Here is a 230,686-nt window from a genome sequence, read left to right on the forward strand (position 1 = left end):
GTGGCGACACCTATAACAGCGTCACCAAGACCGGCGGCACGAAGATCACCAACGTGGCCCGTGGTGAGGACGACAGCGATGCGGTGAACATGTCGCAGCTCAACGAGACGAATGAAAACGTCACGAACCTGGGCGACACCATCAACAACTTCGCTGGCGACACCAGTACCACCTACATCGAGCAGTACGGTCGTGGCATCCGCTATGCGCGGACCAACGACACAGGGATGCCGCAAAGCGACGCCTTCGCGACGGGCCAGGCCAGCACGGCGGTGGGTTATGCGGCCCGTTCCATCGGTGCCGGCAGCCTGGCGCTCGGCGCCGGGGCGAAGGCTAACAACGAGGCCGATGTGGCGCTGGGTGCGCTCTCCACCACCGACGTGGCGGTGGCGACCACGGGCACGACCATTGCCGGCAAGGAGTACGCATTTGCCGGTGGGGAGCCGGTAGCGACCGTCAGTGTCGGTAATGGCGAGCTCAAACGCACCATCACCAACGTCGCCGCCGGCCGCCTGAGCGCGGACAGCACCGATGCGGTGAACGGCTCGCAGTTGTTCGCTACGAACCAGGCGATCGATACGCTGAGTTCCAATATCACCAATGTCTTCGACAACGGCACCAAGTACTTCCATGTCAAGTCGACCAAGGCTGACTCGGTTGCCAGTGGTGAGGACTCCATTGCAGTAGGCCCGAATGCCAAGGCCAGTGGTAATGGCTCCGTCGCCATGGGCAATGGCGCCGAGGCTACCGGCACGGGCTCTTCGGCCATGGGTCAGGCGGCGAAGGCTGAGGGTGCAAGCTCGGTGGCAATGGGTGATGGCGCCCAAGCGACCAAGGAGAAGAGCACGGCCATTGGCAGCGGTGCGAAGGCTACGGCCAAGAACGCTGTTGCTCTGGGTGCCGACTCGGTAGCTGACCGCGAAAATAGCGTGTCGGTAGGCAGCGCAGGCAAGGAGCGCCAGATCACCAACGTGAAGGCTGGTGAGAAAGACACCGATGCGGTGAACGTTGCTCAGCTCAATGGACTGAAAGGCAGCGTTACCAACATCGGAGGAGATGTCACCAATATCCAGAATGGCACCGACGGTATGTTCCAGGTGAACAACACCAGCAAGCAGCCGAAGCCGAGAGCTACTGGCACGGATGCAGTTGCGGGTGGTGCTGGATCTACCGCAAGTGGCAAAAACAGCATGGCGATCGGTACCAAGGCCAATGCTGCGGGTGAAAACTCGGTGGCAATGGGTAATGGCTCCAACGCCAAGGCGAAGGACTCGGTTGCCCTTGGTGCCAACTCGGTGGCTGATCGTGCGAACACCGTTTCGGTAGGTTCTGCCGGAGCGGAGCGCCAGATCACCAACGTGATGGCTGGTAAGGAAGATACCGATGCGGTGAACGTCGCACAGCTCAACAAGAGCATGGGTGACGTCACCAACATCGCCAACAACTACACGGATCAGCGTTACAACTCGCTGAAGCGCGACTTGGCTGAGCAGGACGACACCTTGAGCGCCGGTATCGCTGGAGCCATGGCGATGGCCAGTCTGCCGCAACCCTATACACCGGGTGCGAGCATGGCGGCCGCAGGCCTTGGTACCTACCGTGGTCAGGGCGCTGTTTCGGTTGGCGTATCGCGCATCTCCGACAACGGCAAGTGGGTAACCAAGCTGCAGGGCAGCACCACGACCCAGGGCGACTTCGGTGTGTCGGTGGGTGTCGGCTACCAGTGGTAACCCTTCACTCCTGAGCAAAGGCCCGGCGCAAGCCGGGCCTTCCAACCGATCTGGAATATTTCGAGGCAATCATGTTGAAGATCACACGCACCATTGGCCAGAGCATGTTGGCCGGTTGCGCCATGGCAATGCTGGCTGCTTGCGGTACCACGGTGAGCAACGTCGATAGCGAGGGCAAGACGGATAACCCGGTATTCCTGCCCATCGAAGACGCGGGCCGCCCCGATGGCACTTATGTGAACCTGGAAAACCTGGGCAAGATTCGCGAGGGTATGACCAAGCGTCAAATCTTCGAACTTATCGGCCCGCCGCACTACTCGGAAGGCTTGGCAGGTGTGCACGAATGGGACTACGTGCTGAAGTTCCGCCAGGGCAATGGTCAGCCGGATAAGGTGTGCCAGTACAAGGTTCTGTTCGATGCCGAGATGATAGCCCGTTCGTTCTTCTTCAATCCGGAGAACTGCGCGGAGCCCGAACCGGTGGTAGCGCCAAAGGCGGCAGAACCGAAACTCAAGGAAATCTCTCTCTCCGCCGATGCCACCTTTAGCTTCGACAGCGCGGAACTGCGGCCAAAGGGAAGGGCGGAGCTGAGTCGTCTGGCTCATGAGCTGAATCAAACGGATCCGGTACCGGTAGTCGGTATCGTCGGCCACACCGACCGTTTTGGAGACCATTCGCACAACCTGGAACTCTCGTGGAAGCGGGCCTACGCAGTGCGGTCGTACCTGATCCAGCAGGGTGTGCCGGCATCATTGATCAGCGTCGACGGCCGTGGGTCGACAGAACCGCTGGTTGAGTGCCCCGGCAAGAAATCCCCTGCGGTAATCGAGTGTCTGGCACCGAATCGTCGCACCAGTATTCACATTCTTGTCAACTAACTCTCAAGAAGGCGGTGGCTTGCCACCGCCTCTCATGCTGATAACCACCGACTGATTGAACTGGATCAGAGTCCGGTCCAGCCAATTCTTGAACATGATTCGCTTACACACATGGAGGAAGCCCGGCTTTACGTTGGCTTGGGTCGTTTGTGTGGGCAATTGCCTGATAATTTCGTAGGTACCTTAAGATGAATACCAAGCCTCTATTTGCTGCTGTTCTCCTCGGACTGCTGACCTTGACCGGTTGCAATGGCAACCAGTCATCGGATGCCAGCAGCGCCCCCTCTCAACCTAACTGGCTGAGCACTCCTGCATTACCCATTATTCAGGATGCAGTGTTTTCGCTAACCCCCACTTTCAATGGCCAACGCAACCCTCTGCTCATGGAACAGGTATGCGGCTTGGCTAGTGGCGAACTCAAACAGGAACAGGTGAACGCCTTCCTGTCGCAACGGAACGTCGATGTGACAAAAGTGCCGAAGCAGGGGGACGCGCTCTCGCTTCTGGTGAATGGCGATAAGGCATCCCAGGCCACTGCATGCGCTGCACATCTGGCTACCACAGTGCTCACCACGGTGGACGCTGGGGAGTTTCTGCAAAGTGTCGTTCCCGCAAGTGGTACCAACGGCCAAAGCAATAACACTTCCGCCAGCAAACCGGCTGAGCCCACCCTGCAGATCGATAACGCTCGTCTGGGCCAACTGTTGCCAATCAAATTGGCCGAAGCTCGCGTAAATGCCGAGGTTTTCGCACTGATCGCAGCGGAGCTGCAACGCCGTCCCGGGCTCACGGTTTCGGAATATCACAAGCAGGCGGTGGAGCTATTTGCGCGCCTTGCCCCTGTCTACCTGGAACGCATCAAAGCCCAATTGCCACCAGCCGGTACGAACTACGCGTTGGTACAGCTTGATGGTCAACGCTTTGCCTTCACCAGTTCGACAGGGAACTTGTTCGAATACACCAGTGAGGGTTTGGTCCTGCGGCAGAACGGAATTACCTGGTACGGGCAAGGCAAACTTCTGGGACAGGAATACCCTCTGAAGGTTGCCTATTTCCCCAGTTCTGTAAACAAACTCCTGGCTCCAAAGAAGAAGTGATACCTATGGTCATACCTCCCAAGGCTATAGGGCGATCATGACCAGGTTGTTGAATCTGATGCGGGGCGCCTGACCCGCATCATTCTCTTTGCTCCTTTTACTGAGCCAGAGCGGCCCGGACTTTTTCCAGCTTCGGCAAAAGGGACACATCAATGTTGGCAGCTGAAATTCGCCGAAATATCGAAGTGTTCCGTTTCGCGGCCCGCAAGCGGCGGCTTACCGGCAAGTGGGGTGCAACCGAATCGATCCGCTTGAATATTTCCCCACCAGCAAGCGAAGCACAGATTCGTGCGGTGGAGGAGTCGATCGGTGAAACGCTACCGCCGACACTACGTCGGTTCTACGGCACATTCTCGGCTGCCATCGACATTTTCTGGCTCATGCCTGGGCGTGAAACATATACGCCCGAAGGGGTGACGATAATTGAGTTCGACACTCTCCCTCCGCCTCTTCTTCAACATGAGTTGAGAGTCTTCGACTGGAGCCCACCGATCCCCCAGCCGGCGGTGATAGGTGGCCAGATGAGATTTTCCTTGCATGACACGGTTAGCGAACTGGCCAATACGCGCGCCAGGAGCGAGAGCTTTCGGGACTGCGTGACCTACTACCGGGATATATGTCCCGATGACTATTTGCAGCAACATTACCTGCTTCTGGCGCAATGGTGGGAGCGCGGTTTCCCGCTGGGCCAGGACGGTGGCGGCAACGTCTTTGCAATCGATTCGGAAGACGAAAAAGGCCGTCTGCTCTGGCTTCAACATGACGGGGTCGATCTCGGCGGGTTCATCGAGCACGAACTGATGGACTTCATGCTTATTCAAAGCCGCTTGGGTTTTCCCGGCTTCAACGAAATCGAGCCGGTCTTTGCCGGATCAACCAAAGAACCTGGCGACCGGGAGCAGCGTTACCTGCTGGAACATCCGGATGCTGCCCAGCCATTCAGTCACCGACTTGACGATAGTTGCGAGGCCGTGCGTGTCTGGCGAGATTGGCTCGGAATGTCATGACTCATTGACTTCTCTCCGATATCGCTTGATTTGGTCAAGAGTTCAGGAGTCAACACGATGATAGAACCAGACTTCACAAGAACAAGCTCAGAAGCAACTCTCACCCCGCTTCGGGCATACGACATCGATGTTCTTGACCAATCTGTGCATGAAGATGGATGCCGCGGGCATGGTTGGTGTTTCGGCCTGCCGCCTGGTATCTCACATGAGCAATGGCCGCTGAACCCGAACAATGGTTATCCGTTGATGCATGGGTTCACCGTGTTGTTGCCAGAGGACTATCGTTGCCATGGGCCAGACATGGTTGCCTTGAGCTTTTTCAGCGTTGCTCCGGACCATTCTGAGCTCCATGCCATTTGCACTGCCAGGGAGCAGAAGCGTCCCTCTGCCGGTCCAGATCCCCTTGGCTTTGAGGGGGGCGCCCGTACCGAACATCCGCGACTATTCCGCCTGACCGACCGCGCCTGGCCGGATGACCCCTATGCAATCATCCTGTTGACGCAAGCGGAGTTCGACGGGCCGTTCTGCAGACCTCCACGACCATACTGCAATCCGTATCAGAAACAGAGCTGCGTACCCGAGCCTGCATGGCTCAGTGAAGGAGCTGCCTGGGCCTACTCAAGGGCCAACCCCTATTCAAGTTTGGGCCAGTTAACTGAAGCGGAAGGGGATCTGGCGTTCAACCGATCCATTCGTTGGACACCCCGCGTCAAGGATCCAAATGTTGGAAAAGTGCCGCGAGAATACTACGGCGACTCGGTACCGGGTGCGGATTCTTATTTGCAGCCATTCTATTGGCAGGACGACATCATAGATGTCGAACACTATCGTGTGCATGGCTGGGCTAAAGATCACAAGCCAGATCACATTGGGGGAACCATGTATCCGGAGAAGGGTATTCCTGATGGTTTCGGACCGTACTATATCGAATTCAATGAAACATTTGGAGGCTACAACTTTGGCCGTGGTATCGCTCAGCTAGATTTTCAGAATATGCGCTTTGATTGGGCATGCTGATAGTTGATAAAAGATTGCATGTTGTTTTGTTGGTGGCATCTGATTTGAGGAGTCTTCATTATGAATATCGTTGGCTTGTTTGTAAATCCGAATGGTAGGGTGGGGCGCTTACCTTACGCTCTTGCACTAGGCGTTCTGTACACGACGTTCTTTGTTTTCTTCATTGCGACAGATATCCAGGTATTCCTCCTTGAACACGGCCTCGGTGCTGTTCGAGTGCTCCCTTTGGTCTTCATAGGCTGGGGATGCGTCATATTATTCATCAAGCGTATGCGCGACAGTGGCCGGTCTCCCTGGATAGCCTTGTTGCTACTTATCCCAGGAGTGAGTGTCATCCTGCTTGTCTTTGCAGCCTTCTTGCCAAGTAAGGTTGTTGAAGTTTCGTGAACTTGTTTTTGACTGTTCAGAGTTGGAGGAGGGTACATGACGGAATCGATTTTTGCATGGGCGCCATTGGGGCTATTTATTTTACTTTACATTGTCTCGAATTATTTTATGACTAAGAAATATTCAAGCCTTGTCGAGGAAAGCATAGAGGTTGCGCGTGAAAACACGGAAGTCATTCGGGAGTTGACGCGTGAATTGGAAAAAATACAGAAATACAAGGATTAATAGGTTTTAATTTTGTGCGGCAGATTATTGCTTGAGGTTTTCATGTGTCAGGGTTTTTATATATCTCAAGGTACTTGCAAATGACTAGAATTCTCCGATTGAAAGATCTTGAATTTTCCATTGATTACGCCGAACTCACAGGTTATCTCGATGGTGCTGCTGAATATGATGGCGCAGGCTGCGCCAACAGTTGGTACCTGGAGGTGAAGGGCGAGGGGAAGTTATTTGGTGATGACCAAATATCTCAGACACTGAGTCCACGCTTTTACTGGTCTCTGCCAATAAATATCGATGATTGGCGAAAGCTGGAGGGAGTCCGCCTCAGCTTTGATCTTGAGACTGACGATGATGAAGACGACGCGCCATTTCTCTATCTGTGCGCGCACTTGGAGTTGCCAAGAACGGAATTACATCTGGGGCGGCGGCAAGCCAATGCTTTTTCGTTGCATTGGAGCGGTTTGGCGGACGCAAACTGGGATGAGCAATATGGAGACTCGATGCCATTCAGCATGGAGTTCCCGATAGAGTTCACCAATCAGGAAGTCTGTTTCTGGCAGGTCGGTGACGATGAAATCCAGAATGACGAATACGTGGAAACCATGGCGCGTGAAATAATGAAAACACGTGGCTTATCTGACGAAGCGCTGCGTTTCTCGCACTGGAAACGAATGCGGAACGAGTCGGACGATTACCATTACCGTTGGATTCGCGCGATGTTTCTACCAATGGCCGAATAGCTAAATTTGGCGGGCGCACGCGGTCAGAATATAGATGACAGTAGTTCCTTACTGAGGTGGCATTTTTATGTGTCAGTGGCTTATTTATGGAAAGTCTCCCAGCCTGGACACTCTCTGGGATGAAGAGCTTAACGTTGGTCGTTCGCCCGCCACAATCGAAGCCATCATGGCATTGGAGTTCCGTCTACAAATCGTCTTGCCAGATTGGCTGCGCCAACTTTATTCGCGCTATGACGGCGGCGCTGTGCGCATGGCGCGAGGTGCTTCGCTGCAGGAGCCGGAAAACTGGCTCAAAGCGGACTGGCTGATACCACGTGGGCGTCTGTTCTCTATCGGGGAGATCTTTTCGTTCGCGGAACTGCGCCTGCTCGAGGATTACAAAGATGATGCCTTCTCCACAATAGCCGCGGATGACAGTCGCCTTATCGCAATTGCGATGGACGAAGGAACTACAACCTTATGCCTGGACTATTCCGATTCGAAGCACGCCGTAACGCCTCGGATCGTCTTGACGGATCAGCGCAGGCGTCTACGCGTGTTTGACGACGTCAAAGGGTTTCTCGCGGAACTGGTTGATGCCCAATACTGGAACTCGGCGCTGGAGAGTCACCATGGTCCCGATCCCGACCCGGATATGCCTTGGAATGCAATAAATTGGGAGCCGGAAGCGGCCAGCATAGAGAATTTCTTCACTGGGGCAGGGTTCTGGAGCGGCGCCTCTGACGCGCCTGCGTCAGAAGAATTGATTAGCGCCACTGAAAACCGTTTGGGCGTGCAGTTGCCAGCCTTGTTGAAAAAATTGTATCGCCATCAGGATGGTGGTTATACGGATTTCAAACTGGTTCCCTTATTCCGCAAACCTTCCAGACACCGGCATAGTTGGGAGTCTGCCATTATCGACAGGTGTCTCTATGGCACGAAGTATCTGGAGACACTTGCAGAAGTAGCATCTGGCTTCGACGATAATGAATACCCCCGTAGCTTCTATCGAATGCATGCGCATTGCGAGTGGCTGGTGGTCCTCTGTAGTCATGGTCTTGATTGGATGCTCTGCCTCGACTACCGGAGAAATGGTCCAAACCAGGAACCTGAAGTCGTCCTCTTTCAAACATTTGACCGCGAGTTGGAGCCACTGTACCGCGCGCGTAATTTCAATCAGTTCTTCGGTGATTTACGTCGTGATGCGTACGAGTAAGGGTGAATATGAGCATCAAACCACTGAGGGATATATGGGTTCTCATTATGGAAATCACAATCAAGGTGATTAGATACTTACTTATATTCATTGTTGCCACGGCAATAGCCATTGCTGGCCTGATCGCCTGGGGCGATAGGTGGGGGGATGGTGTCGAACGCGGAAGTTGGAGGGCATTTGGAATGCCCGACGTGTTGAATGGCTTTCCCGCGTATGACCCGTGTGGCCCGGTGACACAACGTTATAAGGGCAGAGATGGCGAGCGGTGGCCTGCCTTCGGGGTTTCATATTGTTCTGCCATGTCCGCGCCAGAGTTGCTCAGCCAATATCGATCCTATATGGACGTTATGGGATGCGAAACTATTTTGGATGAGATCTCATCCATTCTCGGCGCACAATGCCCTAAAGCTTATATGTATGATGTCGTCATAGGGGTGAAAGATGACGGGCGATACAAAAGAGTGAATGTGGATTGGTTTGGAGAAGATTGATCAATGTGGAGTTTAGGCTTTGCAATTGATTATCACTAAAGTCGTACGGATTACAGATTCGTATTTTGAGGTCTTCCGTAATTTTTTTAAAGGTTAGGCCATATGTCGGATTATACGGTTTACATGGGTGATATCGTAAGAAGTGTTTTGGGGTCTGAATATTTTCTTGAGGATATTACAGGGGGGTGGAGTGAATTCTCACTGGTTGTAACAGTCGCTGATCCGGATGAATGTTCTGGGTGCTATGGGTATGCCTATGATGATAATGGTGATTGGTACGCGGCTACTCCTAAGGTTCGGGATATAGAAGATTCCGTTATCGCCTATCGTGAAGCCTTGAAAGCTGAATATGAAGTTGGGTTCAAGAAAATACTTTTCCAGTTCAACAAGAAGACTCGAAGGGTTAATGTGCAATTTGAATTTGAAGATAGTGGCAGGTGGAAAATTACACCATCCAACCTGGATGAAATGATAGCAACGCTTAGGCCAAATTTATTTTGATGTATACGTGCCAGATTAGCCACCTACTATAAAGTGGTGTCTGGTTAGATTGAATCTGAAGAATGGAGTTCTTTCGTGTCTCAAGACGGAGAGCTGAGATTAATTTTGGATAATTTCATCAGATCAAACGAATCTGATACTTTTACTTTTTTGGCCAAGTCAAAATCTTATTTTGCCGAGGCAGAGGAAGAATCCATATTTTCAGAATTCATGCGGCGCTATCAAGAAATAAAGGCTGCCCTTAGAAAAATCTGTGGCGCACCTATTGCGAGAGATATTTTTGGTTGTAATTTTCCGGAATTTACGCTTTCTGAGAATGAAAAGCTCGCAAGTATGCTGACGTTGTTTAATTACGAAGGCTGTCGTTTCGGGGTCTTGCTTTATCAGGAAGGGGAAGGTCAGCCACTTGAGATTCGTCTCTCTGCTTGCCGGCCATCCAAGCTCCCAGTCAAGCCGCCATTGGTTGAGGAACTAAGGCGATTCATGAATAAGTTTATCGGATCACATAGGGCGGAAGGCCATAAGGTTCTGAAATACTCAGGAACCTTCTTTGCAGGGGATGAGGAGGAGTTCGACAGCAGCGGCGAGGGTGAAACGCTTTGGGAGCGTACTTGCAAGGAATTCAAGGATGAATATGAAAAGGTAGTGTCTCTCCTGAAAGGAATTTGTGGGGCGCCTTTGGTAGAGAACGTTTCTGCATGGGAGTTTGAAGAGTTTTCACTTGCTGAGTGTGAGAGCATGGCCGATGAACTCACTTTATTCAGCTACAAAGGCTGCCGCTTCGGAGTTCTGCTTCATCAGGAAGACAGGGAGTTACCGCTTGAACTTTGGTTGTCTGCATGTCGGCCGGATAAATTATGACTTGAGCGCCATATAAAATTGGAGCGGCAACTTACTATGAGCCGAAAGCCAGAATTACCTGTCGATGTGTGTCTGAAGATTGATGAAGCGCTGACTGCATCCGGAAAATTATATCAGGCAGGCAATATCGAGAAAGCCATTGAGGAAGGCATGGTGGGGTGGAGTCTGATCCCTGAGCCAAAAGCCAAATGGGATTACTACCCTCAAAGCATGTCGGCGCACTTTCTCCAGAGTTACGCCATGCTTGGTGATATTGAGAGCACCAAAAAATGGGTCGAGATCACTGCGCAAATGTACGATGATCCAAATCATGAGGATCACTATGTCTTGATGCTCGAAGGTGAGGCAATGTATGGGCTTGGCGATCTTGATCGAGCATATTATGTGTTTGCCAGGATACATGAGATATATGGGCGAAATGGATTTGCTGAGGATCAGATTAAATATCTGAAATTCTTCTTGAAAGAGCAGGCGCGCCGCGATGGTTGAATACCCTGAAGAGTTGCCGGACAACATTTATGAGCGTGTGATCGATTTGTCAGTGCAGGGGAATCTGTTTCTCGATTCAGGTGATGCATTGAGTGCTGTGAATGTTTGGTGCGAGGCACTTGCGTTGCTTCCATCCCCGAAAGACAACTGGGAGGCATGTCTGTGGCTCAATGCCTCACTTGGAGAGGCTTATCGGGTGGAAGGCCAATTGGAAGAGGCCAAAGCTTGTCTCTTGGATGCCTTGAACTGTCCCGATGGACATGTCAATCCCTTCGTTCTTCTCCGGTTGGGCCAGACGTTAGTTGATCTTGGCGATGAGAATGCCGGCGTCGATTATTTGCTGCGGGCCTATATGCTCGAAGGTGAGGAGATCTTTGAAGAAGATGCCCAATATCTTCAGTTGCTGCGCAATCGCAAGCTGGTTGACTGATAGTCTATTCCCGTTTCTGGCGAAATACGCTGATTCCGTGTTCGAGTTCCCGGCGGAATAAGTAACTCTGAGCCCATTGGTTTTTGGAGGCTCTTGTCTTTCTGAAGTGAGAAGTAGGCATGACTCGAACCCAACTCGTCTTCAAGGCACCACGATTTTCTCTTTTCGCTCCGAATCTGAAGTTCTATGTAATGTTGCCTGGCTATGACTGTCGGGGACCGGTGTCGCTTCGGGAGACTTTTGAAATCTCTGATGAGCTTCCTCCCGGCAAATATCGGCTCAAAGGTCATATCCTGGATATCAATGTGGATATCGGTTTTGAATTGTGTGCCGGCCTTGCCACTACATTGCAGTTGGCTGACAGTATGAACTTCACACAACGCTTCGCGATTGATGCCAGTGCCGAACTGTCGACACTTTACGTCCTGAGGGAGCAGCACTATGTCTCACATTTCTGGATTGGGCATTGCGATAGCGATCTACGCTTGGCAGCTCTTTTATCCGAAGCCCATTACTGGGCGTTGACGGATGAAGAGAGGGATCAGGCCTACCTATCGGAGTTTGGACGGACTCAGAACGAGCGCTGGTATGACCACGACTTCCTGGAGGCAGGATGGGAAACCAAGGGTTCGAATTTGCTTGAGCGATTCGAAGAATACTCTTGGGTCGAGGAGTGGGCCGAGGAACTTGAACGTCGCGCCAGAGAAATGGGGCTGAAAGAGCCCAACTGTTTCATCATGCTGGGTGGCTCCCCGGTTCGACCAAGGAATTGGGAACTGGATAAGCCATGTCAAATTGATCGACCAGGAATAAACTTGCTCTATGTGAGAAAGATCGAATTCACCTTCTTCTGAAGACGCTTAGATGTCTTTCGTATATATATCGGGAAGGCGAAGCAGCTGGCGACCTGGGTCATTTGGTTCTGGAAATATCTTATACGGATAGTTAAATATTTTCTGTTTCCTGAGTATGGGGAGTGGCCGGCGGGGTTATTTTTTCAGCTGCATTGTATTTGGATAGAGGTGCTACGCCATGAGCTATGACTTGATGGTTTTCGAGCCGAAAGATGTGCCGCGAGAGAAAAATGCGTTTCTTGATTGGTACCAATCACAAACAGAATGGTCCGAGGGGCATTCCTATGATGACCCATCTGTAACAACAGCAAACCTATTGGAATGGTACGTTGCAATACGCCGGTACTTTCCTAATATGAGTGGTCCCGATGCTTACGAATGTGCAGACGGCGAGTACAACCCCCGCGTAACCGGCTACTCCATAGGCAGGTCGGTGATCTACGCCAACTTCCGATGGTCAGAGGCGGCAAGTGCATATGCGGCCGTTCGCGCATTGGCTGTGAAGCATGGGGTTGGCTTTTTCAATGTTAGCGCCAATGATGGCGAGATCTGGTTTCCACCAGCAGAGTACATTCCGGATATAATGGCGATTCCAGATCTGATGTTGAGCCTTGAAGGGCAGCAGGCCTTCAAATCGCCATCGGTTGCCTTGATTGAAGCTGCCGTCGACTGGCTTCAGCCTGCCGGTGGGCCAGGCTTTCTTCTCTTGGAAAAAGACAACGGTTACGTGCAAGCAGGTGGAGGGAAGGGCGCTTGTACTGTGGAGTGGCGAGAGTATTCGAACGGCAATTTTCGGCACTGGGTTGCGGGGCTCCCGGATCATGATGCTGAAGCAAACATCTTAATCCTCGGGAACGGGGTGCATTTCTTGGTAAAAGCCAACGAACGGCTTTCGAATGATAATGTCAAGGTTGTTTTGCGCGCTTTTGCCCGTGGTATGTCGAAACCACAGGATTTTGTCTGGCGCGATATCTCGGAACAATTAAATGTCGAAAACTAAAGGGGCATAGTAATTCTTTCGGTCAATTACCGACCTGATGCCTGAATATTCGTCGCATATTCCTGCTTTGCGGATCTACTGAGGCTCAACCACATTACTGACCAACTAAAGCAGCCCTTGAGACCCACTCTCTCAGCGTTGCTGAGCCTAATGGCGTTCTATCCGTAGAAGATGGCCGGCTAGAGCTAGAGGCCAATGTTTTTGATCATGCTGCAACGCCTACCAGTTCTACAGGAATTAAAAATTCATTCAGACCGGAACTGCTTCGCGGTTCGACTTAATGCAGGTGTTAGGTAGCCCAAAGGGAGGGGTGTGAACAGCAGATTCAAATTGACGGATTACGCGCGGAAAGTCGCACGCAAACTGCCTTACCATGCTGGGAGTCGATCAGTGATTTCGTACTGGAAATGTTCGCAGCGCAGGGGTGGCTCAATGTGCACTAGCGGATCCATTGGGCCAATCTCGCCCCTTCTGTCGCGGCGTACTGGCCGTCTAGGTTTGTTCGTGGGGGCCGTGGCTTTGGCATTGCATATCGCGCCGGGCGCGATGATGGGGAGGACGTATGCGTCGGAAGCCCAGGCCGATTTCCATGGTTACTACTACTTCGTCGATCAGGATGCAGGCTGCATCAGCCCCCTGCAGATCAAGGTCGCGATAGAAGACGATGGCCTTGTTGCCTACACGCCGACGCTTTTACCAAGTGCATGGATGAAACCAGTGGCATGGGTGAAAACGGGGCTGCTTCGCCCGCTAACGAGCGAGGAACTCCGGATGATCTTTTTCCCTGATGATGGCAATGGTATTGAGGCAGTATTGTTTGAGCAGAATCGCGATGGTTGGATATTGGGCCATGCGCCGGCACGTGCCTTCAGGTTTGACGGGAACCGCGATCCCTTCTCGACCCGATCGGGGTATTTCATATTGACTACATCTGGGCCGTTCGAGCTGCTGCGGACTCGGACTGCTGATGCGGTCGAGCTTGGGCAAGCTCAGTCAAGGTATCCAGTATGTAAGAAATGAAGCCCCCTTTTGTTATTCGCCACTCTCTCTGCTGTGCACTACTGCCTTCGATGTTCAGGTGACGGTACTTGTGCAACTCTCTTGATTTCGCAGCCTCGGCATCCAGGCGGGCAAATTCGTTGCGCCCTGGTCAGGTGATTGACTTCCACCGAGCACGCGTCCCCGGCACCAGAGGCGGTTGCCCACGCGGCCGCGAACAGGGACATTTCAAAGGACGAAGGCACGGAACTCCAGCAAACTTCGAGGCACCCGTCATGGTCGTACATGCCAGCCAGGTGCTCCATGAAGGACGACCCGCTGTTTGCATCGGCAAGCGCCCGAACATATCCGAGCGTGAACGCCAGGCGTTGAGTCCGAGGCTGAACTCGATCGTTGGCTACCTGTGCGGAAATCTCTGATTCGATCAAGATGCCATACCTCAACCTGCCTATCCCTTCCCGGCATGAAGGAGGGGGAGGGTTACTCGCCAAGGGTCCGCATCGAGACCCAAGGCCAAGGCCGATATAGGCGCCGCATAATCTCTACTGCGAAAAACAGAGTCGCCAGCGCCATACCGGCCTATGGCCTGCCGTCTATGGTCAACGACCTGCGGTACCGGTAGTTCCGGTAGTCCCGGTGGTTCCGGTAGTGCCTGGAGTACCGTGGCCACCGTCGCCGTTGTTGGATACTGCAAGGCCAATTGCGATCAGCGCGGCACCGGTTCCTAGCGCAGTCCCGACGTTGATATTTCCATACAACGGAGTTGAGAGACGCAGGGTTGAACATTCGCCCGGTGGCAGCGGTGTTGCTGCTCCATCCTTGCTTTCAACATTTTCCTGGTTGCTCGAAGCCCCACCAAGTAGCGGCGGGCATCCGGCATTTGCAGAGGCAAGCATCGGGGCGCCCATGCTTATCACCAGAAGCGAAATAAGCAATTTCTTCATGTTCTGTCACTCCAGTCAGACGAGAGACTGTGATGCTAGAGTGAACTCAGAATTTAAACTGTCGCCAGATTCAGCGCGCCCGGTAGGAATTTGCCTTTTATTTTGCAGAAGAATCTTAGAGGGTCTCCGGGCAAGCCCGCACCAATATGGCCAAAGCGAGTTCAAGGGGCTTTCAGCTCTGTCTCAGCCGGTTGACCCGTCCCCCAAGCCGGTTATTTGCGCGGGTTTCTATGTGTTACAGGAGCACCTCTGCTGCATTCGTCAGCAAATGTCGCGGGGGCGTCTACAGGTTTGGCAGGGCGAACAGAGTGACCAACTACAAACTAAAAGGGACGGAGTGATTTATTTTCAGTCACCAGCCAACGCCTGCTGGGCTTCGAATTCCTCGCGATTCCACAGCGAGAAGTAGAGAACGGTGTCCCAGTAGCCCATTCCCATCACGCGCTCCACACCGACATGGTCGAAATCGTCGGCAAGGCTCAGGCCCTTGAAAGGGGCCAGCCTGTCGTCGCCGGATTGCACGGCGCTGCGCAGTTGCCGGGCGGCCAGGAAGTCAAAGCAGGACAGGGCATCGACCGCCGCGCCGGCAGCCCGCGCCGCTGCCAGGTGCTCTTCCGCCACCGCCCGCAAGGCGGTTTCGCTACTAGTGTTCATCAAGTCCAGTTCTATCGTCTCAAGCAGGAAATAACGTTCCCGGTGGCTTGCCAGAAAGCCCAGGGCCTCGGTGATCGACTCGCGCAATTGCGTCGACTCGGCGGGAGCAGCGCGCCTCAGCACCTTGGCGAAACGCTCCAGCCGGGCGTAACCCGTGGCGAAATCCCCGGTAATGGCGTACAGCCGTGTCTTGTTGTCGGGGGCTTCGTCCTCGAAGCCGTCGGAGATGAGCGACGCGCACAGCCTGGGGTTGCCGGACAACAGCAGGTAATAGACCAGCGGGACATTGTAGGGCCACTCCGAAAGGCCGGTAATGGTTTCGGGACGGTCCTGGTAGCTCTCCGGCTGGTTGCTCAGGGAGTAAAGATAAGAACGGTTCGCCATGTCTTCTCCGTGATGGCAACAAAGGAATGGATTACGGAAGGATGGGAATCCTGCGTACCGGGCGGACGAGAAACTCCCAGTCCCTGTTATAGGGCTCAAGGAGGTTGAGGTAGACGTCCGCGCGGAGTGCGAGGTCGGCGGACAACTTCGAACTTGACCAGTACCAGCAATTAAGGTGCGGATCCTCGAAGCTGTTTATCTCTCCAGCGTCGTTGGCGGCGAACAACAGGTTCAGCTCCAGAGCGGCCGGGATGAATACGCTTTCGCCAATCTCCAGCGCTTTCCTGGCGATCAGGCTTCCGGCTTCTGCCATGGCAACAGTGTTCGCAAGGCCGTCGCTGTAGCTCTTGGCACCTTCAACACTCTGGTCGCGCGCGCTCCACTCTCCTTCGAACTCTTGTTCGGCGCCAAGCTCGACCAAGGCGTACTCAACACCGTTCAGCCAGTAGCGGGTGACGAATATGCCGTCTGCCAAGGGCTGGCCGACGGCTGGAAGGTCGGCTGCAGCGATGGCTGCCGGGATTATCTTGTCGGTCATGTGGTGTCCCTTATGCTGTTCGGTTGATTTCTCGCTATTTCTCTTGCGAAAGGCATGTGAGGAGTCGGTGTTTCTCCAGTGAAATAAATTACTCCGTCCCCTTTAGTTAACTCAGACATAGCCTTCTCTTATGACATACCGTCATGCCTCCCATCTGTGAAATAGCAGAAGTTGAACATTCATTGCTGGCACCCTAGTGGGTACCTGGCTATCCACTTGGGGGTTGTTGGCGGTCGGGCGGTGCAGGGTATGATCTGAGGACATTTCTTATACGGAGAGCATCATGGAAGACATCCTCAAACCCTTGACCCGTGACCTGCAGGAACTAAAGGCGTCGCTGGCCGACTTGTCCCTGCCGCTGCGCACTTTGGCCCTGAGCCACTTGGCGGAACGACGCCCGCCAGCTGTACGCGAGCGGTTCCGCCAGGCTCTGCAGGATCAGGATTCGCGGATTCGGTCTGCCCGCCTGCTCCTGCAATCAGTCCGCGAAGGTGATAGCCGTCCGTGGGAGGTTTTTGCCGTCGAAGAAAGCCGGGATGTGGTGGAGGCCACCCAACAGCGAATCAAGCAACTGATGGATGAGTTGCAGGCAGAGCAGCAAAGATACCAGGACCTAGTGCGCTCCGAGCCGGTCTTGTTTGCGCTGCTGCAGGCTGAGCAGCAGCTGTGTGCCTACAAGGAGCAGTAACCATGGTCTGGGTTCAAGCAGAGTGAACCTACGGTAATAACAGCTCATTATCCGACTTGCTGCACATCAAGCTCAGTTCTTGAACATGGGACTCTGGATGCGCTGGGTATGTTGACATCCTCCCTGGCCTGAAGGCCGGGGAGGATGTCAATCTGCATCGCTGTTTAGCCCTTTGCAACATAGCCTTAGTTAATGTCTTCTCCATGGCCGCAATGAAGGAATGGATCAATGAAGGATGGGAATCTTGCGGACGGGGCGGACTTGGAAGTCAAGGCTCTTGCCGAGGTTGTTCGTCCAGCCGTCGGTGAAGTGCACGAGGAAGGCGTAGTAGGCGGAGCACTGTGAACTCGACCAGTACCAGAGATCGTTGAGTCCGCTGATCTCGCCGGCCTGCTTGTCAGAGTACAACGTCATCAGTTCCAGGGCCGATGGAATGAACACCCCTTCGCCAATCTCCAGCGTTTTCTTGGCGATGAGGCTTCCGGCCTCGGCCATTGCGGCGGTGTTCGCAGCGCCGCCGCGGTAGCTCTTGGCGCCCTCCACATCTCGTTCGTCAATCCTCCTGTTCCGCAGCTCGCAAAGCAAGCGACAGATACACAGCCAAATTTTTCTCCTTGATTTGAGCCACAGACCTCAACTTGATGTGTCTGCGCCCCTTTCCCGATCCCTTGAGAAAACCGAGAGGGCCAGTGATTTTTGCTCCGCTTCCGAATTCAACGGTTACGTATTCTTTGTAGGAAAATACCCCGCAAAATTGAATTCCTGAAGTAAACAAAATGCCCCCGTACTTGACTTCTTCCGATAACTTTTCAAAAGTCTTCCGCACCAAGGCGCGTATGGATTCCACGATTTCATAATTCTGCTCATTTACATGGCGGATGTCTTCAAGCAGCATTTGAACGGATTTTTGGGTCATGTCGAAAGTCGGGTTGGTAATTGATAGTGTGTTTTCGGCATAACTCGGCCATCATTCGAACTCTTCCGTGGCTCGAAACTCGTTTATCGGATCGGCCCCTTATTCGGAGCACGGGTGGTTAGCACGTCGCCGACCACAGGTCCGTGCTCGATAGTGCCGTCTGCTCCGCGCCGATACCTGATGCCGGCCTTGCAGGCATGGGGGGCCATCTCCCAAACCCAGCCGTGGAGTTGGCGCCCGGTGTTCTGGGGCGAAAAGAGCGGCATGTTCATGCGCAACCCGTCATCCTCGCAAAGATCGAGCGTGCACATGACGGTGCCTTCTCCCTCCTCTTCATCTTCTTCATCGAGGTTCGGAGCGGCGACATGGGTGATCGTGGTGAGAAGCGGCTCGACATGTATCAACGCCTGCAGTGCCTTTGGCAAATCCATGAATGGCGGTGACGGCAAATCACGGTCATCGCAGGGATCCTCCGGGAAGGCGTCATCCAGCGTCACCCGGCGAAAGTAGTATTCGCTACGCCCCATCTCGTCGTAGGCACCGATCGGAGTTGCAATGGCCCCCAACTGTTGAGCGCGCAGCAGAAACGTCATCCCGCCCGAATGCATTGCGACCAGCCGGCTGTCATTGTCATCGCCGCCGGATGAATCCTGTCGCAGGACGATGTCGAGAGCGACAATCTCATCGCCAGCGGAACTGTGCGAGACCTTGTAGGGGCCGCTGTAGGATCGTACGTCGATGCGCTCGAACGTCCGGTGGTGGATGCGCCAGAACAGCAGGCGGTACTGACCGTCCGGTTGCAACGCCAGCAGTCGGTGCCAGTCGATGTAGGAGGACAGATACAGGCCGGCGAGACCCTGGCCTGTTGCGATGTCCTCGAACATGGAGCGGTGTTCGACCGGCATGGCGTCCGCCACCGTTGTCGGTTTGTCGTCTTTCGGCTCGGGCGAGTCGACGGCATCGCGAAGGCGCCGATGCATGCCGAGCGCATCGACTTTCACGATCTGCAGCATCTGCATCGACAACAGCAACTGGTTGACTTCGTAGACTTCGCCTGGCACGAGCGGTCCACATTCCCTGTGTGCGGACTGTGCCAGCGCCGGCGAAATGATCGATTCAAGCGCATCTCGCTCGCAAAGAAACTGATTGAAGAATTCGTCGAGACTCCAGGCCAGGACACCGGTCTCTTTCGACACGGGATCGACGTAGGACACATCCTCGTCCGTGGCTGTCAGTTTGCGGTAGTAAACAAGCATGCCGAATGGCGTCAGCGCGATGGGGATGCGCCGCACGTCATCCGGTGGCGAAATGATCCACCGGTCGAGCACGGGTTGCCACGGCCGCGGGTCGATCAGCGCGAGCTGCAGATCACCATAGAATCCAAGCCCTTTCAGGCGCCATAGTTCGATGAGGCTGGAGGGGAGAATGCCTTCGTAGGCGGAGAGCAGGTCGCCAGGAGCCGGCGAAACTTGGCGCGAGGGGGGATGCGTCTTAACAAAGTGGTGAAGAGCGAGGCGACGGAAAAGGGCCATACAAATATCTCCAGCAAATAGTTCCGCAAAACGATCGAGCCCATCTGTCTCAACCAACGACTTATCTGCCCGAGAGACGAGAGTCGTTATGCCCGTCCAGTGCAGGATTTCAGACTTGAGCTGGCATGGACTGTACTGTTCTTTTCTTCGAGGAGCCTGCATGTTCCTGGGCATAGAAGAGGTATCGCCTTGTTCGGAAGACACCTGCACAAGCGACTGTACATAGGGGAAACGGCTAGCGGGCCTTGTTTCATCCGCTGCAATGCTTTCTGACGCGTTTTGGCGAGTGTGTGTAGGAATGGACGACACGATCAGTGTGCGGCAAAGCCGAACCAGCTACTCGTCTATTCGTAGTGGCACAAAGGTGGTCGCGGCCTGCCTTTGTTGGTGGGGGTTGTGCCGTCATACCATCCAGCGCCCCGGGCTATGATGCCGATCTCGAAACCTAGAAAAGCGTTGGGAGCTTTGCTGCCAATTACCTGTTCCGCAACCTCATGGAATTTCCAGCTTGGGGTACCGCCAACTCGGCAAATGGCCTCGCCGGCAGCGTCAGCCCGGATCAGTACATCGAAATGTCTAATGAGTAGATCGTGGCTGCGCTTAATGTCGGGCAGCTGCGGTGTCTCGGCGCATCTTCCACTTGTCACGATGAAGCCCGGCGGTACGTACAACAGGTCCGGCGAGTAGAATGACAACTCTCCTGAGACGATCGATGCGCTGAGGAATCGCAAGTATTCCAGATGAGCCTTGTCATTGTTCCAACCGCGAGATGTCTCCAGGGTCTTAATGAGGCCCGGTCCGTCCAGGAAACATCCGATATCGCCATCCTTCGCGTACGCATCGGCGGCAGACAGATTCTGGATAACCTCAGGATCACTCACCCGGATTTCGCTCGTCACAACGGGCGGCCGGATTTCGCAAGCCTCCGGCGAAAGAACCAGCCAGTCACCGGTCTTCACTGTTTTGGGATCGTTGCGCACGGTTGCCGCATAGGTTTCGATTGCCGAGAGTTCGATGTCATTGGCGACCGCCGCCGCGATAGTTGAGGGCCCGATGGCGCAGCCTTGGGCCGCGAAAAAGTCCTTGATCTGCTTGTCGTCGGCACTGACCGGCGCAGCGGTTAGCGAGATGGCAATCGCCAGCGCCGCGAGAGTCTGCAAGGTTCCGGTAATGTTGCTTGTCATGCGGCCTTCTCTGTCCCTGCTTCAGCTTCTGCGCTCACGAAGATTGAGAGCCGGGCAGAGCGTAAGTCTTGGTGCGCGGCATGGTTTCTTGGCGGTACAGATTCATCGCCTGAGCACCTCCGGGTAATAACACATATACCCCTTGCTGCAGCCTTCGATCGAAGGCCGCAGCTCTTGTGCAAATCGCATGACCTGTTCGGGATCGTCGCCCGCTTCGACACGATCCATTACCGACCGAACCATTTTCACGCTTGCAAGTTTCCTTGCCAGCGGAGCTTCCCGCCCCGCGATCTTCACTGCAGTAATCCGGCCTTCCAGTAATGCCGGTAGGGCACATAGTCCACATGGACCAAACGGCATGCCGGTCTCAGTAGTCGTGAATCCACAGGAGAAGCGATACCAGAGCCATTGCCTGTATTCCCGGTCATTCTCCTGAAGTTTGTCGATGAGCGATTCTTTAAGGCTTCCGCCGCCGCGCCGGCTGTAGTGGTTTACAAAATTATCCATGCATATCGGGCCGCCCAGATTGCGAGGTAGGTGAAGAGTTGCACATGCGCCTTCCTCGAATATGCATCCATCATTGAGAATGAATGTCTCGATTTCCAGGTCGGGTGTTTCGGCCGATATTTCACATGCTTCGCATATCGTTATATCGCGAGGCAGGATCAGCCGTGAGGCTCCCAGTTCTCTGCAAAGCCGTGCTGCGCTGCTGTTACGACAGGTCGCAACAGAGCTGACATGAATCCGCAGCGACGGTACATGTCCCGCCAGCTCTCCGATCAAGCCGAGGTCGGAAACGATCAATGCATTGCCACCCATGTCCCGAAACGACTCCGCCATCGTGACAAGGGCAGTCAGCTGGTCATTCGTATAGCTCTGGGCATTGAGAACCAGAGACATCGAACAGTCGTTCCGGTGTGCGATCTGGATTGCCTGCTCAAGCTCGGCATGGCTCCGGAAGTTTCCGGATGGCCGTCTGTTCGCATTCAGCCCCCCAAACCTTTCGAGCCAGGCATCCGGAACGAACCCGCAATACAACTCCCTGGCCCCGGCACGTGACAGGACCTGGACCTCTTCCGTACTCATGACCGGCGCGACAATTTTCATATCGCCTCCCCGGGAACGACGAGCCGGTTGATGCGTCCCTGCTCAACTGCACTCATGACGAACCCAAGAGCCTCCCGCGAATGCCTGGAAACGATGGTGTTGCCCAGTTGATACGCACTAAAAGTATCGCTGGCAGTGGGGCGCTCAAGCCTTGCACTGATTTTCAGGCACTCTTTCCTGCATTTGCGACCCACAGCGAATCGTTCCGGTCCTTGAAGTGCGAGCGACCCTATTCGACACATTCGGCCTTTTGCGACGCAGGAAAATGGAACGTGAACACTCGTATGCATCGGCAGTGTGGAAAATGTGTCGCTGTTGACGGATAGAGGCACATCGATCTCCATTCGGCAGAACCCCAAACGGGCGAACATCGGGCGTAATGGAGCCGGGTCAAAATCGCACTGGGCGGGCAAGTTGGACTGCCCGAGACGTGGGTCTTTCAGCATGCGGCACAGGATGCGCCCTGCGGCCAACCGGAGCGCCGGGAAGTGCTCCTTGACGAAATGAGCCACCCCCCAATCGTTCGCGACCACTTCGCAACCCTCCGGGAGGCAAGGCAGCAGATCGGCCAGGGCTCGCATGACCTGCGGGGAAGCGATTGGCGTCAACAGCGCGATGCGGAGGTTCAGATCCCGGGCATGGTCGACGGCCTTCTTCAACATGTTCGTGCTCGGGAGAAGGTGTTCGCAGAATTCGCTGCCAACGTAGAAATGGGTTGGTGCGAAGCCGGCAAGCCATCGGGCGAAGTCCGGGTCGCCCAGAGTGGCCAGCCAATGTGCAAGGCGGGACGGCTTGTCCTCGCCCATTCGCAAAAGCGACGCCGGGTTGACCGCCGATACGGCAAGTTCGGGTGGGCTGTGACTCGCTACCATCGGATCCTCACTGATGAATGCTGTTGGTTCAGTCATGGGTCGTTTGGCGTCTTGTCTCGGCCCGTGAATTGCCTGCCGGAAAGGTGCTACGCAAGGGGATATCGCCAGGCCTCCCTCATCTCCCGCGAGCAGCCTTGCTCATCACCGTGGCATTTCACTCGGTGACACCATTCTTCTTCTCAAGGAGTCGCTGGGAGCCTGCCTGCTCCCAGGCATGGAGCCCATTCCTCGATGGAGGTATCACCTCGTTCGGAACGGCTTGTACTACGGTCGGGGCGTTGCTGCCCCGATAACATGGCGGGGCAGGGCGCTGGAGATGAGGGCGGCGAGCAGCACGAAGGCCGCGGAGATCCACAGGCAGGCGACCAGCCCATGGGCCTGGAACACCCAGCCCGACAGCACGGTGCCGATCAGCCGGCCCATGGCGTTGGACATGTAGTAGAAGCCCACGTCCAGCGACACGCCGTCCTCCTGTGCGTAGGAGACGATCAGGTAGCTGTGCAGCGAGGAGTTCACCGCGAACAGCGCGCCGAACGCCATCAACCCTCCAGGCAGCACGATCTCGGCCGGCCAGCCTGCCGTCAGGCCAATCGCGATGGCCGCCGGCAGCAGCGCCAGTCCCAGCGCCCAGACGAATGCCGCGCGGCCGTCCGGCACGTGGCCGCGGTGTTTGCCGGTGAACGCCGGGGCGAAGGACTGGACGATGCCGTAGCCGATGATCCACGCGGCGAGGAAGCCGCCGACCAGCCAGAAATCCCAGCCAAAGGTTTCGCTGAGGAACACCGGCAGCGCCACCACGAACCACACGTCGCGCGCGCCGAAGAGGAACAGGCGGGCGGCGGAGAGGATGTTGACCGCCCGGCTCTTGGAGAGGATGTCGCGGAACTTCGGTTTGGCCTTCGCCTTGCCCAGGTCCTTCTTCAGCAGGATCAGGCTGGCGAACCAGATCAGGCCGAGCACCAGCGCCATCGCCAGCACGGAGCCACGGAAGCCGAGGAGGGCGAGCAGGGCGCCGCCGAGGAAGAAGCCCACGCCCTTCAGCGCGTTCTTCGAACCGGTGAGAAGCGCCACCCAGCGGTACAGCCGGCCCTGCTGGCCGTCCGGCACCAGCAGCTTGATCGAGCTCTTGGCGCTCATCTTGTTGAGATCCTTGGCGATGCCGGAAAGCGCCTGCGCGCCCATCACCCACGGCACGCTGAGCCATGCCGCCGGCACCGTGAGCATCAGCAGCGCGATCACCTGCATCGCCAGGCCGACATTCATGGTGCGGTTCAGGCCGAGGCGGGCGCCGAGGTAGCCGCCCAGCAGGTTTGTGACCACGCCGAAGAATTCGTAGAACAGGAACAGCGCGGCGATCTGCAGCGGCGTGTAGCCCAGCGCGTGGAAATGCAGCACCACCAGCATGCGCAGGGCGCCGTCGGTAAGAGTGAACGCCCAGTAGTTGCCGGTCACCAGCAGATACTGGCGCACCTCCGCCGGGAGTGCCGCTATCGCCTTTATCACCATTCCCGTCAGCCTGCCATGCCGACCAGCCTGGCCAGTTCGACGGTGCGGTTGGCGTAGCCCCATTCGTTGTCGTACCAGGCGTAGATCTTCACCTGAGTGTCGTTGACCACCATGGTCGACAGCGCGTCGATGATCGACGAGCGCGGGTCGGTGCGGTAGTCGATGGACACCAGCGGCCGCTCCTCGTAGCCGAGGATGCCTTTCAGCTCGCCCTCGGCGGCGGCCTTGAGCAACTGGTTGACCTCCTCGACGCTGGTGGAACGCTCCACCTCGAACACGCAGTCGGTCAGCGAGGCATTGGCCAGCGGCACGCGCACCGCATGGCCGTTCAGGCGGCCGCGCAGTTCGGGGAAGATTTCCGCGATGGCGGTGGCCGAACCGGTGGTGGTCGGGATCAGGCTCATGCCGCAGGCGCGGGCGCGGCGCAGGTCCTTGTGCGGCTGGTCGAGGATGCTCTGGGTGTTGGTCAGGTCGTGGATGGTGGTGATCGAGCCGTGGCGGATGCCGAGCTTCTCGTGGATCACCTTGACCACCGGCGCCAGGCAGTTGGTGGTGCAGGAGGCGGCGGTGACGATACGGTGCGACGCTGGATCGAACAGGTGCTGGTTGACACCCATCACCACGTTGAGCGCGCCCGATTCCTTCACCGGGGCGCTGACCACCACGCGTTTCACGCCCTGGTCGAGGTAGGCCTGCAGCATGGCTACCGTCTTCATCTTGCCGCTGGCCTCGATCACCACGTCGCAGCCGGACCAGTCGGTATCGGCGATGGCCTTGTTGGCGGTGACCGCGCTGCGCTTCTCGCCGATCACCACGTCATTGCCGTCTGCTTCCGCTTCATGCTGCCAGCGGCCGTGCACCGAGTCGAAGTTGAGCAGATGGGCGTGGGTCGCGGCGTCGCCGGCGGGGTCGTTGATCCGCACGAACTCCAGCTCGGGCCAGCCCCATGCGGCGCGCAGGGCGAGGCGGCCGATCCGGCCGAAGCCGTTGATACCTACCTTGATGGTCATGTTCGTTCTCTCGCGTCGATTCTGTTGGTCGGTCAGCAGCAGGCGGCGAGCCGCTGGGGACGGTCGCCCATGTTGTCGAGGCGTTCCGCGCTGCTGCTCAGCCAGTGCCGGTTGGCTTCCAGGGTGGTCGTCAGGATGCTGTGGACCCAGCTCGGCAGGTTCGGATGCAGGCGGTAGTACACCCACTGTCCCTGGCGGCGATCTTCCAGCAATCCGCAGGTACGCAACTGCGCCAGATGCCGGGAGACCTTGGGCTGGCTTTCGTCCAGCGCGCAGGTCAGCTCGCAGACGCACAGTTCTTCCTCGCGGGCGATCAGCAGCATCATGCGCACGCGGTTCTCGTCGGCCAGGCACTTGAACAGCGTGGTTGGGGTCAGGTGATGGGGCATGGCTGGTCTCGGAACGTACGGCGGACCGGTGGGGTGCCGAATATATATGAATTTTCGAATATACGAATTTTCGTATGAGCGGCAAGAGAATTTCTTGTTACAGCGAAGGAGGAAGGCCGGGAATGCGGGGATATGCATGGGCGAGGGAGCTTATCCCCCTCACCCTAACCCTCTCCCGGAGGGAGAGGGGACTGTTCGGGGCTGCGGTTGGCACGGCACCTCTCCCGACACCGATGCGCTCCCTCTCCCTCCGGGAGAGGGCTGGGGTGAGGGCGCTACGACGCCGGACAACCTGCCGAGGGAGAAGGTGGACAAGCTTCGCGTTGTCCACCCTACAAGGTCATCTACTACGCCGAACCGTGCTCCGCTGCCTTGCTCCTGCGGCTTTTCTTCAGTCTCCGGGCCCGGCGTTCCAGCCACAGGTAGACCGCGCAGGCGAGCAGCAGCGGAATCAGGAAGTACAGCACCCGGTAGCCGATCAGGGCGGCCAGCAGGCTGCTCTTGCCGATCTTCGCGTGCAGCAGTGCGATGAAGACCGCCTCCAGCACGCCGAGTCCAGCCGGGATATGCGCGATCACCCCGGCGATGCTGCTGACCAGCAGGACTGCCAGCACTTCGAAATACTCGGCGCGATCCGGCAGCAGGACGTACAGCAGCAGCGCCATCGTCGCCCAGTTGGACATGCCCAGCCCGGCCTGCATCAGCGCCACCCGCAGCGTTGGCAGGCTGAAGCGATAGCGCTTCCAGCCCCACTGGCGGCGCGTGGCGAAGCGGCAGGCCAGCAGGTAGCCCGCGCAGACGGCCAGCAGCAAGGCGCCGATCAGGCGCAGGCTGACGCTGCCGCTGGTCCAGCTTTCCGGCAATCGTGGAATGCCCGAGCTGAACAGCAATCCCGCCAGCAGCATGTAGCCGAACCAGTTGGTCACCACGCTGAAACTGAGGATGCGCGTGATGTCCGCCGCGCTCATGCCGAGTCGCGAGTAGAGGCGGTAGCGCATGGCGACGCCGCCTACCCAGGTGCTCAGGTTGAGGTTGAACGCGTTGCAGACGAACGCCACCGGGTAGACCCGGCGCACCGGCAGCGGGTGGCCGATATAGAAGCGGCTGAGCACGTCGAAGCTGCTGAACACCGAATAGCCGCCCAGGGCCACCAGCAGTCCGAGCAGCAGGGTAGTGGGGTGATATTCGCGCAGGGCGGCGATGACTTCCCGCCAGTCGATGCTCCTCGCCAGTAGAAACAGCAGGACCGGCAACAGGATCAGGAAGCCCAAGGAAAAGGCCCGGCGCGCGAGTCGCCACCTGCGCGCTTTCCGCTCGCCGGCGCTGCTCATGCCGAATGCTCCGAATCGAGGGACTGCTGGTCGTCACTGGCCGGGGAGTGCAGGCGCTGCCGATGTGCCGGCAACTGGCCGGCGATGGCCGGGAAATGTCGCAGGAAGTGGAAGCTGAGGAACACCAGCGGCGCCCTCCACCAGTAGCCGCGCCGCGCCACCTTGCGGGTGACGCGGCGGCAGCAGGTGGAGGAAAGCTCCTGCAGGTGGCGATCCAGTTCTTCGGCGAAGGCCGGGTCGTCGATCAGCAGGTTGCCTTCGAGATTCAGCGACAGGCTCAGCGGGTCGAGGTTGCTCGAGCCCACGGTGGCCCAGCGGCCGTCGGCCAGCGCCACCTTGCCGTGCAACGGCCGGTCGCAGTACTCGTAGATTTCCACGCCGTCGCGCACCAGGGTGTCGTAGAGCAGCTCGCTGCACAGGCGCACCAGCGGCATGTCCGGCGAGCCCTGGAGGATCAGCCGGACTTTCACGCCACGCCGCGCGGCCTTGCGCAGTTCGCGCAGCAGCCGGTAGCCGGGGAAGAAGTAGGCGTTGGCGATGACCAGCCGGCGCCGCGCCGCACGGATCGCCGCCAGGTAATGCGCCTCGATGTCCCGGCGATGGCGGCGATTGTCGCGCAGCGCCAGGCGTACGCGGCTGTCGCCGGCCGGCGGCGGCTGTTCGACCTTCGCCGCTTCTGCACTGGCGCCGTGCATGTCCAGCATTTCCAGGCAGGCATGGCGGATGTCCGCGGCGACCGGCCCCTCTACCTGCACCGAGTAGTCCTGCTTGGCCATGGTGCCGAAGTCGGCCAGGTGATCGGCGCTGAAATTGATGCCGCCGACGAAGGCGCAGCGACCGTCGACCACCAGCAGCTTGCGATGCAGGCGGCGGAACAGGTTGGTGCGCATGCCGAACAGGCGCGGCTGCGGATCGAACAGGTGCAGGCGGACGCCGGCGCCGATCATTTCCCCGATGAACCGCTCGCCAAGGTCGGCGCTGCCGTAGCCGTCCACCGTGACGATCACGCGGACGCCGCGCCGGGCCGCGTCGATCAGCGCGCGCTGGATGCGGCGGCCGACCTTGTCGTCGAACAGGATGAAGGTTTCCACCAGCACTTCCCGGCGTGCGGCTGCGATTGCGGCAATGACGCGGGGAAAGAAGTCCTCGCCGTTGATCAGCAGTTCCACGCTGTTGCCGTCGCGCCATTCGTATTTCATAAGCGTGCCTCCACGGCCAGCGGCAGGTGGTCGGAAAGGTGCGGCCAGGGGCGGCGCGACAGCACCCGGGGCTTGTGGGCGGAGAGCCTGCGCAGGTAGATGCGGTCCAGCCGCAGCAGCGGCAGGCGCGCGGGGAAGCTGCATGGCGAGCCGCCGAAGCCGTCGAACGCCTCCACCAGCCCGCAGCCGGCCAGCACCGGTCCGGCACGGCCGCGCCAGTCGTTGAAGTCGCCGGCCACGATCAGCGGGGCGTCGTCCGGCAGTTCGCCGACCAGGCGGCAGAGCAGGCCGAGTTGCTGCTGCCGTTGCGATTCGCGCAGGCCGAGGTGCACACAGATGGCATGCAGCACGATGGCGTGGCCGGGCAGTTCGATCTCCGCGTGCAGCAGCCCGCGCTGTTCGTTGCCCTTGATCGAGACATCCAGGTTGCGGTGGCTGCGAATCGGGAATTTCGACAGCAGCGCATTGCCGTGATGCCCCTCCGGGTACACGGCATTGCGCCCGTAGGCGTACTGCGGCCACATGCTGTCGGCGAGGAATTCGTAGTGCGGAGCGGCCGGCCAGCCGGGGTGGCGGCCGGCATGCCGGCGGTGTTCGCCGTGGACTTCCTGGAGAAACACCAGGTCGGCGGCAGTCTCGCGAACGGCATCGCGCAGCTCATGAAGAATGAAGCGGCGGTTGAACGTGGTGAATCCCTTGTGGGTGTTCACCGTCAGGATCTTCAACGCCCGCACCGGCGCAATGATGCCCTCCGTCACGATGGGGTTGGTTTCGCTCGCCCTGCTCACGAAGACTCCTCGAGGATTTCCCGCTACCTGTGGGAATGCCTGCAGCTCCCGTTCCAGCTCCTGGAGGGCGAGGAATCACTGGCGACAGGGCATGCAGAGGCCGGGGAGGCTGGCAATTTGCACGATCGGGCCGGGAGCGCCGCGCATTCTGCAATTCCCCTCGATTCGACCGACCGCCGATCCGTTCAGTGAAACGATCCGCCGGCGCATCCGGTCCCCACTACAGGCGGCGCATTCACGTGGCGCCCTCGGGAGCAGGCTCCCGTGGAATCCATGTCATTCACCGTCGGCAGTGCCGGCAAGGGAGCGTTTTCATGACGAGCGACGACAAGAAAGTGACCCTGAATGTTCTCAATGACCTGATCGAGACCAGCAAGGACGGCGCGGCAGGCTTCCACACCTGCGCCAGCGACGTGAAAAGTCCGGAGCTGCAGCAACTGCTGGAAAGCCGCTCGCAGCAGTGCGAGGCCGCGGCTGAGCAGCTGCAGGCGCTGGTCCTGCAACTTGGCGGCAAACCCAGGGATACCACCAGCGTTGGCGGCGACATTCATCGGCGCTGGGTGGATTTGAAGGCGATGGTCACCGGCAAGGACGAGAAGACGGTGCTCAGCGAGTGCGAGCGTGGCGAGGACGTCGCCAAGCGTCACTACCGGGACGCCCTGGGGCATCCGGAATTGCCGATGGACATCCGCGCAGTGATCGAGCGCCAGTTCGACGGGGTACTGCGCAATCACGACATGATCAAGAGCATGCGCGACAGCTACGCGGGACGTGTGTAGCGACCTGCCTAACGCCGGTTCGCCAGCAGTTCGACGACTTCCCGGTCCTCCGTCTGGGTGAAGTCGAGATAGTACTGGCCGACCGCGGCGAAGAAGTCCGGCGTGATCAGGCAGACCAGCTCGTCGACCAGTGGACGCAGGGCCGCGACCGTATCGGGCGGCCCCACAGGCACGGCGAGAATCAGTTTCCTTGCCCCGGCAGACGCCAGTGACTGCAGCGCGACACGCGCTGTACTGCCGGTGGCAAGGCCATCATCGACCACGATCACATCGCGCCCGGCCAGTGGCACCGGCTCACGGGAGCCAAGGTAAAGCCGGCGCCGTCGTTCGATTTCCGCGAGCTGCCGCTGCACCTGCGCCTCGAACCAGTCCGGCGGCACGGAGAAGTGGCGCAGCAGATTGTCGTCCCTGATCCATTGCGGATGCTCGCCGCCCACCACCGCGCCGACGGCGAGTTCCTCCTGCCCGGGTGCGCCGATCTTCCGTACCAGCAACAGGTCCAGCGGGGCGTTCAGGGCCCGCGCCACTTCATCGGCGACCGGCACGCCGCCACGTGGCAGCGCCAGTACCACCGGGTCCGGTAAATGGAGCTTCTGCAGCACCTCGGCCAGGGCGATGCCGGCCTGTCTGCGATTGGCGAACATGACGACCTCCGTTGCAGAGGTGTTCGACCCGGCGCCGTGGCGCGTCAGCCGAGCTGATCGACCATGACGGCGTTGGTGTAGATCAGGCTGCCGTCGCTCTGCCGGTGTCCGACCAGGTGGAACTGGCCGCGCTGCTCGTCGTCGCGGCTCAGGTAGACGCGCATCTGGCAATCGGAAAGCGGGCCGCACTCGGGTGGCGTGACCAGTTCCAGGGTGCCCATGTCGACATCGAACATCACTTCCGGCTCATGGGTCTTCTGCAGGTGCTCTTCGGCCTGTTCCAGACGCAGATGGTCGTCGTCGGTGACGTGGAAGTGGATATCGCCGATGGGGATGGATTTCTGGGCGCCGGTGGGCTTGCACCAGCCCTTGATGGTCAGGGTATTCATGCTCGAACCTCCTGCGTTATCTGTGAGTCACACCCTCCAGCAGAATATTAGACAAACTCCGGGCCATGACTACCCGTATATATCGCTACATATATCGTTAAACGATTCCCGCATAAGAATTTTCCTCTGGTAATCGACAGGAATAATGGAGACTTCCTGAAAAAGGAAAATACTGCCGTCTGTCGTGTCGAATAGATATCCCGGGAATATTCGAAATGCTCTGCGAGTACCGATTCAAACGCATTTCCGTTAATCGGAGGTGAGTGGCGAAAAGCGTGGAAAGGCTGGTCTAACGGCTTGAACGGCGGCGAACGCCGGTGCCTCGGGAGGGCGATGCTATACTCGCCAATTATGCAAGAAATGTGCAGTCGTAACTGTGCTTGAAGAGTCACACCTACCGACCGAAGGAGATGGGGATAAACAATAAACAGGTGCGAGTCAGGAGGTTTCCACATGAATCGGCACTATTACATCAGCAACAGTCTCGACGATCTGGAAGTTGTTGAAAACGAGCTGGAAGCCAGTGGCATCAATACCGAGCAGATACATGTGCTCAGTGATATGGATGCGGATGTAGAAGACCATCATCTCCACGACGTGAACTCGTTCATGAAGCAGGACGTGGTTCATTCCAGCGAGATCGGCGCGTTCATCGGCGTACCCCTGGCGGCCCTGGTGCTTGGCGGTGCCTACCTTCTGGGCTGGACCGAATCCGCCGCAGGCTGGGTGCCGTTCGTCTTCCTGGCCATCGTGATCCTCGGCTTCTGCATCTGGGAAGGCGGCTTCTTCGGTATCCAGGTGCCGAACGCCCACTTCACCCAGCTGAAGTCGAAGCTCAAGGATGGCGAGCACATCCTGTTCGTCGACGTCGACCCCGCCCAGCAACCGATCCTCGACCGGATCATCACCCACCACCCGCGCCTGCGTGACGCCGGCACCGGCGCTGCGGCCCCGCACTGGATCGTGTCGTGGCTGCACCGCTGGCATCAGTTCAAGCGTGCGATATAGCGACCAGTCACGTAGGTTGGCACTGAGCTTGCGAAGCCCAACATTGCCGGGAAGGGGTGTTGGGCTTCACTGCGTTCAGCGCCAACCTACGAATCACGGCCGACCTACGGGCCCATCCTACGTCTACGGCGTGGCACCCACGTAGGTTGGTGCTGAGCTTGCGAAGCCCAACATTGCCGGGGGTGGATGTTGGGCTTCACTGCGTTCAGCGCCAACCTACGAATCGCGGCCAACCTACGGGCCCAGGAATACTTCCCGGGTGAAGAGGACGTAGTTGCGTAGGATGGCACCCACGTAGGTTGGTGCTGAGCTTGCGAAGCCCAACATTGCCGGGAAGGGGTGTTGGGCTTCACTGCGTTCAGCGCCAACCTACGAATCGCGGCCAACCTACGGGCCGAAGAATACCTCCCGGGTGAAGAGGACGTAGTCGGATTCGGCGGCCATCAGACCGACCAGCACCAGCAGGCACATCGGTGGTACGAGGATGGCGTAGACCAGTGCCAGGCGCTCCCAGGCCATGTGCATGAAGATCGAGACGATCAGGCCGGCCTTCATCAGCATCAGGATGACGATCAGCGACCAGCGCAGAAGCCCGTGGAAGTGGAAGTAATCCACCATGTAGGAGAGGGCGCTGAGGACGAACAGCAGGCCCCAGATCTTCAGGTACAGGCTGATCGGATGCTGCTGGCCTTGTGCGTGTGTGGTCATGGCTGGTTCTCCCTCCGTGGCCTCACCACAGGTAGAAGAAGGCGAAGATGAATACCCAGACCAGGTCGACGAAGTGCCAGTAGAGCCCGGCGATCTCGACGATCTGGTAGTTGCCCGCGCGTTCGTAGTCACCGCGCAGCACCTTGAACGCCACGGTGCAGAGGTAGATGACCCCGATCGACACGTGCAGCCCGTGGAAGCCGGTGATCATGAAGAAGCTCGCGCCGAACTGCGCGGCGCCCATCGGGTTGCCCCAGGGCCGCACGCCTTCCTCGATCAGCTTGGTCCACTCGAACGCCTGCATGCCGACGAAGGTCGCGCCGAAGGCGGCGGTGGTCAGCATCAGCGCGGCACTGCGGAAGCGGTCGCGGCGGTAGGCGTAGTTCACCGCCATGGCCATGGTGCCGCTGCTGCTGATCAGGACGAAGGTCATGATGGCGATCAGGATCAGCGGGATATGGTGGCCGGCGATGGTCAGCGCGAAGACTTCGCTGGGGTTCGGCCAGGGCACCGTGGAGCTGATGCGCACCGACATGTAGCCGGTGAGGAAGCAGGTGAAGATGAAGGTGTCGCTGAGCAGGAAGATCCACATCATCGCCTTGCCCCAGGGCACCCGCTTGAAGGCGTCCTTGTCCGACGACCAGTCGCTGGCGATGCCTGGCCAGCCGGGGACGGCCTCGTCGGCGGCGGTCACGCTGGATTCCCGGGGTGGAGGAGGGTGCGAGGCCATGTTTCACCTCAGTCCGCAGAAGGCTGCGATGGCGTGGTAGGTGGCCGGTGAGCTGGTCAGCAGGAGCAGCAGGACGACCCACAGCGCCAGCAGGTAGTGCCAGTAGGTCGCGCACAGGCCGACGCTGCCGCTGAGCCGGGGTAGCGGCATGTGGTTCAGCAGGCGGGCGAAGGTGCGGCTCCAGGCGACCAGGCCGCCGAGCAGGTGGGCGCCGTGCAGGCCGGTCAGCAGGTAGAAGAAGGCGTTGGCCGGATTGCCGGAAACCAGGTAGCCGCTGTCGACGAACTGCTGCCATACCGCCAGTTGGCCGAGCAGGAAGCCCAGCGCGCACAACCCGCCGACGATCATCCCGGCCAGCGTGCCGCGGCGGTCGTCTCGCCGGGCGGCGACCCGCGCCCACTGCAGGCCGACGCTGGCGACCGCCAGCACCCCGGTATTCACCCAGAGCAGCCAGGGATTGGCCAGCGGCGCCACGGGATCGGTCAGTGCCTGCCAGTCGCCGATCTGCGAGCGGGCGATGAAGGCGATCAGGAACAGGAAGAACAGCGAGCTCACCACGCAGAGGAATACCCGCAGGCCGACTTTCGCCGTGCGCTCGCGGTCGATGTGCGCCGCGGGTTCGCCGCTCCAGCCGCTCGGGTCGTTGTCGTCGATGTTCTTCAGCAACTGGCTGTTCATGGCTTGTCACCGGTGGTTTGCGCGGCGGCCGTGCGTTGCTTCATCTGCTCCAGCTCCTCCTGGGAGACGGTCTGCGGCACGAAGTCCGGCTCGACTCCCGGCACGCTGTAGTCATAGGCCCAGCGATGCACCACCGGCAGTTTCTCGCCCCAGTTGCCATGCACCGGCGGGGTGTCCGGTGTCTGCCATTCGAGGCTGGTGGCGTGCCAGGGGTTGCCGCCGGAGGGCCGGCCCTTGAAGGCGCTCCAGACCAGGTTGAAGAGGAACAGCGACTGCGACACACCGACCAGCAGCGCGGCGATGGTGATGAAGACGTTCAGGTCGTGGGCCGACTGCGGGACGAAGTCGTACTCCGTGAGGTAGTAGCGGCGCGGCATGCCCAGCAGGCCCAGGTAGTGCATCGGGAAGTAGATGGCATAGGTGCCGAGGAAGGTGATCCAGAAGTGCAGCTTGCCGAGGGTGTCGTTGAGCATCCGGCCGGTGATCTTCGGATACCAGTGGTAGATCGCGCCGAACACCACGAGGATCGGCGCCACGCCCATGACCATGTGGAAGTGCGCGACGACGAAGTAGGTGTCGGACAGCGGAATATCGACGATCACGTTGCCGAGGAACAGCCCGGTCAGCCCGCCGACCAGGAAGGTGACGATGAAGGCGAGGGCGAACAGCATCGGCACCGTCAGGTGGATGTCGCCGCGCCACAGGGTCAGCACCCAGTTGTAGACCTTCAGCGCGGTCGGCACGGCGATCACCAGGGTGGTGGTGGCGAAGAAGAAGCCGAAGTACGGATTCATCCCGCTGACGTACATGTGGTGCGCCCAGACCACGAAGCTCAGCACGCCGATGGCGACGATCGCCCAGACCATCATGCGGTAGCCGAAGATATTCTTCCGCGCGTGGGTGCTGATCAGGTCCGAGACCAGGCCGAACGCCGGCAGCGCGACGATGTACACCTCCGGGTGGCCGAAGAACCAGAACAGGTGCTGGAACAGGATCGGGCTGCCGCCCTGGTGGTCCAGCGTCTGGCCCATGGAGACGATCGAGGGAATGAAGAAGCTGGTGCCCAGCAGCCGGTCGAACAGCAGCATGATGGCGCTGACGAACAGGGCGGGGAAGGCCAGCAGGGCGAGGATCGAGGCCATGAAGATGCCCCACACCGACAGCGGCATGCGGAACAGGGTCATGCCGTAGGTGCGCGCCTGCAGCACCGTGGTCACGTAGTTGAGGCCGCCCATGGTCGCGGCGACGATGAAGATCGCCAGGGAGATCAGCATCAGCACGATGCCCCATTCGGCGCCCGGCGTGCCCTGGGTGATCGCCTGCGGCGGGTAGAGCGTCCAGCCTGCGCCGCTGGGCCCGCCGGGGACGAAGAAGCTGGCGAGCAGCACGATCACCGAGAGCAGGTAGAACCAGTAGCTGAGCATGTTGACGTAGGGGAACACCATGTCCCGCGAGCCGACCATCAGCGGGATCAGGTAGTTGCCGAAACCGCCGAGGAACAGCGCGGTCAGCAGGTAGATCACCATGATCATGCCGTGCATGGTCATCGCCTGGTAATAGGCGCTGGCATCCATGAACTCCAGGCTGCCGGGGAAGCCGATCTGCATGCGGATCAGCGCCGACAGCACCAGGGCGATCAGGCCGACGAAGATTGCGGTCAGGGAGTACTGGATGGCGATGACCTTGTGGTCCTGGCTCCAGATGTAGCGCGTGATGAAGCTCTTGGGTTCATGCAGCGCTTCCGCTTCGGCATGCTCCGCATAGGCCATGGGCTTGACCTCCGGGAACGGTCGGGGCTACTCGCCCGGCTTCGCTCCGTTGGATTGTCCGGCGTCCTGTTCCGCCAGCGAGCGGATGAACGCGACGAGCGACTCCAGGTCCTGGTCGTTCGGGGTAAAGGCCGGCATCACCGGGGGATAACCCTTGACGATCTGCGCACTGGGTCTGAGGACGGAATCCCTGATATAGCTGTCGTCGGCCTTCACTTCGCTGCCGTCTGCCAGGGTTACCGTCTTGCCATACAGCCCCTGCCATGTGGGGCCGATGCCTTTGCTGCCATCCAGGCTGTGACAGGCGAGACAGCCAAGCGACTGCGCCAGCTGCTGCCCGCTCGCAGGCGCCGCGGCACCTGCAGCCGCCGTATCCTGGCCGGCGGCGCTCAACGACTTGATGTAGGCGATCAGCGCGGCCACCTCGTCGTCGCTGAAAGTATAGGTCACCATCACCGGCGGATAGCCTTTGACCAGCTTGGCCTTCGGATCGAGGATCGACTCCCTGATATAGGCATCGTCGGCCTTGACCGAACTGCCGTCGGCCAGTTCCACCGTCTCGCCGTACAGATCCTTCCACCCCGGGCCGATGCCCTTGCTGCCGTCCTGGCTGTGGCAGGCGTGGCAGCCGTTGGCTTCTGCCAGCTTGCGGCCTTTCTCCGCCAGTTCGCCGCCGGCGCTTGGTGCGGTGGCGGTGAGCGTCTGGGCGAAGGTCGGCTGCTCGGCCAGCCATTTGTCGAAGACTTCCGGCGTCTCCACCAGCAGCTTGCCGCGCATGTTGTAGTGGCCCACGCCGCAGAACTCGGCGCACAGCACCTCGTATTCGCCCAGCTTGTTCGGGGTGAACCAGAAGTGCGAGACCATGCCCGGCACCATGTCCATCTTTCCGCGCATCTGCGGGATGTAGAAGTTGTGCAGCACGTCCTTGGAGCGCATCAGCACCTTCACCGGGCGGTCCAGCGGCAGGCGCAGCTCGTTGCTCCTGATCAGCACGTCGTCCTGGCCGGCCGGGTCCTCGGGGTCGAGGCCGAAGGGATTCTTGCCGTCGATCCACTTGATGTCCGAGCGGCCGAGCTGGCCGTCCTTGCCGGCGAAACGGTACGACCACTGCCATTGCTGGCCGAGCACTTCGAGCTGGAAGGCTTCCTTCGGCACCCGGACGAAGTCGCTGTAGACGAACAGTCCCGGCGCGAGCATGCCGACGATGCCCAGCGAGGTGACGACGATCAGCCACCATTCCAGCTTGCGGTTTTCCGGCTCGTAGTGGGCGCGGATGCCTTCGCGATGGCGGAAGCGGATCACCGCGATGGCCATGAACGCGGTGATGGCGATGAAGAACACGCCGGTGATCAGCAGCGTGAGGAGCAGGGTGGCATCGATCGACCCCCAGTTCGACGCGGGCGGCGTCGGGTGCCAGGGCGCCAGAAGGTGAAACAGAACAGAAGCGACGATGACCAGGATTAGGATGATTGCAATCGCCATTTTCTCTCGATCCTGTTGGTCCAGCCTGCCGATCACGAACAGCGATGCCCGACAGCGAACTCACGGTGAAGTTGGGAACTTGCCAACCAACTCGGAGCAAAGGCTGTGAGCAGTATAGTGCAGGCCCGGCGAGCAGCCGGGTAATGGCGGGTGGACCTTGCGGAGGTCAGGCGTCGAGGTGGCTGATCTGCATGACTTCGGTGATGCGCTGGGCGCGGCCGTCCCAGAAGTAGCGCAGGTGCGGGCCCTGCACGGGAATCGACAGGGCGCGCGGGCGGAAGGCGGCGACGCACTCGGAACCCGGCGCGCGCACGCTGTTGTAGAGCAGGCCCCAGCCGCCGGCGTTGCGAATCTCCGCGGCGAACGGCTGGGTCACGGCATAGCTGGACGGATCGGGGGAGTGGAGTTCGGCGAAACCTTCGCGGATGTCATGCATCGGTTGCTGCACCTGGTTGATGTAGGTGCGCATCGTCAGTTCCAGGCTGTCTTCCCGGGTCGCCGCCATGAAGCGCTCGCGGTGGTAGACCGTTTCCGCCACGGCGGTGCTGAGGGAGTTGGCGCAGTAGTAGACCCCATAGGTGCCGTCGGTGAAGCGGCTTTGCGCGCCGACATGGGTGAAGGCCGCCATCACTGGCGTGGAGCCCGGCCCCGACACGCGATCCTCCGGCGCCACCCGCGCCAGTACGCCGGCCTCGTCGAGCAGGCGGTCGTTGGTCATCGCTTCGATGGCGAAGGCCAGCTCGAGATCGGCCGGGTCGAGCACGTCCTCGAAGACCGAGATGGGCGGGAAGGAGCTGCTGATGATCCGGTAGGCCCTGGGCCAGTCCGGCAGGGTCCGTTCGATCTGTTTCAACCGCGCACTCCATCCAGATAGCGGCGCACGTCGGCCAGGTCGATCACCCGGCCGGCCAGCATGTAGTCCAGCGCGCTGCGGCCGTTGAACGGCGCTGCGCTGTTGGCCTTGTGCACCCACTCGTCGCCGCGCTCGGGGTTGGTGCTGAAGATGATCCGCAGCGCCTTGTGGATGCCCATCAGGTAGGAAATCCGCTCCAGGGTATCCCGCGGCAGACGCACCTCGGGCAGCTTGCGATAGCTGTAGTAGGTGGTGTTACCGATGGAGCCGAGCAGGGTGCGCTGCTGTTCGGGCGTGCAGCCCCAGCGCTCCATGAGGTTGAAGAAGAACTTCAGGGCGACCCGGCCAGCCGCGGGGCTGCCGGTATCGGCGGCGGGAACTGCAGCGTGGGTTTGCATGGGAACCTCCTTCTTCGGACTATCCCCCGTCTGGCATTGCCGGCGGCGGGCTACCTCGTGACTGCAGTATAATTCGTATGCGAATAATTTTTCCAGTTTGATTCGGATACGTATATCAAGGCGAAGTGATGGCTACCGGCCTTTTCTTCCAGCCCGGTAACGCCATTCGGCAGGCGGGGCATGGCTGGTCATGTCGGAGGCGATTGAAAAGAGTTTATGATTCAAGCTCATGCCTTCAGATGTTAAGGAAGAATCTCCGGATGCTGTCTGCCGTCAAGCACTACACATCGCTGCTATCCGGAGCGTTGGCACGCTATTTCCCTCGAACCACCGCCTATCTGCGCGAGGAAGGTCTCACGCTCACAACGCAGAAAAAGCCCAAGGCGCGGACGAAGAAGGGCTCCAGTGCAACCAGGGGCAAGGCGGAAAACGGCAGGAAACCGGCGAAGCCCCGGAGCAAGAGCGCAAGGCCGGCCGGGCAGGGCATCTACCCGGCGACAGCGATGACCGTGAGCGAGCAGCAGGTCGCGGCCATGCGCGAGCAGGTCGGCAGGGCCGTGGCGGCGGGGGTGGTCAGTGCGCCTTCGGAAGAGCAGTGGGCGATGATCCTCTGCCGCGATCCGCTCACCCGCATCTTCGCCGGCGCGGGTTCCGGCAAGTCCACCACCCTGGTGCTGCGCGTGGTGTTCATGCTCTGCCACCTGGGCATCGAACCTGGCCGCCTGACCGTCATTTCCTTCACCAATGCCTCCTGCGCCCAGCTGCGCGAGCAACTGAAAAAGGTTCTCGGCTTCTGCCAATACCCCTTCGATGACGCCCAGGCCCGGCAGTGCGTACGCACCTTCCATTCGGCCATGGGCGTGCTGGCCAGGGAGGTGCTGGGCAATCCGGCCTGGTTCGAGCAGCTCGACGAGAAGGGCGCGTCCGCCGATGAGCTGGACAATCCGCTCACGTCCTCCCGCCTGCGGCCAGCCCAGCAGCGCCTGCTAAAACGCGCTTATCAGGATTGCTACACCCAGGACGCGGGATTCCGCGAACGGGTGCACAGCCTGCTCGGGCTGCCACCGCCCGCGACGGAGAGCAAGCCCGGCAAGGCGCCGCTGGATGGCTTCAAACTGACGGGAGAGTTCGCGCCATTGCCGCTGTTCGAGGCATTCCATGCCCAGGCGGGATTCATCGAGAGCATCGGCATCCGCCTCGACCGGCTGCGCGCCCGCGACCTGCAGTGTTCCACGCGGGAGCGGCAGTTCCTCGAAGCGCTGCTGCTGTTCTGGAAGCACTTCATGGCCTGCCTCGGCGAGAACGGCCTGATGACCTTCAACGGTGCCTTCCAGAAGCTCAGCGATGTACTTGGAGCCGAAGGGAAGGGCGTTCCCGTCCAGGCCCTGGCGCCATTCAGCCACCTGCTGATCGACGAGTTCCAGGACATCTCGCCGCAGATCGTGCAGTGGTTGCAGGCGCTCCACCGGGCGCTGGCGCGCAAGGGGGAAGCGGTCAGCCTGATGGCCATCGGCGACGACTGGCAGTCGATCTACGGCTGGCGCGGCAGCTCGCCGGAGCTGTTCATGGACTTCGACCGGCACTTCCCCAGCCGCGGCCGGGCGAAGAAGAGCAGCGTGCTCATGCTGGAGACCAACTACCGCTCCATCGAACCGGTCATTCGCGATGGCGAGGCGGTGCTGGCCGGCGTGGCCTTCAAGCAGACCAAGACCAGCAGGGCCTTCAAGACCATGCAACCCGGCGACCACGGCGTGAAGGTGGTGCAGCGCTTCGACCTGAAGTCGCGCCTGCCGGAGCTGCTGAAGGAAATCCACGGGCAATGCGAGCACGTCGCCGGACGCCGCTCGAACGAGCGCACGGCGGTGCTGGTGCTGAGCCGGCGCAACGAAGCCTTGCAGACCATCCAGGCGCAGCTGGACCGCAAGCTGCCGGTCAAGGCCTACACCATCCACCGCGCCAAGGGACTGCAGGCGGAAGTGGCGATCATCGTCGATGACTGCCTGCCCCCGGAAAAGCACCCGCTGCGCAACGAGCTGTATGCCCATTCGGGCTTCTTCCGCAACAGCTACGACCAGGCGATGCAGGACGAGAGCCTGCGCCTGGCCTACGTAGCCATCACCCGTGGCGTGAGCCGGGTGCTCTGGTACACCCGCAAGGCCCAGGGGGCGACCCAGGTTCTGCTGCGGCGCTGAGTTCGCCTGCATCTCGCGCTCCAGGGCCGGCCGTGGCCCTGCCCGCATCCGGCAATCCATATCCGAACAAACCCACCAGATCACCTCTGCCACGCGGATGACGCTGCCCATCCGCGCGCGGCTAATTCCGCCTCGTGCCGGCATTCATGGTGTCCGACCAGCGGTTCATAGCCAGGTATGAATTCTCAGAAAAATAAATCTGTCCCCTTATTTGTTTCTCGCATGGAGAAACGTCTTATTTGAGAAGCGGGCTCTAATTAGAAGTTACAGGCGGAACAGGGCATCTTTCTTTCGAAACCTCTGAGGAGTCTCCCTTTCGAGGAGGATCGTGTGATTCGCTCCAGCCAACTAGCTCTGGGTTGCTCCAGTTCTTAGTATGGATGATACCGTTTGTAACTCCCGAAAATTCAGCAAGTTCACAGGCAAAAAAACGGCTGGCATGATTGCGTACGCCGCCTGGGCTTTTGTTTAAATTAAAGCGTAGATCCTTGACTAACGATGGCCTTTTATTCGGCGGTATAATTATGTTAATTGGCAGTCTGATGTAGGCGAGGGCCTCACCGTGCTCGAAAATTCGATCTATCTCCAATCCTTCGGCATTATGTTTTCGGGGAGGATTGGGAGTGCTGCGGTAACCGGTAACCGGGGAAGAGTTGAATGCAATGACTTTTTGGACTCGGACTGGATTTACTTTTGATTGAGGGAGTGCATAGGCTAGCTGTTGGGCCAGCCCTCCTCCGAGAGAATGGCCAATAGCGACAATGCTAACAGTTGGCGGCAATTTGCCTTGTTGAATACGATTTCGAATTTCAGCCTCGAAGGCTTTGCTTACATAGTCTCGCGTAATATCGTACTGATCCTCCCTCCTGAGCCAACTTGGAATAAACCATCTCCCGTTTGATATCCAATCTTGATATTGATCCGCCTGGGTGCCACGAAATACGATGGCAACTTCAGAAATACCCTCAATTCCTGGAGCGGTGCGGTGCTCCCAGACACTAAAAAATAGGCTGGGAGTTTCAGCTTGCCTTGCTAATTTTGGGGGCGGGAAGTCAGACCACGCATACCAACCAGGGGTTGGAATCAATTCGTTGGTTTCATTTTTACAAGCTTGAGCAAATTGCATTTGTAAAATTGATTGCTGAGCGCCAATGTTTTGCTGGGTTTTAATATTGGCAATAATTATTTTTTGCTTGTAATTTGGCCAGTCGAGGAGATAGGAATTTGCAGCCAAGGCAGTGTACTGCCAATAATTCTTAGCGAATTTCGCCACATCTCGATACGGCTTATATCTAGTCTCATCCGGTTTTCGCACCAATACGGTGCAATCATCTTGGAGCAAGATACTGCAACCAGCCAGCGCAGCACATAAAAACACCAGCGTGACTGACTTGATATACATGGCATCGAGCCTCATGTTTGATGGGGTAGTGCTACTGGCAAGCGATTTAATGATAGCTGCCATCGCGAATCGAGGGATTTAATTTTTATGGGCGCTTTTAACATGCCCGACAAATGGAGGCGGCGAACGTCAAAATTCTCGCCACTCCATTAAGTGGGTTCTATTTTGTGATTAAACCGCATCCAGCTCCGGCAATCATCATGAGGAACCTAATTACATCTGCAATCTTTTCCCCGTAAACCGGTATTTTTTCAAGTTTCGGAAGCCACTTCTCTAATCTTGGCTTTACATTTTCCTCATACTTCTTACAGAGATCTTTTAGGTCGGCTTTTTCAATTTGCTTGCTATCAGAATTTAGATATTTGTGAATTTCATCGAGCTCTTCTAGTTCTTCATAATCTTTTGCCATGACTTGTGCTCCGGTGATTAATATGAGTGCGACATGCCTAGGTCAATCAAATCAGCACACACCCGGCTAATGATGGTGCTTTCTACTCGATAGCTGTTTTTTTTGTTATGCGACTGAATAGATATTTAGTTTGCGATGTGTGTCACACTTGCCGCTATTCATTCATGTTGAAGCAACTCGCGGTTTTGCCTCGTTGCAATAGGGATCAGGATAGGTACGGGCCTGCTTGCTGGAATGGGGGCCCCGCAGAGCCTGAGACCTGCGGCATGACTCGATGAGCTCTTCCGGTGACCATAAGGCTTCTGGATCGGAAAAGGGGCAGATTTGTTTTCCTACTCTAATTTCGGCCTTCGCAGGTCAGAAGGCCGATAGCACGGTGTGTCAATCCCCCTGACCATTGGTCCTCCAGTAGTGGCCGTGGCCCTGTCCGCATTCAGCAATCCATACCCGAACAAACCCTCTAGATCACCGCTGCCACGCGGATGACGCTGCCCATCCGCGCGCGGCTATTCCGCCTCGTGCCGGCTGTCATGGCGTCCGACCAGCGGCTCATACCTAGGTATGAGTTTTCGAATCACTACTTCGTCGCTTACGCCCGGACCGGGAGGGGTGATTAGCTTTCGCCGCCAACACAGAAACCCCAACAGGGAAGCCGCATGAAAAAAACAAAACGGCCCGGAACCTTCCAGCCACACATCCTCGCCCTGGCCGTTGCCATGGGCAGCATCGCTCCTGCGCATGCCGTCAATTTCAATATTGGCGAGATCGAAGGGCAGTTCGACTCGTCGCTGTCGGTCGGTGCCAGCTGGGCAGTGCGTGGCGCCGAGCCGGATCTGATCGGGGCCAACAATGGCGGCAAGGGCCTGTCGCAGACCACCGACGATGGCCACCTGAACTTCAAGAAGGGCGAGACCTTCTCGAAGATCTTCAAGGGTATCCATGACCTCGAACTGAAGTACGGCGACACCGGCGTCTTCCTGCGCGGCAAGTACTGGTACGACTTCGAACTGAAGGACGAGAGCCGCCTGTTCAAGGACATCGACGACAGCGGCCGCAAGGAAGGTTCGAAGTCCTCCGGCGCCCAGTTGCTCGATGCCTTCGTCTACCACAACTACAACATCGCCAATCAACCCGGCTCGGTGCGCCTGGGCAAGCAGGTGGTGAGCTGGGGCGAGAGCACCTTCATCCTGAACAGCATCAACTCGATCAACCCGATCGACGTGTCCGCGTTCCGCCGTCCCGGCGCCGAGATCAAGGAAGGCCTCATCCCGGTGAACATGTTCTTCGTCCAGCAGAGCCTGGGCGACAACCTGTCCGCCGAGGCCTTCTACCAGATCGAGTGGGACCAGACGGTGATCGACAACTGCGGCACCTTCTTCTCCCAGGTGGACGTGGCCGCCGACGGTTGCAACGACAACATGCGCGTGCTGACCAACAACCTGGCCGTGGGGCAGGCGCTCAACAACGGGCTGCCCGGGACTGCGCTCGACATCGACCAGAACGGCGAAGGCACGCTGGTACGCCGCGCGGGCGACCGCGATGCGCGTGACAGCGGGCAATGGGGCATGGCGCTGCGCTACATGTTCGAACCGCTGGATACCGAATTCGGCGCCTACTACATGAACTACCACAGCCGCGCGCCGTTCCTCAGCGTTTCGGCGCCGGCGCAGGCCGTCTACAACGTCGGGGCGCAGACCGGCGCTGGCGCACCGGTGGTGGTTGCCGGCAACTCCAGCTACTTCATGGAGTACCCGGAAGACATCCAGCTGTATGGCCTGAGCTTCTCCACCACGCTGCCGACCGGCACCGCCTGGAGCGGCGAACTGAGCTACCGCCCGAACGCGCCGGTGCAGCTGAATACCACCGACGTACTGTTCTCCGCCGTCGGCCCGCTGGGGGCGCTCAGCCCGGCCTTCGCCGCCTTCGGCAACGCCTCGCTGCTCGATGCCGCTCCGGGCAGCGACATGCATGGCTACCGGCGCAAGGAGATCACCCAGTTCCAGACCACCCTGGTGCACTTCTTCGACCAGGTGATGGGCGCCGAGCGCGTGACCCTGCTCGGCGAAATCGGGGTCGTGCATGTCGGCGGGCTGGAGTCCAGCAGCCAGGCGCGCTACGGCCGCGACCCGGTATACGGTCCGGGCCCGCTGCCCGCCACCGGCCCGGTGAACACCTGCCGCGCGCTGAACCAGTCGACCCTGGGCGGCGCAGTCGGCAACACCAACTTCGAGAACCTGACCAGCAACTGCAAGGACGACGGTTTCGTCACCGGCACTTCCTGGGGTTATCGGGCGCGGGCGATCTGGGACTACAACGACGTGTTCGCCGGAGTGAACCTCAAGCCGAACATCAGTTGGTCCCACGACGTCGATGGATACGGCCCCAACGGGCTGTTCAACGAAGGCAGCAAGGCCGTCAGCCTGGGAATGGATGCCGAATATGCCAACACATACACGGCCAGCGTTTCCTACACCGATTTCTTCGGTGGTGATTTCAACACCTCGGTCGACCGAGACTTCGTAGCGCTCAGTTTTGGCGTGAACTTCTGACAAGAAGAGGACTATGCAGATGCAATTCCCAACAACCTTGCTGAAAACCAGCACACTGGCTCTTTCGATGCTGGCCGGCAGCGTGATGGCTGCGGTCCCCGCTGATCAGGTCGCCAAGCTGGGCACCAGCCTGACCCCGATGGGCGCAGAGAAGGCCGGCAACGCCGATGGCTCCATTCCTGCCTGGACCGGTGGCCTGCCCGTCAACGCCGGTGCCGTGGATTCCAAGGGCTTCCTGGCCGATCCGTTCGCCAGCGAAAAGCCGCTGTTCACCATCACCGCGGCCAACGCCCAGCAGTACAAGGACAAGCTGACCGCCGGCCAGTTGGCGATGTTCCAGCGCTACCCGGACACCTACAAGATCCCGGTCTACCCGACGCACCGCACCGCGGCGCTGCCGGACGACATGTACCAGGCGATCAAGACCAGCGCCCAGCACACCGAGACCGTGGGCAACGGTAACGGCCTGAAGAACTTCGACAGCCACTACTACGCCTTCCCGATCCCGCAGTCCGGCGTCGAGGTGGTGTGGAACCACACCACGCGTTACCGCGGCGGTAACATCCACCGTTACATCACCCGCGTGCAGCCGCAGACCAACGGCGCCTTCTCCATGGTGAGTTTCGAGGACGAGATCTCCTATCCGGCCAACCTGCCGGACCTGGACAAGGAGAAGGGCAAGAACATCCTCTTCTACTTCATCCAGCGGGTTAACGGCCCGGCGCGCCTGGCCGGCAACGTGCTGCTGGTCCACGAGACCATCGACCAGGTCGCCGAGCCGCGCCAGGCGTGGATGTACAACGCCGGCCAGCGCCGCGTGCGCCGTGCGCCGCAGGTGGCCTACGACGGCCCGGCGACTGCCTCCGACGGCCAGGCGACCGCGGACAACTACGACATGTACAACGGCTCGCCGGACCGCTACGACTGGAAGCTGGTCGGCAAGAAGGAACTGTACATCCCGTACAACAGCTACAAGCTGGACTCGCCGAAGCTGAAGTACGCCGACATCATCAAGCCCGGCCACATCAACCAGGACCTGACCCGCTACGAGCTGCACCGCGTGTGGGAAGTCGAAGCCACGCTGAAGTCGGGTGAGCGGCACATCTATGCCAAGCGCCACATGTATTTCGACGAGGACACCTGGCAGCTCGCCGAGGTCGATCACTACGACGGTCGCGGCCAGCTGTGGCGTGTGGCCGAAGGCCATGCGCAGCAGTACTACCACCAGAAAGTGCCCGGCTACACCGCCGAGACACTCTACGACCTCGTCTCCGGCCGCTACGCGGTGGTGGGGCTGAAGAACGAGGAGAAGCAGAGCATCGTCTTCGGCGCCAAGGCTGTCGCCGGCGAGTACACCCCGGCGGCGCTGCGCCAGGCGGGCGTGCGCTAAGCGCATCCGCTGTCAACGAGCAACTCCTGTTTCGGGCGGCCAACTGGCCGCCCGTTTTTTTGGTTTATACGGAACGCCAGGCCGGTTGGTGTAGGAGTAACTGTCTTGCACGTGGCTGGGCCAGAACTCGCGTAGGTTGGTGCTGAACGCAGTGAAGCCCAACGATGGCGATGTTGGGCTTCGCGTTGCTCAGCACCAACCTACGGTGGGCATTGCAGTCACGTAGGATGGGTTGAGCGAAGCGATACCCATGCAGGTTCGGCAATGATGGGTATCGCAAGCTCAACCCATCCTACGGCGCGGAGCCGAGGAAATTTCCGTCAGTCGATTCGTGTCATACTTGCCGCCAGAATTTGCCGCATTCATCGAGTAGCGCCATGTCTCTGGCGAGATACGAAAACAACCTCTCCAGCGCTCCGCCCCTGCCTTCGGGGTTCCTGCCACGCCCGCGCCTCAGCGAAACCCTGCTCAACGCCGAATGCCGGCTGCGCCTGATCTGTGCGCCGGCCGGCAGCGGCAAGAGCTTTCTTCTGCGCGAATGCGCCCAGTCCTGCCCGGCCGAAACCCGCCTGTACTGGCTCGACCTGAAAGGGTTGCAGCTCGATGAATCCGGGTTCCTCCAGTTGCTGGCTTCCACGCTTGGCCTGGATCGCTCCGACCTGGCGTCGATCCAGTCCTGCCTGATGCAGCAGCGCAGCCCGATCTGGCTGATGCTCGACGATCTCCCGCGCCTTCCCGACGAAGGTGCCGACCGTCTCCTCAACCGGCTGCTGCAGACCTCGTCGCCGAATGTGCTCTGGTGGATCGCCAGCCGACGCCGGCCGCGTTGCCAGCTCGAACGCCTGCTGCTGGAAGGCGAGCTGTTCGAAATCGGCAGCGCCGAACTGGCGCTGAACGCCGACGAACTTGGCGAGTTGCTGGTCAGCCAGGGCCACGCGCGCTCCCCGGAGCTGGTCGACGCGCTATTGGAGCAGACCGGCGGATGGTACGCCGGCGTGCGTCTGCGCCTGCATGGCTACGGCAGCGGCCAGTTGCCGGACCCGGTGCACAGCGACCATCTGATCCAGAGCTACCTGGAGCGCGAGCTGTTCAGCGACCTGCCGGAACCGTGGGTGCAGGCGCTGGGCACGCTGGCTTGCCTGCAGCGCTTCGATGCGACGCTCTGCGAGCACCTGCTCGGCGTCGGCGAGGGCGCGCAGATGCTGCGCCATCTGCAGGAGTGCGGCGCGTTCATCGAGGAAACCCTGGATAGCGGCGCCCGGCTGTACCGCGTGCATCCGGCGGTCGCCGGGGTGATCGCCGGCAGCGTTACCGAGGGGCCGAAGAAGGCGCTGTATCGCAGCGCCTGCCAATGGTTCGTCAGCCGTGGCCAGTTGCGCCAGGGCATCGAATACGCATTCCTGGCGGACCAGCCGGATGTGGCCGCCAGCCTGCTGCACCGTTTCACCGACGACCGCATCCTGCAGGGCCGCAACCTCGGGCGGGTGCTGCAATGGCGTAGCGAACTGCCTGCCGACCTTCAGGCCAGCACGCCGCGACTGCTGATCCTGTTCGCCTGGGCGCTGCTGATCGGCGGGCGCCTGGACGAAGCGGAGCGCTGTGCCGCTCAACTGCAGCGCTTCCTTCCGCAGCCCAGCGCCCGGGAGCAGCGCGAGCTGCTTGCGCATTGCCAGGCGCTGGCCGGCAAGGTCGCCTATCACCGCGGCGAGGGCGACACTCCGCATCTGGAGGAATCGATTGCGCAGCTGCCGGAACTCTCCTGGGCGCCGCGTCTGGTCATGCTTTCGGCGGCCATCGACCTGCGCCTGTTCAGTGGCCAGGACGAGGCCGCCCAGCAGCTCAACCGCGAAGCGGTCAAGCTGGCGCGCAAGCACGGCAGCCGGGCCATGGAAGCGGTCCTGGTCCTGCAGCATGTGCAACTGCTGGAAATTCGCGGCGAGCTGAAACGCGCGGAAAGCCTGCTCGAACGCTTGCTCAGCGAACTGGATGGCCTCTGGGATGGCGAACCCAACCCCCTGCGTGGCCGCGCGCAACTGCTCATGGGTGGAACCCTCGCGCGCCTGGGGCGCTATGCCGAGGCCGCCGAGATGTACCAGGCGGGCCTGCAGCAATGCCTGGACTGCGCCGACCCGGCCGCCTGCTGGGGCTACTTCGGCCTCGCCGAGCTGGATGCGGCGGACAACGAGCTGAGCCGGGCCTTCTCCCGCCTCACCGATGCCGAGCGCATGCTGCAGTACCGCAAGATCACCGAGCCGCTCTACCAGAGCCTGCTGGTGCTCGCCCAGGGCAAGCTCTGGCTGCAACAGGGGCGCCATGAGCGGGCGCGGGAGGCGCTGGAAAAATGCCTGCAGCAGTTCCGCGGCCCGCAGGCGCACAAGCCGCCCTATGGCAACCCGGAGCTGGTGCAACTCCTGGAACTGCTGCTGGCCCAGGTGCGCATGGCCTGCGGCGAGGAGGTGGCTCCGCAGCTCGAAGCCATGCTCCAGCACGCCCTGGACAAGGGCCACCGGGTGCTGGCCTGCGAACTGTGGTTCGCCCTGGCCGAGGCCCATTACACCGCCGGCCAGCAGGGCAGGGCGCAGACCGCGCTGCTGGAAGGGCTGACGCTCGCGCGGCAGATCGGCCTGGCCAGCATCGAGCGCTTCTGCGGCATGCGTAACCCCGGCCTGCTGCGCTGGGGACGGGAGACCCTCTGCGAAGGCGGTGCCAGCACCCAGGCCGTGCTGCTCAGCCGGCGCGAGCTGTCGGTGCTGCAGATGATCGCCCAGGGGCTGTCCAACCACGAGATCGCCGAGCGCCTGTACATCTCCCTGCACACGGTGAAGAGCCACGCCCAGAAGATCAACGTCAAGCTGGGCGTATCGCGCCGCACCCAGGCCATCGTCCGCGCCAAGGAGCTGGGCCTGGTGAAATGAGGTTCATCGCGGATTATCGGGGAAACAGGGACTGCGGCGCCAAAGAGTAGGAGCGAGCTCTGCTCGCGAACCTCGGCCCCGCAAAAGCTTCGCGAGCAGAGCTCGCTCCTACAGGAGTTCACCCCGCAAGGGAAGAACCTGAAACCGCCTGAGGCTTAATGCAACAGGGTTGCGGCGTGCGGCTATTTGCTGCGCGCCGTCCCGTCCATACGCTTCCTCTTCGCAGCGATAAGCGCCTGACGGCATGTCGGGGCGATGCGTACGAGAGGAAACGATGAATCAGCAAGTGTTCGATTACGTGGTGGTCGGTGGCGGCTCGGGCGGTTGCCCGGTCGCGGCGCGCCTGAGCGAGGACCCGCAGGTCAGCGTCTGCCTGGTCGAGGCCGGCGGCAGCGACAAGAAGATCCTGATCCAGGCGCCGCCCGGCGTCGTGGTGATGATGCGCGAGGGCTTCCACAACTGGTCCTTCGAGACGGTGCCGCAGCCGGGCCTCAACGGCCGCCGCGGCTACCAGCCGCGCGGCAAGGCGCTGGGCGGTTCCAGCTCGATCAACGGCATGGTCTACGTGCGCGGCCACCGCTGGGACTACGACCACTGGGCGAGCCTCGGCAACCCCGGCTGGAGCTACGAGGACGTGCTGCCGTACTTCCGCAAGTCAGAACACAACGAGCGCTTCGGCGACAACGAATTCCACGGTGCCGGCGGCCCGCTGAACGTCGCCGAACTGCAGTCGCCCAGCCCGCTGTGCGAAGTGTTCATGAGCGCCGCCGAGGCCCAGGGCATCCCGCGCACCGACGACTACAACGGCCGCGAACAGGATGGCTGCTTCCGCTACCAGGTCACGCAGAAGGACGGCGAGCGCTGCAGTGCCGCCAAGGGCTACCTGTGGCCGAACCTGAAGCGCGGCAACCTGAAGCTCTTCCTCAATGCGCCGTTCCACAGCCTGATGTTCGAAGGCAAGCGCTGTGTCGGCGTGCGCTACTACAACGGCAAGCAGGTCCAGGAAGTGCGCGCGCGCCGCGAGGTGATCCTCGCCGCCGGCGCCTTCGGCTCGCCGCAGGCACTGATGCTCTCCGGCATCGGCCCGGCCGAACATCTTCAGCAACTGGGCATTCCGGTGCTGGTGGACCTGCCTGGGGTAGGGCAGAACCTGCAGGACCACATCGACTACACCGTGCCCTACAAGGTCAGCAACCCGGAAGGCTGCATCGGCCTCACCGTCGGCGGCGGCATCAAGCTGGCGGCCGCTGCCGTGGAGTGGGCGAGCAAGCGCAGCGGCATGCTCACCACCAACTTCGCCGAGGCCGGCGCCTTCCTGCGCTCCGCTCCGGCGCTGGACAAGCCCGACCTGCAGATGGTCTTCGTCACTGCGGTGGTCGACGACCACGGCCGCAAACTGCACTGGGGCTATGGCTACAGCTGCCATATCGAGGTGCTGCGGCCGAAGAGCGTCGGCACTGTCACCCTGCGCAGCCGCAACCCGCTCGACGCGCCGGTCATCGATCCGCGCTTCTTCGAGCACCGCGAGGACATCGACCTGCTGGTACAGGCCGCGAAAATCCAGGCGCGGGTTCTCGAATCCGAGCACTTCGCGCCCTTCGGCGCGCAGCTCATCTATCCCATCGACTGGAACGACGACCGGCAGATCGAGCAGGACATCCGCAGCCGCGCCGACACCCAGTACCACCCGGTCGGCACCTGCAGGATGGGCCCGGACAGCGACCCGCTGGCGGTGGTCGACGAGCGCCTTCGCGTGCGCGGCGTCGAGGGCCTGCGCATCGCCGACGCCTCGATCATGCCGACGATCCCCGGCGGCAACACCAACGCGCCGACCATCATGATCGGCGAGAAGGCCGCCGTGATGCTCAAGGAAGATGCGCTGCGCGCGTGAACGGCAAGCGTCCGAAAACTCCAACAAGAGAAGCCCCGAACCATGTACTACACCCAAGCCCTGCACCGCGCCGCGCAACAGCACCCGCAGCGCATCGCCAGCATCTTCGGCGAGCGCCGCCGCACCTACGCCGAACTCACCGACCGCGTCGCGCGGCTGGCCGGAGCGCTCCAGGGACTGGGCATGGCGCCGGGCGACCGCATCGCCATGCTGTCGCTGAACTCCGATCGCTACTTCGAGTACCTGTTCGCCGTGCCCTGGGGCGGCGGCGTGCTCAACCCGTGCAACATTCGCTGGTCGGTCGCCGAGATCCTCTATTCGCTGGAGGATTCCGGCTCCAGCATGCTGCTGGTAGACGACGCCTTCCTGCCCATGGCCCGGACCCTGATGGCCGAGTCCGGCACCCTGCGCCGGGTGATCTATTGCGGCGACGACGAAACCCCGGCGGGCATGCTCGACTACGAGGCGCTGATCGCCGGGCATGAGCCGGTCGAGGATCGGGTGCGGCGCGGCGACGATCTGCTCGGGGTGTTCTACACCGGCGGCACCACCGGCTTTCCCAAGGGCGTGATGATCAGCCATGAGGGCATGGGCTGCTCGACGCTGGCGCTGCATGCCGAACTCGGCCCGAGCCTGGACGGCGGCGTCTACCTGCATGCCGCGCCGATGTTCCATCTGGCCGACATGGCGGGTGGCGGCGTGCACTGGCTGGCCGGCAATACCCATGTGGTGGTCCCCATGTTCGGCGCCGAGGCGGTGATCGACGCCATCGAGCAACATCGGGTGACCCACACACTGCTGGTGCCGACCATGATCCAGATGCTGGTCGACCATCCGTCGCTGCAGCAGGGCCGCGACCTGTACAGCCTGCGGACCATCATCTATGGCGCCTCGCCGATCTCCGAGGCGGTGCTGGAACGCGCCATGGCCCGGCTGCCGGGCATCGATTTCGTGCAGGCCTATGGCATGACCGAAATGTCTCCACTGATTGCCGTCAACCCGGCCTGGACCCACCGCCCCGAACACCGCGCCTGCGGCAAGCTGCGCGCGGCCGGCCGCTCCGGCCTGTGCGTGCAGGTGCGCATCGTCGATGGCGACGGCAACGAAGTGCCGCGCGGCACCATCGGCGAAATCGCCGCCCGCGGGCCGAACATGATGCTCGGCTACTGGGACAATCAGGAGGCCACCGACGCGGTGGTACGCAACGGCTGGATGCACACCGGCGACGGCGCCTGGATGGACGAGGACGGTTTCATCTTCATCGTCGACCGGGTCAAGGACATGATCGTCACCGGCGGCGAGAACGTGTACTCGGTCGAGGTCGAGAACGCCGTGCTCAAGCATCCGGCGGTGTTCCAGTGCGCGGTGATCGGCATTCCCGACGACCGCTGGGGCGAGCTGGTGCATGCCTGCGTGGTGCTCAACCCGGGGATGACGCTGGAGCTGGACGAACTGGTCGGCCACTGCAAGCAGCACGTCGCCAACTACAAATGTCCGCGCAGCCTGGAGATACTGGAGAGCCTGCCGATGTCCGGCGCCGGCAAGATCGTCAAGAACAGCCTGCGCGACAGGCACTGGGCAGGCCAGGCTCGCCGGGTGGGTTGAGTCGTCGATTCTGATGGAGAGAAGTGATGGGACCATTGGCTGGACTGAAAATCGTTGAATTCGAGGGAATAGGTCCGGGCCCGCTGGCGGGGATGCTTCTCGCCGACATGGGCGCCGAAGTCACGGTGATCGCCCGCAAGGGCGGCGTGGCGCTGGCGAAGCAGCTGGGCGGCGACGTTGGCCTGGATATTCTCCAGCGCGGCAAGCACCGGCTGGTCATCGACCTCAAGCAGCCGGAGGGCGTGGCCCTGGCGCTGGACCTGCTGGCCGGGGCCGATGCGCTGATCGAAGGCAACCGCCCGGGCGTAATGGAGCGCCTGGGCCTCGGCCCCGAGCAATGCCTGGCGAGGAACCCGCGGCTGGTCTACGGCCGCATGACCGGCTGGGGCCAGGACGGCCCGCTGGCCCAGTCCGCCGGACACGACCTGAACTACATCGCACTGACCGGCCTGCTCGGGATGGGCGGCGGCCGCAGCGACCCGCAACGCCCACCGGCGACCGTGGCGGGCGACGCCATCGGCGCTCTCGGACTGGCCTTCGGCATCGTCTCGGCGGTGTTCGAGGCGCGGAATTCCGGCAAGGGACAGGTGGTCGACGCCGCCATCGTCGACATGGTCGCGGTACTCGGCTCCATCGCCCACTTCATCCACGCCTCGGGACAGATCGGCGGCAAACGCCCCAGCGCCTTCTACGACTCGCCGTTCTACGACCTGTTCCAGTGCGCCGACGGCGAGTGGATTTCCCTGGCGCCGCTGGAGCCGCAGTTCTATGCGGAGCTGGTGGAGCGGCTGCAACTGGCCGATGTCGACCCCAAGGCACAGTACGATCTTGCCCAATGGCCGGAACTCAAGGAGCGCCTGACCGCACTGTTCCGCAGCCAGCCGCGTGAGCACTGGTGCGCGCTGCTGGAAGGCAGCGATGTGTGCTTTGCGCCGGTACTTTCCCCGGCGGAAGCGGCCGCGCATCCGCACAACGTCGCGCGCCAGGTGTTCCGGACCGAACCGGTCATCCAGGCCAACCCGGCACCACGCTTCTCGCGTACGCCTGGGGAGATTCGCCGGGTCGGCGGGGAGGCGCCGTTGCTGGCGGGTGTGGCGGCGGAACGGCTGGAGCGGTTGCGTGTGGCGGGGGTGTTGGCCTGAAGCTCTCTTGAACCGAAGCAAGAAGCCCGCTCTATTCGAGCGGGCTTTTCATTGCAGGAGCCAGCTTGCTGGCGATTACCGAGCGTTCCGGCGACTACATTGCTTCGGGATAGCTTCGGATCGCCAGCAAGCTGGCTCCTACATGAACCGCGTAGGTTGGCGCCGAGTGGAGTGAAGCCCAATATCCTACGTTCTGTTTCCCTCACCCCAACCCTCTCCCGGAGGGAGAGGGGGCTGCACGGCATCAAGCGAAATACCGTGCCCAACCGACACCTCCGAACTACCCCCTCTCCCTCTGGGAGAGGGCAGGGGTGAGGGGCTTTTCATAGTGCGCACCGTGCCGGTCGGCGTACGGTGCTCGGTTTTTCGGGCAAAAAAACGCAGGCGCCAGGAAGGCGTCTGCGCAAGGGAAAAAGGGAAGGGCAGGATTACAGCTGGCGGGCGATCAGGTCCTTCATCACCTCGTTGGCGCCGCCGTAGATCTTCTGTACCCGCGAATCGACGAACAGCCGGGCGATCGGGTATTCGTCCATGTAGCCGTAGCCGCCGAACAGTTGCAGCAGTTCGTCGGTGACCTTGCACTGCATGTCGCTGCACCACAGCTTGGCCATGTAGGCGGCCTGGGCATCCAGCTTGCCGTCGAGCAGGCGCTGGATGCAGTCGTTGATGAAGGTGCGGCCGACGTGGGCGATGGTGGCGCATTCGGCCAGCTTGAACTTGGTGTTCTGCAGGTCGAACAGGGTCTGGCCGAACATCCTGCGGTCCTTGGCGTACTCGGTGGTCAGTTCGACGGCCCGTTCCATGATCGCAACCGCCGGCACCGCCAGCAGCATGCGTTCGTACGACAGCTGGCTCATGAGTTGAACGAAGCCGTTGCCCTCGACCGGGCCGAGCAGGTTGGCGGCCGGCACGCGCACGCTGTCGAAGAACAGCTCGCAGGTGTCGGAGCCATGCAGGCCGATCTTCTTCAGCTTGTTGACGCTGAAGCCCTTGAGGTTCTCGGTCTCGATCACCACCAGGGAAATACCCTTGGCGCCTTCGTCTGAGGTGCGCACGGCGAGCACCACCAGGTTGCCGCTGTAGCCGTTGGTGATGAAGGTCTTGGAGCCGTCGATCACGTACTCGTCGCCTTCGCGGCGGGCGCGGGTGCGCAGGGTCTTGAGGTCGGAGCCGCAGCCCGGTTCGGTCATGGCGATGGCGGCGAACAGCTCGCCGCTGACCAGCCGGGGAATCCACTTCTGCTTCTGCTCCTCGGTGCCGTAGTCGAGGATGTAGTGGGTGGCGATGGAGTGCACGGCGGTGCTCGGCGGCAGGCCGCTGCGGCCCAGCTCGTCCAGGGCGACCAACTGGTAGGACAGCGGGGCGCCGGCGCCGCCGTATTCCTCGCCGACTTCCGGCAGCAGGAAGCCCATCTCGCCGAAGCCCTGCCAGACCTCGCGCGGTACGAAGCCCTGGTCGCGCCACTGGTCGTTGTGCGGCGCCATCTCGTTGGCGATGTAGCGACGTACCTGGTCGCGGAAGGCCTCGATGTCGGAATCCATCCAGGCATGTTGGTGCAGTTGGGGCAGCATAGGCTCGTTCTCCACGAATCATGGCGTGCGCCGCCGGTGGCAGCGTGTGGAAAACGAGCCTAGAGGCAGGGCGGGGGCGCGCAAATAGCCGCGCGCCTCAAAGCTGTTGCACTTGGCCTCAGTCCGTCAGACGCCCTTGCGAACCTGTCCGGGAGTCTGGCCGGTCCAGCGCTTGAAGGCGCGCTGGAAGCTGGCGCTGTCGGCGAAGCCGAGTTCCTCGGCGAGCACGGGAATCGGCAACTGGGTGGTTTGCAGGCGGTAGATCGCCCAGTTGCGGCGCAGGTTGTCGCGGATGTTCTGGAACGAGGCGCCTTCCTGGGCGAGGTGGCGCTGCAGCGAACTCGCCGAGCAATGCAGCGCGGCGCTGGTCTGTTCCAGGTCGGGCCAGGCCGAACGGCGCGCGTGCTCTACACGCAGATAGACGCGCACCTTGTCGCTGGTGCGCGTCGGGATGGTGGGCACCAGCAGGTCGAGCAGGGCCTTGTCCAGGTAATCGCGCAGCAGGGAGATATCGCGGCGTACCGGGGCCTGCAGGGTCTGGGAATCGAACCAGATGGCGGAAACGGGTGCCGAGAAATTCAGTTCGCAAGGGAAGACCTTCGGGTATTCGCCGGCGTAACCGGGTGGCGGAAAGGCGAAGTCGATTCGTACGCCGCGCAGGCGCCCACCTTCCAGCCAGGCCATGACGCGCCAGATCAGGCGCACGAGCAGTTCGTGGGCGAAGTGCCGTGCCTGCACCTCCGGGGTGGTGAAGTGCAGCTCGACCCGCACATGACGGCCGTCGTCCAGCAGTATCGGGTTGAGGTCGTCCTGCAGCAGCCGCAGCGTGTGGGTGAACTCGTACAGGGCGCCGACCAGCGTGCCGCTGGCCAGCGCCGAGCGAACCATCAGCGCGAAGCTGCCGCGCCGCAGCTTGCGCGAGAACAGCGCGAAGCCTTCGTCATCGAGTCCGGCGATGAGTTTGCGCAGCAGTGCCGCGTACTGGTCGGCGGTGACGTGGTGTTCCTGATCCAGGGACATCTGCGGATCGATGCCGGCTGCACGCAGGAAGCCTTCTAGCTCGATGCCGCGCTCGCGGGCTGCGACGAGCAGGGAGGCGACGAACACGGCGGGGAAGACAACGGGGGTTGGATTCGACATTGGTGGATTCTGCAAGGCAATTGCGGTGTTGCGACATTGGCGGTTTTTGGGGCGCCCATAACATTAAGCCCACAAAGCCACACCTTGTCGCAACTCAATCCAGGAAAGACGCCATGAGCCGCAATGTCTACGTGATCGGGGTCGGCATGATCCCCTTCGTCAAACCGGGTGCCAGCGCCCCCTATCCGGAAATGGCCTCCACCGCCCTGCGCACCGCGCTGGCCGATGCCGGCGTGGACTACGCCAGGATCGAGCAGGCCTTCGTCGGCTACGTCTACGGCGATTCCACCGCGGGCCAGCGCGCGCTGTACGAAGTCGGCATGACCGGCATCCCGGTGGTCAACGTCAACAACAACTGCTCCACCGGCTCCAGCGCGCTGTTCCTGGCCAACCAGATGGTGCGCAGCGGTGCGGCGGAATGCACCCTGGCGCTGGGCTTCGAGCAGATGAACCCGGGCGCGCTGGGCAGCATGTTCGGCGATCGGCCGAGCCCCTTCGACCGCTTCGACCAGGTCACCGAGGAGCTGGTCGGGAACGCCGAGGTTCCTCTGGCGCTGCGCTACTTCGGCGGCGCCGGCCAGGCGCACATGCAGGAGTTCGGCACCCGCCTGGAAACCTTCGCGAAGATCCGCGCCAAGGCCAGCCGACACGCCGCGCATAACCCGATGGCGCTTTTCCGCAACGTGGTCAGCGCCGAGGACGTGATGAACTCGCCGATGGTCTGGCCGGGCGTGATGACCCGCCTGATGGCCTGCCCGCCGACCTGCGGCGCCGGCGCGGCGATCCTCTGCTCGGAAGAGTTCCTGAAGAAGCACGGCCTGAAGGGCGAGGTGTGCATCAAGGCCCAGGCCATGGTCACCGACACCCCGAAAACCTTCGCTGCGCACGACATGCGCGAAGTGGTCGGCTTCAGCATGGCCCGCACCGCTGCGCAGAAAGTCTACGAGGCGGCCGGCGTCGGTCCGGAAGATATCCAGGTGGTCGAACTGCACGACTGCTTCGCCCAGAACGAGCTGCTCACCTACGAATCCCTGGGCCTCTGCCCGGTTGGCGGGGCGGAACGCTTCGTCGAGGACGGCGACAACACCTACGGCGGCAGATTCGTCACCAACCCGTCCGGCGGCCTGCTCTCCAAGGGCCATCCGCTGGGCGCCACCGGCCTCGCGCAGTGCACCGAACTGGTCCAGCAACTGCGCGGCCAGGCCGGCGCACGCCAGGTGGAAGGCGCGCGTCTGGCCCTGCAACACAACCTGGGACTCGGCGGCGCCTGCGTCGTCACCCTCTACGAAAAAATCTGAGGAACACCGGATGATCGACAAGAAGTGGATCGGCCACGAACTGGCCGCCACCACCATGCTGCTCGAACGTGGCCGCCTGTGCGCCTTCGCCCGCGCCATCGGCGAGACCGAGCCGCAGTTCACCGATCTTGCCGCCGCCAAGGACGCCGGCTACGCCGACCTGCCGGCGCCGCCGAGCTTCCTGTTCGGCGCCGAGCTGGATGCCGGCACCCTCGACACCATGCTGGCGGATCTGGAAATCCCGATCGCCAGGATCCTCCACGGCGAGCAGAGCTTCACCTATCACAAGCCGGTGTGCGCCGGCGAGACGATCACCGTGACGTCGCGCATCGACGACATCTTCGACAAGAAGAACGGCGCCCTGGAATTCCTGGTGAAGACCTCGGAAGTCCGCAACGACACCGACGAGCTGGTCGCCGAGATGCGCTCCGTGCTCGTGGTCCGCAACTGAGGATTCCCGGCCATGAATAATCCACTGCAAGACGTGAAGGTCGGCGACCTGCTGCCGGAGCTGACCCTGCCGGCGATCAACCGCACCACCCTGGCGCTGTTCGGCTGCGCCTCGGGCGACCTCAACCCGATCCACATCGACATCGACTTCGCCCGCAAGGCCGGCATGCCCGACGTGTTCGCCCACGGAATGCTCGGCATGGCCTGGCTCGGCCGCCTGCTGAGCAATTGGGCCCCGCAGAGCCGGCTGCGCAGCTTCGGCGTACGTTTCCAGGGCATCACCCACCTGGGCAACGTCATCACCTGCCGGGGCAGGGTGACCGAGATCGCCGAAGTCAACGGCGAACGCTGCGCCCGGGTCGAGGTGGCCACGGTGAACCAGTACGGCCAGGTCAAGATCGCCGGCGACGCGCTGGTCGCCATTGGCTGATCGCATTTCCCACATTTTCCAGGACTGACAGATGAGCAAGAAACTCGAAGGCAAGGTGGCCCTGATCACCGGTTCCGGCCGTGGCATCGGCCGCGCCATTGCAATGAAATTCGCCGCCGAAGGCGCCCGCGTGGTGGTCAACGACCTCGACGCCGCCCCGGCGCAGGAAGTGGTGGAGGCCATCAAGGCCGCCGGTGGCGAGGCTGTCGCCTGTGTCGGCAGCGTCGCCGCGCCGGACTTCGCCGAGCGCTTCGTCGGCACCGCGGTCGAGCACTACAAGGGCCTCGACATCATCGTCAACAATGCCGGCTACACCTGGGACAACGTGATCCAGAAGATGACCGACGAGCAGTGGTACGCGATGCTCGACGTGCACCTCACCGCGCCGTTCCGCATTCTCCGCGCCGCCCAGCCGGTGATCCGCAACCTGGTCAAGGCCGAGCAGGAAGCCGGCGTGAGCAACGTGCGCAAGGTGGTGAACATTTCCTCCGTCGCCGGGCTGTTCGGCAACGCCGGGCAGGCGAACTATTCCACCGCCAAGGCCGGCATCACCGGCATGACCATGACCCTGGCCAAGGAATGGGGACGCCTGAACACCACCGTCAACTGCGTGGCCTACGGCTTCATCAAGACCCGCCTGACCGAAGCTACCGCCGACGGCAACGCCACCGCCAACATCGAAGGCCGCGAGATCAAGGTCGGCGTCAACCCGGACCTGATGGCCATGGTCGAGCGCAGCATTCCGCTGGGCCGCGCCGGCACTCCGGAAGACGCCGCCGGCTCGGTGTACATGTTCTGCATCCCCGAGTCCGACTACGTCAGCGGCCAGACGCTGATCTGCAGCGGCGGCCTGACCGGCATGTAAGCGACCGCGCCCGCGTTTGCGCGGGCGAACTACAACAACAAGGAAAAGACATGAACGACAAGCGCAGGTGGCTGTCGCGGATGGCCCTGCTCGGCGTTTCGCTGATGGGCCTTTCGGCGACCGCCGGAGCCGCCGACAAACCCAACATCCTGGTGATCTTCGGCGACGATATCGGCCAGACCAATATCAGCGCCTACAGCCATGGTGTACTCGGCTACACGACGCCGAACATCGACCGCATCGCCCGGGAAGGCATGATGTTCACCGACTACTACGGTGAAAACAGCTGCACCGCCGGCCGCTCCACCTTCATCACCGGACAGGCTTCGCTGCGCACCGGCCTGACCAAGGTCGGCATGCCCGGCGCGCCGGTCGGTATCCAGCCGCGCGATATCACCATGGCCACCGCGCTGAAGGCCCAGGGCTACGCCACCGGCCAGTTCGGCAAGAACCACCTGGGCGACCGCAACGAGTTCCTGCCGACCAACCACGGTTTCGACGAGTTCTTCGGCAACCTCTACCACCTGAACGCCGAGGAAGAGCCGCAGCGTCCGTACTGGCCGAAGGACGATCCGGACTTCGTCAAGGCCGCCACGCCGCGCGGGGTGATCCATTCCTACGCCGACGGCCGCATCGAGGACACCGGCGCGCTGACCACCAAGCGCATGGAAACCATCGACGACGAAACCACCGCCGCCGCCCAGGCCTTCATCGAGAAGCAGGCCAAGGCGGACAAGCCGTTCTTCGTCTGGATGAACACCACCCGCATGCACCTGTTCACCCACGTGCGCAAGGAGCATCAGGGCATGAGCGGCATGCCGGGCAACGACTACGCCGACGGTATGCTCGAACACGACGGCGACGTCGGCAAGCTGCTGAAGACGCTGGATGACCTGAAGATCGCCGACAACACCATCGTGGTCTACAGCACCGATAACGGCCCGAACCAGTTCTCCTGGCCGGACGCGGCGACCACGCCGTTCCGCAACGAGAAGAACTCCAACTGGGAAGGCGCCTTCCGCGTGCCGGCGCTGATCCGCTGGCCGGGCCACATCAAGGCGGGCGAAGTCGCCAGGGGGATGTTCTCCGGCCTCGACTGGTTCCCCACGCTGCTGGCGGCGGTGGGCGACACCGACGTCAAGGAGCGCCTGCTCAAGGGCGCCAGCTTCGACGGCAAGACCTACAAGGTGCACCTGGACGGCTACAACCAGCTCGACTACCTGACCGGCAAGTCGAAGGAGAGCGCGCGCAAGGAGTACTACTACTTCAACGACGACGGCGTACTGGTCGCCTCGCGCTTCGGCGACTGGAAGGCGGTGTTCTGCGAACAGCGCGCGCCGGGCGGCCTCGAAGTGTGGAGCGAGCCCTTCACCTGCCTGCGGGTGCCGAAGATCTTCAACCTGCGCATGGACCCGTACGAGCGGGCCGACATCGTCTCCGACCAGTACCACGACTGGCTGCTGAAGAATGCCTACCTGCTTGGCGTGGCGACCATGAAGGCGTCACGGTTCCTGCAGACCTTCGTCGAGTACCCGCCGAGCCAGACCCCGGCGAGCTTCAGCATCGACCAGGTGCGCAAGCGGGTGGACCAGCAGATCGAAGCGAGGATGAAGCAGCAGTGAGGGTAGGGCGCTTTTTGTAGGAGCAACTGTCTTGCATCGTCATGATGCTTCCCCCCTCACCCTAACCCTCTCCCTCAGGGAGAGGGGACTGTCCGGAGTTGCCGGCTGGCATGGTGTACCACCTCACACCGTCGCGCCCCCTCTCCCTCTGGGAGAGGGTTGGGGTGAGGGGATCGCAACGCAGGAGTATCCGTAGCGGGCCATGCCCGCGAAGGAGGTTCCGGCGTCGCCGATATATCGCGCGCATGGCGCGCTCCTACAGCCGCGAAAGATGGGTATCGCAGGCTCAACCCATCCTACGGTGCTGGCACCGACTTCCGGGTAGGGCGGGTGAAACCCGCCATGGCATCCCCGAACTGGCGGGTTGCACCCGCCCTACGGCTGTACCGCGTTTCGTAGGGAGAGGGGGCTATCCGGCATCAAGCGAAACGCTGTACCAACCGTCAACGCCGAACAATCCCCTCTCCCTGGGGAGAGGGTCAGGGTGAGGGGGAAGATGTGGAACCGAGCAACCGCCGCCGCATCTCCCGTGGCGTCATGGCGAACCAGCGGCGGCAGGCGCGGTTGAAGACGCTCTGTTCGCTGTAGCCGAGCAGGCCGGCGACCTGAGCCAGCGGCATGTGGCGTTCGGCCAGGTAGATTTCGGCGCGCGAGCGGCGGGTGCGTTCCAGCAGCTCCTCGAAGCCGCAGCCCTGTTCGGCCAGGCGCCGTTGCAGGACGCGCTCGTGCAGGCCGAGCTGTTCGGCGATCAGCGCGAGGCGGCAGCGCTGGGTCGGCAGCATGCGCAGGATCAGGTTCTCGACCTGCTGCGGCAGGTCGGTGGGCGACTGCGCATCGAACGCGCTGAGGTATTCCAGCAGGACGCGGTGCAGTTGCTGGTCCTGCTGCTCGATGCGCTGGCTGAGGTGTTCCTCGCGCAGGACCAGGGCGTTGTGCGCCTGGCCGGTGTAGACGGTGGTATTGAAGTAGCGGCGGTAACGCGCCGGGGGGAGGGGGCTGACGCCGCTGAGCAGCAGCGACTGGGCGCTGAACTGGCTGCCGCAGAGCAGCTTCATGGTGTTGTGCGACACGCCCATCGCCAGTTCTTCCATCTGCCGGCGCTGCAGCAGGCCGGGCAGGCGGATGTCCACGACGAGTTGCGGGGCTTGCGGCTCGCTGCGGTCGAGCTGCACATCGACGCCCGGGCTGTGGTAGCCGATGAAGCGCGAGATTTCCTCCAGCGCCTGTCCCACCGAGGCCGAGCTGCGGGCGATCAGCGCCACCGGGCCGAGCACCTGCAGGTCCTGGTATTCGGCCATGCGCAGGCCGAAGTCGGGGCAGTCCAGCTCCTGCGCCGCGCACTCCAGCACGGCCACCAGGGAGCGCAGCGGCACCCGCGCGTCCTCCTCGTGGAGCGTTCGCGGGTCTACGCGGAAACGCCGCAGCAATGCCGCCGGGTCGCCGCCGAGCTGGCTCACCAGTTCGGGAAAACCGGTGAAGGAGGTGGTGCGGATCAGGGCCGTCATAGTCGTGATAAGTCAAAAACAAGTCGTCGAAGATCAATAAATCTGCACGCTGCGGGCGAAGAATTCCAGCCCAATGCTCCGTGCCGTCGTTCGAGCCGGTGCCTGTTCCCGTCGCAACCGAGTACAAGAACAATGGAATTCGACTACATCATCGTTGGTGCCGGCTCCGCCGGCTGCGTGCTGGCCAACCGCCTGAGCGCCGATCCGTCGGTCCGCGTCTGCCTGCTGGAGACCGGCCCGGAGGATAAGTCCCCGCTGATCCACACCCCGCTGGGTGTCGCCGCGATCCTGCCGACCAAGCACGTCAACTGGGCCTTCCATACCGTGCCGCAGCCAGGCCTGGGCGGCCGCACGGGCTACCAGCCGCGCGGCAAGACCCTCGGCGGCAGCAGCTCGATCAACGGCATGATCTACATCCGCGGCCACCACAGCGACTACGACGACTGGCACGCGCTGGGCAACCAGGGCTGGTCCTACGCCGACGTGCTGCCGTACTTCCGCAAGAGCGAGAAGCACCACGGCGGCGGCAGCGAATTCCACGGCGGCGACGGCGAGCTGTACGTCGGCAAGGTGCAGGCGCATGCCGCCACCAATGCCTTCATCGAGGCGGCGCGCCAGGCCGGCCACATTCATAACCCGGATTTCAACGGCGCCGAGCAGGAGGGTGTCGGCCAGTACGACGTGACCATCCGCGACGGCCGCCGCTGGAGCACCGCCACCGCGTTCCTCAAGCCGATCCGCGAGCTGCGCGGCAACCTGACCGTAATGACCGGAGCCCGTGCCCAGCGCGTGTTGCTGCAAGGCAAGCGTGCGACCGGCGTGCAGGTATCGATCAAGGGCCAGCGCATGGAACTGAAGGCGCGCAAGGAAGTGCTGCTCAGCGCCGGCGCCTTCGGCAGCCCGCAACTGCTGATGCTTTCCGGCATCGGCGCGGAATCCGAGCTGAAACCCCATGGCATCGCGATGCAGCATGAACTGCCGGGTGTCGGGCAGAACCTGCAGGACCATCCGGACGTGGTGATCTGCTACAAGAGCCACGACACCTCGCTGCTCGGCATCTCCGCTGGCGGCAGCCTGAAGATGGGCAAGGCCTTCGTCGACTACGTACGCCACAAGAACGGGCCGTTCGCCAGCAACTGCGCCGAGAGCGGCGGCTTCCTGAAGACCGACGTCAACCTGTCGCGCCCGGACATCCAGCTGCACGCGGTGATCGGCACCATCGACGACCACGGTCGCAAGCTGCACTGGGGACACGGCTTCAGCTGCCATGTCTGCGTGCTGCGGCCGAAGAGCATCGGCAGCGTCGGCCTGAACTCGGCCGATCCGTTCGCCGCGCCGCGCATCGACCCGAACTTCCTCGGCCATGAAGACGACGTGCGCACCCTGCTCAAGGGCTACCGCATGACGCGGGAAATCCTCGAACAGTCGCCCATGGCGCGCTACGGCCTGAAGGACATCTACAGCGACGGCCTGCATAGCGACGAGCAACTGATCGACGTGCTGCGCCGGCGCACCGACTCGGTCTACCACCCGATCGGCACCTGCAAGATGGGCAACGACGAGATGGCCGTGGTCGACGACCGTCTGCGCGTGCATGGCATCGAGGGCCTGCGGGTGGTCGATGCGTCGATCATGCCGACGCTGGTCGGCGGCAACACCAACGCCCCGTCGATCATGGTCGCCGAGCGCGCCGCCGAGTGGATCGCCTCGGCCTGACGACCGCCGGGACAGCCGTGGCGGCCGGACAGGTCGCCACGGCAATCGCTTCAACAGGAACCCACAAGAAAAAGGCAATGCAATGCCCAGTACCCTGAAGAGTTTCACCATCCTCGCCACTGCCGTGTTCCTGGCCTCCGCCAGCGTATCGGTGATCGCCAACACCGTTCCCGCCAAGCCGGCCACCGAGGCGACCAGGGCCGCCAACGCGTCGGTGCTGAAGAGCCTGCCGTTCGACGACCAGCGCGATTTCGAGGACTCCCGGCGCGGCTTCATCGCCAAGCCCGACGCACTGACCATCAAGGACGCCAATGGCCGGGTGGTCTGGGACATGACCAGCTACGCGAGCTTCATCGGCCCGGACAAGCAGGCGCCGGACACGGTCAACCCCAGCCTGTGGCGCAACGCCCAGCTGAACATGCAGTACGGCCTGTTCAAGGTCACCGACCGCATCTACCAGGTGCGCGGCTACGACCTTTCCAACATCACCTTCATCCAGGGCGACAGCGGCTGGATCGTCTTCGACCCGCTGATCTCGGTCGAGGCGGCGAAAGCCGCACTGGATCTGGCCAACCAGCACCTGGGCAAGCGTCCGGTGGTGGCGGTGCTCTACAGCCACTCCCATGCCGACCATTTCGGCGGCGTGCGCGGCGTGGTCGACGAGGCCGACGTCAAGGCCGGCAAGGTGCGCGTCATCGCTCCCGAAGGTTTCTCCGAGCATGCCATCAGCGAGAACGTCATCGCCGGCAACGCCATGAGCCGCCGCGGCGTCTACATGTTCGGCGCGCTGCTGCCGCGCAACGCGCAGGGCGGAGTCAACGCCGGCCTGGGCCAGACGGTTTCCACCGGCACCGCGACGCTGATCGAGCCGACCGAGTTCGTCCACAGGACGGGCGAAGAGCTGACCATCGACGGCGTGAAGATGGTCTTCCAGATGACTCCCGGCACCGAGGCGCCGGCCGAGATGAACACCTGGTTCCCGCAGTTCAAGGCCATGTGGATGGCGGAGAACACCACCAACACCATGCATAACATCCTCACCCTGCGCGGCGCCCTGGTGCGCGATCCGCTGAAGTGGGCGGGCGGCATCAACGAGACGCTGGAGCTCTACGGCGACGACATCCAGGTCAAGTTCCAGAGCCACCACTGGCCGATGTGGGGGCATGAGCGCGTCGTCGATTACCTGAAGAAGCAGCGCGACCTCTACAAGTACATGCACGACCAGTCGGTGCGCCTGATGAACGAGGGCTACACCGGCGAGGAAATCTCCGAGCAGATCCAGCTGCCGCCGGAACTCGACCATTACTGGCCGAACCGTGGCTACTACGGCACCCTGCGCCACAACTCCCGCGCCATCTACCAGCGCTACATGGGCTGGTACGACGGCAACCCGTCCGACCTGAACAACCTGCCGCCGGAGCCGGCGGCGAAGAAGTACGTCGAGTACATGGGCGGCGAAGAGGCGGTCATGAAGCGCGCGAAGGCCGATTTCGACAAGGGCGAATACCGCTGGGTGGCAGAGGCGCTGAAGCACGTGGTGTTCGCCAATCCGTCCAATGAAGCGGCGAAGCAACTGCTGGCCGATACCTACGAGCAGCTCGGCTACCAGGCCGAATCCGGTCCCTGGCGTTCGGTGTACCTGCAGGGCGCCTACGAGTTGCGCAACGGCCTGCCCAAGGCCGGCGCCACCCGCACCGCCAGCCCGGACATCATCCGCGGCATGACGCCGGAGATGCTCTTCGACTACCTCGCCGTACGCCTGAACGGGCCGAAGGCTGCCGGCAAGACGCTGACCCTGAACATGGCCTTCACCGATCTCGGCAAGCAGTACGCACTGCACCTGGAGAACGGCGTGCTCAACTACTCCAGCAAGCCGGCGGAGAAGGCCGATGCCAGCCTGACGCTGACCAAGACTGCGATGGATGATGTACAACTGGGCAAGGCTACGCTGGAGCAGCAGATCGCCGCCGGCAAGGTGAAGGTCGACGGCCGCAAGGATGCCTTCGGTGAGCTGATGGGCCTGATGGACGACTTCGATTTCTGGTTCAACATCGTCACGCCCTGAAGACCCGCCACGGGGCTGGCCGGAGCCGGCCCCGTGCAGCGCTGGATACGTCCCGAACAATTACAAGAAAGGTTGATCACTCATGCATCTGACCCAAGGCCTGCACACCGCACTGCAACTGAACCCCGAACACCCGGCCACCGTCTACCGTGGCCGCCGCCGCACCTATCGCGAGTCCGCCGAGCGGGTCGCCCGCCTGGCCGCCGGCCTGCGCAGCCTGGGGCTGGGCGAGGGCGAGCGGGTCGCCGTACTGGCGCTGAACTCCGACCATTACCAGGAAGCCATGCTGGCCTGCTGGTGGGCCGGCGCGGTGCTCAATCCGGTGAACATCCGCTGGAGCGCCGCGGAAATCGCCTACTCGCTGGACGACTGCGAAGCCTCGATCCTGATCGTCGACGACCACTACCTGCCGCTGGTCGAGGCCATCGTCGCCGGCATGCGGCAGAAGCCGCAGCTGATCCACGCCGGCGAGGCCGGGACGCCGGCCGGCATGCTGTCCTTCGAAGGGCTGATCGCCGGGTCCGCACCGATGGCCGATACCTTCCGGGGCGGCGAGGCGCTGGCGGTGGTCATGTACACCGGCGGCACCACCGGCCGGCCGAAGGGCGTGATGCTGTCCCACGGCAACCTGCTGTCCGGCGTGCTGATGCGCATGGCCGACCTGCCTCCGGTGGCGGACATGGTCGGGCTGTGCGTGGCGCCGCTGTTCCATATCGCCGGCCTGGCCTCGGCCTATGGGCGGATCATCACCGGCGCGACCAACGTCTTCGTTCCCGTCTTCGATGCGCTGGAAGTGATGGAAACCGTGCAGCGCGAGCGGGCCAACGAAATCCTGCTGGTGCCGACCATGCTGCAGGCGGTGCTCGACCACCCGCGCTTCGCCGAGTTCGACCTGACCTCGCTGCAGCGTGTCCTCTACGGCGCCGCGCCGATCAGCGCCGCGCTGCTGGAAAAGGCGCTGGACAAACTGCCCTGCGCCGGCTTCGTCCACCTCTACGGAATGACCGAGAACGGCGGACAGGTGACCGCCAATCCCCCGCACAACCACGGCGCCGGAAGCCCGCTCAGCCGTTCGGTGGGCAGGCCGACGCTCGGCCAGTGGGTGCGGATCGTCGACGAGCAGGGCAACGAAGTACCGCGCAACACCGTGGGCGAACTGATCTGCAGGGGGCCGTCGGTGATGCAGGGCTACTGGAACCTGCCGGAGGAAACCGCGAAAACCCTGCGCGACGGCTGGCTGTACACCGGCGATGCCGCCTACATGGACGACTCGGGCCATCTGTTCGTGGTCGACCGGGTCAAGGACATGATCATCACCGGCGGCGAGAACGTTTATTCGGTCGAGGTGGAAAACGTCCTCGCCCGTCATCCGGCCATCGCCCTCTGCGCGGTGATCGGTATCCCGCACGACAGCTGGGGCGAGGCCGTGCACGCGGTGGTCACCCTCAAGCCCGGCACGCAGGCCAGCGAGGATGAACTGCGCGCGCACTGCCGCGAATCCATCGCTGCCTACAAGTGCCCGAAAAGCGTGGAGTTCCGCGAAAGCCTGCCGCTCTCCGGGGCCGGCAAGATCCTCAAGCGCGACCTGCGGGCTCCGTTCTGGCAGGAAAAGGGTAGTGCGGTGAACTGAAGGTCGAACGCATGAACATCCCGTCAGCGGCATGCAGCCGTTGACGGGACATGCGGCGCGTCAAGGGCTTGCCCGGATATTTTCATGAATACCGGATCGTTCCTTATCAGATGTATTCTTGAATGCGCGCGTATTTCTTTCTGTCGAGTCGAATTCCGATGGATGGTGGTTTCGGCCAACTTTTCCTGCTGGCCAGGATTTTCCTGAAATTCATGCAAGTCCTTCTGCTGCGGGCTTTTCAAGGGTAATTTTCATGCTTGCCGAAGGCCTGCGAGAAAAGAAAAATAGCTTTCCCCTGAAAAACCTGTATTATCGTTCCTGCTGCGTTGCGGTTTATTCCGCGAGCCTGGTTTGATGTATGTTGTACTTTCATCTCCTCGGTTTCTCTTCAAATATTTCGCGTCTCAGCTTGCATAGATCAATTTCGATCTATTTCTATATCCTTGGAGATTAAATATGACTACTCGTCAAACTGGCACCGTCAAATGGTTCAACGATGAAAAAGGCTTCGGCTTCATCACCCCGGAACAAGGCGCCGATGTATTCGTTCACTACCGTGCGATTGAAAGCACCGGCTTCAAGTCCCTGAGCGAAGGGCAGTCGGTGACCTTCCTCGTAGTGAAGGGTCAGAAAGGGCTGCAGGCCGAACAGGTCCAGGTGGTCTGAATTCTGCAGAAAAAGCCCCGTGAATCGGGGCTTTTTTTCGTCATGATCCCTTCACAAGACCTTCCAGCCAGGCACCTGGCACAGGCCAGCGCAATGAACAGAATCAGCTTCGATCAGATCGCCACCGTCGATCTGGCGGGGGTTACCCATATCCTGGCAGTCAGCCGGGGCGGGTTGTCGAATGAGGGAACCCTGATATGGGAATCCCGCCGCTCCTCCACTTTCCATGGCTTCTCTTCGGCAATCGACGATGCCTTGGTGAGTACCCTGCTTGTCGAGGTCGAGGAACTGGACGATCCACAGGTCATCCAGGATATCCAGGACGCCCTCATGAACAAGGACACCTTGCGCGGCTCGGACCGCTATGGATTCAAGAGCGCTCATTGAGCAGACTCTTGTTTGCGCCATTTCAAGGTGGCTTAGTTTCGCAATGCCGGATACGTCAAGTTGGTCCTGGCAATGTACGTCACAAGATTAGTGATATAGCCGATAAGCCCCCTGATTTACTGGCGGGCACAAGAGATATCGAATAAATATCCATTCGGTATTTTCAGGGAGAAAGTTAATTTCTCTCCTAGCTTTTCATATATTTCCCATCTTCCCGATCATCCCGCTCATTGCCGGTCACTATTGACGTCGATGAATAGTGATATTGGCGCATCCATCTTCCATGGTTCCCTCCTGATAGTTTCTCTCGCAATTCCTGTCTGACTGAATAGTCCGTTTGCCTATTTCGTTTCCCGTCGTGCCTCAGCCGGGTACGCTCGCCGGCCGCGTCGTCTGTTCGACCTGTTCCTCGAACCAGTTCAATACCGCCTGGCACGCCGGATGCGTCACGCCGCTGTCGCGTAGCCAGAGCGCATAGACGCCTCCCGTTCTCAGCGCCTCGCCGAAGGGCACGATCAGGTCGCCGCGTGCCAGCGCATCGTGGGCCAGGACCTTGTCGGTCATCGCCACGCCCAGGCCACGGGCAGCGGCATCCAGCGCGAGATCGTCGAGGTTGAACAGGAGGTGCTTGTAGCTGCGCTCGGTCTGGTCCTGCTGCGCCTGCAGCCAGAGCGTCCACTCATGGCGTCCGGTGGAGCCGTGGATCAGGGCGTGTCCGGCGAGTTCATCGAGCGAGCGCGGCGGCGCCAGGCCGCCGCTGAGTTCGGGGGCGCAGACGGGAATCAGGTATTCGTCGAACAGCGGGGTGAGCGGCCGTTCGTCCAGTCCGCCGGGCAGGTACAGCACGTAGGCGTCGCAGTCACCGCCGGTGTCCACCGTCTCGCCGCTGACGGTCTCGATGGACAGGCACAGGCCGGGGTTGATGGCATAGAACGAACTCAGCCTGGGCAGCAGCCAGCGCACCGCCAGCGACACGAAGATGCGGATGCGGAAGGGCCGATCCTGAGGCGGTGGCGCCAGGCGCAGTTCGAGTGCGCGCAGCGACTTCAACATCTCCTGCGCGACCTGGTACACCTCCCGTCCGTGCGCGGTCAGCGCGACCTTGCGGCTGGTGCGGTCGAACAGCACGGTCTGGTAGTGCTCTTCGAGCTGCTGCACCTGCCGGCTGATGGCGCTCTGGGTCAGGTGCAGCTGCCGGGCGGCTTCGGTGAAGCTGCTGGTATCGGCGACCCGGACAAGGGCCTGCAGAGCCTGCATCGAAGGAACGCGGAATAATTTATCCATGCGAATCCAGAATGGATGGATGATTTTTTAACGTTAGAACCCAGCCATGCATGCCCGTAGATTAAAGCCATGCGGCGCATTCATGGGGTTATTGCCAATAACTCCTGCGCATTGATTGTGAGGGAGTGACAGGCAATGAACAACCACTGTGGCTGGATCGCCCTGGCCGGCGAATCCCCGGTACGGCCGCGGCTCGAAGGCACCCACAAGGCCGACTGGCTGATCATCGGCGGCGGCATCACCGGCCTTTCGGCGGCGCACACTCTGGTGAGCCGGTTCCCGTCGCAGCGCATCGTGTTGCTCGACCGCCAGCGCGTCGCCCAGGGCGCCTCCGCGCGCAACTCGGGCTTCGTGGTGAGCCACGAATTGCCTGCGGCCGGCGAACTGATCGGCACGGACGGGTTCTCCGCCTACCAGGTGGCTTCCCGCATCGGCGTTGCGGCTGGCAACGAGGTGCGCCGGCGGATCGCCGAACTGGATATCGCCTGCGAACTCAGCGACGACGGCTACCACTTCGCGGTGCACGAGCCTGCGCACCTGGAGCATGTGGAAAAAGCCATCGAAACACTGGCCGCAGTTGGCGCAAAGGCTCGCTACTTCGAGGGGAGTGCCCTTGAGCAACGCCTCGGCACGGCCTTCTACCGCCGGGCGATTCATTGCGCGGGGGGCAACGGGCTGCTGCAGCCGGCGCGCTACGTCAAAGGCCTGGCCGACAGCCTGCCGGAGCAGGTGGACGTATACGAAAACAGCGCGGTGACGGCGCTACGGCGCATGTCGGGCAAGGGCTGGAAAGCGACCACCGCCGAGGGCGAGGTGGAGGCCGCGCAGGTCCTGCTCTGCGTCGGCGCCTTCCTGCCGCGCGTGGGGTTGCATCGCAGCGGCACGTTCCCGCTGGAACTGAGCGCCAGCATCACCCGCCCGCTGACGGAAAAGCATTGGCAGTCGCTGTTCGACGAGCAGGGCTGGGGCGTGCTCTCGACCCTGCCAGGCGGCTGCACGCTGCGCCTGCTGCCGGGGCGCCGCCTGATGATTCGCAACACGGTCGAGTACCGCCAGCGCGACCTCGACGCCAGCGAGCTGGCCGTGCGCCAACGCGAGCATCTTGTCGGACTGCAGAAACGCTTCCCCGGCATCCAGGCGCAAGACCTCGAATACACCTGGACCGGCCACCTGAGCGGCACCCGCTCCGGCGAGCCGTATTTCGCCAGGGTCAACGACGGGCTGCATGCGGTGGCCGGCTGCAACGGCTCCGGCGTCGCGCGCGGCACCCTGTGGGGCCGTCTGCTGGTCGAGTTGGCGATCGGCGCGGACTCGCCCCTGCTCAGCGATGTACTCGGTCAGGCCACGCCAGGCTACCTCCCGCCCAGACCTTTCTTCGATGTCGGCGCCAGCGTGCGCATGGCCTGGGAAGTCTGGCGGGCAAGAAACGAGCGTTGAAAACCCCGGCGCATACGCCGCAGCTAAAACAAGAGAGGAACCCGATGATCAAGCGCACCTGCGAGGCACTGTTCGCAACGACACTGCTTTCGACGGCATTGCTGGCCGGTACGGCCCATGCGGCGGAAACGGTCAACATCGCCAACTGGAGCGGCTATATCGCCGACGACACCCTGGCCGAGTTCACCCGCCGCACCGGCATCCAGACCACCTACGACCTCGTCGACAGCAACGAAACCACCGAAGCCAAGCTGATGACCGGCGGCAGCGGCTACGACCTGGCCAGCCCGTCCAACCACTTCCTGCCGCGCCTGATCAAGGCCGGGGCCATCCAGGAACTGGACCGGAGCAAGCTGCCCAACTGGAACAACCTCGATCCCAAGCTGATGAAGATCCTCGAGGCCAGCGACCCGGGCAATCGCTACGCGATTCCCTACATGTGGGTGACGGTGGGCATCGGCTACAACGCCGACAAGGTCAAGGCCATCTTCGGCAACACCGACGTGACCCAGTCCTGGCAGCTGCTGTTCGCTCCGGAAAACATCAAGAAGCTCAGCCAGTGCGGCGTGGCGTTCCTCGACAACCCGACGCAGATCGTCTCCATCACCCTCAAGACCCTCGGCCTGGACCCGCACAGCCAGGACCCGGCCGACCTGAAGAAGGCCGAAGCGGCGCTCCTGGCCATCCGCCCCTACATCCGCTACTTCCACCAGTCGAAGTACGTCAGCGACCTGGCCAACGGCAACATCTGCGTCGCCATCGGTTTCAGCGGCGACGTGCTGCAGGCCATGAGCAGCGCGCACCAGGCGGGGAACGGCGTGAACCTGGGCTACAGCATCCCGCGCGAAGGCTCCACGGTGGCAGTGGACATGGTGGTGATACCGAAGGGCGCGCCGCATCTGGACAACGCCTATGCCTACATGAACTACCTGCTGGAACCCAAGGTGATCGCCAACATCAGCAATGCCGTGAAGTACCCCAACGGCAACGCCGAAGCGCTGGCCTATGTCGACCCGGATCTGCGCAGCAATCCGGCGGTCTACCCGCCGCAGTCGGTGCTCGACACCCTGTTCCCGATCCAGACCCTGTCGCCGGCCGGCATGCGCCTGAGCACACGACTGTGGACGCGCGTGACCACCGGCAAGTGAGAGGATGGTCAACTGGCTGGATAGCCTGGTAGCCAACTGGTGGAAAACGCTTCGCGGTTTTCCACCCTACCGGAAGCATGGCCTGGCGTAGGGTGGACAACGCTCTGCTTGTCCACCGTCCTCATTCACCTCGAAAACCTTCTCCGATAATCCCTCGGCGAAATCGCCAGGTGCCGCTGGAAGGTGGCGCGCATGCGTTCCTCGTCGCCGAAGCCGCACTGGCGGGCGATCTGGTCGATGTTGCGATTGGAGGATTCCAGCAGGCGTCGGGCGGCTTCCAGGCGGAAGACTTCGACGGCCTTGGCGGGGGAGCGGCCGGTCTTCTGCTTGTACATGCGGGAGAAGTTCCGCGTGCTCATGTGGCAACGCTCGGCCAGGATTTCGACGCCGAGGTTGGGAGCGTCGAGGTTGTCGGCGAGCCAGCGGTGCAGCTCGTCGAAGGCTTCGGTGTCCCCGCTCTGGGCCTGCAGCAGTTCGCTGAACTGCGCCTGGCCGCCCGGACGCTTGAGGAACACCACCAGCTCCCGCGCGACCTGCATCGCCACGTCGCGGCCGCAATCGGCTTCCACCAGGGCCAGGGCGAGATCGATGCCGGCGCTGACGCCGGCGGAAGTCCAGACGGCATCCTGCCGCACGAAGATGGCGTCGTTGTCCACCTCAATCGACGGGAAACGCTTGCTCAGCATCTCGCACATCGCCCAGTGGGTGGCGGCGCGCTTGCCTTCCAGCAGCCCGGCTTCGGCCAGCAGGAAGGTGCCGCTGCAGACGGAGGCGGTGCGGCGGACCTGCCGGGAGCCGCTGGCGATCCACTCGATCAGTTCCCCCGACTCGGCAACCGCCCGTTCGATCTCCGGCGCACCGGGCACGATCAGCGTGTCGATCTCGCAGCCGGCCAGGCTCGCCAGCGGTTCGGTATCCACGACCAGTCCCTCGGCGGTGGTCACCAGTCCGCCAGTCAGGCTGGCGGTGCGCCGCTCGTAGCCGGGCAGGTCGCGCTCGTGCATGGCCTTGGTCGCGGCCCAGAACACCGTCTGTGCGCCGGTCAGGTCGAGCAGGCCCATCTGCGGGTACGCGACGAACAGGATGGTGCGCGGATGTCGTGGCCTGAATTCAGGGGTATCTGTCATTTGCGCCGAATCGCTTCTTTCCTAGGATGGCCCCTCAAACGATACGCCCAAAGCGAGGTGGCGAAAGATGAAACAGGAAATCCTGATTGTCGGCGGCGGTTTTGCCGGGGTTTGGAGCGCGCTGAGCGCCATGCGCCTGCTCGACCTGCATGGGCGTACGGACATCGCCGTGACGCTGCTTGCGCCCAAGCCGGAGCTGCATATCCGCCCGCGTTTCTACGAGCCCAACGTGCACACCATGAGCGCGCCGCTGCGCGATCTGTTCGGTGCGGTGGGGATCAATTTCGTGCAGGGTGTGGCGGAACGGATCGACTCGCATGGGCAGCAAGTCACCTATCGGGACAACTCCGGCGAAGAGGCTTCGCTGGTCTACGACCGCCTGGTGCTGGCCACCGGCAGCCAGCTGTTCAGGCCGCCGCTGGCGGGCGTGGTGGAGCATGCCTTCGACGTCGACGGCATCGAGGAGGCGACTCGCCTGGAACGGCATATCGAGGGACTGGCCCAGCAGCCTGAATCAGCTGCACGCAACACAGTGGTAGTGGCCGGAGGCGGCTTCACCGGCATCGAAACGGCCACCGAAATGCCAGCCCGGCTGCGGGCCGTGCTGGGCGATGACGCGCCGATCCGGGTGATCGTGGTCGACAGGGCAGAGCGGATCGGCGCCGCGCTGGGCGACGGTATCCGCCCGGCCATCGTCGAGGCCTCCCGCGAACTGGGCATCGAATGGCGTCTCGGCACTTCGGTGGCCTCGGTCAATGCCGGCGGCGTGGAACTGGCCGACGGCGAACGCATCGAGGCGAATACCGTGATCTGGACCGTAGGCTTCCGCGCCAGCGGGCTGACCGAACAGATCGCCGCACCGCGCGACGGGCAGGGGCGCCTGCAGGTGGACCCGTACCTCAAGGTCAGCGGACAGCCGGATATCTTCGCCGCCGGCGACACCGCACGCGCGGCGACGGACGATCGCGGCAACTTCACGGTGATGTCCTGCCAGCACGCGATCGCCCTCGGCCGCTACGCCGGCAACAACGCCGCCGCCGATCTCATTGGCGTGGCGCCGACGGTGTACAGCCAGCCCAAGTACGTGACCTGCCTCGACCTCGGCAGCTGGGGCGCGGTGTTCACCGAGGGCTGGGACCGCCAGGTGAAGCTGATCGGCGCCGAGGCCAAGGAGCTGAAGCGGCAGATCAACACCCAGTGGATCTATCCCCCGGTGGCGGACCGCGAGGTCGCCCTGGCGGCTGCCGATCCGGCGAACCCGGTGGCCTGAGCACCCCCGGTCGCTTGCGGAGTTACCGGCAACCGCCCGGCCAGCCGGCCTGTTGCAACGCCACGGTCAGTGTCCTGACATCCAGCCTGTGCACGCGGTTGCCGTTGCCTGAGGTCGTGTCGGCGGCAAGGAGGGCATTGATGATGGCTTCTTCCACGGCCTCGGCGGCGAGGCCTTCCCCTGTAGGAGCCAGCTTGCTGGCGATCCGGAGTCATCCACAACGCCTGTGCGGCCGGCAAGCTCGTGATCGCCAGCAAGCTGGCTCCTACAGGGACGTGCCCGTCGGCAGCCACGTAGGATGGGTTGAGCGAAGCGATACCCATCATTTATGGCGCGGCTGGACGGGGCCGAGGCAATTTCTGTAACCTTGCCAGGGCATTGAATCAATTTTAATGAACTTATTAGCCATTAAATTTCATTTAATTTCAGCTAAGCACCCAGCCTAGTATTTCCCTGTTGCCGTTCGCCCTTACGGTTTCAGGAGCTTCCGCCATGCCTCATCCCGCGCTGCATACCCCACTGGTCGACCTGCTGGGCTGCCGAGTGCCGATCATCTGCGCCGGCATGGGAGGTGTGGCGCGCCACGAGCTTGCGGCGGTGGTGGGCAATGCCGGCGGCTTCGGTTGCCTGGGCATGGTGCGCGAGCCGGTCGAGCTGATCCGCCGGGAAGTCCAGGCCTATCGCGCCCTGAGTGAAAACCCGTTCGCCGTCAACCTGATCCCCGCAGCCACGCCCGGAGACCTGCTGGCCGAACAGGTCGCCGCCTGCCTGGACCTGCAGGTTCCGGCCATGGCGCTGTTCTGGGATGTGCAGCCCGAGCTGATCCGCCGGCTCAAGGACGCGGGTGTGCTGGTGCTGCAGCAGGTAGGCCGGCGCAGCGACGCGGAAGCGGCGATACGTGCCGGGGTCGATGTGCTGATCGCCCAAGGCGTCGAGGCGGGCGGGCATGTCTGGGGAGATGTCTCCACCCTGGCCCTGGTGCCGGAGCTGGTGGCCCTTGGCGAGGTGCCGGTGGTCGCTTGCGGCGGCATCGGCAACGGCAATGCGCTGGTGGCGGCCCTGGCCCTTGGTGCGCAAGGGGTGGCCTGCGGTTCGGCCTTCCTCGCGACGACCGAGTCCTACGCCCACGACTATCACAAGCAGCGCCTGGTCGAGGCCGGCGCGGAGCAGACCCTGCTCACCACGGCGTTCTTCCGCAACTGGCCGATGCCGGCACCGGTGCGCGTGCTGCCCAATGCCGTGACCCGCGGCGAGTACGCCGATCTGCACGCCCGTGGCGACACACCGGTGATCGGCGAGCAGGACGGCGGCCCCATCCATCTGTTCTCCACCGACTCGCCATTGCGCGGTGCGCAGGGTCGCCTGGAAGACATGCCGATCTATGCCGGGCAGTCCTGCGCCCAGTTGCGCGACATCCGGCCGGCTGCGGAACGACTGGCGCGGATGGTGGAGGAGGCCGAAGCCTGCCTGGCCCGCCTGCAGGGTGCCGCCGATAGCGAGGCGGACCTGGTCGACTGGCTGCAGGAACTGTTGCGTGCCGAGCGCGCCGGCGCCCGGGTGATGGTCGACAGCGCCGCGCAGACCGAGGACCCGCAGTTGCTGGACCGCCTGCACGTCCTGCACCGCGGCGAGGCGGAGAGCTGCCGGCGCCTGCGTCGCAGTATCGAATACCTGGGCGCCGAGCCCTGCCGTGAACTCGGCGCCTTCCACGCCAGGGCCATGGCCATCGACGACCTGGCCGAGCGCCTGCAGTTCATCGCCCGTGGCCAGCGCTGGGTCGCGCGGCGGCTGAGCGAACGCCTGCCGCATATCCGTCAGGCCTGGCTGCGCCAGGAGCTGAAGGAAGTCCTGCGCCTGCACCGGGACGACCCCGGCTCCTGAGCACAAACAGAATTCGAAAAACCAGAAAGGAAACACCATGCCTTCCGAGCTTTCCACCCCCAGCCCAGCCGCTCCGGCTGCCAGTTCCCATGCACAACGTTTTGCCCAGTCGCTGCTGGAGCAGGCCGGCCTCGGCATCGACGCCGAGCATTCCTGGGACATGCAAATCCACGATTCCAGGGTGCTGCCGCGCGCCCTGGCCCAGGGCAACCTCGGACTGTGCCGCCGGCTTCGGTGCTGTCAGTCAGCCGGATTTGCGTGCGCTCAGCGATGTACCCGCGACCCCGCCCAGTGCCGGCCCGCGAGCATGCGCGGCGCCATGGCGGGAGTGCTCCTGAATGGGCAGGCGGCCACCCGGGTGGTGAGGCAAGCCGTCGAGCGATTCCTGCCGCAGGCTGCGCATCAGGGTGTAGCTCATCACCGTCATCAGGAACGCGATGGGCAGCGCCACGACGATACTCGCCGTCTGCATGGCCTTGAGTCCGCCGGCCATGAGAAGGCCGGCAGCGACGGCACCCTCCAGAATGCACCATAGCAACCTGATCCAGCGGGGCGGATTGGTGCTCCCCAGTGCGTTCAGCGTGCAGAGGACCTGGGTTCCCGCATCGGCCGTGGTGACGAAGTGCACGGCGAGCAGCAGGCAGACCAGAAGGGACAGTGCGCCGCCGACAGCCGGGCCGTCCAGCTGTTCCAGCAGGGTGAACATGGCCGCGGTGTGGTCCTTCCTGGTCGCCTGAAGAATGGCTCCCCCTTCGAACTTGTCCTGCTCCTGGACCAGCTCGCCGCTTGCAGCCGCCTGCTGGTATTGCTGGCGATCCTCCTGCTCGCTCTTCAGCGCGCTACCGCCGAAGACGGCCATCCAGAGGATGGTCACCAGCGTCGGAACCAGCAGGGCGCCAACCACCAGCTCGCGGATGGTACGTCCCCGGGAAATGCGGGCAATGAACAGCCCCACGAAGGGTCCCCAGGTCATCCACCAGGCCCAGTAGAAGGCCGTCCACCAGTTCTGCCAGTCGCCGTTCTTCTGGGTGTCCATCCACAGGCTCAGGCCCGGCAGGTTCTGCAGGTAGTCCCCGGTGGATTCGAACATCAGGTTGAGGATGTAGCCGGTGGGGCCGATGGCCAGGACCACCAGCATCAGGGCGAACGACAGGTACATGTTGAGCGTGGAAATCCGCTTCATCCCCCTGGACAGCCCGGCCAGGAGCGATATGGACGCGATGATGGTGACGACCAGGATGATGGACAACTGGAAGCCGATGCTGACCGGCAGCCCGAATACCTGATTGAGCCCGGTATTGATCTGCGCGACACCCATGCCCAGGGACTGGGAAACGCCGAATGCGGTGATGGCGACGCCCAGGATGTCGACGATATGGCCGATCCAGCCGTAGATCCGGTCGCCGATGAGCGGGTAGAGGAGGGACCGCAGCGCCAGCGGCAGGCCCTTTCGATAGGCGAAGTAGGCCATGCTCAGGCCGATCAGGGTGAAGATCGCCCACGGGTGGAGTGCCCAGTGGAACAGCGTTATCCGCATCGATACGGTTGCCGCTTCATCCGTCAGCCCGGTGGAGAACGGGTTGCTGGCGTAATGCAGCATCGGTTCGGCCACGGACCAGAAGATCAGGCCGATCCCCATGCCGGCGCTGAAGAGCATTGCGATCCAGGAGCCGAAGCTGAATTCGGGCTCGTCGTCCTGGGCGCCGAGCTTCAGGTTGCCGAACCTGCTGGAGGTTATGTACAGCAGAAGGCAAAGCGCACCGCTGACCAGCGCCAGGTAGTACCACTTGAAGGTGTTCAGGATGGATGTGGATGCCGATTCGAAAGCCTTGGCGGCCTGTTCATCCTTGAGCGCACAGAACAGCACAAACAGGATTACGGTGAATATCGAAGTCAGCGTTACGTTCGGGTTCAGACCTTTCAGAAGGCCCGATTCTGCACGCATTCTTGTCCCCTTTTCTTTTTGTTCAAGGGCGAGGCCTTGTCGGCGGAGCGTCAGGCGTTGCCTGTCGTCCGGGCGACTCGCCATTGGGTGCCCACCTGGTCGGTTCAGGTCCGTGATGTGGCCACACGACCTGGCGTCAACTCGCTTCTCCTCATCGACTCATTACCGGCACGCATAGATACCGGACTGCCTGTCTCCATGCATATCCATTACCGTCCAGGGGCTGCCCGACAGCGCCAGATTCCCGATTCATGGGCAAAACCGGCCGCCGGCGATTGGAGGCATGGCCGGGACATCGCGCAATGGGGAACTGTGGAGCCAGGTCGACCGTTACTGGCCAGGGCCGGCCGGAAGACCGGCCTTGCGGAAGCCATCGACGAAATGTTCGAGCGTCGCAGCGTCGCGGAATGGCTCCGTCGCGGCCCAGTGGCGGATGGTGAAGTGCGGGTTGCCGACGAGGAAGAGTTCGGCCTCCGCGCGCGCCTCGTCGAGCCGGCCCAGTTGGGCAAGGCTTGCCGCCAGGAAGCGGCGTGAGCTTGTCCGATATGTCTCGTCCCTGCACAGTGTCTCGACAGCGGCTGCGTATTCGCCGGCCGCGTATTGCGCCTGGCCGAGCGTCAGGTAGTACCAGCTTGCCGGAAACGGGTTCAGCCGGAACGCCTTGCGAATGTGCTCAAGACCCTCGTCGATGCGCCCGGCCAGGACATCGATATCGGATAACGCCGCCCAGGTGTCCGCCTCGTTGGGGTCGAGTTCGATCGCCCTGGCGAACTCCGCATCCGCCTCGGCAAAGCTGCGCTCATAGGCCAGCAGGTAGGCCAGGACCCAGCGACAGCCCGCATCGTCGGGATCGAGCGCCACCGCCTTGCGCGCCAGCTCCAGGGCGACGTTGCGGGCAGCTTCCGACGGTCCGCCGCTATGCACCCAGCCCATCCAGTGGTTCATGGCGAGCCAGCGATAGGCCTCGGCGTACTCCGGATCGAGCGCGACCGCGCGCGTGAGCATCAGATGCGCTTCCTGCGCCGTCTGCGGCGAATCGTCCATCAGCCTGCGCGCCCGCACGCAGAGGTCGTAAGCCTCGAGACTCCTCGGCCGATTGCGCGGCGGCGGTGTGCGCAACCGGCCGAGCAGCGCCTCCACGATCCTGCCGGTGACCTCGTCCTGGACGACGAAGATATCGTCCAGGCTGCGATCGAAGCGTTCCGCCCACAGATGATCGCCGCTCACCGCGTCGACCAGTTGGGCGTTGATGCGCACGCGTCCCGCGGCGCGTCGTGCGCTCCCTTCCAGCAGGTAGCGCACGCCGAGGTCCTGGGCGATCTCGCGCACATCCATCGCCTTGCCCTTGTAGGCGAAGGCCGAGTTGCGAGCGATGACGAACAGGCCGGAGATCCTCGACAGGTCGGTGATCAGGTCTTCGGTCAAGCCATCCGAGAAGGACTCCTGCTCGGGATCGTTGCCGAGATTGACGAAAGGCAGCACGGCTATCGACGGTTTGTCGGGCAGCGGCAAAGGTTCTCGCTTCGCGCCAGCGAGCTGTTCGACGGCCCCCGTGAAGCGGTAGCCGACGCGCGGAACCGTGGCGATCCACTCCGGCCCCAGCAGCTTGCGCAACTGCGCGATCTGCACGGTGAGATTGCCTTCCTCGACGACCATGCCCGGCCACGCCGCGTCAATCAGCTCGGCCTTGCCGAGGATTTCGCCGTGCCGCTCGACGAGCGCCGCAAGCAGCTTCAGGGCGCGGTGACCAACGGCAACGGGGACATCGTTCCGCAGGAGTGTCCCGGCGCCCGGATCGAGCACGAACGGGCCAAAGGCATAGCGTGATCCCTGCATACGGCCCCCGTTTGGAATTTTTAGGAACTATTTGGGAGAGCTTAAGTACGACGCTGTTGGTATCCCGCAGGATAGAGCCTTGTTCAAGTCGAGGGCTCCCGGCCCCTCGGAGATTGCCATGAACGATACTAGCCCCCTGTCGGCGGACGTGTCGCAACAAGATCGGCTGCCATGGGCCGCAATGGCGGGCATCATCGCGACCGTCATGGTGTTCGCCGTGGCGCAGGGGCTGACCTATCCGCTGCTCAGCTTCATCCTGGAACGGCAGGGGACGCCGCCCGGCCTGATCGGCCTGTCGGCGGCGATGACGCCGCTGGGATTCATCGTCTCCGCACCCCTCATCCCGGCACTGGCGCGGCGTGTGGGTGGAGCGCGACTGGCGATCCTCTGTTCGATCCTGGCCGCGCTCACGCTGGTCGCGATTGCCTGGATGCAGGACGTCCGGGCCTGGATGCCGCTGCGCTTCCTGCTCGGCTTCTTCGCCAATCCGCTTTACGTGATCAGCGAAACCTGGCTCATCTCGATCACGCCCGCGTCACGCCGGGGCCGCATCATGGGGCTCTATTCATCGATCGTTTCGGCCGGCTTCGCCATCGGCCCGCTGTCGCTCGGCCTGGTCGGCACGCAGGGTTGGCCGCCGTTCACGGTCGGCATCGCGGCCTTCCTCCTCTGCGGCCTGATCGTACTCGCGGTCGTGCCACGCCTGCCGAAGATGCCCCGTGAAGAAGAGGCAACATCGGTCGGCGGCTTCTTCGCACTGGCGCCGCTGCTGCTGTTCGCGGTTCTTGTCGCAGCGGCCTTCGAGCAGACCCTGGTTTCCCTGTTCGCGGTCTATGGCACCGCGCTCGGCAGCGCCGAAGAGCGCATCGCCTCGCTCATCACCTGTTTCGTCGCGGGCAATGCCATGCTGCAGATTCTGCTCGGGCGCGTGGCCGAACGGTTTGGCTCGCAGCGCACCATGCTGTTCTGTGTCCTGGCTTCGCTGGCCGGCTGCCTGCTGCTGTCGCCGGCCTTCGACTCGTGGCTGATCTGGCCGCTCGTGTTCGTCTGGGGCGGCGCCTCGTTCGGGATCTACACCACGTCGCTGATCCAGCTCGGCGAGCGCTTCACCGGCCAAACCCTGATCGCCGGCAACGCCGCCTTCGCATTCGTATGGGGCATCGGCGGCATCGCGGGCTCGCCCGCAACAGGACTGGCGATGCAACTGATAGGGCATCAGGGGCTGCCATCGGCCCTTGGCATGCTGTGCTGTGTGCTGGCTGTGTTTCTGATGATGGGGAGACGGTGGGGCTGATTGCGGCACTTGCCTCGTGAGGGCGGCGGTATCGAAGTGGATGGCACGCCTCGACCCGGTAGCGGACGGAGGAGGGGAGTTCTCTTCCGGGCGACAGAGGCAAGACCGGGGAGCCGGCTACATATGGCGCAGCCGCCCCCGGCGGGCCGAATCCGCCTGATCAAACTTCCAGCGTCCATTCTCGAAGACTCGTGTGTCGGCCCATGCCTCTAGGTTGCGCTATAAAGGCTTTCAGAACTGAACAACCATTCGATTCAGTAACGAGGAAGGAACCTATGCCCTTAAGCGACTATTGGAACGGCCCAGCGCACCGGCAGCGGGCGGATGACCTGGACATCCAGCTTACGGACCTTCAGGCGCGCTATGCGCAGTTGCAAGCGCTCAATAGGAAGATCGGCGCCATGGACGCCCTGGAAGTACAGAGGCTGATTGAGCAAGAGAAAGGGAAGCTTGCTGCTGTCCGCCAGGAAACTCAGCGCGCCGAGCAGGAGGTGACAGCGCTCGCGCAGCGCTCCTCTGATTTACAAGGGCAGATCCTCGTATGGGAGGAGACGTTACTTCTGGAGAGCTTTGCGCTCTATGAGCCCAAGTTCAAGCTGAATGCCAGCCATGAATACAAGTCCCGACTGGACAGTGTCCGTGAGCGACAGAAGGCGATGATCAAGAGCGGAGAGGCTGCCACTGGGAACATGGACTGGACGGTCAATGGCAGTAAGCCGCAAGGGCGCAAGCTCGTAAACGACATGATCAAGCTGGTGATCCGGTCGTTCAATAACGAAGCAGATTACTGCGTGGACAACGTAAAGTTCGATAACGTCGAGTTGGGCGAGAAGCGAATTCTCAAGTCGTTCGAAACCTGCAACCGCCTCGGCAAGATCATGGACGTGGAGATATCGCGCAGATACCTGAGCCTCAAGCTTGATGAGTTGCACCTTGCCCACGAGTTTCAGATCAAGAAGCAAGAGGAAAAGGAAGAAGCCAAGCGCGCCCGGGAAGAGCTGCGTGAACAACAAAAGCTTGAGCAGGAAATTCGCGCAGCCCGGGAGAAGATCGCCAAGGAACGCAAACACTTCGCAACCGCTATGCGTGACCTCCAGGCTCGCCTGGACAAGGCAGAGTCCGAAGAGGAGCGCACCCTCCTTTTGGCGAAGCTGGCTGAGGTTGAAGCGGGCCGGGCCGAGCTGGAGAGTGAAGAGAAGCTCATCGACTATCGCGAACAGAATGCCAAGGCCGGCTATGTGTATGTGATCTCCAACATAGGGGCATTCGGGGAGGGGGTTTACAAGATCGGCATGACCCGCCGCCTGGAGCCGATGGACCGCGTCGATGAGCTGGGTGACGCGTCGGTGCCGTTCTGGTTTGACGTGCATGCGATGGTCTTCTCTGACAACGCCCCAGCGCTGGAAGCGAAGCTGCACGAACGCTTTGCCAAAGGTCGCCTAAATAAGGTCAACGGGCGCAAGGAGTTCTTCCGTGCGGATATTGCTGAGATCGAGTCGGTCATTCGAGAAAACTACGACGCTGCCGTCGAGGTCACCCACGAAGCGCCAGCCGAGCAGTATCGCGAAAGCCTGCGCATGGAATTGCCCAAGGCCGCAATTCAGCAATCAGAACGAGTTGCGGCACAGCGCTAGCATTACCGATTGGATGCCCGCGAATAGGCTTCGGTTTCTAGAGGCCTATCTACCTCAAGGAAAATAGGCGAAACGTCCGCTTCTGGCCGGGTGCCGCTCGTCACGAACGGCTGCAACCGGCCGATTCTGTTGAAAAAGTCGGTGTACTCTAAGTTCGCTCGTGGAAGACCGAAAAGCACCCGATCACAGCATTGCTACGCGAAATCTGGAGCAATTAAGCGCCGGCATTGCTTTAGATTTCAACGTACGGCGTGTTCTTTCGCTGGCCGAAGTTTAAGAGGGAGTTTTTCAACAGAATCGGCCAAGAGTTGTCATTCGCCGAGGTCACTCTTGCCCGAAACAGTCGCTCACCAATGGCATCTCTGTCCTAATGCCGACCTTGTGCCCGCGGGCGCCGACGGTGGGAGGCACGCGCGGGGTGCACTGAGCTTGGTCTGTAGGGCTCGTGGTTACAAGGTGTTGGGCTGGTAAGAGCAGTCTGCTGAGACGCTGATGGCGTCGTCATTCTTTGTGTTTTTCCAGCTACTCCGTACAAAGTGGGCTAATTAGCTGAATACTAAGTATTTGGACCGTATTTCTCTCAGGATCTATTCGGAAGCCAATAGCCATGCAGGTGCGAGTGCCTCTGGAGATACCTTGCTCCGCCGGCGAAGAAATATCTTCAATAGCCAAAACATTATTGCGATATAGATTGTATTTTGAATTATTCCGCTAATTGCCATGGGTAGTAGAGGTATTCCAAGTGATTCTAGCCTCCCGCTAAGTTCTGGCGTTCTTGTAAGATAAATAGAAAAAGCCACTCCAATATTGAATCCAAACACACCAATTATGTGGCCTACAATGAACAGTGATTTCGGCTTCCGCCTCCCCTCGGAACGCGATATTCCGAACCTGGTAGATATAAAGACGAAGTAAGCTGAAATTAACATTGCAGGCAGAAAGAATAGAGCGCTTCTAATTGATTCTGCTAGTTCTGTGGCGGTGATGGCGCTGAAGAGTTCTTCGGGCCAAAAAAATTCTCCAGCAAGAACTCCAAGCGTAGAGAAGCAAGATATATGTATGAATCGTTTGGTGATTGTTCCCCAGCCGCTTTTTTTAAGCCACTCTCCTGCGGAAAATTTTTGTACCATCTTAGACCAAATTACAGCGGAGTATATTAGTCCTGCCAACAGAATGGGGGAGACCATCAGGATCGAGCTTAAATTGTCCGACCAGTCCGCTTCGCTAGGGCTATGTCCACTGATTGCGAAAAATGGGAGTTCGATAATAAGCAATGTGATCTGAAGTATTGTGTATACGGCGTATGAGGTAAGGAAGGCGTCCAGTCCGGATATTTCAAAGGCTGTTTTTTCTGGGTGGAGAATGAAGCTTGCTCGTTTTAATAGATCTGGATGTTTTTTGAAGAGAGGAGGGATTGTTTTTTTGGAGATGCTCTTGCTGTTCTCAAATATGGATATAAGGGTTTTTTGTGCTCCATTAACGCTTGCTGTCCAGTCGGCGTGATGTTCCCTTGCTCTGAGTATTGAACAGTACTCAATGGCTAGTATTAATTGCATGAATAGGAATGGAACGACATTTGAAAGGAAGCGGGGAATATTCTGAAGGTGCCACAGGATAAACCACCTGTAGTTTCCTGCGTCAAAGTGCACGAGTATCTCGGGGTAGACGTCGATGAAATCAACTATGTAGCTAAGCCCACGGAACAATATGATCGGTACTGTAGCGATTACTGCAACCCAAAAGAGACATCTGGAATAATAACCTTTGAAGATGTCTCCGTTTCTAACATGCGCTAATTCATGAAGTATTATTGCTTCGAATTTTTCTGGATTGCGAGCACTCATTAGAATTAGCCCGCCATCCATCTTTAATATTTTTTGAGGGCCTAGTCCAAACACTTTTGCAGCCTGCCGCCTATAGTTCTCAGACACAAAGATCCTCGGGGCTTGGCACTCCATTTTTTCTGCTAGATTGTTAACGGCGCTCCGTACGTTAGAAGGGGGATTTGGATCGATCTCCTTTAGGTCTTCTTTCTTTATTATCGCTCTGGGGTGTAGCATATAAATTAGGTATGCCAGCAAGTAAATGTATGCGCTTACTAGTGCTGACACATACACGTCGTTAATCTGTGAGAATGGGGGCGGCAGAAAATTCGCATACCAATCACCAAGAATCCAGGCTTGAGCTCCTGCGGTCAGGATGAAGACTGAGAATCTTTGATTTGTTCCGCTTGGGTATACGTCAGGGCTCAAAACAGCCATGGCATTGTCCTGTATTTATCTAAAGGACTTTATCTATGAAGTTCGAAGAAAGCCTCACTGCCAAATCGGTTTTTATTCCAGCCTCCGATGCGGCGGAAAGCAATGCTTTTATTAGGGTTTCCTTTTGTTCGGGGGTTAAATTATCGGCTATTTCAGGATTTTCCGAAAATCGGCCTCGGATCCAGTTTTTGTATTTTTCCTTTAAAACATCTCCCCCTGCTTCGCTCATTATCTCAAGCACGAAATTCATGGCTACGCTTGCCATCATCATAGCAATTGGGGTTATTGCTGGAACAACTTCAGTCACACCGAATGCGAATGCATCATCGTCATCCAGAAAATCATTGCTTGATTGTTTTTTTAATTCTTCAAAATAGCCGATCTCTTCAGGTGCATGCAGTTCTACCAAACCCTTTGCCAAGGACTCTACTGCTCTCTTATTGTCGTTTTCCATGGCTTCTCTCATGCCGGTTAGAAGGGTTGGCAAGTTAGAATCTAGACAGAGTTGAGCATTAATGACAAAGGTTTCTTAGAATAAATCAGAATATTGGAAATCCCCCTTATTCAATCAATTTCAAGAGGGATAGAGATGCGGCCTGGGTCTGATGAAGACTCGGAGAGCACTCTCTTCATGGGCACTTCTCGTGTGTATGCTTAGGTGCGTGATTACTTTACTGACTTCATTACACCCATGAACTGCCATTCTTCATTTCCGACTTGGTAGTAGAGCCACTGTTTTTCGCAGTCCCTATCTGCGATAAAAATTTTAAAGTTTGGTGCATCCTCGCGTTCAACTATGGTTGCTTTACATCTCCCGAAGTTTGTTCGTCTTATTTCTTTAAATTTTGTGAAATTCCTTCCGTGTGGAAGAGTCTCCCTCCAAATACCTTTCCCAATTTGTGACCAGGAGCGTTCACCGGCAAATTCACCATGAGGGTAATCGAATGTGAAGCTTTCGGGGCTCCCTGTAAGTTTTACGGGTTTAGGTTGCATGAATGCCAACACAAGGGGGATAGAGAGGGCGATTATCCCGCCTGCACCGCCAAGCCCTGCGAGCAATAGGATAAAGTCATCTTTCTTCATTTTAATCAGTCTCCCTAGCGCGGTGTGATGGGTTCCAAGTTAAATTATCCTATGAAAGATATTTCTTAACTGGGCAAGCGGTTATTCATGTAGTCATGATGTATATTTTCTGCTTTTGGATCAGGTCTAGAATATCAGAAAATGCTGAAAAATATTCTCTGAACCCACCTTAGCTACCCTTGGCTATGAAACTCCCCAAGAGAGGTGTGCTTTCTAATGGTATATTTTGTCCTAGACTGAAGGTGGAAGGTGTTCTCTCGAATTCGTCTATGAATCTGTTAAGGGGGTTCTTTATAGTCAATATTTGAGGGAGAAGAATTTTTTGTTCGGGTAATTCTATTTTTATGACCTTGGGTTCACGAGCCAGAGACTCTAAGGAGAGTTGCGTGGTGTTGATGGGGTCGAATTGCTCTTGGCAGGATTCATAAGAAATTGTTTTGCTATGCTGGTTGCTGTCGTCGCAGGCCGACGACTTGCATTTTTCACGTATATTTCTTCTGATCTTTTTGGTTCGAGAGTAAGCGTCAATCAATCTACACAAGGCAGCCTTTCTTGACTCATTTAGTGCTGTGCGACGTGACTGGCAACAGGTGTATGTCTGAATAATAACTCCACCTGCAATGCCAAAAAAGATAACCTGAATTTCAAATTCGAGAGTTTTGTAGCGTAGACCTTTAAAGCCCTTTTCTTTACTGGGCAAAAATGATGTAGAAAGCAGTCCGGCGAACAATAGTAGAAGTGTAATGACTAGTGTCATCCGCTTGGCAATGCTGCCTTTAGCAACTGTGCGGCCGTTGTCCATGGCTACTCCCCTTTAGGTCCATGTGTCTGGAGGCTGTTGATCAATATAGCCATTTTGTGGCAATGAGCCGGTTTGAGACGTCGGCCGGCTCGCCTGGACTATCGCCCGCTACCAGCCGGTAACCATCCTGTGCCGGCCCAAGCAGTTGAATCAGGCACATCGAGACTGCAGTGGCGCCAATGTCTACTTCCTGCCACTGGCGCTGGATGACATCTGGGTTCGCGATTACGGCGGCTGTTTCGTCCTCGATGGTGCCGGCGACTTCGCGCTGGTCGATTTCAACTTCAACGGCCGGGGCGGCAAGCATATCTCCCGCAACGACACCCGCGTCGCCGAAGTGTTGAGCCAGGAACTGGAGGCCCATTACATCTCCAGTTCGATTACCGGCGAAGGCGGAGGCATCGAAGTGGATGGCCACGGCACGGCCATCCTCACTGAGAGCTGCTGGATCAATCCCAACCACAACCCCGGAGTGGTCAAGGCATGGATCGAGGTCGAACTGAAACAGCGTCTCGGCCTGCGCAAGATCATCTGGCTGCCGGGCATCCGCGGCAAGGGCATCACCGATGCCCACGTCGACTTCTACGCCCGCTTCGTAAGCCCCGGAGTGGTGATCGCCGACCTCGATAATGATCCGCAGTCCTACGACTACGCCGCGACGTGCAAGCACCTGGAAACTCTCCGGAACGCCACCGACGCCGCAGCCTGCAAATCCGTACGCTACCCCCAACACGGAAACTCCGCCGCAATGTCTACACCAACGACAACCCGGACTTCGCCGCCGGCGATATCAACTACCTGCCCATCAACGGCACCGTGATCGCCCCCAAATTCGGTGGCGCTGCTGCAGGCAGTTACTGCAAGGAGTTGCTGGGCAAGCTCTATCCCGGCCGCGCGGTCGAAAAGATGCGTATCGACCCGATCACGGCCGGAGGCGGGGGAATTCATTGCGTAACGAAGCAGATGCCAAGGGTTTGAGGAGGTTAGGAGGGGTGGCTTTTCAGCGGCACCGACATGTGCTCGGTTAGTCAGGAAAGCGTATGAGCCGTTGGAAAATCCCCATAAAACACAGAAACCAGGGCATTACCCTGGTTTCTGGCTGCCAACAGGCGCAGCAGTAGCGACGATAAGTGCTGCCCGCTAAGCATTCTCCGCCGATTCCGCCAGCGCCTCCCGCACCAGCGGGTGCAGGGCGTCGCCATCATGCTCCGCCTGCCATGTCATCAGTTCACGCCGCATGGCCGGGGTCCAGAAGCTTTGCAGGTGCTGTTGCACGCCGCGCACGGCCTGTTCCTTGTCCGGTTCGCTGGCGAAGAACAGGGCGATCTGATTGGCCATCTTGATCAGGTTGTCGATGCTCATCTACGCACCTCGGCTTTCTCGGCGTGGCGGCGTTCCTTCAGCAGGCGCCGCTGTTCGTTGCTGAACGCCTGGTAGCGTTTCTGCCATTCCGAAGGCTGGTAGACGCGCACGACTTCCACCGCTGTGACCTTGTATTCCGGGCAGTTGGTGGCCCAGTCGGAGTTGTCGGTGGTGATCACGTTGGCGCCGGATTCCGGGAAGTGGAAGGTGGTATACACCACGCCCGGCGCCATCCGCTCGCTGACCTTGGCGCGCAGCACCGACTGCCCGGAGCGGCTGCCCACGCCGACCCAGTCGCCGTCGGCGATGCCGCGGCTCTCGGCGTCGGTCGGGTGGATCTCCAGGCGGTCCTCGCCGTGCCAGGCGACGTTGTCGGTGCGCCGGGTCTGGGCGCCGACGTTGTACTGGCTGAGGATGCGTCCGGTGGTCAGCAGCAGCGGGTAGCGGCTGTTGACCTTTTCATCGGTGGGCACGTAGCCGGTGAGCATGAAGCGTCCCTTGCCGCGCACGAACTGGTCGATGTGCATGGTCGGGGTGCCGTCCGGTGCCTCGTCGTTGCACGGCCATTGCAGGCTGCCGTGGCGGTCCAGTTCGGCGTAGCTGACGCGGGTGAAGGTGGGGGTCAGGCGGGCGATCTCGTCCATGATCTCCGACGGGTGCTTGTAGTCCATCCGGTAGCCCAGGGCGTTGGACAGCGCCACGGTGGCCTCCCAGTCGGACTTGCCACCGAGGGGCTCCATCACCTTGCGGACCCGCGAGATGCGGCGCTCGGCGTTGGTGAAGGTGCCGTCCTTTTCGAGGAAGGAGCTGCCCGGCAGGAACACGTGGGCGAACTTGGCCGTCTCGTTGAGGAAGATGTCCTGCACCACCACGCACTCCATGGCCGACAGGGCGGCGGTGACGTGCTGGGTGTTGGGGTCGCTCTGGGCGATGTCCTCGCCCTGGCAGTAGAGCGCCTTGAAGGTGCCGTCCAGCGCCGCCTCGAACATGTTGGGGATGCGCAGGCCCGGTTCGGGCAGCAGGGTCACGCCCCAGGCCTGCTCGAACTGGCTGCGCACTGCCGCGCCGGAAATGTGCCGGTAGCCGGGCAGTTCGTGGGGGAAGGAGCCCATGTCGCAGGAGCCCTGGACGTTGTTCTGTCCGCGCAGCGGATTCACCCCGACGCCTTCGCGGCCGATGTTGCCGGTGACCATGGCGAGGTTGGCGATGCCCATCACCGCGGTGCTGCCCTGGCTGTGCTCAGTGACGCCGAGGCCGTAGTAGATCGCCGCGTTGCCGCCGGTGGCGTAGAGCCGTGCGGCGGCGCGGATCTGTTCGGCGGGCACGCCGCAGACCGGCCCCAGCACTTCGGGGGCGTTCTCCGGCAGGCTGACGAAGTCGCGCCAGCGGGCGAAGTCGGGCGCCTCGCAGCGATCCTCGACGAAGGGCTGGTTGACCAGGCCCTCGGTGACGATCACGTGGGCCAGGGCGTTGAGCATGGCCACGTTGGTGCCCGGGCGCAGTTGCAGGTGCAGCTCGGCGCGGCCATGGGGCGAATCCACCAGGTCTATGCGGCGCGGGTCGATGACGATCAGCCGCGCGCCCTCGCGCAGGCGCCGCTTGAGCTGGGAGCCGAACACAGGGTGGGCGTCGGTGGGGTTGGCGCCGATCACCAGGACGACGTCGGCCTGCATCACCGAGTCGAAGCTCTGGGTGCCGGCGGATTCGCCGAGGGTCTGCTTGAGGCCGTAGCCGGTGGGCGAATGGCAGACGCGGGCGCAGGTGTCGACGTTGTTGTTGCCGAAGGCGGCGCGCACCAGTTTCTGCACCAGGTAGGTCTCTTCGTTGGTGCAGCGGCTGGAGGTGATGCCGCCGATGGAGTCGCGCCCGTACTTCTGCTGGATGCGGCGGAACTCGCTGGCCGCGTAGTTGACTGCCTCGTCCCAGCTGACTTCCTGCCACGGGTCGCTGATGTGCTTGCGGATCATCGGCGTGGTGATGCGATCCGGGTGGGTGGCGTAGCCGAAGGCGAAGCGGCCCTTGACGCAGGAGTGGCCGTGGTTGGCCTGGCCGTTCTTGTCCGGGACCATGCGTACCAATTGCTCGCCCTTCATTTCCGCGCGGAAGGAGCAGCCCACGCCGCAGTACGCGCAGGTGGTGATGACGCTGCGCTCCGGCTGGCCGATCTCGACCACGCTCTTTTCCATCAGGGTGGCGGTGGGGCAGGCCTGCACGCAGGCGCCGCAGGACACGCACTCGGAGTCGAGGAAGTTGTCGCCGCCGGCCGCCGCCACGCGGGACTCGAAGCCGCGCCCGCTGATGGTCAGGGCGAAGGTGCCCTGGATTTCCTCGCAGGCGCGCACGCAGCGGTTGCAGACGATGCACTTGCTCGGGTCGTAGTCGAAATAGGGGTTGGAGACGTCCTTGGCCTCGGCCAGGTGGTTGGCGCCATCGTAGCCGTAGCGCACCTCGCGCAGGCCGACCTGGCCCGCCACCGTCTGCAACTCGCAGTCGCCGTTGGACGGGCAGGTCAGGCAGTCCAGCGGGTGGTCGGAGATGTACAGCTCCATGACGTTGCGCCGCAGCGTCGCGAGCTTCGGCGTCTGGGTATGCACCACCATGCCCTCGGTCACCGGCGTGGTGCAGGAGGCCGGGTAGCCGCGCATGCCGTCGATTTCCACCAGGCACATGCGGCAGGAGCCGAAGGCTTCCAGGCTGTCGGTGGCGCAGAGCTTGGGAATGCTGGTGCCGAGCAGCGCCGCGGCGCGCATTACCGAAGTGCCGGCGGGGACGCTGATTTCGCGGCCGTCGATGGTCAGGCTGACCTGCACCTCGCTTTCGCGAGCCGGGGTGCCGAGGTCGATGTCGCTGGCGGGGTCGAATATGTTGATCACTGGTCGGCCTCCGTGGTCGCCAGACCGAAGTCGGCGGGGAAATGCTTGAGGGCGCTGGTCACCGGGTAGGACGTCATCCCGCCCAGGGCGCAGAGCGAGCCGTACTGCATGGTGTCGCAGAGGTCCGTCAGCAGTCGGGCCTGTTCCTCGCGAGCGGTGATGTCGGTGGCGGCGATCAGCCGGTCCACCACTTCCACGCCACGGGTCGAACCGATCCGGCACGGCGTGCACTTGCCGCAGGATTCCTCGGCGCAGAACTGCATGGCGAAACGGGCCATATGGGCCATGTTGAGGCTGTCGTCGGCTACCACCACGCCACCGTGGCCGAGCATGGCGCCCATGGCGGCGAAGGCCTCGTAGTCGAGCGGTGTGTCGAACTGCGCGGGCGGCACCCAGGCGCCCAGCGGGCCGCCCACCTGTGCAGCCTTCAGCGGACGGCCGCTGGCGGTGCCGCCGCCGTAGTCTTCCACCAGCTCGCGCAGGGTCAGGCCGAAGGCGCGCTCCACCAGGCCGCCGTGACGGATATTGCCGGCCAGTTGGAAGGGCATGGTGCCGAGCGAGCGGCCCATGCCGAAGTCGCGGTAGAACTGCGCGCCGCGGGCGAGGATCACCGGCACCGAGGCCAGGGTGAGCACGTTGTGCACCAGCGTCGGCTGGCCGAACAGGCCCTCCAGCGCCGGCAGCGGCGGCTTGGCGCGAACCACGCCGCGCTTGCCTTCCAGCGAGTCCAGCAGGGCGGTTTCCTCGCCGCAGATGTAGGCGCCGGCGCCGACCCGCACTTCCAGTTCGAAGGCGCGGCCGCTGCCGCCGACGTTGGTCCCGAGGTAGCCGGCCTCGCGGGCGATGCCGATGGCCGCGCGCAGGGTTTCCACCGCCTGCGGGTATTCGGAGCGCACGTAGATGTAGCCCATGCCGGCACCGACGGCGAGGCCGGCGATGGACATGCCCTCGATCAGCAGGAACGGGTCGCCTTCCATCAGCATGCGGTCGGCGAAGGTGCCGGAGTCGCCTTCGTCGGCGTTGCACACCACATATTTCTGCTCGGCGACGGCGTCGCGTACGGTGCGCCACTTGATGCCGGCCGGGAAGGCCGCGCCGCCACGGCCGCGCAGACCGGAGTCGAGCACGGCGGCGACCACTTCCGATCCGTCCATTCCGATTGCGCGGGTCAGGCCTTCGAAGCCGCCCTGGGCGCGGTAGTCGTCCAGCGACAGCGGCCGGGTGATGCCGGCGCGGGCGAACAGCAGGCGCTGCTGAGTCTTCAGGTAGGGAATGTCTTCCACAGGTCCCAGGGCCTGCGGATGGCTGCCGGGGTCGCTCGCCAGGGCGTCCAGCAGGGCAGGGACGTCCTCCGGTGTGAGCGGGCCGAAGCCCAGCCGGCCGTTGGGGCTTTCCAGCTCAACCAGCGGCTCCAGCCAGTAGAGGCCACGGGAACTGGTGCGGCGCAGCTCCAGCGGCAACTGCCGGCGCTCGGCCTCGCTGGCCAGCGCGGCGGCGACCTTGTCCGCACCGACGGCGCGGGCGACCGAGTCGCAGGGGATGAACAGCGTCAGCATGCTTCATCCTCCATGCAGCCGTTCACCAGCTCGCGCAGGCGTTCGGGAGTGATCCGCGCATGCAGTTCGCCATCCAGCTCAAGGGCCGGCGAGCAGGCGCAGGCGCCCAGGCAATAGACCGGCCGCAGGCTGATCTTCCCGTCGGCACTGGTGCCGTGATCGTCCAGCGCCAGTTGCTCGCGCAGCTGTGCGGCCAGGCGTTCGGCGCCCATGCTCTGGCAGGACTCGGCCCGGCACAGGCGCAGGGTATGGCGTGCCGGCGGCGTGGTGCGGAAGTCGTGGTAGAAGCTGATCACCCCGCGCACCTCGGCCTGGCTGAGGTTGAGGGCATGGGCGATCTCCGGGACGGCGGCATCGGGGATGTACCCGCAGCCCTCCTGGATGGCGTGGAGGATCGGCAGCAGGGCACCGGGGGTGTCCTTCTCGCGTTCCAACACGCTGTGAATCAGAGGCAGGTGGAGCGTTTCATCAGGCATGCAACGTACCTCGGCATCACGAACGTGCTGCCGCATGGGGCAGTCGTCCGGAGTCTCCGGCTGCGGCGTCCGACCACGTCACGGAAGCGTGGTTGCTCCGGTCGCCATCCTTGCTCTCCGGCCGGATGTCTGGCGCATCCGGTCCGGGGCATCGTGAAAGCTTGCCATCCCCACCGCCTGGAGATTGCACCCAGGCGACCCGTCGCATCCTGAAACCGACCTGCGGGGCAGGGCGTTGCCGGCCCAAGTGTATCGGCCGGTTGCGTGCGGCCAGTGGCGATGCTGTCCACGGCTGGCGACTGGATGGTCGCCTCTCTTGAAAGGATAGCTTTACGTGCGGGGGAGGGAGGCCGAAGACGGGCCTTTCATGATGCCTGAAACAAAACGGCGCCCAGGGCTGCTGACCCTGGACGCCGTCGATTTCCCCGATGCGCCGTCAGGCGAATACGAAATACTTGCGAACGGTTTCCACCACTTCCCAGGTGCCTTTCATGCCCGGTTCGATGACGAAGACATCGCCGGCCTTCAGGTGGATCGGCTGCTCGCCGTCCGGGGTGATCACGCAGTAGCCGTCGAGGAAATGGCAGTACTCCCACTTCTCGTAGTTCACCTCGAACTTGCCGGGGGTGCAGATCCAGGTGCCCATGATCTTGCTGCCGTCCTGCGAGACGTAGGCGTTCAGGTTGACGGTGTGCGGATCGCCGCCGATGCGCTTCCACTTGGTGGCGTCCAGCACCGGAGTCGGACAGGTTTCGCGCAGAACGGTGATGAAGTCGGACATGACAGCTCCAGGTCGATCGGTTGATTGGCCCGTGACCATAGAGCCAATGCGAACGCCGGGATTGCCTCGTTTCGACTCCTGGTTGCCTGGAAACGCAGGATCGCCGCCCCGTTAGCGCGTCATCGGCAACGCCGCGCCGATCAGCGCGAAGAGCGTGCCGCAGCCGCGGTTGAAGCCCTTGCCGCCGCGCTCCATCCACGGGCGGACCCTGAAGGCGAGGCGCGCCAGCAGGTACTCGACGATGAACTCGGTCACCGCGAAGGTGGCGGCCATCACGATGAACTGCGGCACCAGCGAGCGCTGCGGATCGATGAATTGCGGCAGGAAGGCGCCGTAGAACAGCAACACCTTCGGGTTCGCCACCGCCGACAGGAAGCCCTGGCGGAACAGCGTCGCCGCGCCTGGCGTGCCGGCGCCGGTAATGGGCGTGAGCTGCAGCGCGGGTGCCCGCCAGAGCTGGATGCCGAGCCACAGCAGATAGGCGCCGCCGACCCATTTGAGCACCGTCAGGATTTCCGACGACGTCTGCAGCAGGGCGCCAAGGCCGACCATGGCCAGTGCGATCAGCGCGCTGAATCCGCTGATGCCGCCGCTGATGGTGCAGAGCGTCCGCCGCGATCCATAGAGGGCGCCGTGGGTGAGGGCGAGCAAGCCGTTCGGCCCGGGCGTCAGCGACAGGCCAAGGATTGCGAGGGCGTAGATGAACCAGGTTTCCAGAGCCATGCGGCATTCCTCGTGGAGAATGGGCGCAAGTCTAGAGGCTTGTCTGGTCTGGCAGAGGTAGAATCTGGACATTCTTCGGTGATAACTGGACGCATGCCGCCATGCATACCGACGCCGTCAGCCCCGACCTGCGTTTCCTCCTGCTGCCCTTGCCGGGTTTCGCCATGCTTCCCTTCGGCAGCTTCCTCGACAAGCTGCGCTTCGCCGGCGATGAGGAAGACTACAGCCGCCAGCGCTACTGCGCCTGGACCATCCTCGGACAGCAGGCAGGGCACGTGGAGTCCAGCAGTGGCGCCGCCGTGCGCGTCGAGGTCACGCCGGCGGACATCCGCTACCGCGACTACGATTATCTGGTCCTGTTCGGCGGGCGCAGCGCCAGCGCGACCGAGGCGCTGGCACCGACCTATCGCAAACTGCTGCGCGACGCCGCGGCTCAGGGCGTGAAGCTGGTGTCCATCGACAACGCCTGCTTCCTGCTCGCCGCCTGCGGCCTGTTGAGCGGCCACAAGGTGGCGGTGCACTGGCGGCATGAGGTGGAGTTTCGCGCGTCCTACCCACGGATTCCGGTGGTGAGCGAACAGCTCTATTGCATCGACGGCGCGCGTATTTCCTGCGCAGGCGGGCTTGCCGCGATAGATCTGGCGGTGGAATTGCTGGCACGGGCATGCGGGCGGACACGCGCCTTGAAGGGCCTGGCCGACATGCTGGTGGACGAGCCGCGCAGCAGCCTGCACCAACTGAAATCGCGGGAAACTCCGGGCCCCGGCGGGCGCCAGGTCGATCGCGCCATCGCCCTGATGCGCGAGTGGATGGCTTCCGACCGGACCATCGACCAGTTGGCCGGGCAGGTCGATATCTCCCGCCGCCAGTTCGACCGCCTGTTCCGCGCCAGCCATGGCGTGACGGCCAGGGAGTACTGGGCCGAGATGCGCCTGCGCCACGTGGAATGGCGCCTGCTCAACTCCAGCCACAGCCTCGCGCTGATCGCCGACGAGATCGGCGTGGCGGACACCAGCTATCTCGCCAAGCTCGTGCGCAAGCGCTTCGGGATGACGCCGGCGGCGCTGCGCAGGCGCGGCGTGCAGGCCCGGGAAACCTGAGGTAACAAGCCGCCCGTCCAGCCACCGTTATCGCGAGTGAACTCCATCGGCCCGCCTGCTGTCTGTCTCCAGTCGGCCCACCCTGGAACGCGTTCCTGTCTGCAGCAATTCGCCTGGCCGGCCTTATTTCGCGCCCGTTCGCCGGGTTTCGTTCTATCGCCATGTGAAGATTGCCCATGTCCCTATCCCGTCATTTCCCCGCCTGTGTTTCCTCGCTCCAGACCCGCGCGCTCGCTGCCTTCCTGCTAGGCGGCCTGCTGGCGGCCGGTGCCCCGGCGCAGGCCGAGGAGACCGCCAGCAGCGCACGCTGGGTGAGCGATGGCCTGACGACCTATGTGCGCAGCGGCCCGACCGACGGCTACCGCATCGTCGGTACGCTCGCCTCCGGGGAGAAGGTCGAACTGGTGAGCACCCAGGGGGACTACAGCCAGGTGCGTGGCGAGAGCGGCAAGACCGTGTGGATTCCCAGCCGCTATCTGCAGGAGGTGCCCGGCCAGGCCGAGCGCCTGCCGCAACTGGAACGGAAGGTGGCTGAGCTCACCGCCGAACTGGAAGGCATCAACGACAGCTGGAAAACCCGCGTGCAGGGCATGCAGGAGACGCTGGACTCGCGCAAGACGCTGATCGACGAGCTGCAGGCGGCGCGCACGGCGCTGGACGCCGAGCTGACCCAGGCGCGCTCCGAGTTGCGCGAGGTGCAGGCGCAGCTGGGCGACGAGAACAAGCAGGTGCTGATGCGCTACATGATCTACGGCGGCAGCATCGCCGGCGCCGGCCTGTTCGCCGGCCTGATCCTGCCGACCATGCTGCGGGTACGGCGCAAGCGCAACGACCAGTGGATCTGAAGCACCTTTCGCCGCGATGGGCGCAATGCTCATCGCGGGGGAGGGAGTTGGAAACCGGGACTGCCGCGAGCGGCTATGGAGAAGGCCGCAAAGCTATGCGTGCCGCTCTCGCTCTATAGATAAGCCTGCTATGCGCTAAGGCTGAATTGGGTGGCCAATGCATTTCTCGAAAACCTGCTTCATAGGTCCGAGGTTGCAGTTGTAGGCAGCAATGTTGGCGTAAATCCACTCATCTTCCTCAACTCCCCACCAACTGATTTCGAATCCGGCGTTCAGGATGAGGTGTTCAAAAAGAATACGCTGTGTACGCCCGTTGCCCTCACGGAAAGGGTGCACCACATTGAGGTCGGAGTAGGCCTCGGCAACTGCAGCTATCAGCTCCCCGCGGTTCATGCCTTCGAACCAATTGGCCTCAGCCATGGCCTTGAAGATCTTTCCGGCCTCCTTCTCCATGTATTCCGGTTGGCAGAAGCGCGTTGCCTGCTTGGAGATTCCGACAGTCCGCAACTCCCCGGCCCAGTCATAGAGGTCAGAGAACAGGACTCGGTGGATATTCTGAAGGTAAGCCAGGTTGTATGGGGGAGGGCTAAACTCGATTTCTTCAACTGCAATGGCAGAAAGCTGACGCTCAGCTTCGCTCAAAGTTGCATCGTCACGGATGTCGAGTTTGTTACGGAGGACATCAGACCCAGGGTAGCAATAGGAGTCTTGGCCACCTCCGTATTTATCAGACATTACGCCGAGGTTTTACCGAAAGCCTTCAACACATCTTCGCGCGAAGGTAACTCGCGCTCACTGTCTGTGAGAACTGATTTGAAGCCTTCCAGCCGCAGGCTGGCCGCGTAGTTGGACTTGCGCGTCTTGGCTGCGTAGGCCTTCTTGGCTTCAAGGCTGAGAGTTGTCATAGCGTGGACCTCAAGCGCAGTTGGTTGACGAATTATAACGGATACCATTGACGTGGCCTACCAGCCAGGTGGCGAGGCATGGTCGGTATCGGTACGGCGCTGGCCATCGACCCACATCTGCCGCGCGACTGGCGTCTCGGCAAGGACAATGCCCCGCAATTGCCGCCGATCACCTGGAAGAACAAGACCCTGGCCTCGCTGGCGAACATGGCTGTCGTCAAGTTCCAGCTGAGCAAACTCAGCCTGGACAGGGCGCCTGACCCGAAGGTGTCGCCGTTGCGAGCGCTGATCCTGCAACAGCTGGCCAATGCGCTCCGCACCCGCCAGTACCGGCGCAGGATGGGGATCTAGCCTCGGCCAGAAATGCCCCTCCACAACATCTGTAATGTGGAGGGGAATCGCCCGAAGCCGCCCGGACTCAGAACGGCAACGGCAGTTTGGCCGTTCGGCCGCCGTCGACGACGATCACCTGGCCGGTGATGAAGGCCGCTGCGTCGCTGGCCAGGAAGACCACGACACCGCCAACGTCCTGCGGCTCGCCGGTACGCCCGACCGGATGCAGCTTGAGCAGGCCGGCCCGCGCCTGCGCGGGATCGGGCTGGGCGTCGATATAGGCGTGGCTCAGGTCCGAGTTGATCCAGCCGGGGGCGATGGCATTGCAGCGAATGCCGTCGCGCCCCAGATCGACCGCCAGCGCCCGGGTGAAACCGTGCACGCCGGCCTTGGAGCCGCAGTAGGCGGTATGCCAGGGGTTGGCGCCGATGCCTTCGATCGAGCCGATATTGACGATGCTGCCGCCACGCACGCGCAACTGCGGCAGCAGGGCCTTGGCCAGGAAGACCGGGGCGCGCAGGTTGACGGCCATCATCCGGTCCCAGTCGTCCTCGCTCATCTCGTCGAGCGAGCGTTCGAACATGAAGCCGGCATTGTTGACCAGGATATCGACGCCGCCGAACCGCTCCTCGGCCGCCCGCGCGATGACGTAGGGCGCATCGCGTTCGGCGAGGTCGGCTTCGACCCAGGCCACCTGCGGATTGGCACCCAGGCTGTCATCCAGCGGCTGGCGCTGTGCGACCAGCACCCGGGCGCCGGCTTCCAGGAGTTTTTCGGTAATTCCGCGACCGATTCCACGCCCGCCGCCGGTAACGACGGCCACCTTGTTGTTCAGCATCGTCATTCCCCTCAGCCGGAAACCGGTTTGGCGCCGGTGACATCGAGCGTCGCGCCGGCGATGTAGCGCGCCTGGTCGGAGGCCAGGAAGGCGATCACATCGGCGATGTCCTCCGGTTCGGCGATGCGGCCCAGCGGCACCGTCCTGTTCAGTTCCTCGACGGCCTTGTCGGGATCGAGGCCACGGCGCTCGAAACCGGTGCGGATCATCGGCGTGTTGATCTCATGCGGGCAGACGGCATTGACGCGGATACCGAACGGCGCGCAATCCCGGCCGAGGTTCTGCGAGAACGCCGCCACCGCGCCCTTGCTGGTGCAATAGGCGACATGGCCGGGGCCGGGATGGGTGCCCCAGACCGAGGAGGTGTTGACGATGGCGCCGCCGCCACGCTGTTTCATATGGGGAATGGCGGCGCGGCAGAGGAAGAACGCGGCATTCAGGTTGACGTCCATCGCCGTGAACCACATGTCGTCGGTGGTTTCCTCGATGGTCCCGCGCGGAATGATGCCGGCGTTGTTGAGCAGGATGTCGACGCCGCCGAAGCGTTCGACCGCCCGGGCGATGACCGCTTCGCAATACTCCTTCTCCCGCAGATTGCCGGCCAGGCAGTCGGCTTCGGCGCCCAGCTCGCGGGCCTGGTCGACCACCGCCTGACAGCCGTCGGCATTGATGTCCGAGATCATCACGCGCGCACCTTCGGCGGCGAACAGCCGGACCAGTGCCTGACCGACGCCGCCGGCGCCTCCGGTAATCACGACAACCTTGTTCTTGAATCTCATTGTCTTGCTGCCTCCGGGTGGGTTATCCGGGGTCAATGATCGAGAGGCAGGAAACCGCTGACAAACGAGTTTTGCGCGCTCTTCACTTAGCTTTTGATTAAGTGAATAGAAGACCTCCGGCACAGAAACGAGCAGTTAGCCCGCAGGAACCTGTCATTCCCGGTTGCGCTCTGGTTAACTGTTCGATGTGTCCGATTCATCGTGTGCGCCCCATGAGCAACCTCCGGCAGCTACTCCCCCCATTGAATGCCCTGCGCACCTTCGAAGCGGCCGCCCGCCACGGCAGCTTCAAGATGGCGGCGGAGGAACTCTGCGTGACCCAGGCAGCGATCAGCCGCCAGATCCAGACGCTGGAAGACTTCTACGGCCTGAAGCTGTTCCTGCGCGGCAACCGCAAGGTCGAGCTCACCCGCGACGGCCACGCGTTGTACCTGGCTGCCTCTTCCGCCCTGCAGCACATCGCCACGGCTTCCCGCGAACTGCTGCGCCGCAACAGCCTGGATTACCTGGCGCTGATCACCACCACCGCCTTCGCCCAGCTATGGCTGATGCCGAGGCTGAAGCAACTGCGGGCCCAGCATCCTGAACTCCAGTTGCACCTGATCAGCACCGAGGGAAACCCGGACTATCAGGAGAACTTCAGTGCCGCAGTGACCCTCGGGCTGGAGGAACACCCGCACTATCTGGCCGAATACCTCTTCTCCGAAGAGATATTTCCGGTTTGCACGCCCGCTTTTCTCGAACAGCACCCGCAGATCAAGACCCTGGAAGGGCTGATGAGCGTCACGCTGCTGAACCTCAGTGCGAGCCACTGGAAAGCCAGGCTCTGGGTGCCTGTCGATTGGGCGTTCTGGTTCAGGCAGTTCGGTCTCGATGCCTCCAGGTGCAGGGAAACGATGGATTTCAGCCATTTCTCGATGCTGCTGGATGCGGTCCAGGAGGAAGTCGGTGTCGGCCTGGCCTGGCGCCATCTGGTACAGCCGCAGCTGGACTCAGGCAAGCTGGTCAGGCCGACCAGCGAGACCTTTCTTGCCGATGACCGCAAGCATTACTTCGTCTGCCGCCGCGATCTGGCCGGGTCGCCGGAAATGCGGATACTCCGCGATTGGCTGGTGGAGCAGACGCAGGAGTTGCGGGAGCAGCCCTTGTAGAAACGTCAGGCCGGCACCAGCGGATTGATTTCCACGGTGACGTGTACGAGTTCTTCGTGAATGCTCAAGGCCTGACGAACGCGATCGGCGCTCAGGGGCTCCCGGCTGGCCAGGGTCAGGATGCAGGCGTACTTGTCCTTGCCGACCCGCCAGACGTGCAGGTCCGTGATCGCGGCGTCGGGCTGCAACTCCCCGACAACCTCCCGAACTTCCTCCACGACCGGGGCGTCCATTTCCGCATCCAGAAGCACCCGCCCGGTATCCCGCAGCAGGCCTTTGGCCCAGATGGCGACCAGTGCCGCGCCGACCAGCCCCATGACGGGGTCCAGCCAGTTCGCTCCCCAGAACTTCCCGGCGAGCAGGGCGATGATCGCCAGTACCGAGGTGGCGGCATCCGCTATCACATGCAGATAAGCCGATCTGAGGTTCAGGTCATGGTGATGGTCGTGCCCATGCTGATGATGATCGTGGCCGTGATGATGGGAGTGGTCATCGCGCAGTAGCCAGGCGCAAGCGAGATTCACCGCCAGGCCGATAACGGCGATGGAGATGGCTTCGTCGTAGTGGATCTGCCCCGGAGAAAGCAGTCGCTCGGCCGACTGGAACGCCATCAGTCCCGCAATCCCCAGCAACAGCATGGCGCTGGAGTAGCCGCCCAGGATCTCGATTTTCCAGGTGCCGAATGCGAAACGCCGGTCATGGGCAAACCGGCGCGCCGCGGCGTAGGCGAGCAGCGAAAGCCCGAGCGCGAGAACGTGCGAACTCATGTGCCAGCCATCGGCGAGCAGGGCCATGGAGTTGAAGTACCAACCCCCCGAAATCTCCGCGACCATCATCACGGCGGTCAGCCAGACGGCCAGGCGCGTTTTGCTTTCACCATGGGTGTTGCCCTGGTGGAAGTGATGGGAGTGCACCCATTTCTCGTGGTCGTTGGCGGTCATGATCTATCATGCCTCAGATGTTGAGCTCACATACTATACCCCAGTATATATTCGGTAATTGAGGCGAGATGACGCATACCATCAAGAACAAGCGGCAGTTGCTGGCTCGCGTCCGGAGGATCCGGGGACAGGCGACGGCCCTGGAGACCGCCCTGGAGGAGGGGCGGGACTGCCTGGCAATCCTTCAACAGATCGCCGCCGTCAGAGGCGCCGTGAACGGGTTGATGGCGGAAGTGATGGAAGGGCACATCCGCGAGCATCTGGCCGCCGAGGGGCTTACGGCCGAGGAGCGCCTGGAAGAGGTTGACCAGATATCCTCGCTGCTGCGCTCCTATCTGAAATAGACGAGCGGGCATACCCCCGGGAGTATGTCCGTCAGCCGCCACCCGGCGCCCCACGGGTGCCGGCGCGGCGTTTGGTCGCTACAATGCGCGCTTTGCACCGTGCCGAAGCGTCCGCCATGTCCCTACCCAAGCATCACCTCGAACTCCTCAGCCCCGCCCGCGACACCAGCATCGCCCGCGAGGCCATCCTGCATGGGGCCGATGCCGTGTACATCGGCGGTCCGAGCTTCGGGGCGCGGCACAATGCCTGCAACGAGGTGGCGGATATCGCCCAACTGGTGGAATTCGCCCATCGCTACCATGCGCGGGTGTTCACCACCATCAACACCATCCTGCACGACGACGAGCTGGAGCCGGCGCGCAAGCTGATCCACGAGCTGTACGACGCCGGCGTGGATGCGCTGATCATCCAGGACATGGGCGTCCTCGAACTGGATATCCCGCCCATCGAACTGCATGCCAGCACGCAGACCGATATCCGTACCCTCGGCCGGGCGAAGTTCCTTGACCAGGCCGGCTTCTCCCAGCTGGTGCTGGCCCGCGAGCTGAACCTGCAGGAAATCCGCGCCATCGCCGATGCGACCGACGCGGCCATCGAATTCTTCATCCATGGCGCGCTGTGCGTGGCCTTCTCCGGGCAGTGCAACATCTCCCACGCGCAGACCGGCCGCAGCGCCAACCGTGGCGACTGCTCGCAGGCCTGCCGCCTGCCGTACACCCTGAAGGACGATCAGGGCAGGGTGGTGGCCTTCGAGAAGCACCTGCTGTCGATGAAGGACAACAACCAGAGCGCCAACCTGCGCGCCCTGGTGGATGCCGGCGTGCGTTCGTTCAAGATCGAGGGGCGCTACAAGGATGTGGGCTATGTGAAGAACATCACCGCCTACTATCGCCAACTGCTGGACGGAATCCTTCTTGAGCGCCCGGACCTGGCCCGCGCCTCCAGCGGTCGCACCGATCACTTCTTCGTGCCGGACCCGGACAAGACCTTCCACCGCGGCAGCACCGACTACTTCGTCAACGAGCGCAAGGTCGACATCGGCGCGTTCGACTCGCCGACCTTCACCGGTCTGCCGGTGGGCGAAGTGCTCAAGGTCGGCAAGCGCGACTTCATCGCCGTCACCCATGAGCCGCTGAGCAACGGCGATGGCCTCAACGTGCTGGTCAAGCGCGAGGTGGTCGGCTTCCGCGCCAACGTCGCCGAGCTGCAGGAGCAGTTCGAGGAGGAGGGCGAGCCGCGCTGGCGTTACCGCGTGGAGCCGAACGAGATGCCGGCCGGCCTGTACCGCCTGCGTCCGAACCATCCGCTCAGCCGCAACCTCGACCACAACTGGCAGCAGGCGCTGCAGAAGACCTCCGCCGAGCGCCGCATCGGCCTGAGCTGGCAGGCGCGCCTGCGCGAAGAGCGTCTGGAGCTGACCGCCTCCAGCGAGGAGGGCGTAAGCGCCACCGTCGGCCTGGACGGTCCCTTCGGCGCGGCGAACAAACCCGAACAGGCGCTGGAGCAACTGCGCGACCTGCTCGGCCAACTGGGCACCACCATCTACCACGCCGAGGGCGTCGAGCTGGATGCGCCGCAGGCGTTCTTTATCCCCAATTCGCAATTGAAGTCGCTGCGCCGCGAGGCCATCGAGGCGCTCACCGCGGCGCGCGTGGCCGCCCATCCGCGCGGCGGACGCAAGGCGGTCAGCGTGCCGCCACCGGTCTATCCGGAATCGCACCTGTCCTTCCTCTACAACGTCTACAACCAGAAGGCGCGCGACTTCTACCACCGCTATGGCGTGCAACTGATCGACGCGGCCTACGAGGCCCACGAGGAAGCCGGCGAGGTGCCGGTGATGATCACCAAGCACTGCCTGCGTTTCTCCTTCAACCTCTGCCCGAAGCAGGCCAAGGGCGTCACCGGCGTGCGCACCAAGGTCGCACCGATGCAGCTGGTGCATGGCGACGAAGTGCTGACCCTGAAGTTCGACTGCAAGCCGTGCGAGATGCATGTGATCGGCAAGATGAAGGGCCACATCCTCGACCTGCCGCAGCCGGGCAGCGCCGAGAGCGCGGTGAAGCAGATCGTCGGCCAGATCAGCCCGGAAGACCTGGTGAAGACCATCCGCCACCGCCGCTAAGCTCGCGTAGGTTGGCACTGAGCTTGCGAAGCCCAACGTGCCAATGCCGGGCCGATGTTGGGCTTCACTCCACGTAGGTTGGGCTGAGGTACGAAGCCCAACGGTGTGGCTGCCCGGCAAATGTTGGGCTTCGCTGCGCTCAGCGCCAACCTACGGTGTATGCCGCCTCAATCGACTGGAATCACCGGCGGCTTGTTCGCATCCTTGAGCAGGAAGACCAGGAACCTGGCGGGCTTTTCCTGGCTGGCGTTGCGTCCGACCGTGTGGATGTCGTTCGGGCCCTCATGGAAGCTTTGCCCCGGCATCAGGGTGACCTCCTTGCCGCCCTTCACCCCCATGACGATCGAGCCTTCGAGCACATAGATGAAGCCGTGCGCGTCGTGGCGATGGACCGGGTCGGCACCGCCGGGTGGATACTCGACCGTGATCATCAGCACTTCCTTCCCCGGGTACTCGGGGAGCGCCTGGACCATCACGGTCTCGACGACCGGTGGTGGCGCGGCGGTTGGCTTGTCCCCGGCCATGACGCCCCCGCAGCACGACAGGGCCAGCAGGGCGGGCAGATGATGGATTCGCATGTGAGCTCTCCTGTTTCGTGGCCAGCCGGCTAGCGCTTCGCCGCGCCACTCTTGAGCCAGTTGTCGAAATGGATCGCCCCGAGGATCGGATCTGCGCCAGGGGTCAGCGACTGGTCATCGATCCGCGCGCCGAAGTAGGTGGCCTGGTCATCCGCGATCACCTCCCGCCGGTCTCCGTTGAACTCAAGGAACGTCCTGACGAACGAGACGAGCGGCTCCCGGTCAGGCCCGGCGACTTCGGTGATCTGGTTGGTGGGACTGCCCTCGGCGATCTTCGCCAGCGCCGCCGCGACGTCCGCCGAAGCGATCGGCTGCAGTGCGGCCGTGGTCAGGCGCACGGTGTCGCCCTCGGCGCCGGAGTGGGCAATGGCACCGATGAATTCGAAGAACTGCGTGGCCCGCAGGATGGAGTAGGGCACGCCCGCTTCCTCGATCAGCTTCTCCTGGGCCATCTTGGCCCGAAAGTAACCGCTTTCGAGCATCCGCTCGGTGCCCACGACAGAAAGGGCGACGTGGTGCCTGACCCCGGCGGCCTTCTCCGCGGCGAAGATGTTGCGCCCGGATTTCTCGAAGAACTCCAGCGCAGCGGCGTCTTCGAACGACGGCGAGTTCGCCACGTCGACGACCACATCGGCGCCTTCCAGCGCTTCCCGCAGGCCTTCGCCGGTGACGCTGTTGACGCCGGTATTCGGCGAGGCGGCGAGAACTTCGTGTCCCCGTTCGCGCAGGTTGTTGCAGAGCTGGGTGCCGATCAGGCCGGTTCCACCGATTACGACGATCTTCATGTGTGCCTCCCCATGGGTGGGCGCCGCAGGAATTTCCCGCGGCTTGGGACATGCGCCCGGCCGGCTGGCAGGAGCGTGCGGTCGAGCGGGTGGCAGGCGCTACGTCGGGCCGGTAGCCAGCGCTGCTGCGTCGACTGTCACGTTAGGCCGGTACGCTGATCCCGCAAAGGACATTGATCGTTGGATTTCGGCCATGCGGGCGGTCGGGCGGCTGCGCGCCCAGGTCATCCGCGTCTAGGCTGAAGCTGACACGAACAGCCCGGAACAGGTGGTCCCGCCATGTCGCTCGCGCTCTACGGTCATCCCTTCTCTTCGTACACGCAAAAAGTCCTCATCGCGCTGTACGAGAACGCTACGCCGTTCGAATTCCGCTGCCTTGGGCCGGACACACCGCAGCACGCGGCGGACTGGTTGCGGCTGTGGCCGCTGGGCAAGTTCCCGCTGCTGCTCGACGGGCAGCGCAGCGTCGCCGAGTCGAGCGTCATCATCGAGTACCTGCAACTGGCGCACGGTGGCCCCGTGCGCTTGCTGCCCGCCGAACCGATGGTGGCCCTGGACGTACGCTTCCTCGATCGCTTCTTCGACCTCCACGTGATGAGCCCGATGCAGCATGCGGTGGGCGGGGCGCTGACCGGCGACGCGACGAAACGCCAGGACGCCCTCGCGACCGCTGTGGAGAAACTCGAACTCGCCTACGCCTGGCTCGAAGGGCATCTGGCCGGCAGGTCGTGGGCAGCGGGCGAAGACTTCACCCTCGCCGACTGCGCGGCGGCGCCGTCGCTTTTCTACGCCGACTGGACGCACCGCATCTCCGACGCCTACCCGGTGCTCCGGGCCTATCGCACGCGCCTGCTGGCCCACCCCTCGTTCGCCCGGGCCGTCGACGAAGCCCGTCCTTACCGCCCGCTCTTTCCGCTCGGATCGCCCGACCGGGACTGAGTCGGTAGGGCACGGCCGGCGCTTTCGCCAGCAGCCTGGGCCGGATGCGGACCTGACCCTTGGCATTCAAAGACCTGAAACTCATGAAGCTGAACCTTTTCGCCGGCTACACCTACAACCACACGGTCGACAGCAAGGACGACGCGACCCGGGCCATCTACAGCGGCGTCACCCCCAAGCACCTGTTCAAGCTGTGGGCCACCTATCGCCTGCCGGGCGAGCTGGAGAAATGGAAGGTCGGTGCCGGCGTCACCGCGCAGAGCGCCAACTATCGCAGCGGCACGGTCGCCACTTTCGATCCGGCGACCCAGAGCTACACCGGCCCGACCGAGGACTACAAGTTCACCCAGGCCGGCTACGCCATCTGGAATTCCAGCATCGACTACCTCATCGATGAGAACTGGTCGACCACGCTGAACCTCAACAACCTGTTCGACAAACGCTACTACCAGACCGTGGGCACCTCGGCCAACGGCAACTTCTACGGTGAACCCAGGAACTTCGTGCTAACCGTGCGCAGCAAGTTCTGACGCAGGATAGCGGCTCTTGTCGCCTCATGACGAACGCCGCTTCTGGCCGGTTGCAGACTGTCGTGAGCGGCTGCAACCGACCCATTGCTGCCGTTCAAAGAATGGTGGACAAAAGAGCGTTGTCCACCCTACGCCACTCCAACCATCTGCGTAGGGTGGAAAACTGCGAAGCATTTTCAACCAGGAGGTTTCCAGGCTACCTCGCTGAATCGGCCCTGATTCTCTAGACACACCTAAAGGGCGGCTTCTGGCCGCTCTCTGCCGGTCGTGACGGGCAGAAGTCGACCCGAATCGGACATGCGCAGGCGTCATGCATCCCTGAGTATCTGAGCCGTTCAGGGTGAGATCGCTTACTCGTAGATCTTGCCGCAGTACAGAAATACAGCGAACTGCTGCCAAGGATTGGACGGCGTAAGCCCTTGGCTCAGGCCGAAGTCGCTATCTTCCGCCCATGAGATAGCTCCATCCAGAAAGGCTTCTATCGTGGTGTTTTCCCAGCCATTGCCAGTGGCCTTGTCCGCCGCGAGTGCCCGAGCAAATCTCAGAAAGGTCGCGGAATCGTTGACCTCGTCCAATTGTTCATGAAGCTCCACATTGTTCTCCGCAAGTTGAGCAGGGGCCGCGCGTCATTCGCGGTGGGTTAGTTTCTCTCAACCAGAGCCCGATGTCCGCTATTGGCCGAAAGCGGACATTGGTCAACGCCGATGCAATCAATGGTCAGTTTCGTTGCAATTGGCTGCTCAAGAGCCTGATTAGCCAGCTTGCAGCTGTTCCTGCGTTGCAATGCAGCACGGCCGACGATCAATAGATCGTAGGCAGGTTCTTAGCGCTTCACGCAGACAAACAGTGCATTCCCGGACTGGCCGCCCCAGGGAGTGATCCGTTCGTAGTCATGCTCGAAGACGTGCACCTCGAAGTGCGGCTGCAACAGCTGCTGCAGCTCGGTGAAGCTCAGGGCGACCATCGCGTGTTCGTCCTGCCAGGCCTGGGTCACCCCCGCCGTGGTCTTCTCGATGCTGAGGCGCAGCGCCTGCCGCTCGCCCTCGCCGCTGTAGTGCCAGCCGGAACCGAAGGTGAAGTGGCTGCCCTCGTGCTCCACGGTATGGCGCACAAATGAGCGGTTGTCGATCTGCCGCTTGTCCACCGTGTTGAAGCAGAACACGCCGTCATCCTCAAGCGCGCCGTGCACGCTGGCCAGGCACGCCCGCAGTTGCTCCAGCCCGGCGTTGTAGTGGATCGAGTAGAGGAAGCAGGTGATCAGATCAACCGGCTCGCCCACTCGGAAGTCCGCCATGTCCTGTCGACTGAACTGTGCCTCGGGGCAGCGCAGCTGGGCGATATCCAGCATCGGCTGATTGATGTCCAGGCCGGCACTGCGGTAGCCGAAGTCGAGGAAATGGCGCACGTGCGGCCCGGTGCCACAGGCGAGATCCAGGTGCCTGCGCCCCTGATTGCCGAATAGCTGGTGCAGCCGGTGCACGCTGTGGCTCTGCGCCCGGTAGTCGATGTCGGCGCACATCAGGTCGTAGTAGATGGACAGGTCGGTGTACAGCGCGTTGGAGGACATAGGCAGCCAGAGGGTTCGACGGAGGTTTCGGCGCAGCATGGTACCTCACCCCCGAGCGCTCCCCGCCAAAGAGGTCCGGATATGCGTATTGGAGGCGTGGATCAGCGCATAGTCCAATGCGCTATCCAGCGCCTCCAGGAGTGCCATTGTCAGCCCGACACAGCCTCGATGCCCGGATGCGCATAGGGCGGTAGGACCGGCGCCGGCAGGATGTCGCGCCCGTCCAGCGAATGGACCGTCAGCCCGGCAGAGAGCGGGAAGTGCAGGCTGTGGGTGAGCAGTCCGGTGCGCTCGCTGGCGGGCAGGTGACAAAGCGCCAGGGCCGTCTCGGCCAGGTACTCCACCCGCTCGGTCGGGTAGTCGTCCGGGATGTAGCGGGCGGCACCCGGTGTGAGGATCGCGGTGCTTGGCGCAACCAGATTGACCGCGATGTCGTCGGCTTCCAGTTCGGCCGCCGGTCCCTGGGTAAAGCGCGCCAGTGCCGCCTTGGCCGCGGCGTAGACGCTGATGCCGCCTGCCCGCGCGAAGTCGTCGTAGGGCTTGAGCGGTGGAAGGGCAGTGACCGAGCCGAGGTTGACTATCCAGCCGGCGCCGCGCTGGCGCATCAGCGGTATCGAGGCCTTGCACAGCGCAAAGGGAATGCGCAGGTAGTGGTCCAGCGTGCGTTCGTATACCTCCAGTGGCATGTCTTCTACGCGGCTGTAGTCCGCCACTCCGGCATTGTTCACCAGGATATCCAGTCCGCCGGCTACCTGCGCGGCGCGGGCCGGCAGGGCATCGCGCTCGGCCGCGTTGCACAGGTCCGCCGCGAGCGGGATCGCACGGCCGCCGGCCTGCTCGATCAGGGCCACGGTTTCGGCCAGGGTCCCGCTCATGTTCGCCGAGTGCTCCAGGCTGCGCGCCGCGACCACCACGGTGGCGCCTTCGGCGGCAAGACGCTGGGCGATGGCACGGCCGATGCCGCGACTGGCACCGGTCACCAGTGCGACCTTGCCGGCAAGCTTGGGGGTACGGGGATGGTGCATGGTTCATCTCCTCTGGGTTGGATGAACCGATTGTGCGAATGCCGGCCTCCAGCGGCCGGCATCCGCTCACTCAGGCAGCGCTACCGGATCGCTCGATTGGCGTTTCGGTAGTGGCTTGGCGGATGGCCCGTCAGCCGAACCATGGCGCGACGCATCGCGGCAGCGTTGCTGAACCCCAGGTGCCCGGCCACCCGTTCGATGGGCCACTCGGTGCTCTGCAGGTAATGCTTCGCCGCTTCCAGCAGGCAGGCTTCACGCAGGCTGCGATAGCTGCTGCCTTCGGCGTGAAGTCGCCGGCGCAGCGTGGCCACGCTGATGGACAGGGCGGCGCTGAGCTCCCGTTGGGTCGGCAGGGGCGCCTGCCGTGCGAGGGAGGCATCGATGAAGCTGCGTACCTGCTGCGCCAGCGGCACGTTCGAGGCCGGTTCGCCAGAGGCCAGGCGGAACGGGAAGTCCACCAGGAAGGCTTCCAGCTCCGCCGGCCGGCGGCGCACCGGGCGCTGCAGCAGTTCGGCGTCGAAAACGAAACCATAGGCCTGCTGGCCGACCTCCACTGGGCAGTCGAACAGGCTGAGGAAGGGGATGGCGTCTTCGCGGTTCGGATGGCCGAGGAAGTTCCGCTGCGGGCGTATGGGTTCGCGGATCAGCCAGGCGAACAGGCGCTGGTAGAACAGCAGCCCGGTGACATCGACCAGGCAGGCCGCCGGGCTGTGCCGCCGACGCAGCGAGTCCATGCGAAACACAGCGGCATTCCCGTCCATGGAAAGGCTCAGCGCCCCGGCGCGCGGGTGCAGCATCGCGCAGAAGTCGGCGGCACAGTGGATGGCGTCGGCCAGCATCCGGCAACTCAGCACGCAACGGCAGAGCAGGTCCGCCTCGCGCTTGCTCATCGGCGCATGGCCGTCGCCCTGCGCGACCTGGGCTTCCAGATGTTCGATGGCCGAACGATACAGGGCGGCGAATGCCCCGGCCGACAGGTGCCCGGCCGCGTCGGCCATTGCTGCGTTGTCAGCCCCGCTGCGGCGCAATTCATCCAGCAGGCGGGTGCCGAGGCCGGTGGTGGGTGCAGGTTCGGAGCGATGGGGCATACGAGTCAGCCTGAGCGGTTCGGTGATGCTTGGTGATCGATCGGGTAGCGGTCCGGTCGGACACGAGCATGCAGGATAGCCATCGAATTTGGCAAAGGTCCTGATCGATGATTCACCTTCTTGACGAACTCACTCTCGATGCGGGCGACGTGAAACACGTCCTGGCGCTGCTCGACGAAGAATTGCTGCCGGGCCGTGCGGAACCGGTTCCTCAACTCGTGAACCGCTGGGTTTCGCCACCGGTGGTGGTGCCCGGTGTGGCCACCACGCTCTGGCTGCTCTGGCAGGTGCCCGATGTCATGGCGTATTACCGGATGCGCGGCAACCCCGGCTCGACGCCGGAAGTCTGGCCAAAGGTCGACCGCTTCTGCAGTAGCCGCCGGCGCCACATCCTGACTGACGCCGGGACAATGCTGCCGATGCCGGGAGAGGTCGCTCATGCAGTCTGAAGTCGCACAGGTCTATCTCTCGGCGGATGCCGACATGCCTACCTTCGAACTGGCCCTGGAGCGCTGGCGCCAGGCCCATCCGGGTGCCTTCGCCGGTCGCAATCTGCCCGGTTGCTGGGGCGCGGGGGACTTCAGCATCGAACTGCGCGGGCACGACGCAGCCAGTCTGCAAGCGTTGCCGGGGATAGAGGGGGTGGACCGGCTCAGCCATGTCCGCATAGGTGGCGGCGAGCGCGCACCGGGCCTATCCGGAGGTGTCCTGCGCACGCTGCTGCTGCGGGTACGGGCGGACGTTCCGGCAGGTCAGGTGGAAGCGCTGGAGCGCGAACTGCTGGCGATGCCCGACTACATGGCGGGCATCCGCAACTGGCAACTCTGCCGCGTCACTTCCGCCAGCGACTGGACTCATGTCTGGCAGCAGGAGTTCGCCGAGGTGGGCGATCTGCACGGCGAATACCTGCTGCATCCCTATCACTGGGGCTGGGTCGACCGCCGGTTCGATCCGGCCTTCCCGGAGTGGACGGTCGAGGCCATCTGCCATGCGTACTGCCCGCTGCCGGAAAGCATCCTGACCGCGGCGCAATAAGTGAATGCCGCATAGACGGCAATCGAACAATGGAGAAATGAAGATGCGTGCAGTGGTAATGGAACGCCTCGGAGGCACCGAGGTTCTGCAACTGGCCGACCTGGAATGCCCCCGGCCCGGACCGGGTGAAGTGCTTGTGCGAGTGGCCTGCGCCGGGGTCAATCCGGCCGACTGGAAATGCCGGGAGGGCTACCTGGGCGCCTTCTTCGAATACCGCTTCCCCTTCGTTCTGGGGTTCGACCTGTCCGGGACGGTCAGCGCGGTGGGCGAGGGCGTGCACGATCTGCCGGTGGGGACGCGGGTGTTCGCGCAGAGCGATGTCGGCGCCGGGAAGTGGGGCTCCTATGCCGAGTACGCCTGCGTTTCGCGCACATCCGTCGTGGAGATGCCGGCCAACCTCGACTTCGCCGCCGCTGCGGCCGTCCCCACGCCGGCCCTGGCGGCCTGGGCCGGATTGTTCGACGAGGGCGGACTGCAACCCGGGATGAAGGTGCTGGTCCACGGCGGCGGCAGCGCGGTCGGAGGCTTCGCCGTTCAACTCGCCCGCTGGGCCGGAGCGACCGTCGCCACCACCTGCGGCCCGGACAACCTGGCGTGTGTGCGTGATCTGGGTGCCGAGCTGGCTATCGACTATCGCAGCGAGGACATCGCGTCGGCATTGCGCCGCTGGGCGCCCGAAGGGGTCGACCTGGTGCTCGACTGCATCGGCTCCGGCAGCCTGCCCGACGCGCTCGGCCTGTTGCGCCAGGGCGGCATCCTGGTCGCGATTCTCACCCTGGTGCCGGACGATGCAGGGCCGAACCATCTCGAAGCTGCGCAGAACGGCCTGCGTACGGCAGTCGCCTACAGCCGTATGCCCAGCGGCGCGACCCTGGGGAAAATCGCCGAGCTGCTGGCGTCCGGAGATTTGCGCCCACCACGCCTGGAAGTGTTGCCGCTGGCCGAAGTCGCGACGGCCCATGAACGCCTGCAGCAGGGCAGGGCGCGCAGCAAGCAGGTTTTGCAGGTTGCCGAGTGAACTGATGTGTGGTCTGGGTCTGCCCCGGCTCCCTCTGTAGCCGGTGGCCAGCCAGGCCGTAGTAGCAACCGGCTGCACATAGCCAAAGCCATTGGAAACTAGTCCCTGGAAAACAGAATGCGTACCCCGCGCCGACCGAGCGCCAGGGCCAGACCGGCGGGGTCGTCCACGCGGCCGAGGCGGGTGTACGAGTAGGGTGAGTCGAACGTCAGGTAGAAGACGACCAGCGTGTCCGACCCATACAGCATGAGATCGCCATTGCGGATCGTTCCCGGCCGGCTGGCATTCGTGGGCAGCGTTTTGGGCAGGTCGCCGTGCTTTTCGTTGCCGTTGAGTTCGGCCATGTCCAGTGTCAGCGGCAGCAGCGTGGCGAATGCGCGTGCAGCGGCGTTGTCGGCCAGGGTGATGGCGAAACGGTGTTCGCCGACGGTCATCCACATGCGTGATTCCTCCGGTTTTACAGATGCCGTGCCGGGCAAGTCCGACGTGGCGTGCTGGCCGGCTTCGCCACAACCCAGCACGAGCAGGCCGACCAGCAGACTCAGGCCGCGCAAGGTTCGTAAGCCCCGAGTTCGGCGGCTGCTCATGGGCATCGCTTTTCTCCTTGCTCCACGTGTGGCGCTGGCGAGCGTGAGGCCAGGAAGGTCAGCACGGCGGCGAGCAGCAGCACGGCCGCGCTCACCGCGAAGGTGCTCCGGTAGCCGCTGCCATCGAACAGCAGGCCGCCAAGGGTGGAGCCCAGGGCGATGGACAACTGGATCACCGCCACCATCATCCCGCCGCCGGCTTCGGCGTTCCCGGGCATGGCCTGGGCGATCCAGCTCCACCAACCCACCGGGGCCGCGGTGGCCACCAGGCCCCAAAGGCCCAGCAGTACCGCGACGGCCGCGGTCCAGGCGCCGAAGGGAATCAGCGCCAGGGCGATCGCCGCCATCAGCAGCGGAAGGGTGATCAGCGTTCGGTAGAGGCCCTTCTCCAGGAGCGTGCCGATCAGCAAAGTGCCGATGAAGCCGGCCACCCCGATGACCAGCAGGATGAGCGAGAGCGTGGAAATGCCGACATGCGTCACCGTTTCGAGGAAGGGCCGCACGTAGGTAAACAGGGCGAACTGCCCCATGAAGAAAGCCCCGCAGGCGGCCATGCCCAGCGCCACGGACCGACTCCCGAACAGCTTGAGCACATTGCCGGAGCCCGGCGAACGATCATCGGCCGTCATCGACGGAAGACTGGCCCACTGCCAGGCGAACGCGATCGCCGCCACCGGCACCAGGCAGAAGAAGGCGCCGCGCCAGCCAATGACCGAACCCAGATAGCTGCCCAGCGGCGCAGCCACCACGGTGGCCAGCGCGTTGCCGCCGTTGAAGATCACCAGGGCCCGTGGCACCTGGTGGGCAGGCACCAGCCGGATGGCCGTCGCTGCCGACATGGACCAGAAGCCGCCGATGACCACGCCGATGAGGGCGCGGCCGATCATGTAGGCCAGGTAGTTCGACGCCAGTGCGACCACGGCGCCGGACAGGGCCATCACCCCGGTCAGTGCCAGCAGCAGCGTCTTGCGGTTCATGCTGCCGGCGAGCGCGGAGATCGACAGGCTGGTCAGGACCGCAAATGCGCCGGAGATTGCGATGCCTTGCCCCGCCATCCCTTCGGTGACCTGCAGGTCCGCAGCCATCGGTGTCAGCAGGCTGACCGGCATGAATTCGGACGCGATCAGCGCGAAGACGCATAGCGACATGGCAAAGACGCCGCTCCAGCAGGCGGGTTGCGTCTCGTGAAGGGCGCGGGATTTCATGGATCTCTTCATGCGATGGATGCTCCCGCAGGAAGAGGCTCATGACTACCTAATCAATGCTTAACGAGGCTATAAGAGCTGCTAATCAATCAGGCGAAACGGCAGCGCCTGGCGCTTTTACCGGCGTTCCACCCGTAGCGCGTCGACCACCAGAGAAAATGCCGGGGAGGGCTGTCGCCGGCTCGGGTAGTAGAGGTGATATCCGGCGAAGGGCGGGCACCAGTCTTCGAGCACCCGTAGCAGACGTCCCTCGGCGAGGTGAGGGGCGAACTCTTCTTCCGGCAGATAGGCAATGCCCACGCCGCCGACGGCGGCATCGGCGACATGGACGGTGGTGTTGAACACCAGTTGGCTATCCACGCGCACCTTCAGCTTCTTGCCCCGCCGTTCGAACTCCCAGGCATCCACGCCGCCATAGGTCGGGAAGCGGATATTGATGCAGCGGTGCGCCACCAGGTCGCGCGGCGTCCTGGGGATCGGGTTCTCGGCGAAGTAGGAGGGCGCCGCCACCACAGCCATGCGCACGTCCGGGCCAATGGGGATCGCGATCATGTCCTGGTCCACGGTTTCGCCAAAGCGCACGCCCGCGTCGAAGCGGTCGGCGACGATGTCGCGGAAGCCGTAGTTGATATCGAACTCGAGCCGTATGTCCGGGTATTCCCGCAGCAACGGCATCAGTTTCGGCAGCAGCGTCGTCTTCACGATGTGATCGCCACAGGTGATGCGGACCGTTCCGGCCGGCTTGTCGCGTAGTTCGGTCAGCGCATCCAGTTCGGACTCGATTTCGTCGAAGCGCTGACCGATCGCCTCCAGCAGGCGCTCGCCGGCAGCGGTCAGCGAGACGCTGCGCGTGGTGCGCGTCAGCAGGCGAATCTTCAGCCGCGCCTCCAGCCCGGAGACAATTTGGCTGACGGCCGACTGGGTGACGCCCAGGTGCGCCGCCGCCCGCGTGAAACTTCCTTCCCGCGCGACCACCACGAAGGCCATGAGGTCGTTGAAGTTGTGCCGGGCCATGCTGCGCTCCATTGAACTGATTAGCAGAATTTATAACCGCTTTAAGCATTCATTACCTAATCAGCGGCTCCCGCTTTGGTGAAAATATGACCAGTCCTTCGCTGCCTCTGGTGGGGAGGGGATTTCTCCAGACAGGGGCCGCGTCGCCCGCCAGCCGCAAGGGAAGATCCAATGAAAAGACTCGTCGTGTTGCTTGGACTTCTGATCAGTTCGTTCGCCGCAATGGGAGCCGATATGTCCAGGGGTGCAGACAATTTCTACAAGAGCGACAAGGTGACCGTGCAGAAGGTCACCTTCAAGAATCAGTACCAGATGGATGTGGTGGGCAATCTCTTCGTTCCCAAGGGCCTGGACCCGAACGGGAAGAGCCCTGCCATCGTCGTCGGCCATCCGATGGGCGCCGTGAAGGAGCAGAGCGCCAACCTGTACGCGCAGAAGCTGGCCGACCAGGGCTTCGTGACCCTGTCCCTGGACCTGTCCTTCTGGGGCGAGAGCGAGGGCCAGCCGCGCAATGCCGTGCTGCCCGACCTGTATGCCGAGGATTTCAGCGCCGCGGTGGACTTCCTCGGCACCCGCTCCTTCATCGACCGCGAGCGGATCGGCGCGCTGGGCATCTGTGGCAGCGGCAGTTTCGTCATCAGTGCGGCGAAGATCGACCCACGCATGAAGGCGATCGCCACCGTCAGCATGTACGACATGGGCGCGGCCAATCGCAATGGACTCAGGCATTCGCAAACGCTGGAGCAGCGCAAGCAGGTGATCGCCGCGGCAGCGCAGCAGCGCTACGTGGAATTCACCGGTGGCAAGGCGCTGTACACCAGCGGCACGGTGCATGAACTGACCGCCGACACACACCCGATCCAGCGCGAGTTCTACGACTTCTACCGCACCCCGCGCGGCGAGTTCACCCCGGCCGGCTCCTCGCCGGAGCTGACCACGCACCCGACGCTGAGCAGCAACGCCAAGTTCATGAACTTCTACCCGTTCAACGACATCGAGACCATCTCGCCGCGCCCCATGCTGTTCATCGCCGGGGAAGAGGCGCACTCGAAGGAGTTCAGCGAGGAGGCCTACCGGCTTGCAGGCGAACCGAAGGAGCTCTACATCGTTCCTGGGGCGGGGCACGTGGATCTCTACGACCGGGTGGAGCTCATTCCCTTCGACAAGCTGACGCGGTTCTTCCGGGACAACCTGAAGTAAGCCGCCGAAGGGCTGTCATTCTCTTCTGGTCGTCATCCTTCCCACACTCCCGCGTGGGAAGGATGAGGCGATCTTGTCGCCTGCCGATGGCTCAGATGCTTCGGGCAGTCCATCGAGGAAGGCGGCAACCTGCCGGGTACCGCGCAGGTGCACCACGGGCACTTGCGGCCCCGTGGCCAGACGCGCGGCCTCGATACCCGGGCGGTAACCGCGATCGAAATGCCATACGAACTTCAGGAAAGTCAGGAATTCCCGGTCGAAATTCTCTCTGCAGCCCGCTGCAAGGTCAGGTCGAGGACGGTTCATGACGCTACGCATGAGCACTCGCAGTAAACAGGTCAGCCGCGGCGTATCGAGCCAGATGACCAGGTCGGCGCGGGGCAGGCGCAGGTCGAAGGTGCGCCGGGCATAGTTGCCTTCGCAGACCCAGGCATCCGTCGCAACCGCATCGCGGACCCGTTCACGGAAGTGCTCAGCGTCGGGCTCGACCCAGCCGGGTTTCCAGAACAGCGCGTCCAGATGCACCACCGGCAAGCCAAGGCACTTGCCCAGGGCGCGAGCGAGGGTGGATTTGCCGCTGCCGGCATTGCCCAGAATCACAATCCGTTGCATGGAGACTTCCTGTCGCGAAAAGGGGCGGCGATTTTGAGGATTTTCGCCGGCCTGTCAACGGCGATCGGTCCTAACCGCTGGTTAACCCTTCAACGCGGCTTCGATCGCGGCGATATCGATCTTCTGCATGCCCATCATCGCTTCGAACGCGCGCTTGGCCGCCGCTCGATCGGGACCGGTAACCGCGGCCGTCAATACGCGTGGCGTGATCTGCCACGACAGGCCCCATTTGTCCTTGCACCAGCCGCATGCGCTTTCCTGGCCGCCGTTTCCAACAATCGCGTTCCACAAGCGGTCCGTCTCGGCCTGGTCGTCGGTCGCAACCTGGAACGAGAAAGCCTCGTTGTGCTTGAACGTTGCCCCTCCGTTGAGCCCAAGGCAAGGAATGCCCATCACCGTGAACTCGACTGTCAGGACATCGCCCTGCTTGCCCGCAGGATAATCGCCAGGCGCGCGATGGACAGCGACCACGGCGCTATCCGGGAACGTCTCGGCGTAGAACGTTGCAGCATCCAGCGCAGTGCCGTCATACCAGAGACATATCGTGTTTTTGCTGATCATCCTGGTTCTCCACGATTGGGACTGATGCATGGATTCTAGCTACGCAGCTGGCTTGGAGCGGGGACAGAGCATGTCGCTTCCCGCTCCGTTGCTGCCGTTCAAAGAATGGTGGACAAAAGAGCGTTGTCCACCCTACGCCACTCCAACCATCCGCGTAGGGTGGAAAACTGCGAAGCATTTTCCACCAGGAGGTTTCCAGGCTGCCTCGCTAACCGGTAGGCGACAGAGACGCGACAGGCAGAGATCGACCCTTACCTACCTGTCGATTCGGCCAGGAATCGGCTAGGAGCGGACGACTGAAAGGTGCCGAACTGGACTGTGCGTATGCAACGATTCTGCGGTAAGGGCTACGGCGAAGTGCTATGTGCCAAGCCCCAAAAAACCGACCGCGAAGGCAAATACAAAAGTCAAAGAAGCCCTCTAACCAAATGACCAACGCATCGGCCAAAGATGATACTCACAGAAAAGCCTTGCATTGCTTTCGGAAAAGTATGCTTTACAAGATGGGGGAATATCCCGGGGACAGCTCTTTTCTCACACGTTACCGCTCAAGCCAGCAGCGATGTATAGCGCCGAAGGTCTCGGTCCCTTTCACCACGAACGGCATCGAAGAAGCTCTCGCGACGATCATCAGGCACCAGTGCGGGAGGCGGGTCACTGAACATCCTTGAGGTCGGCGAGGAACGAAAGATCGCCGGGAACTCCTGCATCTTACCCGTCAGCTGCACCACTCCCTTCGACGACTTCGTGTAGGAGCGAACGAAGGTCATTGTTGCGCCATTGGCATGGGATACCGCGGCAATCAGTTTCCCGGCTGCACCTTGCTCTGTAACCGCATCGATGGGCTCAGATCCCGAGATGATCGCGTACGCCTCGGGCTTCAACTGGTGGACAAGCTCATGGCACAGGTCGTAGTACCGCGCGCGGTCATTCATGATGGGATCGAACCACCAGTACCCGTCGCGGAAGAAGAACATGCAGCTTGGGCACAGCTCGTAGCCATGCGTGATCATGTTCGCGAGGGTGCAGAACTGGGCGGCAATGGTGGGCTTGTACCTGCTTGTGTGCTGCTGCACGTGACGATCTCCGAGGCACGGGGCGGCGCCATCGTGGCATACTAGTCAATTGTGCGCCAGCCAGGCTCGGTGCGTCCCTGGAGGGACGCTGACCACCGCGAACGCTTGCCTGAGCTAGGCCGCCGCTGCCATTTCCCGAGGCACCAGGACCAGTCGCCAGTTGCTCTCCGCATTCCCGCGATTCTTCATCTGCACCAGCATCCACCGGCAGCACCTGGCTATTCTCTGCCGCTTGCTTCTCTGGTCCAATCTCGCACTCAAGCCAAGCCCAATCACCCATCCGCAAACAACTCCACCATCAACTGCCTCAACCATCGGTTGGCCGGATCACGGTGATATTTCGCGTGCCAGAACAGGTTGATGTCGATCTCCGGCAACTGGACCGGGTGGGGTAGGGCGATCAGGTCGAAGGGCTCGATGCAGGAGTCGGCGAAGCGTTCGGGGACGGTGGCCAGCAGGTCGGTTCGCTGGAGGATGTGGCCGACCGCGACGAAGTGCGGGACTTCCAGGCGGATGTCGCGTTCGATGCCCAGTCGCGCCATGTGCGCGTCCACCTCGCCGTGACCGGTGCTGGCGGAGATGACCCGCACATGACCGTAGGCGCAGAAACGCTCCAGGGTCAGCGGCTCGCGGGTGGCCGGGTGGTTGCGGCGGCACATGCAGACGTAGCGGTGGTGGAACAGCCGGCGCTTGTGGAAGCCGGCCTGCAGGTGCGGCAGCAGGCCGACGGCGAGGTCGACGGTGCCGTTCTGCAGGGCTTCGATCAGGGTCACCGAGGTATTGCGTACCGTGCTGATCCGGCATTTCGGCGCCAGGCGGGCGAGGGCGTCCATCAGGCGCGGGGTGAAGTAGATTTCGCCGATGTCGGTCATGGCGATACTGAAGGTGCGCTCGCTGGTTGCCGGGTCGAAGCTGTCCTGCCGGCTCAGGGCCTCGCGCAGGGTGTGGATCGCCAGCGAGACTGGCTCGGCCAGTTGCTCCGCATAGGGTGTCGGCTCCATGCCCTGGTAGGTGCGCACGAAGAGGTCGTCCTGCAGGGCGCCGCGCAGGCGCTTGAGGGCGTTGCTGACGGCCGGCTGGGTCAGGCCGAGGTTGTCCGCCGCGGTCGATACGCGTCGGTCGACGAGCAACTGGTTGAAGACCACCAGCAGGTTCAGGTCCAGATCCCGGATATCCATGAAACCTCTCGCATGGGCAGGTCTGTAGGAATATTCATACCCATGATAATCCGTATGCGGGTCGCTGCATTTATCAATATTCCTGCGCCCGCCATGATGGCCTCACTCCAACAACAACCATCATGGGTACGAACATGAGCAAGAAGCCTGCCTTGCGAGTCGGCATCATCGGCGGCGGTATCTCCGGCGTCGCCCTGGCACTGGACCTGTGCCGCCATTCCCATCTCGACGTCCGCCTGTTCGAGTCCGCACCGGCCTTCGGTGAAGTGGGCGCGGGGGTTTCCTTCGGCGCCAATGCGGTCCGCGCCATCGCCGGGCTGGGCCTGGCCGAACCCTACGGGCAGGTCGCCGACCGTACGCCGGAGCCCTGGCAGGACGTGTGGTTCGAGTGGCGCCGCAGCAGCGATGCCGGCTACCTGGGCGCCAGTGTGGCGCCAGGGGTAGGGCAGTCGTCCGTGCACCGGGCGGACTTCCTCGATGTGCTGGCCAGCCGGCTGCCCGAGGGCATCGCGCAGTTCAACAAGCGCGCCGCCAGCGTCGAGCAGCAGGGTGACGAAGCCCGCGTGCTGTTCACCGACGGCAGCGACTACCGCTGCGACCTGCTGATCGCCGCGGACGGCATCAAGTCCGCCATCCGCAACCATGTGCTCGAAGGGCTGGGCGCCGCTCCGGTCGCTCCACGCTTCAGCGGCACCTGCGCCTATCGCGGCATGATCGACAGCCTGCGCCTGCGGGAAGCCTACCAGGCCGCCGGCATCGACGAGCACCTCGTGGATGTGCCACAGATGTATCTCGGCCTCGACGGCCACATCCTGACCTTCCCGGTGAAGCACGGACGCATCATCAACGTGGTGGCCTTCGTCTCGGATCGCAGCTCACCGGCACCCATCTGGCCGAAGAATGCGCCCTGGGTACGCGAGGCCAGCCAGCGCGAAATGCTCGATGCCTTCGCCGGCTGGGGCGATGCCGCGCGCGTGCTGCTGCAGTGCATTCCCGCGCCGACCCACTGGGCGCTGCACGATCTCGCCGAGCTGCCGGGTTACGTGCACGGCCGCGTGGCGCTGATCGGCGATGCCGCGCACGCCATGCTGCCGCACCAGGGCGCCGGGGCGGGGCAGGGGCTGGAGGACGCCTACTTCCTGGCCCGCCTGCTCGGCGAACCGCAGCTGCGCGCCAGCGACCTGAGCGCGCTGCTGGAAAGCTACGACGCCCTGCGCCGCCCGCGTGCCTGCCGGGTACAGCGCACCTCCTGGGAGACGGGCGAGCTGTACGAACTGCGCGATCCGGCAGTCGGCTCGGACGAACAGGCGCTGGGCGCGACCCTGGCCAGCCGTTTCGACTGGCTGTGGAACCACGACCTTGATGCCGACGTGGCCGAAGCCCGCGCGCGCCTGGGCTGGGCGACCCTGAGCGACTGCGCCTGACAGTCTCGTTTACCGGGCGCGCCACCTGGCGCCCCCGGCTCCATAACAATGACAAGAAGAGCCATGCCATGCGTACCATCGACGTTTCCGCCCTGCTGGACGGGGCCCGCTTCAATGCCTTTCATGCACGCGTGCTGTTCTGGTGCGCGCTGATCATCATCTTCGACGGCTATGACCTGGTTATCTACGGCGTGGTCCTGCCCGCGCTGATGCAGGCCTGGGGGCTGACGGCACTGCAGGCCGGACTGCTCGGCAGCTGCGCGCTGGTCGGGATGATGCTGGGAGCGCTGTTCTTCGGTCCGCTGTCGGACCGCATCGGGCGACGCAAGACGATCATGACCTGCGTGCTGCTGTTCAGCGGATTCACCGTGATCAACGGCTTCGCGCGCAGTCCCGAGGAGTTCGCGCTGTGCCGTTTCATCGCCGGTCTCGGCATCGGCGGGGTGATGCCGAACGTGGTGGCGCTGATGAACGAATACGCGCCGAAGAAAATTCGCAGCACCCTGGTCGCGGTCATGTTCAGCGGCTATTCGGTGGGCGGCATGCTTTCCGCCGGGCTGGGCATGTTGCTGATGCCTGCCTGGGGCTGGCAGGCGGTGTTCTTCGTGGCGGTGGTGCCGCTGCTGGTATTGCCGTTGCTGGTGCGCCAGTTGCCGGAGTCGCTGAACTTCCTACTGCGCCAAGGGCAGGTCGACCGGGCCCAGGCGCTGCTTGCCCGCGCCGTTCCGGAATATGTACCCGGTGCGGGCGACAAGTTGAACCTCGCCAGCGGGCAGGCGGACAAGGTCGCCATCGCGCAGCTGTTCCATGACGGCCGCGCGCTGAACACGCTGATGCTCTGGCTGGCGTTCTTCTGCTGCCTGCTGATGGTCTACGCCCTGAGTTCGTGGCTGCCCAAGCTGATGAACGCCGCCGGCTACGGCCTCAATTCCAGCCTGGCGTTCCTGCTGGTCCTGAACTTCGGCGCCATCTTCGGGGCCATCGGCGGCGGCTGGCTGGGCGACCGCATCGGGCTTGGCCGTGTGCTGCTGGCGTTCTTCGCCATTGGTGCGCTGGCCCTCAGCCTGCTCGCGCTGAAGTCGCCGCTGTCGGTGCTGTACCTGCTGATCGGCATCGCCGGAGCCTGCACCATCGGCACGCAGATTCTCGCCAACGCCTGCGCCGTGCAGTTCTACCCGGCGCACATCCGTTCCACCGGGCTCGGCTGGGCCATGGGTATCGGCCGCATCGGCGCGATCATCGGCCCGCTGCTGGGCGGGGCGCTGCATGCCGCGCAATTGCCGCTGCAGGTGAGTTTCCTGGCCTTCGCCTTGCCGGGGCTGGTCGGTGCTGGCGCGATCCTGGTGTTCATCTCGCACCGCCCGCGCCTCATGGTCCACGTTGCCGAGCGGCCGCTCGAATCCACTGCCGGCTGATCGGCTGCCGCTGCCCCACGTCCCTGTGGGGCAGCGGTGGATCACCACTGATGGCTGTAGCTGGCGGTCAGCACTGTGCCCGGAGCGGGCAGGTGACTGGTGGTGTTGTTATTGCGCAGCAACTGGCTGTACAGCGGGTAGTAGTCGCGGTTGAACAGGTTCTGGATGCCGAGGCCGAGCTTGTCCGCTTCGCTCAGGCGGTACTCGCTGATCAGGTCCACGGTGGTGTAGCCATCCACGTCGCGGCGGCCGAAACTGGCCTGGCCGTCCAGGCGGTAGTCCTCGCTGGCGAAGTAGGTCGCCTGCAGGCGGTTGCTCCAGACGTCCGTGGGCTTGAGCTGCACGTAGGCGGTCAGCTTGAGCGGCGGGATGCGGTAGCCGGTCATGTCCTGCCAGTCGCCGTTGTCCGGCTTCTCGCGGCCTTTCATCCAGGTGAAGGTGCCGCCCGCGCCCCAGACTTCGTCGAGCGAAAGCCAGTCGGCGCTGCCTTCCACGCCATAGATGCGCTCCTTGGTGCGGGTGAGGATCAGGCCGTTGTTGAAGCTCTGCACATCGCCCAGCTTGGAGGTGGTGTAGAACAGCGCCAGGCTGCCCAGGGTCTGCTCGCCCAGCGCACCACGCCAGCCCAGCTCGTAGTTGTTGGTCTTCACCGGCTCCAGGTCCGAGGAATCGATATCGAAGCCACGCCGGGCGTTGCGCAGCTGGATGCCGACATCCGGCAGCTGGAAGCCCTGGCTGAAGGCCGCGTAGATTTCCTGGCCGGCCACCGGCGAGTAAACCACGCCGATGTTGGAGAGCACTGCGTCATAGTCGATCTCGCCGCCCTGCACGGTGGCCGGGCTGGCGTTATGGATTTCCGAGAGCGGGATGAAGTCGTCGAACTCGGCGGTGGCGTATTCGTAGCGCAGGCCGCCGTCGATCGACCACTGGTCGTTGAAGCGGTGCTGCAGCTGGGCGAAGGCGCCGGTGCTGAGAGTGGTCAGCTCGGGCATGTAGGTGAGCTTGCTGGTCTTCTCGAACACCCGGCCGCCGCTGGCGTCGTAGAGGGCCGGATCGAAGATGTCCAGCGGCATGTCGCTGCGCTCGCGGTTGAGGTCGCCGCCCCAGACCAGCTCGGTGGCGTCGCTCAGCGGGGTGCGCAGGGTCAGGCGGCTGCCGAAGACTTCGCTGTTCTGCATGACCTGGTCGACGAAGCGGCCGCGGGTGGCGACGCCGCGGGCGTCGAACGGGGTGAAGCGGGTGAAGTAGTCGCGGTAATAAAGCTGGGCGGAAAGCGCGCTGCCGAGCACGTCGAGATGGCTGTATTCGAGGTTCGCCAGGGTGTTCCTGATGCGGTTCTGCTCATCCAGTTCGAGGCCCTTGAGCGGCCTGGCCGGCACCGAGCCCGGCGGCAGGAGGGCTACCGACGGGTCGGAGGCGTAGTCGGTGTCCTGCTTTGCGTCGTAATGGCTGGCGGAGAGCTGGATGCGCTGCTGGTCGTCGATGCGCAAGCCGAGCTTGCCGCCGATGTTGTAGGTGTTGGCGTCGAACAGGTCGCCCTGGCTGGGTTCGGGCGCGATGCGATGGCCGTCGGCGTCGAAGGAGCCGCCGATATGCCGGGCGCCGAAGTCCAGTGCGTAATCCATCTGCCCCTGCGCGCCGGAGAAGTGCTGCTGCAACTGGCCGCCAAGGCTGTCGTTGTCCAGCTGGGTCAGGGACGAGGTGGCATCCAGGCGGGTTTCCGCGCGGGTCTCGCCGCCCGCCGGGCGTGTGGTGATGTTGACGATGCCGCCGGTGGCGCCGGCGCCGTAGATGGCGCTGCTGCCGTGGATCACTTCGATGCGTTCGATCAGCGCCGGGTCGATGTTCGCCAGGTTTCGCGCGGAATCGCGGTTGGTGTTCAGCGGAATGCCGTCGACCAGAACCAGCATGGTGCGACCGCGCAGCGTCTGGCCGAAGTCGGTGATGGTGCGGCTGGAGTCCGACATGCCGGGAACGCTCTTGGCCAGCAGCGTGGCCAGGCTGTCCGAGCCCTGGCGCAGTTCGTCCAGCTGCTCGCGCTCGATGACGTTCACCTGGCGCACCTGCGGCACCAGGCTGCTGGCGGTGCGCGAGGCGGTCACTTCCATGGCGTCGAGTTCCACCGGCTGCGCCATGGCTTCAGTGGCGCCGGCTGCCGGGACCTGGCCGGGCACCACGACATAGGTGTGCTCGTCCTGCTGCTGGACTTTCAGTCCGCTGTTGCCCAGCAGTCGCTCCAGTGCTTCCTGCGGTGTAAAGCGGCCGCGCAGGGCAGGGGTGGTCTTGCCGGTGGCGATGTCGCTGGAGAAGAGAATCTGCGTGTCGGACTGCTGCGCAACGGCGTTCAGCGACGCTTCCAGCGAAGCTGGCGGAAGGTCGAAGTCGATTTCAGCGGCCTGCGCCAATGAGGACAGGCCGAGCAGCAGGCTGCTGGCCAACAGGGAAAGGCGCCGGGTGGGGTGATTCACTGGTGGGTTCTCCGGGAAATGTGGGGCGTTCCTGGAGATAGCCATCACAGCCTCCGCCGAACCCTACCTGCAAGATGAAAATTATTTTTCCGCGTCGCGGCCCAGCAGATGCACTGCTCCATCGTTTTCCCGGGAAACCTTGACGGGAAGGATTTGCGGCAGCAGGGCGAGCAGGCTGTCCGGCCGGGCGCTGTCGAAGACGCCGGACACCGGCAATTCCGCCAGGCGCGGATCGTCGAGGTGGATGGGCGCATCCCGGTAGCGCTGGAGGGTCGCCAGCACTTCGCGCAGCGGCGTGCGTTCGAACACCAGGCGGCCGTCCTTCCACGCCGCGACCTTCTCCGCATCGACCCGCGTCGGTTGGCCGAGCTGGCCGGCGTGCCCCCGTATCTGGTCGCCGGGAAGCAGGTTCGCGCTCGCACCGTTGCCGCGCACGACCACCTTGCCTTCGGCCACCGTCACGCGCACATCGTCCCGTTGCCGGTCGACGTTGAAGCGGGTACCCAGCACTTCGACTTCGGTGGCATCGGCGCTGACCCGGAACGGACGGTAGAGGGCGGGGGAGACGCTGAACAGCGCCTGGCCGGCCCGCAGTTCGACCCGGCGGCTGCGCAGATGCCAGCTGACAGGGATGCGGCTGGAGCCATCCAGCGTGACATGGCTGCCGTCCGCCAGATCGAGCACCTGCCGCTGGCCGATGGCGCTGCTGTAGTGCTCGCTGCGGTAGGCCGGGTCCAGCCAGGCCAGGCTGCCGGCGGCGACGCCGAGCACGAGCAGGGCGCCCAGGGTGGTGGAGCGGCGTTTGGGCTTGGGCTGCGGCAGCGGGAAGCGCTTCTTCAGCTCCTCGCGGTGACGGGCGAGGGCCTCGTCCGCCAATGGGGCGTCATCCTGTTTGCGCAGGCTCATGCGTGGGACTCCTGCCAGCCCAGATGCGCACGGCACGCCGCCATGCCCAGCCGGAGGTGTTTTTCCACGGCCTTCAGCGAAATGCCCATGCGTTCGGCGACTTCCGCCTGCGGGAGTTCGTGGATCTTGTGCATGACGAATACCATCTGGCAGCGCGGCGGCAGGTCGGCGATGGCGTCGCACAGGCGGTCGAGTTCGCTCGCCGCCTCATGCTGACGTTCCGGTGTCGGCCTTGCGCAGACGATATCCGGCAGTTCCGCCTGGTCATCGACCCAGGCCTGGCGCCGTCGCTCGCTGCGATAGAGGCTGACGGCGCGATCATGGGAAATCTTGCGCAACAGCGCCAGCGGTGAGCGTACGCCGTCCTTTTCCGGCTCTTCCAGGAGCTGCACACAGACGTCGTGGACCACCTCGCGGGCGAAATAGCGGTCGCCCAAGCGTCGACGCAGGGAGTCGACCAGATCGTCGTAGTGACGAACCAGCGCGGCAACCAGGGTTGGCTTGGGCGAGTCGAGAGGCAAGGGGAGCCTGCTGCAGGGCGAAGTATGGAAAGCCGGCGAATATAAATGAGAAGTCTTTCTATTTGAAGGCCAATTCTCTGGCCATTTGCCAAATGGCGGCTGCGGATATCACAGTTCGGGAATGGCTGAGGCGAGAATTGCCGCAGCCTGGTGTCAGTCGAAAGACTTCAGATCAGGCGATCGGAGGTAACCACATGAGTGCCCGGCCTGGCGGCGATGGCGGCATCGAGCAATGCCGCGGCGATCCGCTCGGCCGGGTTCAGCCGCCAGCCCTTGGGCAACACCGGCCCCAGCAATGTGAGAGCGAGTACCGAGAGACGTTCCCCCGGCCGGAATTCAGCACGGTGGCCACCGATGAGCCCGGGCCTCACGAACGTGAGCGACGGGAAACCCAGCCTGGCGAGGTCACGCTCCAGTTCGCCCTTGACCCGGTTGTAGAAGAAACGCGAGCCCACATCCGCACCGATGGCGGAATTCAGCACGTACGTCGGTGTCCCGGCGTGACGCGCCAGACGCGCAACAGCAAGAGGATAGTCATGGTCGACGCGGCGGAAAGCCTCCTCGGAGCCAGCCGCACGCATGGTGGTTCCCAGCGCGCAGATCACGGCGTCGACCTGCCACCAGTCGGCGTCATCCGGCAGGTGGGCGAAGTCCACCTGGACGGTGCGCAGCTTGGGGTGATCCGCCAGCGTACGCCGTGCGAGGACCACCACACTGGAAACACGGGAATCGGCCAGCGCCTGGCTCAGCACATGGCTTCCTACGAGTCCGGTCGCTCCGACAATGAGCAGTTTCATGGTTACGCCCCCTGGCTGATCACGGCTTGAGCTTGAGACTCTTCACCGAATGCGCTCGTTGTTCGTCGAGCGAGTTGTAATAGGTGTTCTGCGTAGTGCTCAGGCTATTGTGGCGCAGGTCGGCCTGCAGGTCCTTCATGTCCCGGTGTGGCGCGTCGAAGGTCGCCGAGGTGTGGCGCAGCCAGTGCAGTGAAGCCGAGCGCAGTTGGTCCCGCTCATCGTCGCTCCAACCCTCGTCGGCCATGCGGGCGAGCGCACGGTCGAACACTTCTTGCAGCAGCAGGCGGATATGCCGGTCGGACAGCCCACCACGGCCCTTGAGCGTCGACAGCAGCGGCTGCTTGTCATGGGGCGAGGGCAGGGGAGGCAGCCCCAGATGGCGGCGATAGCGGGTGAAATAGGTCTGGATATAGTCGTCGCGAACGCTGACCTTGGCAGCCTTGTTGCCTTTGCCGACGACGTGGAACCACCAGTTACCCGCGGTATCCCGGCGGAAGTCGCCCATGGTGGGTTCCCAGTTATCGCGGCCGACCAGATCGGATACGCGCAGATACATCGAGAACAATGTGGTCAGGATAAACAAGGTGCGCTCATGGACTTCATCTTCATCGGCCATTCGTTCGGCAGTTTCGATGGCATAGCTCCATTGCAGTTGCGTAAGTGAACGACCGGCAACATCCAGCGTGTTGCGCTGCTTATATATGGACTTCTGTTTGACCGCGCGGAACGGGTTGACTTCGGTTAGTCCTTCATCGATCGCGTGCTGGAAGAAACTTCCGCAAACCGCGAATACCTGCGCCACCGAACCCTGGGACATCTTGTAAGGGCGCTCATGGGCTTCGCCCAGAGATCCTTCCGCAATCTTCCGGTCGCGTTTGGACACCGTCACACTGAAGGGCCGCCAGGCATCGTTGACCTGCCAGGTGTCGGACTCCAGCTTCTTGCGTCCACCAAGACGAACGAAGCGGGACTTGATCACCGGACCGACCCAATCCGCTGGCGGTTTCAGACAGAACTCCATGAAAGCCTCGGCATCGCGCCGGCGCAGCTCCAGCAGGGGTTTCCGAGCGACCAGCAGGGCCCATAGCAACAGGCGTTCGACGTGGGTTCGGTAGGAATTGAAGGTGGTTTCGTTGCCGGCATAGGACTTCAGGAATCCACGAACAGCCAGATAACCCTCGACGGCCTGGCTATCGTCGGCAAAGCCGGTCAGGTATTCGCGCACAGCGGGAAGTTCCTCACTGAGTTGCATGAAGTTCAACTCGTGAAAACGGCTGTAGGTCTCGAAAAGCGGCTGGATATCTTTCGACATGGATAAGTTCAGTGCGGGAGGATCAGGCCGATCCTGATTCAGGTGTACTGCATTATATGCAATATCCGGGTCTGGTGATTATCGGATATTACATATTTTTCAATGAGATAGATTTGAGTCTTGAGAGTTTGCATTAAAGCACACTCTCGCTCGGCTACGACCTTTGGATGCTCGATAAGTGAACGTTACAGGGATAACGGCTTCGGCTTGCAACCTGGCCTTGGGAAAGTGTTTTTCGCACATTACCCGTCGTTGAATACGGCATCCGTCAGACTCCCGAGGTCTCTCCAACGTGAATGCGGAACTTGGAATCTCCGCAAACGAAACCATCAGAGCAAAGCCAGCACATCAAAACCCGATCCTTGAATAATCCGTGGCACGTTTCGACTCCTGTAGTTCGTGCAGCCGCATAAAACAGCGAGCCAAGGTGCGGACTGAATGGCAAGAGAGCGTCGCGGCAGCATGGCGGATTTTGAGGAAAGGATCGACGCAGACGTCAACGCAAGAGCGCCAGGATCTGAAGCATTAGAGTATGAAGAACGGCGACGGATATCTGAGGACAACGAACTGAACAGCAAGCACAGAATAAGGATGCGTCTGGCGAAATCCCTCTGGCTCGGCTGCTCCTGACTCAATACGTAGCTTCGCATAATGTATATTATGGTAAATGTCATATGCGCGTAAGTCAGCCGTACCCCGTTGGTTACAGCGCACCGAACTAAATCCTCAAATTGGCAATGCCCCATCCTCTCGCACTCGATCCTTGTCCGCTTGAAATTGGTGCACGACGGAAATGCGGTCTAGCCTGACCTGTGTTTCGCAGTACCTATAACGAGATCTTGCAGCACTAACCGTGATTCGGCCTTTGGCAGCGTTCTTTGCAGTGGAACTGGGCTTACCAGCACCCGGAACAGCCGCGGCTGATACAAAAGCGTCGCTTTGAGCACCGATAAGGGCTTCCATGGCTACGAACGTACCAACCCGCGATCAGTACCGTGCACTCGGCCTTTCCACCCTGGCCTTCACACTGTGCTTCGCCGTATGGACGCTGTTCTCCATCCTCGGCCTGCAGATCAAGAACGAGTTCGGGCTCACCGACACCCAGCTCGGTCTGCTGATGGCGACACCGGTGCTGACCGGTTCGATCTCGCGAATCTTCCTCGGCCTGTGGACCGACCGCTACGGCGGCCGCTGGGTGTTCGGCCTGCTGATGCTGGTTTCCGCCGTCTGCGTCTACCTGCTGACTTTCGCCGACAGCTTCCCGATATTGCTGGTCGCGGCGCTGGGCGTGGGCCTGGCCGGCGGCGGCTTCATCGTCGGTACGGCCTACACCGCCACCTGGTTCGAGCCGAGCCGCCAGGGTACGGCGCTGGGCATCTTCGGTGCCGGCAACGTCGGTGCCGGCCTGACCAACCTCGCCGCCCCGCTCCTGCTGCTGGCCTTCGGCTGGCGCGGCGCCGCCCTGGTGTATGCGGCGGTGCTGGGCAGCATGGGCATCCTGTTCATCCTGCTGGCCAAGACCGACCCGCAGGCCGCCACCCGCCAGGCCCGCCCGATTCCGCTGGCCGAGCAACTGGCGCCTCTGGCCGAGCTGCGTGTCTGGCGCTTCTCGCTGTACTACTTCTTCGTATTCGGCGCCTTCGTCGCTTTGGCCCTGTGGCTGCCGCACTACCTGATGGAGGTGTACGGCCTGGGGCTGGCGGCCGCTGGTTTCGTCGCGGCGCTGTATACGGTGCCCGCCTCGCTGTTCCGCATCCTCGGCGGCTGGCTGTCCGACCGCTACGGCGCGCGCAAGGTGATGTACTGGACCCTGGGCATGTCGGTGCTCTGCACCTTCCTGCTCAGCTATCCGCCGACCCGCTACGCGGTCACCGGGATACGCAGCGAGATCGAGTTCTCGATGACCCTCGGCCTGGTCGGTTTCACCCTGATCATCGCGGTGCTGGGTTTCTTCATGTCCCTGGGCAAGGCGGCGGTGTTCAAGCACATCCCCACCTATTACCCGGACCACGTCGGCGTGGTCGGTGGCCTGGTGGGCATGATCGGCGGCCTCGGCGGCTTCCTGCTGCCGCTGACCTTCGGCATGCTCAACGACGTCGTCGGCATCTGGCAGAGCTGCTTCATGCTGCTGTTCCTGATCGCCGCCGGCGCCCTGCTGTGGATGCACTACGCGATCCGCATGGCCGAGCGCCTGGAATGGGCCGAGCACCGGGAAAGCCGAGACCTGCCGGAGCTGTCCACCCCCAGCAGCTTCGTGCTGCGCGAATGGCATCCGGAAGATCCCGCTTTCTGGGAGCAGACCGGCAAGCGCATCGCCACCCGCAACCTGTGGATCTCCATCCCCAACCTGCTGCTGGCCTTCGCCATCTGGATGGTCTGGTCGGTGGTAGTGGCCAAGCTGCCGCTGGCCGGCTTCAACTACAGCGCCAACCAGCTGTTCTGGCTGGCCGCCCTGCCCGGCCTGTCCGGCGCCACCCTGCGCATCTTCTACAGCTTCATGGTGCCGATCTTCGGCGGCCGGCGCTGGACGGCGCTATCCACTGCCTCGCTGCTGGTGCCGGCGCTGTGGATCGGCTTCGCCGTGCAGAACCCGCAGACGTCCTACCTGGTGATGCTGATCCTCGCGCTGTTGTGCGGTCTGGGCGGCGGCAACTTCTCTTCGAGCATGGCGAACATCTCGTTCTTCTTCCCCAAACAGGCCAAGGGCGCCGCCATGGGGCTGAACGCCGGGCTGGGCAACCTGGGCGTGAGCGTCATGCAGTTCCTGGTGCCGCTGGCGATCACCATGACGGTGTTCGGCAGCCTGGGCGGCGATCCCCAGATGACCACCGAAGGCACCCCACTGTGGCTGCAGAACGCCGGCTTTATCTGGGTGCCCTTCATCATCGTCGCCACCCTCGCCGCCTGGCTCGGAATGAATGACATCGCCAGCGCCAAGTCGTCGTTCAGCGACCAGATGGCGATCTTCAAGCGCAAGCACACCTGGCTGATGAGCGTGCTCTACACCGGCACCTTCGGCAGCTTCATCGGTTTCTCCGCCGGCTTCCCGCTGCTGGCCGGACACCTCTTCCCCGATGTCGACGTGCTCAAGTTCGCCTTCCTCGGCCCGCTGATAGGCGCCCTCGCCCGCGCCTTCACCGGCGGCCTGGCGGACCGCTTCGGTGGTGGCCGCATCAGCCTCTGGGTGTTCGTCGCCATGGCCGCCTGCGTGTTCGGCGTGCTGTTCTTCATCGCAGGCAAGGACCAACCGGGCGCCTTCTGGGGCTTCCTGGCGATGTTCCTGCTGCTGTTCTTCTTCTCCGGCGTGGGCAATGCCAGCACCACGCAGATGATTCCGGCGATCTTCCGTGTCCAGACGCCACGGCTGTTCCCCAGCCTGCCCGCCGAGCAGCAGGCGCTGCAGAGCGAGAAGGAATCCGCCGCCGCAGTGGGCTTCATCTCGGCGGTGGCGGCCTACGGCGGCTTCTTCATTCCGAAGTCGTTCGGCAGTTCCTTCGACCTCACCGGGGGCCCTGAATGGGCGCTCTACGGGTTCATCCTGTTCTACCTGCTGTGCATCGCGCTGACCTGGTTCTTCTACACCCGCCGCAATGCCGAGGTGCGCTGCTAGCCATTACCGCGCGCCACCAAGGAAAGGAGGAGAAACATGAGCTTCTTCATCGACCGCCTGCGCTACCTGGTCAAGCGTCCGCCGGAATTCGCCGGCAGCCACGGCGAAACCCGCGACGAGAGCCGCGACTGGGAAGACGGCTACCGCCAGCGCTGGCAGTTCGACAAGATCGCCCGCTCCACCCACGGGGTGAACTGCACCGGCTCGTGCAGCTGGAAGATCTACGTGAAGAACGGCCTGGTGACCTGGGAAACCCAGCAGACCGACTACCCGCGAACCCGCCCCGACCTGCCCAACCATGAGCCCCGCGGCTGCCCGCGCGGGGCCAGCTACTCCTGGTACCTGTACAGCGCCAACCGGCTCAAGTACCCCATGGTGCGCAAGGCGCTGGTGCAGCTCTGGCGCGAGGCGCTGGCGACCCACAGCGATCCGGTGCTGGCCTGGGCGAGCATCGTCGAGGACCCGCAGAAGGCGAAGCAGTACAAGTCCATCCGTGGCCGCGGCGGTTTCGTGCGCACCGACTGGGACGAAATGCAGACCCTGGTCGCCGCCGCCAACGTCTACACCGTGAAGACCTACGGCCCGGACCGCGTCGCCGGCTTCTCGCCGATCCCGGCGATGTCGATGGTGTCCTACGCCTCCGGCACCCGCTACCTGTCGCTGATCGGCGGGATCTGCCTGAGCTTCTACGACTGGTACTGCGACCTCCCCCCCGCCTCGCCGCAGGTATGGGGCGAGCAGACCGACGTGCCCGAGTCGGCCGACTGGTACAACTCCGGCTACATCATCGCCTGGGGTTCCAACGTCCCGCAGACCCGCACCCCCGATGCGCACTTCTTTACCGAGGTGCGCTACAAGGGCACCAAGACCATCGCTATCACCCCCGACTACGCGGAAATCTCCAAACTCTGCGACGAGTGGATGAGCGCCAAACAGGGCACCGACTCGGCGCTGGCCATCGCCATGGGCCACGTGATCTTCAAGGAATTCCACCTGGAGAAGCCCAGCGCCTATTTCACCGACTACATCCGCCGCTACACCGACATGCCGATCCTGGTGGAGCTGGAAACCCGTGAGGACGGCAGCCTGGTGCCGGGCAAGCAGCTGCGCGCGAGCGACTTCGCCGGCAATCTGGAGCAGGCCAACAACCCCGAGTGGAAGACCATCGCCTGGGACGAAGGCGCCGACCGGCTGGTGGTGCCGCGCGGCTCCATCGGTTTCCGCTGGGGCGAGAGCGGACACTGGAACCTGGAGCCGGTGGACGCCGACGGCAAGGAAGTGACGCTGTGCCTCTCGCTGCTCGGTCGCCACGACGAAGTGGCGCGGGTGGCCTTCCCCTACTTCGGCGGCATCGAGCGCAAGCACTTCCCCAGCGTGCCGCTGCGCGACGTCATCCATCACCACGTGCCGGCCAAACGCCTGAAGCTGGCCGATGGCCGCGAGGTGCTGGCCGTCACCGTGTTCGACCTGGCCGCCGCCAACTACGGCATCGACCGTGGCCTGACCGCCACCGTTGGCGGTGCCGGCGAAGATGACGGCGCCAGCGACTACGGCCAGCTCAAGCCGTATACCCCGGCCTGGCAGGAGGCGATCACCGGGGTGCCGGCGGCGCAGATGATCCGCATCGCCCGCGAGTTCGCCGAGAACGCCGACAAGACCCACGGCCGCTCCATGATCATCGTCGGTGCCGGGATGAATCACTGGTACCACATGGACATGAACTACCGCGGGCTGATCAACATGCTCATCCTCTGCGGTTGCATCGGCAAGAGCGGCGGCGGCTGGTCGCACTATGTCGGCCAGGAGAAGCTGCGCCCGCAGACCGGCTGGACGCCCCTGGCCTTCGCCCTGGACTGGCATCGCCCGCCGCGCCACATGAACGGCACGTCGTTCTTCTACAACCACTCCAGCCAGTGGCGTTACGAGAAGCTGGAAGTGAGCGAGCTGCTCTCCCCGCTGGCCCGCCCGCAGGACTTCAGCGGCAGCCTGGTGGACTTCAACGTGCGCGCCGAGCGCATGGGCTGGCTGCCCTCCGCGCCGCAGCTGGGCATCAACCCGCTGCGCCTGGCGGCCGCCGCCCAGGCCGCCGGCAAGAGCACGGTGGACTACACCGTCGAACAACTGAAAAGCGGCCAGCTGCGTTTCGCCAGCGAAGACCCGGACAACCCGCAGAACCACCCGCGCAACCTGTTCGTCTGGCGCTCCAACCTGCTTGGCTCCTCCGGCAAGGGCCATGAGTACATGCTCAAGTACCTGCTCGGCACGAAGAACGGCGTGCTCGGCAAGGATCTGGGCGAGTCCGGAAAACAGAAGCCCGAGGAAGTGGTGTGGAAGGACGAACCCATCGAGGGCAAGCTCGACCTGCTGGTGACCCTGGACTTCCGCATGTCCACCACCTGCCTGTACTCGGACGTGGTGCTGCCCACCGCCACCTGGTACGAGAAGGACGACCTCAACACCTCCGACATGCACCCGTTCATCCACCCGCTCACCGCCGCCACCGACCCTGCCTGGGAAGCGCGCAGCGACTGGCAGATCTACGACGGCATCGCCCGCGCTTTCGCCCGCCTGTGCGTCGGCCACCTGGGCGAGGAAACCGACCTGGTGACCCTCCCCCTGCAGCACGACAGCCCCGGCGAGCTGGCCCAGCCCGAGGTGCGTGACTGGAAGAAGGGCGAGTGCGAACCGATCCCCGGCAAGACCATGCCCTCGCTCATCGAGGTCAAGCGCAACTACCCGGAAACCTACGAGCGCTTCAGCTCCGTCGGCCCGCTGCTGGACGATATCGGCAACGGCGGCAAGGGCATCGCCTGGCAGACCCAGGAGGAAGTCGACCTGCTCGGCAAGCTCAACTACCGCAAGCTCGACGGCTCGGCCAAGGGCCGGCCGAAACTGGACTCGGCAGTGGATGCTGCGGAGATGATCCTCGCCCTGGCGCCGGAAACCAACGGCCAGGTGGCGGTGAAGGCCTGGGCGGCGTTGTCGAAGATCACCGGGCGTGACCACACCCACCTGGCGCGGCCCAAGGAAGAAGAGAAGATCCGCTTCCGCGACCTGGTCGCACAACCGCGCAAGATCATTTCCAGTCCCACCTGGTCGGGCCTGGAAGACGAGCACGTCAGCTACAACGCGTGCTACACCAACGTCCACGAGCTGATCCCCTGGCGCACCCTCACCGGCCGCCAGCAGTTCTACCAGGACCACCCCTGGATGCGTGCCTTCGGTGAGAGCCTGATGGTCTATCGCCCGCCCATCGATACCAAGGCCGCCGCCAGCGTCGCCGCGCCGAAGGGCAACGGCAACCCGGAGATCGCCCTGAACTGGCTGACTCCGCACCAGAAATGGGGCATCCACTCTACCTACAGCGACAACCTGCTGATGCAGACCCTCTCGCGCGGCGGGCCCATCGTCTGGATCTCCGAGGACGACGCGCGCTCCATCGGCGTCGCCGACAACGACTGGATCGAGCTGTACAACGCCAACGGCGCCATCGCCGCCCGCGCGGTGGTGAGCCAGCGGGTGCGGCCGGGCATGGTGATGATGTACCACGCCCAGGAACGCATCCTGAACATACCGGGCTCCGAGGTGACGGGCACCCGTGGCGGCATCCACAACTCGGTCACCCGGGTCTGCCCCAAGCCGACCCACATGATCGGCGGCTACGCCCAGCTCTCCTACGGTTTCAACTACTACGGCACCGTCGGCTCGAACCGCGACGAATTCGTCATCGTGCGCAAGATGCGCAACATCGACTGGCTCGACGGCGAAGGCAACGACTACCAGCAGGAGGCCGTGAAATGAAAATCCGTTCCCAGGTCGGCATGGTCCTGAACCTCGACAAGTGCATCGGCTGCCACACCTGCTCGGTCACCTGCAAGAACGTCTGGACCAGCCGCGAAGGCATCGAGTACGCCTGGTACAACAACGTCGAGACCAAGCCCGGCATCGGCTATCCCAAGGAATGGGAGAACCAGAAGAAATGGAACGGCGGCTGGGTGCGCAACGCCGACGGCTCGATCAACCCGCGCATCGGCGGCAAGTGGCGGGTGCTGGCGAACATCTTCGCCAACCCCGACCTGCCGGAAATCGACGACTACTACGAGCCCTTCACCTTCGACTACCAGCACCTGCACAGCGCCAAACAGGGCGAGCACCAGCCAGTGGCGCGGCCGCGCTCGCTGATCTCCGGGCTGCGGATGAACAAGGTGGAATGGGGGCCGAACTGGGAGGAACTGCTGGGCACCGAGTTCGCCAAGCGCCGCAAGGACATCAACTTCGACCAGGTCCAGGCGGACATCTACGGGCAGTTCGAAAACACCTTCATGATGTACCTGCCGCGTCTGTGCGAGCACTGCCTGAACCCGGCGTGCGTGGCCTCCTGCCCGAGCGGCGCGATCTACAAGCGCGAGGAGGACGGCATCGTCCTGATCGACCAGGACAAGTGCCGCGGCTGGCGCATGTGCATCTCCGGCTGCCCGTACAAGAAGATCTATTACAACTGGAAGAGCGGCAAATCCGAGAAATGCATCTTCTGCTACCCGCGCATCGAGACCGGCCAGCCAACCGTCTGCTCCGAGACCTGCGTCGGGCGCATCCGCTACCTCGGCGTGCTGCTCTACGACGCCGACCGCATCGAGGAAGTGGCCGCCTCGGCGGATGACCGCGACCTCTACCACCGCCAGTGCGAGATCTTCCTCGATCCCAACGATCCGGAAGTGATCGCCCAGGCCCGCAAGGATGGCGTGCCCGACAACGTGATCGCCGCCGCCCAGGCCTCGCCGGTGTACAAGCTGGCCATCGACTGGCAACTGGCCCTGCCGCTGCACCCGGAATACCGCACGCTGCCGATGGTCTGGTACGTGCCGCCGCTCTCCCCCATCCAGTCCGCCGCCGAGGCCGGCCACGTGGAGTTCGACGGAGTCCTGCCGAAGGTCGAGTCGCTGCGCATTCCCGTGCGCTACCTGGCCAACATGCTCACCGCCGGCGAGGAAGCGCCCGTGGTGCTGGCCCTCAAGCGGCTGATGGCGATGCGCGTATACATGCGCGCCAAGCACGTGGACGGCACCCTGAACGCCGAAGTGCTGCAGCAGGTCGGCCTGAGTCAGCGGCAGGTGGAAGAGATGTACCGCTACCTGGCCATCGCCAACTACGAGGACCGCTTCGTCATCCCCACCGGCCACCGCGAGCATGTTCCCGAGGCCTATGCCGAACGCAGCGGCTGCGGCTTCACCTTCGGCGACGGCTGCAACGGCGGCAACAACCAGGTCAGCCTGTTCGGCGGGCGCAAGCAGACCACCACGCTGGTCAAGCCGGTGCAGACCTTCGATCCGGTGGAGGACAGCCGCCATGGGTAACTACGAACCCTGCGATGGCCCGGCAGTGGGCCTGCTCAGCCTGCGCGTGCTGGCGCGGCTGCTCGACTACCCCAGCGCCGAACTGCAGGCCGCCAGCGCCGAGGCGATCGCCATCCTCGGCGCCGAGGAGCGCCTGCCCGCCCCGCTGCGCGAGCAACTCGCCCAGTGGTGCCGGGAGCTGGCCGGCGGCGACCTGCTGGACCTGGAGGAAGCCTACGTCGAGCTCTTCGACCGTGGCCGCGCCACCTCGCTGCTGCTCTTCGAGCACGTGCACGGCGAATCCCGCGACCGCGGCCAGGCCATGGTCAACCTGCTGGCCGAGTACGAGGCCGCCGGCTTCCAGCTCGACGCCCGCGAACTGCCGGACCACCTGCCGCTGTTCCTGGAATACCTGTCCACCCGCAATCACGAAGAGATCGGCCAGTGGCTGGGCGATATCCAGCACATCCTCGCCCTGCTGGCGGCGCGGCTGGAAGAGCGCAACACCCGCTACGCATTGGTGCCCCGCGCCCTGCTCGCGCTGATCGGCGCCACCGACGCCATCGACGAGCAGCGCTCCACGGTCTCGACCGAACAGCCGGACAACACACCCCAGGCGCTGGACGCGGTGTGGGAGGAAGAGGCGGTGCGCTTCAACGCCGAAACCGACAAGGACTGCAGCCTGCAGTCCGCCGAAGGCCGGAGGCTCGCCGAGCGCAAGTACGAGACGCTGCCCCAGGTCATCCAGGTCATGCCGTCCGCCGGCCAATGAACGGAGGCTCATCATGTTCGAGGACTACCTGCTCCACCTCATCTACGGCTTCTACCCCTACCTCGCCGGCACCGTGTTCCTGCTCGGCAGCCTGCTGCGCTATGACTACGGCCAGTACACCTGGAAGACCGGTTCCAGCCAGATGCTCTCGACCAGGCACATGCGCCTGGCGAGCAACCTGTTCCACATCGGCATCCTGGCGATCTTCTTCGGCCACCTGATCGGCCTGCTGACGCCGCACTGGGTGTACGCGCCATTCATGTCCGCCGGCAACAAGCAGCTCATGGCCATCGTCTTCGGCGGCGTGGCCGGCGTGCTCTGCGTGATCGGCGGCGCCATGCTGCTCTGGCGCCGCCTGTTCAACCCGCGGGTACGCGCTTCCTCCAGCGTGATGGACAACCTGATCATCGCCCTGTTGCTGCTGCAGGCGATCCTCGGGCTGATCACCATCTTCTTCTCGCTGCACCACCTGGACGGCGGCATGATGCTGCTGCTGGCCAACTGGGCTCAGTCCATCGTGTTCTTCCGTGGCGACGCGGCCAGCTTCCTGGTCGGGGCGCCGCTGATCTTCAAGCTGCACATCTTCATCGGCCTGACCATCATCCTGCTGTTCCCCTTCACCCGCCTGGTGCACGTCTGGAGCATTCCGCTGGGCTACCTCGGGCGCAACTACCAGATCGTCCGCCGACGCGGCTGAGGAGTGCAGACATGGACATGATCGCAGTCGAGAACCTGCCCCCTACCCCTGTGCCGGTGATCCGGGTCGGCGACACGCGGCTCACTGAGGCCGACATCGCCCGGGAAACACCCTTCCATCCGTCCTCTACGCTGGCCGAAGCCCAGCTTAATGCGGCCCGCGCCCTGGTGGTGCGCGAATTGCTGGCGCAGCGCGCCGCCATGCTCGGCCTCACGGCGGACAGCGAGGCGGAAAACGACCAGGCGGTGGCCACCCTGCTGGAACGCGAGTTGAACGTGCCGGAACCGGACGAAGCCGCCTGCCGTCGCTATTTCGACACCCACCGCGAGCGCTTTTCCGAGCCGACCCGGCTGCGCGTCCGGCACATCCTGCTGCCGGCCGCCCCCGAGGACGCCCGTGCCCGCGACGCGCACTACCGGCTCGGCGAGAAGCTGCTGCGCGAACTCGGCGAGCACCCCGAGCGCTTCACCGAGCTGGCCCAGCGGCACTCCGCCTGCCCGTCGAAGGACGAAGGCGGCGACCTCGGCTGGCTGACCTCCGGCCAGACCGTCGCCGAACTGGACCAGGCGCTGCAGCGGTTGCCGGTCGGGCTGCATGAGCGGCCGCTGGCGTCTCGCTACGGCTGGCACCTGGTGAGCATCGACGAGCGCCAGGAACGCAAGCCCCTGCCCTACGCCCAGGTCGCCAGCAGGGTGCGCTACAGCTTGCGCGAGGAATCGACCCGCCACGCCCTGCGCCAGTATCTGCTGGCGCTGGAGGCAGAACTTGGCGTCGAGGGCTTCAGCCTCGCCGAAGACCCGAGCGCACCGCCCGCTTCGAGATGATCGATCGCCATCCGGCCCTGGTGACGGAGCCAGGGCCGGGAGGATGTTTCCACAACTGTCGACCACATCCCCGGCCTTTTCGATCGCAGGGCTTAGAAGCGATAGTCCATACCCACGCTCAAACTACGGCCGTTGCCGCTCAGGAAGGTGGGCTGGCTGGCGTCGGCGCGATTGCGAATCGCGTAGCTGCTGGCGTAAACCTCATCGGCCAGGTTGTCGCCTTGCAGATAGACGGACAGCTCCTCATTCGCCTTGTAGCTCGCCTTGAGACCCCAGAGCGCGTAGGAGTCCTGGTAGTTGTCGCGAGTATTGGCGTGGTCGGTCGGGGTGTCCTGCGGCAGCCAGCGCAGGTTCGGGCCGATGCTCCATGGGCCTCGACGATATAGCAGCTCCGCCGCCCACAGCTGGCGAGGCACGCCCGCAATCTGGTTGCCTTCGAACTCGCCTCCACGGAAGCGGAAGTCGCTGAAGGTCCAGGCCAGACGGTAGGCCAGATCCCCACCGATGCTGGAGGAAGTCGGCAGTACACCATTCAGCCCCGCCTCCACACCCTGGTGGCGAGTGCCGGAACCATAGTTGTAGGTCCCCACCTTGACGCCCAGGCTGTCACTGGTGGAAATCAGCTCGTCCTCCACGTCACTGCGATACAGCGACAGGCTCCACTGGTTCGGGCCGATGCGGCCCTGACCACCAATCTCGTAGGTGGTGGCACGCTGCACGTCGAGATCGACCAGTTGCGCCGTGGCCAGGGCGGGAGCGGTCGGCGGCACTTCGGCGGTGACGATTTCCCAGAAGGTTGGCGCCTCGTGGCTCCGGCTGATGTTGGCGTACCAGCGCTGGTTTTCGCTGGGTGTCCAGTTCAGGCCGATCTTGGGCGTGGAGTAGTTCCATCCCTGGTCCAGCTTGTTGCCGCTATCGCGCGACCGTGCATCGCGGCTGACATCGCTCCACTTCACCTCGGTCACCAGCGTCCACTGCTCGGCCAGATGCCAATCCAGCCCCGCCAGCAGATCGAGGTTGCGCGCTGCCAGATCGAAGTCGCCGAAACGCTGCAGGCGCTGGCCATTCTGAGGACTGTTGGCATAAAGCTCACGACGCATGTCGCTGTAGGACCAACTGGCGCCCAGTCGATAGCCGAACAGGCGCTGCTCACCCGCCAGCTGCCATTGGGCACCCATGGTGTCGCTGTCGGTCAGGGTGTGACTGAGCGGATCGGTGAAATCATCCACCGTGTTTTGCCCGTAGACACCGAAACTCTGCTGCCAGCCCTCGCCGCTCCACAGTGTGCGGTTGGCCAGGCGCAACTGCTGGGTGTCCCGGTGCGGGTCGCGCCGGTAGATATTGAGCAGGCGGTCCTGCGGGGTATTGCCGTCGCCCAGCACGCTGCGCGGGTCATCTTCCAGGCGCGACTTGGTGATGACGTTGGGGATCTCGAAAGTCAGATCGCTCCACGACAGGTAGCTGCGGTTCTGCACGCCATTGCCCAGGTCCAGGCCGAAGTTGCTCTGTGCCACGGTGCGATGGGAGGCGGAATGGTGGCGATAACCGTCGTATTCGTCATGGCTGACACTCACTCGCGCATCATGCCCGCCCTCCGCCAGACCGGCCGCAGCCTGGAGTCCATGGCGGCCGAAGCTGCCGCTTTCCAGGCGCAGTCGGCCAGCTTCGTCGCTACCGGTCAGCGAATTGAACTCCAGCTCGCCGCCGAGTGTGGTGGCGCCAGGACTGCCGGCATTGGCGCCGCGCCGGGCACTGATCCAGGCGGCATTGCGCGGCTCCAGCAGGCCAATGACGAACGAGCCATCGGCCTCGTTGAGCGGAAGGCCATCCTGCAGCAGCAGAACGCCGCGATTGACCGGATTGCTCTGGACTCCCGAGCCGCGAATATTCAGGCGCGGCTGATCGGTACCGCCGAAGAAGTCCTGGATGATCAGGCCCGGTTGATAGTCCAGCGCATCACGCAGGGTCGCCAGGCGCGTCTCGCGTTGCGGTTCGGCCAGGTTGGTGCCGCCCGGCACGCGGGCCAGGCGTTCGCGCTCCGCCTCGACCGACAGGCTGGCCGGCACCTGGCGCTGCTCGCTGATCTGCATCGGCTCAAGTTCCACTCTGTCCTCGGCCACTGCCGAAAGGGGCAGCAGGCCAACGACCAGCAGGGGAAATGAGAGTCTCGGATGAATGGAACGACTCATGGCTAAACTCCGTTAGCTGAAAAACTGGATCACCAGCTCAGGTAGAACATGCCCTTGGCCAACAGAACGATGCCGACCATGTGGGTGAAGACGCTCAGGTGAATTCGGCGGAAGTACTTCGAGTTCATGCGCCCGCTGAACAGCAGGTACATGGCGGTGAAGAAGTGCCCGAGCACGCTCAGGGCGAGGAGCATCTTCAAACTCAGCAAGGTGCCGAATGAGGACGCCAGCGGGTTGGCCAACTGCGGCAGGTAACGCACCCAGACCATGCCGAGGCCGGCGCTGAACAGCACGAGCAGTACCCAGGGCATCAGCCGGCGCGCACGCTTTCCTATGCCCTGCTCGACCTCACGCATCACGGCGGGCGGCACGTGCTTGCGCACGCCCTCGAGTATCAGCACCTCGAAGAACACCGTGCCGATGAACATCAGTGCGGCGAAGAGGTGCAGGGTCAGCAGAATGGGATAGATCATGATGTGGGGGCCTCCAGGGCCAGCAGGGTCTGATGAAGTGCCTCCAGCGTCTGCTCCGGTGCATGACTGGCAAGGTCGAATGCCTGCAGCGAGCCGGAGTTCAGCAGCACGAAGCGATCGACCAGCCCCACCAGCTCGCCGGGGTGATGACTGACGCACAGCAGAGCCGCGCCCGACTGATCGAGCCACTCGCGACAGAGTTCGATGACTGAATTGCGCAGGGCCGGGTCCAGCGCGCTGAAGGGCTCGTCGAGCATCAAAAGATCAGGCTCGACCGACAGCGCGCGAGCCAGCGCCACGCGCTGCGCCATGCCGCCTGAAAGCTGGTTTGGCCAGGCATCCACGTACGCGCTCAGGCCGACCCGCTCCAGCCAGTCGGCCGCCAGGCGCCGAGCCGCCGCCTTGGCATGTCCGGCCGCACGCAGGGGAATTTCCAGGTTCTCGCTGACCCGGCACCACGGCAGCAGGCGCGGCTCCTGGAAGGCCAGAACCGAATGCCGGAACGTATTGCCGTACGTGCCCCGCTGTACGCCCAGGATGCCGGCGGCCAGGCTCAGCAGGCAGCTCTTGCCAGCGCCGCTGGGCCCGAGAATGCCCACCCGCTCGCCGGCCAGAACCTGGAAGTCGACATGGGCCAGCACGGATCGTCCACCCAGAGTCAGGTCCACAGCGCGCAGTTCAAGCATGGGCAGGCTCCTGCCAACGTCCCATGCGGCGTTGCAACGGTTGCAACAGAGCGAACTCCAGCCCGGCGACCAGCAACAGAATCAGCAACGTCCAGGCATACAAGCCGGCGCTATCGAAGGTGCTGCGCGCGTTGGCCAGCGCGAAGCCGGCACCGCTCTCGGCGCCCAGGACTTCGGCCATCACCACCAGCCGCACACCACCACAGGTAGCGATCAGCAGCGCTGCACCCAGCGGTGCGGTCAGGGCGGGAACATACAGGTGACGCAGCTTCTGCCAGGCGCCGAAGCGGTATACCCGGGCCATTTCCAGCAGGTCCCGGTCCACCATCAGCATGCCCTTGACGGTATTCACGTACATGCCCGGCGCCAGCATCAGCACGCTGATGAACACCACCATCGCCGATCCCAGGCCGAACCAGAGCATCGCCAGCACGACCACTACCACCGGCGGTGTAGCCATCAATAGCCAGCGCAGCGGCTCCAGCAGCCCACGCAGCCGCGCATCGAGGCCAGCCATCAACCCCAGGCTGAAACCCAGCAGACACCCCAGGCCAACCCCGAGACCGATGCGCAACAGGCTGGCACCGGCATGCAGGCGAAAGTCCGCCTCGAACGGCAGCCGCCACATCGCATCCAGCGTCTGCAACGGCGTAGCCATCAGCAGCGGCCCCAGGCGCAGCGCCAGCAACTGCCAACCGAGCAACATCAGGAGGCCGCCCAGCAAGGCCCAGAGTCGTGATGTGGGGCGCAGGTTTCTCATGCTCATGGCCCGTAGAACCCGGCAGCCGGCATGGCGCCACCGATGGACTGCGGATGCCGTTCGGCGATGAGCCGATAGAGCGCTTCGAGCTGCTGCCGCGTCTGGCTGGCGGTGCGGCTTTCCAGGCGGGTGACACGGATCGAATCGGCGATGGCCGCGACCGGCAGGTACGGCAGATGCCGGTGTACCAGTTCGGCGCAGTTATCGGGAAATGCACTGCACCAGCGCGCCGAGTCGGCATACGCCGAGACCACCGCACGCGACAGTTCGGTCTCGCCAGCCATCCGCGCGCTGGTCATGAGGCCCGCCTGGGGCAGTTCGGGTTGCTGCGCAAAGGCCTGTTTCCAGGCGCTTTCCAGGCTTTGCACGCGGAACAGTGGAGCGCCCTTCTGCTGCTGGTTACGCCAGAGCAGCAGCGATACGCCCGGTTCGACCAACAACGCATGGTCGGCGCGTCCGGCCAGCAGCAGCGCCTGCGCATCCTGGCCATCGCGCACGGGGCGCAGGGTCAGGTCCCTGCCCGCCTGCAAGCCATGGCTGCGCAACAGCTCATCGACCAGAACCGCCGGCAGATCCCGCTGGAACGGCAGCACCAGCTCCTTGCCGGTCAGGTCGGCGAAGCTCTTCACGGACGGGTCCCGGCTGACCAGCCAGATGATTCCCCATACCGACACGTTCAACAGCTTCACCGGCTGGCCGCGCCCTGCCATCAGTGCCGGCAGATTGACCGGGGCCGCGCTGAAGTCGATCTCGTCCTTGGCCAGCAGTACGCGCAGTTGATCGGGGTTCTGCCACAGGCGGAACTCAACGCGCTCCGCCTGATCTTTCAGCGCCCCGCTCTCGATCATGTGCAGCAGCGGGAAGCTGACCACCGCGGCAGGACCGGCCAGTCGCAGTACGGCTTCCTTCGCTTCGATCGCCGGGGCGGCGAATGCACCGAATACTGCCAGCCAGAGGGAGGCCGCCAGTGTGATGGCCTGATGATTGCCATGTATGCGAATACGTCTTATCTTCATTCGCACATCATCACAGCCAGCACGCCAGCTACGAATGACAAATGTTAAGTCTCAGGCGGACATCGGCGAGTGCCGGCGCCTGCTCTCCTCGCTCCCGCTATTCGCCGACCTCCCGCACGACCTGATCTCGATCCTTGTCGAATCGGCCAGCCATCTGCGGGCCACCAGCGGGAACATGCTGTTCCGCGAGGGCGACCAGGCAGAGCACTACCTGCTGGTGAGCCACGGATGCGTAGAGATGATGCGCTTCACCAGTGACGGCGAAGAACGCGTTTTCCATCTGTTTCGTGAGGGGCAGTTGATCGCCGAGGCAGCCATGTTCATGCCTCACGGGCGGTATCCGATGAATGCCCGGGCACAATGCGACTGCGCCTGCTATCGCCTGAGCCGGAAGGCGCTGCGCCGTGCCTGCGAGAGCCATCCGGCGCTGGCCATGCGTATGCTGGAAAGCCTCAGCCAGCGCCTGTACCGGCAGGTCAACGAAGTGGACTGGTTGACCGCCAGTTCGGCATCACAGCGCCTGGCGGCCTATCTGCTGGCCCTGCATCGGCACCAGGGCGAAGATCTCCTGCTGCCGATCAGCCAGCGCCAGCTCGCCATCCAGTTGGGAATACGCCCGGAATCGCTCAGCCGCCTGTTGTCCGACTGGCAACAGGCAGGGCACATTCGCGGCCGCTTGCGCCAATGGCACCTCTGCGACCTGCCCTATCTCAACCAACTGGCCAGCGCTGCCGTTCGCGCCTTCTGAAACGCGCCGACATCACCGGGCGTCTTCGACCAGCAAGGCAGCCGCGCCTGCGTAGCGTTGGCCTGGAGCGAGCCGCAGCCCATTGGCTGCGGCTCATGGTCTCTCGTTGCTGCATCGCGAAGGCTCTATGATCGGTCTTTTTATCTTCCGAACGGAAAGGAGTCCCGTCATGCATCGCCGTTTCTCATCGCTTTCCCGTCTGGGTCAGGGCGTGGCTGCAACACTGTGCGCCGCCGTCTTCGGCAGCATCGGCATCGCCCAGGCTGCCGGCTTTACATTGAGCAGCCCGACAATCAAGCCCGACAGCCAGCTCACCGAGGCCCAGGTGTTCAACGGCTTCGGATGCAGCGGCAAGAACGTCTCACCGGCGTTGAAGTGGAGCGATGCGCCCGCCGACACGAAGAGCTACGCCCTCACCGTCTACGATCCCGACGCACCGACTGGTTCGGGCTGGTGGCACTGGGTGGTCTACAACATCCCGGCCAACGCGAGCGAGCTGCCCGAAGGCATAGGCACAGCCGATGGCAAACGGCTGCCTGCGGGCGCGGTGCAGGGCCGTACCGACTTCGGCGCACCGGGCTTCGGCGGCGCCTGCCCACCGCAGGGCGACAAGCCGCACCGCTATATCTTCACGCTGTATGCACTGAAGACCGACAAGCTCGACGTACCGTCCGACGCGACCGCTGCGCTGGTAGGCTTCATGATTAACGCGAACCAACTGGGCAAGGCGAGCTTCACTGCCACCTATGGCAGGTAAAGGCGCCGATCGCTGACCGACAGACTGCGGTCATCAAGCTCTTGATGACCGCAGCAGAAAAACATGAGCACTTGCCTCCAGCTAAGTACCGCGTTTCAGCAGCATCTTCTCGATATGTCCGATGGCCGCCCGTGGCTTGAGCTTTTTCGGGCAGAACGCGATGCAGTTGTAGATCGAGCGACAACGGAACACGCTGAATGGATCGTCGAGCTCCGACAGCCGCGCCTCGGTGGCCGTATCGCGGGAATCGACAAGGAAGCGGTAGGCATTCAACAGGCCCGCCGGACCTATGAAGCGCTCCGGGTTCCACCACCAGGACGGGCACTGCGTCGAGCAGCAGGCGCACAAGATGCATTCGTACAACCCATCCAGCTTGTCCCGGTCCTCCGGCGACTGCAGCCGCTCGATGGCAGGTGGCGGCTCGTCGTTGATGAGATAGGGCTTTATCCGTTCGTATTGCTTGTAGAACATCGTCATGTCGACGACCAGGTCCCGTATCACGGGCAAGCCGGGCAATGGCCGTATGACGATGTCCACATCGCCCCGAAGGGGCCTGACGGGCTGCCCGGACGGCAGTTGCCCGCCGTCGAGCAACGTCGAGACGCTGGTGATGCAGGCCAGGCAGTTGGCGCCGTTGATGTTCATGCCGTCGGAGCCGCAGACGCCTTCGCGACAACTGCGCCGGTAGGTCAGCGTCGGGTCCTGGGTTTTCAGGTGCTCCAGCAGGTCGAGCACCATCATGTCCTTGCCCGGCTGCAGGTCGCAGGTGTAGTCCTGCAGTCGCGGCGCGTCGTCTTCTTCAGGGAGATACCGGTAGATACGGATTTTCATCTTGTTCGCCCCCGAGCCGATCTCGCTTCGTTGTGACGAACCGGGTCGGGCACGGAACCCGACCCGGTCTCCATTCCATCAGCCCTGCGCCGCGCCATTGCCTGCGGAGCCCTCTCCTGGCGGAGTCGCGAAACGCCGGCGCCATTCGCCGAGTTCCTCCAGACGCGCCTGCAGCGCTCCGTTGATCGTCCCGGCGGGGAAACGTCCCTGCTCGTCGGCGCTGCCCGCGGCGAGTCCGGTGAGCAGTTCCATCGCCTGTTCGACGTGTGTCACCGCATGGACGTGGAAGCGCCCTTCGGCCACCGCGTCCAGCACGCCCTGCTGCAGCATCAGGTGCTTGACGTTGCCCTGCGGGATGATCACGCCCTGGCTGCCGTTCAGGCCGCGCGCTGCGCAGAGGTCGAAGAAGCCCTCGATCTTCTCGTTGACTCCGCCGATGACCTGCAGGCGTCCGTGCTGGTCCACCGAGCCGGTGATGGCGAGGTCCTGGCGCAGCGGTAGCGCGGCCAGTGCCGATTGCAGCACGCAGAGCTCGGCGGCCGAGGCGCTGTCGCCGTCGACTCCGCCGTAGGACTGCTCGAACACCAGGGTAGCGGCGAAGGACAGCGGCTGGCGGCCACCGAAACGGCTGGCCAGGTAGGCGGAAAGGATCAGTACGCCCTTCGAGTGCAGTGCGCCGCCCAGCTCCACCTCTCGCTCGATGTCGACCAGCTTGCCGTCGCCCAGGCGCGCGGTGGCGCTGATCCGTGCCGGATGCCCGAAGGACTGCCCGCCCGCCTGCAGCACCGCCAGGCCGTTGATCTGCGCCACGCAGGTGCCGCTGGTTTCGATATGGCGCAGGCCGCGCAGGGCGGCTTCGAGCAGGCGCTCGCGAATCTGTCCTCCACGGTCCAGGCGCGCCTGCACCGCACGCTCGACATCCTCGCGAAGGATCAGCGAGCGCTGTTGCTCACCGGCCCAGTAGTCGGCCTCGTGCAGCAGATCGAGCAGCCCCTGCATGTTCAGCGACAGCTTCTCGCCATCGGCGGCGGCACGCGTCGCCTGTTCGATCACCCGGCCGATGGCGCGGGCGTCCAGCGCTCGCAACTGGTGCTCACGCTGCAGGGTGGCCAGCAGGCGCGCGTACAGGACAGTGCTCTGCGCGTCCCGGGGCATGTCTTCGGCGAAGTCCGCCTCGACCTTGAACAGCATCGGGAACTCCGGATCGAACTGGCTCAGCAGGTGATAGAGCAGACGGTCGCCGATCAGCACCACCTTCACGTCCAGCGGGATGGGATCGGGCTCCAGCGATATGGTGCTGGCCAGGCTGAGCAACTGCTCGGGGGACTGGATGCGCAACTGGCGGGCCTGCAACGCGCGCTTCAGGGCGTCCCAGGCGAAGGGGGTGGTCAGCAGCTTGCGCACATCGAGCAACAGGTAGCCACCGTTGGCCCGGTGCAGCGCGCCGCCCTTGATCAGGGTGAAATCGGTATGCAGCGTGCCCATCTGCGCCTGGTGCTCGATGCGCCCGAAGAGGTTCTGGTAGATCGGGTGTTCCTCATAGACCAGCGGAGCCACGCTGCTGACACCGTGGTCGACCAGCACGTTGACGAAATAGCGGTTGAACGGCGTCAGGCGCTGGTGTTCGAGCAGTTGCAGTTGTTCGGCCGGTGCCGAGCCGAACAGCTCCAGGCCCTTTTCGATCAGGTCGCGCTTGACCTCGTCGAGGAACGACGCAACCTGATCGAGATGCGCGTAGCGGATTTCCAGGTGGTTGAACTGGCGGTCCACGGTGGTGCGCGCCACCGCCTGGTTGAGCTGTTCGATCTGCAGGTCGTGATCGCGGCTGGCCTGGGCCAGTTGCTGCAACGTCTGGCGCAGCAGCTGGCTCAGGTGCTCCATATGCTCGTTGATCCGTTGCTTTTCCGCCTCGGGGAGCTTGTTGAAGGCCTCGGCGTCAAGCACCTCGTCGTTCTTCATTGGCGCCAGGGAGAAGCCCGTCGGCGTGCGCAGCAGGATGATGCCCGCCTCTTCCGCCTGGCTCTCGACATTGCTGAACAGCTGCTTTTCGCGGTTCTTGAACTTGTCCTTGATGCTCTGCACGGCATCGCGGTACTCGTTGCTGGCGAAGACCGCCGGCAAGGCCGTGAGCAGTGACCGCACCAGCGCCCGCAGGTCATTGTCCAGGCCGCAGCCGGTGCCGGCAGGCACGCGCAGTACGCGCGGCTTGTGCGGCGTGCGGAAGTTGTGGACGTAGCACCAGTCGCTCGGCGCCGCGAGCTGCGGCAACTGGCGGCCGAGCAGTTGGCGGACGATGGCGTGCTTGCCGAGTCCCGGCGAGCCCATCACGTAGAGGTTGTACCCCTCGTGGCGGATGCCCATGCCGAAGCGCAGCGCGCCCAGCGCCCGCTCCTGGCCCAGGCCGGAATCCAGGTCGGCGAGTTCGTCGCTGGTGGTGCAGCCCAGTGCCTCCGGGTCGCAAGCGTGGTAGAGCTGTTCGATGGTCAATTCGGGATGCTGCGGCACCTGGCACCTCCTCTGCCCGGGTCGTTCTTCGGGGCTACCTTGATTTAAGTCCATGTCGGCCGGCAGGCCATCGCCGGGCAGCGACGCCGTCCCGTGCGTTCATGCCAGATGCGACTGCAGGTACCCGACCAGATCGTCCAGCCGGTTGAACCGCCAGTAATCCTCCTCCGGGATGCTGACGCCCAGGCGCTGGTGCAGGAGCGCCATGAAGCGCAGCCAGTCCATGGAGTCCAGGTCGACCTCCTCGCGCAGCGGCCGGTCGCTCCGCAGGCTGGCCGGATCGATCTCCGGCGCGATGGTTTTCAGGGCTTGCAGCACCTCGCTGCGGATCGCGGCCTCGTCCATCCTGCACCTCCTCACAAGTCGCCGGGCCGCTGCAGCAGGCGGCGTACCTCGGCAAGGAAACGTCCGCCGTAATGGCCGTCGCTGACCCGGTGATCGGCCGCCAGGGTCGCATTGACCAGCGGCCGTACGCACAGCTCGCCGTCATCGACCCACGGCCGTTCGGCAATGCGACCAAAGCCCACCAGCGCCACTTGCGGCGGGTAGATGACACCGAACACACTCTCCGCCCCCTGGTCGCCGAGCAGGGTGACGGTCAGGCCCGCATCGCCGAGTTCGGAGCTGCGCAGGGAGCCGGCGCGGGCACGTTGTACCAGGTCGGCGAACTCGCCCATCAGGGTCGGCAGGTCCTTGTCCGCGACATCATGCAGGGTCGGAGCGACCAGCCCGCCCTGGCGCAGCGCGATGGCGACGCCCAGGTGGATGCCGCTGGCCGGCTGGAAAGCGCCGTCGCGCCAACAGCCGTTGAGTTGTGGGTAGCCGCGCAGGGCCAGCGCCACTGCCTTCAGCAGGGCCACGGCGGGCAGCAGGCGCTGTTCCGGGGGTAGCGCTGCATTGAACGCCTGCAGCCAGCCCAGCAGCGGTCCCAGGTCCACGCATTCCATCAGGTAATAGTGCGGAATCTCGCGCTTGGAACGACTCATCGCACTGGCGATGGCCTGGCGCATGGCGGCGTTGCGGTCACCCGCAGCAGGCTGCCGTGCCGCCTCGACGTCGCGCAGCGTCACCGCGCCCTGCGGCCCGCTGCCTGGAATGCGTTCGACATCGATGCCCAGCTCGGCGGCACGCAATCGCGCCGCCGGGGAAACCCGTGGGCGGGTGCCGGGCGGCGGTCCGGGCATCGGGCGGGGCGGTTCGGCGACCCTGGCCGGGGCTGCTGGCCGCCTCCGCTTCCGCGCGCTGGCCGCCGTCTCGCCGGCTTCGAGCAGCGTCGCCAGCGGTGTGCCGACCGGCACCTTGACGCCCGGCTCGACCAGCAGCTCGAAGACCTCGCCGGCCTGCCAGCATTCCACGTCCACCGCCGCCTTGGCGGTATCCACCACGGCCACCACCTGACCGCGCTCGACGGTGTCGCCTGGGCGTACCTTCCATTCCAGCAACGTGCCCTCGTCCATGTCGGCGCCCAGCGACGGCAGGCTGAACTCGATCATTTCAGCAACCCCCTGGCCGCCGCGACTATGCCGGGCACCTGTGGCAAGGCTGCCTCCTCCAGGTGTTTGGCATAGGGAATGGGCACCTCTTCGCCGCAGATTCGCGCTGGTGGCGCATCCAGCTCGTAGAAGCCCTGCTCGACGAGGCGCGCGATTATCTCTCCGGACAGCCCGCCGCTGCGCCAGGCCTCGTCGATCACCAGGACCCGGCGGGTCTTGCGCAGCGAGGCCAGCAGGGTGACGTCGTCCAGCGGGCGCAGCACACGCAGGTCGATGACTTCGGCGGAAATGCCCTCCTCCGCCAGTTGCCCGGCGGCGGCCAGCGCCTTGTGCAAGGTGCCGCCATACGCCACCAGGGTCAGGTCGGTGCCCTCGCGACGAACCCGCGCCGAGCGGATATCCACCGGCGCCCCGGCGTCCAGTTCGCCCTCCATGTTGTAGAGCTGGGCATGCTCGAAGATCAGTACCGGATCGGGGTCCTCCAGCGCCGGCCAGAGCATGCCGCGCGCATCCTCCAGGGTGGCCGGGGCGAGGATCTTCATGCCGGGGACATGGGCGAGCCAGCCTTCGAGGCTGTGCGAGTGCTGCGCAGCCAGTTGCCGGCCCGCGCCCGTGGCCATGCGCACGACCAGGGGGACCGAGAACTGGCCGCCGGACATGTGCCGCAGGGTGGCAGCGGTATTCACCAGCGGGTCCAGCGCCAGCAGGCTGAAGTTCACCGTCATGACCTCGACGATCGGCCGCATGCCGCCCAGCGCCGCGCCTATGCCCGCGCCGACGAAGGTCAGCTCGGAGAGCGGGGTGTCGCGGATGCGCTCTTCGCCGAACTCTTCGAGCAGACCCTTGGAAACCGCATAGCTGCCGCCGTAGCGCCCGACATCCTCGCCCATCAGGAACACCCGGTCATCGCGCAGCAGGGCTTCGCGAAGCGCCTCGCGCAGGGCTTCGCGGTAGGTCGTGCGAGTCATGGCGCGCCCTCCTCGGTGTAGACGTCGCTCAGCAGCGTCGCCAGCGGCTCCAGGGTGCCTGCCTCGGCGAAGGCGACCGCTGCCTCGACCTCCCGTTCCACCTCGGCGAGCAGCGCGGCGGAAGCGTCCTCGTCCAGCGTCCCGTCGGCGAGCAACCGCGCGCGGTAGGCCGGTATCGGGTCGCGCCGCTTCCAGCGCTCGACCTCGGCCTTGTCGCGGTAGAGCTCGGGGTCGAACATCGAGTGCGCGCGGAATCGGTAGGTCTGGAACTCGATGAAATACGGCCCCGCCCCGGACCTGACCCACTCCACCGCCCGGCGGCTGGCTTCGTGCACGGCGAGCACATCCATGCCATCCACCGCCTGCGCCTGCATCTTGTAGGCCGATGCCTTGGCGCACAGGTCGGTCTGCGACTGCGAGCGGACCAGGGCGGTGCCCATGGCATAGAGATTGTTCTCGCAGCAGAACAGCAACGGCAGCCGCCAGAGCACAGCCAGGTTCATGGATTCGTGGAAGGCGCCTTCGGCCATCGCACCCTCGCCGAAGAAGCAGGCGACCAGGCGATTGCCGCCCTGCAGGCGCTCGGCCAGGGCCAGCCCCGCTGCCAGCGGCAGACCGCCCCCGACGATGGCGTTGCCGCCGAAGAAGCGCGTGGCCTTGTCGAACAGGTGCATGGACCCGCCCCGCCCACGGGAGCAACCCTCCAGGCGACCGAACATCTCCGCCATGATGGCGTTCATCGATACGCCCTTGAGCAGCGCATGGCCATGCTCGCGATAGGTGGCCACCAGCGCGTCGTCCTCCGCCAGCGCGCGCACGGCGCCGACCGCCACAGCTTCCTCGCCGATGTACAGGTGCAGGAAGCCACGAATCTGTTGCTGGCCGTAGAGCTCGGCGGCGCGTTCCTCGAGCCGGCGGATACGCAGCATGTCGTGCAGCAGGCCCACAGCTTGCGCCTGCGACGGGGGCGATGGTTGTCCGTTCATACCGGGTTCTCCAGTGTCGAGGTATCGCCTTCCGGCAGGCCCAGCTCGCGGGCCTTGATCAGTCGGCGGAGGATCTTGCCGCTGCGGGTGCGCGGCAGGGCGGGAAGGAAGTCCAGTTCCTTCGGCGCAACGACGGCGCCCAGCCGGACCCGCGCGTGGCCGAGCAGCTCGTCCCGCAGGGCGTCGCTGGGATTGAAGCCGGCCTTCAGCGCGACGAACGCCTTGACCCGCTCTCCCAGCAGTTCGTCGGGTTTGCCGATCACCGCCGCCTCGGCCACCGCCGGGTGCTCCATCAGCGCGCTCTCGACCTCGAACGGGCCGATCAGGTGTCCGGCGGACTTGATGACATCGTCGCTGCGGCCGACGAACCAGTAGTAGCCATCGGCGTCGCGCCGGGCCAGGTCGCCGCTGAGATACCAGTCGCCGACGAAGCAGCGCTGGTAGCGCGCTTCCTGGCCGAGGTAGGTGCGAAACATGCCCGGCCATGGTTGCCGGAGCGCCAGTTCGCCGAGCTGGTCGTCGCCGAGCCATTCCAGTGCGCCGTCATCCTTCACCCGCACGATGGCTGCCTCGATGCCCGGTAGCGGCTTGCCCATGGAACCGGGCTTGATCGGCATGGCCAGGGTGTTGGCGATCATGATTCCGCCGGTTTCGGTCTGCCACCAATTGTCGTGGATGGGCAGGCCGAGCACATCCTGGCCCCACCACACCGCCTCCGGATTGAGCGGCTCGCCCACGCTGGCGACGAAACGCAACTGCGGGAAAGCGTGACGCCGTGCCAGTTCCGGCCCTGCCCGCATCAGCATGCGGATCGCCGTGGGCGCGGTGTACCACACGCTGACCCGCTCCCGTTCGAGCGTCGCGTACCAGCGCGCCGCATCGAAATCGCCGGCATCGACGATGCTGGTCACGCCGAGCATCAGCGGAGCGAGGATGCCGTAGGAAGTGCCGGTGACCCAGCCGGGATCGGCGGTGCACCAGTAGATATCGTCCGGGTGCAGGTCCAGCGCGTATTTGCCGGTGACGTAGTGCATCAGCGCCGCGCCATGCACATGCAGGGCCCCCTTCGGCGTGCCGGTGGTGCCGCTGGTGAAATGCAGCAGCGACGGGGTGTCCTCGCTGCAGGACACGACCTCGAAGTCGTCCGGCGCCTCGTCCAGCAACCGGTGCAGGTCAAGGGTGCCGTCCACGGGCGTCGTCTCGCCCTCCCCGTCGTAGACCAGCACCTGTTCCAGCGCCGGCAGGCGCTCGCGCAGCGCCGCCACCTTGCGCCGGTAGAGGCTCCGGCTGGTCAGCAGGACGCGGCACTCGCCCAGGCGCAGGCGTGTTTCCAGGGGCTCGGGGCCGAAGGCGGCGAACAGCGGCGTGACGATGCAGCCGTTCTTCAGTCCTCCCAGCACGCCAAGATACAGCTCGATGCCCCGCTCGCAGAGGACGAACAGCCGGTCCCCCACCGAGAGCCCGAGGCGCTGCAGCACATTGGCGAAGCGGTTGCTCAGGCGACTCAGCTGGGCGTAGCTGACCTCCTGGCGCCCGCCGTCGCGTGCCAGGATGCACAGCGCGGTGTGATCGCACCGCGCACCCAGGGCATGGCGATCGACCGCCTCATGCGCCAGGTTCAGGCCGCCATCGGGCAGGCGCGCCAGCTCGTGCGCGGCGGCCTGCCAGGAGAAACCGGCAGCGGCCTCGGCGCTGTCCGGCCAGTTGGGCTTCACACGCATCGCTTCGGGATGCTTGTCGATTGCAGCTGGACGCATCGTTCACCTCCGGATCGGCTGAGGTTTCAACAGTTCGGCCCGGCTGAACCGACCCGGGTCTGCTACGGGGTCTTCGGCGGCCCGCCGTTGCGGTACTGCTGCTGCCACATCATGTGGTTCATCATCTGCTGCTGCATGTTCATGTACTGGTCCATCATGTACTGGTGCTGCCGCATCTGCTCGGGGGTAAGGTGCGAGTAGTAGCCACGCATGTGCATCCAGCCGCCACCACCGCGCCCCATCATGCCGGGCCCCATTCCCATCCCCATTCCACCGTGGCCCATTCCTGCCGGCCCCATGCCGTGGTCCCAGAGACCATGCATCGTGTCCATGGTGCTGCGCATGCTGATCCAGTGCTCGTCCAGCAGCTTCTGCCTTTCCTTCGGGTCCTGCGTGTTCTGGATCTTCTGCATCTGCTCGTGCATCGCATTCATCTGCTGCTGGATCTTCTCCAGCTGCTTGTCGAACTCCTCGGTATTCGGCGCCCTGGGCGCGTCCTGCGCCGCTGCCTTCCCGTCGGTCTGGGGGTTGGTCTCCGCGCCTGTCACCGAGACCACTGGAGTGCTTGCCAACAGCACCGTTGCCAAGGCCATTGCGATTTTCTTCATGATTTTCCTCCCGGTGCCGGGCTGGATTGCCCGAATGCGTTCGGCCACTTCAAAAAAGCCTGCGCGCCTGGTGCGGAAAAACTTTGATAACAATCAAACCACGTCCATGTCGTTCCCGATGCGGCAACGCGCACCCGCCTACCCTCCCGGCGTCCCTTGCGTGCGCAGGGGGCGCGGCTACACCCCCGCGGATTCTTTGCTAGGGTTAGGGGAAGGAGATGGCATTCCTCCTTCAACCGCCTCGTGCTGATGATGCCTACATGACCATGGACAGCCGCCCCTGAGGGCCCAGGCTGTCCACTCATGAGGACAGGATCATGTCATCAGCCACACACCCCTTCGCGGATGGCGTTCCGGTGCAGTCTCCGGCCATCCCGCTCGATGAATTCCACAGCATTCTCTTTCCCGGGCAACGGCGGCAACCGCTGATCTCCTTGCCACCGCCCTGTTTCAAGGACCTGAACCTCGACCAGATCGTCGACGCCATCACCGCCGACCGGGAGGAGTACGACCTCAAGCCGTTCTTCTACAGCCATCTGGAAGACCCGGACACCATCCGCTACCGCCAGGCAGTCATGCGCGACCTGCAAGCCCCGGCGGTCCGCGCTGTCGTCGAGGTCTTCGCCGGTTCGATGCGGGCCATGCGGAGCCATCGGGAACAGGCGCAGAAGCTCCATCACCCCAGGCAGCAGGAGCGCAGTTTCCTCGAAGCCGTCCTGACCTATTGCGATACCGTCATCCTGTTGGGGCGCGAGCTGGCGAGCCTCGCCTTCGCGTCACGGGGCCTCGCCGGGTTGCAACGCTACCTCGCCCACTACCTGGCCTCCGAAGCATTCCTGACGCTGGAGCGGGATGCCCGGCATCTGCTCGACGCACTGGGTCAGGTGACCTATTCGATGCTGATCAGGGACAACCGCATCGAGGTCCGCGAATACACCCCGACGGCCGATATCAGCATCGCCATCGACAGGACCTTCGAGAAATTCCGCCAGGGCGAGGTTCGCGACTATCTCGCACAGTTCCACGAATGGCCGAACATGAACCATGTCGAGACAGCGGTCCTCGACATGGTCGCGCAGCTTTACCCGGAGACCTTCGCCGGGCAGCGCGCCTTCTGCACAAGGCATGAGCGATTCATCGACCAGCGCCTCCGCGACTTCGACCGCGAGGTGCAGTTCTACCTGGCCTACCTGAGCCATATCGAACCGTTGCAGGCGGCTGGCCTGCCCTTCTGCTATCCCGGCGTGCGGGACGACGACAAGGCCGTCTCGGCCCGCGACACCTTCGACCTGGCACTCGCCGGCAAGCTGGTGAAGAGCGGCAGCGAGCTGGTGTGCAACGATTTCGAGCTGTCCGGCAAGGAGCGGATACTGATGGTTTCCGGGCCCAACCAGGGCGGCAAGACCACCTTCGCCCGCCTGTTCGGCCAGGTTCACCATCTGGCCTGCATCGGCTGTCCGGTGCCCGGCAGCCACGCCGAACTGTTCCATTTCGACCGGATATTCACCCTGTTCGAGAAGCAGGAACGCCCCGGCGATCTGCGCGGCAAGCTGCAGGACGACCTGCTCCGAACCCGCGATATCCTCGAACGGGCCAGCGGGCGCAGCCTGATCCTTATCAACGAGATCTTCTCCTCGACCACCGCCGCCGATGCGGCCTTCCTCGGGCAGAAGATCATGCGGCGGGTGATCGATCTGGACGCGATCTGCGTCTGCGTCACCTTCATCCACGAACTCGCGGAGATGGGCGAAAGCGTCGTCAGCATGATGAGCTGCGTCGACCCCGACGATCCCTCGCGACGAACCTTCCGGGTCGTGCGCAAGCCGGCGGACCGGCTGTCCTACGCCCTCTCCATCGCCAGGAAGCACCGCCTGACCTACGACTGCGTGAAGGAGCGGGTCCAGCCATGAAAGCCCATCTCATGTATCCGGAGCGGGACTTCGAGCCGGACAGGGAGCTTCCGCCACAGGCCGACGCGCTGACCCAGGACCTGGCCCTGGATACGCTGTTCGGCGCCATGGCCGGCGACGACAAATTCCTCCTGCAGATCGCCAGGACCGCCCTGCTCACCGCCTTCGACAACAGCGCCGAGGACGTCCGCTACCGCCAGGCGATCCTGCGCGACTGCCTGGCCAACGCCGCGACGATCCGCGAGCTGTACCGGATCGCCCTGGACGCCGTCGGCCTGGAGCACAACGTCTACCTGAGCTTCATGAGCAAGTATCCGGGCACCATCATGCACCGCTCGATGAAGCTGCTGCAGATGCAGATCGACATGCTCACGCGCCTGCGCCGCATCGCCGACAGCGAGGCCCGCCGCTTCGCCTCCGAGGGTTTCCGCAACCTGTTCCAGCTGGTACGGACGGAAATCAGCGACCAGTACTTCGCCGAACTGAACGCTCACCTGAAGCAGCTGGAACTGCGCAAGGGCTACCTGATCAGCGCCCGGCTGGGCAGCCTGAACCGTGGCATCGACTATTGCCTGCGCCAATATCCACCACTGCAAGGCTCCTGGCTGCGCCGGCTGTTCCAGAGAAAGCCGCCCGCCTACATCTACCAACTGGCCGAGCGCGACGAAACCGGTGCCACGGCGCTTTCCGAACTCAAGGATCGCGGCGTCAACCAGGTGGCCAACGCCATCGCCCAGGCCGCCGATCACATCACCGCCTTCTTCGCGATGCTGCGCAGCGAACTGGCGTTCTACATCGGCTGCATCGGGCTGCGCGAGCGGCTGGGCGAGATGGGCGCGGATATCTGCTTTCCGGAAGTCGACGATCCGCCCGAACGCCGCGAGGATTTCCAGGGGCTCTACGACATCAGCCTGGCGCTGACCATGCAGCGCCCGCTGGTGGGCAACGATCTGGCCGGCGACGGGCGCCATCTGTTCATCGTCACCGGCGCCAACCAGGGCGGCAAATCGACCTTCCTGCGCAGCATCGGCATTGCCCAGCTGATGCTGCAGTGCGGGATGTTCGTACCCGCCCGCAGGCTGCGCGCCAACCTGTGCGACGGCCTCTTCACCCACTACAAGCGCGAGGAGGACGCCGGGATGAAGAGCGGCAAGCTGGACGAGGAACTGGGCCGCATCAGCGCCATCATCGACCGCCTGAGTCCGCGCTCCATCCTGCTGTGCAACGAGTCGTTCGCCGCCACCAACGAACGGGAAGGCTCGGAAATCGCCCGCCAGGTCGTGCGCGCGCTGGCCGAGGCCGGGGTGAAGCTGTTCTTCGTCACCCACCTCCACGACTTCGCCGAAAGCCTGTACCTGGCGCCGCCCGAAGGCACCCTGTTCCTCCGCGCGGAACGCCGCGACGATGGCGAGCGAACCTTCCGCATGCTCGAAGGCCCACCGCAAGCCACGGCGTTCGGCAGGGACCTGTATGTCCAGGTTTTCGCCGAGGCGTCCCGATGAGCAGCTACCGTAGAAAGTCTGCTCGCCTACCCGTCAATCAACGAACGCCGATGAGGTGCAACCATGCAAGGCTACCTGGTGACCTTCTTTACCCATCAAAGTCGCCGCCACGGCGGCAAGCCGATCACCGACTGGATGGTCGACCTGGCCAAGGCCATGAAGCTCAAGGGCGCCACCCTCATGCTGGGCTCCGAAGGCTTCGGTCATGCCGGACGCCTGCACTCCTACCACTTCTTCGAACTGGCCGATCAGCCGGTGGAGATCTGCATCGCCGTGACCGAGGAAGAATGCGAGCGACTGTTCGAACGCCTGGAGCAGGAAGACCTCGCGCTGTTCTACGTCAAGACGCCTGTCGAACTGGGCACGGTGGGCAAGCGCAAGGCCGAACGCGACAGCACCCCAACCTGATACCTTCTGGAGAAACGCAGCATGAGCTACAACGACATCCCCGCCGGCAAGGACATCCCGGACGACCTCTACGCGGTGATCGAGATCCCGGCCAACCATGCACCTATCAAGTACGAGCTGGAGAAGTCCTGCGGGCAGATCTTCGTCGATCGCTTCCTCAGCACGCCGATGTTCTACCCGGCCAACTACGGATTCATCCCCAGCACCCTCAGCGAGGACGGCGATCCGCTGGACATTCTGGTCGTCGCGCCGTGTCCGGTCTCTCCTGGCGTGGTGATTCGCTGCCGGCCCGTCGGTGTGATGTACATGACCGACGAAGCCGGCCCGGATGCCAAGATAGTCGCCGTCCCCCACGACAAACTCAGCACGCTCTACCAGCACGTCCGGCAGTGCAGCGATCTGCCGTCGCTGCTGCTGGCGCAGATCCAGCACTTCTTCGAGAACTACAAGGCCCTCGAACCCGGCAAATGGGTGCGCATGGATCGCTGGGGTGATGTCGAGGAAGCACGCGAGGAAATCCGCAAGTCGGTGGCGGCCTACGCAACCGCGAAATGAGCAAAAGCGGCGGAGCGCCCGGCGAAATGGGCGCGCCCGATCGAATGTACGGAGAGCGTCATGGCCATTCTCATCCAGCAGATAGACGCCCGGGAAATCCTCGACTCGCGGGGGAATCCTACGGTGGAAGTGGACGTGACCCTGGAGGACGGCTCCCAGGGGCGCGCATCGGTGCCTTCAGGCGCCTCCACCGGCAGGCACGAAACGGTGGAATTGCGCGATTGCGATCCAGCGCGCTTCGCGGGCCTTGGTGTGCTGCAAGCCGTGCACAACGTCCGCAGCGAAATCGGCCCGCTGCTGCGCGGCCATGACGCTCTCGATCAGACCTCCATCGACCTGGCGATGCTGCAGTGCGACGGCACGCCGAACAAGTCGCGGCTGGGCAGCAACGCCATCCTCGGCGTCAGCCTGGCGACCGCCCGCGCCGCCGCCACGGCCTGCAATGAGCCGCTGTTCCGCTACCTGGGCGGCGACGACGCCAATCGAATGCCCGTGCCCATGTTCAACGTGTTGAACGGTGGCGTGCATGCGCATTGGCAAGGCACCGACTTCCAGGAGTTCATGCTCGTTCCGTCCGGAGCCGGCAGTTTTCGCGAGGCGCTGCGCTGGGGCGCAGAGATTTACCAGCACTTGCGCACCATCCTGGAAGCCCGGGGTTTCTCCACGGCCGTGGGGGACGAAGGCGGTTTCGCTCCACCGCTCAAGCGCAACAGCGATGCTCTCGACCTGCTGATGACAGCCATCGAGGGAGCGGGCTACCGGCCAGGTGAGGACATCCAGCTGGCCATCGATCCGGCTCCCAGCGCCTTCTACGAACACGGCCGCTACCGGTTGCACTCGGAGGGACGCCTGCTGGACCCGGAGGAGATGATCGAACTCTACGGCGACTGGGTGGAACGCTACCCCATCGTGGTGCTGGAAGATGGTCTCGCCGAGGACGACTGGGTGGGCTGGAAGCGCCTGACCGAAGCGCTCGGCAAGCGCATCGAGCTGGTCGGCGACGATCTCTTCGTCACCAGTGCCGAGCGCATTCGCCGCGGCATCCGGGAGAACGCCGCCAACGCCGTGCTGATCAAGCCGAACCAGATCGGCACCCTGAGCGAGACCCACACGACCGTGCTGCTGGCCCACAACAACGGCTGGGGAGCGATGGTTTCGCACCGCAGCGGCGAGACGGTCGACAGCTTCATCGCCGACCTTACCGTGGCCTTCGGCACCGGGCACCTGAAAGCGGGCGCGCCATGTCGCGGCGAGCGGGTGGAGAAATACAACCAGTTGCTGCGCATCGAGGAGATGCTCGGCGGCACCGCCCGCTATGCCGGCCGCCAGGCCTTCGTTCACTGAGCGGAGCGAGTCGCTGCATCGGCCGTCACGCCGGCCAGATGATAGGTCTCGTTGATGCGCTGAATGGTGAAAACCCCAGCCTCAGCCACGATCTCGTTGATACAGCAGGGCTCCTGCTTCAGTCGCCAGTAGCGTGCCAACGGCAGGCCCAGGAACTGCAAGAGCAGGACGCGGTTGATGCTGTCATGGCCCACCAGCACCAGGGTCTCGCCCGCGTGCCGTTGCAGAACCTCGTGCAGCACCCTGAGGCCCCGGGCCAGCACATCCGCCAGGCTCTCGCCACCGGGAATGGCCGCCAGGTCGGGAGACTCCAGCCAGGTGCGATGTTCGTCCGGCCAGCGCTGCCGCACCTCGTCGTGAGTCAGTCCCTGCCATTGTCCGTAGTCGGTATCGGCAAGACCGTCGAGGACGAGCGCCGAGCTGCCGGTCGCGCGTGCAATGGCCTCTCCCGTATGGATACAGCGTGACAGCGGGCTGGTGTAGATCGCATCCGGCTGCCAGCTCCCGGCAATCCGTAACGCAACCGCTTCGGCCTGGCGCTTGCCCAGTTCGGACAGGGGCAGCTCAGCGCGCCCCCGGAAACGCTCCGGTGCGATCCAGTCCACATGGCCATGTCGAGTCAGAATAATTCGCGTCACGTGATTCTCCTGTTGCAGAGTCAATATTGCAGGCTGGCTACGATGCGCTGCGGGCAGATCAGCATGTCCAGTGCGGAAAGAATGTCCAGGGCAACCAGGTCAGCCGCCCCCAGCGCAATGGACGAAGCGCCTTCCGGGCCGATCACCGCAATGCTCAATGCCGCCTTCTGCAGCATGTGCCGATCGTTGCCGCCGTTGCCTATGGCGACGACCCCGTGCATGCCCAGGGTTCGCAGATAGTCCTCCTTGGATATCGCGTGCTCCTTCTCCGAGAGCACCAGCAGGTTGACGTCCAATGCCGCGAGTTCCGCTTCCGCGCTGCCGAAGGTATCTCCGGTCACCACATGCACCGACAACTTCCTGCCGAGCACCTGCAGACGCTCGGCCACACCGTCGATCAACCGGCCATCCAGCGCCAGGGTTCCGTTGAAGTCGCAGATCAGATGCTTCAACTGCAGGTTCTTCACCCCGGGAATCTCGATTTGCAGCATATCCCCTCCTCCACGAACTCAACCGCGAATCACGGTTACGGCGCACGGCGCGTGGTCGATCACCTGGCGTGCCACCGAGCCGAGCAGCCAGCGCTCGAACCCCGAGTGCCCGCGATGGCCAATGACGATGTGGTCGATGCCGTGTTCCTCCGCGTAGCGCACGATCTGCTCCGCCGGGCGCCCCACCGCGACGTGGGTCTTCGGTCGCTCGTCGGCCGGCATGCGGCTGTAGCCCAGCAACTTGAAGGCGTGCGCGAAGTGCGCGCGGGAGCGCTCGATCACCGCCTCGGTCTCCACCTCGTCGCCGAACTCCGGCGGCTGGGCCACCGCCAGGATGTAGAGGCTGGCGCCGAAGCGCCCGGCCAGTTCGTTGGCGAAGTTCAGCGCCAGCGTCGCCGCATCGGAGGCGTCGTAGGCCACCAGAATCCGCTTGATCATCATTCATCTCCTCTGCGCCGCGTCCCGGCGCACGTCGTCACGCTGCGAAGCACCGGAGCCCGCCGCCGGCGTTTCCCCGACCTCCCCTTTTGCCTCCTCCTTGTCGCCTCGCTGCAGCAGGTGCCGCGGCAGGAAGAAGGCATTGGCAATCAGGGTCGGAATCACCGCGCTGCCGATGACCGCCGCCACCAGCGCCGAGTACTGGCCCTGGTCGATCAGCCCGTGGGACAGGCCGAACAGCGCCGAAATCGTCCCGAAGGTCAGCCCCGTGGACATCAGCAGGGTCGTGTACATCCCCTCGCGGTGCGGCGAACCGTACAGCTGGCAGACCGGGTAGACGCCGACGAACTTGCTCAGCATCTTCACCAGCAGCAACAGCAGGAAGGCCGCGGGTGCCGCCGCCAGTTCCGGCAGGGACACCAGCGAACCGGCACGGATGAAGTAGAACGGCGTGAGCAGCCCGAACGTCAGGGTGCGCAGGCGGCGGATCAGCGCATGGTCCTTGCCCACCGTGCCCGCCAGCACCATGCCGATCAGGTAGGCCGGCAGAACGGCCTCGCTGTCGGCCCAGGTGGCGATCGCGCCCAGGCCGAACAGGCAGAGCATGAGGAACTTCGCCTCCAGCTCCGAAGGCCGTCCGCCGAAGCGCCGGAAAAAGCGCGGAGTGATCCACGGCAGCAGCAGCGCGGCGAGCGTCAGCGCCGCGACGAAACTCACCGTCTTCAGGGTGAACGGCGCGAAGATCAACCCCAGCGCGACCACCGTGGCCAGGTCGGTGACGAAACAGGCGGCCAGCACCACCTTGCCGAACTCCGTGGTATTGATCTCCAGCTCCAGCATCACGGCGTAGACCACTGCCACCGAGGTCGTGGACATGGCGATCCCGGCCAGCCAGCTTGCCGGCGCCTCCCAGCCGAGCCCCCAGCGAGCCAGCGCAGCGCAGCCGAGGAACGGCACGGCGAAGCTGACCAGGCCGATGGCGGTCGCCTGTTTCCACTGCCTGCGGAACACCTGCGGGTCCAGCTCCGCCCCGGCAAGGAAGGTCAGCAGGATGGCCCCGGCGCCGGAGAGAAACCTGATCCAGCTGGCATCGCCCTGCAGCACGGCCGCACCCAGCGCCGCGCCGATGATCAACTGGGCGATGGTGCCGACCACGATCTCGGACAGCGCGGTAGCCACGCGCAGGTAGATGGACACGAGCGTCGCCAGCAACGCCAGGCCCAGCCATAGCGCTGCCTGGGTCCAGATCTCAGTCATGGCCACCTCCCGGCAACTCGCCGAAAACGGCGAACGGCAGAAGGACCAGCAGGAAATCAGGCAGGGAGCGGCGAGACGAGCGACTCGTCGCCAGCGCGCAGGCACAGGGAAATGAAGAGAAACGCGATGAGTTCATGACAGCTGTCCATGGGCACACTCATGGACAGCCCGGCAAAGCCTACGCCGCCCATGATGGGTTATGCGTAGGCATCATCAGCCGGAGGGCGGTTAAAGGAGGAATGCCATCTCCTGAGTTAACCCTAGCAGCTTGGTCGGGTTTTGCATCGCGCAGGTCGGGCGGGAACGCCTCCGGATTGGCGGGCCCGGCCGAGGGCGCTTTTTGTAGGGTGGACAACGCGAAGCTTGTCCACCGCCCTGTCGCGCTTGATGGTGGAAAAGGCTTCGCCCTTGCCGCTTTTGTAGGAGCGAGCTCTGCTCGCGAAGCTTTTGCGGGGCGGATGTTCGCGAGCAGAGCTCGCTCCTACAGGAATTAGCCTCAGCTCCGGAGCCTCCGTAGGAGCGGGCCATGCCCGCGATCGCGCGCATGGCGCGCTCCTACAAAAGACATCTCCCGGCAGCGACTTGAACGGTGCAACCCGCCACCGCCATCACCCCTTGTGCTGCAACGCCCACTCCTGCAGGGCGGCCAGAAGGCGCTGGATGTACTCGCGGGTGGCGTCGTCGGTCAGGTTGCCCTGCGGGTCGAACAGGTTCTGCGCGGTGGAGATCATCACTTCCGGCTTGTTCAGCGGGCGCATGTCGAGGAACACCATGCATTGCCGCAGGTGGTATTGCGCCCGCGCCGTGCCGAAGCGGCCGGCGCTGGCGCCGAACAATGCCACCGGTTTGCCGGCGAAGGGTTGCTCCGGTGGGCGGGAGACCCAGTCGATGGCGTTCTTCAGCACGCCGGGGATCGAGTAGTTGTATTCCGGAGTGGCGATCAGCAGCGCATCGGCGGCGCGGATCTGTTCGCGCAGGCGCTGCACCGGCTCCGGAAAACCCTGGGCGTAGACGTCCTCGTTGTACAGCGGGATGCCGCCGAGGTCCGCCATGTCGATGCGCATTCCCTCCGGCGCCAGACGCATCGCCTCGCGCAGCGCGGCGGTGTTGTAGGAGCCCTGCCGCAGGCTGCCGGAGATGCCCAGTACGTTGATTTCCTGCTGATTCGCCATTACTGCCTTCCTTCTGTCGATAAGCCGAATACAGGGGAACTCTAGACTGCAATGCCTGGGCTGGGGGCCTGTAGGTTGGCGCTGAACGCAGTGAAGCCCAACATCTGCCGGCAGTGGCACCGTTGGGCTTCGCAGGCTCAGCGCCAACCTACGGACTCCCCATCCCTCACTGCGCCGCCCACCCGACAAGATTTCCTTCGATTTCCCCGGAAAGGTAGAGAACCCCCGCCAGCACCCCGCTGTCGCGATTGCGCATCAGGTCCAGCCATTCCTCGTCGAAGGCCTGGTTAAGGTTCTTCCGCAACTGCACCGCCATCTTCGGCCGCTCGTTCTCGTTGGCCATGGCGCCGAAGCTCGCCACTCCCAGGGAAATCATCGAGCCGGCCACCCGCCCGGCCATGGCACCGATGGCGCTGGCGATGCCGCTGGTGGCGAGTTCGGATTCCAGTTTCTCGCTGGTTTCCCGCGCCACCGGGGCGATGCCGGTGTCTGACGATCCGGCCACCGCGCCGCCGGCGGCCTTGCGCACCCGTCCCAGCAACGCCTGGAACGCCGGCAGCCGCTCGACCGGGTCGGCATGCACGAGTTGAAAGAGCGAAACACTGTGCGCTGCGGGAGGCGCCAGGTCGATGGCGGGGATTTCCGAGAGCCGGCGATTGAATTGCGCCATGGGCACGCCACGGCGCTGGGGGATTTCCCGCAACTGGCCGGCGAGCACCTCGACGTAATGCTGCGTCGCCCGCGCCATGACGGCATCGGGGTCGAGTTGCCGCGAGACCGGTTTCAGCACGCGGTCGTGGTACTCCTCCTGCAGATAGACAGCCAGGCGATTGACCACTGCGTCCTTCTCTTCCCCGGAATTGAGCCTGTACCAGCCGACCTTGATGGTCAGCCATTTGCGCGTCCAGTAGCCGGTGAACCAGGGGATGTAGTCGCTCTCGGTGCGCTGGTAGACCAGGTCCATCCAGCGCTCCATGGCCTCCCGCGCGTAGTCCTCGGCCTGCGCGGCGGCGCTCTGCGATGCGGCGGCGATGTCGCTGTCGACCTGCCGCCAGGTGCCTTGCGAAACCTCCGCGGCAGGCCCCGGGCCGACCGCCCGTTCCGTCGTGACGCATCCTGCCAGCGCCACCAGCACGGCGACGATCAGGCAACGCAGACTCGACATCGCAGGCCTCCGGCAACCCGTCATTGCGGGTGCTCCGCTGCTGCGTCTGCAGCGACGGTGCCTTGAGTATAGGCCTCTCGCCGAGGCTTCCGGCGACAGAAGCCGACCATACTGTATCAACGATGAAACACCTGTTTCACCAGCGTAACGACGGGCATTTGACGGCTTTCTTTTGACGAATGTGTTTCATCGGTAATACACCTTTACTTAAGAACGAATCTAGAAAAGATATACAACCTATTAATATTTATTGAGTTTCAATGTAGGGCTCGACTCTTGCTCCTTCCCAGAGGCCTTGCTGTATCTGTGTTCGGCCGGAAGAGGGATCGCTGCCATGCTGCGCTTTGTTCGAGTTACAGCTGCTTCATTGACCTGCTTCGCCCTGCTGGGAGCAGCGGCGCTGCCCGCCTCCGCCGAGGACGGCAACATCATCATCAAGCGTGATGTCCAGCCACGAGTCGCCGTACGGGCGCCACTGGCTCCCGATCCCAACCCCACCCAGGTCAACGCCAACGTCGCTCCACAGGTCAACCGCATGCTGACCACCTCCGGCGTCAACGAACTGGGCGACGAAGAGTTCGCCAGCGTCACCAGCGGATCTGCCATGCAAGCCGCCACCACTCCTGGCGGCAACCTGGACAGCCTGACTTCCCAGGTGAGCAACTCCACGACAACCGCCAATCTGGGCGGCAATTCCATGAGCGGCGGCGGCATGGGCAACCGCATCGCCAACACCGTCAACGACAGCGTGCAGCGCGGCCTGGCGCCGCTGCAGGCGATTGGTGGGGGGAGATAAGGATGATCCGTCACTGGCTCCTGCTCCTTCTCATCGTTCCCCTTGTCGCGCTGGCCGATCACAACCACGGCCCCCAACAGGCCGTGCGGGTGCACGAGATCGACCGCAGCCTGCTCGATTCGAGCGGCATCGGCTACAACGGCGTGCTGTCGATCAACCAGGCCGCCGGCAGCTTCCAGCAGCAGAGCAATGCCCGCGCCCTTGCCATCGGCGAGACCGCCAGGGCGACCACTTCCCAGAAGCAGGAACTTGAAGTCCGCGGCGTAGACCGCTCGCTGGACGCAAGTTCGGAAATCCTCGGGCCGGCCTTTACCGGCGGCAACGGCGCGCTCGGTGTGAACCAGTCCGCAGGCGCTGCGACTCAGCAGGCCAACGCCATGAACATCAGCCTCAGTGCCGGACCGCAAGGTCTTGCGGACAGCGAGCTGGAACAGAGCGTGGCCTTCAAGCAGGACTCTGGCTCGGATGGATCGGCCATAGGGGCGCGGAGGGTCGTCACCGACGACCAGGCCTTTGCCGGCAGTAATGGCGTCGTGCAACTGAACCAGAGCGCAGGGGTGGGCAACCGTATGGCGAACACCCTGAACATCAGGATCGCGGACCGACCCTGATAACCCCTGAGAGGGGAAAAACCAAGCAGAGAGGAAAAAGAACCATGAAAACCAAACTGCTGTTGACACCGTTGGCATTCGCCCTGGCCAGCGCAATTGCGGTCAGTGGCGCCTATGCCGATTCCACCTCCACAACGGATAGCACCCAGAATCTGACCGGAAACGCAATCAATTCGGAAGACGTCAGCAATACCGCCGATGCCGAGGGCAGCAGCGCGGAAGGTAACGTGGGCATCAACTCCGCAGCAGGTGCCGGCAACCAACAGGCCAATTCGGTAGCCCTGGCCAATGACGACGAAGCGCTGATATTCGGCGCGACCGCAAATACCACATCCAACCAGACCATCGACGGGAACGATCCGGTCAATGCAGTCGTTGGCGACAACACCGCCACCTCGGGTGAAGTGAGTGGTTCGGGTAATGTCGGCGTGAACGTTGCGGCTGGATATCTGAACCAGCAAAACAACGCTCTGTCAGTTGCCAATACCACCACCAGCGGAACGTTTGACCCGGAAGATCCGCCCCAGGGCGGAACCGCTTCTGCCACCAGCACCAGCAATCAGCTCCTCTCGGCACAGGTGGTCAACTTCGAATCCGCCATCCCGGACGGCGAAGAACCAGCAACCTTCACTCCGGGTCAGGCAGCTCCGGAACGGGAAGAATCCAGAAACGGCAACCTGGTAGCTGTACCTCAGCCTGAACTCGGCTCCCTTGCTTCCGTCAACTCGGCCACCGCAGGAGCGGTGTCCTCCGCGGGTAATGCCGGTGTGAACGTTGCCGCCGGTATCGTCAACCAACAAAGCAACTCGCTGGCAATCGCTTCGAACGCGAATGCAACAGCAGCGGCTGGCAATGGCGGCGGAGGCGGAGCTCCGTAATCCTTGCCCCCAACGGGCTCCGGCCACGCCGGAGCCCTGTTTCTTTCCTTATGAGGAGATTTCCTCATGCGTGGGCTGACAGCTTTCGTACTGCTCTGCCTGACGTTCTGGACCCAAGCTGCCGAAATTCCGGTCGTGGCGTTACCGGGTGGCGGCTACGCCTACAAGGAAGTGGAAAGTATCCGTGAGCGGAGATTCCGCAGCCTGATTCCGCAGAAGACCGATTTCAGCTGCGGGGCCGCATCGCTGGCGACCATTCTCCACCAGGCATATAGCCTGCAGGTGACCGAACAGATGGTCATCGAGGGGATGCTCAGCCATGCCGATCCGGAAACGGTGCGGACCAAGGGCTTCTCAATGCTCGACATGAAGCGCTATGTCGAGTCGATCGGACTGCGCGCCCGTGGATACCGGGTGTCCGATGCGCAGTTCCGCCGCCTGCAGATGCCGGTGATCGTGCTGCTGGATGTACGTGGCTACAAGCATTTCGTGGTCATGCAACGTACCCGCAACGACTGGGTGTACATCGGCGACCCGATCCTGGGGCACAAGCGCTACGCCTTCGAGGATTTCAAGAAAGGCTGGAACGGCATCGTCCTGGCCATCGTCGGACCGGGTTACGACCGTACGAATGTCCTGCTCAGCCCGCCCGATCCATTGACGGCGCGAGACCGGATGAACGCCTTCCAACCGCTCCAGGATGCCCAGCTCATGGAGTTCGGCTTTATCCAGAGTGACTTCTTCTGATGGGAGGGGATGTCCCGGGAGGATGTTATGAAGATGCGGCAATGGTTGATCACAGGTCTGCTGGCAGCGGCCTTCCCCGTACAGGGCGAGTTGCTCAAGCCCATCGAGCTGACGGACGCGCAACTGGAGCAGTTGCGCGGACGCTTCGTCATGCCGGGACGCATCATCAGCTTCGGCGTGATCATGAGCAGCACCTGGCAAGCCGCCAACGGACAGGTGCTCGGCGGGCAGGTCAGCATGCAGATGCAGCAGGGCATGGCGATGCCGGTGTTCAACGTGTCCCTTTCCAGCAACGGCGGGCGCGGTTCGTTAGCGGCCGGCAGCGGGCAAGTGATCGGCGGCAGCGGCCTTGGCCAGGTCCAGGGGGTTTCGCAAAGCGCGCGCTCGGCAGGTGATTTCAATGTGACCCATAACGGCGTGAACATCGATGTTCGCGAGAGCTCGCAACTGGGCAGGCAACCGCACGGCAGCACCACGCTGGATACCAGCGTACGCACCAGCAGCCTCGGCGAGGTCCGTGTCGAACCGGCGGGCGGAGGTGTGCAAATGTCGATCCAGGCAGCCGGACAAGGCAGCAGCATGCAGCGGATCGGCGGCGGTAGCCTCATTCAGAGCGCCGACATCATCAGCTCGCGCAACAACGTCGAGAACCTCACCCAACTGAATGTGGTGATGAGTGACGGCGGTCCGTCGGTTAACGGTCTGAATTCGGCGATGCCGCTGGTACGCCCGGGTATGTGAGAGGTTACCCGTCCCCATCCGCAGGCCCTAGCAGAGCTGGTGCTTGTGCAGCAGGCGATAGAAGGTCGGGCGTGAGATGCCGAGCATGCGCGCCGCGCGGGTGTGGTTGTCGGCGTAGCGGGTCAGCGCATCGCACAGCGCCTGGCGTTCGGCATGCAGCTTGTACTCTTCCAGGGTATGGCGCAGCGCGCTGGTCTGCTCGATCTGGTCCAGCCCCAGGTCGGCCACTTCGATCTCCCTCCCCTCCGCCAGCACCAGGGCGCTGCGGACGCGATTGGCCAGTTCACGCACATTGCCCGGCCAGCCGTGCTCGGCCATCGCATTCAGCGCCTCCTTGCTGAAGCGCCGCGGCCGCCGGCCGGTCTCGACGCTGTAGAAGCGTGCGTAATACTCGGCGAGGAAGGGAATGTCGGCCACCCGCTCGCGCAGCGGCGCGGTGTGCACCTTGAGGACGTTCAGACGGTAGTAGAGGTCCTCGCGGAAGCGGCCGTTGCGCACCGCATCCTCCAGGTCTATATGGGTCGCCGCCACCACCCGCACGTTGACGCTGACCGGCTCGTAGCTGCCGACCCGCTCGATGTGCGATTCCTGCAGGAAGCGCAGCAGGTTGACCTGCAGTTCCAGCGGCAGGTCGCCGATCTCGTCGAGGAACAGGGTGCCGCCGTCGGCCGCTTCGATACGGCCGATCTTGCGCTGGTGGGCACCGGTGAAGGCGCCCTTCTCGTGGCCGAACAGTTCCGACTGGATCAGTTGCTCCGGAATCGCCCCGCAGTTGATCGCGACGAACGGCTGCTGCGCCCGTCCCGACAGGCGGTGCAGCGTGCGCGCCACCAGTTCCTTGCCGGTCCCGCTTTCGCCACGGATCAGCACCGGCGCGTCGGTTGGCGCCAGTTTCGCCACCAGATTGCGCAGGTCCTGGATACTCTGGCTTTCGCCGAGCAGTTCGTCATTCGGCGCGGAGGGGTGGCCGAAGCCGTCGAAGCGCGAACTCGCGGACAGGCTCGCCCGGCCCCAGGCGCGGCCAAGGGTCATCTGCACCAGGGCGTCGTCGAACGGCAGGGTGTGGAAATCGAAGAACCACTCGCGCAGGAATTCCCCCATGCCCTGCGACTTCAGCGAAGTGGCGGCGAGCACGGCGATCCACTCGGTACCGCTGCGCTGGATCATCTGCTTGATGATTTCCGGACGCTGCATGTGCGCTGGAGTAAGGCGCAACAGACCGACATCGCAGTAGCGCCCCGACAGATTGTCCAGCCGGCAACTCTCGACCAGCCAGCCTGCCGCCTGGAGATCGGGGAGAAGTCTCTGACAATCGGCGCACGGGTCCACCATCAGCAACCGTCGTTGTGATGCCGCCGTATCGAGCATGTCCGATCCCCGCGTCAATTGACCCATCTCCATCAACTGCCGCACGCGTCAACGGAACAGAGGCATAGCGTATCAACCTTTGGAATGCGCATTAGAAGCATTCCTCATAGGTGCCAGGCCCCGATGTCATGAGGCCGGCCGGGTTCCGCAAAACCCAGGGCGAATGCAAGGTTGGACCCGATCAGCAGGTGTCAGATTCAACCGCTCGGGAAAACTGATGAAAAATCTGACAGCAACTTCGTGAAATTCTGACATAGCAGTCAGACATTTCTTTCCAGACTCGCCGCATCCCACTTTTGAGGCGGCGATCATGAAATCCCTTCGACACGACTGGCTGTTGTTCCCCAACCTGCGCCGGTCGAGACTGGCCCATGCCATAGGTCTGTTGCTGGCCGGGCTCGGCGGCTCCTTCGAGGTGGATGCCGATACCGATGTCGCGACTATGGGCGGCTCCGGCATTGCCGACGACGGCACCTACTCCGGCCAGGTCATCAAGCTGAAAGCCGCGAACACGACCGGCGTCCTCGCGGGAGCCGGCAAGAACATCCGGCTCGACGCCTGGAGCATCGAAAGCGGTGCCGTCAATGCCGCCCAGGCCAAGGATCAGGTTGGATTGCACGCAGAGAACGGCGGCCAAATCGCCGCCAGCGGCAGCAGCGTGGTTCTTGAGCCCAGGACCGGCGCCGGAGCAGTAGTCACCGCCAGCGACATGACCGGCGTGCTCGTCGAATCCGGCGGTTCCGTCTCCCTGACCGACACCGACGTGCTGGTGGGCGGTAATGTCAAGGGCAACAACAACCGCGGAGTGGTCGTGACCGGAGATGGCTCCGCCTTCGACATGAGCGGCGGTTCGATCGGCACCACATCCTGGGGCGCCATCGGCCTGTCGGTCGAAAATGGCGGGCAGGCCACGCTGAGCAACGGCACCAGCATCGCCACCAGCGGCGCACGCAGCACCGCGACCGCCGGCAGCCATGGCCTGCGAGTAACCGGCGCGGGCAGCTCGCTCACTGGCGACAGCATCAGCGTGACCACCACTGGCACCTCCGCCTATGGCGTGCGAGTCGACGATGGCGCCCGCGTCGACCTCACCGATTCCAGTGTTGCTACTAGCAACAGCTACGGTCATGGCGTACTGGCGGACAACGGCTCCGTCGAGATCACGGGCGGCACCATCACTACCACCGGCAAGGGATCGGTCGGCGCCTGGGCGCGCAATGGCGCAAGCATCGTGCTGAAGGACGGCACCACCGTACAGACCAGCGGCGCCGCCCTCTCGACAGCTAGCCCGCTCGACAACGAGAAGACGCTGAGCCTCAGCCATGGCCTGCTGGCCACAGGCGGCGAAATCGATGCCAATGGCATCTCGCTGCTGATCGGCGGCGCCAGCGCCAGCGCGGCCCGTGCCGAGGACGGCGGCAAGATCACGCTGACCGGCAGCACGGTCGAGGTCAGCAGCGCCGCGACCAGCACGACGACCACCGCCATCCTGCATGCCTTGGCCAACAGCCAGATCGTGGGCTCGAAACTGACGATGACCACCACCGGCGCCAACATTGGTGGCGCTCGCGCGGAAGGCAGCGGCGCCAGCGTTGAACTAAGCGACAGCACGGTCAACGTCAGCGGGGGCGGCAGTATCGCCAACCCCGCCGCCGCGGCGCGCGCCATGGCCGGCGGCTCCGTGGCAATCGATGGCTCGTCACTGTCGGCAACCGGGCTCTATGGCCATGGCGTGTCCATCGAAGGCATCGGCTCCCATGGCAGCATCTCCGGCTCCAGCATCAGCGTCGGCGGCAACCGCGCAATTGGTATCAACGTTACCGGGGGCGCCACTGGCGAGGTGAGCGAATCCAGCATCCTCGTCGACCAGGCGCCTGGCGCGATTGGTCCCTGGGCTCCCGGAGCACTGGTAGATGGCACAGGTTCCCGACTGGGCCTGACCGGCAGCCACGTGCATACCACGCAGAAATCCAGCTACGGCGTTCAGGCAACGAACGGAGCGTCGCTCGGCATGAGCAAGGGCTCGGTCACCACCGACGGCAACTATTCGGCGGCGATCACCGCAGCGAACTCGACCGCTACCGTCGATAACGTGAGCGTCACCACCCATGGCAACGACAACGCCATGGGCATCCTGGCTGACACAGGAGCCACGGTGACGGTCACCGGCGGCACGGTGACCACTACCGGCGATGGCTCGCCCGTGGCCAGCAACCTGACCTTCCCCCACGGCCTGGCATCGCGTAACGCCGGCGCACTGCTGACCGCCACCGGCACCAGCGTGACGACCACCGGCAAACAGGCCTACGGCGCGGCGGTCGACGATGGCGGCAGCATGGTGCTGAACAACCTTTCGATTCGGACCGAGGGCGACTATTCGCGCGGACTCTATGCCGGTATCGGCGAGGCCAAGCCTGGCGTAGTCAGCCTAAAGGCGAACAACATCACCGTGGAAACCCTCGGCGACCAGGCTGCCGGCGCGTTCACCAGCCGGAAATACAAGGATGAAACCGCGAATCTCGACTTGGTCCAGTCCACCATCCGCACCCACGGCCAGCAGTCCCACGGCCTGCAATCCGAGACCGGCGCCGCGTTGACGGCCACCGGCAGCGTAGTGACGACGAGCGGCGAAGGCGCCCTTGGCGCATTCGCCAACGACACCGCCAGCATCGGCCTGGATACCGTGGGCATCGCCACTTCCGGCGCCTCGGCGCATGGCATCGTGGCCCGCAATGGCGGCAGTGTCAGCGGCCAGGGCGTGGTTTCGGAAAGCAGCGGCGCCCAGTCCGCCGCCCTGTATGTACAGGGAACCGATGCAGCAGCCGGCACAGTCACCCTTCAGGACAGCGTGCTGCACAACCAGGATGGCGCCACCATCGCCGTGGCAGGGGTTGGCGATGTCGACCTCAGCCGGACGATCGCCAGCGGCAGCGGGCAATGGCTGAACGTCGACAATACGGCGCTGAGCGATGCGGCTAGCGTGCCCGACTTCGGCACCGGCCAATGGCAAGGTATCGGCCAGTCCGTCGCGGCCGTCGGACGGGCGACAGTCGATCTGTCCAACTCCGTGGTCGTCGGCTCGGCGAATACCGCAGCCGGCAGCTCCTCGGACGTGACGATGCGCGATACCAGCATCTGGAATCTCACCGGCGACTCCAACCTGAGCACCCTGCGCAACCAGCAGAGCCTGATCGACTTCAGCACTCCGGCCGCGGGCAAGTACAAACAACTGCGCGTCGGCAACTACCAGGGCGATAACGGTACCGTGGCGCTGAATACCTACCTTTATACCGACGACTCGCCATCCGACCAGCTGGTGATCGACGGCGGCACCGCAGGCGGCAATACCAACCTGCAGATCAAAAACGCTGCCGGCCCGGGGGCGCTGACCACCGGCAACGGCATCAAGGTGGTCGATGCCGTCAACGGCGGCACCACCGATGCCGCGGCATTCCGCCTGCTCAGCCGGGTCAAGGCCGGTCCCTACCAGTACACGCTGAACCGTTCCAGCCTGGACGACAGCAATCCCGAAGCCTGGTATCTGCGCTCGACCAAGGTTACCGGCAGCACGGGAGGCGGAGATGACCCGGAGCCCCCGACCACTCCGAGTACCTCGGCCGCCCCTACTGCCCCCGGGGCGCAGGAACCGGTTTCTCCCCTGGCGATGCCAGTTCAGGTGCCCAACTACCGCGCCGAAACCTCGCTGTACAGCGCGATTCCGGCAATGGCGCTGAACTACAGCCGGGCCATGGTGGACACCCTGCATGAACGGGTCGGCGAGGAACGGCGCCTGTCTACCGAACCGCTGCCCAGCGAAGAACGGGAAACCTACGGTCCTTCGCTCGGCTGGGGCCGGGTGATCTACCGCAAGGGCGACGACTCGCTGCCCGGCGGCGCCCGGTACGACTACCGGGTGCATGCCTTCCAGGTCGGCGTCGACCTGTATCGCCATGAAGATACCGATGGCAGCACCGACCAGGCGGGCCTGTCGTTCTCCTCGGGCAAGCTGAGCGGCAGCGTCGATCACGAGGATGGCCGCAATACCGGCGACGACTCTCTGCGCGCCACCGGTATCGGCGGCTACTGGACGCACTTCGGTCCGGACGGCTGGTATCTGGATGGCGTGCTCCAGTTCAATCGCTTCGATATCGAAGCCAATCCCAGCGAAATGCCGAAACTGAAGACCAAGGGTCGTGGCGTCACCGCTTCCCTGGAAGCCGGCCGACCGTTCAGGATCGACGACGATGAGAAGGACAAGGACGTCTATATCGAGCCGCAGGCGCAGATCATCGCCAGCAAGCTGAAGATCGACGACGCCCGCGACGAAGCCGCCGACGTGCGCTTCGAGGACGTCGACTCGCTGACCGGGCGCCTGGGCGTGCGCATCGACCGGGACATGTTCCGCACCGACGACAAGGGCAAGACGCTGCGGACCAACGCCTGGGTGCGCCCGAGCGTGTGGCACGAGTTCAGGGGCAAGGCCCGGACCGAGTTCTCCTCGGCCGACGGCTACATTCCGTTCGGCACCGAGATGAGCGGCACCTGGGGCGAGCTCAACGCCGGCATCGACTATCAGGTCAGCGAGCGCACCACCCTCACCGGATCGCTCGGCTATCAGAAGGCCTTTGGCGATGACAGCCGCAGCTATGAAGGCATGCTCGGGGTCAAGGTGAACTTCTGAGCCGCCGGTTGGGCGGGCTGCAATGCCCACCGTAGGTTGGCGCTGAGCAACGCGAAGCCCAACATCGCCATCGTTGGGCTTCACTGCGTTCAGCACCAACCTACGCGGGCTCTGGCCCAGTCCCGTAGGGCGGGTGCAACCCGCCACAAGCCGACGCTGGAACAAAAAAAACCGGGCCACAAGGCCCGGCAAAGTGCCAACCAGCAAACGAATTAATCAGGCCCGCGGCATCAACCGGTCGGATGGCATGGTTACTGATCGAAAACGATGACCGAACGCGCCAACTCGCCACGGCGCAGTTCGTCGAAGCCCTCGTTGATCTGCTCCAGCCTGATGCGCTGGGAAATCATCTCGTCGAGCTTCAGGCGGCCCTGCATGTAGAAGTCCACCAGGTTCGGCAGATCCACCGGGAAGCGGTTGGAGCCCATGAATGAACCCTGGATCTTCCGCTCCTGCAGCAGCGCATAAGGGTCGAGCTCCAGCCTGGTGCCCGGTTTGATCATGCCGATCACGGTGGCGCATCCGCCGCGACGCAGCATGGCGAAGGCCTGCTCGGCGGTCTGCTTGAGGCCGATGCATTCGAAGGAGTGATGCACGCCGCCGCGAGTCAGCTCGATGACCTGCTGGACCGCATCGCCGTTCTTCGGATTGACCACATCGGTGGCGCCGAACTGCTTCGCCAGTTCCAGCTTGGAATCCAGCATGTCGATGGCGATGATGCGGCTGGCACCGGCCAGCGCCGCGCCGTTGATGGCCGACAGGCCGATGCCGCCGCAGCCGATCACGGCCACGGTCTCGCCCGGACGCACCTTGGCGGTATTGAATACCGCGCCGGTGCCGGTGGTCACCGCGCAGCCCAGCAGCGCCGCGCGATCCAGCGGCATGTCCTTGCGAATGGCGACCAGCGCGTTCTCGTGCACCAGCATCTGCTCGGCATAGGCCGAAAGATTGATGAACTGCACCATCGGCTTCTGCACGTAGGTCAGGCGCGGCTCATCCTCTGGGCCGCGCTTGGTCTCCGGGGAAACACACAGCGACAGGTGGCCGGTGACGCAATGCTCGCAGTGGCCGCAGAAGGCCGACAGGCAGGTCACCACATGGTCGCCCGGCTTCACCGTGCGCACGTCGGAACCGACCGCCTCGACGATGCCGGCGGCTTCGTGACCGAGCACCACCGGCGCCGGATGGGGATAGGCGCCATCGACGAAGTGCAGGTCGGAGTGGCACATGCCGACCGCGACGGTACGAACCAGCACCTCACGCGGGCCGGGCTTGCTGATGCCAACGTCTTCGATGGTCAGCGGGGAGCCTGGCTGGTGGAATACGGCTGCTTTCATGGAATCACCTTTGAACGAAATGAATTTGGAGCGGATCGCTCAACGCTTGATCAGCGAACCAACGATCTGCCGAACCTGCTCGACATAGGGCGGGCGCATCAGGTCCGGACCGTCGCCGGCACGCAGGACCGACCTGGCGTGACTGAAAGTCCTGAAGCCGTCGAAGCCGTGGTAGGCGCCCATGCCGCTGGGGCCGACGCCGCCGAACGGCAGGCTCTCGACTCCGACGTGCCTGATCACGTCGTTGAGGCAGACGCCGCCGGAGGTGGTGCGTTCGAGGACGAAGGACTCTTCCGCCGCGTCGTCGCCGAACCAGTACAGGGCCAGCGGGCGCGGATGGGCGTTGATGTACGCGACCACCTCGGCGATGTCCTTGTAGGGCTTGATCGGCAGCAGCGGGCCGAAGATCTCGTCCTGCATCACCTTCAGCTCGTCGCCGGGGTTGCGCAGCAGGGTCGGGGCGATCTTGTGGTGTGGCTGGTCGGCGAAGTCCTCGCCGGCCGGGTTCAGTTCGATCAGCTCGACGCCGGCCTCGCGGGCCTCGTTCAGGTAGCCCTGCAGACGCTCGAAGTGGCGGGCGTTGATCACCGATGTGAAGTCCGGGTTGTCCTTCAGGCTCGGGAAGTAGCCGGCCAGCGCCGCGCGGGTGACGACGATGAAGTCCTCCACCGACTCTTCGGGCACGAACACGTAGTCCGGCGCGATGCAGATCTGCCCGGCGTTGTGCATCTTGCCGGTGATGATCTTCGTCACGGCGCTCTTCAGGTCGGCCGAACGGGAAACGATGGTCGGCGACTTGCCGCCCAGTTCCAGGGTCACCGGCACCAGGTTCTCGGCGGCTGCGCGCATCACGTGCCTGCCGACGCTGGTGGCGCCGGTGAACAACAGGTGGTCGAACGGTTGCGAGCAGAACGCCTGGCCGACGTCCGGGCCGCCGGTGATCACGGCGACTTCGTCCTCGGCGTACACCGAGCGAATCATCCTGGCCATCAGCTCGGAGGTTTTCGGGGTGAACTCGGAAGGCTTGAGCATCACCCGGTTGCCGGCGGACAGGGCGCCGGCCAGGCCACCGAAGGCCAGGTTCACCGGGAAGTTCCACGGGCTGACGATGCCCACCACGCCCAGCGGCTGGTATTGCACCCAGGCTTCGCCGCGGTCGGTATACCGCGGTTCGGGCTTCATCCACCCGGCCAGTTGCGCCTTGGTCTGCTTCAGCGCGGCAATCGGCGAAAGCACCTCGGTGACGCGGGAAAAATCCTTGCTGCGGTGGCCGAAGTCGGCGCACACCGCATCGATGATTTCCTGCTCGTGGTCGACCAGCAGGCCGATGGCGCGGTCGATCAGTTCGATACGCTGTTCAGCGCTCAACGGGCCCGTGGCCAGGCTGGCGGCGCGCTGTTTGTCGAGAATGGCACGGATGTCGGCCACACCCGGGTTGTCACTGGCGCTCATTGCGATGTCCCCTTTCTTGTTGGTAGGCGCTGGCGATTTACGGCCCCCGGATCGGGCGCCGCGCCGCGCTCACTGAAGCGGCCCCCATGGTTGAGCAACGCCCACCACCCTTCGCCACCCGAATCAGGTGGCCGGGCGAGCTAGCCGAGAATGCCCTTGGCCTTGGCCCAGTGGATGGCCTGGGTGCGCCGGCTGGCGCCGAGCTTCGCGTTGATGTTCTTGGCGTGGTACTTCACCGTGTTCACCGAGATGAACAGGGTGTTGCCGATTTCCTGGTTGGACAGGCCCTCGGCCAGCAGCTTGAGCACGGAAACCTCGCGCGGGGTCAGCTCATCCAGGTAGTAGCCGCGACGCAGGGCTCGGGCGGAGAGCGGCGATGCTTCCGCGGCAACCTCTCCGCCGCGCTCTTCGCCCGCCGCCGCGCCGTCCTGTGCGTCCTCGAGAACGACGCCCATGTCGGCCAGCGCCCGCTGCACGTCCCCGGTCAGCATGCCGAGGCCGCTGTGCCTGCACTGCTCGTACAGCGCGACGAGCCGCAGCCGGGCATGTTCGGGGTGGCCGGTTTCGCATTCCGCCAGGGCCAGCATCAGCTGGTTGCGCTGCGGCAGGGACGGCATGCCCAGCGGCGCCAGGCGTGGCGTCGCGCCAAGCAGTTGCTCCGCCAGGGCGCGGGCCATCGGCAGAACCTGCTCCCAGCGGCCCTGGCGCGCGAGGATGCGCATGGTCTGGTGGGCCAGCGCACCCTTGTAGCAGGACTCGTGGATATTCCCGCAATGCATGCGCCGCTCGCCCTCATGCAGGTACATGTGCGCCCGGTCGAAGGCGCCATGGCAGGCGGCGGTCTCGGCGAGCGCCAGATAGGCTGGCAGCAGGTGCGCGCCCGAGCAGGTGCGCATCTGCCGTAGCGCGGCCTGCAGGGCGCTTTCGCCTTCGCCGAGGCGTCCCTGCAGCAGGTGCAGCTCGCCCTGCACCAGCAGCAGGCGACCGAGTACCGGGCTGGGGCCGTCGTCGGGCGGCAGCCGCGCCAGGTCTTCCTGCAGCAGCGCTTCGGCGAGACCGAACTGCCCCTGCAGGGTCAGCAGCCGGATACGTTCGACGTCGACCAGCAGTTCGCCATCCAGATAACCCTGGCGGCGCGCCAGTTCGATGGCTGCCTGCAGGTTCCGCCCGGCCTCCTCCAGTTCGCCACTGGCCATGGCGACGCGGCCCAGGGTCACGTGACAAAGCACTATCGCCAGCCAGTCGCGCGCGGGCAGCCGGGCCAGCGCATCCCGGCTGTGCAGCCGGGCGAGCCGGGCATCGCCGCGATGACTCTGCAGGCTGCCATGCAGCGCCTGCCAGTTGGCCAGCAGACGGGTGTTGCGCGCCGATTGCGCCAGCGGCAGGAAATTCCCCAGATGCGCCAGGTAATCCTCCGCCTCGTCGAGACGGCCGCTGAACAGCAGCGCCCGCGTGCAAAGGCAGAGCAGCCGGGGCGTGCTGTGCAGCAGATTGACGGGGATGCGGTCCTGCCAGCCGATGAACAGGCTCAGGTGGCGCTTGCTGAGCAGCCAGTCCAGCTTCAGTCGTTCCATGTAGCTGGCGGCGACCTCCGGCTGCCCGGCCGCCAGCGCCAGCTCGATGGCCTCGTTCAGGTGGCCGGCCATGCTCAGCAGACGGCAGGCGCGCAGACGCAGGCGCTTCATTTCCGCGGGAGCCTGCATGCCCTGCAGTGCCAGGGCCACCGCCGGCAGCAGGCGATACCAGCCGTCCTGCCGTTCGAGCGGGATGAAGAAGGCCTGGGATTGCAGCAGTCGCCGGAAGATCGGGCCACCGCCCTGCTCTTCCCAGAGTTCGGCGCAGAGCTCGGCGGACATCTTCGGCAGATGCGCCAGGCCAATCAGCACTTCGCGCTCCACCTCGTCCAGGCGAGCCAGCAGCTCATGCTGCAGGTATTCGCGCAGCAGCGACACGCTGGCTGCGCCGCCCCGCGCCAGCAGGATGCGGACACCCGTACACCAGCCCTCGGTCCGCTGCCAGAGTTCCGCGCGGGATGCGTCGTCCAGGCGCGGCAAAAGCCGGTCGACCAGGGAATCGAATTCGTCGCGGGATAGCGCCAGTTGCCGGGCATCCAGCTCCAGCAGCTCGTTGCGCAGCCGCAGGCGTGGCAGATTCCAGTCGGGACGCTGGCGGCAGGTGACCAGCAGCTGCACAGCGCACGCCGGCAGCGCCAGCAGGCGTTCGATCCAGTCGTCGAGATCGGCGGGCAGCTCGCCCGGCAGGTCGTCGAGAACCAGGTAGACCGGATCGTTGCCGGCGGCCAGGCGATCCAGCAAGGCGTCCGCATCGGCGGTCTTCGCCTGCGCCGAATCGAGCTGCGCGGCGATCCTGGCGCAGAGCTTCTCCAGCGACAGGGCTTTCCCCGCCAGATCCAGCCAGAGGACTCTTTTCGGGCCGGGCTTGCGCGACAGCCACTCGCTCAGCAGGACGCTCTTGCCGAACCCCGCCGGCGCACAGAGCAAGCGCAGGCGGCGGTCTTCGCCCAGCAGCGCATCCAGCAGGCGCGGACGCAGCAGATGCCCATCGGGCAATTGCGGAATATGTGCGGCGTTGCCTCGTACCACGAAAAGCCTGACACCAACACCCTGCATGGCGGACCTCGATCAGTCTGGTTTGACGAAACCATCGATCCAGCCGGGAGAGCGTGCGGGGGATCGCCCCGAACTCGCCACATCCCTGCTGGAGGCCGGGACATGTTCGAACGGGACCACCCACCATGCGCCACCCATGTCAGGTGGCAGGGGAAAAACGACATGGCGCCCCTGCGACGGGGCGCCGTGTCGTGTACCGCACTTGCGGGGCTCAGCGGATGCCGGCGTTGCGCAGGGCGGCCGGGGTGAAGTCGTTCATGCTGAACTTCTGGCCGTACTGGGTGGAGCGCTTGGCCTCGTTGGTCATGCCGGTCACCGCGTAGCGTCCGGCGATCAGGTCATACAGCGCCTGGGCCGCATAGGTGCTGGCGCCCTGCTGGTAGTCCAGCACCTGGTGGCCCTCGCCGACGCGCCACAACTGGCCGCGGCCGTCGTAGTGATCGGCCTCGACGATGGCCCAGGTGTCCTCGTCCACGAAGAACCGGCGCTTGGCATAGATATGCCGCTCGTCCGGCTTCACCGTGCCTTCGACGACCCATACGCGGTGCAGCTCGTAGCGGGCCAGGTCCTGGTCGATATGGCCGGGCTTGAGGATGTCGGCGTACTTCACCTTCGGCGACCACAGCTTGTAGCTGTTGTACGGCACGTACATTTCCTGCTTGCCGATCAGCTTCCAGTCGTAGCGGTCCGGCGCGCCGTTGTACATGTCGGCGTTGTCGGCGGTACGCATGCCGTCGGCGGCAGTGCCCGGACCGTCGTAGGCCACCTGCGGGGCGCGGCGCACGCGGCGCTGGCCGGCGTTGTAGGCCCAGGCCAGGCGCGGCTCCTTGATCTGGTCGAGGGTTTCGTGGACCAGGGTGACGTTACCCGCCAGGCGCGCCGGAGCGACGATTTCCTGCTTGACGTACATGAGGAAGTTGGCGCCCTTCTCCAGCGAAACGTCGGGCATCGCCTGGGGGAACCCCAGGTCCTGCCTGAACTCGACGATGGTGTAGGAGCCATTGGCCTGCGGGGTGGCCTGGGCGACCACCTGGGTGTAGTTGCTGCCGCGATAGCGGGCCTCGTGGTTCCACACCACTTCCACGCCGTTCTTCGGGATCGGGAATGGATAGTAGTGCGACTGCTCGAAGTTCTTCAGGCCGTTGCCGTCGTTGATCGACTCGGTGGTCACCGCGCTCTTCTTCGCCGCGTCATAGATCGCCTGCGGAGCGGCGGCGCTACGGCGGGTCGGATACACCGGGATTTTGTAGGTTTGCGGGTAGCGCTGGAACATCGCCAGTTGGCCGGGGGTCAGCTTGTCCTTGTACTGGTCGACGTTGGCCTTGGTGATGGTGAACAGCGGCTTGTCGCTCTCGTACGGGTTGCCGAGGAAGCCGTTGGCATCCACCGGCGCGGCGCCCGGCTGGAGGCCGCCGGTCCACTCCGGAATGCTGCCGTCGGCATTGCCGGCTTTCTCGCCGCCCAGCGGAGTCAGGCTGGTGCCGAGCTTGGCGGCTTCTTCCGGGGAAACCGCGGCCATCACGCTGGAAGCCAGCAGCGACAGCGCCAGGGCACCCACATGCATGATTGTTGTTTTCATGTGCATTACCTCTCGGTGGATCAGAAGTTCACGCCGACGCTGAGTGCGACGAAATCGCGGTCGACGTTGGTGTTGAAGTCACCACCGAAGAAATCGGTGTAACTCAGGCTCGCGGTGTAGGTGTTCAGGTAGTCCGCATCGAGACCGATGCTGATCGCCTTGCTGCCTTCCTCGAAGTTCGGTCCCCAGCCATCCACGTCATGCGACCAGGCCAGGCTCGGCGCCAGGTTGATGCCGGCGAACACGTTGGAGTAGTCCAGACGGGCGCGGGCGCGGTAGCCCCAGGAGTCGGTGGTATAGAAGCCGTGGTTGCTGCACTCGCGCTGTGCGGCATCGGTGGGCAGCGGGCAGGCAGCCCCCGTAAGCGGGCCGGAGCCATACACCGGGCTGCGGCCAAAGCGCAGTTCCGTGCTGGAGGCGTCGGCCAGGCCATTGATGCGGTTGTAGCCGACCTCGCCGACCAGGGTCAGGCGGCTGGCGCCCCAGACCTGATCGATGAACTGGGTGGCGGTCATCTGCGCCTGCAGCACCGGCATGCGCTTGTAGCCGTTGATGCTCGCACCGAGTCCCTGGGCGCTGTTGTTCACCGTGCCGGTGGTGATCAGCGGCGAGGTCGGCACGCCCAGCGTGGCGTTCAGCAGGTCCGCGGTATTCAGCTGCAGCGGCATGTTCGGCCGGTAGCTCACCTCACCGCCCAGCGAGGTGCCGCCGACGTTGGTCTGGAAGCTCAGGCCGTAGAGACGGATGTCTTCCGGGAAGTCCATGAAGTAGTGGGAGTTGCGGATCGCGTTGATCTGCGCCACCTGCTGCGCCTGCGGTGTGGCGCCGCCCAGCCGGCTGGTGGAGTGCACCGTGCTCAGGTACGGATTGCGGCTGTGATAGTTCATGTAGTAGGCGCCGAACTCGGTGTCGTTCAGTTCGGGCACGAACCAGCGCAGCGCCACGCCGTACTGTCCGCCGTCGCTTGCCTCGTTGTCTTCCAGGCGCGGGATGAAGGCATCGTCGGTGCCTGCGGAGATGCCGGCGATGCTGGTGTTCTGCGCCACGCCCGGCGCCAGGTCCGGCCCGGCGGCGACCAGGCGGTCGTTGCAACCCTGCGGCACGGCATCGTTGCCGAAGAAGGTCCCGCAGTTGTCGACGATGGTCTTCTCCCACTGCAGCTGGTAGAAGCCCTCGGCGGTGACGTTCTCGGACAGGCCCTGGGACAGGTAGAACATGTTCACCGGGATCAGGCCTTCCTTGATCTCGGCCCCCGGGCGACGCACGGCAGCCACGTCGATCGGGTTGATCACGTTGATGCTGTTCTGGATGAAGGTGCTCTCGCCCCAGCTCACCACCTGCTTGCCGAAGCGCACGTTGCCGGGCAGCTCGCCGAGGTTGTAGTTGTAGTAGACGAAGGCATCGAGGAACTCCGCACCGGACGACTTGGCCAGGTCTTCGCGGCCGCTGTCGTCGATGTCGTAGAACAGCCGGTGCTCGTCCTTCAGCTCGAAGTCGTACCAGTACTTGCCACGGATGAGCGCGCCGCCGTCGCCGTATTTCAGCTCCAGGTCGTGCAGGCCCTTGAAGATCTTCGAGAAGGTCTCGCCCTTCTTGAAGTTCAGGCGGTTGTCGTCGGCGGTACGGCTGGCCGCCTCGCCACGCTTGCCCATCACGTTGTTCGGCGAAATGAAGGATGGATCGCCCCCTCGCAACGCCCAGCTGGCACCCATCGACAGCGATGAATCGAACCGTCCCTCTATCTCCCCGATATTGAATTCAACGGCGTTGGCCTGCGCGCTCACGCCCAAGGCTACGGCGGCAGCCAGCAATTGCGGCTTGAACACACCGCGCTTTGTTGTTGTTCTCATGCAGCGCTCCGAATAGCTACTACGGTCATTGGAGGCCTCATGCTATTGAGCCGGCCGGACGTTCTTGACACCCGATCGGGTAAGTTTTCATTGCCTCCAGCCGCTTCTTGCGAGGGGATGATCGGGCGCCCTGTTACCCAGGGTTACATTCACCCGCGCAGCGCTACGCGGACCGACTCCGTAGGGCGGGTGCAACCCGCCATGCTGTCGTGGACTGGCGGGTTGCACCCGCCCTACCGCTGCTAGGCTTTCAGGCACTCAATCGATGTCCGGAGGTGCCGTGATGACTGCCTCGCTCGCCGCAATCGACAGCGCCATCCCCGCAGTGGCACGGAAAATCCGCGTGCTCGACGCCCTCGCCTGGCCGGACGGACTGGAAGACCGCTTCCTCGACAGATGGCACGCCGGCAAGCCGGAGCTGCCCAAGGTGAGCCTCGCGCCACGCGACCACCGCAGCGAGATAGGGGAACTGGAACGCCTCGCCGACCAGTGCGACGACGAGCATCCCGCCGGCCAGTTCCTCGCCGCCACCGCACGCAGTTACGCCACCGCCGGACGCATGCTCGGCGCCATCGGCACGCCGGAATTCAGCGAGCATTCCGCCCGCCTCTACCGCCGCCCGGACTTCGTCTACCGCCGGCAGAAACTGACTTCTATGGACAGCGCGCGCTTCTTCCTGGAAACCACCGACGCGCTGCTCGACAGCAAGCACATCCCGCCGACGGTGGCCGATATCACTGCGCAGGAACTGGCCGACTGGATGCAGCCGGAGCTCGACCGCTTCTTCGGTCCGGAACGGATTCGCGTGGTGCTCGATCCCGACCTGGCGTCCAAGGCCATCGCCGGTGCGACGCGCATCCGCCTGCGCGCCAGCGCGATGTTTTCCGAGCAGGACAAGAACCAGCTGCTGCAACACGAGGCGTTCGTCCATGCGGCCACGGCGCAGAACGGCATGGCCCAGGCCAACCTCGGCTGCCTCGGCCTCGGTTCCCCGCGCACCACGGAAACCCAGGAAGGCATCGCCATGCTCGCCGAACTGCTCACCGGCAGCATCGACATCCAGCGTCTGCGGCGCATCGCCCTGCGGGTGATCGCCGTGCAGCAGGCGCTGGACGGCGCCGATTTCGTCGAGGTATTTCGCGGCTTTCTGGATGCCGGGCAGTCGGAGGAGGAATCGTTCCGCTCGACCCAGCGGGTGTTCCGCGGCGGCGATGTGCGTGGCGGCGTCGCCTTCACCAAGGACGCCTGCTACCTCTCCGGCATGATCAGCGTGCATACCCTGCTGCGGGTGGCCATCCGCGACAATCGTCCGGAACTGGTCCGCCAGCTGTTCGCCGGCCGCCTCACCTCGGCGGATGCGGTGCGCCTGGCGCCGCTGTTCGAATCCGGCTGGCTGAAGATGCCCAGCTACGTGCCGCCCTGGGCCCAGGACATGCGCCGGCTGGCGGCGGCCTTCGCCTTCTCGGCGTTCATCGGGCAGATCAAGCTGGACCTGGTGGACCTGGAGCGCTTCGTCAGGCTGGAAGACGAGCGCTATCTCTGAATCGGAATTTCTGCGGATACCGGCGTTTCAACTGCCGGTGAATTTCGGGGTGCGCTTCTCGACGAAGGCCTTGCGGCCCTCCAGGCGGTCGCGGCTGTCGCGCAGCAGGCCCCAGTGCAGGTTGGCCTGGGCGATGAAATCGCGCGGATCGAGGTGGGTGGTTTCCACCGCCAGCTTCTTGATCGACTGCACCGCCAGCGGACCGTTGGCGGCGATCTTCGCGGCCAGTTCCAGGGCCAGCGGCAGCAGGCGCTCGCGCGGCACCAGGTCGCTGACCAGGCCGATGCGCAGGGCTTCGGCGGCATCTATCGGCTCGCCGGTCAGGGCCATTTTCATGGCGTGGGCCGCCGGCACCGCACGCAGCAGGTACTGCACGCCGCCGACCGCGGGGATGCTCGCCACCCTGGCTTCCGGCAGGGCGAAGGATGCGCCCTCGGCGGCGATGCGCAGGTCGCACTGCAGCGCCAGTTCCAGGCCGCCGCCCAGGCAGTAGCCGTTGATCGCGGCGATCAGCGGTTTCCAGATTGCCAGGTTGCTGAGGTCGATCAGCCGCGTATAGCCGCCCTCCTCGGCCTCGGCTTCGCGGCTCTTCAGCACGCTGGTGGCGAAGCCGCTGGCCGGCGACAGGGACGCCTTCAGGTTGGCGCCGGTGCAGAACGACCGTTCGCCGCGGCCGGTAAGGACGATGGCGCGGATCTGCTCGTCGTCCTGGCAGGCCACCAGCGCCTTGCGCAGATGGTTGAGGTCGCCGATGGTCAGGGCGTTGAGCGACTCCGGCGCATCGAGGGTGATCACCGCGATGTGGCCGTCGATCTGGAATTGAATAGCCATGCCGATGCTCTCCTGGTTCGACAACGGGCGCCGGTCTGCGCCGGATATTGGCGGCTAGTAGAGCAACAGCCGGGCGCGCCACCGCCACCCGCGTCGGGTGGAAGCGCCGGAGCCCCGTGCCAGAGCCTGCTGGGAGCCGGGATGGCCGTTCTGCCGGGGAATCTCTGCGGTACACTCCGCTGATCTTGAGACTGAATTCGCCTGGATCGCTCATGGAAAAACAACAAAAAACGGGCGCGGTGCGTCCCGCTTCCGCCCCTGCCCGCGCGCTGCACCCGATCGACAGCAGCAAGCTGATGCCGCCACGCAGCACCGCCCGCATCGTCGCCCGCGAACGCCTGCTGGAACAGCTGCTGGAAGCGCGCCGGCGCCGCTGCATCGTGCTCAAGGGACCGGCCGGATGGGGCAAGACCACCGTGCTGCTGTCCTGGCGGCAGAAGCTGATCTCCTTCGGCTTCGACGTCGCCTGGCTGACCCTCACCCAGGACGACAACGACCTCACCCGCTTCCTCGACTACCTGCTCGCCAGCCTCGCCTACCTTTCGCCGGAGATCGTCCGCGATGCCTCCCTGCTGGAAGGCAGCGGCATCGACCGCGAGGGCGTCGAGCGCACCGTGGTCACCCTGGTGCGCGGTATCGCCAGTCACCCGCGCGAAGTGGTGCTGGTGCTCGACGACCTGCACACGCTCACCGACACCACCATCCACGAAGCCCTGCAATGGCTGCTCGACTACGCGCCGGCCAACCTGCACCTGGTCCTGGCGTCGCGCAGCACGGTGCCGCTGTCGCTGGCGCGGCTGCGCAGCCAGGAGCTCGCGCTGGAACTGGACCTGCGCGACCTGCGCTTCACCCCGGAGGAATCGGAGCAGTTCCTCAAGGCGCAGCTGGGCGATATCGACGCCCGCGACGCCCGCCTGCTGCATGACCTCAGCGACGGCTGGATCGCCGGCCTGCAACTGCTTTCCGTGGGCCGCAAGAAGGGCAAGGCCGCCATCCAGTCGCCGGTACAGCTGCGCGACACCGAGGCGTTCGCCAGTTTCTTCGAGAGCGAGGTGCTGTCGCGCCTGTCGGCGGAGGATGTCGAACTGCTCCTGCACATGGCGGTGTGCAACCGCTTCTGCGCCTCGCTGTGTGCCGCGTTGAGCGGTCGCCCCGAACACGATGCGGTGACGCTGCTGGCGCGGCTGGAAAGCGACAACCTGTTCCTCATTCCCATCGACAGCGACGACCCGGAAACCTGGTATCGCCTGCACCCGCTGCTGCGCGAAAACCTGCTCAAGCATTTCGAATCGCGCAGCGAGGAAGAACGGCGCAGCGTGCATGCACGGGCGTGGGTGTGGTTCCGCGAGCACGATCACCTGGACGAAGCGGTACGCCATGCCGTGGCCGGCGGCGAAGCGGAGGCGGCGACGCGGCTGGTAGAACACCGCATGGAAACGCTGTACGCCCAGGGCGACCTGCGCGTGCTCCTCGAACTGATCCGCCAGTTGCCGGCCGAGCAGGTCCGCAGGCACATCGGCCTGCGCCTCCTGCAGGCGCGCATGCATATCTACGCCCGCGAGTTCGCCGCCTGCATCGAATGCGTGGAACAGCTGGAGCGCGACATTCCCCACGACCACCGGGAAGACCGCTTCCATCTCGCCCTGGTACGCGCCCTTCTCGCCATCCAGCGCGACGACACCGACAGTGCGCTGGCGCTGCTGCCCGAGCTGATCGACCCGCCGGAAGGCGCCGATGCCGCGTCGGTTGGCGGCAGCATCAACCTGCGCTCCTGGCTGTGCATGCATCGCGGCGACTACGAGGAAGCCCGGCGCATCCAGGTCGAGCGGCCGGCGCTGACGATCAACGGCGCCCCGCTGCTGGGCACGCCGGGCGGCGTCCTGCAGGGCCGCTGCCTGATCGGCCTGAGCTACGCCATGCAGGGCCGCATGAACCAGGCCGAGCGGGTCTACCGCGAGGTGCTGCACGAGGCCGAGCGCGGCGGCAAGGCCTGCGCCGAATCGATGTACATGGCCATCGCCCTGCTCGGCGAAGTGCTGTACGAGATGAACGACGTCGCGGCGGCGCACAAGCTGCTGGCCGACCGCATCGACACCCTCGAACGGATTTCCATCCCCGACTCGGTGCTGCGGGTAATCGAGGTGCTGTGGAAGGCCGAATGGCGGATCGGCAACCGCCTGGAGTCCGGCGCCTACATGGAACGGCTCGAAGAGTACGCGACCAAGCTCGGGCTCGACCGCCTGCTGGCCCACAGCCTGAACTGGCAGTTCCTCTGGAGCCTGCTGCAGGGCGAACGGGCCGACGCCGAAGCCAGGCTGGAACGCCTGAACGCCCTCGACGCGCGCCATCCCCATGCCGAGGACAGCGCGCTGAAGGAAATCTACCTGCTCGCCGAAAGCTGCCGCGTCCGCTGGCAGGCCAGCCAGGGCGACCTGAAAGGCGCGGCGCGGCGCCTGGAGCGGCTGATCGAGCGCAGCGAAGGCACCGGGCGGCAACTCGGCACGGCGCGCCTGCTGATGCTCGGCGCGGTATTCGACAGGCAGTTGGGGCAGCCCGACGCGGCTCGCGCCAAGGTCATCGAGGTGCTGCGCTGTGGGCATCGTCTCGGCCTGCTGCGCAGCCTGCTGGATATCCACCCGGCGGCGGCGAGCCTGATCGAGGAGGTCACCCGCGGCGAGGCCCTCGACCCGGTGCTGGCCTTCTATGTCGAGCGCCTGCTAGCCACGCAGCCCGTGCCCGCTACCGAGCAAGCCCCGGCACCCGCCGACCCGCGTACGCGCAAGCCGCTGACGGCAAGCGTGGAGCCGCTGAAGGAGCGCGAGATGGAAATCCTCCACCTGCTCGCCCAGGCGCTGCCGAACAAGAAGATCGCCCGCACCCTCGGCCTGTCGCCGGAAACGGTGAAATGGCACCTCAGCCACATCTACAGCAAGCTCGGCGTGAGCAGCCGCGACGAGGCCGTGGCGCGCATGCGCGATATGGAAACCGGGCTGGAGGACTAGCGCCTTCCGCCTGTACATCGCCGCCCGCGACGGCGGCGATGCGCCCCTTTCCCCGCCACCCGCCATGGGTGGCGTTCCCCCTCTCCTGCTCGCCTACCGTGGCGGCGTGTCGTTCCACGCAAGACCGCCACCTATCCGTTCGCAACCAGGAGATAACAATGTCCAACAAAGTATTCGTCGCCGGCGTCGGCATGGTTCCGTTCACCAAGCCCGGGGCCAGCGAAAGCTATGACGTGATGGGCGAGAAGGCCATCCGCCAGGCCCTGGCCGATGCCGGCCTGGACCTTTCCGACATCCAGCAGGCCTATGCCGGCTACGTCTACGGCGACTCCACCTGCGGCCAGAAAGCCCTGTACCGCGTCGGCATGACCGGCATCCCGGTGATCAACGTCAACAACAACTGCTCCACCGGTTCCTCCGCCCTGTTCCTCGCCCGCCAGGCCGTGCGCAGCGGCGCGGTGGATTGCGCGCTGGCCTTCGGCTTCGAGCAGATGAACCCGGGTGCGCTGAAATCCGCCTGGACCGACCGCGCCCCGGCCATGGAAATCTTCCAGAAGCAGTCCATCGAACTGACCGACGTGCCGGACATCCCCAACGCCATCCGCATGTTCGCCGGCGCCGGCAAGGCGCACATGGACAAGTACGGCACCCGGCTGGAAACCTTCGCCAAGATCCGCGCCAAGGCCAGCCGCCACGCCGCGCGCAACCCGCTGGCGGTGTTCCGCAACGTGGTCAGCAGCGAAGACGTGATGAACGCGCCGATGCTCTGGGACGGTGTGATCACCCGCCTGATGGCCTGCCCGCCGACCTGCGGCGGCGCCGCGGCGATCGTGGTTTCCGAAGCGTTCGCCAAAAAGCGCGGCCTGCGCACCGACGTGCTGATCGCCGGCCAGGCGCTGACCACCGACCTGCCGAGCACCTTCGAAGCCCGCGACATGATCCGCCTGGTCGGTTACGACATGGCCGCCCTGGGCGCCAGGCAGGCCTACGAGGAAGCCGGCATCGGCGCCGAGGACGCCCAGGTGATCGAGCTGCACGACTGCTTCGCGCAGAACGAACTGCTCACCTACGAGGCGCTTGGCCTGTGCGTCGAAGGCAGCGCCGAGCGACTGGTCAACGATGGCGACAACACCTATGGCGGCCGCTGGGTCACCAACCCGTCCGGCGGCCTGCTGTCCAAGGGCCACCCGCTGGGCGCCACCGGCCTGGCGCAGTGCTACGAGCTGACCCGCCAGCTGCGCGGCGTCGCCGAAGGCACCCAGGTGGAAGGCGCGCGCGTCGCCATCCAGCACAACCTTGGCCTGGGCGGCGCCTGCGTGGTGACCGTGTACCAGAAGAACTGAACAAGGGACGTCACCACATGATCGACAAGAAACACATCGGCATGCAGTTGCCGGCCTTCTCCGTGACCGCGGAAGCCGGGCAGCTGCGCTTCTTCGCCAAGTCCATCGGCGAGACCAGCCCGGTCTACTTCGACGAGAACGCCGCCCGCGACGCCGGCCACCCCGGCCTGCCGCTGCCGCCGACCTTCCTCTTCTCGCTGGAGTTCAACATCCCGTCGAACGCCTGGCGCGACGAGCTGGGCATCGTCCCGGCGCGCATCCTCCACGGCGAGGAATCGTTCAAGTACCACCGCCCGGCCTACGCCGGCGACACCCTGCGCTTCGAAGGCCGCATCACCGACATCTACGACAAGAAGGGCGGCGCCCTGGAATTCGTGGTGCGTGAAACCCGCGTGACCAACCAGCACGGCGAACACGTGGCGGACCTGCGCACCGTGCTCGTACAGCGCAACGGCTGAACCGGAGAATCCAGATGAGCCAATTCGACTTCGATACCCTGCAGGTCGGCGACGAACTGCCGCCGCTGACCCTGGCGCCGATCAATCGCACCACCCTGGCGCTGTTCGCCGGCGCCTCGGGCGACCACAACCCGATCCACATCGACATCGACTACGCGAAGAAGGCCGGCATGCCGGACGTATTCGCCCACGGCATGCTGTCGATGGCCTACCTCGGCCGCCTGCTGACCCGGTGGGTCGACCAGCGCCAGTTGCGCGAGTACGGCGTGCGCTTCGCGGCGATCACCCAGCTCGGCGACGTCATCACCTGCTCCGGCAAGGTGGTCGGGAAGGACGAAACCAACGGCACCCTGCGCCTGGAGCTGAGCACCCGCAACCAGGCGGGCGAACTCAAGCTCGCCGGCGAGGCGGTGGTCGCCAGAACTGCTTGAGTCCTTCCCGCGCCGGGTTGCCTGCGGGTGGCCCGGCCGGGAATTTTCGGTTCGCTTTCGACATCTTCCCCTCACCCTAACCCTCTCCCCAAGGAGAGGGGACTGCCCGGCATTGCCGGCTGGCACGGCATTCATCCCGACGCCAATCTGCCCCCTCTCCCTCCGGGAGAGGGTTGGGGTGAGGGCGTCCCAGCGCTGGGATGACCATCGTAGGTTGGCGCTGAGCGCAGCGAAGCCCAACATCCGCCGACCGTGGCACCGTTGGGCTTCACTGCGTTCAGCGCCAACCTGCGCGACTATTCTCAAATAAGATGCCTGACGCTCGGTGGACTTCTTGCGCATCCCGCAGGCGTCGGCTACCACGCCACGCTGGAGGACATCGTCGCCAACCCGAAGGACATCCGGATCATCGAACTGGAAGCCGTGCAACTGGTGCGCGCGCTGGACGACGTCGACCTCGCCCAGGGCTACCCGCACTACATCCGCCTGGCCGGCACCCTCGACCCGAAGAGCGCGCTGCTGTTCGACGGCATCGAGAACCGCGAGTACGTCATCCAGTTCGTCACCCGAAACGACTACGCCGATCCGGATGGGAAATTGAAGAAATTCGTCGACATCTACCAGCACTCGCCGCAGGTGCGCGCAGCATTGGACAAGGCGCATGGGGGGCTTTACCAGCCGGGGTGGTGACTTGAAAGCCCCCTCACCCTAACCCTCTCCCATTGGGAGAGGGGACCGTGCGGTGCATCGGATGACCGCTGCAGTCAGCCGGTGGCACGGATTGCCCCCTCTCCCTCCGGGAGAGGGCTGGGGTGAGGGCAAACCAACCACACCAAACCTTGTAGGAGCCAGGGGACGCCTAGTTCTTGCTGGCTCCTACCAAAAGCGCGACGAATCGCCTGAGAGAACATTTATGGTCAGCTTCAACCAGAACCTCGAACTCGCCACCCGTCACATCGCCATCAAAAGCCTGGGCAAGACCTACGCCAGCGGCGCCGGCTCGGTGCAGGCCCTCGCCGATATCGAGCTGAACGTCCAGCGCGGCGAGGTGTTCGGCATCATCGGCCGCAGCGGCGCCGGCAAGTCCTCGCTGATCCGCACCCTCAATCGCCTGGAAAACCCCACCTCCGGCAAGGTGCTGATCGACGGCGAGGACATCGGTGCCTTCGACAGCCAACAACTGGTCGGCCTGCGCCGTCGCGTCGGCATGATCTTCCAGCACTTCAACCTGATGTCGGCCAAGACCGTGGCGCAGAACATCGCCCTGCCCCTGCGCGTGGCCGGCGTCGACAAGGTACGCATCGAACAAAGAGTCAGTGAACTGCTGCAACTGGTCGGCCTGGAGGAAAAGCGCGACGCCTATCCCGCACAGCTTTCCGGCGGGCAGAAGCAGCGCGTCGGCATCGCCCGCGCGCTGGTGCACCAGCCGGAAATCCTGCTCTGCGACGAAGCCACCTCGGCACTCGACCCGGAGAGCACGCAGTCGATCCTCGCCCTGCTGCGCGACATCAACCGCCGCCTCGGCCTGACCATCGTGCTGATCACCCACGAGATGGCGGTGATCCGCGAGATCTGCGACCGCGTGGTGGTGCTCGAACGCGGGCGCATCGTCGAGCAGGGCAAGGTCTGGCAGGTGTTTGGCGACCCGCAGCACGAAGTCACCCGCACCCTGCTCGGCACGCTGCAGCATCTGCCGAACGATGTGCTGGAGCGGCTGAAGCCGGGCGAAGTCCTGCTCGACCTGCAGTACACCGGCCAGCGCGAGGAGGAGCCGGACCTGCTGGCCATCGCCCAGGCGCTGGGCAGCCGCGTCAGCCTGCTGCACGGCGGGATCGACCGCATCCAGGGCCGCGCGCTGGGACGATTGCTATTGAGTGTTTCCGCTGCGCCGGAGCATGTGCCGGAGCTATTGGACAAGGCCCGCGGCGTGGCCGACCGGCTGGAGGTGCGGGCGCATGCTTGACCGGTTGATCCAGGGCCTGCTGGATACCCTGCTGATGATCGGCGTGTCCTCGGCCATCGTCCTGCTGGTGGGCATCCCGCTGGCGCTGGTGCTGGTCACCACCGGCCCCGGCGGAATCTTCGAGGCGCGCCTGCTCAACCGCTCGCTGGGCAGCGTGGTCAACGTGCTGCGCTCGGTGCCGTTCCTGATCCTGATGGTCGCGCTGATCCCCTTCACCCGGCTGATCGTCGGCACCAGCTACGGCGTATGGGCCGCCGTGGTGCCGCTGACCATCGCCGCCACGCCGTTCTTCGCGCGCATCGCCGAAGTCAGCCTGCGCGAGGTAGACCACGGACTGGTGGAAGCCGCCCAGGCGATGGGCTGCGAGCGCCGCCACATCATCTGGAACGTGCTGCTGCCGGAAGCCCGGCCGGGCATCGTCGGCGGCTTCACCATCACTCTGGTGACCATGATCAACTCCTCGGCCATGGCCGGAGCGATTGGCGCCGGCGGGCTGGGCGACCTGGCGTATCGCTACGGCTACCAGCGCTTCGACACGCAGGTGATGCTGACGGTGATCATCGTGTTGGTGGGGTTGGTGACCTTGATCCAGTTTGGTGGCGACCGCCTGGCCCGGCTGCTGAACAAACGCATTTGAATCGCGGGCATGGCTCCTACGGTCGGCAATGGCACGTACCCTGTAGGAGCGGGCCATGCCCGCGAATTTGTTTAAATGCCGATCTCCACCGTCGCCCCGCGCAACCGCACCGGCCACACCTTCAACTGCTGCTCCGGATACTCCAGGCAACTGCCGTCCTCCAGACGGTAATGCTGCTTGTACAGCGGCGAGGCGATGACCATGGCGCCGCCGAGGTTGCCGACGAGGCCGCGGCCGATGACGTTTGCGCCGGACAGCGGGTCGCGGTTTTCCACGGCATACAGCCCTTTTCCGGTGTCGTCGTCCGGCAGGTAGAACAGCGCCACCTGCTCGCCGTCGACCCAGGCGACCACGCCGGAGTTGGGCACCAGGTCGTCGCAGGTGCACAGCGCCTGCCAGCTGATATTCCCTCTGTAATCGATACGTTCTGCACTTTGCTGGGCCATCAGACCACCTCCTCGGTTACGGGAATCAGGTGAAGTTCATGCTCGCGGACCGGCCGGCGCTGGCCGCGTTCCTTGACGAAATGGATGTCCGGGTCCGGACGCGAATCGTTGACGAAGGTGCGGAAGCGCTTGAGCTTCTCCGGGTCCTGGATGGCGTTGGCCCATTCGCATTCGTAGCGGTCCACCACGGTCTGCATCTGCGCTTCCAGCTCGGCACCGAGGCCGAGGCTGTCGTCGATGATCACCGCCTTCAGGTAGTCCAGCCCGCCTTCCAGGCTCTCGCGCCAGACCGAGGTGCGTTGCAGCTTGTCGGCGGTGCGGATGTAGAACATCAGGAAGCGGTCGATGTAGCGGATCAGCGTCTCGTCGTCGAGGTCGGTGGCGAACAGCTCGGCGTGGCGCGGGCGCATGCCGCCGTTGCCGCAGACGTAGAGGTTCCAGCCCTTCTCGGTGGCGATCACGCCGACGTCCTTGCTCTGCGCCTCGGCGCATTCGCGGGTGCAGCCGGAGACGGCGAACTTCAGCTTGTGCGGCGAGCGCAGGCCCTTGTAGCGGTTCTCGATGTCGAGGGCCATCTTCACGCTGTCCTGCACGCCGTAGCGGCACCAGGTGCTGCCGACGCAGGATTTCACCGTGCGGGTGGACTTGCCGTAGGCGTGGCCGGTTTCGAAACCGGCGGCGATCAGTTCGCCCCAGATATCCGGCAGTTCGTGCAGCTGGGCGCCGAACAGGTCGATGCGCTGGCCGCCGGTGATCTTGGTGTAGAGGTTGTATTTCCTGGCCACCTCGCCAATGGCGATCAGCCCTTCCGGAGTGATCTCGCCGCCGGGGATGCGCGGCACCACCGAGTAGGTGCCGTTCTTCTGCATGTTGGCCATGAAGGTGTCGTTGGTGTCCTGCAGCGGCACCAACCAGGGGTTCATGATCGGGCGGTTCCAGCAGGACGCAAGGATCGAGCCCACCGCCGGCTTGCAGATATCGCAGCCGATATGGCCCTTGCCGTGCTTGGCCAGCAGTTCGTCGAAGGATTCGATGCCTTCCACGCGGACGATGCCGTAGAGCTCCTGGCGGGTGAACGGGAAGTGCTCGCAGAGGCTCTTGTCCACCGCCACGCCGCGCGCGCTCAACTCGTGCTCGAAGACCTGCTTGAGCAGTCCGGCGCAACCGCCGCAGCCGGTGGCCGCCTTGGTGCACGCCTTGAGCCCGGCGAGATCGCTGCAACCGCCGTCGATGGCCGAGCAGATCGCACCCTTGCTGACGTTGTGGCACGAGCACACGGTGGCGGTCGCCGGCAACGCGTCGGCGCCCAGCGCGGGAGCGGCCTCGCCGAGCGGCAGGATCAGGCTGGACGGGTCTTCCGGCAGCTTGATGCCGTTCTGCACGTATTGCAGCAGGGTGTCGTAGTAGCTGTTGTCGCCCACCAGCACCGCGCCGAGGGCCTGCTTGCCGTCGGCGGAGACCACCAGGCGGCGGTAGCTGGAGGTCGCCTCGTCGATGAAGCGGTAGCTGCGCGCGCCGGGCAGCGCGCCGTGGGCATCGCCGATGGAGCCGACGTCCACGCCGAGCAGCTTGAGCTTGGTCGACATGTCGGCGCCGATGAAGGGCTCGGCCTCCTCGCCGCAGAGGCTGGCGGCGACGTTGCGGGCCATCTGGTAGCCCGGCGCGACCAGGCCGAAGACGCTGCCGTTCCAGGCCGCGCATTCGCCGATGGCGTAGATGTCCGCATCGCTGGTCAGGCACTGGCCGTCGATGGCGATGCCGCCGCGCGGGCCGAGTTCCAGGCCGCACTCGCGGGCCAGCGCATCCTGCGGGCGGATGCCGGCGGAGAAGACGATCAGGTCGGTTTCGAGCCACTCGTTTTTACCAGCAGCGTCTCCAGCGAAGTTCATCCGGTAGCGGTACTCCTCGCCGGCGCTGATCGACTGGGTCGCCTTGGACAGATGCACGCCGACGCCAAGGGATTCGATACGCGCCTTCAGCGCCGCACCGCCATGGTCGTCCAGTTGCACCGGCATCAGGCGCGGGGCGAATTCCACCACATGGGATTCCAGGCCGAGGGACTTCAATGCGTTGGCCGCTTCCAGCCCCAGCAGCCCACCGCCGACCACCACGCCGCGACGGGCATTGGCGGCTGCCGCGCGGATGGTGTCGAGGTCGGCCAGGGTACGGTAGACCAGCCGGGAGTCGCCTTCCGCGCCTTCGATGGGCGGCACGAAGGGATAGGAACCGGTGGCCAGCACCAGCTTGTCGTAGGCCACGCAGCCGTTGGCGGTGATCACCTCGCGGCGGGCGCGGTCGATCTCCAGCACCGGCACGCCAAGATGCAGGGTGACGCCGGGGCGCTGGTACAGCTCCGCTTCGCCAAGGGCAAGCGATTCGGCATCGCGGCCGGTGAAGTATTCGGAGAGATGCACGCGGTCATAGGCGCGCAGCGGTTCTTCGCTGAACACATGGATGCGGTAGCGATCCAGCGCGCCGCGCCCGACCAGTTGCTCGACGCAGTGGTGGCCGACCATGCCGTTGCCGATGACGACCAGCGTTTGCATATCAGTGAAGGTAGTGTTCATTGGGAGCACCCAGCCAATCCGGTTCTGGAAACAAAAAAGGCGCCTGGAACCTTGCGGTCCCAGGCGCCTTTGCCTGTTCGTTCGTGAGTGCCGCCGGGCAACGCTGCCTGGTGCACCTTTATGTATGCCCTGGACTCGGATCGCCATTGATCGGCCGGGCTTGAGTGGGGATATGCAGTGGGTGTGCCAGATTTGGTGAATGCCTGATTTTGTGGGGCTTCCGCGCAATTCCGTCGAATCGCCCGGCATCCAGACGGAACCAGAATGGTGCGCCGATGAGCGTTTCGCCCCAGCGTGACGCCGAATTTGTGCCCATCGTTCCCGCGCTCCCGCGTGGGAATGCATCTCCGGACGCTCCTGCGTCCGCTCCGATGGGTATCGCTGCGCTCAACCCATCCTACGGAATGACGCCTCCCGTAGGGCGGGTGCAACCCGCCAAAAAGGTCGTGGCGGGTTGCACCCGCCCTACGCGATTCGTCTTCGTCCTGATCTGGCGCGAGCCTTGCTAGAACCTGATCAGGGCAATCAACGCCGATTGCCCCAACCCACGACAAAGGCGCCGTGCGGCCCCCGCAACAACGGAGGGCAGCATGGCGCTTTTTTCGTTTCTGGCTGGGAAAAGGTTATGGCGAGCAGAACGGTAAAGAGCGTGTGTCCCTATTGCGGCGTCGGCTGCGGGATCGTCATGGAGGTCGCGGACAACCGCGTGGTGAAGGTGTCGGGCGACAAGAGCCATCCGACCAACTTCGGCCGCCTGTGCACCAAGGGCAGCACCTGCCACCAGCCTCTCGTCGAATCGGGCCGGATGGAGCATGCCTACCTGCGCCACGAACGCAGCCACGACCCGCTGCAAACGCCGATGGACGAGGCCATCGCCACCACCGCCGCCCGCCTGCGCGCCATCCTCGACCAGCACGGGCCGGACGCCCTCTCCTTTTATGTCTCCGGCCAGATGTCGCTGGAGGCGCAGTACCTGGTCAACAAGCTGGCCAAGGGTTTCATCGGCACCAACCAGATCGAGTCCAACTCGCGCCTGTGCATGGCCAGCGCCGGCAGCGGCTACAAGCTGTCGCTGGGTTCCGACGCACCGCCCGGCTCGTATCAGGACTTCGACCACGCCGACCTGTTCTTCGTCAGCGGCGCGAACATGGCCGACTGCCACCCGATCCTGTTCCTGCGCATGATGGACCGGGTCAAGGCCGGCGCCCGGCTGATCGTCGTCGATCCCCGGCGCACCGCCACGGCGGACAAGGCCGACCTGTTCCTGCAGATTCGTCCGGGCACCGACCTCGCCCTGCTCAACGGCCTGCTGCATCTGCTGTGGCAGAACGGCCACTGCGACGAAGACTTCATCGCCGAGTTCACCGAAGGCTGGGAACAGATGCCGGCCTTCCTCGCCGACTACACCCCGGCGCACGTCGCCGAAACGACCGGGCTCGACGAAGCGGCGATCCGCCAGGCCGCGCAGTGGATCGGCGAGGCCGGCGAATGGATGAGCTGCTGGACCATGGGCCTCAACCAGAGCACCCACGGCACCTGGAACACCAACGCCATCTGCAACCTGCACCTGGCGACCGGGAAAATCTGCCGCCCCGGCAGCGGCCCGTTCTCCCTCACCGGCCAGCCGAACGCCATGGGCGGCCGCGAGATGGGCTACATGGGCCCGGGCCTGCCGGGTCAGCGCAGTGCGCTGGTCGAGGCGGATCGCACCTTCGTCGAGGATGCCTGGGGCATCCCGCGCGGCACCCTGCGCAGCGAGGCCGGCGGCGGCACCATCGCGCTGTTCGACGACATGCGCGCCGGCAAGGTGAAGGCCTGCTGGATCATCTGCACCAACCCGGTCGCCAGCGTCGCCAACCGCGCCACGGTGATCGAGGGCCTGCAGGCCGCCGAGCTGGTCATCGCCCAGGACGCCTTCCTCGATACCGAGACCAACCGCCACGCCGACATCCTCCTGCCCGGCGCGCTGTGGGCCGAGGCGGAAGGCGTGATGATCAACTCCGAGCGCAATCTCACCCTGATGCAGCAGGCCGTCACCCCGCCCGGCGAGGCCATGGCCGACTGGCGGATCATCGCCCGCGTGGCCTGCGCCATGGGCTATGCCGAGGCTTTCGACTACGCCTCGGCCGACGAGGTGTTCGAGGAGATCAGGCGCTTCTGGAACCCGAAGACCGGCTACGACCTGCGCGGCGCCAGCCATGCGCGCCTGCGCGAAATCCCGCTGCAATGGCCCTGCCCGCCGGATGACGGCGCCGACCGCCATCCCGTGCGCTACCTGAACGATGGCGTCAGCCAGCACCTGCGTCTCGCCGAAGACGGTGGACAACCGCGCCTCGCCTTTGCCACGCAGAGCGGCAAGGCGCGGTTCTTCGCCCGTCCGCACCTGAACCCGGCGGAGATGCCCGATGCCGAGCACCCCTTCGTGCTCAATACCGGGCGCCTGCAGCACCAGTGGCACACGCTCACCAAGACCGGGAAAGTCGCCACGCTGAACAAGCTCAATCCCGGCCCCTTCGTCGAAGTGCATCCGGAAGACGCCGCGGCGCTCGGCGTGCGCGACAAGGACCATCTGGAAATCCGCTCCCGCCGTGGCCATGCCGTGCTGCCGGTGGTGGTCAGCGACCGCGTGCAGCCCGGCGCCTGCTTCGCGCCGTTCCACTGGAACGATGTGTACGGCGAGAACCTGGCGATCAATGCGGTGACCAGCGACGCCATCGACCCGCTGTCGCAGCAGCCGGAGTTCAAGTTCAGCGCGGTCGCCCTGTGCCGGGTCGAGCTGATCGACCACCAGTTCCTCGAGACGCCCGCCCCCGCGGCGCTCGCCACTCCTTCCCCTCTCTCAAAGGAGCGCACCATGTCGCGCATCGACGCCTTCGCCGCGCAGGTCGGTATCGACGCCAGCACGCCGCCCGTGCTGAACGATAGCGAACGCACCTGGCTGTCCGGCTTCATCAACGGTTTGCGCAACCACTCGGACGGCGTGCCGTGCCTGCCGTCCCACGCCCCGCTGGCCACCCCGGCCCGGCTGTGGCTGGACGGCATGCTTGCCGGGCTGTTCAGCCGCGTCGAAGCCGGTGCGCCGGCCAATGACGCGGCCATGACGGCGCCCGCCGGCAAACCGGTCACCCTGCTCTGGGCCTCGCAGACCGGCAACGCCGAAGCCCTCGCCGAACGCTTCGCTGCGCGCCTGGGCGAGGCCGGCCTGGCCGTCGAGCTGAGCAGCATGGCCGACTACCCGCCGGCGAAGCTGAACAGCGTCGACAAGCTGCTGCTGCTCAGCAGCACCTTCGGCGACGGTGACGCGCCGGACAACGGCCAGGGCTTCTGGAACACGCTGCAACAGCAGTCCGATCTGAAGGGGCTGAACTACGCGGTGCTGGCCCTGGGCGATCCGAACTATGACCAGTTCTGCCAGCACGGCAGGAACCTCGACCGCCGTCTGGCCGAACTCGGTGCCAATGCCCTGCTGCCGCGCGTGGAATGCGACACCGACTACCAGGAGCGCGCCGACGCCTGGCTGGGCGAACTTCTGCCGCTGCTCAAGCCGACGGAAGCCGTACCCCAGGAAAAACCGGCCATCGGCAAGGACAGTCCCCATGCCGCGAAGCTGGTCGCCAATCAGTTGCTGAACGGCCCCGGCTCGGCCAAGGAAACCCGCCTGTTCGCCTTCGACCTTCGCGATTCAGGGCTGACCTACGAAGCCGGCGACGCCCTCGGCGTATGGCCGCGCAATTGCCCGGAGCTGGTGCAGGAAGTGCTCGACCTGACCCGACTCGACGGTGAGCAACCGGTCAAGGTCGCCAAGGTCGGCGAGCTGCCGTTAAGGGAAGCACTGACCAGCCATTTCGAAATCGCCCGGCCCAGCACCGAATCCCTCGCCCTGATCGCGGAACGCAGCCGCAGCGAGGAACTGCGCCAACTGCTCGGCGAGCGCAAGGCCGAGCTGAAGGACTGGCTGTGGGATCGCCAACTGGCGGACGTGCTGCAGGCGTTCCCCATCGACTGCAACGCCGGGGAACTGCTCGCCAGCCTCAAGCGCCTGCAGCCGCGCCTGTACTCCATCGCCTCCAGCCCGAAGGCGCATGCCGGGGAAGTCCACCTGACCGTGGCCGCCGTGCGCTACGGCAGGCGCAAGGGCGTCGCCTCGACCTTCCTCGCCGACCGCGCCAGCGAAGTCCCGCTGTTCGTGCAGCCGTCCAAGCACTTCCGCCTGCCCGACGATGGCGATACACCCATCGTGATGATCGGCCCGGGAACCGGTGTAGCGCCGTTCCGCGGCTTCCTCCACGAGCGCCGCGCCCGTGGCGACAATGGCCGCAACTGGCTGTTCTTCGGCGAACAGCACGCCGCCAGCGACTTCTACTACCGCGACGAACTGCAGGGCATGCAGCGCGACGGCCTGCTCAACCACCTGAGCCTGGCGTTCTCCCGCGACCAGGCGGAGAAGATCTACGTGCAGGACCGCATGCGCGAACAGGGCGCGGAGCTGTGGCGCTGGCTGCAGGATGGCGCGCGGGTCTATGTGTGCGGCGACGCCAGCCGCATGGCGAAGGACGTCGACCGGGCGCTGCGCGACGTCGCCCGGCAACATGGCGGGCTGAGCGAGGACAAGGCGGCGGACTACATCCGCACCCTGGCAGAACAGAAACGCTACCTGCGCGACGTGTATTAACCGTAGGTTGGCACTGAGCGTAGGTTGGTGCTGAACGCAGTGAAGCCCAACATCCGGTGGGGCCTGCACCATTGGCGTTGGGCTTCGCAAGCTCAGCGCCAACCTACCCGGAGTCGTCTGCAATTTCGTACAGGACTAAGAAGGGCTGTCGGAAATTTCCGAAAAGAATGTTTCTGGATTAGGATGGCGTAACGCCGCTATCCGCACCGACCGAGTCCGCCATGCCGTCGCTATCCGCGCCTGACGACGAAGCCGCCCTGCCAGTCCCCGCCACTCCCGGCGAGGAACGCTATCAGGCACTCGCTCGCCTGGCGCGGCTGCATTTTGGTGTGGTCGCGGCATCGATCAGCATCGGCCAGCGGCTGGAATCCTGGAGCGGGTTCCCGCTGCGGCAACCGTTGCCCGGCGCTCACGAGGACATCCTGGTGATCGCCGACCTGCAGGCCGACCCGCGCTTCGCCGGACAGCCCTGGCTGAACGAGGCCCCCTTCCCGCGCTTCCATGCCAGTTGCCCGCTGCTCGACAGCGCTGGTCATTGGATCGGCAGTCTCTGCCTGTTCGACGACAAACCCGGCGATCTCGATGCCGACCAGCGCGCCTACCTGCGGGAACTCGCCAGGCTCGCGGCGATGATCGCCGACAGCGACCAGGCCACGGTGCGGCTGCGCATACAGGCCGACGCGCTGCGCGAAAGCCGGCGCCGCATGGCGCTCGCCATCGCCGGCAGCGGGACCGGCATCTGGGACCGCGATATCCCGGGCGACCTGATCCACTATTCCAGCGGCTGGAAGGCGCTGCTGGGGTACACCGACGAAGAAATCGGCAATCGCATCGAGGAAAGCTACACGCGCATCCACCCCGACGACCTCGGCTACGTGAAGGCGACCATGCAGGCGCACTTCGAGCAGCGCACCGCCGCCTACGAGGTGGAGCACCGCATCCGCTGCAAGGACGGCAGCTACAAGTGGGTCTGCAGCCGCGGCAAGGTGGTCAGCCGCGACAGCGAAGGCCAGCCGCTACGCATGATCGGCACCACCACCGATATCACCGCGCTGCGCAGCCTGGCCGAGCATCAGCAGCAGACCGCCAACCTGCTGACCAATCTCACCAACGAGGTTCCCGGCATGGTCTTCCAGCTGCGGCGGATGCCCGGCGGGGAGTCCTTCTTCCCCTATGCCAGCGCCGGTATCCAGGACATCTACGAAATCGCCGCGGAGCAGGTGGCGGCCAGCGTCGCGCCCATCGACGACCTGATCCACCCGGACGACCTCGCTCTCTACAGGACGTCGCTGGAAACCTCCGCCGCCAGCCTGTCGCCCTGGCACCTGGAATATCGCGTCTGCCTGCCGGACCAGGGCACCTGCTGGCGCCAGGGAGACGCGCGGCCGACGCGGCTGGAGGACGGCAGCATCCTCTGGCACGGCTTCATCACCGACGTCACCGAGCGCAAGCGGATCGAAGCCGAACTGCACGAGTTCGCCACCACCGATTGCCTGACCCAGGTCTTCAACCGCCGCCACTTCCTGAAACTGGCCGAGGCCGAACTGGAGCACCTGCGGCAGAGCGACGAGCGCTGCGCCAGCATCCTCATGTGCGACCTGGACCACTTCAAGGCGATCAACGACCGTTACGGTCATGCGGTCGGCGACCATGCGCTCAGCCACTTCGCCAGCATCCTGCGCCATCACCTGCGCCGCACCGACCTGGCCGGGCGCCTGGGCGGCGAGGAGTTCGCCGTGGTGCTGGTCGATGTCGACATGGAAGGCGCGACGGCAATCGCCCAGCGCCTCCAGGCCAGCCTGGCGGAGTCCACGCTGACCGAGGGCGACATGCGGATCGACCTGACCATCAGCATCGGCATCAGCGTGATGCACGCCAACGACACCAGCGCGGAGGTAGCGCTGACCCGCAGCGACATGGCGCTCTACCGGGCCAAGCAGGCCGGGCGCAACCGCATCGAGTGCCACTGATATCACCGTGCTCCTTCACCACCGTTGGAAAACCCGATTGCGACGAACGGATGCCCCTCTCGTCGCAATCGGGCTTTCCACCGGCCGAGCTTCCAGCGCGCGAGCCCGTCTGTGATGGCGGATCAGCGGCGGCGGCCACGATTGGCTATTTGCAGGGTGCCTGCATATGAAGGATTGTTCGTTGACAGTCCGGCGCCAGTTAAGTGTCATGCGGTGGATTGGCATTGACGAGACGCTACCCCAGGCGGGTAACGCAGGTAGTCAGCGAACCGACCGCCATGTCGGTGATATACGCATCTGCGAGGAACCCCGCCGGCGTCGCCCCACACCGCAACACACGCATGGAGGGCCCGGCAATGTACCGCGAAGCAGCCGAACAACCGCATCGTGACAACGATCCCTTCCTCTTCGCCTTCGAAACTCACGTCCTGCAGAAGGCGCTGCCGGCATTCGAGGAAGCCAGTCGGATAGCGCGTGACCGAGGATTGAGTTGCACGGTGGAGTTGCTCACCAACGCCGACGGACATCCCGAGCTCCGCCTGCAGGCCCGCCAGCGCGACGACCTGCCCCACAGTACCTTCAGGATCATTGCCGACCCGGCCACCCGGGCCGTCGTGCATGAGGAATATTCCGCGATAAGCCGGCGGACCCACCGGGTCGAAGGCCGCCTCTCCTCGATCAACAGCACGGCGGTGGACAACCAGCTCTCCGCCTTCTTCATGCATGCCTTCGCCCTGCGCCTCGACTACACCAGCCCGCGGCCGATAGGGACGGTCTGGTAGCACTGCGTTCCCCTCACGAAAGCGGCGGCTGCGGTCGCCGCTTCTTGCCCCGCATGAATCTCCGACCGAACGTCGCCTGGGGCCGCTTGCGCATGACTTGAGGCAAGCCCGATGGCCCTGGCGACGCTATCATTCACCCCTTTCCAGGCGACCGTTGTCCGGCGCTCTCTTCCCACTTCCTGCCCCCCAATGCCATGCACGAGTTCCTTGTACATTTCCAGGACGACCGCCATCCCGGCAAGACCGTTCTGCGTTCGTTCGCCCGCCACATGAGCCTCTCCGAAGCACGCGCCCGTCTGCTGGCCTGCTACCCGCTGCGCGCCCCGCAATACCTGAGCATCACCCACCTCGCTCCTCTTCTCCCCGGCCGCTAGAAAGCCCCCGCTGCCCCGCACGAAGCTCTCCATGTTGGGCTTCACTGCGTTCAGCACCAACCTACGGAGCCCGCTTGAAGATCCCGTAGGATGGGTTGAGCAACGAAGGGCTGGTGCCCGACCGGAATGTCGGCTTTCCTGAACCTGTAGCGAGCTTCCCGGGTCAAGACCTTTACCCATGGACAGATGCATCCACAGACGAGGAGAACCGCCATGCTATTCACCTCTCGCAACCATCACCCCATCTCCGCCATCCAGGGCAAGACGATCGCCGAACTGCAGGCGCTGATCGACGAGATGGACTCCCTGCTCAAGACCGGCCGTGAAATCGCCGCCGAGGAAGCGCCCGTGCTCAGGGCCAAACTCGGCCATCTGCTCGACACCAGCAAGGGCATCCTCGACCGTACCCAGCGTCAGGGCCGCGCGGCGGTCCGCGCTTCCGGCGAATATGTCGTCGAACACCCGTGGCAGACGGCGCTGGCGACCGGGATCGCCTGCGGCCTGGTGGCCTTCCTGGTGATGCGCCGCCACTGAGGCGAAGCGTTGCGCGCTCCCACGCTCCGGCGCGTGGGAGCCACGAAATTCATCCCCAGCCTTCCAGACGCATGGTCGCGCGCACCAGCCGCTGCTCTTCCTGCTCGATTTCCCTGAGGCTGTCGCGAACGCTCTGGATATGCTCGCGCGCGGCGCGCTGGGCCTGGTCCGGCAGGTGATCGACCACCGCCTTGTACAGGCGCGTGTGCTGGCGGTCGATCTGGCGTTTCTGCGCCGGCCGGTGATAGAGGTTGTTCACCGAGGCGAACACCGTGCTCAGCATCAGGTCGTTGAGCGACTGCAGGGTGTGCACCAGCACCGGATTGTGCGAGGCCTCGCTGATCGCCCGGTGGAACGCGTGGTCGCGCCGGGCATGGGCGCGCGGATCGTCGTCGCCGGGGGCCTCGAACATTTCCTCGTAGCGGCGGCGCAGCAGCACCAGGTCGGCCTCGGTGGCGCGCAGGGCGGCCAGCCGCGCCGACTCGCCTTCCAGCAGCGCGCGCACCTCCAGCAGGTCGTAGAGCGTGCGCGGCTGCGAGCTGAACAGGTGCATCAGCGGCGAGACGTCGCTGGCGCCGTTCAGCGCGGCGACGAACGAGCCGCGTCCCTGCTCGGTATCGATGATGCCGCGCCCACGCAGCACGCGCAGGCCCTCGCGCAGCGCCGAACGCGAGCAGCCGAGTTTCTCCACCAGGCGCCGCTCGGAGGGCAGCGCCTGCCCCACCTTCAGCACGCCATCGACGATCAGCCGCTCGATGCGCTCGGCGACCTGATCGGCCACCTTGCTGTGGCCCTGCCGGATCTCTCCACCCATATCGCCCCCAACTGGTAGGACCAGTGCAACAGTGCAGGACTACGCTTGTAGAGACAGGGCTCTGCAGCGGGCCCTGAGCCACACATGGTCCGCACAAACTGGTAGGACCAGCGCCCCCGCAGGTGGACGCTACGCATGGCCCGGTCCAGTCTAGCAGGGCCTGTAGGCCACGCCGGAGCCGCTCCACGCCGGCTCCGATCAGAACAAAATCGGTGAGCCTGGATGAACATCCTCCATGACGAGCGCCTGGATGGCGCACTGCCTGACGTGGACAAGGCGGCGTTGCTGCATGAGCTGCGCACCGCCCTGCCCGACCTGGAAATCCTCCACGAGACCGAGGACCTGCGCCCCTACGAGTGCGACGGGCTCTCCGCCTATCGCACCACGCCGATGCTGGTGGCGCTGCCCGAGCACGTCGAGCAGGTGGAAACGCTCCTTGCCCTCTGCCACCGCCTGAACGTGCCGGTCGTTGCCCGTGGCGCCGGCACCGGGCTTTCCGGCGGTGCGTTGCCGCTGGAGAAAGGCATCCTGCTGGTGATGGCGCGGTTCAAGCGCATCCTCGAAATCGACCCGGTCGGGCGTTTCGCCCGCGTCCAGCCCGGCGTGCGCAACCTGGCGATCTCCCAGGCGGCCGCGCCCTACGGCCTGTACTACGCGCCGGACCCGTCGTCGCAGATCGCCTGCTCCATCGGCGGCAACGTCGCGGAAAACGCCGGCGGCGTGCATTGCCTGAAGTACGGCCTGACCGTGCACAACGTGGTGCGCCTGGACATCGTCACCATCGAGGGCGAACGCATGACCCTCGGCTCCGACGCCCTCGACAGCCCCGGCTTCGACCTGCTCGCCCTGTTCATGGGCTCCGAAGGCATGCTCGGCGTGGTGGTCGAGGTCACCGTGCGACTGCTGCCCAAGCCGCAGGTGGCCAAGGTGCTGCTGGCCAGCTTCGACGAAGTGGCGAAGGCCGGCGGCGCGGTGGCCGACATCATCGCCGCCGGCATCATCCCCGGCGGCCTGGAGATGATGGACAACCTGGCGATCCGCGCCGCCGAGGACTTCATCCACGCCGGCTATCCGGTGGACGCCGCGGCCATCCTGATCTGCGAGCTGGATGGCGTGGAAGCCGACGTCCACGAGGACTGCGAGCGGGTCCGGGCGATCCTGGAAAAGGCCGGCGCCAGCGAAGTGCGCCAGGCCCGCGACGAGGAGGAACGGCAGAAGTTCTGGGCCGGGCGCAAGAACGCCTTCCCGGCCGTCGGGCGCATCTCGCCGGACTACTACTGCATGGACGGCACCATCCCGCGCCGCGAGCTGCCGCGCGTGCTGGAGGGCATCGCCGCGCTGTCCGAACGCTTCGGCCTGCGCGTCGCCAACGTGTTCCATGCCGGCGACGGCAACATGCACCCGCTGATCCTGTTCGACGCCAACCAGCCGGGCGAACTGCAGCGCGCCGAGGAACTGGGCGGCGCCATCCTCGAACTGTGCGTGGCGGTGGGCGGCAGCATCACCGGCGAGCATGGCGTCGGGCGCGAGAAGATCAACCAGATGTGCAGCCAGTTCAACAGCGACGAACTGACCCTGTTCCATGCGGTCAAGGCGGCGTTCGACCCGCAGGGGCTGCTCAATCCCGGCAAGAACATTCCCACCCTGCACCGCTGCGCCGAATTCGGCGCCATGCACATCCACCACGGCCAGTTGCCATTTCCCGACCTGGAGCGTTTCTGATGGATCGCAGCGCAAAACTGCTGGAACAGGTTCGCCAGGCACTGGCGGATTGCGCGCCGCTGGAGATTCGCGGCGGCTCCAGCAAGGCTTTTCTCGGCCGTCCGCTACAGGCGCGGATACTGGATGTGCGTGGCCACAGCGGCATCGTTTCCTACGACCCGACCGAACTGGTGGTCACCGTCCGCAGCGGTACGCCGCTGCGCGAGCTGCAGGCCACGCTGGACGAGGCCGGACAGATGCTCGCCTGCGAGCCGCCGTGCTTCGACGGCGAGGCCACGGTCGGCGGCATGCTCGCGGCGGGACTGTCCGGGCCGCGGCGTCCGTGGGCCGGCGCGGTGCGCGACTTCGTCCTCGGCACCCGGCTGATCAGCGGGCTGGGCACCCATCTGCGTTTTGGCGGCGAAGTGATGAAGAATGTCGCCGGTTATGACCTGTCGCGCCTGATGGCCGGCAGCCTGGGCTGCCTCGGGGTGATCACCGAGGCGTCGTTCAAGGTCCTGCCGAAGCCGCGCTGCCGGGTCAGCCTGCGCCAGAGCATGCCGCTGGAGCGTGCCCTGATACGGCTCGGCGAGTGGGGCCAGCAGCCGCTGCCGCTGAGCGCCGCCAGCCACGATGGCGAAACCCTGTACCTGCGCTTCGAAGGCAACGAAGGCTCGGTGAAGGCGGCCTGCGAACGCATCGGCGGCGATGACCTCGATGCCGGCTGGTGGGACGACCTGCGCGAGCAGCGTCTGCCGTTCTTCCACGATCCCCGACCACTGTGGCGCCTGTCGCTGCCGGCGAACACCCCACCCCTTTCGCTGCCGGGCACGCAACTGATCGACTGGGGCGGCGCCCAGCGCTGGCTGAAATCCGACGCCGACGCGGACGAAATCCGCGCCACCGTCACCCGCGTCGGCGGGCACGCCACCTGCTTCACCCCGGGCCAGGTGGACAGCCCCTTCCACCCGCTTCCCGAGCCGCTGCTGCGCTACCACCGGGCCCTCAAGCGCCGCCTCGACCCGCGCGGCATCTTCAACCCCGGACGCCTGTACGCCGAGGTCTGACCATGCAAACCAACCTGAGCGACGCCGCCCGCCAGCTACCCCACGCCATGGAAGCCGAACGCATCCTGCGCACCTGCGTGCACTGCGGCTTCTGCAATGCCACCTGCCCGACCTATCAGGAGCTGGGCGACGAACTCGACGGCCCGCGCGGACGCATCTACCTGATCAAGCAGTTCCTCGAACAGGACCAGGTCAGCGAGAAGACCCAGGAGCATCTCGACCGCTGCCTGACCTGCCGCAACTGCGAGACCACCTGCCCGTCCGGCGTCGAGTACCACAAGCTGCTGGACATCGGCCGCGCCGCCATCGAGGCACGGGTGCCGCGTCCGCTCGGCCAGCGCCTGCTGCGTGGCGGCCTGCGCGCGCTGGTGCCGCATCCGGCACTGTTCCGCACCCTGGTGAATACCGGCGAGGCGCTGCGCCCGCTACTGCCGCAGGCGCTCCAGGCCAAGCTGCCGCGCGCGGTTCCGGCACCGGGAGTGCGACCGCAACCACGTCACGAACGACGCGTGCTGATGCTCGAAGGCTGCGTACAGCCGGGGCTTTCACCGAACACCAACGCGGCCGCCGCGCGGGTACTGGATCGCCTCGGCATCAGCGTCACGCCGGCATCGCGGGCGGGCTGCTGCGGCGCGGTGGACTACCATCTGAATGCACAGGAACAGGGTCTGGCGGATGCCCGGCGCAATATCGACGCGTGGTGGCCGGCCATCGAAGCCGGCGCCGAAGCCATCGTGCAGACCGCCAGCGGCTGTGGCGCCTTCGTCAAGGAATACGCCTACCTGCTGCGCGACGATCCGAAGTACGCAGGCAAGGCGCAACGGGTCAGCGAGCTGGCCAGGGACCTGGTGGAAGTCATTCGCGCCGAGCCGCTGGAGAAGCTCGGCCTGCATTGCGACCAGCGCCTCGCCTTCCACTGTCCGTGCACCCTGCAGCACGCGCAGAAACTCGGCGGCGCGGTCGAGGACGTGCTGCGTCGGCTAGGCTTCCATCTCACCGCCGTGCCGGATGGCCATCTCTGCTGCGGCTCCGCCGGCACCTATTCGCTGACCCAGCCGGAACTCTCGCGGCGCCTGCGCGACAACCGGCTGGACGCACTGGAGAGCGGCCATCCGGACATGATCGTCACCGCCAACATCGGCTGCCAGACCCACCTCGACGGCGCCGGCCGCACGCCCGTCCGCCACTGGATCGAGCTGGTCGACCAGGCACTGGAGAAAGGAGCGTAATGCCATGCAAACGAAAGCCGTGCTGACCCAGACCGAGGTCGCCCGCATCCTCGCCGCGGCCCGTGCCGAAGCCCAGGCCAACCAGTGGGCGGTGAGCATCGCGGTGGTCGACGACGGCGGTCATCCGCTGGCGCTGGAGCGCCTCGACGGCGGCGTTCCGCTCACCGCCTACATCGCCGTCGAAAAGGCCCGTGGCGCCGCCCTCGGCCGCCGCGAGACGAAAGCCTACGAGGAGACCATCAACGGCGGACGCACCGCCTTCCTTTCCGTGCCGGTGCTCAGCGGCATGCTGGAGGGCGGCGTGCCGATCCTGGTGGATGGCCAGGTGATCGGCGCGGTCGGCGTCTCCGGCGTCCGGGCCGAGCTGGACGCGCAGATCGCCAAGGCCGGCGTGGCAGCGCTCTGATGCAAAGCGGATTCGTAGGGCGGGTACAACCCGCCAGTTCGGAGATGTAATGGCGGGTTGCACCCGCCCTACTCCTACAGTTCCCTCTGGAGGACCTTGCGATGATCGAACGAGCACCCCGACATCGACTGCAGGTTGCCAACAGCCTGCTGCGTTTCATCGAGGAAGAAGCCCTGCCGGGCACCGGCGTGCCGGTGGCGGACTTCTGGGAAGGCTTCGACCTGCTGGTGCATGAACTGGCGCCGACGAACCGCGCCCTGCTGGTCGAGCGCGATCGCCTGCAGATCGAGCTGGACAACTGGCACCGCAGCCATCCCGGCCCCATCGGCGATCACGCCGCCTATCGCGGCTTCCTCGAAACCATCGGCTACCTGGTGCCGCAACCGGATCAGGTACAGATCACCACCAGCAACGTCGATAGCGAGATCCGCCAGCAGGCCGGCCCGCAACTGGTGGTGCCGGTGATGAACGCGCGTTACGCGCTGAACGCCGCCAACGCCCGCTGGGGCTCGCTGTACGACGCCCTCTACGGCACCGACGCGATCAGCGAGGAAGGCGGCGCCGAGAAAGGCCGGGGCTACAACCCGCGGCGCGGCGAAAAGGTCATCGCCTTCGCCCGCGCCTTCCTCGACCAGGCCGTGCCGCTGGCCAGTGGTTCCCACGCCGACGCCAGCGCCTATCGCATCGAGGACGGCCAACTGCGCGTGACGCTGGAGGACGGCAGCGTCACCGGCCTGGCCCAGCCGACCAAGTTCCTCGGCTACCAGGGCGACCACCTGACTCCCACCGCCGTGCTGCTGAAGAACAACGGACTGCACCTGGAAATCCAGATCGACCCGGCCAGCCCGATCGGCCAGAACGATCCGGCCGGGGTCAAGGACGTGCTGCTCGAATCCGCCGTCAGCACCATCATGGACCTGGAGGACTCCATCGCCGCGGTCGACGCGGACGACAAGGTGGCGGCCTATCGCAACTGGCTCGGCCTGATGAAAGGCGATCTCGCCGAGGAAGTGGACAAGGCTGTTGGAAGCTTCATCCGCCGTCTCAATCCGGATCGCACCTACACCGCCGCCAACGGCGCGCCGCTGACCCTGCACGGGCGTTCGCTGCTGTTCGTGCGCAATGTCGGCCATCTGATGACAAATCCGGCGATCATCCTCGACGACGGCCACGAAATCCCGGAAGGCATCATGGATGCCATGATCACCTCGCTGATCGCCATCCACGACCTGCAGCGCAAGGGCAATTCGCGCAGCGGCAGCGTCTACATCGTCAAGCCGAAGATGCACGGCCCGGCGGAAGTGGCCTTCGCCGACGAGCTGTTCGGCCGTGTCGAGGACGTCCTCTGCCTGCCGCGCCACACCCTGAAGATGGGCATCATGGACGAGGAACGGCGCACCACCGTCAACCTCAAGGCCTGCATCGCCGCCGCCAGCGCGCGGGTGGTGTTCATCAACACCGGCTTCCTCGACCGCACCGGCGACGAGATGCACAGCGCCATGGAGGCCGGCGCCATGCTGCGCAAGGGCGCGATGAAGGGCACGCCGTGGATCGACGCCTACGAGCGCAACAACGTGCTGGTCGGCCTGGCCTGCGGGCTGCGCGGCCGGGCGCAGATAGGCAAGGGCATGTGGGCGATGCCGGACCTGATGGCGGCCATGCTCGAACAGAAGATCGGCCACCCGAAGGCCGGCGCCACAACCGCCTGGGTGCCCTCGCCCACCGCGGCCACGCTGCACGCCCTGCACTATCACCAGGTCGACGTCGCCGCCGTGCAGGTCGAGCTGGAGCTGACCGACCACAGCGGCGAGCGCGACGAACTGCTGCGCGGCCTGCTGACGGTGCCCGTGGTCGCCGCGCCGGAGTGGTCCGCCGGGGAACTGCAGGAGGAGCTGGACAACAACTGCCAGGGCATCCTCGGCTACGTGGTGCGCTGGGTCGAACAGGGGGTCGGCTGCTCCAAGGTGCCGGACATCCACAACGTCGGCCTGATGGAAGACCGCGCCACCCTGCGCATCTCCAGCCAGCACATCGCCAACTGGCTGCACCACGGCGTGGTCACCCAGGAACAGGTCCTGAAGACGCTGCAGCGCATGGCAAAAGTGGTGGATGGGCAGAATGCCGGCGACCCGTTCTACCGGCCGATGGCGCCCGACTTCGACGATTCCCACGCCTTCCGCGCCGCCTGCGACCTGGTATTCAAGGGCCGCGAGCAACCCAGCGGCTACACCGAGCCACTGCTGCACCAGTGGCGCCTGCGCTACAAGCGGGAGGTGCGATAAGCCCCGCATTGAAACGTAGGCTGCAAACGTAGGTTGGTGCTGAGCGCAGCGAAGCCCAACAATCGTTCGAGCCGGCACCAGGGTGTTGGGCTTCGCGGGCTCAGCCCAACCTACAAGGTTGCCAACGTCAGGCCAATACGTGCGCCTCGCCGATCACCGAAAGGTGCACGGTGCTGCCTTGCGCCGGAGCGAAGATGCCGGGGACGCGCACCGGCACGCAGCGCTCCGGCATCTGCCCGGAAGAACCGTTGAGGGGCCCGGTCAAGCGGACGGTGACCGTGCAGTTGCTGCCGCCGAAGTCCTTGTCCGTCACCACGCCCATGCGACCGTCCAGTTCCGGCGGCGTCGTGCCGATGTCGCTCAGGCGCAGTTGCTCCGGACGCAGCATGATGCGCGCCGGGCCATGGAATTCGCCGTCGCTGACCGGCAGCCGGCCAAGCTCGCAGTCCGCCCAGCCGCCCTCGATACGCGCCGCCATGACGATGGCATCGCCGAGGAAGATCGCCGTCTCCTCGTCGCGCGGGCGCAGGTACAGGTGCATCGGCTGGCCGACCTGGACCAGCCGTCCGTGACGCATCACGGCCAGCTGGTCGCCGAACGACAGCGCTTCCTCCTGGTCGTGAGTCACGAGGATGGCGGTCACCCCGGAATCGCCGAGCACTTGCGCGACCGCCTTGCGCATGGCCGCGCGCAGGCCTGTGTCGAGTGCCGAGAACGGCTCGTCGAGCAGCATCAGCCGGGGGGTTCTGCGCCAGTGCCCGGGCCAGGGCGACCCGTTGCTGCTGTCCGCCCGAAAGCTCATGGGGCCAGCGTTCGAGCATTTGTGGGGCGAGGGAGACCATTTCCGCCAGTTGGGCGATCCGCTGGCGTTTCGCCTCCCTGCCGCCGACGAGGCCGAAGCCGATGTTGCCGGCCACCGTCATGTGCGGGAACAGCGCGCCGTCCTGCGGAACGTAGCCGATCTGGCGCCGGTGGGCCGGCAGGCAGGTCGCCCCGTCCACCAGCACCTCGCCGCCGAGGGTGATGCTGCCGGAGTCGGGCATTTCGAATCCGGCGATCATCCGCAGCAGGGTGGTCTTGCCGGAACCGGAGGGTCCGACGATGGCGGTGCGGCTGCCCTCCGCCACCGACAGGCTGACATCGACAACGGCCAGGACATCCTCGTAGAAGCGCGACACGCCATGCACTTCCAGCGCGCTCATCGGCCTGCCACCCGCTGCGATTGCCGGTAGAGCAGCCAGGTCAGCGGCAGCGACATCAGCACCATGATCAGCGCATAGGGCGCCGCAGCGGTGTAGTCGATCTCGCTGGTCAACGCCCAGAAGCCGGTCGCCAAGGTGTAGGTGCCGTTGGGTGCGAGCAGCAGGGTCGCGGTCAGCTCGTTGACGATCGCCAGGAACACCAGCGCGGCGCCGGCTCCCGCGCCGGGCGCGGCAAGGCGCATGGTGATGCCCCAGAGCGCCTGGCTCGGCGTGCGCCCGAGGCTGCGGGCGATGTTCTCCAGTTCCACCGGCGCCTGGGCGATCCCCGCGCGCAGGCTGACCAGCGCGCGCGGCAGAAACATCAGCAGGTAGCCGAGCAGCACGGTGATGACGGTCTGGTACAGCGGCCGGGCGAAGCGCACCGAGAGTGTCACTACCGCCAGCGCCACGACGATGCCGGGCAAGGCGCTGGAAATGTAGTTGCAGCCTTCCAGGAATCGGTGGAACCGGCCCGGCGAGCGCACGGACAGCCAGGCGATGGGGATTGCCGCGAGTGTGGTGAGCAGCGCGCCGACCGTGCCGTACAGCAGCGTCTGGCCCAGTGCCGGAAGGATTTCTTCCAGGCGCCACACCTCGATTCCACCCTCGACCAGCCAGCGGCCCAGGGTGATCAGCGGCACACCAAGGGCCAGCGCGGCGGTGGCCAGCGGCAGCAGCTGCGCCATGACGGCCGTCCGCCGGCCCAGGCGATGGATTCGCGGCTGGCGCGCGCTGCCCGGACCGAGCCGCGCATAGCGCGCCTTGCCGCGCGTGCCCGATTCCAGGATCAGCATCCCCAGGCAACAGAGCGCCAGCACGCCCGCCAGCATGTTGGCTGCGGGGCCGTTAAACGACGACTGGAACTGGTCGAAGATGGCGGTGGTGAAGGTGTCGAAGCGGATCAGCGCGAACAGGCCGTACTCCGCCAGCAGGTGCAACCCGACCAGCAACGCCCCACCCCAGACCGCCAGGCGCAACTGCGGCAGCACCACGCGGAAGAATATCGCCCAGGGCTTCAGACCCAGCGACTCGGCGACATCCTCGATGGATGGGTCGAGACGCCGCATGGCCGCCGCAGCCGGCAGGTAGATGAACGGAAAATAGGCCAGCACCGAGACCAGCACCGCCGGGAACAGCCCGTGGATGGCCGGCGCCAGGCTGATCCAGGCATAGCTGTGGACGAAGGCCGGTATCGCCAGCGGCGCGGCGGCGAGCAGCGACCAGCCACGGCGGAAAGCCAGGTCGGTGCGTTCGGTCAGCCAGGCCAGCGCGACGCCCAGCGCCACCGCCAGCGGAACGGCAAGCACGCCGAGCAGCGCAGTATTCACCAGCAGTTCGGCGACGCGCGGCCGGAACACCAGTTGCTGGACGGTCGCCCAGCCGGTCTCGACGCTCACCGCCGCGACGAAGGCCAGCGGCGTCAATGCCAGCAGCGACACGACCAGCGCCGAAGCGGTGACCCAGCGGGCGGCGCCATTGCGCTTCCTGCGCCGCCGGAGAATGGAAAGGTCCGCGCCGACGGGGGCCGTGCTGACGCTCCCCGGCTGCACGGCGTTCATGCCTACAGCAGCCCGGCCTGGGTCATCAGCTCGACGACCTTCTTGCTGTTCAGGCTGGAGGCATCCACGGCCGGCGCATCGAGCTGATCCAGGGGCACCAGTTTCGGGTTCGACTGGTCGCCCTCGCCGACGGCGTATTCGAACGAATCGCCATCCTTCAGCACCGCCTGTCCCCCTTTGCCGGTAACCCACTTGAGGAATGCCTGCGCCTCGTCTGCGTGCTTGCTGGACGCCAGCACACCGCCGCCCGAGATGCTGACGAAGGCGCCCGGGTCCTTGTGGCGGAAGTAGTGCAGCGCGGTGTTCCTGCTGTTCTCGCCGGTTTTCGACTGGTCGACGAAGCTGTAGTAGTGGTAGATCACCCCGCCGTCGATCTGCCCGGCATTCGCCGCCTTGAGCACGGCGCTGTTGCCCCGGTAGAAGCTGGCGTTGGCCTTCATCGCCTTCAGCCACTCCAGCGTGGCGGCCTCGCCCTTCTGCGCCAGCAGCGCGCTGACGATGGCCTGGAAGTCCGCACCGGCCGGCGATGCGCCCCAGCGGCCCTTCCAGTCCGGGCCGGCCAGGTCGAGCAGCGACTTGGGCAGGTCCTTCTCGGCCAGCTTGTCCTTGTTGTAGACGAACACCGTGGAGCGGGCGGCGATCCCCACCCACTTGCCATGCGCCGGGCGATAGGCCGGCGCCACCTGCGCCACAGTCTCCGCGGCGACCGGCGCGAACAGGCCGGCATTGTCCACCAGCACCATCGCCGGCGAGTTCTCGGTGAGGAACACATCGGCGGGCGACGCGGCGCCCTCCTGCACGATCTGGTTGCCCATCTCGCTGTCGCTGCCATTGCGCAGGGTGACCTTGATGCCCGTGTCCTTGCTGAAGCCCTCCACCCAGGCCTTGGTCAGCGAGGCGTGCTGGGCGTTGTAGACGACGATGCCTTCGGCGCTGGGGGCCGCGAGGGAATTGGCGGCGCCGACGAGTGCGGCGGCCAGGACAGCCAGTTTTACCAATGCAGGGGGATGGAGGGTCATTTTCCGCGGCTCCGGAACGTGGCTGAGGATCAGCCTGGGGTGGGCAATCGAACGCAATAGCGTGTGGAAGCTAGAATCACGGAAGAACAATTATCATTATCAGAATTGCCGCGAACCCGTTCTTGTCAAGGCGCACCGGCCTGGCTCCGGCGCCTCCGGACGACCGGCTTGCAGGCGGGCTTACCGCCACGTCCGCGAAGACAGCGCAGCATCGATCCGCGGACTCAGATAAGTCCTAGGACATCGACGGACTTGTCCTACAGAACCGAACCCGCTCAGGCCCTAAGGTTGCACCCTTGCAGGCCGCCACTGTTCCCCCTCTGGCCGCCTGGCAAGCAATGGCGAGGTGCTCGGCGGCAGTGCTCGATATCGAGTTGATCTGCCGCTCTCAAAGGGCCCTTTGGTGTGGCTGCCGATCGTTGGCAGCATCGATGCGGGATCGGTTCCTCTTGCCGGTTTCGCATTTTTTTTGCGCCCTCCCGGGAGCCCCGATGTTGTAGGAGCAACTGTCTTGCTGCCGAAGGTGCTTTTGTAGGGTGGACAACGCGAAGCTTGTCCACCGCTCCGTCACGCCGCGCCTGATGGTGGAAAAGGCTTCGCCGTTTTCCACCCTACGTAGCGTCACCCGTAGGAGCGAGCTCTGCTCGCGAACATCAGCCCCGCAAAAGCTTCGCGAGCAGAGCTCGCTCCTACAGGAACTCGCCCCACGACGGACTGTAGGGGCCATGCCCGCGAAAAAATGATCGCGCGCATCAGGCCTGCCGGGGCAAGCCGAAACGGAACGCCGCGCCCCATCCGGGCAGCTCCACCAGCCGTATCTCCGCGCCATGCAGTTGCAGGATGCTCTGCACGATACGCAATCCGAGGCCGCCGCTGCGGCGTTCGCCCCCGAGGGCGAAGGGGCGTTGGAACAATCCCTCGCGCAGTTCGGGCGGGATGCCGGGGCCGGTGTCGGCGACGGTGACCGCCACCGAATCCGCCTGTGGCTGCAGCGACACCTCCACCACCCCGCCCTCCGGCGTGTGACGCAGGGCGTTGTCCAGCAGGTTGGTCAGCACGCGCTCGATCAGCCCCAGGTCGGCGCAAACCGGCGGCACTTGCGCATCGAAACGCGCCGTCAGCGTCACCTGCCGGTCCTGCGCGGCCAGTTCGAACTTCTGGAACACGTCCTGCACCAGATCGGTCAGCGAGAACGGCTCGCGCTCGGGCTGGACGAAGCCGTATTCCAGCCGCGCCAGTTCGAACAGCGACTGCGCCAACCCGCCGACCTTGCGGCTCTGGTCGAGGGCGATGCCGAGGTAGCGGCGGCGCTCTTCCGGGGTGAGCGTCGCGTCCTTCAGCGAGAGGGTTTCCAGATAGCCATGCAGCGACGACAGCGGCGTGCGCAGGTCGTGGGAGATATTGGCGATCAGCTCGCGGCGCTCCTGATCCTGTCGGGTCAGGGCGCGCCATTGTTCGCCGAGGCGGGTCGCCATCTGGCGGAAGGCGCCGTCGAGCACGGCGATCTCGTCGTTGCCGTCCTTCGCCCCTTCGACAGCCGGCGGCAGCGGCGCCGGTGCGGCGTCGATATCGAACTGGCGCACCGTCTCGGTCAGGCGCCGCAGCGGCCGGGTGATCCAGCCGAACGCCAGCAGGCCGGCGACCAGGCAGAGCAGCGCCACCAGCCCGAGCGACCACAGCGCGGTGCTCAAGACCTGGTTGGTGGCGCCGCGCTGGACCAGTTTGTCGTGTTCCTCGCCCAGCAGCACGACGTAGATGAAACCCATGTCGCGTCCGCCGACCCGCAGCGGCGCGGCGCTGAATACCTTGCGCGCGTCCGTGCTGCGCGGATCGTCGCCAAGGATCGGCAGCATGTCGCCGGCCAGGAAGCGCCGCAGCGGCGCCAGGTCGACGCGCTCGCGGCGCAAGCGGCCAGGTGGCGCGGCGTGGCCGGTGATGCGGCCGGCATCGTCGAGCAGATAGACCTCCACGCTCGGGTTGACCACCATCAACTGGCTGAACAGTTGGCGCGCGGCGTCCGGGCGGATGCCGCTGGAATCCATCAACTGGCTGTCGCGGGCGATGGTGGCGGCCAGGTCGCGCGACAGGCCCTGCACCACTTCCATCTCGCGCATCTGGTTGGAGCGCAGTTGCAGCCATGCGGAGGTGCCGGCGGAGACCGCCAGCAGCACGGCGAACACCAGCGACAGGCGCTGGCTCAGCGTAAGGCTCACGGCGCGTCCTCCGCCGCTGCGAACTTGTAGCCCCGGCCCCACACCGTGAGGATGCGCACCGGTTGCGCCGGGTCGGCCTCGATCTTCGCGCGCAGGCGGTTGATGTGGGTGTTGACGGTGTGTTCGTAGCCTTCGTGGTTGTAGCCCCACACGGCATTCAGCAGGTCCATGCGGGTGAACACCTTGCCTGGCTGGCGGGCGAAGAAGTACAGCAGGTCGAACTCGCGCGGCGTCAGGTCGAGGCGGCGGCCGTCGAGGCTCGCTTCGCGGGCCAACGGGTCGATGGACAGCCCGCCTTGCGACAGGCTGCCGGCGTCCACCCGCGCGCTGCGCGCCATGGCGTCGGCGCGGCGCAGCAGCGCCTTGACCCGCGCCACCAGTTCCAGCACGGAGAACGGCTTGGTCAGGTAGTCGTCGGCGCCCAGTTCCAGGCCGAGGATGCGCTGCACCTCGCTGCCGCGCGCGCTGATGATGATGATCGGCGTGTAGTGCGCCATCGCCCGGGCGCGGCGGCAGATTTCCAGGCCGTCGACGCCGGGCAGCATGATGTCGAGGATCAGCGCGTCCCAGCCGCCCCGCTCCACCTCGCGCAGGCCTCGGGTGCCGTCGGCGCAGTGCAGCACCTCCAGCTGCTCGTCGCGCAGGTGCAGGGCGAGCAGGTCGGCGATGTGGATGTCGTCCTCGACGAGCAGGACGCGTCTAGGCTGATCCATAGGGGATGAATCCTGACTGGCGTGAACCTCATTGTGCGAAATTTCCGAACGCCGAGGTATCACGAATTGTTTAACTCCCCGTGAGGACTTCGCGACCGCATCCCCCATAACCTGCCAGCCATCCCGACCACTCCCGCATGGCGGAGGACGCGATGAGCACCAGACGACAATTCCTCTTCACCGGCGCGACCGCCCTCGCGTTCGCCGGCCTGCTGCCGCGCTTCGTGGCAGCGGAAAGCTTCGAAGTGGCCTACAGCGACGCCGAATGGCGCAAGCGCCTGCCGCCGGAGCGCTACCGGATACTGCGCGAGGAAGGCACCGAGATGCCCTACAGCAGCCCGCTCAACGACGAGCACCGCGCCGGCACCTTCGCCTGCGCCGGCTGCGGCCTGCCGCTGTTTTCCTCGAAGACCAAGTTCGAAAGTGGCACCGGCTGGCCGAGCTTCTGGCAACCGCTGGACAACGCCGTCGGCACCCGCACCGACAGCAGCTACGGCATGGTCCGCAGCGAAGTGCACTGCCGGCGCTGCGGCGGCCACCTCGGCCACGTGTTCGAGGACGGCCCGGAGCCCACCGGCCTGCGCTACTGCATGAACGGCCTGTCGCTGACCTTCACGCCCGATGCGGCCTGACCTCACCTGCACGAGACACACACCATGTTGCTGCTTCTTCTCGCTTACCTTGGCGGCGTGCTGACCATCCTCAGCCCGTGCATCCTGCCGGTGCTGCCGTTCGTCTTCGCCAGCGCCGGCCAGCGCTTCTCGCGCAGCGGACTGCCGCTGCTGGCGGGCATGGCGCTGACCTTCGCCGTGGTCGCCTCGCTGGCCGCCGTCGGCGGTGGCTGGGTGGTCGCCGCCAACCAGTACGGGCGCTGGCTGGCCCTGGCGCTGGTCGCGGTCTTCGGTCTGGCATTGATGCTGCCGAGCATCGCCGAACGCCTGACCCGCCCGCTGGTCGCCGCCGGCAATCGCCTGTCGGCAGCGGCGCAGAGCGATGGACAGGGGCGTCCCGGCGCATCGTTCGTGCTCGGCATCGCCACCGGCCTGCTGTGGGCACCGTGCGCGGGGCCGATCCTCGGCCTGATCCTGACCGGCGCCGCGCTGCAGGGCGCCAGCCTGAACTCGGCGTTGCTGCTGCTCGCCTACGCGGCCGGCGCCGCCACCTCGCTGGCGTTCGCCGTGCTGCTCGGCGGCAAGGTGTTCGCCGCCATGAAGCGATCTCTTGGCGCCGGCGAATGGATCAAGCGCGGCCTCGGCGCCACCATGCTGGCCGGTGTCGCCGCCATCGCCCTCGGCATGGACACCGGCGTGCTGGCCCGGCTGTCCCTCGCTTCCACCGGCGGCCTGGAACAGAAACTGGTGGATAGTCTGGCCACTCCCCGCGAGCGATCTGCACCGGCGATGCGGAACGAATCCGCCGGCATGATGATGGCCGCCAACGATGCCATGCGCATGCAGAAAACCGCGCTGCCGGACGAAGGCCCCCTGCCCTCGCTGGGCGGCGCCGTGGAGTGGCTGAACTCGCCGCCGCTCAGCGCCGAAAGCCTGCGCGGCAAGGTGGTGCTGGTGGATTTCTGGACCTACTCCTGCATCAACTGCCTGCGCGCCCTGCCCTATGTGAAAGCCTGGGCGGACAAGTACCGCGACCAGGGGCTGGTGGTGATCGGCGTGCACGCGCCGGAATTCGCCTTCGAGCGCGATGTCGGCAACGTCACCAAGGCAATGCGCAAGCTCGGCATCGACTACCCGGTGGCCATCGACAACGACTACGCGATCTGGCGCGCCTTCGACAACCAGTACTGGCCGGCGCACTACTTCATCGATGCCAACGGACGCATCCGCCATCACCACTTCGGCGAGGGCGAGTACGAGCAGTCGGAACGAGTGATCCAGCAACTGCTGCGCGAATCCGGCGCGCAGAAGGTCGCCGCCGGCCTGATCGACGTGCGCGCCGAGGGCGTGCAGCAGGCGGCGGACATGCAGCAGATGCGCTCGCCGGAAACCTACCTGGGCTACGACCGCGCCGAGAACTTCGCGTCCAGCGGCGCCGTGGTGCCCGATGAACCGGGCAGCTACCGCGCCCCGGCGCAACCGGCGCTGAACCAGTGGGGGCTGGAAGGCAGCTGGACCATCGAGCCGGAACGCGCCGTGCTCGAAGGCCGGTCCGGGCGCATCGTCTACCGCTTCCAGGCGCGCGACCTGCACCTGGTGCTCGGCCCGGGGCCGGACGGCAAGCCGGTGCGCTTCCGCGTGACCATCGACGGCAAGGCGCCGGGCGACGCCCACGGCAGCGACGTGGCACCGGACGGCAGCGGCACGATCACCGAGCAGCGCCTGTACCAACTGGTGCGCCAGCCCGGCGAGATCGCCGAGCGCACCTTCAGCATCGAATTCCTCGACCCCGAAGTCGCGGCCTACGCCTTCACTTTCGGCTGACGCGCAGGAGGTAACCGCATCATGAACACCTCGATTTCATCCTCACGGCGCGCGCTGCTTGCCGGTGTTGCGACGCTGGCCGCCGGCCTGCTGCTGTGGCAGGGCCAGGTGTTTTCCATGGGTTCGGCGGAGAAGGCAGTCGCCCTGCCCCCGCCCGCGCTCGACCAGCCGGCCGGCATGGCGAAGACGGATACCGCGATCTTCGCCGGCGGCTGTTTCTGGGGCGTGCAGGGGGTGTTCCAGCACGTGCGCGGAGTGACCCGCGCGGTGTCCGGCTATGCCGGCGGCACGGCGCAGACCGCACAGTACGAGATGGTCAGCAACGGCGATACCGAACATGCCGAGTCGGTGCAGGTCACCTACGACCCGAGCCAGGTTTCCTACGGCACGCTGCTGCAGATCTTCTTCTCGGTGGCCCACGACCCCACCCAGCTGAACCGCCAGGGCCCGGACCACGGCACCCAGTACCGCTCGGCGATCTTCCCGACCTCCGACGAGCAGCGCCGCATCGCCGAGGCGTATATCGCCCAGCTCGGCGCAGCCGGTGCCTTCCCCGCGCCAATCGTCACCCGCATCGAGAAGGACAGCGGCTTCTACCCGGCGGAGGATTACCACCAGGACTTCATGACGGAAAACCCGAGCTACCCGTACATCGTCATCAACGACCTGCCAAAGGTGGAAAACCTCCGGCAGATGTTCCCCGCGCGCTACCGCGAACAGCCGGTGCTGGTGAAGAAGTCGGGCTGAGAAAAGCAAAGGCCACCGTTCCGTTTCCGGGCGGTGGCCTTCAGATGCCGAGCACGCAGGATGGGTTGAGCGAAGCGATCCCCATGACGCAGTGCCCGGCAGTTGTTGGGCTTCGCTGCGCTCAGCGCCAACCTACGTCACGCCTCGGAGCAGGTGCGTGCTTTTCGTAGGTTGGTGCTGAGCCTGCGAAGCCCAACGGTGCAGTGCCTTCAGATCAGCGGATACCTGCGTTGCGCAGGGCGGCCGGGGTGAAGTCCTTCATGGTGTAGGCCTTGCCGTACTCGGTGGAGCGCTTGGACTCGTTCATCAGACCGAGCACCGAGTAGCGGCCGGCGATCAGGTCATACAGGCTCTGGGCGGCATAGGTACTGGAGCCCTGCTGGTAGTCCAGCACCTGGAAGCCCTCGCCCACGCGCCACAGCTGGCCACGGCCGTCGTAGTGATCGACTTCCACCAGTTGCCAGGTGTCCTCGTCGAAGTACATGTGGCGCTTGGCGTAGATGTGCCGCTCACCCGGCTTGACGGTGCCTTCCACTTCCCACACGCGGTGCAGCTCGTAGCGGGTCAGGTCCTGGTTGATGTGGCCGGGCTTGATGATGTCGGCGTACTTCAGACTCGGCGACCACAGCTTGTAGTTGTTGTACGGGATGTACAGCTCCTTCTTGCCGACCAGCTTCCAGTCGTAGCGGTCCGGCGCGCCGTTGTACATGTCGGCATTGTCGGCCACGCGCAGGCCGTCGGCGGCGGTGCCCGGGCCGTCATAGGCGACCTGCGGGGCGCGGCGCACGCGGCGCTGGCCGGCGTTGTAAGCCCATGCCAGGCGCGGTTCCTTGACCTGGTCGATGGTCTCGTGGACCAGGGTCACGTTGCCGGCCAGGCGGGCCGGAGCGACCACGGTCTGGGTGGCGTAGAAGAGGAAGTTGGCGCCCTTGTCCGCCGGCACATCCGTCATCTGCTCCGGGAAGGCGACGCGCATTTCCATTTCGACAACGGTGAAGGTGCCGTTGGCTTGCGGAGTGGCCTGGGCAATGACCTGCCGGTAGTTGGTGCCCTTGTAGCGGGTCTCGTGGTTCCACACCACTTCCACGCCGTTCTTCGGAATCGGGAAGGCGTAGTAATGGGACTGGTCGAAGTTCTTCAGGCCGTTGCCGTCGTTGACCGGCTCGGTGGTCAGGGCGCTCTTCTTCGCTGCGTCGTAGACCTTCTGCGGAGCCGCCGCGCTACGGCGGGTCGGGTAGACCGGAATCTTGTAGGTGTCCGGGTAGCGCTGGAACAGCGCCTGCTGGCCGGGGGTCAGCTTGTCCTTGTACTGCGCGACGTTGTCCTTGGTGATGGTGAACAGCGGCTTATCGCTTTCGAAGGGGTTGCCGAGGAAGCCGTTGGCGTCCACCGGAGCGGCGCCCGGCTTGAGACCGCCAGTCCAGGCCGGGATGCTGCCGTCGGCGTTGCCGGCCTTTTCGGCGCCCAGCGGGGTCAGGCTGGTGCCGAGCTTGGCCGCTTCGTCGGGGCTGACGGCTGCCATGACGCTGGTAGCCAGAAGAGACAGTGCAATAACGCTCGATTTCAGAATTGTTTTTGTTGTCATGGTTTCGCTCTCCGCTATTCGTAGGAAGTGCACGTCGATACAACGCACGAGCCAGTCGTGGTCGACGCTGGTGCTGAATGGCCACCGATACAGATGAAACAGCGGACATGTCGCGAGCTCATGATCATCACGGGGGGTGGGGAGACATAACTACCCGCGTCGGGTAGGCAGGGGGCGACGTTCTGCCACAGCGATGCAGCCGCTCTAGCCCGGAGCATTGATCAATGCGAATGACGCAGGCATCGGCGCGGCATTCGTCGGAAAATGGCGGCGAATTTCGCGGGCCCGGCAGGCTGGGCGATGGGTAAAACGGAAGGCTGGAAGGGGGAATTGCAGAAGAGGTATTGCGAGAGGGGTATTGCGCAGGGCGTCAGAACACGGGGGCCCCACCCTCAGGCGGGGCCCCGTGCTGTTCGCTCAGTTCACCGAGCCGGCAATCAGCCGCGGCCGTACAGGGTGACGACGCAGGCGCCGCCCAGACCGAGGTTGTGCTGCAGGGCGAGGTTCACGCCTTCCACCTGGGTGCCTTCGGCGACGCCGCGGATCTGACGGGTCAGCTCGTAGCACTGCGCCAGGCCGGTGGCGCCCAGCGGGTGGCCCTTGGACAGCAGGCCACCGGACGGGTTGGTGACGACCTGGCCGCCGTAGGTGTTGTCGCCGTCGAGGACGAACTTCTCGGCGCCGCCGACCGGGCAGAAGCCCAGGGCTTCATAGGTCAGCAGTTCGTTGTGCGCGAAGCAGTCATGCATTTCGGCTACGCGGATGTCCTTCGGATCGACGCCGGCCTTTTCATAGACTTCCTTCGCCGCGCGCTGGGCAAACTCGAAACCGACGACCTGGATCATCGACTTCGCCTCGTAGGCTACCGGACGGTCGGTGGTCATGGACTGGGCGAGGATCACCACGTCGGTGCGCAGGCCGTGCTTCTTGGCGAAGGCTTCGGAGCAGATGATCGCCGCGCCGGCGCCGCAGGTCGGCGGGCAAGCCATCAGGCGGGTCATCACGCCCGGCCAGATCACCTGGTCGTTCATCACGTCCTCGGTGGTGACGACCTTGCGGAACATCGCCAGCGGGTTGTTGGCGGCGTGACGGCTGGCCTTGGCGCGGATCGCAGCGAAGGTGCTCATCTGGGTGCCGTACTTCTGCATGTGCTCGCGGCCAGCGCCACCGAACATCTGCAGGGCGCCCGGAATGCCGGCGACGTCAGCGCACAGCTCGTCGATCACGCCCTGGGTCATGTGGGTGGTAGCGCGGGGACGGTCGTCCCAGTGTGCTTTCAGGGCACCCGGCTGCATCTGCTCGAAGCCGAAGGCCAGGGCGCATTCCACGGCGCCGGTTTCCACGGCCTGGCGCGCCAGGAACAGCGCGCTGGAGCCGGTGGAGCAGTTGTTGTTGACGTTGAAGACCGGGATACCGCTCATGCCGACTTCGTACAGGGCGGCCTGGCCGCAGGTGGAGTCACCGTAGACGTAGCCGGCGTAGGCCTGCTGCACCAGGTTGAAGTCCAGACCGGCATCCTTCAGGGCCAGGCGGATAGCCTCGGAACCCATTTCGATGTAGGTGCCGCTGGTGCCCGGCTTGACGAATTTGATCATGCCGACGCCGGCAACGTAGGATTTCTGCGACATCTTTGTTTCTCCTGTAGGCGGTGCTTGACCGCGTTGGGGTATTGCGTCCGGGCTTGCGTTTCGGGCACGTCCGGCTTGTAGAACTTCGGTTGATGTCGCCCACCGCGGACTGCGCGGCAGGCGGGCCAGGATGGATCAGGCGATACCGCGCGCGCGGCCTTCCCAGAACGGCTTGCGCAGCTCGGTCTTCAGCACCTTGCCGACGCTGGACAGCGGCAGCGCCTCGCTGAACTCGATGCTGCGCGGGCACTTGTAGCCGGCGATGCGCTCGCGGCAGTGGGCGACGATCTCGTCCTGGGTGGCGTTGCAACCCGGTTTCAGGACGATCACCGCGTGCACGGTCTCACCCCACTTGTCGCTGGGGATGCCGATCACAGCCGCCTGGGCGACCGCCGGATGGCTGGAGATCGCGGTCTCGACCTCGGCGGAGTAGATGTTCTCGCCACCGCTGACGATCATGTCCTTCAGGCGGTCGCAGACGTAGACGAAACCGTCCTCGTCCATGTAGCCGCCGTCGCCGGTGTGCATCCAGCCGTTGCGCAGCGCCTCGGCGGTGGCTTCCGGCTTGTTCCAGTAGCCGAGCATCACGCTCGGGCCGCGCACCACGATCTCGCCGACGGTACGCCGCGGAACCTCGTTGTCGTTCTCGTCGACGATGCGGACTTCCACATGGCTGTACGGCTTGCCGGCGGAATGCATCTTGCCGCTGGCCTCGTGTTCGGGGGAGTGATACTCGGCGGTCAGCTGGGTGGCGCCGGGCGACAGCTCGGTCATGCCGTAACCCTGGGCGAAACCGGCCGAGGGGAACATTTCACGGGCGCGTTTCAGCAGCGCCGGAGTGATCGGCGACGCGCCATAGCCGATGCGCAGGATCGAACCGAGGTCGTACTCCTTCGCCTCGGGATTGGCCTCGCGATAGTCCAGCAGCATCTGGATCATGGTCGGCGCGAGGAGGATCTCGTTGATCTTCTCGTTGTGCACCGCCTCCAGCAGCGCCTTGGGCGTATAGGCCGGCAGGACGACGTGGGTGCCCCCGCTGATGAACAGCGAAACCATGGCGGCGAAATCGGCCAGGTGGAACATCGGCATGGAGTGCAGGAAGACGGTCCCGGCGACACAACGCCCCATCACCTGCGATGCCATGGCGTTGAAGCACACACCGATGTGGCTGAGCATCACGCCTTTCGGGAAGCCCGTGGTGCCGCCGGTGTAGAAGATACCGAGCAGGGAGTCGCCACCGCGGCGGGCATCCTCGACCGGCTCGCTCTCGGCGATCAGCGCCTCGTAGGAGAGCATGCCGTCCGGGGTTTCGCCGTCGCCTGCATAGATCAGCGTGCGCACGGTCTTGGCGGTATCGAGAATCTGCTGCCCAAGGTGCTTGTAGTTGTCATCGACCATCAGCACCGTGGTGCCCGAATCGTCCAGCGAATAGACGATTTCCGCCAGGCTCCAGCGGTAATTGACCGGGTTGACCACTGCATCGGCCCAGGGCACCGCCAGGTAATACTCGATGTAGCGCAGGGAGTTGGCCGAAAGCATCGCCACGCGGTCACCGCTGGCCACCCCGAGCTTCTGCAGCGCACCAGCCAGCCGAGCGACGCGGTCGCCGAACTCGGCATAGCTGATGCCCCGTCCCAGATAACGTATGGCAGTGGCATGCGGACGCTGCTGAAGGTGGCGGTGCAAACCCTGGGTGATGTACATGCGAAACTCCAATTCTTGTTGCTATTAACCAGTGGT

197 protein-coding genes, 5 pseudogenes and 2 riboswitches are annotated in these 230,686 nt (G+C 63.9%); of the genes and pseudogenes, 98 read left to right on the top strand and 104 right to left on the bottom strand.

All coding sequences use genetic code 11. The features are described from left to right. The 17 genes from JFY56_RS00005 to JFY56_RS00085 all read left to right on the top strand — a co-directional run. Positions 1–1,730, top strand: a 1,730-nt coding sequence (locus JFY56_RS00005) for a YadA family autotransporter adhesin (RefSeq protein ID WP_208311441.1), incomplete at its 5' end; no start/stop codon positions are given. Positions 1,731–1,801: 71 nt separating this feature from the next. After that, positions 1,802–2,608 (top strand): OmpA family protein, encoded by an 807-nt coding sequence (locus JFY56_RS00010; RefSeq protein ID WP_208311442.1) that lies wholly within the window; start codon positions 1,802–1,804, stop codon positions 2,606–2,608. A gap of 188 nt (positions 2,609–2,796) precedes the next feature. Further along, positions 2,797–3,705 carry a hypothetical protein gene (locus JFY56_RS00015; protein WP_208311443.1) on the top strand — a complete coding sequence of 303 codons (909 nt, stop codon included), beginning with the start codon at positions 2,797–2,799 and terminating at the stop codon, positions 3,703–3,705. A 152-nt stretch (positions 3,706–3,857) separates the two neighbouring features. Then, positions 3,858–4,712, top strand: a complete 855-nt coding sequence (locus tag JFY56_RS00020) for an SMI1/KNR4 family protein (protein ID WP_208311444.1) — start codon at positions 3,858–3,860, stop codon at positions 4,710–4,712. A 57-nt stretch (positions 4,713–4,769) separates the two neighbouring features. Next, on the top strand, positions 4,770–5,729 hold the full coding sequence (locus JFY56_RS00025; RefSeq protein WP_208312530.1) for a hypothetical protein: 960 nt from the start codon (positions 4,770–4,772) through the stop codon (positions 5,727–5,729). A gap of 60 nt (positions 5,730–5,789) precedes the next feature. Next, a complete protein-coding gene (locus tag JFY56_RS00030; protein ID WP_208311445.1) occupies positions 5,790–6,116 on the top strand; it encodes a DUF805 domain-containing protein in 327 nt (108 codons plus the stop codon). A 36-nt stretch (positions 6,117–6,152) separates the two neighbouring features. Continuing rightward, on the top strand, positions 6,153–6,341 hold the full coding sequence (locus JFY56_RS00035) for a hypothetical protein (protein ID WP_208311446.1): 189 nt from the start codon (positions 6,153–6,155) through the stop codon (positions 6,339–6,341). Positions 6,342–6,421: 80 nt separating this feature from the next. Further along, positions 6,422–7,078 (top strand): hypothetical protein, encoded by a 657-nt coding sequence (locus JFY56_RS00040; protein WP_208311447.1) that lies wholly within the window; start codon positions 6,422–6,424, stop codon positions 7,076–7,078. A 67-nt stretch (positions 7,079–7,145) separates the two neighbouring features. Then, on the top strand, positions 7,146–8,273 hold the full coding sequence (locus JFY56_RS00045) for an SMI1/KNR4 family protein (RefSeq protein ID WP_208311448.1): 1,128 nt from the start codon (positions 7,146–7,148) through the stop codon (positions 8,271–8,273). An 8-nt stretch (positions 8,274–8,281) separates the two neighbouring features. Next, on the top strand, positions 8,282–8,764 hold the full coding sequence (locus JFY56_RS00050; protein ID WP_208311449.1) for a hypothetical protein: 483 nt from the start codon (positions 8,282–8,284) through the stop codon (positions 8,762–8,764). A 102-nt stretch (positions 8,765–8,866) separates the two neighbouring features. Then, the gene (locus JFY56_RS00055; protein ID WP_208311450.1) at positions 8,867–9,265 is read left to right on the top strand and encodes a hypothetical protein; all 399 of its coding nucleotides are present in this window, start codon (positions 8,867–8,869) and stop codon (positions 9,263–9,265) included. Between the two features lie 75 nt (positions 9,266–9,340). After that, complete coding sequence (locus JFY56_RS00060; RefSeq protein WP_208311451.1) at positions 9,341–10,126, top strand: hypothetical protein; 786 nt, start codon at positions 9,341–9,343, stop codon at positions 10,124–10,126. Positions 10,127–10,162: 36 nt separating this feature from the next. Continuing rightward, positions 10,163–10,615 (top strand): hypothetical protein, encoded by a 453-nt coding sequence (locus JFY56_RS00065; RefSeq protein WP_208311452.1) that lies wholly within the window; start codon positions 10,163–10,165, stop codon positions 10,613–10,615. Further along, the gene (locus JFY56_RS00070; protein WP_208311453.1) at positions 10,608–11,045 is read left to right on the top strand and encodes a hypothetical protein; all 438 of its coding nucleotides are present in this window, start codon (positions 10,608–10,610) and stop codon (positions 11,043–11,045) included. Before JFY56_RS00065 ends, JFY56_RS00070 begins: the two co-directional genes overlap by 8 nt. Positions 11,046–11,164: 119 nt before the next feature. Beyond that, the gene (locus JFY56_RS00075; protein ID WP_208311454.1) at positions 11,165–11,899 is read left to right on the top strand and encodes an immunity 22 family protein; all 735 of its coding nucleotides are present in this window, start codon (positions 11,165–11,167) and stop codon (positions 11,897–11,899) included. 178 nt (positions 11,900–12,077) lie between these two features. Then, entirely contained in the window at positions 12,078–12,899 is an 822-nt protein-coding gene (locus JFY56_RS00080) for a hypothetical protein (RefSeq protein WP_208311455.1), read from the top strand. Between the two features lie 513 nt (positions 12,900–13,412). Next, positions 13,413–13,919 carry a hypothetical protein gene (locus JFY56_RS00085; protein WP_208311456.1) on the top strand — a complete coding sequence of 169 codons (507 nt, stop codon included), beginning with the start codon at positions 13,413–13,415 and terminating at the stop codon, positions 13,917–13,919. A gap of 578 nt (positions 13,920–14,497) precedes the next feature. Here JFY56_RS00085 and JFY56_RS00090 read toward each other — a convergent pair. The 3 genes from JFY56_RS00090 to JFY56_RS00100 form a co-directional block, all read right to left on the bottom strand. After that, positions 14,498–14,842, bottom strand: coding sequence for a hypothetical protein (locus JFY56_RS00090; protein ID WP_208311457.1), 345 nt, complete (start codon positions 14,840–14,842; stop codon positions 14,498–14,500). Between the two features lie 348 nt (positions 14,843–15,190). Further along, positions 15,191–15,880, bottom strand: a complete 690-nt coding sequence (locus tag JFY56_RS00095; protein ID WP_208311458.1) for a DUF7822 domain-containing protein — start codon at positions 15,878–15,880, stop codon at positions 15,191–15,193. A 31-nt stretch (positions 15,881–15,911) separates the two neighbouring features. Then, the gene (locus tag JFY56_RS00100; RefSeq protein WP_208311459.1) at positions 15,912–16,418 is read right to left on the bottom strand and encodes a hypothetical protein; all 507 of its coding nucleotides are present in this window, start codon (positions 16,416–16,418) and stop codon (positions 15,912–15,914) included. A 283-nt stretch (positions 16,419–16,701) separates the two neighbouring features. On the opposite strand from JFY56_RS00100, the gene JFY56_RS00105 reads away from it, so the two are divergent. Beyond that, positions 16,702–17,106, top strand: coding sequence for a hypothetical protein (locus JFY56_RS00105; protein WP_208311460.1), 405 nt, complete (start codon positions 16,702–16,704; stop codon positions 17,104–17,106). A gap of 225 nt (positions 17,107–17,331) precedes the next feature. Here the strand turns inward: JFY56_RS00105 and JFY56_RS00110 are convergent, their stop codons facing one another. From JFY56_RS00110 to JFY56_RS00165, 12 genes are all read right to left on the bottom strand, one after another. Beyond that, positions 17,332–17,649 (bottom strand): DUF1566 domain-containing protein, encoded by a 318-nt coding sequence (locus JFY56_RS00110; protein ID WP_208311461.1) that lies wholly within the window; start codon positions 17,647–17,649, stop codon positions 17,332–17,334. 10 nt (positions 17,650–17,659) lie between these two features. Further along, entirely contained in the window at positions 17,660–18,022 is a 363-nt protein-coding gene (locus JFY56_RS00115; protein ID WP_236032372.1) for a DUF1801 domain-containing protein, read from the bottom strand. Between the two features lie 83 nt (positions 18,023–18,105). After that, complete coding sequence (locus JFY56_RS00120; RefSeq protein WP_208311462.1) at positions 18,106–19,554, bottom strand: GAD-like domain-containing protein; 1,449 nt, start codon at positions 19,552–19,554, stop codon at positions 18,106–18,108. A gap of 344 nt (positions 19,555–19,898) precedes the next feature. Continuing rightward, positions 19,899–20,738 (bottom strand): hypothetical protein, encoded by an 840-nt coding sequence (locus tag JFY56_RS00125; protein ID WP_208311463.1) that lies wholly within the window; start codon positions 20,736–20,738, stop codon positions 19,899–19,901. A 102-nt stretch (positions 20,739–20,840) separates the two neighbouring features. Further along, entirely contained in the window at positions 20,841–21,845 is a 1,005-nt protein-coding gene (locus tag JFY56_RS00130; protein WP_208311464.1) for a U32 family peptidase, read from the bottom strand. Then, positions 21,842–22,753: a hypothetical protein gene (locus tag JFY56_RS00135; protein ID WP_208311465.1), complete on the bottom strand. Its 912-nt coding sequence runs from the start codon at positions 22,751–22,753 to the stop codon at positions 21,842–21,844. The genes JFY56_RS00130 and JFY56_RS00135 overlap by 4 nt, the downstream gene beginning before the upstream one ends. 228 nt (positions 22,754–22,981) lie before the next feature. Beyond that, entirely contained in the window at positions 22,982–24,217 is a 1,236-nt protein-coding gene (gene arsJ, locus JFY56_RS00140) for an organoarsenical effux MFS transporter ArsJ (protein WP_208312473.1), read from the bottom strand. A gap of 11 nt (positions 24,218–24,228) precedes the next feature. After that, positions 24,229–25,233 carry an ArsJ-associated glyceraldehyde-3-phosphate dehydrogenase gene (locus tag JFY56_RS00145; RefSeq protein WP_208311466.1) on the bottom strand — a complete coding sequence of 335 codons (1,005 nt, stop codon included), beginning with the start codon at positions 25,231–25,233 and terminating at the stop codon, positions 24,229–24,231. A 32-nt stretch (positions 25,234–25,265) separates the two neighbouring features. After that, complete coding sequence (locus JFY56_RS00150) at positions 25,266–25,622, bottom strand: metalloregulator ArsR/SmtB family transcription factor (RefSeq protein WP_208311467.1); 357 nt, start codon at positions 25,620–25,622, stop codon at positions 25,266–25,268. 347 nt (positions 25,623–25,969) lie between these two features. Continuing rightward, positions 25,970–26,953: a lysylphosphatidylglycerol synthase domain-containing protein gene (locus tag JFY56_RS00155; protein WP_208311468.1), complete on the bottom strand. Its 984-nt coding sequence runs from the start codon at positions 26,951–26,953 to the stop codon at positions 25,970–25,972. Next, positions 26,950–28,152, bottom strand: a complete 1,203-nt coding sequence (gene clsB / locus JFY56_RS00160) for a cardiolipin synthase ClsB (protein WP_208311469.1) — start codon at positions 28,150–28,152, stop codon at positions 26,950–26,952. The genes JFY56_RS00155 and clsB overlap by 4 nt, the downstream gene beginning before the upstream one ends. Next, positions 28,149–28,898 (bottom strand): endonuclease/exonuclease/phosphatase family protein, encoded by a 750-nt coding sequence (locus tag JFY56_RS00165; protein ID WP_408004375.1) that lies wholly within the window; start codon positions 28,896–28,898, stop codon positions 28,149–28,151. Before JFY56_RS00165 ends, clsB begins: the two co-directional genes overlap by 4 nt. A 356-nt stretch (positions 28,899–29,254) precedes the next feature. On the opposite strand from JFY56_RS00165, the gene JFY56_RS00170 reads away from it, so the two are divergent. Beyond that, the gene (locus JFY56_RS00170; RefSeq protein WP_208311471.1) at positions 29,255–29,719 is read left to right on the top strand and encodes a PA2169 family four-helix-bundle protein; all 465 of its coding nucleotides are present in this window, start codon (positions 29,255–29,257) and stop codon (positions 29,717–29,719) included. A gap of 8 nt (positions 29,720–29,727) precedes the next feature. Here the strand turns inward: JFY56_RS00170 and JFY56_RS00175 are convergent, their stop codons facing one another. Both JFY56_RS00175 and JFY56_RS00180 read right to left on the bottom strand, forming a co-directional pair. Continuing rightward, the gene (locus tag JFY56_RS00175; RefSeq protein WP_208311472.1) at positions 29,728–30,363 is read right to left on the bottom strand and encodes a phosphoribosyltransferase; all 636 of its coding nucleotides are present in this window, start codon (positions 30,361–30,363) and stop codon (positions 29,728–29,730) included. Positions 30,364–30,407: 44 nt separating this feature from the next. Further along, complete coding sequence (locus JFY56_RS00180) at positions 30,408–30,752, bottom strand: hypothetical protein (protein WP_208311473.1); 345 nt, start codon at positions 30,750–30,752, stop codon at positions 30,408–30,410. Between the two features lie 453 nt (positions 30,753–31,205). Here JFY56_RS00180 and JFY56_RS00185 point away from each other — a divergent pair, with 453 nt between their 5' ends. Beyond that, positions 31,206–31,760, top strand: a complete 555-nt coding sequence (locus tag JFY56_RS00185) for a magnesium transporter (RefSeq protein WP_208311474.1) — start codon at positions 31,206–31,208, stop codon at positions 31,758–31,760. A 387-nt stretch (positions 31,761–32,147) separates the two neighbouring features. Here the strand turns inward: JFY56_RS00185 and JFY56_RS00190 are convergent, their stop codons facing one another. From JFY56_RS00190 to JFY56_RS00220, 7 genes are all read right to left on the bottom strand, one after another. After that, on the bottom strand, positions 32,148–32,468 hold the full coding sequence (locus tag JFY56_RS00190; RefSeq protein WP_208311475.1) for a cytochrome C oxidase subunit IV family protein: 321 nt from the start codon (positions 32,466–32,468) through the stop codon (positions 32,148–32,150). A 22-nt stretch (positions 32,469–32,490) separates the two neighbouring features. Next, positions 32,491–33,198 (bottom strand): heme-copper oxidase subunit III family protein, encoded by a 708-nt coding sequence (locus JFY56_RS00195; RefSeq protein ID WP_208311476.1) that lies wholly within the window; start codon positions 33,196–33,198, stop codon positions 32,491–32,493. A 3-nt stretch (positions 33,199–33,201) separates the two neighbouring features. Next, positions 33,202–33,876: a cytochrome c oxidase subunit 3 gene (locus JFY56_RS00200; protein ID WP_208311477.1), complete on the bottom strand. Its 675-nt coding sequence runs from the start codon at positions 33,874–33,876 to the stop codon at positions 33,202–33,204. Further along, on the bottom strand, positions 33,873–35,645 hold the full coding sequence (locus JFY56_RS00205) for a cytochrome c oxidase subunit I (protein WP_208311478.1): 1,773 nt from the start codon (positions 35,643–35,645) through the stop codon (positions 33,873–33,875). The genes JFY56_RS00200 and JFY56_RS00205 overlap by 4 nt, the downstream gene beginning before the upstream one ends. Positions 35,646–35,672: 27 nt before the next feature. Next, positions 35,673–37,127, bottom strand: coding sequence for a cytochrome c oxidase subunit II (locus JFY56_RS00210; protein WP_208311479.1), 1,455 nt, complete (start codon positions 37,125–37,127; stop codon positions 35,673–35,675). Positions 37,128–37,293: 166 nt separating this feature from the next. Beyond that, a complete protein-coding gene (locus tag JFY56_RS00215; RefSeq protein WP_208312474.1) occupies positions 37,294–37,971 on the bottom strand; it encodes an RES family NAD+ phosphorylase in 678 nt (225 codons plus the stop codon). Between the two features lie 5 nt (positions 37,972–37,976). Further along, positions 37,977–38,378 (bottom strand): MbcA/ParS/Xre antitoxin family protein, encoded by a 402-nt coding sequence (locus JFY56_RS00220; protein WP_208311480.1) that lies wholly within the window; start codon positions 38,376–38,378, stop codon positions 37,977–37,979. Positions 38,379–38,638: 260 nt separating this feature from the next. Here JFY56_RS00220 and JFY56_RS00225 point away from each other — a divergent pair, with 260 nt between their 5' ends. Then, on the top strand, positions 38,639–40,570 hold the full coding sequence (locus tag JFY56_RS00225; RefSeq protein ID WP_208311481.1) for a UvrD-helicase domain-containing protein: 1,932 nt from the start codon (positions 38,639–38,641) through the stop codon (positions 40,568–40,570). Positions 40,571–40,823: 253 nt separating this feature from the next. Here JFY56_RS00225 and JFY56_RS00230 read toward each other — a convergent pair whose 3' ends face one another. After that, entirely contained in the window at positions 40,824–42,035 is a 1,212-nt protein-coding gene (locus JFY56_RS00230; protein ID WP_208311482.1) for a lipase family protein, read from the bottom strand. Between the two features lie 97 nt (positions 42,036–42,132). Continuing rightward, on the bottom strand, positions 42,133–42,381 hold the full coding sequence (locus JFY56_RS00235) for a hypothetical protein (RefSeq protein WP_208311483.1): 249 nt from the start codon (positions 42,379–42,381) through the stop codon (positions 42,133–42,135). A gap of 656 nt (positions 42,382–43,037) precedes the next feature. On the opposite strand from JFY56_RS00235, the gene JFY56_RS00240 reads away from it, so the two are divergent. The 6 genes from JFY56_RS00240 to JFY56_RS00265 all read left to right on the top strand — a co-directional run bounded on the left by JFY56_RS00240 (position 43,038) and on the right by JFY56_RS00265 (position 53,873). Further along, positions 43,038–44,930 (top strand): DUF1302 domain-containing protein, encoded by a 1,893-nt coding sequence (locus JFY56_RS00240; RefSeq protein WP_208311484.1) that lies wholly within the window; start codon positions 43,038–43,040, stop codon positions 44,928–44,930. A gap of 19 nt (positions 44,931–44,949) precedes the next feature. Then, complete coding sequence (locus JFY56_RS00245) at positions 44,950–46,320, top strand: DUF1329 domain-containing protein (protein WP_208311485.1); 1,371 nt, start codon at positions 44,950–44,952, stop codon at positions 46,318–46,320. A 377-nt stretch (positions 46,321–46,697) separates the two neighbouring features. Beyond that, the gene (locus tag JFY56_RS00250) at positions 46,698–49,235 is read left to right on the top strand and encodes a helix-turn-helix transcriptional regulator (RefSeq protein ID WP_208311486.1); all 2,538 of its coding nucleotides are present in this window, start codon (positions 46,698–46,700) and stop codon (positions 49,233–49,235) included. 274 nt (positions 49,236–49,509) lie between these two features. Further along, the gene (locus JFY56_RS00255; RefSeq protein ID WP_208311487.1) at positions 49,510–51,126 is read left to right on the top strand and encodes a GMC family oxidoreductase; all 1,617 of its coding nucleotides are present in this window, start codon (positions 49,510–49,512) and stop codon (positions 51,124–51,126) included. A gap of 42 nt (positions 51,127–51,168) precedes the next feature. Then, the gene (locus JFY56_RS00260; protein ID WP_208311488.1) at positions 51,169–52,731 is read left to right on the top strand and encodes a long-chain-fatty-acid--CoA ligase; all 1,563 of its coding nucleotides are present in this window, start codon (positions 51,169–51,171) and stop codon (positions 52,729–52,731) included. A 26-nt stretch (positions 52,732–52,757) separates the two neighbouring features. Further along, complete coding sequence (locus tag JFY56_RS00265; protein WP_208311489.1) at positions 52,758–53,873, top strand: CaiB/BaiF CoA transferase family protein; 1,116 nt, start codon at positions 52,758–52,760, stop codon at positions 53,871–53,873. Between the two features lie 428 nt (positions 53,874–54,301). Here the strand turns inward: JFY56_RS00265 and JFY56_RS00270 are convergent, their stop codons facing one another. Then, positions 54,302–55,444 (bottom strand): acyl-CoA dehydrogenase family protein, encoded by a 1,143-nt coding sequence (locus JFY56_RS00270; protein ID WP_208311490.1) that lies wholly within the window; start codon positions 55,442–55,444, stop codon positions 54,302–54,304. 126 nt (positions 55,445–55,570) lie between these two features. Continuing rightward, complete coding sequence (locus tag JFY56_RS00275) at positions 55,571–56,584, bottom strand: AraC family transcriptional regulator (RefSeq protein WP_208311491.1); 1,014 nt, start codon at positions 56,582–56,584, stop codon at positions 55,571–55,573. A gap of 113 nt (positions 56,585–56,697) precedes the next feature. Between JFY56_RS00275 and JFY56_RS00280 the strand changes: the two genes are divergently transcribed. The 5 genes from JFY56_RS00280 to JFY56_RS00300 are packed head-to-tail and all read left to right on the top strand — an operon-like array spanning position 56,698 to position 61,249. Next, entirely contained in the window at positions 56,698–57,882 is a 1,185-nt protein-coding gene (locus tag JFY56_RS00280) for a lipid-transfer protein (protein WP_208311492.1), read from the top strand. Positions 57,883–57,892: 10 nt separating this feature from the next. Then, positions 57,893–58,333: a MaoC family dehydratase N-terminal domain-containing protein gene (locus JFY56_RS00285; protein WP_208311493.1), complete on the top strand. Its 441-nt coding sequence runs from the start codon at positions 57,893–57,895 to the stop codon at positions 58,331–58,333. Between the two features lie 12 nt (positions 58,334–58,345). Beyond that, entirely contained in the window at positions 58,346–58,762 is a 417-nt protein-coding gene (locus JFY56_RS00290; protein ID WP_208311494.1) for a MaoC family dehydratase, read from the top strand. Positions 58,763–58,793: 31 nt separating this feature from the next. Next, positions 58,794–59,627, top strand: a complete 834-nt coding sequence (locus JFY56_RS00295; RefSeq protein ID WP_208311495.1) for an SDR family NAD(P)-dependent oxidoreductase — start codon at positions 58,794–58,796, stop codon at positions 59,625–59,627. 50 nt (positions 59,628–59,677) lie between these two features. Further along, entirely contained in the window at positions 59,678–61,249 is a 1,572-nt protein-coding gene (locus JFY56_RS00300; RefSeq protein WP_208311496.1) for an arylsulfatase, read from the top strand. A 479-nt stretch (positions 61,250–61,728) separates the two neighbouring features. On the opposite strand, the gene JFY56_RS00305 is transcribed toward JFY56_RS00300, so the two are convergent. Then, the gene (locus JFY56_RS00305) at positions 61,729–62,754 is read right to left on the bottom strand and encodes an AraC family transcriptional regulator (RefSeq protein ID WP_208311497.1); all 1,026 of its coding nucleotides are present in this window, start codon (positions 62,752–62,754) and stop codon (positions 61,729–61,731) included. A 132-nt stretch (positions 62,755–62,886) separates the two neighbouring features. Here JFY56_RS00305 and JFY56_RS00310 point away from each other — a divergent pair, with 132 nt between their 5' ends. The 5 genes from JFY56_RS00310 (at position 62,887) to JFY56_RS00330 (ending at position 69,218) form a co-directional block, all read left to right on the top strand. Further along, the gene (locus tag JFY56_RS00310; protein WP_208311498.1) at positions 62,887–64,470 is read left to right on the top strand and encodes a GMC family oxidoreductase; all 1,584 of its coding nucleotides are present in this window, start codon (positions 62,887–62,889) and stop codon (positions 64,468–64,470) included. An 82-nt stretch (positions 64,471–64,552) separates the two neighbouring features. Next, the gene (locus JFY56_RS00315) at positions 64,553–66,535 is read left to right on the top strand and encodes an alkyl/aryl-sulfatase (RefSeq protein WP_208311499.1); all 1,983 of its coding nucleotides are present in this window, start codon (positions 64,553–64,555) and stop codon (positions 66,533–66,535) included. 82 nt (positions 66,536–66,617) lie between these two features. Then, positions 66,618–68,165: a class I adenylate-forming enzyme family protein gene (locus tag JFY56_RS00320; protein WP_208311500.1), complete on the top strand. Its 1,548-nt coding sequence runs from the start codon at positions 66,618–66,620 to the stop codon at positions 68,163–68,165. Between the two features lie 456 nt (positions 68,166–68,621). Next, a complete protein-coding gene (locus JFY56_RS00325) occupies positions 68,622–68,831 on the top strand; it encodes a cold-shock protein (protein WP_208311501.1) in 210 nt (69 codons plus the stop codon). A gap of 93 nt (positions 68,832–68,924) precedes the next feature. Then, positions 68,925–69,218 (top strand): hypothetical protein, encoded by a 294-nt coding sequence (locus tag JFY56_RS00330; protein ID WP_208311502.1) that lies wholly within the window; start codon positions 68,925–68,927, stop codon positions 69,216–69,218. A 363-nt stretch (positions 69,219–69,581) separates the two neighbouring features. Here the strand turns inward: JFY56_RS00330 and JFY56_RS00335 are convergent, their stop codons facing one another. After that, positions 69,582–70,502 carry a LysR substrate-binding domain-containing protein gene (locus JFY56_RS00335; protein WP_208311503.1) on the bottom strand — a complete coding sequence of 307 codons (921 nt, stop codon included), beginning with the start codon at positions 70,500–70,502 and terminating at the stop codon, positions 69,582–69,584. Positions 70,503–70,637: 135 nt separating this feature from the next. Between JFY56_RS00335 and JFY56_RS00340 the strand changes: the two genes are divergently transcribed. Next, positions 70,638–71,939 (top strand): NAD(P)/FAD-dependent oxidoreductase, encoded by a 1,302-nt coding sequence (locus tag JFY56_RS00340; RefSeq protein WP_208311504.1) that lies wholly within the window; start codon positions 70,638–70,640, stop codon positions 71,937–71,939. A 44-nt stretch (positions 71,940–71,983) separates the two neighbouring features. Next, positions 71,984–73,087 (top strand): polyamine ABC transporter substrate-binding protein, encoded by a 1,104-nt coding sequence (locus JFY56_RS00345; RefSeq protein WP_208311505.1) that lies wholly within the window; start codon positions 71,984–71,986, stop codon positions 73,085–73,087. A 125-nt stretch (positions 73,088–73,212) separates the two neighbouring features. Here the strand turns inward: JFY56_RS00345 and JFY56_RS00350 are convergent, their stop codons facing one another. Continuing rightward, a complete protein-coding gene (locus JFY56_RS00350; protein WP_208311506.1) occupies positions 73,213–74,214 on the bottom strand; it encodes a GlxA family transcriptional regulator in 1,002 nt (333 codons plus the stop codon). Positions 74,215–74,281: 67 nt separating this feature from the next. Between JFY56_RS00350 and JFY56_RS00355 the strand changes: the two genes are divergently transcribed. Next, a complete protein-coding gene (locus tag JFY56_RS00355) occupies positions 74,282–75,484 on the top strand; it encodes an NAD(P)/FAD-dependent oxidoreductase (RefSeq protein WP_208311507.1) in 1,203 nt (400 codons plus the stop codon). A 22-nt stretch (positions 75,485–75,506) separates the two neighbouring features. Here JFY56_RS00355 and JFY56_RS00360 read toward each other — a convergent pair. Beyond that, positions 75,507–75,653 (bottom strand): annotated as a pseudogene (locus JFY56_RS00360) (P1 family peptidase); the annotation flags it as partial. A gap of 323 nt (positions 75,654–75,976) precedes the next feature. On the opposite strand from JFY56_RS00360, the gene JFY56_RS00365 reads away from it, so the two are divergent. Beyond that, the gene (locus JFY56_RS00365) at positions 75,977–77,365 is read left to right on the top strand and encodes a nitronate monooxygenase (RefSeq protein ID WP_208311508.1); all 1,389 of its coding nucleotides are present in this window, start codon (positions 75,977–75,979) and stop codon (positions 77,363–77,365) included. 244 nt (positions 77,366–77,609) lie between these two features. Here the strand turns inward: JFY56_RS00365 and JFY56_RS00370 are convergent, their stop codons facing one another. Next, positions 77,610–79,310 carry a BCCT family transporter gene (locus tag JFY56_RS00370; protein ID WP_208311509.1) on the bottom strand — a complete coding sequence of 567 codons (1,701 nt, stop codon included), beginning with the start codon at positions 79,308–79,310 and terminating at the stop codon, positions 77,610–77,612. A gap of 330 nt (positions 79,311–79,640) precedes the next feature. Then, positions 79,641–81,146 carry a winged helix-turn-helix domain-containing tetratricopeptide repeat protein gene (locus tag JFY56_RS00375; protein WP_208311510.1) on the bottom strand — a complete coding sequence of 502 codons (1,506 nt, stop codon included), beginning with the start codon at positions 81,144–81,146 and terminating at the stop codon, positions 79,641–79,643. A 118-nt stretch (positions 81,147–81,264) separates the two neighbouring features. On the opposite strand from JFY56_RS00375, the gene JFY56_RS00380 reads away from it, so the two are divergent. Together JFY56_RS00380 and JFY56_RS00385 are read left to right on the top strand one after the other, a co-directional pair. Then, the gene (locus JFY56_RS00380; RefSeq protein WP_208311511.1) at positions 81,265–82,440 is read left to right on the top strand and encodes an MFS transporter; all 1,176 of its coding nucleotides are present in this window, start codon (positions 81,265–81,267) and stop codon (positions 82,438–82,440) included. A gap of 275 nt (positions 82,441–82,715) precedes the next feature. Then, the gene (locus JFY56_RS00385; RefSeq protein WP_208311512.1) at positions 82,716–84,074 is read left to right on the top strand and encodes a DUF4041 domain-containing protein; all 1,359 of its coding nucleotides are present in this window, start codon (positions 82,716–82,718) and stop codon (positions 84,072–84,074) included. 587 nt (positions 84,075–84,661) lie between these two features. On the opposite strand, the gene JFY56_RS00390 is transcribed toward JFY56_RS00385, so the two are convergent. The 4 genes from JFY56_RS00390 to JFY56_RS00405 all read right to left on the bottom strand — a co-directional run bounded on the left by JFY56_RS00390 (position 84,662) and on the right by JFY56_RS00405 (position 88,220). Further along, positions 84,662–86,335, bottom strand: coding sequence for a M48 family metalloprotease (locus tag JFY56_RS00390; RefSeq protein ID WP_208311513.1), 1,674 nt, complete (start codon positions 86,333–86,335; stop codon positions 84,662–84,664). 19 nt (positions 86,336–86,354) lie between these two features. Beyond that, a complete protein-coding gene (locus JFY56_RS00395; protein ID WP_208311514.1) occupies positions 86,355–86,789 on the bottom strand; it encodes a hypothetical protein in 435 nt (144 codons plus the stop codon). A 212-nt stretch (positions 86,790–87,001) separates the two neighbouring features. Next, on the bottom strand, positions 87,002–87,418 hold the full coding sequence (locus JFY56_RS00400; protein ID WP_208311515.1) for a hypothetical protein: 417 nt from the start codon (positions 87,416–87,418) through the stop codon (positions 87,002–87,004). 169 nt (positions 87,419–87,587) lie between these two features. After that, positions 87,588–88,220: a hypothetical protein gene (locus JFY56_RS00405; protein WP_208311516.1), complete on the bottom strand. Its 633-nt coding sequence runs from the start codon at positions 88,218–88,220 to the stop codon at positions 87,588–87,590. Between the two features lie 79 nt (positions 88,221–88,299). On the opposite strand from JFY56_RS00405, the pseudogene JFY56_RS00410 reads away from it, so the two are divergent. Then, positions 88,300–89,198 (top strand): annotated as a pseudogene (locus tag JFY56_RS00410) (agmatine deiminase family protein); the annotation flags it as partial. Between the two features lie 162 nt (positions 89,199–89,360). On the opposite strand, the gene JFY56_RS00415 reads toward JFY56_RS00410, so the two are convergent. From JFY56_RS00415 to JFY56_RS00440, 6 genes are all read right to left on the bottom strand, one after another. Then, positions 89,361–89,582: a formate dehydrogenase subunit delta gene (locus tag JFY56_RS00415; RefSeq protein WP_208311517.1), complete on the bottom strand. Its 222-nt coding sequence runs from the start codon at positions 89,580–89,582 to the stop codon at positions 89,361–89,363. Beyond that, a complete protein-coding gene (gene fdhF / locus JFY56_RS00420) occupies positions 89,579–92,455 on the bottom strand; it encodes a formate dehydrogenase subunit alpha (RefSeq protein ID WP_208311518.1) in 2,877 nt (958 codons plus the stop codon). The genes JFY56_RS00415 and fdhF overlap by 4 nt, the downstream gene beginning before the upstream one ends. Further along, positions 92,452–94,011 (bottom strand): formate dehydrogenase beta subunit, encoded by a 1,560-nt coding sequence (locus JFY56_RS00425; protein WP_208311519.1) that lies wholly within the window; start codon positions 94,009–94,011, stop codon positions 92,452–92,454. The genes fdhF and JFY56_RS00425 overlap by 4 nt, the downstream gene beginning before the upstream one ends. After that, on the bottom strand, positions 94,005–94,487 hold the full coding sequence (locus tag JFY56_RS00430) for a formate dehydrogenase subunit gamma (protein WP_208311520.1): 483 nt from the start codon (positions 94,485–94,487) through the stop codon (positions 94,005–94,007). The genes JFY56_RS00425 and JFY56_RS00430 overlap by 7 nt, the downstream gene beginning before the upstream one ends. A 436-nt stretch (positions 94,488–94,923) precedes the next feature. After that, entirely contained in the window at positions 94,924–95,268 is a 345-nt protein-coding gene (locus JFY56_RS00435; protein ID WP_208311521.1) for a cupin domain-containing protein, read from the bottom strand. A gap of 111 nt (positions 95,269–95,379) precedes the next feature. Beyond that, positions 95,380–95,991 carry a LysE family translocator gene (locus JFY56_RS00440; RefSeq protein WP_208311522.1) on the bottom strand — a complete coding sequence of 204 codons (612 nt, stop codon included), beginning with the start codon at positions 95,989–95,991 and terminating at the stop codon, positions 95,380–95,382. Positions 95,992–96,092: 101 nt separating this feature from the next. Here JFY56_RS00440 and JFY56_RS00445 point away from each other — a divergent pair, with 101 nt between their 5' ends. Beyond that, positions 96,093–97,091 (top strand): GlxA family transcriptional regulator, encoded by a 999-nt coding sequence (locus JFY56_RS00445; protein ID WP_208311523.1) that lies wholly within the window; start codon positions 96,093–96,095, stop codon positions 97,089–97,091. A 176-nt stretch (positions 97,092–97,267) separates the two neighbouring features. Further along, the gene (locus JFY56_RS00450) at positions 97,268–97,936 is read left to right on the top strand and encodes a TIGR04211 family SH3 domain-containing protein (RefSeq protein WP_208311524.1); all 669 of its coding nucleotides are present in this window, start codon (positions 97,268–97,270) and stop codon (positions 97,934–97,936) included. Positions 97,937–98,071: 135 nt separating this feature from the next. On the opposite strand, the gene JFY56_RS00455 is transcribed toward JFY56_RS00450, so the two are convergent. Then, positions 98,072–98,671 carry a putative adenosine monophosphate-protein transferase Fic gene (locus JFY56_RS00455; protein ID WP_208311525.1) on the bottom strand — a complete coding sequence of 200 codons (600 nt, stop codon included), beginning with the start codon at positions 98,669–98,671 and terminating at the stop codon, positions 98,072–98,074. Then, entirely contained in the window at positions 98,671–98,841 is a 171-nt protein-coding gene (locus JFY56_RS00460) for a YhfG family protein (RefSeq protein ID WP_208311526.1), read from the bottom strand. Before JFY56_RS00460 ends, JFY56_RS00455 begins: the two co-directional genes overlap by 1 nt. 78 nt (positions 98,842–98,919) lie before the next feature. Between JFY56_RS00460 and JFY56_RS00465 the strand changes: the two are divergent. Then, positions 98,920–99,192 (top strand): annotated as a pseudogene (locus JFY56_RS00465) (2,4-dienoyl-CoA reductase); the annotation flags it as partial. A 67-nt stretch (positions 99,193–99,259) separates the two neighbouring features. On the opposite strand, the gene JFY56_RS00470 reads toward JFY56_RS00465, so the two are convergent. Next, complete coding sequence (locus tag JFY56_RS00470) at positions 99,260–100,012, bottom strand: SDR family NAD(P)-dependent oxidoreductase (protein ID WP_208311527.1); 753 nt, start codon at positions 100,010–100,012, stop codon at positions 99,260–99,262. Between the two features lie 11 nt (positions 100,013–100,023). Next, on the bottom strand, positions 100,024–100,791 hold the full coding sequence (locus JFY56_RS00475; protein ID WP_208311528.1) for an SDR family NAD(P)-dependent oxidoreductase: 768 nt from the start codon (positions 100,789–100,791) through the stop codon (positions 100,024–100,026). A 212-nt stretch (positions 100,792–101,003) separates the two neighbouring features. On the opposite strand from JFY56_RS00475, the gene JFY56_RS00480 reads away from it, so the two are divergent. Continuing rightward, a complete protein-coding gene (locus JFY56_RS00480) occupies positions 101,004–101,942 on the top strand; it encodes a LysR substrate-binding domain-containing protein (RefSeq protein ID WP_208311529.1) in 939 nt (312 codons plus the stop codon). 5 nt (positions 101,943–101,947) lie between these two features. Here JFY56_RS00480 and dmeF read toward each other — a convergent pair whose 3' ends face one another. After that, positions 101,948–102,883, bottom strand: coding sequence for a CDF family Co(II)/Ni(II) efflux transporter DmeF (dmeF, locus tag JFY56_RS00485; protein ID WP_208311530.1), 936 nt, complete (start codon positions 102,881–102,883; stop codon positions 101,948–101,950). 68 nt (positions 102,884–102,951) lie between these two features. Between dmeF and JFY56_RS00490 the strand changes: the two genes are divergently transcribed. Together JFY56_RS00490 and JFY56_RS00495 are read left to right on the top strand one after the other, a co-directional pair. Further along, positions 102,952–103,227: a metal/formaldehyde-sensitive transcriptional repressor gene (locus tag JFY56_RS00490; RefSeq protein WP_208311531.1), complete on the top strand. Its 276-nt coding sequence runs from the start codon at positions 102,952–102,954 to the stop codon at positions 103,225–103,227. Positions 103,228–103,343: 116 nt separating this feature from the next. Further along, on the top strand, positions 103,344–105,350 hold the full coding sequence (locus tag JFY56_RS00495) for a peptidase U32 family protein (protein WP_208311532.1): 2,007 nt from the start codon (positions 103,344–103,346) through the stop codon (positions 105,348–105,350). A 167-nt stretch (positions 105,351–105,517) separates the two neighbouring features. Here the strand turns inward: JFY56_RS00495 and JFY56_RS00500 are convergent, their stop codons facing one another. Continuing rightward, the gene (locus JFY56_RS00500; RefSeq protein WP_208311533.1) at positions 105,518–105,928 is read right to left on the bottom strand and encodes a cupin domain-containing protein; all 411 of its coding nucleotides are present in this window, start codon (positions 105,926–105,928) and stop codon (positions 105,518–105,520) included. 29 nt (positions 105,929–105,957) lie between these two features. Continuing rightward, a complete protein-coding gene (locus JFY56_RS00505; RefSeq protein WP_208311534.1) occupies positions 105,958–106,713 on the bottom strand; it encodes an SDR family oxidoreductase in 756 nt (251 codons plus the stop codon). Positions 106,714–106,992: 279 nt separating this feature from the next. On the opposite strand from JFY56_RS00505, the gene JFY56_RS00510 reads away from it, so the two are divergent. Beyond that, on the top strand, positions 106,993–107,652 hold the full coding sequence (locus JFY56_RS00510; RefSeq protein WP_208311535.1) for a glutathione S-transferase family protein: 660 nt from the start codon (positions 106,993–106,995) through the stop codon (positions 107,650–107,652). Between the two features lie 83 nt (positions 107,653–107,735). Continuing rightward, entirely contained in the window at positions 107,736–108,182 is a 447-nt protein-coding gene (locus tag JFY56_RS00515) for a TonB-dependent receptor domain-containing protein (protein ID WP_208311536.1), read from the top strand. A gap of 350 nt (positions 108,183–108,532) precedes the next feature. On the opposite strand, the gene JFY56_RS00520 is transcribed toward JFY56_RS00515, so the two are convergent. The 4 genes from JFY56_RS00520 to JFY56_RS00535 all read right to left on the bottom strand — a co-directional run bounded on the left by JFY56_RS00520 (position 108,533) and on the right by JFY56_RS00535 (position 111,862). Next, positions 108,533–108,775 (bottom strand): DUF7660 family protein, encoded by a 243-nt coding sequence (locus tag JFY56_RS00520; RefSeq protein ID WP_208311537.1) that lies wholly within the window; start codon positions 108,773–108,775, stop codon positions 108,533–108,535. Positions 108,776–109,005: 230 nt separating this feature from the next. Beyond that, the gene (locus JFY56_RS00525) at positions 109,006–109,749 is read right to left on the bottom strand and encodes a class I SAM-dependent DNA methyltransferase (RefSeq protein WP_208311538.1); all 744 of its coding nucleotides are present in this window, start codon (positions 109,747–109,749) and stop codon (positions 109,006–109,008) included. A 149-nt stretch (positions 109,750–109,898) separates the two neighbouring features. Further along, positions 109,899–110,774, bottom strand: coding sequence for an SDR family NAD(P)-dependent oxidoreductase (locus JFY56_RS00530; protein WP_208311539.1), 876 nt, complete (start codon positions 110,772–110,774; stop codon positions 109,899–109,901). 80 nt (positions 110,775–110,854) lie between these two features. Further along, entirely contained in the window at positions 110,855–111,862 is a 1,008-nt protein-coding gene (locus JFY56_RS00535; protein ID WP_208311540.1) for an AraC family transcriptional regulator, read from the bottom strand. Positions 111,863–111,969: 107 nt separating this feature from the next. Here JFY56_RS00535 and JFY56_RS00540 point away from each other — a divergent pair, with 107 nt between their 5' ends. From JFY56_RS00540 to JFY56_RS00550, 3 genes are read left to right on the top strand one after another with little or no spacing between them, the layout of a single operon-like run. After that, positions 111,970–112,311: a hypothetical protein gene (locus tag JFY56_RS00540; RefSeq protein ID WP_208311541.1), complete on the top strand. Its 342-nt coding sequence runs from the start codon at positions 111,970–111,972 to the stop codon at positions 112,309–112,311. Next, positions 112,301–112,897: a Dabb family protein gene (locus JFY56_RS00545; protein WP_208311542.1), complete on the top strand. Its 597-nt coding sequence runs from the start codon at positions 112,301–112,303 to the stop codon at positions 112,895–112,897. Before JFY56_RS00540 ends, JFY56_RS00545 begins: the two co-directional genes overlap by 11 nt. Before the next feature lie 43 nt (positions 112,898–112,940). Next, the gene (locus JFY56_RS00550; protein WP_208311543.1) at positions 112,941–113,915 is read left to right on the top strand and encodes an NADP-dependent oxidoreductase; all 975 of its coding nucleotides are present in this window, start codon (positions 112,941–112,943) and stop codon (positions 113,913–113,915) included. A 98-nt stretch (positions 113,916–114,013) separates the two neighbouring features. On the opposite strand, the gene JFY56_RS00555 is transcribed toward JFY56_RS00550, so the two are convergent. The 3 genes from JFY56_RS00555 to JFY56_RS00565 all read right to left on the bottom strand — a co-directional run bounded on the left by JFY56_RS00555 (position 114,014) and on the right by JFY56_RS00565 (position 116,721). Continuing rightward, the gene (locus JFY56_RS00555) at positions 114,014–114,508 is read right to left on the bottom strand and encodes a cyclophilin-like fold protein (RefSeq protein WP_236032375.1); all 495 of its coding nucleotides are present in this window, start codon (positions 114,506–114,508) and stop codon (positions 114,014–114,016) included. After that, the gene (locus JFY56_RS00560) at positions 114,499–115,707 is read right to left on the bottom strand and encodes an MFS transporter (RefSeq protein WP_236032376.1); all 1,209 of its coding nucleotides are present in this window, start codon (positions 115,705–115,707) and stop codon (positions 114,499–114,501) included. Before JFY56_RS00560 ends, JFY56_RS00555 begins: the two co-directional genes overlap by 10 nt. 117 nt (positions 115,708–115,824) lie before the next feature. Then, a complete protein-coding gene (locus JFY56_RS00565; protein WP_208311544.1) occupies positions 115,825–116,721 on the bottom strand; it encodes a LysR family transcriptional regulator in 897 nt (298 codons plus the stop codon). Between the two features lie 171 nt (positions 116,722–116,892). On the opposite strand from JFY56_RS00565, the gene JFY56_RS00570 reads away from it, so the two are divergent. Further along, positions 116,893–117,921: an alpha/beta hydrolase gene (locus JFY56_RS00570; protein WP_208311545.1), complete on the top strand. Its 1,029-nt coding sequence runs from the start codon at positions 116,893–116,895 to the stop codon at positions 117,919–117,921. 15 nt (positions 117,922–117,936) lie between these two features. Here JFY56_RS00570 and JFY56_RS00575 read toward each other — a convergent pair whose 3' ends face one another. The 4 genes from JFY56_RS00575 to JFY56_RS00590 all read right to left on the bottom strand — a co-directional run bounded on the left by JFY56_RS00575 (position 117,937) and on the right by JFY56_RS00590 (position 121,348). After that, positions 117,937–118,533 carry a P-loop NTPase family protein gene (locus tag JFY56_RS00575; RefSeq protein ID WP_236032377.1) on the bottom strand — a complete coding sequence of 199 codons (597 nt, stop codon included), beginning with the start codon at positions 118,531–118,533 and terminating at the stop codon, positions 117,937–117,939. Between the two features lie 81 nt (positions 118,534–118,614). Then, positions 118,615–119,094 carry a VOC family protein gene (locus JFY56_RS00580; protein ID WP_208311546.1) on the bottom strand — a complete coding sequence of 160 codons (480 nt, stop codon included), beginning with the start codon at positions 119,092–119,094 and terminating at the stop codon, positions 118,615–118,617. Between the two features lie 548 nt (positions 119,095–119,642). Continuing rightward, positions 119,643–120,170, bottom strand: a complete 528-nt coding sequence (locus JFY56_RS00585) for a hypothetical protein (RefSeq protein ID WP_208311547.1) — start codon at positions 120,168–120,170, stop codon at positions 119,643–119,645. A gap of 272 nt (positions 120,171–120,442) precedes the next feature. Then, positions 120,443–121,348, bottom strand: coding sequence for a LysR family transcriptional regulator (locus JFY56_RS00590; protein WP_208311548.1), 906 nt, complete (start codon positions 121,346–121,348; stop codon positions 120,443–120,445). A gap of 134 nt (positions 121,349–121,482) precedes the next feature. On the opposite strand from JFY56_RS00590, the gene salA reads away from it, so the two are divergent. Both salA and JFY56_RS00600 read left to right on the top strand, forming a co-directional pair. Then, positions 121,483–122,772 (top strand): salicylate 1-monooxygenase, encoded by a 1,290-nt coding sequence (salA, locus tag JFY56_RS00595; RefSeq protein ID WP_236032378.1) that lies wholly within the window; start codon positions 121,483–121,485, stop codon positions 122,770–122,772. A gap of 68 nt (positions 122,773–122,840) precedes the next feature. Further along, complete coding sequence (locus JFY56_RS00600) at positions 122,841–124,187, top strand: MFS transporter (RefSeq protein WP_208311550.1); 1,347 nt, start codon at positions 122,841–122,843, stop codon at positions 124,185–124,187. A gap of 41 nt (positions 124,188–124,228) precedes the next feature. Here JFY56_RS00600 and JFY56_RS00605 read toward each other — a convergent pair whose 3' ends face one another. From JFY56_RS00605 to JFY56_RS00625, 5 genes are all read right to left on the bottom strand, one after another. After that, positions 124,229–126,700 (bottom strand): TonB-dependent siderophore receptor, encoded by a 2,472-nt coding sequence (locus JFY56_RS00605; protein ID WP_208311551.1) that lies wholly within the window; start codon positions 126,698–126,700, stop codon positions 124,229–124,231. Positions 126,701–126,736: 36 nt separating this feature from the next. Continuing rightward, positions 126,737–127,561 (bottom strand): FecR family protein, encoded by an 825-nt coding sequence (locus JFY56_RS00610; RefSeq protein WP_208311552.1) that lies wholly within the window; start codon positions 127,559–127,561, stop codon positions 126,737–126,739. Beyond that, a complete protein-coding gene (locus JFY56_RS00615) occupies positions 127,558–128,082 on the bottom strand; it encodes an RNA polymerase sigma factor (RefSeq protein ID WP_208311553.1) in 525 nt (174 codons plus the stop codon). Before JFY56_RS00615 ends, JFY56_RS00610 begins: the two co-directional genes overlap by 4 nt. 167 nt (positions 128,083–128,249) lie before the next feature. Then, positions 128,250–128,879: an NAD(P)H-binding protein gene (locus JFY56_RS00620; RefSeq protein WP_208311554.1), complete on the bottom strand. Its 630-nt coding sequence runs from the start codon at positions 128,877–128,879 to the stop codon at positions 128,250–128,252. A gap of 19 nt (positions 128,880–128,898) precedes the next feature. Then, entirely contained in the window at positions 128,899–130,191 is a 1,293-nt protein-coding gene (locus tag JFY56_RS00625; RefSeq protein ID WP_208311555.1) for a tyrosine-type recombinase/integrase, read from the bottom strand. 961 nt (positions 130,192–131,152) lie between these two features. On the opposite strand from JFY56_RS00625, the gene JFY56_RS00630 reads away from it, so the two are divergent. From JFY56_RS00630 to JFY56_RS00655, 6 genes are read left to right on the top strand one after another with little or no spacing between them, the layout of a single operon-like run. Continuing rightward, positions 131,153–133,801, top strand: a complete 2,649-nt coding sequence (locus tag JFY56_RS00630; protein ID WP_208311556.1) for a nitrate/nitrite transporter — start codon at positions 131,153–131,155, stop codon at positions 133,799–133,801. A 36-nt stretch (positions 133,802–133,837) separates the two neighbouring features. Beyond that, a complete protein-coding gene (locus tag JFY56_RS00635; protein WP_208311557.1) occupies positions 133,838–137,602 on the top strand; it encodes a nitrate reductase subunit alpha in 3,765 nt (1,254 codons plus the stop codon). Then, positions 137,599–139,155 carry a nitrate reductase subunit beta gene (gene narH, locus JFY56_RS00640; RefSeq protein ID WP_208311558.1) on the top strand — a complete coding sequence of 519 codons (1,557 nt, stop codon included), beginning with the start codon at positions 137,599–137,601 and terminating at the stop codon, positions 139,153–139,155. The genes JFY56_RS00635 and narH overlap by 4 nt, the downstream gene beginning before the upstream one ends. Then, positions 139,148–139,906 (top strand): nitrate reductase molybdenum cofactor assembly chaperone, encoded by a 759-nt coding sequence (gene narJ, locus JFY56_RS00645; protein WP_208311559.1) that lies wholly within the window; start codon positions 139,148–139,150, stop codon positions 139,904–139,906. The genes narH and narJ overlap by 8 nt, the downstream gene beginning before the upstream one ends. A 13-nt stretch (positions 139,907–139,919) precedes the next feature. Further along, positions 139,920–140,603, top strand: coding sequence for a respiratory nitrate reductase subunit gamma (gene narI, locus JFY56_RS00650; protein ID WP_208311560.1), 684 nt, complete (start codon positions 139,920–139,922; stop codon positions 140,601–140,603). Between the two features lie 11 nt (positions 140,604–140,614). Beyond that, on the top strand, positions 140,615–141,427 hold the full coding sequence (locus JFY56_RS00655) for a peptidylprolyl isomerase (protein WP_208311561.1): 813 nt from the start codon (positions 140,615–140,617) through the stop codon (positions 141,425–141,427). Between the two features lie 92 nt (positions 141,428–141,519). On the opposite strand, the gene JFY56_RS00660 is transcribed toward JFY56_RS00655, so the two are convergent. From JFY56_RS00660 to JFY56_RS00680, 5 genes are read right to left on the bottom strand one after another with little or no spacing between them, the layout of a single operon-like run. Further along, positions 141,520–143,616, bottom strand: coding sequence for a TonB-dependent receptor family protein (locus tag JFY56_RS00660; RefSeq protein WP_208311562.1), 2,097 nt, complete (start codon positions 143,614–143,616; stop codon positions 141,520–141,522). A gap of 29 nt (positions 143,617–143,645) precedes the next feature. Then, a complete protein-coding gene (locus JFY56_RS00665) occupies positions 143,646–144,089 on the bottom strand; it encodes a CopD family copper resistance protein (RefSeq protein WP_208311563.1) in 444 nt (147 codons plus the stop codon). Beyond that, positions 144,086–144,775: an ATP-binding cassette domain-containing protein gene (locus tag JFY56_RS00670; RefSeq protein WP_208311564.1), complete on the bottom strand. Its 690-nt coding sequence runs from the start codon at positions 144,773–144,775 to the stop codon at positions 144,086–144,088. The genes JFY56_RS00665 and JFY56_RS00670 overlap by 4 nt, the downstream gene beginning before the upstream one ends. Continuing rightward, positions 144,768–145,541: an ABC transporter permease gene (locus JFY56_RS00675; RefSeq protein WP_236032379.1), complete on the bottom strand. Its 774-nt coding sequence runs from the start codon at positions 145,539–145,541 to the stop codon at positions 144,768–144,770. Before JFY56_RS00675 ends, JFY56_RS00670 begins: the two co-directional genes overlap by 8 nt. Then, positions 145,538–146,551: an ABC transporter substrate-binding protein gene (locus tag JFY56_RS00680; protein ID WP_236032380.1), complete on the bottom strand. Its 1,014-nt coding sequence runs from the start codon at positions 146,549–146,551 to the stop codon at positions 145,538–145,540. The genes JFY56_RS00675 and JFY56_RS00680 overlap by 4 nt, the downstream gene beginning before the upstream one ends. Before the next feature lie 34 nt (positions 146,552–146,585). Here JFY56_RS00680 and JFY56_RS00685 point away from each other — a divergent pair, with 34 nt between their 5' ends. Beyond that, a complete protein-coding gene (locus tag JFY56_RS00685) occupies positions 146,586–147,299 on the top strand; it encodes a Crp/Fnr family transcriptional regulator (protein WP_208311565.1) in 714 nt (237 codons plus the stop codon). A gap of 169 nt (positions 147,300–147,468) precedes the next feature. Continuing rightward, positions 147,469–148,056, top strand: a complete 588-nt coding sequence (locus JFY56_RS00690) for a YbhB/YbcL family Raf kinase inhibitor-like protein (RefSeq protein ID WP_208311566.1) — start codon at positions 147,469–147,471, stop codon at positions 148,054–148,056. 81 nt (positions 148,057–148,137) lie between these two features. Here the strand turns inward: JFY56_RS00690 and JFY56_RS00695 are convergent, their stop codons facing one another. From JFY56_RS00695 to JFY56_RS00730, 8 genes are all read right to left on the bottom strand, one after another. Continuing rightward, the gene (locus JFY56_RS00695; protein ID WP_208311567.1) at positions 148,138–148,887 is read right to left on the bottom strand and encodes a succinate dehydrogenase iron-sulfur subunit; all 750 of its coding nucleotides are present in this window, start codon (positions 148,885–148,887) and stop codon (positions 148,138–148,140) included. Between the two features lie 78 nt (positions 148,888–148,965). Beyond that, the gene (locus tag JFY56_RS00700; protein WP_208311568.1) at positions 148,966–151,392 is read right to left on the bottom strand and encodes a Lon protease family protein; all 2,427 of its coding nucleotides are present in this window, start codon (positions 151,390–151,392) and stop codon (positions 148,966–148,968) included. A gap of 99 nt (positions 151,393–151,491) precedes the next feature. After that, positions 151,492–151,737 (bottom strand): acyl carrier protein, encoded by a 246-nt coding sequence (locus tag JFY56_RS00705; protein WP_208311569.1) that lies wholly within the window; start codon positions 151,735–151,737, stop codon positions 151,492–151,494. An 11-nt stretch (positions 151,738–151,748) separates the two neighbouring features. Further along, the gene (locus tag JFY56_RS00710; RefSeq protein WP_208311570.1) at positions 151,749–152,885 is read right to left on the bottom strand and encodes a dihydrolipoamide acetyltransferase family protein; all 1,137 of its coding nucleotides are present in this window, start codon (positions 152,883–152,885) and stop codon (positions 151,749–151,751) included. Further along, entirely contained in the window at positions 152,882–153,853 is a 972-nt protein-coding gene (locus JFY56_RS00715; protein ID WP_208311571.1) for an alpha-ketoacid dehydrogenase subunit beta, read from the bottom strand. Before JFY56_RS00715 ends, JFY56_RS00710 begins: the two co-directional genes overlap by 4 nt. Further along, positions 153,850–154,839, bottom strand: a complete 990-nt coding sequence (gene pdhA / locus JFY56_RS00720) for a pyruvate dehydrogenase (acetyl-transferring) E1 component subunit alpha (RefSeq protein ID WP_208311572.1) — start codon at positions 154,837–154,839, stop codon at positions 153,850–153,852. The genes JFY56_RS00715 and pdhA overlap by 4 nt, the downstream gene beginning before the upstream one ends. Beyond that, positions 154,836–156,596 (bottom strand): acetate--CoA ligase, encoded by a 1,761-nt coding sequence (gene acsA, locus JFY56_RS00725; protein ID WP_208311573.1) that lies wholly within the window; start codon positions 156,594–156,596, stop codon positions 154,836–154,838. Before acsA ends, pdhA begins: the two co-directional genes overlap by 4 nt. A 62-nt stretch (positions 156,597–156,658) precedes the next feature. Further along, complete coding sequence (locus JFY56_RS00730) at positions 156,659–157,204, bottom strand: hypothetical protein (protein ID WP_208311574.1); 546 nt, start codon at positions 157,202–157,204, stop codon at positions 156,659–156,661. 205 nt (positions 157,205–157,409) lie between these two features. After that, positions 157,410–157,470, top strand: a riboswitch (Fluoride riboswitch). A 51-nt stretch (positions 157,471–157,521) separates the two neighbouring features. Here JFY56_RS00730 and JFY56_RS00735 point away from each other — a divergent pair. The 5 genes from JFY56_RS00735 (at position 157,522) to eno (ending at position 162,923) form a co-directional block, all read left to right on the top strand. Further along, positions 157,522–159,114: a MutS-related protein gene (locus JFY56_RS00735; protein ID WP_208311575.1), complete on the top strand. Its 1,593-nt coding sequence runs from the start codon at positions 157,522–157,524 to the stop codon at positions 159,112–159,114. Beyond that, positions 159,111–160,616 (top strand): MutS-related protein, encoded by a 1,506-nt coding sequence (locus tag JFY56_RS00740; protein WP_208311576.1) that lies wholly within the window; start codon positions 159,111–159,113, stop codon positions 160,614–160,616. Before JFY56_RS00735 ends, JFY56_RS00740 begins: the two co-directional genes overlap by 4 nt. 63 nt (positions 160,617–160,679) lie before the next feature. Then, positions 160,680–161,024, top strand: coding sequence for a DUF190 domain-containing protein (locus JFY56_RS00745; RefSeq protein ID WP_208311577.1), 345 nt, complete (start codon positions 160,680–160,682; stop codon positions 161,022–161,024). 21 nt (positions 161,025–161,045) lie between these two features. Then, positions 161,046–161,579: an inorganic diphosphatase gene (gene ppa / locus JFY56_RS00750; RefSeq protein ID WP_208311578.1), complete on the top strand. Its 534-nt coding sequence runs from the start codon at positions 161,046–161,048 to the stop codon at positions 161,577–161,579. A gap of 60 nt (positions 161,580–161,639) precedes the next feature. Further along, positions 161,640–162,923: a phosphopyruvate hydratase gene (gene eno / locus JFY56_RS00755; RefSeq protein ID WP_208311579.1), complete on the top strand. Its 1,284-nt coding sequence runs from the start codon at positions 161,640–161,642 to the stop codon at positions 162,921–162,923. On the opposite strand, the gene JFY56_RS00760 is transcribed toward eno, so the two are convergent. From JFY56_RS00760 to JFY56_RS00785, 6 genes are all read right to left on the bottom strand, one after another. Continuing rightward, positions 162,917–163,561 carry a histidine phosphatase family protein gene (locus JFY56_RS00760; protein ID WP_208311580.1) on the bottom strand — a complete coding sequence of 215 codons (645 nt, stop codon included), beginning with the start codon at positions 163,559–163,561 and terminating at the stop codon, positions 162,917–162,919. The genes eno and JFY56_RS00760 overlap by 7 nt on opposite strands. A gap of 20 nt (positions 163,562–163,581) precedes the next feature. Next, positions 163,582–164,052, bottom strand: coding sequence for an HAD family hydrolase (locus JFY56_RS00765; protein ID WP_208311581.1), 471 nt, complete (start codon positions 164,050–164,052; stop codon positions 163,582–163,584). Between the two features lie 18 nt (positions 164,053–164,070). Beyond that, positions 164,071–164,490 carry a universal stress protein gene (locus JFY56_RS00770; protein ID WP_208311582.1) on the bottom strand — a complete coding sequence of 140 codons (420 nt, stop codon included), beginning with the start codon at positions 164,488–164,490 and terminating at the stop codon, positions 164,071–164,073. A 3-nt stretch (positions 164,491–164,493) separates the two neighbouring features. After that, the gene (locus JFY56_RS00775; protein ID WP_208311583.1) at positions 164,494–165,747 is read right to left on the bottom strand and encodes a cation:proton antiporter; all 1,254 of its coding nucleotides are present in this window, start codon (positions 165,745–165,747) and stop codon (positions 164,494–164,496) included. Between the two features lie 197 nt (positions 165,748–165,944). Beyond that, positions 165,945–166,006: riboswitch (Fluoride riboswitch) on the bottom strand. A gap of 349 nt (positions 166,007–166,355) precedes the next feature. After that, positions 166,356–166,919 (bottom strand): NADPH-dependent FMN reductase, encoded by a 564-nt coding sequence (locus tag JFY56_RS00780; RefSeq protein WP_208311584.1) that lies wholly within the window; start codon positions 166,917–166,919, stop codon positions 166,356–166,358. 166 nt (positions 166,920–167,085) lie between these two features. Further along, the gene (locus JFY56_RS00785; RefSeq protein WP_208311585.1) at positions 167,086–168,084 is read right to left on the bottom strand and encodes a hypothetical protein; all 999 of its coding nucleotides are present in this window, start codon (positions 168,082–168,084) and stop codon (positions 167,086–167,088) included. Between the two features lie 334 nt (positions 168,085–168,418). On the opposite strand from JFY56_RS00785, the gene JFY56_RS00790 reads away from it, so the two are divergent. From JFY56_RS00790 to JFY56_RS00810, 5 genes are all read left to right on the top strand, one after another. Further along, on the top strand, positions 168,419–168,880 hold the full coding sequence (locus JFY56_RS00790) for a hypothetical protein (RefSeq protein ID WP_208311586.1): 462 nt from the start codon (positions 168,419–168,421) through the stop codon (positions 168,878–168,880). Positions 168,881–168,882: 2 nt separating this feature from the next. Continuing rightward, positions 168,883–169,491 carry an adhesin gene (locus JFY56_RS00795; protein ID WP_208311587.1) on the top strand — a complete coding sequence of 203 codons (609 nt, stop codon included), beginning with the start codon at positions 168,883–168,885 and terminating at the stop codon, positions 169,489–169,491. A gap of 44 nt (positions 169,492–169,535) precedes the next feature. Continuing rightward, on the top strand, positions 169,536–170,369 hold the full coding sequence (locus tag JFY56_RS00800) for a hypothetical protein (protein WP_208311588.1): 834 nt from the start codon (positions 169,536–169,538) through the stop codon (positions 170,367–170,369). Positions 170,370–170,435: 66 nt separating this feature from the next. Further along, positions 170,436–171,116, top strand: coding sequence for a C39 family peptidase (locus JFY56_RS00805; RefSeq protein ID WP_208311589.1), 681 nt, complete (start codon positions 170,436–170,438; stop codon positions 171,114–171,116). Positions 171,117–171,143: 27 nt separating this feature from the next. Further along, on the top strand, positions 171,144–171,857 hold the full coding sequence (locus JFY56_RS00810) for a hypothetical protein (RefSeq protein ID WP_208311590.1): 714 nt from the start codon (positions 171,144–171,146) through the stop codon (positions 171,855–171,857). A 27-nt stretch (positions 171,858–171,884) separates the two neighbouring features. Here the strand turns inward: JFY56_RS00810 and JFY56_RS00815 are convergent, their stop codons facing one another. Continuing rightward, positions 171,885–173,225, bottom strand: coding sequence for a sigma-54 dependent transcriptional regulator (locus tag JFY56_RS00815; protein WP_208311591.1), 1,341 nt, complete (start codon positions 173,223–173,225; stop codon positions 171,885–171,887). Positions 173,226–173,535: 310 nt separating this feature from the next. On the opposite strand from JFY56_RS00815, the gene JFY56_RS00820 reads away from it, so the two are divergent. Further along, complete coding sequence (locus JFY56_RS00820; RefSeq protein ID WP_208311592.1) at positions 173,536–177,906, top strand: autotransporter outer membrane beta-barrel domain-containing protein; 4,371 nt, start codon at positions 173,536–173,538, stop codon at positions 177,904–177,906. Between the two features lie 251 nt (positions 177,907–178,157). On the opposite strand, the gene JFY56_RS00825 is transcribed toward JFY56_RS00820, so the two are convergent. The 5 genes from JFY56_RS00825 to JFY56_RS00845 all read right to left on the bottom strand — a co-directional run bounded on the left by JFY56_RS00825 (position 178,158) and on the right by JFY56_RS00845 (position 186,754). Continuing rightward, positions 178,158–179,243, bottom strand: a complete 1,086-nt coding sequence (locus tag JFY56_RS00825; RefSeq protein ID WP_208311593.1) for a Zn-dependent alcohol dehydrogenase — start codon at positions 179,241–179,243, stop codon at positions 178,158–178,160. Positions 179,244–179,282: 39 nt separating this feature from the next. Then, positions 179,283–180,695: a coniferyl aldehyde dehydrogenase gene (locus JFY56_RS00830; protein WP_208311594.1), complete on the bottom strand. Its 1,413-nt coding sequence runs from the start codon at positions 180,693–180,695 to the stop codon at positions 179,283–179,285. Positions 180,696–180,835: 140 nt separating this feature from the next. Continuing rightward, positions 180,836–183,298 (bottom strand): LuxR C-terminal-related transcriptional regulator, encoded by a 2,463-nt coding sequence (locus tag JFY56_RS24310; RefSeq protein ID WP_328824779.1) that lies wholly within the window; start codon positions 183,296–183,298, stop codon positions 180,836–180,838. Positions 183,299–183,536: 238 nt separating this feature from the next. After that, positions 183,537–184,904: a DUF1329 domain-containing protein gene (locus tag JFY56_RS00840; RefSeq protein WP_208311595.1), complete on the bottom strand. Its 1,368-nt coding sequence runs from the start codon at positions 184,902–184,904 to the stop codon at positions 183,537–183,539. A 20-nt stretch (positions 184,905–184,924) separates the two neighbouring features. Then, positions 184,925–186,754 (bottom strand): DUF1302 domain-containing protein, encoded by a 1,830-nt coding sequence (locus JFY56_RS00845; protein WP_208311596.1) that lies wholly within the window; start codon positions 186,752–186,754, stop codon positions 184,925–184,927. Between the two features lie 280 nt (positions 186,755–187,034). Between JFY56_RS00845 and JFY56_RS00850 the strand changes: the two genes are divergently transcribed. After that, complete coding sequence (locus tag JFY56_RS00850) at positions 187,035–188,297, top strand: flavohemoglobin expression-modulating QEGLA motif protein (RefSeq protein ID WP_208311597.1); 1,263 nt, start codon at positions 187,035–187,037, stop codon at positions 188,295–188,297. 27 nt (positions 188,298–188,324) lie between these two features. Here the strand turns inward: JFY56_RS00850 and JFY56_RS00855 are convergent, their stop codons facing one another. Continuing rightward, positions 188,325–189,128, bottom strand: a complete 804-nt coding sequence (locus tag JFY56_RS00855) for an enoyl-CoA hydratase/isomerase family protein (protein WP_208311598.1) — start codon at positions 189,126–189,128, stop codon at positions 188,325–188,327. Between the two features lie 212 nt (positions 189,129–189,340). On the opposite strand from JFY56_RS00855, the gene JFY56_RS00860 reads away from it, so the two are divergent. The 7 genes and pseudogenes from JFY56_RS00860 to JFY56_RS00890 all read left to right on the top strand — a co-directional run bounded on the left by JFY56_RS00860 (position 189,341) and on the right by JFY56_RS00890 (position 196,962). Further along, positions 189,341–192,130, top strand: coding sequence for a LuxR C-terminal-related transcriptional regulator (locus tag JFY56_RS00860; RefSeq protein ID WP_208311599.1), 2,790 nt, complete (start codon positions 189,341–189,343; stop codon positions 192,128–192,130). Between the two features lie 158 nt (positions 192,131–192,288). Further along, positions 192,289–193,473: a lipid-transfer protein gene (locus JFY56_RS00865; RefSeq protein WP_208311600.1), complete on the top strand. Its 1,185-nt coding sequence runs from the start codon at positions 192,289–192,291 to the stop codon at positions 193,471–193,473. A 17-nt stretch (positions 193,474–193,490) separates the two neighbouring features. Next, positions 193,491–193,931 carry a MaoC family dehydratase N-terminal domain-containing protein gene (locus JFY56_RS00870; RefSeq protein WP_208311601.1) on the top strand — a complete coding sequence of 147 codons (441 nt, stop codon included), beginning with the start codon at positions 193,491–193,493 and terminating at the stop codon, positions 193,929–193,931. 14 nt (positions 193,932–193,945) lie between these two features. Then, positions 193,946–194,362 (top strand): MaoC family dehydratase, encoded by a 417-nt coding sequence (locus JFY56_RS00875; RefSeq protein WP_208311602.1) that lies wholly within the window; start codon positions 193,946–193,948, stop codon positions 194,360–194,362. Between the two features lie 321 nt (positions 194,363–194,683). Further along, positions 194,684–195,052: pseudogene (locus JFY56_RS00880) on the top strand (MetQ/NlpA family ABC transporter substrate-binding protein); the annotation flags it as partial. A 223-nt stretch (positions 195,053–195,275) separates the two neighbouring features. Then, positions 195,276–196,325 (top strand): methionine ABC transporter ATP-binding protein, encoded by a 1,050-nt coding sequence (locus JFY56_RS00885; RefSeq protein ID WP_208311603.1) that lies wholly within the window; start codon positions 195,276–195,278, stop codon positions 196,323–196,325. Further along, positions 196,318–196,962, top strand: coding sequence for a methionine ABC transporter permease (locus JFY56_RS00890; RefSeq protein ID WP_208311604.1), 645 nt, complete (start codon positions 196,318–196,320; stop codon positions 196,960–196,962). Before JFY56_RS00885 ends, JFY56_RS00890 begins: the two co-directional genes overlap by 8 nt. A 71-nt stretch (positions 196,963–197,033) precedes the next feature. On the opposite strand, the gene nirD is transcribed toward JFY56_RS00890, so the two are convergent. After that, complete coding sequence (nirD, locus tag JFY56_RS00895) at positions 197,034–197,408, bottom strand: nitrite reductase small subunit NirD (protein ID WP_208311605.1); 375 nt, start codon at positions 197,406–197,408, stop codon at positions 197,034–197,036. Further along, positions 197,408–199,975 carry a nitrite reductase large subunit NirB gene (gene nirB, locus JFY56_RS00900; RefSeq protein ID WP_208311606.1) on the bottom strand — a complete coding sequence of 856 codons (2,568 nt, stop codon included), beginning with the start codon at positions 199,973–199,975 and terminating at the stop codon, positions 197,408–197,410. The genes nirD and nirB overlap by 1 nt, the downstream gene beginning before the upstream one ends. Before the next feature lie 625 nt (positions 199,976–200,600). Between nirB and JFY56_RS00905 the strand changes: the two genes are divergently transcribed. The 5 genes from JFY56_RS00905 (at position 200,601) to JFY56_RS00925 (ending at position 208,307) form a co-directional block, all read left to right on the top strand. Beyond that, complete coding sequence (locus JFY56_RS00905) at positions 200,601–204,647, top strand: bifunctional nitrate reductase/sulfite reductase flavoprotein subunit alpha (protein ID WP_208311607.1); 4,047 nt, start codon at positions 200,601–200,603, stop codon at positions 204,645–204,647. A gap of 221 nt (positions 204,648–204,868) precedes the next feature. Further along, on the top strand, positions 204,869–206,617 hold the full coding sequence (locus JFY56_RS00910) for a sensor domain-containing diguanylate cyclase (RefSeq protein WP_208311608.1): 1,749 nt from the start codon (positions 204,869–204,871) through the stop codon (positions 206,615–206,617). A 356-nt stretch (positions 206,618–206,973) separates the two neighbouring features. After that, positions 206,974–207,399, top strand: coding sequence for a hypothetical protein (locus JFY56_RS00915; protein ID WP_208311609.1), 426 nt, complete (start codon positions 206,974–206,976; stop codon positions 207,397–207,399). 194 nt (positions 207,400–207,593) lie between these two features. Beyond that, positions 207,594–207,773, top strand: coding sequence for a hypothetical protein (locus JFY56_RS00920; RefSeq protein WP_208311610.1), 180 nt, complete (start codon positions 207,594–207,596; stop codon positions 207,771–207,773). 213 nt (positions 207,774–207,986) lie between these two features. After that, positions 207,987–208,307, top strand: coding sequence for a DUF883 family protein (locus JFY56_RS00925; RefSeq protein WP_208311611.1), 321 nt, complete (start codon positions 207,987–207,989; stop codon positions 208,305–208,307). A 49-nt stretch (positions 208,308–208,356) separates the two neighbouring features. Here the strand turns inward: JFY56_RS00925 and glcC are convergent, their stop codons facing one another. Further along, positions 208,357–209,121: a transcriptional regulator GlcC gene (gene glcC / locus JFY56_RS00930; RefSeq protein ID WP_208311612.1), complete on the bottom strand. Its 765-nt coding sequence runs from the start codon at positions 209,119–209,121 to the stop codon at positions 208,357–208,359. A gap of 222 nt (positions 209,122–209,343) precedes the next feature. Here glcC and glcD point away from each other — a divergent pair, with 222 nt between their 5' ends. The 5 genes from glcD to JFY56_RS00955 all read left to right on the top strand — a co-directional run bounded on the left by glcD (position 209,344) and on the right by JFY56_RS00955 (position 215,806). Then, on the top strand, positions 209,344–210,843 hold the full coding sequence (gene glcD / locus JFY56_RS00935) for a glycolate oxidase subunit GlcD (RefSeq protein ID WP_208311613.1): 1,500 nt from the start codon (positions 209,344–209,346) through the stop codon (positions 210,841–210,843). Further along, complete coding sequence (gene glcE, locus JFY56_RS00940) at positions 210,843–211,889, top strand: glycolate oxidase subunit GlcE (RefSeq protein ID WP_208311614.1); 1,047 nt, start codon at positions 210,843–210,845, stop codon at positions 211,887–211,889. The genes glcD and glcE overlap by 1 nt, the downstream gene beginning before the upstream one ends. Before the next feature lie 2 nt (positions 211,890–211,891). Beyond that, positions 211,892–213,118, top strand: coding sequence for a glycolate oxidase subunit GlcF (glcF, locus tag JFY56_RS00945; RefSeq protein WP_208311615.1), 1,227 nt, complete (start codon positions 211,892–211,894; stop codon positions 213,116–213,118). A 4-nt stretch (positions 213,119–213,122) separates the two neighbouring features. Next, positions 213,123–213,524, top strand: coding sequence for a heme-binding protein (locus JFY56_RS00950; RefSeq protein ID WP_208311616.1), 402 nt, complete (start codon positions 213,123–213,125; stop codon positions 213,522–213,524). Positions 213,525–213,625: 101 nt separating this feature from the next. Continuing rightward, positions 213,626–215,806, top strand: coding sequence for a malate synthase G (locus JFY56_RS00955; protein ID WP_208311617.1), 2,181 nt, complete (start codon positions 213,626–213,628; stop codon positions 215,804–215,806). 127 nt (positions 215,807–215,933) lie between these two features. On the opposite strand, the pseudogene JFY56_RS00960 reads toward JFY56_RS00955, so the two are convergent. From JFY56_RS00960 to JFY56_RS00980, 5 genes and pseudogenes are all read right to left on the bottom strand, one after another. Continuing rightward, positions 215,934–217,008, bottom strand: a pseudogene (locus JFY56_RS00960) (ABC transporter ATP-binding protein). Beyond that, the gene (locus JFY56_RS00965) at positions 217,005–218,606 is read right to left on the bottom strand and encodes an ABC transporter permease (protein ID WP_208311618.1); all 1,602 of its coding nucleotides are present in this window, start codon (positions 218,604–218,606) and stop codon (positions 217,005–217,007) included. The pseudogene JFY56_RS00960 and the gene JFY56_RS00965 overlap by 4 nt, the downstream one beginning before the upstream one ends. 2 nt (positions 218,607–218,608) lie before the next feature. Further along, positions 218,609–219,625, bottom strand: coding sequence for an iron ABC transporter substrate-binding protein (locus JFY56_RS00970; protein WP_208311619.1), 1,017 nt, complete (start codon positions 219,623–219,625; stop codon positions 218,609–218,611). A 752-nt stretch (positions 219,626–220,377) separates the two neighbouring features. Further along, positions 220,378–221,838, bottom strand: a complete 1,461-nt coding sequence (locus JFY56_RS00975; RefSeq protein WP_208311620.1) for a sensor histidine kinase — start codon at positions 221,836–221,838, stop codon at positions 220,378–220,380. Beyond that, the gene (locus JFY56_RS00980) at positions 221,835–222,551 is read right to left on the bottom strand and encodes a response regulator transcription factor (RefSeq protein ID WP_208311621.1); all 717 of its coding nucleotides are present in this window, start codon (positions 222,549–222,551) and stop codon (positions 221,835–221,837) included. Before JFY56_RS00980 ends, JFY56_RS00975 begins: the two co-directional genes overlap by 4 nt. Positions 222,552–222,703: 152 nt before the next feature. Here JFY56_RS00980 and msrB point away from each other — a divergent pair, with 152 nt between their 5' ends. From msrB to msrA, 3 genes are read left to right on the top strand one after another with little or no spacing between them, the layout of a single operon-like run. After that, positions 222,704–223,183 carry a peptide-methionine (R)-S-oxide reductase MsrB gene (gene msrB, locus JFY56_RS00985; RefSeq protein WP_208311622.1) on the top strand — a complete coding sequence of 160 codons (480 nt, stop codon included), beginning with the start codon at positions 222,704–222,706 and terminating at the stop codon, positions 223,181–223,183. A gap of 24 nt (positions 223,184–223,207) precedes the next feature. After that, entirely contained in the window at positions 223,208–224,986 is a 1,779-nt protein-coding gene (locus JFY56_RS00990) for a cytochrome c biogenesis protein DipZ (RefSeq protein WP_208311623.1), read from the top strand. Between the two features lie 21 nt (positions 224,987–225,007). Further along, the gene (gene msrA / locus JFY56_RS00995) at positions 225,008–225,733 is read left to right on the top strand and encodes a peptide-methionine (S)-S-oxide reductase MsrA (protein WP_208311624.1); all 726 of its coding nucleotides are present in this window, start codon (positions 225,008–225,010) and stop codon (positions 225,731–225,733) included. Between the two features lie 214 nt (positions 225,734–225,947). Here msrA and JFY56_RS01000 read toward each other — a convergent pair whose 3' ends face one another. The 3 genes from JFY56_RS01000 to JFY56_RS01010 form a co-directional block, all read right to left on the bottom strand. Continuing rightward, positions 225,948–227,318, bottom strand: coding sequence for a DUF1329 domain-containing protein (locus JFY56_RS01000; RefSeq protein ID WP_208311625.1), 1,371 nt, complete (start codon positions 227,316–227,318; stop codon positions 225,948–225,950). 437 nt (positions 227,319–227,755) lie between these two features. Next, complete coding sequence (locus JFY56_RS01005) at positions 227,756–228,946, bottom strand: lipid-transfer protein (RefSeq protein ID WP_208311626.1); 1,191 nt, start codon at positions 228,944–228,946, stop codon at positions 227,756–227,758. Positions 228,947–229,081: 135 nt separating this feature from the next. Beyond that, positions 229,082–230,650, bottom strand: coding sequence for a long-chain-fatty-acid--CoA ligase (locus tag JFY56_RS01010; protein ID WP_208311627.1), 1,569 nt, complete (start codon positions 230,648–230,650; stop codon positions 229,082–229,084). Positions 230,651–230,686 lie beyond the last annotated feature (36 nt).

Source organism: Pseudomonas schmalbachii (genome assembly GCF_017589465.1).
Lineage (GTDB): Bacteria > Pseudomonadota > Gammaproteobacteria > Pseudomonadales > Pseudomonadaceae > Pseudomonas > Pseudomonas schmalbachii.

Coding starts and splice junctions, on each gene's coding strand:
- JFY56_RS00010 (WP_208311442.1), top strand. CDS start 1,802: ATGTTGAAGATCACACGCACCATTGGCCAGAGCATGTTGGCCGGTTGC.
- JFY56_RS00015 (WP_208311443.1), top strand. CDS start 2,797: ATGAATACCAAGCCTCTATTTGCTGCTGTTCTCCTCGGACTGCTGACC.
- JFY56_RS00020 (WP_208311444.1), top strand. CDS start 3,858: ATGTTGGCAGCTGAAATTCGCCGAAATATCGAAGTGTTCCGTTTCGCG.
- JFY56_RS00025 (WP_208312530.1), top strand. CDS start 4,770: ATGATAGAACCAGACTTCACAAGAACAAGCTCAGAAGCAACTCTCACC.
- JFY56_RS00030 (WP_208311445.1), top strand. CDS start 5,790: ATGAATATCGTTGGCTTGTTTGTAAATCCGAATGGTAGGGTGGGGCGC.
- JFY56_RS00035 (WP_208311446.1), top strand. CDS start 6,153: ATGACGGAATCGATTTTTGCATGGGCGCCATTGGGGCTATTTATTTTA.
- JFY56_RS00040 (WP_208311447.1), top strand. CDS start 6,422: ATGACTAGAATTCTCCGATTGAAAGATCTTGAATTTTCCATTGATTAC.
- JFY56_RS00045 (WP_208311448.1), top strand. CDS start 7,146: ATGTGTCAGTGGCTTATTTATGGAAAGTCTCCCAGCCTGGACACTCTC.
- JFY56_RS00050 (WP_208311449.1), top strand. CDS start 8,282: ATGAGCATCAAACCACTGAGGGATATATGGGTTCTCATTATGGAAATC.
- JFY56_RS00055 (WP_208311450.1), top strand. CDS start 8,867: ATGTCGGATTATACGGTTTACATGGGTGATATCGTAAGAAGTGTTTTG.
- JFY56_RS00065 (WP_208311452.1), top strand. CDS start 10,163: ATGAGCCGAAAGCCAGAATTACCTGTCGATGTGTGTCTGAAGATTGAT.
- JFY56_RS00070 (WP_208311453.1), top strand. CDS start 10,608: ATGGTTGAATACCCTGAAGAGTTGCCGGACAACATTTATGAGCGTGTG.
- JFY56_RS00075 (WP_208311454.1), top strand. CDS start 11,165: ATGACTCGAACCCAACTCGTCTTCAAGGCACCACGATTTTCTCTTTTC.
- JFY56_RS00080 (WP_208311455.1), top strand. CDS start 12,078: ATGAGCTATGACTTGATGGTTTTCGAGCCGAAAGATGTGCCGCGAGAG.
- JFY56_RS00090 (WP_208311457.1), bottom strand. CDS start 14,842: ATGAAGAAATTGCTTATTTCGCTTCTGGTGATAAGCATGGGCGCCCCG.
- JFY56_RS00095 (WP_208311458.1), bottom strand. CDS start 15,880: ATGGCGAACCGTTCTTATCTTTACTCCCTGAGCAACCAGCCGGAGAGC.
- JFY56_RS00100 (WP_208311459.1), bottom strand. CDS start 16,418: ATGACCGACAAGATAATCCCGGCAGCCATCGCTGCAGCCGACCTTCCA.
- JFY56_RS00105 (WP_208311460.1), top strand. CDS start 16,702: ATGGAAGACATCCTCAAACCCTTGACCCGTGACCTGCAGGAACTAAAG.
- JFY56_RS00115 (WP_236032372.1), bottom strand. CDS start 18,022: ATGACCCAAAAATCCGTTCAAATGCTGCTTGAAGACATCCGCCATGTA.
- JFY56_RS00120 (WP_208311462.1), bottom strand. CDS start 19,554: ATGGCCCTTTTCCGTCGCCTCGCTCTTCACCACTTTGTTAAGACGCAT.
- JFY56_RS00125 (WP_208311463.1), bottom strand. CDS start 20,738: ATGACAAGCAACATTACCGGAACCTTGCAGACTCTCGCGGCGCTGGCG.
- JFY56_RS00130 (WP_208311464.1), bottom strand. CDS start 21,845: ATGAAAATTGTCGCGCCGGTCATGAGTACGGAAGAGGTCCAGGTCCTG.
- JFY56_RS00135 (WP_208311465.1), bottom strand. CDS start 22,753: ATGACTGAACCAACAGCATTCATCAGTGAGGATCCGATGGTAGCGAGT.
- JFY56_RS00145 (WP_208311466.1), bottom strand. CDS start 25,233: ATGACCATCAAGGTAGGTATCAACGGCTTCGGCCGGATCGGCCGCCTC.
- JFY56_RS00150 (WP_208311467.1), bottom strand. CDS start 25,622: ATGCCCCATCACCTGACCCCAACCACGCTGTTCAAGTGCCTGGCCGAC.
- JFY56_RS00155 (WP_208311468.1), bottom strand. CDS start 26,953: ATGAGCAGCGCCGGCGAGCGGAAAGCGCGCAGGTGGCGACTCGCGCGC.
- clsB (WP_208311469.1), bottom strand. CDS start 28,152: ATGAAATACGAATGGCGCGACGGCAACAGCGTGGAACTGCTGATCAAC.
- JFY56_RS00170 (WP_208311471.1), top strand. CDS start 29,255: ATGACGAGCGACGACAAGAAAGTGACCCTGAATGTTCTCAATGACCTG.
- JFY56_RS00175 (WP_208311472.1), bottom strand. CDS start 30,363: ATGTTCGCCAATCGCAGACAGGCCGGCATCGCCCTGGCCGAGGTGCTG.
- JFY56_RS00180 (WP_208311473.1), bottom strand. CDS start 30,752: ATGAATACCCTGACCATCAAGGGCTGGTGCAAGCCCACCGGCGCCCAG.
- JFY56_RS00185 (WP_208311474.1), top strand. CDS start 31,206: ATGAATCGGCACTATTACATCAGCAACAGTCTCGACGATCTGGAAGTT.
- JFY56_RS00190 (WP_208311475.1), bottom strand. CDS start 32,468: ATGACCACACACGCACAAGGCCAGCAGCATCCGATCAGCCTGTACCTG.
- JFY56_RS00195 (WP_208311476.1), bottom strand. CDS start 33,198: ATGGCCTCGCACCCTCCTCCACCCCGGGAATCCAGCGTGACCGCCGCC.
- JFY56_RS00200 (WP_208311477.1), bottom strand. CDS start 33,876: ATGAACAGCCAGTTGCTGAAGAACATCGACGACAACGACCCGAGCGGC.
- JFY56_RS00205 (WP_208311478.1), bottom strand. CDS start 35,645: ATGGCCTATGCGGAGCATGCCGAAGCGGAAGCGCTGCATGAACCCAAG.
- JFY56_RS00210 (WP_208311479.1), bottom strand. CDS start 37,127: ATGGCGATTGCAATCATCCTAATCCTGGTCATCGTCGCTTCTGTTCTG.
- JFY56_RS00220 (WP_208311480.1), bottom strand. CDS start 38,378: ATGCAAACCCACGCTGCAGTTCCCGCCGCCGATACCGGCAGCCCCGCG.
- JFY56_RS00225 (WP_208311481.1), top strand. CDS start 38,639: ATGCTGTCTGCCGTCAAGCACTACACATCGCTGCTATCCGGAGCGTTG.
- JFY56_RS00230 (WP_208311482.1), bottom strand. CDS start 42,035: ATGGCAGCTATCATTAAATCGCTTGCCAGTAGCACTACCCCATCAAAC.
- JFY56_RS00235 (WP_208311483.1), bottom strand. CDS start 42,381: ATGGCAAAAGATTATGAAGAACTAGAAGAGCTCGATGAAATTCACAAA.
- JFY56_RS00240 (WP_208311484.1), top strand. CDS start 43,038: ATGAAAAAAACAAAACGGCCCGGAACCTTCCAGCCACACATCCTCGCC.
- JFY56_RS00245 (WP_208311485.1), top strand. CDS start 44,950: ATGCAATTCCCAACAACCTTGCTGAAAACCAGCACACTGGCTCTTTCG.
- JFY56_RS00250 (WP_208311486.1), top strand. CDS start 46,698: ATGTCTCTGGCGAGATACGAAAACAACCTCTCCAGCGCTCCGCCCCTG.
- JFY56_RS00255 (WP_208311487.1), top strand. CDS start 49,510: ATGAATCAGCAAGTGTTCGATTACGTGGTGGTCGGTGGCGGCTCGGGC.
- JFY56_RS00260 (WP_208311488.1), top strand. CDS start 51,169: ATGTACTACACCCAAGCCCTGCACCGCGCCGCGCAACAGCACCCGCAG.
- JFY56_RS00265 (WP_208311489.1), top strand. CDS start 52,758: ATGGGACCATTGGCTGGACTGAAAATCGTTGAATTCGAGGGAATAGGT.
- JFY56_RS00270 (WP_208311490.1), bottom strand. CDS start 55,444: ATGCTGCCCCAACTGCACCAACATGCCTGGATGGATTCCGACATCGAG.
- JFY56_RS00275 (WP_208311491.1), bottom strand. CDS start 56,584: ATGTCGAATCCAACCCCCGTTGTCTTCCCCGCCGTGTTCGTCGCCTCC.
- JFY56_RS00280 (WP_208311492.1), top strand. CDS start 56,698: ATGAGCCGCAATGTCTACGTGATCGGGGTCGGCATGATCCCCTTCGTC.
- JFY56_RS00285 (WP_208311493.1), top strand. CDS start 57,893: ATGATCGACAAGAAGTGGATCGGCCACGAACTGGCCGCCACCACCATG.
- JFY56_RS00290 (WP_208311494.1), top strand. CDS start 58,346: ATGAATAATCCACTGCAAGACGTGAAGGTCGGCGACCTGCTGCCGGAG.
- JFY56_RS00295 (WP_208311495.1), top strand. CDS start 58,794: ATGAGCAAGAAACTCGAAGGCAAGGTGGCCCTGATCACCGGTTCCGGC.
- JFY56_RS00300 (WP_208311496.1), top strand. CDS start 59,678: ATGAACGACAAGCGCAGGTGGCTGTCGCGGATGGCCCTGCTCGGCGTT.
- JFY56_RS00305 (WP_208311497.1), bottom strand. CDS start 62,754: ATGACGGCCCTGATCCGCACCACCTCCTTCACCGGTTTTCCCGAACTG.
- JFY56_RS00310 (WP_208311498.1), top strand. CDS start 62,887: ATGGAATTCGACTACATCATCGTTGGTGCCGGCTCCGCCGGCTGCGTG.
- JFY56_RS00315 (WP_208311499.1), top strand. CDS start 64,553: ATGCCCAGTACCCTGAAGAGTTTCACCATCCTCGCCACTGCCGTGTTC.
- JFY56_RS00320 (WP_208311500.1), top strand. CDS start 66,618: ATGCATCTGACCCAAGGCCTGCACACCGCACTGCAACTGAACCCCGAA.
- JFY56_RS00325 (WP_208311501.1), top strand. CDS start 68,622: ATGACTACTCGTCAAACTGGCACCGTCAAATGGTTCAACGATGAAAAA.
- JFY56_RS00330 (WP_208311502.1), top strand. CDS start 68,925: ATGAACAGAATCAGCTTCGATCAGATCGCCACCGTCGATCTGGCGGGG.
- JFY56_RS00335 (WP_208311503.1), bottom strand. CDS start 70,502: ATGGATAAATTATTCCGCGTTCCTTCGATGCAGGCTCTGCAGGCCCTT.
- JFY56_RS00340 (WP_208311504.1), top strand. CDS start 70,638: ATGAACAACCACTGTGGCTGGATCGCCCTGGCCGGCGAATCCCCGGTA.
- JFY56_RS00345 (WP_208311505.1), top strand. CDS start 71,984: ATGATCAAGCGCACCTGCGAGGCACTGTTCGCAACGACACTGCTTTCG.
- JFY56_RS00350 (WP_208311506.1), bottom strand. CDS start 74,214: ATGACAGATACCCCTGAATTCAGGCCACGACATCCGCGCACCATCCTG.
- JFY56_RS00355 (WP_208311507.1), top strand. CDS start 74,282: ATGAAACAGGAAATCCTGATTGTCGGCGGCGGTTTTGCCGGGGTTTGG.
- JFY56_RS00365 (WP_208311508.1), top strand. CDS start 75,977: ATGCCTCATCCCGCGCTGCATACCCCACTGGTCGACCTGCTGGGCTGC.
- JFY56_RS00370 (WP_208311509.1), bottom strand. CDS start 79,310: ATGCGTGCAGAATCGGGCCTTCTGAAAGGTCTGAACCCGAACGTAACG.
- JFY56_RS00375 (WP_208311510.1), bottom strand. CDS start 81,146: ATGCAGGGATCACGCTATGCCTTTGGCCCGTTCGTGCTCGATCCGGGC.
- JFY56_RS00380 (WP_208311511.1), top strand. CDS start 81,265: ATGAACGATACTAGCCCCCTGTCGGCGGACGTGTCGCAACAAGATCGG.
- JFY56_RS00385 (WP_208311512.1), top strand. CDS start 82,716: ATGCCCTTAAGCGACTATTGGAACGGCCCAGCGCACCGGCAGCGGGCG.
- JFY56_RS00390 (WP_208311513.1), bottom strand. CDS start 86,335: ATGGCTGTTTTGAGCCCTGACGTATACCCAAGCGGAACAAATCAAAGA.
- JFY56_RS00395 (WP_208311514.1), bottom strand. CDS start 86,789: ATGGAAAACGACAATAAGAGAGCAGTAGAGTCCTTGGCAAAGGGTTTG.
- JFY56_RS00400 (WP_208311515.1), bottom strand. CDS start 87,418: ATGAAGAAAGATGACTTTATCCTATTGCTCGCAGGGCTTGGCGGTGCA.
- JFY56_RS00405 (WP_208311516.1), bottom strand. CDS start 88,220: ATGGACAACGGCCGCACAGTTGCTAAAGGCAGCATTGCCAAGCGGATG.
- JFY56_RS00415 (WP_208311517.1), bottom strand. CDS start 89,582: ATGAGCATCGACAACCTGATCAAGATGGCCAATCAGATCGCCCTGTTC.
- JFY56_RS00425 (WP_208311519.1), bottom strand. CDS start 94,011: ATGCTGACGCTGTTCATCCCCTGCGACTCGGTCGCCCGCGCCGTCGGT.
- JFY56_RS00430 (WP_208311520.1), bottom strand. CDS start 94,487: ATGCCTGATGAAACGCTCCACCTGCCTCTGATTCACAGCGTGTTGGAA.
- JFY56_RS00435 (WP_208311521.1), bottom strand. CDS start 95,268: ATGTCCGACTTCATCACCGTTCTGCGCGAAACCTGTCCGACTCCGGTG.
- JFY56_RS00440 (WP_208311522.1), bottom strand. CDS start 95,991: ATGGCTCTGGAAACCTGGTTCATCTACGCCCTCGCAATCCTTGGCCTG.
- JFY56_RS00445 (WP_208311523.1), top strand. CDS start 96,093: ATGCATACCGACGCCGTCAGCCCCGACCTGCGTTTCCTCCTGCTGCCC.
- JFY56_RS00450 (WP_208311524.1), top strand. CDS start 97,268: ATGTCCCTATCCCGTCATTTCCCCGCCTGTGTTTCCTCGCTCCAGACC.
- JFY56_RS00455 (WP_208311525.1), bottom strand. CDS start 98,671: ATGTCTGATAAATACGGAGGTGGCCAAGACTCCTATTGCTACCCTGGG.
- JFY56_RS00460 (WP_208311526.1), bottom strand. CDS start 98,841: ATGACAACTCTCAGCCTTGAAGCCAAGAAGGCCTACGCAGCCAAGACG.
- JFY56_RS00470 (WP_208311527.1), bottom strand. CDS start 100,012: ATGCTGAACAACAAGGTGGCCGTCGTTACCGGCGGCGGGCGTGGAATC.
- JFY56_RS00475 (WP_208311528.1), bottom strand. CDS start 100,791: ATGAGATTCAAGAACAAGGTTGTCGTGATTACCGGAGGCGCCGGCGGC.
- JFY56_RS00480 (WP_208311529.1), top strand. CDS start 101,004: ATGAGCAACCTCCGGCAGCTACTCCCCCCATTGAATGCCCTGCGCACC.
- dmeF (WP_208311530.1), bottom strand. CDS start 102,883: ATGACCGCCAACGACCACGAGAAATGGGTGCACTCCCATCACTTCCAC.
- JFY56_RS00490 (WP_208311531.1), top strand. CDS start 102,952: ATGACGCATACCATCAAGAACAAGCGGCAGTTGCTGGCTCGCGTCCGG.
- JFY56_RS00495 (WP_208311532.1), top strand. CDS start 103,344: ATGTCCCTACCCAAGCATCACCTCGAACTCCTCAGCCCCGCCCGCGAC.
- JFY56_RS00500 (WP_208311533.1), bottom strand. CDS start 105,928: ATGCGAATCCATCATCTGCCCGCCCTGCTGGCCCTGTCGTGCTGCGGG.
- JFY56_RS00505 (WP_208311534.1), bottom strand. CDS start 106,713: ATGAAGATCGTCGTAATCGGTGGAACCGGCCTGATCGGCACCCAGCTC.
- JFY56_RS00510 (WP_208311535.1), top strand. CDS start 106,993: ATGTCGCTCGCGCTCTACGGTCATCCCTTCTCTTCGTACACGCAAAAA.
- JFY56_RS00515 (WP_208311536.1), top strand. CDS start 107,736: ATGAAGCTGAACCTTTTCGCCGGCTACACCTACAACCACACGGTCGAC.
- JFY56_RS00525 (WP_208311538.1), bottom strand. CDS start 109,749: ATGTCCTCCAACGCGCTGTACACCGACCTGTCCATCTACTACGACCTG.
- JFY56_RS00530 (WP_208311539.1), bottom strand. CDS start 110,774: ATGCACCATCCCCGTACCCCCAAGCTTGCCGGCAAGGTCGCACTGGTG.
- JFY56_RS00535 (WP_208311540.1), bottom strand. CDS start 111,862: ATGCCCCATCGCTCCGAACCTGCACCCACCACCGGCCTCGGCACCCGC.
- JFY56_RS00540 (WP_208311541.1), top strand. CDS start 111,970: ATGATTCACCTTCTTGACGAACTCACTCTCGATGCGGGCGACGTGAAA.
- JFY56_RS00545 (WP_208311542.1), top strand. CDS start 112,301: ATGCAGTCTGAAGTCGCACAGGTCTATCTCTCGGCGGATGCCGACATG.
- JFY56_RS00550 (WP_208311543.1), top strand. CDS start 112,941: ATGCGTGCAGTGGTAATGGAACGCCTCGGAGGCACCGAGGTTCTGCAA.
- JFY56_RS00555 (WP_236032375.1), bottom strand. CDS start 114,508: ATGCCCATGAGCAGCCGCCGAACTCGGGGCTTACGAACCTTGCGCGGC.
- JFY56_RS00560 (WP_236032376.1), bottom strand. CDS start 115,707: ATGAAATCCCGCGCCCTTCACGAGACGCAACCCGCCTGCTGGAGCGGC.
- JFY56_RS00565 (WP_208311544.1), bottom strand. CDS start 116,721: ATGGCCCGGCACAACTTCAACGACCTCATGGCCTTCGTGGTGGTCGCG.
- JFY56_RS00570 (WP_208311545.1), top strand. CDS start 116,893: ATGAAAAGACTCGTCGTGTTGCTTGGACTTCTGATCAGTTCGTTCGCC.
- JFY56_RS00575 (WP_236032377.1), bottom strand. CDS start 118,533: ATGCAACGGATTGTGATTCTGGGCAATGCCGGCAGCGGCAAATCCACC.
- JFY56_RS00580 (WP_208311546.1), bottom strand. CDS start 119,094: ATGATCAGCAAAAACACGATATGTCTCTGGTATGACGGCACTGCGCTG.
- JFY56_RS00590 (WP_208311548.1), bottom strand. CDS start 121,348: ATGGATATCCGGGATCTGGACCTGAACCTGCTGGTGGTCTTCAACCAG.
- salA (WP_236032378.1), top strand. CDS start 121,483: ATGAGCAAGAAGCCTGCCTTGCGAGTCGGCATCATCGGCGGCGGTATC.
- JFY56_RS00600 (WP_208311550.1), top strand. CDS start 122,841: ATGCGTACCATCGACGTTTCCGCCCTGCTGGACGGGGCCCGCTTCAAT.
- JFY56_RS00605 (WP_208311551.1), bottom strand. CDS start 126,700: ATGGCTATCTCCAGGAACGCCCCACATTTCCCGGAGAACCCACCAGTG.
- JFY56_RS00610 (WP_208311552.1), bottom strand. CDS start 127,561: ATGAGCCTGCGCAAACAGGATGACGCCCCATTGGCGGACGAGGCCCTC.
- JFY56_RS00620 (WP_208311554.1), bottom strand. CDS start 128,879: ATGAAACTGCTCATTGTCGGAGCGACCGGACTCGTAGGAAGCCATGTG.
- JFY56_RS00625 (WP_208311555.1), bottom strand. CDS start 130,191: ATGTCGAAAGATATCCAGCCGCTTTTCGAGACCTACAGCCGTTTTCAC.
- JFY56_RS00630 (WP_208311556.1), top strand. CDS start 131,153: ATGGCTACGAACGTACCAACCCGCGATCAGTACCGTGCACTCGGCCTT.
- JFY56_RS00635 (WP_208311557.1), top strand. CDS start 133,838: ATGAGCTTCTTCATCGACCGCCTGCGCTACCTGGTCAAGCGTCCGCCG.
- narH (WP_208311558.1), top strand. CDS start 137,599: ATGAAAATCCGTTCCCAGGTCGGCATGGTCCTGAACCTCGACAAGTGC.
- narJ (WP_208311559.1), top strand. CDS start 139,148: ATGGGTAACTACGAACCCTGCGATGGCCCGGCAGTGGGCCTGCTCAGC.
- narI (WP_208311560.1), top strand. CDS start 139,920: ATGTTCGAGGACTACCTGCTCCACCTCATCTACGGCTTCTACCCCTAC.
- JFY56_RS00655 (WP_208311561.1), top strand. CDS start 140,615: ATGGACATGATCGCAGTCGAGAACCTGCCCCCTACCCCTGTGCCGGTG.
- JFY56_RS00660 (WP_208311562.1), bottom strand. CDS start 143,616: ATGAGTCGTTCCATTCATCCGAGACTCTCATTTCCCCTGCTGGTCGTT.
- JFY56_RS00665 (WP_208311563.1), bottom strand. CDS start 144,089: ATGATCTATCCCATTCTGCTGACCCTGCACCTCTTCGCCGCACTGATG.
- JFY56_RS00670 (WP_208311564.1), bottom strand. CDS start 144,775: ATGCTTGAACTGCGCGCTGTGGACCTGACTCTGGGTGGACGATCCGTG.
- JFY56_RS00675 (WP_236032379.1), bottom strand. CDS start 145,541: ATGAGCATGAGAAACCTGCGCCCCACATCACGACTCTGGGCCTTGCTG.
- JFY56_RS00680 (WP_236032380.1), bottom strand. CDS start 146,551: ATGAAGATAAGACGTATTCGCATACATGGCAATCATCAGGCCATCACA.
- JFY56_RS00685 (WP_208311565.1), top strand. CDS start 146,586: ATGACAAATGTTAAGTCTCAGGCGGACATCGGCGAGTGCCGGCGCCTG.
- JFY56_RS00690 (WP_208311566.1), top strand. CDS start 147,469: ATGCATCGCCGTTTCTCATCGCTTTCCCGTCTGGGTCAGGGCGTGGCT.
- JFY56_RS00695 (WP_208311567.1), bottom strand. CDS start 148,887: ATGAAAATCCGTATCTACCGGTATCTCCCTGAAGAAGACGACGCGCCG.
- JFY56_RS00705 (WP_208311569.1), bottom strand. CDS start 151,737: ATGGACGAGGCCGCGATCCGCAGCGAGGTGCTGCAAGCCCTGAAAACC.
- JFY56_RS00710 (WP_208311570.1), bottom strand. CDS start 152,885: ATGATCGAGTTCAGCCTGCCGTCGCTGGGCGCCGACATGGACGAGGGC.
- JFY56_RS00715 (WP_208311571.1), bottom strand. CDS start 153,853: ATGACTCGCACGACCTACCGCGAAGCCCTGCGCGAGGCGCTTCGCGAA.
- pdhA (WP_208311572.1), bottom strand. CDS start 154,839: ATGAACGGACAACCATCGCCCCCGTCGCAGGCGCAAGCTGTGGGCCTG.
- acsA (WP_208311573.1), bottom strand. CDS start 156,596: ATGCGTCCAGCTGCAATCGACAAGCATCCCGAAGCGATGCGTGTGAAG.
- JFY56_RS00730 (WP_208311574.1), bottom strand. CDS start 157,204: ATGAAGAAAATCGCAATGGCCTTGGCAACGGTGCTGTTGGCAAGCACT.
- JFY56_RS00735 (WP_208311575.1), top strand. CDS start 157,522: ATGTCATCAGCCACACACCCCTTCGCGGATGGCGTTCCGGTGCAGTCT.
- JFY56_RS00740 (WP_208311576.1), top strand. CDS start 159,111: ATGAAAGCCCATCTCATGTATCCGGAGCGGGACTTCGAGCCGGACAGG.
- JFY56_RS00745 (WP_208311577.1), top strand. CDS start 160,680: ATGCAAGGCTACCTGGTGACCTTCTTTACCCATCAAAGTCGCCGCCAC.
- ppa (WP_208311578.1), top strand. CDS start 161,046: ATGAGCTACAACGACATCCCCGCCGGCAAGGACATCCCGGACGACCTC.
- eno (WP_208311579.1), top strand. CDS start 161,640: ATGGCCATTCTCATCCAGCAGATAGACGCCCGGGAAATCCTCGACTCG.
- JFY56_RS00765 (WP_208311581.1), bottom strand. CDS start 164,052: ATGCTGCAAATCGAGATTCCCGGGGTGAAGAACCTGCAGTTGAAGCAT.
- JFY56_RS00770 (WP_208311582.1), bottom strand. CDS start 164,490: ATGATCAAGCGGATTCTGGTGGCCTACGACGCCTCCGATGCGGCGACG.
- JFY56_RS00775 (WP_208311583.1), bottom strand. CDS start 165,747: ATGACTGAGATCTGGACCCAGGCAGCGCTATGGCTGGGCCTGGCGTTG.
- JFY56_RS00780 (WP_208311584.1), bottom strand. CDS start 166,919: ATGGCGAATCAGCAGGAAATCAACGTACTGGGCATCTCCGGCAGCCTG.
- JFY56_RS00785 (WP_208311585.1), bottom strand. CDS start 168,084: ATGTCGAGTCTGCGTTGCCTGATCGTCGCCGTGCTGGTGGCGCTGGCA.
- JFY56_RS00790 (WP_208311586.1), top strand. CDS start 168,419: ATGCTGCGCTTTGTTCGAGTTACAGCTGCTTCATTGACCTGCTTCGCC.
- JFY56_RS00795 (WP_208311587.1), top strand. CDS start 168,883: ATGATCCGTCACTGGCTCCTGCTCCTTCTCATCGTTCCCCTTGTCGCG.
- JFY56_RS00800 (WP_208311588.1), top strand. CDS start 169,536: ATGAAAACCAAACTGCTGTTGACACCGTTGGCATTCGCCCTGGCCAGC.
- JFY56_RS00805 (WP_208311589.1), top strand. CDS start 170,436: ATGCGTGGGCTGACAGCTTTCGTACTGCTCTGCCTGACGTTCTGGACC.
- JFY56_RS00810 (WP_208311590.1), top strand. CDS start 171,144: ATGAAGATGCGGCAATGGTTGATCACAGGTCTGCTGGCAGCGGCCTTC.
- JFY56_RS00815 (WP_208311591.1), bottom strand. CDS start 173,225: ATGCTCGATACGGCGGCATCACAACGACGGTTGCTGATGGTGGACCCG.
- JFY56_RS00820 (WP_208311592.1), top strand. CDS start 173,536: ATGAAATCCCTTCGACACGACTGGCTGTTGTTCCCCAACCTGCGCCGG.
- JFY56_RS00825 (WP_208311593.1), bottom strand. CDS start 179,243: ATGAAAGCAGCCGTATTCCACCAGCCAGGCTCCCCGCTGACCATCGAA.
- JFY56_RS00830 (WP_208311594.1), bottom strand. CDS start 180,695: ATGAGCGCCAGTGACAACCCGGGTGTGGCCGACATCCGTGCCATTCTC.
- JFY56_RS00840 (WP_208311595.1), bottom strand. CDS start 184,904: ATGAAAACAACAATCATGCATGTGGGTGCCCTGGCGCTGTCGCTGCTG.
- JFY56_RS00845 (WP_208311596.1), bottom strand. CDS start 186,754: ATGAGAACAACAACAAAGCGCGGTGTGTTCAAGCCGCAATTGCTGGCT.
- JFY56_RS00855 (WP_208311598.1), bottom strand. CDS start 189,128: ATGGCTATTCAATTCCAGATCGACGGCCACATCGCGGTGATCACCCTC.
- JFY56_RS00860 (WP_208311599.1), top strand. CDS start 189,341: ATGGAAAAACAACAAAAAACGGGCGCGGTGCGTCCCGCTTCCGCCCCT.
- JFY56_RS00865 (WP_208311600.1), top strand. CDS start 192,289: ATGTCCAACAAAGTATTCGTCGCCGGCGTCGGCATGGTTCCGTTCACC.
- JFY56_RS00870 (WP_208311601.1), top strand. CDS start 193,491: ATGATCGACAAGAAACACATCGGCATGCAGTTGCCGGCCTTCTCCGTG.
- JFY56_RS00875 (WP_208311602.1), top strand. CDS start 193,946: ATGAGCCAATTCGACTTCGATACCCTGCAGGTCGGCGACGAACTGCCG.
- JFY56_RS00885 (WP_208311603.1), top strand. CDS start 195,276: ATGGTCAGCTTCAACCAGAACCTCGAACTCGCCACCCGTCACATCGCC.
- JFY56_RS00890 (WP_208311604.1), top strand. CDS start 196,318: ATGCTTGACCGGTTGATCCAGGGCCTGCTGGATACCCTGCTGATGATC.
- nirD (WP_208311605.1), bottom strand. CDS start 197,408: ATGGCCCAGCAAAGTGCAGAACGTATCGATTACAGAGGGAATATCAGC.
- nirB (WP_208311606.1), bottom strand. CDS start 199,975: ATGAACACTACCTTCACTGATATGCAAACGCTGGTCGTCATCGGCAAC.
- JFY56_RS00905 (WP_208311607.1), top strand. CDS start 200,601: ATGGCGAGCAGAACGGTAAAGAGCGTGTGTCCCTATTGCGGCGTCGGC.
- JFY56_RS00910 (WP_208311608.1), top strand. CDS start 204,869: ATGCCGTCGCTATCCGCGCCTGACGACGAAGCCGCCCTGCCAGTCCCC.
- JFY56_RS00915 (WP_208311609.1), top strand. CDS start 206,974: ATGTACCGCGAAGCAGCCGAACAACCGCATCGTGACAACGATCCCTTC.
- JFY56_RS00920 (WP_208311610.1), top strand. CDS start 207,594: ATGCACGAGTTCCTTGTACATTTCCAGGACGACCGCCATCCCGGCAAG.
- JFY56_RS00925 (WP_208311611.1), top strand. CDS start 207,987: ATGCTATTCACCTCTCGCAACCATCACCCCATCTCCGCCATCCAGGGC.
- glcC (WP_208311612.1), bottom strand. CDS start 209,121: ATGGGTGGAGAGATCCGGCAGGGCCACAGCAAGGTGGCCGATCAGGTC.
- glcD (WP_208311613.1), top strand. CDS start 209,344: ATGAACATCCTCCATGACGAGCGCCTGGATGGCGCACTGCCTGACGTG.
- glcE (WP_208311614.1), top strand. CDS start 210,843: ATGGATCGCAGCGCAAAACTGCTGGAACAGGTTCGCCAGGCACTGGCG.
- glcF (WP_208311615.1), top strand. CDS start 211,892: ATGCAAACCAACCTGAGCGACGCCGCCCGCCAGCTACCCCACGCCATG.
- JFY56_RS00950 (WP_208311616.1), top strand. CDS start 213,123: ATGCAAACGAAAGCCGTGCTGACCCAGACCGAGGTCGCCCGCATCCTC.
- JFY56_RS00955 (WP_208311617.1), top strand. CDS start 213,626: ATGATCGAACGAGCACCCCGACATCGACTGCAGGTTGCCAACAGCCTG.
- JFY56_RS00965 (WP_208311618.1), bottom strand. CDS start 218,606: ATGAACGCCGTGCAGCCGGGGAGCGTCAGCACGGCCCCCGTCGGCGCG.
- JFY56_RS00970 (WP_208311619.1), bottom strand. CDS start 219,625: ATGACCCTCCATCCCCCTGCATTGGTAAAACTGGCTGTCCTGGCCGCC.
- JFY56_RS00980 (WP_208311621.1), bottom strand. CDS start 222,551: ATGGATCAGCCTAGACGCGTCCTGCTCGTCGAGGACGACATCCACATC.
- msrB (WP_208311622.1), top strand. CDS start 222,704: ATGAGCACCAGACGACAATTCCTCTTCACCGGCGCGACCGCCCTCGCG.
- JFY56_RS00990 (WP_208311623.1), top strand. CDS start 223,208: ATGTTGCTGCTTCTTCTCGCTTACCTTGGCGGCGTGCTGACCATCCTC.
- msrA (WP_208311624.1), top strand. CDS start 225,008: ATGAACACCTCGATTTCATCCTCACGGCGCGCGCTGCTTGCCGGTGTT.
- JFY56_RS01000 (WP_208311625.1), bottom strand. CDS start 227,318: ATGACAACAAAAACAATTCTGAAATCGAGCGTTATTGCACTGTCTCTT.
- JFY56_RS01005 (WP_208311626.1), bottom strand. CDS start 228,946: ATGTCGCAGAAATCCTACGTTGCCGGCGTCGGCATGATCAAATTCGTC.
- JFY56_RS01010 (WP_208311627.1), bottom strand. CDS start 230,650: ATGTACATCACCCAGGGTTTGCACCGCCACCTTCAGCAGCGTCCGCAT.